General features: G+C 38.3%; 214 protein-coding genes, 5 pseudogenes and 4 riboswitches (2 of these 223 only partly in view). Of the genes and pseudogenes, 174 read left to right on the forward strand and 45 right to left on the reverse strand.

The features are described 5' to 3' along the window. Window positions 1-171: the beginning of a hypothetical protein gene (locus G8782_RS13165; RefSeq protein ID WP_172371954.1), read on the reverse strand. Its footprint begins 336 nt before the window's first position; the window shows 171 of its 507 coding nt (coding positions 1-171); its start codon is at window positions 169-171; its stop codon lies beyond the left edge, outside the window. A 243-nt stretch (window positions 172-414) separates the two neighbouring features. Here G8782_RS13165 and G8782_RS13170 point away from each other — a divergent pair, with 243 nt between their 5' ends. The 4 genes from G8782_RS13170 to G8782_RS13185 all read left to right on the forward strand — a co-directional run bounded on the left by G8782_RS13170 (window position 415) and on the right by G8782_RS13185 (window position 2,776). Then, window positions 415-1,131 (forward strand): GNAT family N-acetyltransferase, encoded by a 717-nt coding sequence (locus tag G8782_RS13170; protein WP_172371956.1) that lies wholly within the window; start codon window positions 415-417, stop codon window positions 1,129-1,131. A 148-nt stretch (window positions 1,132-1,279) separates the two neighbouring features. Beyond that, a complete protein-coding gene (locus tag G8782_RS13175) occupies window positions 1,280-1,795 on the forward strand; it encodes a hypothetical protein (RefSeq protein WP_172371958.1) in 516 nt (171 codons plus the stop codon). A gap of 185 nt (window positions 1,796-1,980) precedes the next feature. Beyond that, window positions 1,981-2,292: a hypothetical protein gene (locus tag G8782_RS13180; RefSeq protein ID WP_172371960.1), complete on the forward strand. Its 312-nt coding sequence runs from the start codon at window positions 1,981-1,983 to the stop codon at window positions 2,290-2,292. A 325-nt stretch (window positions 2,293-2,617) separates the two neighbouring features. Next, entirely contained in the window at window positions 2,618-2,776 is a 159-nt protein-coding gene (locus G8782_RS13185; RefSeq protein ID WP_172371962.1) for a hypothetical protein, read from the forward strand. A gap of 68 nt (window positions 2,777-2,844) precedes the next feature. Here the strand turns inward: G8782_RS13185 and G8782_RS13190 are convergent, their stop codons facing one another. From G8782_RS13190 to G8782_RS13200, 3 genes are all read right to left on the reverse strand, one after another. Next, entirely contained in the window at window positions 2,845-4,131 is a 1,287-nt protein-coding gene (locus tag G8782_RS13190) for an outer membrane protein assembly factor BamB family protein (protein ID WP_246231697.1), read from the reverse strand. Between the two features lie 179 nt (window positions 4,132-4,310). Then, window positions 4,311-5,300 carry an ornithine cyclodeaminase family protein gene (locus G8782_RS13195; RefSeq protein ID WP_172371966.1) on the reverse strand — a complete coding sequence of 330 codons (990 nt, stop codon included), beginning with the start codon at window positions 5,298-5,300 and terminating at the stop codon, window positions 4,311-4,313. 19 nt (window positions 5,301-5,319) lie between these two features. Further along, window positions 5,320-6,597 (reverse strand): MFS transporter, encoded by a 1,278-nt coding sequence (locus G8782_RS13200; protein ID WP_172371968.1) that lies wholly within the window; start codon window positions 6,595-6,597, stop codon window positions 5,320-5,322. A gap of 122 nt (window positions 6,598-6,719) precedes the next feature. Here G8782_RS13200 and G8782_RS13205 point away from each other — a divergent pair, with 122 nt between their 5' ends. The 7 genes from G8782_RS13205 to G8782_RS13235 all read left to right on the forward strand — a co-directional run bounded on the left by G8782_RS13205 (window position 6,720) and on the right by G8782_RS13235 (window position 11,547). Beyond that, window positions 6,720-7,244 (forward strand): helix-turn-helix domain-containing protein, encoded by a 525-nt coding sequence (locus G8782_RS13205; RefSeq protein ID WP_172371970.1) that lies wholly within the window; start codon window positions 6,720-6,722, stop codon window positions 7,242-7,244. Window positions 7,245-7,382: 138 nt separating this feature from the next. Then, window positions 7,383-8,357 carry a proline dehydrogenase family protein gene (locus G8782_RS13210; RefSeq protein WP_172371972.1) on the forward strand — a complete coding sequence of 325 codons (975 nt, stop codon included), beginning with the start codon at window positions 7,383-7,385 and terminating at the stop codon, window positions 8,355-8,357. A 159-nt stretch (window positions 8,358-8,516) separates the two neighbouring features. Next, the gene (locus G8782_RS13215) at window positions 8,517-9,905 is read left to right on the forward strand and encodes a leucyl aminopeptidase family protein (RefSeq protein ID WP_172371974.1); all 1,389 of its coding nucleotides are present in this window, start codon (window positions 8,517-8,519) and stop codon (window positions 9,903-9,905) included. A 68-nt stretch (window positions 9,906-9,973) separates the two neighbouring features. Then, the gene (locus G8782_RS13220; RefSeq protein WP_172371976.1) at window positions 9,974-10,300 is read left to right on the forward strand and encodes a DUF3221 domain-containing protein; all 327 of its coding nucleotides are present in this window, start codon (window positions 9,974-9,976) and stop codon (window positions 10,298-10,300) included. A 27-nt stretch (window positions 10,301-10,327) separates the two neighbouring features. Beyond that, on the forward strand, window positions 10,328-10,717 hold the full coding sequence (locus G8782_RS13225; RefSeq protein WP_172371978.1) for a GNAT family N-acetyltransferase: 390 nt from the start codon (window positions 10,328-10,330) through the stop codon (window positions 10,715-10,717). Window positions 10,718-10,800: 83 nt separating this feature from the next. Next, complete coding sequence (locus G8782_RS13230) at window positions 10,801-11,223, forward strand: SRPBCC family protein (protein ID WP_172371979.1); 423 nt, start codon at window positions 10,801-10,803, stop codon at window positions 11,221-11,223. Further along, on the forward strand, window positions 11,224-11,547 hold the full coding sequence (locus G8782_RS13235; RefSeq protein ID WP_172371981.1) for an ArsR/SmtB family transcription factor: 324 nt from the start codon (window positions 11,224-11,226) through the stop codon (window positions 11,545-11,547). A 203-nt stretch (window positions 11,548-11,750) separates the two neighbouring features. On the opposite strand, the gene G8782_RS13240 is transcribed toward G8782_RS13235, so the two are convergent. Then, complete coding sequence (locus G8782_RS13240) at window positions 11,751-12,692, reverse strand: TRM11 family SAM-dependent methyltransferase (RefSeq protein WP_172371983.1); 942 nt, start codon at window positions 12,690-12,692, stop codon at window positions 11,751-11,753. Next, window positions 12,689-13,288: a branched-chain amino acid aminotransferase gene (locus G8782_RS13245; RefSeq protein ID WP_246231683.1), complete on the reverse strand. Its 600-nt coding sequence runs from the start codon at window positions 13,286-13,288 to the stop codon at window positions 12,689-12,691. The genes G8782_RS13240 and G8782_RS13245 overlap by 4 nt, the downstream gene beginning before the upstream one ends. Before the next feature lie 209 nt (window positions 13,289-13,497). On the opposite strand from G8782_RS13245, the gene G8782_RS13250 reads away from it, so the two are divergent. The 12 genes from G8782_RS13250 (at window position 13,498) to G8782_RS13305 (ending at window position 27,587) form a co-directional block, all read left to right on the forward strand. Next, window positions 13,498-15,021, forward strand: coding sequence for a Na+/H+ antiporter NhaC family protein (locus tag G8782_RS13250; RefSeq protein WP_172371985.1), 1,524 nt, complete (start codon window positions 13,498-13,500; stop codon window positions 15,019-15,021). Further along, entirely contained in the window at window positions 15,022-16,350 is a 1,329-nt protein-coding gene (gene argH / locus G8782_RS13255; protein WP_172371987.1) for an argininosuccinate lyase, read from the forward strand. Window positions 16,351-16,521: 171 nt separating this feature from the next. Continuing rightward, window positions 16,522-17,835, forward strand: a complete 1,314-nt coding sequence (locus G8782_RS13260) for an ABC transporter substrate-binding protein (protein ID WP_172371989.1) — start codon at window positions 16,522-16,524, stop codon at window positions 17,833-17,835. Window positions 17,836-17,897: 62 nt separating this feature from the next. After that, window positions 17,898-18,806, forward strand: coding sequence for a carbohydrate ABC transporter permease (locus G8782_RS13265; protein WP_172371991.1), 909 nt, complete (start codon window positions 17,898-17,900; stop codon window positions 18,804-18,806). Beyond that, entirely contained in the window at window positions 18,806-19,684 is an 879-nt protein-coding gene (locus tag G8782_RS13270) for a carbohydrate ABC transporter permease (RefSeq protein WP_172371993.1), read from the forward strand. Before G8782_RS13265 ends, G8782_RS13270 begins: the two co-directional genes overlap by 1 nt. Window positions 19,685-20,001: 317 nt before the next feature. Continuing rightward, a complete protein-coding gene (locus tag G8782_RS13275; protein WP_172372028.1) occupies window positions 20,002-20,982 on the forward strand; it encodes an alpha/beta hydrolase in 981 nt (326 codons plus the stop codon). A 226-nt stretch (window positions 20,983-21,208) separates the two neighbouring features. Next, window positions 21,209-22,150 carry an MBL fold metallo-hydrolase gene (locus G8782_RS13280; RefSeq protein ID WP_246231684.1) on the forward strand — a complete coding sequence of 314 codons (942 nt, stop codon included), beginning with the start codon at window positions 21,209-21,211 and terminating at the stop codon, window positions 22,148-22,150. 71 nt (window positions 22,151-22,221) lie between these two features. Beyond that, the gene (locus G8782_RS13285; RefSeq protein ID WP_172372031.1) at window positions 22,222-22,935 is read left to right on the forward strand and encodes a gamma-glutamyl-gamma-aminobutyrate hydrolase family protein; all 714 of its coding nucleotides are present in this window, start codon (window positions 22,222-22,224) and stop codon (window positions 22,933-22,935) included. A 2-nt stretch (window positions 22,936-22,937) separates the two neighbouring features. After that, window positions 22,938-23,864, forward strand: coding sequence for a dipeptidase (locus G8782_RS13290; RefSeq protein WP_172372033.1), 927 nt, complete (start codon window positions 22,938-22,940; stop codon window positions 23,862-23,864). Between the two features lie 136 nt (window positions 23,865-24,000). Further along, window positions 24,001-25,398 (forward strand): spore germination protein, encoded by a 1,398-nt coding sequence (locus G8782_RS13295; RefSeq protein ID WP_343035074.1) that lies wholly within the window; start codon window positions 24,001-24,003, stop codon window positions 25,396-25,398. Between the two features lie 3 nt (window positions 25,399-25,401). Beyond that, on the forward strand, window positions 25,402-26,487 hold the full coding sequence (locus G8782_RS13300) for a GerAB/ArcD/ProY family transporter (RefSeq protein ID WP_172372035.1): 1,086 nt from the start codon (window positions 25,402-25,404) through the stop codon (window positions 26,485-26,487). Then, window positions 26,484-27,587, forward strand: coding sequence for a Ger(x)C family spore germination protein (locus G8782_RS13305; RefSeq protein WP_172372036.1), 1,104 nt, complete (start codon window positions 26,484-26,486; stop codon window positions 27,585-27,587). Before G8782_RS13300 ends, G8782_RS13305 begins: the two co-directional genes overlap by 4 nt. 126 nt (window positions 27,588-27,713) lie before the next feature. On the opposite strand, the gene msrB is transcribed toward G8782_RS13305, so the two are convergent. The 4 genes from msrB to G8782_RS13325 form a co-directional block, all read right to left on the reverse strand. Further along, entirely contained in the window at window positions 27,714-28,808 is a 1,095-nt protein-coding gene (gene msrB, locus G8782_RS13310) for a peptide-methionine (R)-S-oxide reductase MsrB (protein WP_172372038.1), read from the reverse strand. Between the two features lie 10 nt (window positions 28,809-28,818). After that, window positions 28,819-29,337 (reverse strand): redoxin family protein, encoded by a 519-nt coding sequence (locus tag G8782_RS13315; RefSeq protein WP_172372040.1) that lies wholly within the window; start codon window positions 29,335-29,337, stop codon window positions 28,819-28,821. Window positions 29,338-29,447: 110 nt separating this feature from the next. Next, window positions 29,448-29,711 carry a DUF3006 domain-containing protein gene (locus G8782_RS13320; protein ID WP_172372041.1) on the reverse strand — a complete coding sequence of 88 codons (264 nt, stop codon included), beginning with the start codon at window positions 29,709-29,711 and terminating at the stop codon, window positions 29,448-29,450. A 3-nt stretch (window positions 29,712-29,714) separates the two neighbouring features. After that, a complete protein-coding gene (locus G8782_RS13325) occupies window positions 29,715-30,845 on the reverse strand; it encodes an MBL fold metallo-hydrolase (protein WP_246231685.1) in 1,131 nt (376 codons plus the stop codon). Window positions 30,846-31,096: 251 nt separating this feature from the next. On the opposite strand from G8782_RS13325, the gene G8782_RS13330 reads away from it, so the two are divergent. The 3 genes from G8782_RS13330 (at window position 31,097) to G8782_RS18535 (ending at window position 33,865) form a co-directional block, all read left to right on the forward strand. Continuing rightward, window positions 31,097-32,314 carry an ATP-grasp domain-containing protein gene (locus G8782_RS13330; RefSeq protein ID WP_172372043.1) on the forward strand — a complete coding sequence of 406 codons (1,218 nt, stop codon included), beginning with the start codon at window positions 31,097-31,099 and terminating at the stop codon, window positions 32,312-32,314. Between the two features lie 12 nt (window positions 32,315-32,326). Next, entirely contained in the window at window positions 32,327-33,349 is a 1,023-nt protein-coding gene (locus G8782_RS13335) for a YheC/YheD family endospore coat-associated protein (RefSeq protein WP_172372045.1), read from the forward strand. Window positions 33,350-33,451: 102 nt separating this feature from the next. Continuing rightward, on the forward strand, window positions 33,452-33,865 hold the full coding sequence (locus G8782_RS18535) for a CotY/CotZ family spore coat protein (RefSeq protein WP_172372047.1): 414 nt from the start codon (window positions 33,452-33,454) through the stop codon (window positions 33,863-33,865). 93 nt (window positions 33,866-33,958) lie between these two features. Here G8782_RS18535 and G8782_RS13345 read toward each other — a convergent pair whose 3' ends face one another. Further along, window positions 33,959-35,311, reverse strand: coding sequence for a YheC/YheD family endospore coat-associated protein (locus tag G8782_RS13345; protein ID WP_172372048.1), 1,353 nt, complete (start codon window positions 35,309-35,311; stop codon window positions 33,959-33,961). Between the two features lie 702 nt (window positions 35,312-36,013). On the opposite strand from G8782_RS13345, the gene aepX reads away from it, so the two are divergent. The 6 genes from aepX (at window position 36,014) to G8782_RS13375 (ending at window position 43,043) form a co-directional block, all read left to right on the forward strand. After that, window positions 36,014-36,910, forward strand: a complete 897-nt coding sequence (aepX, locus tag G8782_RS13350) for a phosphoenolpyruvate mutase (RefSeq protein ID WP_172372050.1) — start codon at window positions 36,014-36,016, stop codon at window positions 36,908-36,910. A 4-nt stretch (window positions 36,911-36,914) separates the two neighbouring features. Further along, on the forward strand, window positions 36,915-38,045 hold the full coding sequence (gene aepY / locus G8782_RS13355; RefSeq protein WP_172372051.1) for a phosphonopyruvate decarboxylase: 1,131 nt from the start codon (window positions 36,915-36,917) through the stop codon (window positions 38,043-38,045). Window positions 38,046-38,055: 10 nt separating this feature from the next. Continuing rightward, a complete protein-coding gene (locus tag G8782_RS13360) occupies window positions 38,056-39,207 on the forward strand; it encodes a 2-aminoethylphosphonate aminotransferase (RefSeq protein WP_172372058.1) in 1,152 nt (383 codons plus the stop codon). Beyond that, window positions 39,185-39,937: a YheC/YheD family protein gene (locus G8782_RS13365; RefSeq protein ID WP_172372066.1), complete on the forward strand. Its 753-nt coding sequence runs from the start codon at window positions 39,185-39,187 to the stop codon at window positions 39,935-39,937. Before G8782_RS13360 ends, G8782_RS13365 begins: the two co-directional genes overlap by 23 nt. Window positions 39,938-40,394: 457 nt before the next feature. Then, window positions 40,395-41,720, forward strand: a complete 1,326-nt coding sequence (locus tag G8782_RS13370; protein WP_172372068.1) for a YheC/YheD family protein — start codon at window positions 40,395-40,397, stop codon at window positions 41,718-41,720. A gap of 39 nt (window positions 41,721-41,759) precedes the next feature. Next, window positions 41,760-43,043, forward strand: coding sequence for a YheC/YheD family endospore coat-associated protein (locus G8782_RS13375; protein ID WP_172372070.1), 1,284 nt, complete (start codon window positions 41,760-41,762; stop codon window positions 43,041-43,043). 25 nt (window positions 43,044-43,068) lie between these two features. On the opposite strand, the gene G8782_RS13380 is transcribed toward G8782_RS13375, so the two are convergent. Further along, complete coding sequence (locus G8782_RS13380; protein ID WP_172372072.1) at window positions 43,069-44,463, reverse strand: UDP-N-acetylmuramoyl-tripeptide--D-alanyl-D-alanine ligase; 1,395 nt, start codon at window positions 44,461-44,463, stop codon at window positions 43,069-43,071. Window positions 44,464-44,713: 250 nt separating this feature from the next. Between G8782_RS13380 and G8782_RS13385 the strand changes: the two genes are divergently transcribed. The 31 genes and pseudogenes from G8782_RS13385 to G8782_RS13535 all read left to right on the forward strand — a co-directional run bounded on the left by G8782_RS13385 (window position 44,714) and on the right by G8782_RS13535 (window position 74,417). Further along, window positions 44,714-46,132: an NAD-dependent succinate-semialdehyde dehydrogenase gene (locus tag G8782_RS13385; RefSeq protein WP_172372073.1), complete on the forward strand. Its 1,419-nt coding sequence runs from the start codon at window positions 44,714-44,716 to the stop codon at window positions 46,130-46,132. Between the two features lie 190 nt (window positions 46,133-46,322). Then, window positions 46,323-47,549 carry an acyl-CoA dehydrogenase gene (locus G8782_RS13390; RefSeq protein ID WP_172372404.1) on the forward strand — a complete coding sequence of 409 codons (1,227 nt, stop codon included), beginning with the start codon at window positions 46,323-46,325 and terminating at the stop codon, window positions 47,547-47,549. 2 nt (window positions 47,550-47,551) lie between these two features. Beyond that, window positions 47,552-48,325: a glucose 1-dehydrogenase gene (locus G8782_RS13395; RefSeq protein WP_172372075.1), complete on the forward strand. Its 774-nt coding sequence runs from the start codon at window positions 47,552-47,554 to the stop codon at window positions 48,323-48,325. A 57-nt stretch (window positions 48,326-48,382) separates the two neighbouring features. After that, the gene (locus G8782_RS13400; RefSeq protein ID WP_172372077.1) at window positions 48,383-48,952 is read left to right on the forward strand and encodes a TetR/AcrR family transcriptional regulator; all 570 of its coding nucleotides are present in this window, start codon (window positions 48,383-48,385) and stop codon (window positions 48,950-48,952) included. A 3-nt stretch (window positions 48,953-48,955) separates the two neighbouring features. Then, window positions 48,956-49,885, forward strand: coding sequence for a 3-hydroxyacyl-CoA dehydrogenase family protein (locus tag G8782_RS13405; RefSeq protein WP_172372079.1), 930 nt, complete (start codon window positions 48,956-48,958; stop codon window positions 49,883-49,885). Then, the gene (locus G8782_RS13410) at window positions 49,833-50,900 is read left to right on the forward strand and encodes a phosphotransferase family protein (protein WP_172372081.1); all 1,068 of its coding nucleotides are present in this window, start codon (window positions 49,833-49,835) and stop codon (window positions 50,898-50,900) included. The genes G8782_RS13405 and G8782_RS13410 overlap by 53 nt, the downstream gene beginning before the upstream one ends. Window positions 50,901-50,920: 20 nt before the next feature. After that, window positions 50,921-51,655 (forward strand): 2-phosphosulfolactate phosphatase, encoded by a 735-nt coding sequence (locus G8782_RS13415; RefSeq protein ID WP_172372082.1) that lies wholly within the window; start codon window positions 50,921-50,923, stop codon window positions 51,653-51,655. 1 nt (window position 51,656) lies between these two features. After that, window positions 51,657-52,631, forward strand: coding sequence for a quinone oxidoreductase family protein (locus tag G8782_RS13420; protein ID WP_172372084.1), 975 nt, complete (start codon window positions 51,657-51,659; stop codon window positions 52,629-52,631). A 46-nt stretch (window positions 52,632-52,677) separates the two neighbouring features. After that, the gene (locus G8782_RS13425) at window positions 52,678-53,859 is read left to right on the forward strand and encodes an iron-containing alcohol dehydrogenase (RefSeq protein ID WP_172372086.1); all 1,182 of its coding nucleotides are present in this window, start codon (window positions 52,678-52,680) and stop codon (window positions 53,857-53,859) included. A gap of 14 nt (window positions 53,860-53,873) precedes the next feature. Continuing rightward, entirely contained in the window at window positions 53,874-54,278 is a 405-nt protein-coding gene (locus G8782_RS13430) for a thioesterase family protein (RefSeq protein ID WP_172372088.1), read from the forward strand. Between the two features lie 170 nt (window positions 54,279-54,448). Continuing rightward, a complete protein-coding gene (locus G8782_RS13435) occupies window positions 54,449-55,234 on the forward strand; it encodes an SDR family oxidoreductase (RefSeq protein WP_172372090.1) in 786 nt (261 codons plus the stop codon). Between the two features lie 28 nt (window positions 55,235-55,262). After that, the gene (locus G8782_RS13440) at window positions 55,263-56,864 is read left to right on the forward strand and encodes a long-chain-fatty-acid--CoA ligase (RefSeq protein WP_172372091.1); all 1,602 of its coding nucleotides are present in this window, start codon (window positions 55,263-55,265) and stop codon (window positions 56,862-56,864) included. A gap of 29 nt (window positions 56,865-56,893) precedes the next feature. Further along, window positions 56,894-58,069 (forward strand): acyl-CoA dehydrogenase family protein, encoded by a 1,176-nt coding sequence (locus G8782_RS13445; protein ID WP_172372093.1) that lies wholly within the window; start codon window positions 56,894-56,896, stop codon window positions 58,067-58,069. A 16-nt stretch (window positions 58,070-58,085) separates the two neighbouring features. Beyond that, window positions 58,086-58,850, forward strand: a complete 765-nt coding sequence (gene fabG, locus G8782_RS13450; RefSeq protein ID WP_172372095.1) for a 3-oxoacyl-ACP reductase FabG — start codon at window positions 58,086-58,088, stop codon at window positions 58,848-58,850. Between the two features lie 14 nt (window positions 58,851-58,864). Beyond that, entirely contained in the window at window positions 58,865-59,314 is a 450-nt protein-coding gene (locus tag G8782_RS13455; RefSeq protein WP_172372096.1) for a MaoC family dehydratase N-terminal domain-containing protein, read from the forward strand. Further along, window positions 59,311-59,721: a MaoC family dehydratase gene (locus tag G8782_RS13460; protein ID WP_172372098.1), complete on the forward strand. Its 411-nt coding sequence runs from the start codon at window positions 59,311-59,313 to the stop codon at window positions 59,719-59,721. The genes G8782_RS13455 and G8782_RS13460 overlap by 4 nt, the downstream gene beginning before the upstream one ends. A gap of 29 nt (window positions 59,722-59,750) precedes the next feature. Continuing rightward, complete coding sequence (locus tag G8782_RS13465) at window positions 59,751-60,923, forward strand: thiolase family protein (RefSeq protein WP_172372100.1); 1,173 nt, start codon at window positions 59,751-59,753, stop codon at window positions 60,921-60,923. A gap of 36 nt (window positions 60,924-60,959) precedes the next feature. Beyond that, complete coding sequence (locus G8782_RS13470) at window positions 60,960-61,367, forward strand: acyl-CoA thioesterase (protein WP_172372102.1); 408 nt, start codon at window positions 60,960-60,962, stop codon at window positions 61,365-61,367. Window position 61,368: 1 nt separating this feature from the next. Further along, window positions 61,369-61,866 (forward strand): annotated as a pseudogene (locus G8782_RS13475) (acyl-CoA dehydrogenase family protein); the annotation flags it as partial. A 26-nt stretch (window positions 61,867-61,892) separates the two neighbouring features. Continuing rightward, window positions 61,893-62,756, forward strand: coding sequence for a branched-chain amino acid ABC transporter permease (locus G8782_RS13480; RefSeq protein WP_172372103.1), 864 nt, complete (start codon window positions 61,893-61,895; stop codon window positions 62,754-62,756). Then, a complete protein-coding gene (locus tag G8782_RS13485) occupies window positions 62,756-63,781 on the forward strand; it encodes a branched-chain amino acid ABC transporter permease (RefSeq protein WP_172372105.1) in 1,026 nt (341 codons plus the stop codon). Before G8782_RS13480 ends, G8782_RS13485 begins: the two co-directional genes overlap by 1 nt. A gap of 1 nt (window position 63,782) precedes the next feature. Further along, a complete protein-coding gene (locus tag G8782_RS13490; protein ID WP_172372107.1) occupies window positions 63,783-64,559 on the forward strand; it encodes an ABC transporter ATP-binding protein in 777 nt (258 codons plus the stop codon). Next, a complete protein-coding gene (locus G8782_RS13495; protein WP_172372109.1) occupies window positions 64,543-65,250 on the forward strand; it encodes an ABC transporter ATP-binding protein in 708 nt (235 codons plus the stop codon). Before G8782_RS13490 ends, G8782_RS13495 begins: the two co-directional genes overlap by 17 nt. Before the next feature lie 53 nt (window positions 65,251-65,303). After that, window positions 65,304-66,485, forward strand: coding sequence for an ABC transporter substrate-binding protein (locus G8782_RS13500; protein WP_172372111.1), 1,182 nt, complete (start codon window positions 65,304-65,306; stop codon window positions 66,483-66,485). Window positions 66,486-66,863: 378 nt separating this feature from the next. After that, a complete protein-coding gene (locus G8782_RS13505) occupies window positions 66,864-68,306 on the forward strand; it encodes an OmpA family protein (protein ID WP_172372113.1) in 1,443 nt (480 codons plus the stop codon). Window positions 68,307-68,327: 21 nt separating this feature from the next. After that, complete coding sequence (locus tag G8782_RS13510) at window positions 68,328-69,347, forward strand: hypothetical protein (protein ID WP_172372114.1); 1,020 nt, start codon at window positions 68,328-68,330, stop codon at window positions 69,345-69,347. Window positions 69,348-69,365: 18 nt separating this feature from the next. After that, complete coding sequence (locus tag G8782_RS13515; protein WP_172372116.1) at window positions 69,366-70,229, forward strand: hypothetical protein; 864 nt, start codon at window positions 69,366-69,368, stop codon at window positions 70,227-70,229. A 165-nt stretch (window positions 70,230-70,394) separates the two neighbouring features. Then, entirely contained in the window at window positions 70,395-71,246 is an 852-nt protein-coding gene (locus G8782_RS13520; RefSeq protein ID WP_246231699.1) for an Rpn family recombination-promoting nuclease/putative transposase, read from the forward strand. 542 nt (window positions 71,247-71,788) lie between these two features. Beyond that, window positions 71,789-72,763, forward strand: a complete 975-nt coding sequence (locus tag G8782_RS13525) for a PAS domain-containing protein (RefSeq protein WP_172372120.1) — start codon at window positions 71,789-71,791, stop codon at window positions 72,761-72,763. Window positions 72,764-73,050: 287 nt separating this feature from the next. Continuing rightward, window positions 73,051-73,581 (forward strand): histidine phosphatase family protein, encoded by a 531-nt coding sequence (locus tag G8782_RS13530; protein ID WP_172372122.1) that lies wholly within the window; start codon window positions 73,051-73,053, stop codon window positions 73,579-73,581. Between the two features lie 44 nt (window positions 73,582-73,625). Continuing rightward, window positions 73,626-74,417 (forward strand): alpha/beta fold hydrolase, encoded by a 792-nt coding sequence (locus tag G8782_RS13535; protein ID WP_172372123.1) that lies wholly within the window; start codon window positions 73,626-73,628, stop codon window positions 74,415-74,417. A 201-nt stretch (window positions 74,418-74,618) separates the two neighbouring features. On the opposite strand, the gene G8782_RS13540 is transcribed toward G8782_RS13535, so the two are convergent. After that, window positions 74,619-75,065: a hypothetical protein gene (locus tag G8782_RS13540; protein WP_172372125.1), complete on the reverse strand. Its 447-nt coding sequence runs from the start codon at window positions 75,063-75,065 to the stop codon at window positions 74,619-74,621. Window positions 75,066-75,356: 291 nt separating this feature from the next. Here G8782_RS13540 and G8782_RS13545 point away from each other — a divergent pair, with 291 nt between their 5' ends. From G8782_RS13545 to tnpB, 3 genes are all read left to right on the forward strand, one after another. Continuing rightward, window positions 75,357-76,955, forward strand: coding sequence for a BCCT family transporter (locus G8782_RS13545; protein WP_172372405.1), 1,599 nt, complete (start codon window positions 75,357-75,359; stop codon window positions 76,953-76,955). 215 nt (window positions 76,956-77,170) lie between these two features. Beyond that, complete coding sequence (gene tnpA / locus G8782_RS13550; protein WP_172372126.1) at window positions 77,171-77,566, forward strand: IS200/IS605 family transposase; 396 nt, start codon at window positions 77,171-77,173, stop codon at window positions 77,564-77,566. A 10-nt stretch (window positions 77,567-77,576) separates the two neighbouring features. Next, a complete protein-coding gene (tnpB, locus tag G8782_RS13555; RefSeq protein WP_172372128.1) occupies window positions 77,577-78,707 on the forward strand; it encodes an IS200/IS605 family element RNA-guided endonuclease TnpB in 1,131 nt (376 codons plus the stop codon). A 79-nt stretch (window positions 78,708-78,786) separates the two neighbouring features. Here the strand turns inward: tnpB and G8782_RS13560 are convergent, their stop codons facing one another. Then, window positions 78,787-79,134: a phage holin family protein gene (locus tag G8782_RS13560; RefSeq protein WP_172372130.1), complete on the reverse strand. Its 348-nt coding sequence runs from the start codon at window positions 79,132-79,134 to the stop codon at window positions 78,787-78,789. Window positions 79,135-79,208: 74 nt separating this feature from the next. After that, window positions 79,209-79,574 (reverse strand): hypothetical protein, encoded by a 366-nt coding sequence (locus G8782_RS13565; protein WP_172372132.1) that lies wholly within the window; start codon window positions 79,572-79,574, stop codon window positions 79,209-79,211. Between the two features lie 102 nt (window positions 79,575-79,676). On the opposite strand from G8782_RS13565, the gene dcuS reads away from it, so the two are divergent. The 5 genes from dcuS (at window position 79,677) to G8782_RS13590 (ending at window position 86,056) form a co-directional block, all read left to right on the forward strand. Continuing rightward, window positions 79,677-81,272 (forward strand): DcuS/MalK family sensor histidine kinase, encoded by a 1,596-nt coding sequence (dcuS, locus tag G8782_RS13570; RefSeq protein WP_172372134.1) that lies wholly within the window; start codon window positions 79,677-79,679, stop codon window positions 81,270-81,272. Beyond that, window positions 81,269-81,985 carry a response regulator gene (locus tag G8782_RS13575; protein ID WP_172372135.1) on the forward strand — a complete coding sequence of 239 codons (717 nt, stop codon included), beginning with the start codon at window positions 81,269-81,271 and terminating at the stop codon, window positions 81,983-81,985. The genes dcuS and G8782_RS13575 overlap by 4 nt, the downstream gene beginning before the upstream one ends. A gap of 155 nt (window positions 81,986-82,140) precedes the next feature. Continuing rightward, window positions 82,141-83,802, forward strand: coding sequence for an SLC13 family permease (locus G8782_RS13580; protein WP_172372410.1), 1,662 nt, complete (start codon window positions 82,141-82,143; stop codon window positions 83,800-83,802). A gap of 102 nt (window positions 83,803-83,904) precedes the next feature. Beyond that, complete coding sequence (locus G8782_RS13585; protein WP_172372137.1) at window positions 83,905-84,330, forward strand: DUF1259 domain-containing protein; 426 nt, start codon at window positions 83,905-83,907, stop codon at window positions 84,328-84,330. A 316-nt stretch (window positions 84,331-84,646) separates the two neighbouring features. Next, window positions 84,647-86,056, forward strand: a complete 1,410-nt coding sequence (locus G8782_RS13590) for a DASS family sodium-coupled anion symporter (RefSeq protein ID WP_172372411.1) — start codon at window positions 84,647-84,649, stop codon at window positions 86,054-86,056. 64 nt (window positions 86,057-86,120) lie between these two features. Here G8782_RS13590 and G8782_RS13595 read toward each other — a convergent pair whose 3' ends face one another. Further along, a complete protein-coding gene (locus G8782_RS13595) occupies window positions 86,121-87,278 on the reverse strand; it encodes an aminotransferase class I/II-fold pyridoxal phosphate-dependent enzyme (RefSeq protein WP_172372139.1) in 1,158 nt (385 codons plus the stop codon). A gap of 354 nt (window positions 87,279-87,632) precedes the next feature. Here G8782_RS13595 and G8782_RS13600 point away from each other — a divergent pair, with 354 nt between their 5' ends. The 6 genes from G8782_RS13600 (at window position 87,633) to G8782_RS13625 (ending at window position 93,365) form a co-directional block, all read left to right on the forward strand. Then, on the forward strand, window positions 87,633-88,631 hold the full coding sequence (locus G8782_RS13600; protein ID WP_172372140.1) for a DctP family TRAP transporter solute-binding subunit: 999 nt from the start codon (window positions 87,633-87,635) through the stop codon (window positions 88,629-88,631). An 81-nt stretch (window positions 88,632-88,712) separates the two neighbouring features. Beyond that, window positions 88,713-89,198 carry a TRAP transporter small permease gene (locus tag G8782_RS13605; protein ID WP_172372142.1) on the forward strand — a complete coding sequence of 162 codons (486 nt, stop codon included), beginning with the start codon at window positions 88,713-88,715 and terminating at the stop codon, window positions 89,196-89,198. After that, window positions 89,195-90,475, forward strand: coding sequence for a TRAP transporter large permease (locus G8782_RS13610; RefSeq protein WP_172372143.1), 1,281 nt, complete (start codon window positions 89,195-89,197; stop codon window positions 90,473-90,475). The genes G8782_RS13605 and G8782_RS13610 overlap by 4 nt, the downstream gene beginning before the upstream one ends. A gap of 13 nt (window positions 90,476-90,488) precedes the next feature. After that, window positions 90,489-90,827, forward strand: coding sequence for a cupin domain-containing protein (locus tag G8782_RS13615; RefSeq protein WP_172372145.1), 339 nt, complete (start codon window positions 90,489-90,491; stop codon window positions 90,825-90,827). A gap of 218 nt (window positions 90,828-91,045) precedes the next feature. Continuing rightward, window positions 91,046-91,705: an FCD domain-containing protein gene (locus tag G8782_RS13620; protein ID WP_172372147.1), complete on the forward strand. Its 660-nt coding sequence runs from the start codon at window positions 91,046-91,048 to the stop codon at window positions 91,703-91,705. Window positions 91,706-91,727: 22 nt separating this feature from the next. Beyond that, window positions 91,728-93,365, forward strand: a complete 1,638-nt coding sequence (locus G8782_RS13625) for a M20/M25/M40 family metallo-hydrolase (protein ID WP_172372148.1) — start codon at window positions 91,728-91,730, stop codon at window positions 93,363-93,365. Window positions 93,366-93,895: 530 nt separating this feature from the next. Here the strand turns inward: G8782_RS13625 and G8782_RS13630 are convergent. Next, entirely contained in the window at window positions 93,896-94,894 is a 999-nt protein-coding gene (locus G8782_RS13630) for a DoxX family membrane protein (RefSeq protein WP_343035066.1), read from the reverse strand. 311 nt (window positions 94,895-95,205) lie between these two features. Here G8782_RS13630 and G8782_RS13635 point away from each other — a divergent pair, with 311 nt between their 5' ends. The 3 genes from G8782_RS13635 to G8782_RS13645 all read left to right on the forward strand — a co-directional run bounded on the left by G8782_RS13635 (window position 95,206) and on the right by G8782_RS13645 (window position 98,802). Beyond that, window positions 95,206-96,186, forward strand: a complete 981-nt coding sequence (locus G8782_RS13635; protein ID WP_172372150.1) for a TAXI family TRAP transporter solute-binding subunit — start codon at window positions 95,206-95,208, stop codon at window positions 96,184-96,186. Between the two features lie 77 nt (window positions 96,187-96,263). Then, entirely contained in the window at window positions 96,264-96,800 is a 537-nt protein-coding gene (locus tag G8782_RS13640) for a DUF1850 domain-containing protein (RefSeq protein WP_172372152.1), read from the forward strand. Next, window positions 96,775-98,802, forward strand: a complete 2,028-nt coding sequence (locus G8782_RS13645) for a TRAP transporter permease (RefSeq protein WP_172372153.1) — start codon at window positions 96,775-96,777, stop codon at window positions 98,800-98,802. The genes G8782_RS13640 and G8782_RS13645 overlap by 26 nt, the downstream gene beginning before the upstream one ends. 236 nt (window positions 98,803-99,038) lie before the next feature. On the opposite strand, the gene G8782_RS13650 is transcribed toward G8782_RS13645, so the two are convergent. Beyond that, on the reverse strand, window positions 99,039-99,398 hold the full coding sequence (locus G8782_RS13650) for a hypothetical protein (RefSeq protein ID WP_172372155.1): 360 nt from the start codon (window positions 99,396-99,398) through the stop codon (window positions 99,039-99,041). A gap of 226 nt (window positions 99,399-99,624) precedes the next feature. Here G8782_RS13650 and G8782_RS13655 point away from each other — a divergent pair, with 226 nt between their 5' ends. Beyond that, on the forward strand, window positions 99,625-100,098 hold the full coding sequence (locus G8782_RS13655) for an SRPBCC family protein (RefSeq protein ID WP_172372157.1): 474 nt from the start codon (window positions 99,625-99,627) through the stop codon (window positions 100,096-100,098). Window positions 100,099-100,204: 106 nt separating this feature from the next. Here the strand turns inward: G8782_RS13655 and G8782_RS13660 are convergent, their stop codons facing one another. Next, window positions 100,205-100,696 carry a hypothetical protein gene (locus tag G8782_RS13660; RefSeq protein WP_172372158.1) on the reverse strand — a complete coding sequence of 164 codons (492 nt, stop codon included), beginning with the start codon at window positions 100,694-100,696 and terminating at the stop codon, window positions 100,205-100,207. A gap of 193 nt (window positions 100,697-100,889) precedes the next feature. Then, window positions 100,890-101,282 (reverse strand): hypothetical protein, encoded by a 393-nt coding sequence (locus G8782_RS13665; RefSeq protein ID WP_172372160.1) that lies wholly within the window; start codon window positions 101,280-101,282, stop codon window positions 100,890-100,892. A 102-nt stretch (window positions 101,283-101,384) separates the two neighbouring features. On the opposite strand from G8782_RS13665, the gene G8782_RS13670 reads away from it, so the two are divergent. From G8782_RS13670 to G8782_RS13715, 10 genes are all read left to right on the forward strand, one after another. Next, complete coding sequence (locus G8782_RS13670) at window positions 101,385-101,630, forward strand: P-loop NTPase family protein (protein WP_425505493.1); 246 nt, start codon at window positions 101,385-101,387, stop codon at window positions 101,628-101,630. Between the two features lie 409 nt (window positions 101,631-102,039). Further along, a complete protein-coding gene (locus G8782_RS13675) occupies window positions 102,040-102,330 on the forward strand; it encodes a hypothetical protein (RefSeq protein ID WP_172372162.1) in 291 nt (96 codons plus the stop codon). Window positions 102,331-102,359: 29 nt separating this feature from the next. Next, a complete protein-coding gene (locus G8782_RS13680; protein ID WP_172372163.1) occupies window positions 102,360-102,647 on the forward strand; it encodes a hypothetical protein in 288 nt (95 codons plus the stop codon). 226 nt (window positions 102,648-102,873) lie between these two features. Continuing rightward, window positions 102,874-103,290 carry a VOC family protein gene (locus tag G8782_RS13685; RefSeq protein WP_172372165.1) on the forward strand — a complete coding sequence of 139 codons (417 nt, stop codon included), beginning with the start codon at window positions 102,874-102,876 and terminating at the stop codon, window positions 103,288-103,290. 125 nt (window positions 103,291-103,415) lie between these two features. Next, a complete protein-coding gene (locus tag G8782_RS13690) occupies window positions 103,416-104,393 on the forward strand; it encodes an HD domain-containing protein (RefSeq protein ID WP_172372167.1) in 978 nt (325 codons plus the stop codon). Window positions 104,394-104,544: 151 nt separating this feature from the next. Further along, window positions 104,545-105,426 (forward strand): SMI1/KNR4 family protein, encoded by an 882-nt coding sequence (locus tag G8782_RS13695; RefSeq protein WP_172372174.1) that lies wholly within the window; start codon window positions 104,545-104,547, stop codon window positions 105,424-105,426. A 1,006-nt stretch (window positions 105,427-106,432) separates the two neighbouring features. Then, window positions 106,433-106,849, forward strand: a complete 417-nt coding sequence (locus G8782_RS13700; protein ID WP_172372175.1) for a hypothetical protein — start codon at window positions 106,433-106,435, stop codon at window positions 106,847-106,849. After that, the gene (locus G8782_RS13705) at window positions 106,849-108,087 is read left to right on the forward strand and encodes a lipase (protein WP_172372177.1); all 1,239 of its coding nucleotides are present in this window, start codon (window positions 106,849-106,851) and stop codon (window positions 108,085-108,087) included. Before G8782_RS13700 ends, G8782_RS13705 begins: the two co-directional genes overlap by 1 nt. 2 nt (window positions 108,088-108,089) lie before the next feature. Further along, window positions 108,090-108,428, forward strand: coding sequence for a hypothetical protein (locus G8782_RS13710; protein WP_172372179.1), 339 nt, complete (start codon window positions 108,090-108,092; stop codon window positions 108,426-108,428). Next, window positions 108,422-108,691 carry a hypothetical protein gene (locus G8782_RS13715; protein WP_172372181.1) on the forward strand — a complete coding sequence of 90 codons (270 nt, stop codon included), beginning with the start codon at window positions 108,422-108,424 and terminating at the stop codon, window positions 108,689-108,691. Before G8782_RS13710 ends, G8782_RS13715 begins: the two co-directional genes overlap by 7 nt. A gap of 159 nt (window positions 108,692-108,850) precedes the next feature. On the opposite strand, the gene G8782_RS13720 is transcribed toward G8782_RS13715, so the two are convergent. Next, window positions 108,851-109,450, reverse strand: coding sequence for a hypothetical protein (locus G8782_RS13720; RefSeq protein WP_172372183.1), 600 nt, complete (start codon window positions 109,448-109,450; stop codon window positions 108,851-108,853). Between the two features lie 414 nt (window positions 109,451-109,864). Beyond that, window positions 109,865-111,313: a beta propeller repeat protein gene (locus G8782_RS13725; protein ID WP_172372185.1), complete on the reverse strand. Its 1,449-nt coding sequence runs from the start codon at window positions 111,311-111,313 to the stop codon at window positions 109,865-109,867. Between the two features lie 360 nt (window positions 111,314-111,673). Here G8782_RS13725 and G8782_RS13730 point away from each other — a divergent pair, with 360 nt between their 5' ends. The 4 genes from G8782_RS13730 (at window position 111,674) to G8782_RS13745 (ending at window position 119,661) form a co-directional block, all read left to right on the forward strand. Continuing rightward, entirely contained in the window at window positions 111,674-112,960 is a 1,287-nt protein-coding gene (locus tag G8782_RS13730; RefSeq protein ID WP_172372186.1) for an SNF2-related protein, read from the forward strand. A gap of 894 nt (window positions 112,961-113,854) precedes the next feature. Continuing rightward, window positions 113,855-115,375, forward strand: a complete 1,521-nt coding sequence (locus G8782_RS13735; RefSeq protein ID WP_172372188.1) for a class I SAM-dependent DNA methyltransferase — start codon at window positions 113,855-113,857, stop codon at window positions 115,373-115,375. Then, window positions 115,365-116,582 (forward strand): restriction endonuclease subunit S, encoded by a 1,218-nt coding sequence (locus tag G8782_RS13740; protein ID WP_172372190.1) that lies wholly within the window; start codon window positions 115,365-115,367, stop codon window positions 116,580-116,582. The genes G8782_RS13735 and G8782_RS13740 overlap by 11 nt, the downstream gene beginning before the upstream one ends. Then, the gene (locus G8782_RS13745; protein WP_172372192.1) at window positions 116,566-119,661 is read left to right on the forward strand and encodes a type I restriction endonuclease subunit R; all 3,096 of its coding nucleotides are present in this window, start codon (window positions 116,566-116,568) and stop codon (window positions 119,659-119,661) included. Before G8782_RS13740 ends, G8782_RS13745 begins: the two co-directional genes overlap by 17 nt. Window positions 119,662-120,156: 495 nt before the next feature. Here the strand turns inward: G8782_RS13745 and G8782_RS13750 are convergent, their stop codons facing one another. Together G8782_RS13750 and G8782_RS13755 are read right to left on the reverse strand one after the other, a co-directional pair. Beyond that, on the reverse strand, window positions 120,157-121,029 hold the full coding sequence (locus G8782_RS13750) for a DNA adenine methylase (RefSeq protein WP_172372193.1): 873 nt from the start codon (window positions 121,027-121,029) through the stop codon (window positions 120,157-120,159). A 32-nt stretch (window positions 121,030-121,061) separates the two neighbouring features. Beyond that, entirely contained in the window at window positions 121,062-122,768 is a 1,707-nt protein-coding gene (locus G8782_RS13755) for a hypothetical protein (protein WP_172372195.1), read from the reverse strand. A 1,159-nt stretch (window positions 122,769-123,927) separates the two neighbouring features. Between G8782_RS13755 and G8782_RS13760 the strand changes: the two genes are divergently transcribed. The 9 genes from G8782_RS13760 to G8782_RS13800 all read left to right on the forward strand — a co-directional run bounded on the left by G8782_RS13760 (window position 123,928) and on the right by G8782_RS13800 (window position 138,495). Next, a complete protein-coding gene (locus G8782_RS13760) occupies window positions 123,928-124,662 on the forward strand; it encodes a hypothetical protein (RefSeq protein ID WP_172372197.1) in 735 nt (244 codons plus the stop codon). 487 nt (window positions 124,663-125,149) lie between these two features. Further along, window positions 125,150-126,118: a membrane lipoprotein lipid attachment site-containing protein gene (locus G8782_RS13765; RefSeq protein WP_172372198.1), complete on the forward strand. Its 969-nt coding sequence runs from the start codon at window positions 125,150-125,152 to the stop codon at window positions 126,116-126,118. Between the two features lie 382 nt (window positions 126,119-126,500). After that, entirely contained in the window at window positions 126,501-128,663 is a 2,163-nt protein-coding gene (locus G8782_RS13770) for an McrB family protein (RefSeq protein ID WP_172372200.1), read from the forward strand. Further along, a complete protein-coding gene (gene mcrC / locus G8782_RS13775; RefSeq protein ID WP_172372202.1) occupies window positions 128,656-129,681 on the forward strand; it encodes a 5-methylcytosine-specific restriction endonuclease system specificity protein McrC in 1,026 nt (341 codons plus the stop codon). The genes G8782_RS13770 and mcrC overlap by 8 nt, the downstream gene beginning before the upstream one ends. Window position 129,682: 1 nt before the next feature. After that, entirely contained in the window at window positions 129,683-130,567 is an 885-nt protein-coding gene (locus G8782_RS13780; RefSeq protein ID WP_172372204.1) for a hypothetical protein, read from the forward strand. 499 nt (window positions 130,568-131,066) lie between these two features. Further along, complete coding sequence (locus G8782_RS13785) at window positions 131,067-132,056, forward strand: tetratricopeptide repeat protein (protein WP_172372205.1); 990 nt, start codon at window positions 131,067-131,069, stop codon at window positions 132,054-132,056. A 122-nt stretch (window positions 132,057-132,178) separates the two neighbouring features. Further along, window positions 132,179-133,534 (forward strand): M20/M25/M40 family metallo-hydrolase, encoded by a 1,356-nt coding sequence (locus G8782_RS13790; RefSeq protein ID WP_172372207.1) that lies wholly within the window; start codon window positions 132,179-132,181, stop codon window positions 133,532-133,534. 400 nt (window positions 133,535-133,934) lie between these two features. Continuing rightward, window positions 133,935-135,212 carry a sigma-70 family RNA polymerase sigma factor gene (locus G8782_RS13795; protein ID WP_172372209.1) on the forward strand — a complete coding sequence of 426 codons (1,278 nt, stop codon included), beginning with the start codon at window positions 133,935-133,937 and terminating at the stop codon, window positions 135,210-135,212. Then, window positions 135,202-138,495: a helicase-related protein gene (locus G8782_RS13800; RefSeq protein ID WP_172372211.1), complete on the forward strand. Its 3,294-nt coding sequence runs from the start codon at window positions 135,202-135,204 to the stop codon at window positions 138,493-138,495. Before G8782_RS13795 ends, G8782_RS13800 begins: the two co-directional genes overlap by 11 nt. A gap of 252 nt (window positions 138,496-138,747) precedes the next feature. On the opposite strand, the gene G8782_RS13805 is transcribed toward G8782_RS13800, so the two are convergent. After that, entirely contained in the window at window positions 138,748-138,861 is a 114-nt protein-coding gene (locus G8782_RS13805; RefSeq protein ID WP_425505494.1) for a terminase gpP N-terminus-related DNA-binding protein, read from the reverse strand. A 317-nt stretch (window positions 138,862-139,178) separates the two neighbouring features. Here G8782_RS13805 and G8782_RS13810 point away from each other — a divergent pair, with 317 nt between their 5' ends. Beyond that, on the forward strand, window positions 139,179-140,471 hold the full coding sequence (locus tag G8782_RS13810; protein ID WP_172372219.1) for a GTPase: 1,293 nt from the start codon (window positions 139,179-139,181) through the stop codon (window positions 140,469-140,471). A 274-nt stretch (window positions 140,472-140,745) separates the two neighbouring features. Here the strand turns inward: G8782_RS13810 and G8782_RS13815 are convergent, their stop codons facing one another. The 4 genes from G8782_RS13815 to G8782_RS18700 all read right to left on the reverse strand — a co-directional run bounded on the left by G8782_RS13815 (window position 140,746) and on the right by G8782_RS18700 (window position 144,653). Continuing rightward, on the reverse strand, window positions 140,746-141,006 hold the full coding sequence (locus tag G8782_RS13815; RefSeq protein WP_343035067.1) for a carboxymuconolactone decarboxylase family protein: 261 nt from the start codon (window positions 141,004-141,006) through the stop codon (window positions 140,746-140,748). Window positions 141,007-141,098: 92 nt separating this feature from the next. Then, window positions 141,099-142,466, reverse strand: coding sequence for a D-serine ammonia-lyase (gene dsdA, locus G8782_RS13820; RefSeq protein WP_172372223.1), 1,368 nt, complete (start codon window positions 142,464-142,466; stop codon window positions 141,099-141,101). 44 nt (window positions 142,467-142,510) lie between these two features. After that, window positions 142,511-143,848: a GntT/GntP/DsdX family permease gene (locus G8782_RS13825; RefSeq protein ID WP_172372225.1), complete on the reverse strand. Its 1,338-nt coding sequence runs from the start codon at window positions 143,846-143,848 to the stop codon at window positions 142,511-142,513. 250 nt (window positions 143,849-144,098) lie between these two features. Then, window positions 144,099-144,653: a helix-turn-helix domain-containing protein gene (locus G8782_RS18700; protein ID WP_172372227.1), complete on the reverse strand. Its 555-nt coding sequence runs from the start codon at window positions 144,651-144,653 to the stop codon at window positions 144,099-144,101. Window positions 144,654-144,970: 317 nt separating this feature from the next. After that, window positions 144,971-145,072: riboswitch (purine riboswitch) on the forward strand. A 304-nt stretch (window positions 145,073-145,376) separates the two neighbouring features. Between G8782_RS18700 and G8782_RS13835 the strand changes: the two genes are divergently transcribed. The 3 genes from G8782_RS13835 (at window position 145,377) to G8782_RS13845 (ending at window position 149,257) form a co-directional block, all read left to right on the forward strand. Next, window positions 145,377-146,333, forward strand: coding sequence for a nucleoside hydrolase (locus tag G8782_RS13835; RefSeq protein WP_172372229.1), 957 nt, complete (start codon window positions 145,377-145,379; stop codon window positions 146,331-146,333). A gap of 230 nt (window positions 146,334-146,563) precedes the next feature. Next, complete coding sequence (locus G8782_RS13840; RefSeq protein WP_172372230.1) at window positions 146,564-147,778, forward strand: NupC/NupG family nucleoside CNT transporter; 1,215 nt, start codon at window positions 146,564-146,566, stop codon at window positions 147,776-147,778. A gap of 804 nt (window positions 147,779-148,582) precedes the next feature. Further along, window positions 148,583-149,257, forward strand: coding sequence for a TetR family transcriptional regulator (locus G8782_RS13845; RefSeq protein WP_172372232.1), 675 nt, complete (start codon window positions 148,583-148,585; stop codon window positions 149,255-149,257). A gap of 242 nt (window positions 149,258-149,499) precedes the next feature. On the opposite strand, the gene G8782_RS13850 is transcribed toward G8782_RS13845, so the two are convergent. Further along, complete coding sequence (locus G8782_RS13850) at window positions 149,500-150,834, reverse strand: flavin monoamine oxidase family protein (protein WP_172372234.1); 1,335 nt, start codon at window positions 150,832-150,834, stop codon at window positions 149,500-149,502. Between the two features lie 297 nt (window positions 150,835-151,131). Here G8782_RS13850 and G8782_RS13855 point away from each other — a divergent pair, with 297 nt between their 5' ends. The 4 genes from G8782_RS13855 to G8782_RS13870 all read left to right on the forward strand — a co-directional run bounded on the left by G8782_RS13855 (window position 151,132) and on the right by G8782_RS13870 (window position 160,414). After that, the gene (locus G8782_RS13855) at window positions 151,132-152,487 is read left to right on the forward strand and encodes an MFS transporter (protein WP_172372235.1); all 1,356 of its coding nucleotides are present in this window, start codon (window positions 151,132-151,134) and stop codon (window positions 152,485-152,487) included. Between the two features lie 188 nt (window positions 152,488-152,675). Beyond that, on the forward strand, window positions 152,676-152,852 hold the full coding sequence (locus tag G8782_RS13860) for a hypothetical protein (protein ID WP_172372237.1): 177 nt from the start codon (window positions 152,676-152,678) through the stop codon (window positions 152,850-152,852). 267 nt (window positions 152,853-153,119) lie between these two features. Next, entirely contained in the window at window positions 153,120-155,555 is a 2,436-nt protein-coding gene (lexA, locus tag G8782_RS13865; RefSeq protein WP_246231687.1) for a transcriptional repressor LexA, read from the forward strand. A 470-nt stretch (window positions 155,556-156,025) separates the two neighbouring features. Beyond that, a complete protein-coding gene (locus G8782_RS13870) occupies window positions 156,026-160,414 on the forward strand; it encodes an NACHT domain-containing protein (protein WP_172372239.1) in 4,389 nt (1,462 codons plus the stop codon). 357 nt (window positions 160,415-160,771) lie between these two features. Here the strand turns inward: G8782_RS13870 and G8782_RS13875 are convergent, their stop codons facing one another. The 5 genes and pseudogenes from G8782_RS13875 to G8782_RS13895 form a co-directional block, all read right to left on the reverse strand. Beyond that, window positions 160,772-161,449 carry a carboxymuconolactone decarboxylase family protein gene (locus G8782_RS13875; RefSeq protein ID WP_172372240.1) on the reverse strand — a complete coding sequence of 226 codons (678 nt, stop codon included), beginning with the start codon at window positions 161,447-161,449 and terminating at the stop codon, window positions 160,772-160,774. A gap of 99 nt (window positions 161,450-161,548) precedes the next feature. Then, a pseudogene (locus G8782_RS13880) lies at window positions 161,549-162,685 on the reverse strand (AMP-binding protein); the annotation flags it as partial. A gap of 53 nt (window positions 162,686-162,738) precedes the next feature. Continuing rightward, a complete protein-coding gene (locus G8782_RS13885) occupies window positions 162,739-164,046 on the reverse strand; it encodes an LLM class flavin-dependent oxidoreductase (protein WP_172372244.1) in 1,308 nt (435 codons plus the stop codon). An 81-nt stretch (window positions 164,047-164,127) separates the two neighbouring features. After that, window positions 164,128-164,880, reverse strand: a complete 753-nt coding sequence (locus G8782_RS13890) for a 3-oxoacyl-ACP reductase (RefSeq protein ID WP_172372245.1) — start codon at window positions 164,878-164,880, stop codon at window positions 164,128-164,130. A gap of 144 nt (window positions 164,881-165,024) precedes the next feature. Then, window positions 165,025-165,126: riboswitch (TPP riboswitch) on the reverse strand. Between the two features lie 258 nt (window positions 165,127-165,384). After that, a complete protein-coding gene (locus G8782_RS13895) occupies window positions 165,385-165,570 on the reverse strand; it encodes a hypothetical protein (protein ID WP_172372247.1) in 186 nt (61 codons plus the stop codon). A 431-nt stretch (window positions 165,571-166,001) separates the two neighbouring features. On the opposite strand from G8782_RS13895, the gene G8782_RS13900 reads away from it, so the two are divergent. The 3 genes from G8782_RS13900 (at window position 166,002) to G8782_RS13910 (ending at window position 170,322) form a co-directional block, all read left to right on the forward strand. Further along, entirely contained in the window at window positions 166,002-167,195 is a 1,194-nt protein-coding gene (locus G8782_RS13900) for a M14 family zinc carboxypeptidase (protein WP_172372249.1), read from the forward strand. Between the two features lie 42 nt (window positions 167,196-167,237). Next, window positions 167,238-168,266, forward strand: a complete 1,029-nt coding sequence (locus tag G8782_RS13905; RefSeq protein ID WP_172372250.1) for a M14 family zinc carboxypeptidase — start codon at window positions 167,238-167,240, stop codon at window positions 168,264-168,266. Between the two features lie 403 nt (window positions 168,267-168,669). Further along, window positions 168,670-170,322, forward strand: a complete 1,653-nt coding sequence (locus G8782_RS13910; protein ID WP_172372252.1) for a M20/M25/M40 family metallo-hydrolase — start codon at window positions 168,670-168,672, stop codon at window positions 170,320-170,322. A gap of 271 nt (window positions 170,323-170,593) precedes the next feature. Here the strand turns inward: G8782_RS13910 and G8782_RS18705 are convergent, their stop codons facing one another. The 3 genes from G8782_RS18705 to G8782_RS18715 form a co-directional block, all read right to left on the reverse strand. Continuing rightward, a complete protein-coding gene (locus tag G8782_RS18705) occupies window positions 170,594-170,848 on the reverse strand; it encodes a carboxymuconolactone decarboxylase family protein (protein ID WP_343035068.1) in 255 nt (84 codons plus the stop codon). An 84-nt stretch (window positions 170,849-170,932) separates the two neighbouring features. Further along, on the reverse strand, window positions 170,933-171,025 hold the full coding sequence (locus G8782_RS18710) for a carboxymuconolactone decarboxylase family protein (protein WP_343035069.1): 93 nt from the start codon (window positions 171,023-171,025) through the stop codon (window positions 170,933-170,935). Continuing rightward, complete coding sequence (locus G8782_RS18715; RefSeq protein ID WP_343035070.1) at window positions 171,022-171,180, reverse strand: hypothetical protein; 159 nt, start codon at window positions 171,178-171,180, stop codon at window positions 171,022-171,024. Before G8782_RS18715 ends, G8782_RS18710 begins: the two co-directional genes overlap by 4 nt. 557 nt (window positions 171,181-171,737) lie before the next feature. On the opposite strand from G8782_RS18715, the gene nadC reads away from it, so the two are divergent. From nadC to G8782_RS14035, 24 genes and pseudogenes are all read left to right on the forward strand, one after another. Further along, window positions 171,738-172,583, forward strand: coding sequence for a carboxylating nicotinate-nucleotide diphosphorylase (gene nadC, locus G8782_RS13920; protein WP_172372254.1), 846 nt, complete (start codon window positions 171,738-171,740; stop codon window positions 172,581-172,583). A 21-nt stretch (window positions 172,584-172,604) separates the two neighbouring features. Continuing rightward, a complete protein-coding gene (locus tag G8782_RS13925; protein WP_172372256.1) occupies window positions 172,605-173,606 on the forward strand; it encodes a TAXI family TRAP transporter solute-binding subunit in 1,002 nt (333 codons plus the stop codon). A 36-nt stretch (window positions 173,607-173,642) separates the two neighbouring features. Beyond that, window positions 173,643-175,652, forward strand: coding sequence for a TRAP transporter fused permease subunit (locus tag G8782_RS13930; protein WP_172372258.1), 2,010 nt, complete (start codon window positions 173,643-173,645; stop codon window positions 175,650-175,652). Between the two features lie 178 nt (window positions 175,653-175,830). Next, window positions 175,831-175,931: riboswitch (SAM riboswitch) on the forward strand. Window positions 175,932-176,041: 110 nt separating this feature from the next. Continuing rightward, a complete protein-coding gene (locus tag G8782_RS13935) occupies window positions 176,042-177,247 on the forward strand; it encodes an acyl-CoA dehydrogenase family protein (protein WP_172372259.1) in 1,206 nt (401 codons plus the stop codon). A gap of 184 nt (window positions 177,248-177,431) precedes the next feature. Next, window positions 177,432-177,887 (forward strand): annotated as a pseudogene (locus G8782_RS18720) (DUF4274 domain-containing protein). A 365-nt stretch (window positions 177,888-178,252) separates the two neighbouring features. Continuing rightward, window positions 178,253-179,170 carry an exonuclease domain-containing protein gene (locus G8782_RS13945; RefSeq protein WP_172372261.1) on the forward strand — a complete coding sequence of 306 codons (918 nt, stop codon included), beginning with the start codon at window positions 178,253-178,255 and terminating at the stop codon, window positions 179,168-179,170. Between the two features lie 118 nt (window positions 179,171-179,288). Further along, the gene (locus G8782_RS13950; protein WP_172372262.1) at window positions 179,289-180,209 is read left to right on the forward strand and encodes an HNH endonuclease; all 921 of its coding nucleotides are present in this window, start codon (window positions 179,289-179,291) and stop codon (window positions 180,207-180,209) included. Between the two features lie 462 nt (window positions 180,210-180,671). Further along, a complete protein-coding gene (locus G8782_RS13955) occupies window positions 180,672-181,409 on the forward strand; it encodes a hypothetical protein (protein ID WP_172372264.1) in 738 nt (245 codons plus the stop codon). Between the two features lie 47 nt (window positions 181,410-181,456). Then, the gene (locus G8782_RS13960; RefSeq protein WP_172372266.1) at window positions 181,457-181,639 is read left to right on the forward strand and encodes a lipopolysaccharide assembly protein LapA domain-containing protein; all 183 of its coding nucleotides are present in this window, start codon (window positions 181,457-181,459) and stop codon (window positions 181,637-181,639) included. A 102-nt stretch (window positions 181,640-181,741) separates the two neighbouring features. After that, a complete protein-coding gene (locus G8782_RS13965) occupies window positions 181,742-182,167 on the forward strand; it encodes a hypothetical protein (protein ID WP_172372268.1) in 426 nt (141 codons plus the stop codon). A 231-nt stretch (window positions 182,168-182,398) separates the two neighbouring features. After that, window positions 182,399-182,545: a hypothetical protein gene (locus G8782_RS13970; protein WP_172372269.1), complete on the forward strand. Its 147-nt coding sequence runs from the start codon at window positions 182,399-182,401 to the stop codon at window positions 182,543-182,545. Between the two features lie 180 nt (window positions 182,546-182,725). Next, window positions 182,726-183,130: an HIT family protein gene (locus G8782_RS13975; RefSeq protein WP_172372271.1), complete on the forward strand. Its 405-nt coding sequence runs from the start codon at window positions 182,726-182,728 to the stop codon at window positions 183,128-183,130. A gap of 194 nt (window positions 183,131-183,324) precedes the next feature. Further along, window positions 183,325-184,167: a tyrosine-type recombinase/integrase gene (locus tag G8782_RS13980; RefSeq protein ID WP_172372273.1), complete on the forward strand. Its 843-nt coding sequence runs from the start codon at window positions 183,325-183,327 to the stop codon at window positions 184,165-184,167. A 274-nt stretch (window positions 184,168-184,441) separates the two neighbouring features. Further along, a complete protein-coding gene (locus G8782_RS13985; protein WP_172372274.1) occupies window positions 184,442-185,131 on the forward strand; it encodes an ABC transporter ATP-binding protein in 690 nt (229 codons plus the stop codon). Further along, window positions 185,128-188,361, forward strand: coding sequence for an ABC transporter permease (locus G8782_RS13990; RefSeq protein ID WP_172372276.1), 3,234 nt, complete (start codon window positions 185,128-185,130; stop codon window positions 188,359-188,361). The genes G8782_RS13985 and G8782_RS13990 overlap by 4 nt, the downstream gene beginning before the upstream one ends. A gap of 1,002 nt (window positions 188,362-189,363) precedes the next feature. Beyond that, window positions 189,364-190,245: a methyltransferase gene (locus tag G8782_RS13995; protein WP_172372278.1), complete on the forward strand. Its 882-nt coding sequence runs from the start codon at window positions 189,364-189,366 to the stop codon at window positions 190,243-190,245. Window positions 190,246-190,398: 153 nt separating this feature from the next. After that, complete coding sequence (locus G8782_RS14000) at window positions 190,399-190,863, forward strand: GNAT family N-acetyltransferase (protein ID WP_172372279.1); 465 nt, start codon at window positions 190,399-190,401, stop codon at window positions 190,861-190,863. A gap of 162 nt (window positions 190,864-191,025) precedes the next feature. After that, window positions 191,026-191,364: a hypothetical protein gene (locus G8782_RS14005; protein ID WP_172372281.1), complete on the forward strand. Its 339-nt coding sequence runs from the start codon at window positions 191,026-191,028 to the stop codon at window positions 191,362-191,364. A gap of 205 nt (window positions 191,365-191,569) precedes the next feature. Next, on the forward strand, window positions 191,570-191,770 hold the full coding sequence (locus tag G8782_RS14010) for a hypothetical protein (protein WP_172372283.1): 201 nt from the start codon (window positions 191,570-191,572) through the stop codon (window positions 191,768-191,770). Window positions 191,771-192,224: 454 nt separating this feature from the next. Beyond that, complete coding sequence (locus tag G8782_RS14015) at window positions 192,225-192,767, forward strand: helicase (protein WP_172372284.1); 543 nt, start codon at window positions 192,225-192,227, stop codon at window positions 192,765-192,767. Between the two features lie 224 nt (window positions 192,768-192,991). Continuing rightward, window positions 192,992-193,372 (forward strand): VOC family protein, encoded by a 381-nt coding sequence (locus G8782_RS14020; RefSeq protein WP_172372286.1) that lies wholly within the window; start codon window positions 192,992-192,994, stop codon window positions 193,370-193,372. Between the two features lie 137 nt (window positions 193,373-193,509). Then, a complete protein-coding gene (locus G8782_RS14025) occupies window positions 193,510-194,412 on the forward strand; it encodes a GNAT family N-acetyltransferase (RefSeq protein WP_216667883.1) in 903 nt (300 codons plus the stop codon). Between the two features lie 205 nt (window positions 194,413-194,617). Then, on the forward strand, window positions 194,618-195,058 hold the full coding sequence (locus G8782_RS14030; protein ID WP_172372288.1) for an NUDIX domain-containing protein: 441 nt from the start codon (window positions 194,618-194,620) through the stop codon (window positions 195,056-195,058). Between the two features lie 35 nt (window positions 195,059-195,093). Beyond that, window positions 195,094-195,711, forward strand: coding sequence for an NUDIX hydrolase (locus G8782_RS14035; RefSeq protein ID WP_172372289.1), 618 nt, complete (start codon window positions 195,094-195,096; stop codon window positions 195,709-195,711). 114 nt (window positions 195,712-195,825) lie between these two features. Here G8782_RS14035 and menC read toward each other — a convergent pair whose 3' ends face one another. Continuing rightward, the gene (gene menC / locus G8782_RS14040) at window positions 195,826-196,932 is read right to left on the reverse strand and encodes an o-succinylbenzoate synthase (RefSeq protein ID WP_172372290.1); all 1,107 of its coding nucleotides are present in this window, start codon (window positions 196,930-196,932) and stop codon (window positions 195,826-195,828) included. A 186-nt stretch (window positions 196,933-197,118) separates the two neighbouring features. Between menC and G8782_RS14045 the strand changes: the two genes are divergently transcribed. The 8 genes from G8782_RS14045 to G8782_RS14080 all read left to right on the forward strand — a co-directional run bounded on the left by G8782_RS14045 (window position 197,119) and on the right by G8782_RS14080 (window position 203,137). After that, window positions 197,119-197,850, forward strand: coding sequence for an FG-GAP-like repeat-containing protein (locus G8782_RS14045; protein WP_172372291.1), 732 nt, complete (start codon window positions 197,119-197,121; stop codon window positions 197,848-197,850). 63 nt (window positions 197,851-197,913) lie between these two features. Beyond that, window positions 197,914-198,144 carry a hexameric tyrosine-coordinated heme protein gene (locus tag G8782_RS14050; protein WP_172372292.1) on the forward strand — a complete coding sequence of 77 codons (231 nt, stop codon included), beginning with the start codon at window positions 197,914-197,916 and terminating at the stop codon, window positions 198,142-198,144. Between the two features lie 323 nt (window positions 198,145-198,467). Then, the gene (locus tag G8782_RS14055; RefSeq protein WP_172372293.1) at window positions 198,468-199,103 is read left to right on the forward strand and encodes a hypothetical protein; all 636 of its coding nucleotides are present in this window, start codon (window positions 198,468-198,470) and stop codon (window positions 199,101-199,103) included. A 289-nt stretch (window positions 199,104-199,392) separates the two neighbouring features. Continuing rightward, the gene (locus G8782_RS14060; RefSeq protein WP_246231689.1) at window positions 199,393-199,956 is read left to right on the forward strand and encodes a hypothetical protein; all 564 of its coding nucleotides are present in this window, start codon (window positions 199,393-199,395) and stop codon (window positions 199,954-199,956) included. Window positions 199,957-200,261: 305 nt separating this feature from the next. Next, window positions 200,262-200,579, forward strand: a complete 318-nt coding sequence (locus G8782_RS14065; protein ID WP_172372294.1) for a PadR family transcriptional regulator — start codon at window positions 200,262-200,264, stop codon at window positions 200,577-200,579. Then, window positions 200,566-201,135: a DUF2812 domain-containing protein gene (locus tag G8782_RS14070; protein WP_172372295.1), complete on the forward strand. Its 570-nt coding sequence runs from the start codon at window positions 200,566-200,568 to the stop codon at window positions 201,133-201,135. Before G8782_RS14065 ends, G8782_RS14070 begins: the two co-directional genes overlap by 14 nt. A gap of 18 nt (window positions 201,136-201,153) precedes the next feature. Beyond that, window positions 201,154-202,419, forward strand: a complete 1,266-nt coding sequence (locus tag G8782_RS14075) for an erythromycin esterase family protein (protein ID WP_172372296.1) — start codon at window positions 201,154-201,156, stop codon at window positions 202,417-202,419. Between the two features lie 46 nt (window positions 202,420-202,465). Then, on the forward strand, window positions 202,466-203,137 hold the full coding sequence (locus G8782_RS14080; RefSeq protein WP_172372298.1) for a Pr6Pr family membrane protein: 672 nt from the start codon (window positions 202,466-202,468) through the stop codon (window positions 203,135-203,137). Window positions 203,138-203,281: 144 nt separating this feature from the next. Here the strand turns inward: G8782_RS14080 and G8782_RS14085 are convergent, their stop codons facing one another. Continuing rightward, window positions 203,282-203,521 (reverse strand): hypothetical protein, encoded by a 240-nt coding sequence (locus G8782_RS14085; protein WP_246231690.1) that lies wholly within the window; start codon window positions 203,519-203,521, stop codon window positions 203,282-203,284. A gap of 539 nt (window positions 203,522-204,060) precedes the next feature. Then, complete coding sequence (dapA, locus tag G8782_RS14090; protein ID WP_172372301.1) at window positions 204,061-204,945, reverse strand: 4-hydroxy-tetrahydrodipicolinate synthase; 885 nt, start codon at window positions 204,943-204,945, stop codon at window positions 204,061-204,063. A 124-nt stretch (window positions 204,946-205,069) separates the two neighbouring features. Then, a riboswitch (Lysine riboswitch) is annotated at window positions 205,070-205,247 on the reverse strand. 332 nt (window positions 205,248-205,579) lie between these two features. On the opposite strand from dapA, the gene G8782_RS14095 reads away from it, so the two are divergent. From G8782_RS14095 to G8782_RS14120, 6 genes are all read left to right on the forward strand, one after another. Continuing rightward, window positions 205,580-206,068: a nucleoside deaminase gene (locus tag G8782_RS14095; protein WP_172372303.1), complete on the forward strand. Its 489-nt coding sequence runs from the start codon at window positions 205,580-205,582 to the stop codon at window positions 206,066-206,068. A 13-nt stretch (window positions 206,069-206,081) separates the two neighbouring features. Further along, complete coding sequence (locus tag G8782_RS14100) at window positions 206,082-206,552, forward strand: peptide-methionine (S)-S-oxide reductase (RefSeq protein WP_172372304.1); 471 nt, start codon at window positions 206,082-206,084, stop codon at window positions 206,550-206,552. A gap of 295 nt (window positions 206,553-206,847) precedes the next feature. Next, the gene (locus tag G8782_RS14105) at window positions 206,848-207,294 is read left to right on the forward strand and encodes a GNAT family N-acetyltransferase (RefSeq protein ID WP_172372306.1); all 447 of its coding nucleotides are present in this window, start codon (window positions 206,848-206,850) and stop codon (window positions 207,292-207,294) included. Between the two features lie 299 nt (window positions 207,295-207,593). Continuing rightward, window positions 207,594-208,238 carry a hypothetical protein gene (locus G8782_RS14110; protein WP_172372313.1) on the forward strand — a complete coding sequence of 215 codons (645 nt, stop codon included), beginning with the start codon at window positions 207,594-207,596 and terminating at the stop codon, window positions 208,236-208,238. A 38-nt stretch (window positions 208,239-208,276) separates the two neighbouring features. Next, window positions 208,277-208,792, forward strand: coding sequence for a GrpB family protein (locus G8782_RS14115; RefSeq protein ID WP_172372321.1), 516 nt, complete (start codon window positions 208,277-208,279; stop codon window positions 208,790-208,792). A 53-nt stretch (window positions 208,793-208,845) separates the two neighbouring features. Next, entirely contained in the window at window positions 208,846-209,001 is a 156-nt protein-coding gene (locus G8782_RS14120) for a topoisomerase DNA-binding C4 zinc finger domain-containing protein (protein ID WP_172372322.1), read from the forward strand. A 128-nt stretch (window positions 209,002-209,129) separates the two neighbouring features. Here the strand turns inward: G8782_RS14120 and G8782_RS14125 are convergent, their stop codons facing one another. Beyond that, window positions 209,130-210,110, reverse strand: a complete 981-nt coding sequence (locus G8782_RS14125; RefSeq protein ID WP_172372324.1) for a tripartite tricarboxylate transporter substrate binding protein — start codon at window positions 210,108-210,110, stop codon at window positions 209,130-209,132. Window positions 210,111-210,134: 24 nt separating this feature from the next. Beyond that, window positions 210,135-211,106, reverse strand: a complete 972-nt coding sequence (locus tag G8782_RS14130; protein WP_172372326.1) for a tripartite tricarboxylate transporter substrate-binding protein — start codon at window positions 211,104-211,106, stop codon at window positions 210,135-210,137. Window positions 211,107-211,364: 258 nt separating this feature from the next. On the opposite strand from G8782_RS14130, the gene G8782_RS14135 reads away from it, so the two are divergent. The 15 genes and pseudogenes from G8782_RS14135 to G8782_RS14205 all read left to right on the forward strand — a co-directional run bounded on the left by G8782_RS14135 (window position 211,365) and on the right by G8782_RS14205 (window position 223,271). Then, complete coding sequence (locus G8782_RS14135) at window positions 211,365-211,853, forward strand: tripartite tricarboxylate transporter TctB family protein (RefSeq protein WP_172372328.1); 489 nt, start codon at window positions 211,365-211,367, stop codon at window positions 211,851-211,853. A 25-nt stretch (window positions 211,854-211,878) separates the two neighbouring features. After that, window positions 211,879-213,384: a tripartite tricarboxylate transporter permease gene (locus tag G8782_RS14140; RefSeq protein ID WP_172372329.1), complete on the forward strand. Its 1,506-nt coding sequence runs from the start codon at window positions 211,879-211,881 to the stop codon at window positions 213,382-213,384. Window positions 213,385-213,405: 21 nt separating this feature from the next. Beyond that, a complete protein-coding gene (locus G8782_RS14145) occupies window positions 213,406-213,966 on the forward strand; it encodes a chromate transporter (protein WP_172372331.1) in 561 nt (186 codons plus the stop codon). Then, window positions 213,963-214,499, forward strand: coding sequence for a chromate transporter (locus tag G8782_RS14150; RefSeq protein WP_172372333.1), 537 nt, complete (start codon window positions 213,963-213,965; stop codon window positions 214,497-214,499). Before G8782_RS14145 ends, G8782_RS14150 begins: the two co-directional genes overlap by 4 nt. 66 nt (window positions 214,500-214,565) lie before the next feature. Beyond that, the gene (locus tag G8782_RS14155) at window positions 214,566-215,009 is read left to right on the forward strand and encodes an Lrp/AsnC family transcriptional regulator (protein ID WP_216667884.1); all 444 of its coding nucleotides are present in this window, start codon (window positions 214,566-214,568) and stop codon (window positions 215,007-215,009) included. A 30-nt stretch (window positions 215,010-215,039) separates the two neighbouring features. After that, the gene (locus G8782_RS14160) at window positions 215,040-216,662 is read left to right on the forward strand and encodes a gamma-glutamyltransferase family protein (RefSeq protein WP_172372334.1); all 1,623 of its coding nucleotides are present in this window, start codon (window positions 215,040-215,042) and stop codon (window positions 216,660-216,662) included. 592 nt (window positions 216,663-217,254) lie between these two features. After that, window positions 217,255-217,434 (forward strand): CPBP family glutamic-type intramembrane protease, encoded by a 180-nt coding sequence (locus tag G8782_RS18820; RefSeq protein ID WP_425505495.1) that lies wholly within the window; start codon window positions 217,255-217,257, stop codon window positions 217,432-217,434. 356 nt (window positions 217,435-217,790) lie between these two features. After that, window positions 217,791-218,249: pseudogene (locus G8782_RS14170) on the forward strand (peptide-methionine (S)-S-oxide reductase). Window positions 218,250-218,431: 182 nt separating this feature from the next. After that, window positions 218,432-219,289 (forward strand): restriction endonuclease, encoded by an 858-nt coding sequence (locus G8782_RS14175; RefSeq protein ID WP_246231691.1) that lies wholly within the window; start codon window positions 218,432-218,434, stop codon window positions 219,287-219,289. Between the two features lie 55 nt (window positions 219,290-219,344). Next, complete coding sequence (locus G8782_RS14180; RefSeq protein WP_172372338.1) at window positions 219,345-219,752, forward strand: nuclease-related domain-containing protein; 408 nt, start codon at window positions 219,345-219,347, stop codon at window positions 219,750-219,752. Between the two features lie 142 nt (window positions 219,753-219,894). Further along, window positions 219,895-220,050: a topoisomerase DNA-binding C4 zinc finger domain-containing protein gene (locus G8782_RS18825; protein ID WP_425505496.1), complete on the forward strand. Its 156-nt coding sequence runs from the start codon at window positions 219,895-219,897 to the stop codon at window positions 220,048-220,050. Window positions 220,051-220,552: 502 nt separating this feature from the next. Continuing rightward, window positions 220,553-220,747, forward strand: coding sequence for a hypothetical protein (locus tag G8782_RS14190; RefSeq protein ID WP_172372341.1), 195 nt, complete (start codon window positions 220,553-220,555; stop codon window positions 220,745-220,747). Window positions 220,748-220,966: 219 nt separating this feature from the next. Beyond that, the gene (locus G8782_RS14195) at window positions 220,967-221,842 is read left to right on the forward strand and encodes an SMI1/KNR4 family protein (RefSeq protein ID WP_172372343.1); all 876 of its coding nucleotides are present in this window, start codon (window positions 220,967-220,969) and stop codon (window positions 221,840-221,842) included. Between the two features lie 207 nt (window positions 221,843-222,049). Beyond that, window positions 222,050-222,229 carry a hypothetical protein gene (locus tag G8782_RS14200; RefSeq protein ID WP_172372344.1) on the forward strand — a complete coding sequence of 60 codons (180 nt, stop codon included), beginning with the start codon at window positions 222,050-222,052 and terminating at the stop codon, window positions 222,227-222,229. A 256-nt stretch (window positions 222,230-222,485) separates the two neighbouring features. Then, entirely contained in the window at window positions 222,486-223,271 is a 786-nt protein-coding gene (locus G8782_RS14205) for an aminoglycoside 6-adenylyltransferase (protein WP_172372346.1), read from the forward strand. A gap of 89 nt (window positions 223,272-223,360) precedes the next feature. On the opposite strand, the pseudogene G8782_RS14210 reads toward G8782_RS14205, so the two are convergent. Together G8782_RS14210 and G8782_RS14215 are read right to left on the reverse strand one after the other, a co-directional pair. After that, window positions 223,361-223,594 (reverse strand): annotated as a pseudogene (locus tag G8782_RS14210) (IS3 family transposase); the annotation flags it as partial. 113 nt (window positions 223,595-223,707) lie between these two features. After that, window positions 223,708-223,866: a helix-turn-helix domain-containing protein gene (locus G8782_RS14215; RefSeq protein ID WP_172372350.1), complete on the reverse strand. Its 159-nt coding sequence runs from the start codon at window positions 223,864-223,866 to the stop codon at window positions 223,708-223,710. A gap of 470 nt (window positions 223,867-224,336) precedes the next feature. Between G8782_RS14215 and G8782_RS14220 the strand changes: the two genes are divergently transcribed. The 6 genes from G8782_RS14220 to G8782_RS14245 all read left to right on the forward strand — a co-directional run. After that, entirely contained in the window at window positions 224,337-225,947 is a 1,611-nt protein-coding gene (locus tag G8782_RS14220; protein WP_172372352.1) for a BCCT family transporter, read from the forward strand. 192 nt (window positions 225,948-226,139) lie between these two features. Further along, window positions 226,140-226,829 carry an FCD domain-containing protein gene (locus G8782_RS18725; protein WP_172372353.1) on the forward strand — a complete coding sequence of 230 codons (690 nt, stop codon included), beginning with the start codon at window positions 226,140-226,142 and terminating at the stop codon, window positions 226,827-226,829. A 14-nt stretch (window positions 226,830-226,843) separates the two neighbouring features. After that, window positions 226,844-227,992: an LLM class flavin-dependent oxidoreductase gene (locus G8782_RS14230; protein WP_172372355.1), complete on the forward strand. Its 1,149-nt coding sequence runs from the start codon at window positions 226,844-226,846 to the stop codon at window positions 227,990-227,992. 1 nt (window position 227,993) lies between these two features. After that, entirely contained in the window at window positions 227,994-228,572 is a 579-nt protein-coding gene (locus G8782_RS14235) for an amino acid synthesis family protein (protein WP_172372357.1), read from the forward strand. Next, window positions 228,572-229,384, forward strand: a complete 813-nt coding sequence (locus G8782_RS14240) for an alpha/beta fold hydrolase (RefSeq protein ID WP_172372359.1) — start codon at window positions 228,572-228,574, stop codon at window positions 229,382-229,384. The genes G8782_RS14235 and G8782_RS14240 overlap by 1 nt, the downstream gene beginning before the upstream one ends. 4 nt (window positions 229,385-229,388) lie before the next feature. After that, window positions 229,389-230,686: the 5' portion of an aldehyde dehydrogenase gene (locus G8782_RS14245; RefSeq protein ID WP_246231692.1), read on the forward strand. The gene runs 199 nt beyond the window's last position; only the first 1,298 of its 1,497 coding nucleotides appear in the window; the start codon lies at window positions 229,389-229,391; the stop codon falls past the right edge of the window.

The raw sequence follows: 230,686 nt of genomic DNA on the forward strand, positions 1-230,686 counted from the left end.
TCGATGACATATTTCCATTTTTATTTCTGGTACACCACTAACAGATACAAGTTCCTTTTTCCACACTTCTTTATCAGCTTGTATGCGAGCAGTATCAGGTTCTTCTGAAATGAATTCGACCAGTTCATATTCATCATTTGATGTTAGGTACCTAACTTCTATTGGATTCATAGTAATACTCCTTTCTTTTAATCATAAATAAGATGTGTAATTATATATGAAATTATTCTTAATGTTTTATAAGCATTTGAAAGTTAAACGGCTTGTTAATTGCTGGGGGATTTATTGGGAGCGGTCTGGGCGAAGTGGCAGACAGTATTTAACAACAGGACGCGGAAAGTGATGATTTATATAGCGATAGGGCCAGATTGTTGAATAATCAAAAGACGAAATGTATCTGGAGGAATGGACTGTATGGGGGGAAAAACGGAGTTAAAAAAAGCTGTAGATTTTTTTGTTCGAGGTGAGTTTTACTGTAGTCGTCAACCTGCATCCCAAGTACATGATTACGATTCAATAAAACATCTTGCTTTTGGCACAAATGTGGATGGCAGAACTGACGAGTTTATCGTTTATCATACAAATCCTGCTCACGTTATTAATACCATAAATAAACTAGACATAAAAAAAGACTATTGGCTTACCGTCTTTTCTGATGAAGAACCGTATTGTTATTATGCGAAGGGATATACGATCAAAAGTACAGAATTTCTTATGGCTTTAGATTTGGATAGTTGGTCATTTGAAACAGAAAACGAGATCATCAAGTGTGTCAAAACTGAGGAAGAAGCTCGACGTATCAATTATTTTTTCAATAAGTCTGCTATCGATCTTGAAAAATTAAATGATCCTAATCTGCATTTTTACATTGGTGAGGAAAACGGACATCCTGCATCTTATGGAAGCTATGCACTACTAGATAAAACCGTATTTTTGAATAATGTATTTACTTCAAAAATACATAGGGGTAAAGGAATGGCCACAGCACTTTGCCGAAAAATGCTTATTGATGCCAAGCAGGAAGGCGCTGTCCAGAGTGTACTCGTTTCTAGTGAGATGGGGCATCCTTTATATCTGAAATTGGGTTATCGAGATGTTTCAAAAATGTGGGTGTTGGAAAGAAAATCTTAAACAATCGGGCGCGATAGCTGAATAAGTATTTGTCAGAAGGTTATTCAATCAACCTATGGGTATTAGTTGAACAGATGAGTACTATAATATCCGTTATAGGGCGCTTTTGGGGGACGTAATCGAAGGAACGCCGTCAGGAGGTATTAATTTGTATGATCCAACAATATTTGAGAATTTAAAAGTAGCGTTTGAAAACCATATTTATGATTTAGATAATATAGATGAAAAAATAACGATTATCAATCGGGTAGATCGCATGGACTTTGCCATTCTTTCTCGAGAATTTGCGATTCGATTTACGCTCGTCAATCAACCAGACGTAACAGCTGAAATTGTACTACAAGCATCTGTCAAAGAGTTGGCAGGAGAAATATTAGAGGTGCCCGGAGAAAATCTAGGCAGCACCCTATCCGTGCGCTTTATCAAAACTGTTCAAAACCCTGCTATCGAGTGCCAGCAGATTGAAAATACCCTAAACACCATTTGGGAAACGGACATTCACCTAACCCAAACACTGAGTTTCGTACATGGACAACAAGCGTCTGGTTACCTTAACAGCATAGTCATGACTTTCAATTCTAAAATAAACGAGAAGCATATGACGGATATTGCAGATTTGCTGACTCATGTATTGAAATCGTTAGAAGTGTTGAAGAACATATAATAAAAAGGGGATATAGAATCGTGAACTGTCAAATAAGGAGGGGAACGAAAGAGTATGATCAGTTCGATTTATCGACCGTAGATTTGAGAAGGGAGATAATTTAAATTAAAAAGTTTATCTGGATTGTATTGATCTTAATCTTGCCAGTGATATTTTCAGGTTGTTCAGCATCTGAAGTGATTCGGGTGGGCACTCCTTTTAATGAGAATGGAACTGAAGGAATAAATATTGATAAGGAGATTAAGGACTCGAAATCAATAGAAGCTTTGAGGGCGATCATTAGAAAAGCTAGGGAGATTGAAGAGCCGATAGAATTAGATAGTGAACCAGAAACCTTTTTTTCGCTTGATAGACCCAAGGAAGGTATTTCTGAATTGTGGTTGTATGTTTTGTATCAGGACGACGGTAGTTCAATTTTATATAATGAAGGTTCAAATAGTTACTTTGCCCTTTCTAAAGAGCAAACTAATGAATTGAGAAGCATAATAGGACAGTAATAATTCTTTGTTCAGCTATCGGGCGCGATTATTGGAAAGACTGCCTTAAGGCGAGGAGGCTTTAAGGAAAAGTACTTTGCCGAAAAATGCTTATCGATGCCAAGCAGGAAGGCGCTGTTCAAACCGTACATGCTTCTAGTCAGATTGGGCATCTCTTAAATCTGACATTGGGTTATCAAGATTTATCAAAGATGTGGGTGTTGGAAAGGAAATCTTAAACAATCCGACACTTTTGTAGATTACCAGAGATTGTTTATAAGACGGTCTTTTTTTGTTCAAAAGCTGACTAGCTGCAGAATAATGCGGCCGTAAGGAGTGGTATAACATGAATGAAGGAAGTTATTTCGTAGGATGGGGAACACTTGCATTAATTAACGCAGGTCTTGCACAAGGGAAAAATAGGAGCGGGTTGAACTGGTTTTTAATATCACTACTATTAGGTCCTCTTGCAACGCTTTGCGTGGTTATTATTGACGAGATATGAAAATAGCAGATAAACGAATTAAAAAGCCTGTTTGGTTCATTGAACGAAACAGGCTTTTTCCGAAATTACTATTCTTTCACAATATACATTTTAGGATATTCGTTTGGTACTTTTTTGAAAATCACAGCATTCTCCCCATCAAAATTCGGCCCGATGGTTACTCCTTCGTCAATTCTTAGGTTTTCTTTCATTTCACCTGTCTTAGGATCCACCACTATAAACAGTGTTTCTTCTGCGCCATGCTCCCATTTCGTTGCGCGAATATATACAGCATCTTCACTATAATCCGTCATTAAATCATATGAAAAATCGGAGGGACTATAATCTTCATACAATTGATCGGCTATGGCCAATGTCCAGAGATGTTCGCCGCTGTTTTTATCGTATGCTAACACACCAACATTACTTTTAATGTAAAGGTTGTCACCTTTAACATCTGTCAGTAAATCTGTAGGATCTGAAGGATCTTCAATGACGGGCGTGCTGAAGAAAAGTTCACCCTCTTCGCTCATTCCATCGAATTTTAGCACATCTACAATCATCTCGCTAAAATCTTTAATTGTTTCATCGTTTTCTTTTAATGCATAGAACGTATCGCCGTCCGCGACGAGCTTGTGGAAAAAGCCCTCAACCTCATACTGTTTTGTCCCATCAGCCTGGCTGTATGCAGCTAACCCTTCATCACCGAGTAAAACAATCAATTGGTCAGTCACAGCACTTTCAGTAAAATTGACGTCTGAATCTAAATCGACTTCCCATAGTTGTTCTTCTTTCGTTGTATCGAAAGCAATAAGTGTTTCATTGCCGGAAACGTATAGTATGTCGCCTTTTTTACTGATTGTCACTGCACTATTCACTTGGAAAAGTCGTTTCACCTCTCCAGTTTCAAGATTTACTTCTGTCACATAGGATGCGCGGGCGTTTCGATCAAGCTCTACCAGATAATAATGATCCTCAAATAGATAGGTGCCTGAGTACATATCCACACTTAATCGTGAATCTCCTGGATCCATTGAGTCGTATGGACTCATGATTCCGTTTGGATAATCGTAAAAATAACTAGAGGAATTTCCCCTTACGATGAATGTGCCATTATGGGCAAAAGATTCATGCGGATGTTCCACAACAAGTACTTTTTCGAATTCAATGATTTCATGATTGGAATCTTCAAAATCGGTTGATTCCCAATCTAAGATATTCGTAACCGGAATTTCTTTATCAGAAGATTTTCCTTTGTCCGTGCCTTTCTTATCACTGACTTGTTCCTTTGAATCGGAAGACTTATCCGAATCATTGCTGCATCCAGCCAATCCCAACATGAGGAGCATTGTAAAACTAAAGATAGAAATGATCATTTTTCGCAAAGCAACATCTCCTAATCTTTTCAATTATTTCATCATTACCCTTTACTCTATAATATACTGAATATTATATCGATAGGGCTTATGGATTAATTGGAGGTGTAGGTACCTAGGTCTAGGGAGGGGCCGGCAATAAAAAATGACACCATTTAAAATGGCGTCATTTCATCAATTCAAATATCAAATCGTATCCCAATCTCTTCGTTATTCGCTTTCCGATAAACCCCTTTAGCAACCGCCAAATCAAAATAAGCAGCGCCGACGGATTTAAAGAAAGTAATTTCTTCATCATCCGTACGAGAATCCACAGCACCGGTTATCAGGTCCGTCAACTCGCCGTGAATGTCATCGAATGACCAATCAGGCTGTTTTGCTGCGTGGATTAATTCGCCAGCTTCTTCCGTCACGCCATGTAAATCATCGACGACAATTTTACTAGCGCGTTGTAGGAATTCGAAATCGACTTCTCTCATATGAGGCAAATACGATCCGACGCCGTTTACATGGGTACCAGGTTTAACATCGTTTCCATTAAAAACAGGTTCAGAAGATCTCGTGCTGCAACAAATAATATCAGCACGTTTAACAGCGACTGCGACATCACGTTCAATCGAAATCAAGATATCATCTTTAATTCCAAAATCACGAAGTTTTTCACCGAATTTAACAGCTTTTTCTTCAGTCGGATTCACAAGCAGAATTTCCTTGATATCACGAACTTCAAGCACGCCAAGAACTTGTTCGAATGCCATTCCGCCCGTTCCGATGACCGTTAGAACTGAAGAATCAACACGAGAAAGTCTAGCTGTCGCCAATCCGCTTAGTGCACCTGTACGCAAACGCGTTAAATAAGAAGCATTCATTAACGCAAGATGTTCACCATTTTGTGCATCCGTCACGAGGACAACGCCTTGTGTAGTAGGTTTTCCAACAGCAGGATTATTCGGGAAAATCGTTACCGCTTTCATCGTTGCGATTTCATCCACTAAATCCGCGCTTGGCATGTACAGGGAAGAGGCTTCATGTTCTGGGAACTCCAAAACAGTTCGCGGCGGGTTTTCAACTTTTTCGCCCGCTTTCGCATGAAGAACTTTTTCGACATCACGTAAAGCTTCTTTCATCCCATAGTTTGTTTGTATTTCTTTTTCATTCAATAAAAGCATTGAGTTCATCCTTTGCTAATTAAGCATCTAATTTTTGTCCGCGGCGATCTTTAACGACCCAAATTGCGAGAAGTGATACGATCGCTGTGAAAATAATGTATAAGGCAACCGGTATATACGAATTATTGAATTTTAATAACAACGAGGCGGCGACCAAAGGCGCTGTTCCGCCGGCGAGAGCCGCACCAATTTGGTAGCCAAGTGAAATACCCGTATACCGAACTTCTGCCGAGAAGATTTCCGAGAACATGGTACCAAGAACTGCAGTGATCGGCGCCCAAATGATACCGAGACCTAACACAGTTGCAATGACAAGAAGCACAACGCTTTCTTGATTCACCAACCAAAAGTACGGGAACGCGTAAAGTGCCATTGCGATTGTTCCATAAAGATACAATGGTTTTCTTCCGACACGGTCCGACAAGGCTCCCATAATCGGGATTAATATCGTTGTAACAATGGTTCCGACCATTACAGAATTCAATGTTGCAGTACGGGAGAATCCTAAATTCGTTGTTGCGTAGGAAACGACAAACGTACTGAAAATATAGAACGGTGCTGTTTCGACAACTTTAGCACCGATGGCGATCAGTACTTCGCGCCAATGTGTTTTTAACGTCGTGATTAGAGGGATTTTTGGTATTTCTCCTCTTTCCTGAACATTTTTGAAGGACGGCGTTTCGTCAATTCCTTTCCGAACCCACAGTCCAAATACAACTAATAATGCACTTAATATAAACGGAACACGCCATCCCCAAGTCATGAACGATCCTTCAGGCAGAAGCGTCATAATTGAAAGTGCAATCGTTCCGAGAAGCATCCCGATTGTAACGCCCATTTGCGGAATACTACCGTAAAGTCCACGTTTTTCATCAGGCGCATATTCAACAGCCAATAATAACGCGCCGCCCCATTCCCCGCCAAGCCCAATTCCTTGGATTAAGCGCAACGTGATTAACAGAATCGGTGCCCAAATACCGATTGCTTGATAAGTAGGGAGTAATCCCATTCCAAACGTAGCGACTCCCATAAGACTGAGCGTGAGGACCAATGTTTTCTTCCGGCCAATTCTATCTCCGATATGACTGAAGATGATTCCCCCAAATGGACGGATGAAAAATGCTAATGCAAATGAAGCAAACGCGAGTATCGTGCCGATTGCCGGATCGTCTGTGACGAAGAAAAGTTGGTTGAAAACGAGTGCGGCAACAGTTCCATACAAAAAGTAGTCGAACCATTCGATTGAGCTACCGACAAGACTTGCGACAAGTACTCGATTCATTTTTTTCTGATCCATATAATTTCCCCCTTTGAATGAAACGCTTTTTGAGTAATTGAAGTAGTACTTCAATTTGAACTAATTTCATCATAGTGATACTATAATATTCTGTCAATAGGTATTTCTAGGGGGAGAATTTATTGCAAAAGAAAAACTTGGGTTGTTCGATTAAAGAAATTCGACAGCAAAAAAAGATGACGTTAAAAAATTTGTCTGAGGAAACCGATCTATCAATTAGTTTTTTATCTCAATTAGAACGGGGTAAATCATCGGCAACTCTGAAATCACTCAAAAAAATTTCACTGGCTCTCGGAGTGAACCCAAGTTATTTTTTTAAGCAAGAGAATTCCAATCATAATGATTCCATAACGATGCGTTTATCAGAGAATCAATTTTATTATCAAGATTTAAGTGGTGATGTTGCTCAGCCTGCATTTTCCCCTTTGTTAATCGTAATGAAACCCGGGCAAAGCGAAGAAAGTTTGATGACGCACACGGGGCAAGAATTCATCTACATGCTTGAAGGACAACTGATCGTGCAAATCAATGACGAGTTACATACGCTTAATCCTGGCGAATCAATTATGTTCGATTCGATGGAACCCCATTATTGGTATAACTACACAAATGAAGATGTTCGATTTCTATGTGTTTCATATGATTGATAAGAACTAGCTAATTTTCATAGTTAACTGATTTCGACTAATTTCAACAAAAATGTTTGAAATATCGTTTCGAACCTATATTATTAAGTGTAGGAAAATGTTTAAATTATAAGTACTTATAGAGTAAGGGGTATGACAATGGCTTTAGTCAGAGATTTCTTTATGGGGTTATCCCAAAATCAGCTTTTGAACAGCGCTGCTAAAAAATATGGACTAAAATTAGGTGCACAGAACGTTGTCGCCGGAACGAATGTGGCAGAAACAATTGAAAGTATTAAAAAACTGAACGCGCAAGGAATTTCTTGTACGGTCGATAATTTAGGCGAATTCGTCTATGAAAAAGACGAGGCAATTAAAGCGAAAGAAAGTATCCTAGAAGTAATTGAAGCCATTCATACACATGAAGTGGATGCACATATTTCTTTGAAACCATCACAACTAGGTCTGGATATAGACTATGATTTTTGTTATGAAAACTTAAGGGAAATTGTTGAGAAAGCGAATAGCTACTCTATTTTCGTAAACTTTGACATGGAAGATCACGAACGCCTTCAACCTTCTTTTGATATTTTGGAAACGTTGTCAAAGGACTTTAATAATATTGGAACAGTTATTCAAGCCTATTTCTTCAGAGCAAAAGAAGATATTAAAAAGTATAAAGATTTCCGCTTGCGGATCGTAAAAGGCGCTTATAAAGAGCCAGCAGAAATAGCTTATCAAGAAAAAGCCGTTATCGATGAGAATTACATTGAGTTAATCGAGTGGCATTTATTGAATGGCAAATTCACATCCATTGCAACGCATGATCATCACGTCATTAATCATGTAAAACAATTTGTTAAAGACAATAACATTCCAAACGATAAATTTGAATTCCAAATGCTTTATGGATTCAGAACCGATATGCAACAGGAGTTGGCCCGGGAAGGCTATAACTTCTGCGTATATGTGCCATTCGGAGATGATTGGTACGGCTACTTCATGAGACGACTGGCAGAACGCCCACAAAACTTGAATCTCGTTGTGAAGCAAGTATTCACGAAAAAAACGAACACAATGATTGGTCTTGCCGCAGGTGCATTTTTAGTAGGAAGACTGACAAAAAGAAAATAAGTTAAGAAAACTGTCTAATTAGGTGTGATATACGCTTTGATTGGACAGTTTTTATTTATCTGATAAAAAGCCAATAGAAGAAACTCCCAGCTAATGGTATAATAACTATAGGCAATTTTCAGATAGGCTTTGTCAACAAGAAAATGGGGGAATTTATTGATGTCAAACGAAGTGAAAGTTATTTTTGAAAGCAATTCAGTGATTGCTGAAAATGGAACAGTAAAAAATTTCGTGAAAAACAGTCCTGCTGGACATTGTTCCGTTTTACTTAATGATGAACATTATGTTGTCGTTAAAAATGATGAAAAAACGCCAGTCAGCTTAGAGAAGGTTCGTGCAACTGCAGGAAATATTGCACGTGACTTAGGCAGCCGGAAAGTAGAAACTGCTTTCGCAACAGCCGAAGATATTAAAACCGGCTTTGCAGAATTGGATAAAGAAGATGTTCTTACAGCTTTTGTCGAAGGGTGGGAACTCGGCGCTTATCAGTTTGTTACGTACAAGCCAAGCGCTACGCCATTCCGTACAGCGCTAGAAGTTGAAGGGGACGAGCAAGCACAATCAGCCGTTACTACAGGAAAAATTCGCGCAGAGGCAACAGCTTTCTCACGCGATCTTATGCATGAAGTTTCAAACGTCTTAAATCCGGAAACATTCCCGGAAGTATTGAAAAAGCAATTCGAAGGCACAAACGTTGAAGTGAACGTGTTGGATAAAGAAAAACTCGAAGAAATGGAAATGAACGGTGTACTGACAGTCGGTCGAGGAAGTACATATAAACCAGCATTCGTTGAACTCGTATACAAAGGTGACGAATCGAAACCGCTCGTTGCACTGGTCGGAAAAGGCGTCACTTTCGATACAGGCGGCATTAGCTTGAAGAGCGGTAAAGACTTGAGCGATATGCGCATGGATATGGGCGGCGCTGCAGCAGTTGCGGGCGCAATGACGTTACTCGCGAATACAAAAGCGAAAGCGAACGTCGTTGTGTTAATTCCCATGGTTGAAAACATGCCGGACAATACTTCAGTTCTTCCAGGCGAAGTCATCAAATACAAAAACGGTTTGACAGTTCAAGTCGGGAACACCGACGCAGAAGGTCGTCTCATCTTAGCAGATGCCTTGATTCGTGCAGGCGAATTAAAAGCGGAGTATATCGTCAACATTGCGACACTTACAGGCGCAGTTGTTAATGCACTTGGAACCGAATTGGGCGGTGTCTTCGGCGACGCAGAACTATCAGCTGAGATGAAAAAAATCGGCGATAAAAACGGCGATTTCATCTGGCCGATGCCATTAGTCGAAGCGTATGACAGCTCGCTAGATAGCGATTACGCGGACATGAACAACATCAGTTCATTAAACGTAGCAGGTTCAATTACAGCGGGTCTTTTCCTGCGCCGCTTCGTGCCAAAAGAAAGCAAATGGCTGCATGTCGATATGGCAGGCGTCATGGACAAAACTAAAGCATCCGGCTACTATGCAAAGTCTGCAACGGGTTATGGTGCAAGACTATTAGCTGACTTTACGACATTTGTTTCTAAATAATTATGAAAGTGCTCGGTTTTAACCGCTGAGCACTTTTTTGTTAGATGAATGAAAAGGGGGGACTTGCAATGAGAATGTTTATTGTGATTTTACTACTCATTTTTCTAACAGGATGCGCAGGGAATCCAACTCCAACAGAGCAAGAAACTCCAGATTATGCAGCCTATAGTGAAAACAAGTTCATAGAAGGCGAAGTCGTTTCAAAACGTATTAACTCTTTCACGATGGTGGATGACATGACTAACGGGAAAATCATTGTTACAATGTACGACGAAAATGATAAGAAAAGCATGAAGTCGGTGAAAAGGAATGAAAGGGTAAGAGTTTGGTTTGATCATCTTCGGGAATCAAATCCCGGTCAGACTAGGGCGCATCGTGTGGAAATAATAGAATAATATTGTAAAGAACGGGGAATGTGTTTAATGAAATTTGAGGTAGTCATCAATATGCCCATCGAAAATCATGAAGTTCCAGATATAAGGGAATTAGTAGGATGGGGAAGACGGGATAAGGATTTTCCGGCAATATTCGAACGTTGCAATTTTTGGGCTGGTGTTCGTGATGAACATGATAAATTGATCGCGTTCGGCTACATCGCGGGAATGGCCTTGGAACATGGTTACATGGAAGATATCATGGTCCATCCCGATTATCAAAATAAGGGAATTGGCGTTCAATTAGTAAAAGCATTAATCCAAGAAGCTGAACGATTTGGATTGGGAATAGTGACAGTCACCTTCGATGAAGAAAATGCTAATTTCTATGAAGTCTGCGGATTTTCACCAAGCCCGGGCGGGGTTTGGCAAACATGAATAAACATTGACATGAAACCATTTGGTTGTATATAATTAATATGCAACCAAATGGTTTTATTTAATTCCAAGGAGGAATAGACATGTCTAACAACGAACAATTTGCTGAAGTAGTTAAGAAAGTAGTGATCAATGCGCCTATCGAAAAAGTCTGGGATTATGTCGCCACGGCTGAAGGAATTGGCGCATGGTTTATGCCCAATGATATGGAGCCGATAGAAGGAAAAGAATTTATTTTACAAGCCGGCCCTTGGGGAAATTCCGCATGCAAAGTGACAGAAGTTAGCTCACCAAACCGTTTATCTTTTGAATGGGGAGAACAATGGCTCATCACGTTTGAATTAAAAGAAGTAGATGAAGGGCAAACAGAATTGACACTCATTCATGCAGGTTGGGATGAAAACAAACAAACCGAATTCGGTCAATCACATACAGAAGTCCGCGCACGCATGTCCGGCGGATGGGATGGACTCGTTAAAAAACTGAAAACAGTAGTTGAAGCATAAATGGCGGAAGATCCTCAAAAATACGATGTTTTTCAAGCAATCGCAGATCCAACTCGGCGCAAACTTCTTGAACTACTCGCCAAAGAACAATTGTCGATTGCAACATTGAGCAGCCATTTTACAATGAGCCGAACAGCGGTCACAAAACACCTGGGCATACTGGAATCAGCAGGACTGGTCGGTTCACAAAAAGCAGGCAGAGAAAAGTTGTATCGATTGGAAGTAAAGCCATTGCAATCACTAAAACAATGGCTAGAATTCTACGAACAATATTGGGATGATAAACTGGAGAAGCTTAAATTTAATGTTGAAGAGGATGAATGAAAGCCAACTAATTGAGGGTGGTTTTTTATATTTGAATTTTAATGCAAACGACTAAAGCCGGCCTCGAAACGACTAAAGTGCCGGTTCAAACGACTAAAGCGGTTGCGAAACGACCAAAGCGTCGACGCAAACGACTAAACCACACTCCAATCCGACCAAACCCAACAAAAAAACCGCGCTGTCAACCAACGCGGTCCAACAATTCATTCACAAACAAGCACTTGCCTCACAAACAATCCTTTTTTCGCTTCACAGCGGTCTGAAATCGTAAAACCGACTTCCTCTATCATATGATCAATCGTATCAATCGTCACGACGATAACTCTATGAGCAATCCGCCGAGCCTGACGCAAAATATCGAGTTGGTCTTCAGGTGTCGCTTCCGAAAAAATGTTATACGGCATATCGATAATGGCGACATCATACGTTTCCGAAACATCCGCAATTGCTCCGTGTTCCACTTCTCCAGAAAGTCCGAAGTGTGAAATGTTCTCCTTCGCCGGCTCAATAACGAGCGGGTTAATATCCCGTCCGACAATATCAATTCCCATCGAAAGTGCCTCGACGAGCACATTTCCAATGCCGCAACAAGGATCAATCGCTTTTAACCCTTCAGGATTTGGAACCGCGATATTTGCGACGGCTCTGGCAACACGCGTACTTAGTGCAGTGGAGTAGCTATGCGGTTTTTTCTGGTGACGATACCACACTGATTCGCTTTCAACATACTTCCCGAAATACCAATGTCCGTTCAAAACCAAAAATCCATAAACATTCTCTGGATGAAACAAGTCCGGCTCGCCGTTTATTTGCAATCCGATTTCACGCTCGATTTTACGACGATCCGCATGTTCAATCTTTTTCGTCGAATCAAGATCCATCGTATTCATGCAAACAACTTTGAAAGTCCCGCCCGAAACATCAAGTTGCTCAACTTGTTGAACAAGACTCTCCCAACTATCGGCATCGTATAACACTTCAAGACGCTCTTTCATGAACGGACTCCTGCTTGGATCGATTTCAACATCGCCCAATAATATATTCGACTGCGAATCAAATCCAAAAAAAGAACGCATTTCTAATTGGCATAAGTCGTATTCATCCCCATGCCGTACATACGTATAAACGAATTTAGGAGTGGTCATTCAGCATCCTCGATTTCCGCAACCATTGAAAAGACGAATGAGTAGATTAGGTCATAAGCTTCCAAAAATGTCATTTCTTCATTAAATCCAGCCGAATAATCAACCGCGAAATTGATGTCGAACAAACCATCTTTTCCAGAGAAAGCCACACTATACTTTCCTCTTTCGCCAGTTAAATTAGCCTCAAGATATTCTTTCACCCGTGCTTCATACTTCTTTTTCATTTTCAATCCGAACATCGCTGTGTAAGTTTCGAACACATCATCCACTTCCAATGAAATGGCATCGATGCCGACCAAGTCAAATGATTTCGATTCGACGTATAAAAACTCTCTCATATGCGTTTTTAAATGTTCGATTTTTTCTTCCAAAAACTTAGGCGTTTCTACAATGATGAGCGCAACCGTTTCTTTTTCGCAACGCTCCAAATAGGCATCAGAAAAAAGTGAAGCGGCATCTTTGAGAACGACTTCGACACCTGCCGGCAAGAGTTGGTGTTTTTCTGCATATTCTTTTTCTACTTTATGTAATTCGATCTTTCCTGGGTTATTTTGTAATGCTTCTGCTATATATAGTTCCAATTGTTTTTTTATCATCTAGGTTCACTCCTTATTCTTCCGTAGTCTATCCTATCATAATTTTTCTAGAACGGTCTTACAATTGTTTTTACTATTTCCTATTATAACGAAATCTACCAGTTACAGGTTACGGATACTATGAAAATAGTTATTGCAAAATCTCGCAAAACTCATTATAATACAATGTATTGCATAATCATTCACACCACGAGAAGGAGATTTTTAAAATGGAACATATGGGATTGATATCATTACTACCGCCGATTATCGCAGTCATTTTAGCGATGATCACTAAAAACGTCATTATTTCGTTATTTTCAGGGGTTTATGTTGGCGTGTTAATTCTCGTTGGTGGACGTCCGTTGGAAGCGACGATGGAAACAATCGGAAGTTATTTATTCCCGCAAGTTGCCGATAGTTATAATGCGGCTGTGTTAGTTTTACTCTTTTTCATCGGCGGATTTGTCGGGCTGATGGAGAAGTCGGGCGGCGGGGCGGCACTAGCTGCGAAAGCTGTGAACTTCATTAATACGCGCGCCAAAGCTCAAGTGGCCGCATGGTTTGGCGGAATCATTATTTTCTTCTCAGATTTGGGGACGCCGCTAATTGTTGGACCTGTATTTGAAAAGATTTTCGATAAAGCAAAAATTTCACGTGAGAAACTTGCTTGGATCATTGATTCGACGTCTTCACCAGTCGCGGTGCTTGTCCCGTTCATTGGATGGGGCGTGTATATCATGGGGTTAATTAAACAAGAATTTGATTTGTTAAAGATCACGACGTCTGAATTCAGTACGTTAGTAAGCGTGATTCCATTTCAATTTTACGCGATTTTAGTAGTCTTAATGGTTCCGCTCGTTGCTTTTACAAAATTGGATTTCGGTCCGATGGCAAAAGCGGAACGTCGAATTCAAACGACCGGCGCTCTCTATTGGCCAGATTCAAAACCGCTTAGAAGAGCGGAAGAAGACGTTGAAAGTACAACTGAAAGTCATGCGATTCTCATTTGGTTGCCGCTTGTCGTTTTATTCGTGACATTATTCGGCTTGCTCATTTCTTTCGGATTCCCAGTGAAACCTGTTGCGGGAAGCGATTTTAGAATCTCGTTAAGTTCGGCTTACTTTTTCGCAGCCATTACAATTGTCATCCTCATGCTTATTTTTAAGGTGAAGAAGTTCGGAGAAATTTTCGATACGTATACGGCTGGAATGCAGAAAATGGTGTATGTCTCTGTTACACTCGTATTGGCTTGGGCGCTGAGCCAAGTCATCAATGAAATGGGCACGGCCGAATACATCGTTGAAATCACAAAAGGAAATGTGCCGGCATTTATCATACCAGCGATTTTGTTCGCAGTCGGGGCAGGAATGTCGTTAGCCGCAGGTTCATCTTGGGGAACATTCGCCATCATGCTTCCAATCGCGATTCCGATGGCGGTTGCACTCGATGCGCATCTGTTAGTCTGCATTGGGGCCGTGCTTTCCGGCGGGATATTCGGGGATCACTGTTCACCGATTTCAGATACAACAATTTTGTCGTCAACAGGAGCGGGAGCGGATCATATCGATCACGTGAAAACTCAATTTCCATATGCATTGGTTAGCGGAATCATCGCTTTTATCGGGTACGTCGTGGCAGGAATTACAGGAAGTGCCATGACATTAATCTTAGCAATTGCAATTTTGGTTGCTGCAGTTTTCATATTATCGAAATTAAATGCAAGGAAATACAACAAAGAGGTGGGCGTTTAAATGAAACTTTGGGGTGGAAGATTTACTAGTAAAGCGCATGAAATCATGGAGCAATTCAATACATCATTGCCAGTCGACAAAAGACTCTATCAAGAAGATATCGCAGGAAGCTTGGCACATGTGACAATGCTCGTTCATAGCGATTTATTGACGCCAGAGGAAGGCGAACTTCTAATCAATGGACTTCAAGAAATTTTAGCCGATATAGAATCTGGCGAATTAAAAATCGAAGGCAATTATGAAGATATTCACTCATTTATCGAAGTGAGTTTAACCGAACGAATCGGCGAAACAGGCAAAAAACTTCATACCGCGCGCAGCCGTAACGACCAAGTCGCGGTGGATATGAGACTTTACGCGAAAAACAAAGCAAGCGGCGTGATGGATTCCATTCAACAATTGATTAAGTCGCTGAATCAAAAAGCGGCGGATAATAATGTCATCATGCCGGGCTACACGCATTTGCAACGGGCTCAGGTCGTGACGTTCAGCCATCATCTCGGCGCCTATGCGCAAATGTTTGCGAGAGATAAAAAACGTATCGAAAACGCGATCGAGATTCTGGATGAAAATCCGCTTGGATGCGGGGCTTTAGCTGGAACGACGCATAATATCGACCGTGATGTAACAACGTCTTTACTGGGATTCACGAAACCTGTCGATAACTTTTTAGACGGCGTCAGCGACCGTGATTATTTATTGGAATTAATGTCCGATTTCTCGATCATCATGATGCACTTAAGCCGCTTAAGCGAAGAACTCATTTTATGGAGCAGCCAGGAATTCCAGTTCATCAAAATGGATGATGCGTATTCAACAGGCAGCAGTATCATGCCGCAAAAGAAAAATCCGGACGCTGCGGAATTAATTCGCGGGAAAACGGGACGTGTTTACGGGTCGCTATTTGCTTTACTGACTACGTTAAAAGGACTGCCGCTCACATATAACAAAGACATGCAAGAAGACAAAGAGCAATTTTTCGATGCGCTCGATACCGTCATGGATTGTTTAGAAATCATGTCGAAGATGATTGATACGCTCCATGTCAACGCCGATAAAATGAAAGAAGCTGTTAAAGCGGGTTTCTTGAATGCTACAGAAGTCGCCGATTATTTAGTGAGTCGAGGGACGCCGTTCAGAGACGCGCATGGGATCGTCGGACAGCTCATTATTTATTGCGAAGAACACGGAAAAGCTATCGAGGATTTGACACTTGTGGAGCTGGCGAAATTCAGCAACACAATCGGAGATGATATTTACGATTATATCGATTACGAAAATTTATTGACAAAAGGTAATAAAGGCTTGATGAAAGAAGTTTTGAAGTAAATATTAGGATGAAAGAGGCCAATCAGCTAATGATTGGCCTTTTTTGTTTTTCGTAGAATTATTAGAATAAAAAATGTTTATTGTTGTTTAATCGGGGTAAAGCAATGTAGATATGTCGAACTGCGGCCGAAGCACTTCTACATATTACGATTATCTAGAGGGGGTACATAATTGTTTAAAAGGCGAGCAATCTTATTAATTGCAGCCCTCTTTCTGTTGCTTTCAGGATGCGCAGGTTTCAAGACTGGGGCTGTGAATCAGAAAGCATCGGATGGGGACGAAAAAGTGAAAGTCGATTTTTGGACGTTTTGGGGGTCGGAAATTAGACGTCCTGTTGTCGAAAAAATTGTCGAAGACTTCAATAAATCCCAAGACAAGATTGAAGTCACACATACATTTGTGCCTTGGGGCGATATTTGGACTAAGGAATTGGCAGCTATTGCAGCTAATTCGCCACCTGATGTAGTGATCAACGATATCAACGCCACCGCTTTGCGCGGGAAAAAGAACCAGGCGATGAACTTATCCCAGTTCCTTGAGAAAGATGATATCTCGGGCGATTTCTATCCTGAGTTGTGGGAGGCCACTTTATACGAAGGTGATTCTTACGGCATCCCTTTTAATACGGATACAAGAATCCTCTATTATAATAAAGACGCTTTCGAAGAAGTGGGCTTAGATCCGGAGAAACCGCCGACCACATGGGAAGAACTAGAAGAATATGCCGCGAAGTTAGATAAGAAAGACGGCAATACATATGACCGTATCGGCTTTTATCCGCTATGGGGAATTCAATCCGATGTCTGGATGCTGAATGCTGACGGCGTTAATTATTTTGACAGCGAGGGAGAGGTCAGTATCGATACGGATGCGAATCGGGATACGCTCGACTGGCTGGTGAAGTGGCGCGAGATTTACGGCGAAAACACGATTAATGCTTATCAAGCACAGATTGATAGCCAACAAGGAAATCCTTTCTTCAACGGGAAACTTGGCATGTTCATTAATACGCCGACTTTCTACACGCAGATTCGCGACTACGCACCGGATTTGAATTTCGGAGTGGCGAAGCTTCCTGAAAGAACAGAAGGCAGCGGGCACACGAGTTGGGGCGGCGGATTTGTCGCGGAAATTCCTGAAGGTTCAAAGAACGCAGAAGAAGCCTGGGAATTCATTAAATACTTGACCGGTGCTGAAGCTCAAGAATATTGGGCAGTGAAAAACTTCGATAATGTCGCCAATATTGAAGCTGCCGAAAATGCGGCAAAGAGTGATGAAATGTCGGAAACCGATCGCATGGTGTACCAGATGGCCGTCGATAACATGGACGAGACACTGTTGACTCCGGTCCCGGTAAATGCACCCGACTTCACTAACCTCATCAATCCGGAAATAGATGCAGTACTGCTAGGGAAAAAGTCTTCAGAAGAAGGGTTAAAAGCTGCACAAGCAGCGGTAGAAAAACTAATAGAAAAAAATAAATAATTGACAACAAGATGTTGCAAGGAGGACCAAAACGTTCTCCTCGCAGCAAGGGGGGAAGCTGATTGGCTAAAAAGAAGCCTCTACATATTCGAAGAGAAGGAAGGCAAGGGTACATATTCATACTTCCTTGGATCATTGGGTTCGTCGTATTCACGGCGGGCCCACTTCTATTTTCATTTTTTGCTAGTTTCACCAATTATGACATCACTTCGCAGATGGATTTCATTGGATTCGCGAACTATGAACAATTGTTTACGGGCGACCAACTTTTTTGGACATCTCTTTATAATACATTTTACTACGTACTATTTTCAGTGCCGCTGACGACACTCGGCGCAATCTTTCTGTCAGCTCTTCTGAATCAAGATGTGCCCGGTTTACGTTTTTTCAGGACGGTATATTATTTGCCCGCGATTCTATCAGGCGTAGGCGTTTATCTGCTATGGATGCAACTACTCGAACCCGGATCTGGAATGGTCAATACCGTTTTGGCATGGTTCGGAATTGCAGGACCTAACTGGCTATTCGATCCAGCATGGACAAAACCCGCACTCATTTTCATGAAGCTATGGGGAGTGGGCGGCGGAATGCTCCTCTATTTGGCCAGCATGCAAGGCGTGTCGCAAAGTCTTTATGATGCCGCTGGAATTGACGGGGCTGGCCGATGGCAACAGTTCCGCTATATAACGATACCGATGATAACGCCGGTAATTTTCTTCGACATCATTACAAGCCTGATCGGCGGGTTTCAAATATTTCAGGAGGCATACGTCATGTCGAATGGGGAAGGCGGACCGGTCAATTCCATGCTGTTCTACAATTTATACATGTGGAAAAAAGCATTCGAAGCATTCGACATGGGTTACGCGATGGCCATGTCATGGATACTGTTTGTCATCGTCTTTATTATTACAATCATCAACTTGAAGCTAGCCCCTCGTTGGGTTCATTACGAAGGGGAGGATAACTGATGAGGAATACGAATGTGCATCACGAAAAAAAGAAATATTTGGATAGTGTCTATAATAGACGTAGAATATTTACCTTGATCAATTTCATTCTCCTTGCAGCCGGTAGTCTTCTGATCTTATCGCCGCTTTGGTGGATGCTCTCGACAGCTCTGAAAACGATGCAAGAAGTGATGACCTATCCGCCATCTTTTTTCCCTTCCGAATGGAAGTGGGATAACTTTGTCAAGACGTGGCAGGCTGCGCCGTTCGATTTATATACGGTGAATACGGTCACTATTACCGTCATTGTTGTATTCGGAAGTGTTTTGGTCAATTCATTCATTGCCTATGGATTCGCGAAAATCCCATTTAGAGGAAAGACGATTCTCTTTGGGCTTGTGCTTTCGACGATGATGATTCCTGGATTCGTGACGCTCATCCCGCAATATGTCTTGTTTGCGAAACTTCAATGGATCAATACCTATTATCCGCTCGTCGTGCCGTCCTTTTTCGGCAGCGCCTTTTTCATCTTCCTGCTGCGCCAATTTTACTTGACGATTCCGAATGAATTGATAGAAGCGGCAAAGATGGAGGGGGCAAGCCATTTTTATATATGGTGGAAAATAGGCATACCTTTAACGAAGCCGGCAATGGCGACAGTCGCTGTATTCTCTTTTAACGGAGCATGGAACGACTTCCTCGGGCCGCTCCTTTACTTGAATGATGAAAGTTTATATACACTACAACTGGGTCTACAAGTATTCAAAGGAGAGATGAATACGCAGTGGAACTATTTAATGGCCGGATCATTACTAGTCCTCCTGCCCGTCATTCTGCTATTCTTCTTTTTCCAGAAATACTTCATACAAGGGATTAATTTACAGTCGGGGAATAAATGAGTTTTAAATATAGGATGTATACTGCAATCGTTTTCATTATGGAGAATGATTCTGTATGCATCTTTTTTTGAAGCAAACGCTCACGAAGTGCGCGCAATCGGCTATGATGTCCTCGCCATATTTGGAGTCCCCCTCTAGGCCAATCGAAGTCCTTTCCATCGCACCGGGAATCTGCGAAATTCGTCACGAACTCCTCTCTAATCCAATCGAACTCACTATTAAGCTGTTTCTCAAAAAATAGCAATCATTTTCTATGGCTTTTGTAGTATAATAGAAGATGCATGATGAACGTAAAGACATAGTCTACTAGTGAGGGAATGAGAACGATTAAAATAAAATGGAAAATGATTTTGCTGCTGGTCCCGGTCGTTTTTCTTGTGATACAAATTGCAGGTAGTTTCTTTTTTTATGAGTTAGCAATCAAACGGGGAGAGAAAGAATACTTGCAGAAGAATGCAGATTTGGAAGTCTCTGCAGAAACAATGGAGTTATATGTGAAAGGGCAATGGAAAGATTGGGTAGCTAACCAAAAATTCGAGCCGATGAATTTAGTTTCCCGTGACGGTATGCAACTATCCGGATACTATTTAGGCGCTTCTATGCCGACGAATAAGCTTGTCATTTTGACGCATGGTTATTTAGGGAATGCGAAACAGATGGGACTTTTCGGTCAGTATTACCATGACGAATTAGGATTCAATATTTTCATGCCCGATGCAAGAGGACACGGCAAGAGTGATGGTGATTATTACGGGTTCGGTTGGCCAGATCGATTAGATTTGATTGATTGGACAGATATTCTAGTGAAGAAGCTTGGTCCAGACACCGAAGTCGTTTATCACGGATTATCGATGGGCGCTGCAACAGTTCTAATGGCTAGCGGGGAAGAAGAGCTGCCGCGTCAAGTCAAGGCCATCGTAGCTGACAGTCCATATGGGTCGGTTTACCAATTATTTGCCTATCAAATGGATCGCATGTTTCACCTGCCCGCATTTCCTTTATTGGATAGCACGAGTTTATTAACAAAAATTCGCGCCGGTTACTTGTTCAAGGAAGCGAGCGCATTAAAACAAGTAGAGAAAACAAATGTCCCCATCTTGTTTATTCACGGTAAAGCCGATACATTCATTCCGATGGAAATAACAGAGAATATGTATCAGCAAACCTCCAGCGATACAGAACTTTATCTAGTCGACGGAGCGAATCACGGCGAATCTTTTGCTATGCAGAAAGCCGAGTATAAAAATAAAGTCCAACATTTCCTAAGCAATTATCTCAATTTAGTTGCCGGAAAGTGAGGATGGCTGTGTGTTATTGAATTTTTAAATTCAATAGTGCACAGCTTTTTTGTTAATTAATTGCAACGTTTTGCTTGAAGTAGGAAACGTTTCCGCAAGAGTAAGTAACGTTTTTAAGAAAGTATGCAACGTTCTTCCAACCTCTCCAAATTCACACTTCACAAAAAACTCCAAAAACATGTATGATAGTATCATAGGAATGTTCATCATCAAAGGGGGAGTTCAATTGCTTAACGAGTTAGGGATTACGTCGATCAGAGTAGAGTTGCCGTTTCGCTTGAATCATGTCAATTGTTTCATGGCGGAAGGTGAAAACGGGTGGACGGTTATTGATTCGGGATTGAATAATTCATATACAACTAAATTATGGGACGAATTGCTTCAAGGGAAGAATGTCACTGACCTCTATTTAACGCATTATCATCCAGATCATTTTGGGCATTCGGGGACGCTTCAACAAAAAACTGGCGCGTGGGTATCGATGTCAAAAATCGATGCGGATGCCGGGTTCAATGCATGGACCGATGAATTTCTTGGAAGTATACATAGCCATTATAGAGCATCGGGAATTCCAGAAGAAATCGGCGCGCAGATGGTGCAGAACACCGTTGAATTCATACCGCTCGTTACGCCGCATCCGAAAGTCGACCATTATTTTATCGAAGGCGAAAAAGTTCCCATTGGCCGTTTTGAATATGAAGTCATCTTTGCGCCGGGTCATTCAGATGGCATGGTTTGTTTTTACAATGCGGAAAAAAGCACACTTCTTTCGGCCGATCATATCTTGCCGAGAATTACGCCGAATATTTCATACTGGTTCCATGGCAATGATAACCCGCTGGAATCCTATCTCACTTCATTAGAAAAAATAAAAAAACTTGATATCGACTTTGTCGTGCCTTCCCACGGTAAACCATTTCACGGAGCGAATAACCGAATTGATGAAATAAAAAAACACCATGATAACCGATTGGCTGAAACAATGAAAGCAATCGGCAATGGAGCTACGGTCTATGAGGTTTTCAATCGCCTTTTCCAATTTGAATTAACCGTACACGAAATACGTTTTGCTGTGGGCGAAACATTAGCGCATCTTGAATATTTGAGACATAAAGGAAATTGTCAAAGAGAATTGCAAAATGGAGTTTGGCATTACACGATAAAGTAAATAGTGATGATGGGCCATAGGCATTGTTTTAGCCACTGAATTTTTCCGAAACAATAGGGGGAATATAGTTAATGAAACCAGTTATCGGCATTACGACAGGTATTGAAAGCGTAAAAAAGCATCAATTGAACACTAATTATGTAACTGCAATCATACGGGCAGGAGGATTGCCGCTCATTTTACCGATTGGTATCGAAACAGACGTCAAGCAAGTAGCCCAAATGCTCGACGGATTACTACTCACTGGCGGCGGGGACATCGACCCGAATTTATTCGATGAAGAACCTCATGCGTTGCTTGGTGAAGTTACGCCAACTCGCGACACGCTTGAAATCGAACTAGTGAATGAATTTCTCCGGGTCAATAAACCGATTTTAGGCATTTGCAGGGGCCATCAAATTTTAAACGTTGCACTGGGCGGAGCGATTATTCAAGATATTCATTCGCAAAGCTCAAACACGATTTTACAACATTCGCAAAAAGCGCCGAGAAGCCATCGTTCTCATTTCGTTCAAGTCGAAAAAGAGTCCATTCTCGAATCAATAACGGAAACTCCCAAAATCAAAGTGAACTCTTTCCATCATCAAGCAGTAAAAGATGTGCCAAAACCGCTCATGATCAGCGGAACAGCTAGCGATGGAATCATAGAAGCCGTAGAAAGCACGGCGCATCACTTCGTACTCGGCGTGCAGTGGCATCCGGAAGCATTAGCGGAAAACGGGGATGCTGTATCACTTGGACTTTTCAATAAATTCATAGGAAAATGCAAAGAAGGCAGGTCCTGAAAATGGATATCATCGATTTACATTGCGACGTTCTTTTAAGACTTTACGAGACTAATGGAAAATTGAAATTCAAAGATTCGCCCGAACTCGATACGAATTATGAAAAGATGAAAAAAGGCGGTGTTCGTGTTCAAGCGTTTGCGATTTTCATCGAACCGGACATGAAATCGGACGAGAAATTCCAAGCCGCTTTAGATCAGATTCATTATTTTTACACAGATGTGCTCGCAAACAATCCGAATATGAAGCAAATTAAGGATTGGAGCGATTTTGATCAGCTGAAAACCGGAGAAATTGGCGCCTTTTTAACACTAGAAGGCGTGGACGCCATCGGCAATGACCTGCAAAAATTGAGCATTCTTTACGAATTAGGCGTTCGTTCAATCGGACTTACATGGAATAACGCGAACTTAGCTGCGGACGGGGCAGGGGAAAAACGTGGCGCTGGGCTGACCGCATTCGGAAGAGAAATCGTCCAATTCAATAACCGTCATAAAATCCTGACCGATGTCTCCCATTTATGCGAAAAAGCATTTTGGGATGTCATGGACGAAGCGACTTACCCGATTGCTAGCCACTCGAACGCAAGAGCCCTGTGCGATCATGTGCGAAATCTATCGGACGAACAGGCCAAGGCCATGTTTGATAAAAATGGACTAATCCACGTCGTTTATTGTCCTGAATTTGTGAAAGAAAAAGGGGAAGTGACGATTTCCGATCTTATTAAACATATTGATCATTTCTGTTCGTTAGGCGGGATGAAACAAATCGGATTAGGCTCCGACTTCGACGGCATCGATGCCAAAATCATCAATCTGGAAGATGCCTCCATGCACCCCAATTTGATAAACGAACTTCTAAAACATTATAGCGAAGACGAAGTAAAAGGATTTGCCTATCACAACTTCCTAGACCATCGTCCGAAATGAAAAAACTGCGGGAGCAATCAGTAAAATGATTTCTCCCGCAGTTTTAATTTATAAATGGCCTTTTCCCTCTCTTGAATAAACCCTCTCCTACAAGGGAATAATAACCCCATAACTAGTTGCAAGAGGAGGCATTCCAATCGAAGCGCTCAAAACAAAATTAGATGGAATTGAGGATGCCGTATTTAAGGATATATATGTCGATAAAGAACGAATCACACTGATTTATTTCAGTTCGCTAATTGACAATAAAGTACTGCACCAGACAGTCATCGCGCCTTTATTGCAATCAAAAGCAAATGTATTGCAGACAGCTGAAGTTATTGAAGCAAGCGATCTTGCAAACATTATTTCCTCAGTTACAGAAGGGAACACAATTTTATATTTTCACATAGAAGACCTTTACTTAAGTATAAAAACATTTAGCGCGCCAACTGCTGCAATAGCTGAAACTGATACCGAGTCTAGCGTCATTGGACCGCAAAATGCATTAACTGAATCACTTGAAACAAATTTATCACTATTAAAGAGAAGAATTCAAAACCCCAATTTAAAAATCAAAAATTTCGTTGTCGGGCCTGAAACCAATACGAAAGTTTCTGTTTTATATATGGAAAACATTGTAAATGAAGAAAATCTGGACATAGTCATTAAAAAAATTGAAAAAATAGATCATCCCGGTTTTAACGATATTTCTATTTTGCAGCAGTTACTGGATGAACATCCGTTTTCCCCGTTTCCGCAATACCATGAAACGGTAAGACCGGATATCGCAGTGTCAGGCCTATTGGACGGGCGTATTGTCGTTGCAATGGAGAATAGTAATGGAATCATAATTTGTCCAATTTCATTTTTCGAGTTATTTATTTCGCCAGAGGATTATTACAATCGGTGGACAACGGCATCACTTCTTCGTTCTCTTCGTTTTTTTGGATTTTTCTTGACGATCATATTAACGCCGACATATATTTCAGTTTTGACTTATCACCCTGAAATGTTGCCGTTCGATGTCCTGCTGAATCTCCAGGAATCGCGAGGAAAGGTTCCATTTTCACCATTTATGGAAGTATTATTCATGGAACTTGTTATTGAGATATTAAGAGAAGCCGGTTCGCGAATGCCGACAAAGATTGGGCAAACGATTGGTATTGTTGGCGGTATCGTTATTGGAACCGCCGCGGTTGAAGCGAGTCTCGTTAGTAATACGCTAATCGTTATCGTCGCTGTTTCGGCGCTTTTATCCTTTTTGCCTCCAAACTTTATCATGAGTAACACGAGTCGCTTCGTTCGGTACTTTTTCATATTCTCAGCAGGCTTGTTCGGGCTTTATGGCCAAATGCTTGCATTCGCATGGCTGTTTCACCATTTACTGAGCCTAACTTCATTAAACACGCCTTACATGACACCTTTAATACCAAGAAAATGGACAGACCTTTTTGACTCGGTTGTTCGAATGCCGACCAAATTTTTAAAATATAAACCTGGAATTGCAAGAGCGCAAACTAAAAAAAGACCTCCTGTAGACAAGGAGGAATGAATGATGGATGACAATAAATTAAAAGTATTAAATCGCTATCATGTCGTATTTCTCATTCAAAATGTAATCATAGGAACCACGGTTTTATCGCTGCCACATCGATTAAGTTCCATGGGCTATAGCCAATGGTGGATGCCTTTGTTATTTGGCGTTGTCGCAAACCTGTTACTCATACCGATGATTTGGCTCGGACTAAAATATCGAAATGATACTTTATTCGTCATCCATGAAAAGCTTTTCGGTAAATGGGCAGGAAAAACGATCAATGCAATTCTTCTTATCTATTTCATCGTTGTGTTATCTGCTGTATCTTCAAGCTTTTTACAATTAATTCAAGTCGTCGCGCTTGTAGATCGAGAAATTACAGCTCCCTTGATTATTTTATTATTGATGACGATTTATATCGTTCACGGCGGGATTAAATCAATCGCAAGGTTTTGTATCATGAGTTTTTTCATGACGTTAGGGCTTCTTTACTTTTTGAATTGGGGTATTGCCGATGGCGATATCCGTCATACGATGCCGATTTTCAATTTCACGGCTAAACAATTTTTCACTGCTTCGAAAAAAGGGTTAATGGCCATCGGCGGCTTTGAATTAATCTCATTTTATTTTCCGTATATTATCAACCAGAAAAAAGCTTTAAAACACGCATCCTTTGGATTATGGTTAAGCATATTATTCATCTTTTTTTTCACGTTTGTAAGTGTTATGTTTTTTTCGGAATGGCAACTTAAGAATGTATTGTACCCGGTTTTAAATTTATTTAAAGAAGGTCAGCTATCTTATCTTGAAAGACTCGACGTGCTAGGCATAACGATGTGGGTATTTCTAATTTTATCAACAACTGCCGCCTATTTGTGGGCGGCAAAGAAGGGAATAGACTCCATTCGTTCCTCACCGAAAAAGACGCACTTATATTTTGTGGCCGTGTTTGTCTTCATACTGGTTAAATTTCCGTATATGGAAGCATTTCAGAGGATCTTGTTTGAACGCGTATTTTATTTGATGTACGCATTATTTCTTTGGCCCATACTGTTGTGTTTAATCCACATGATTAAACCAAAAAAGAACGAGGGATTGGAATGAAGAAACTTATTTTGCTATTTTTCATTGTGGGGATTACTTTGACAGCTGGATGTACTGAAACTGGACAACGCACGTCCGTAGAAGAATTGTCGCTCGTCAGTAGTATCGGATTTGACTTAGTGAATGATAAAGAAATGAGGATGACAGTCGGGATTCCTCAACCTGCGGGGGAATCCCCAGAACTTACCGAGTCTTATTCGGTCAACACGGAAATGGTATCAGAAGGACTTGTTAAGCTATCTTCAAAAACAGATAAAATGATTGTTATAAATCAACTGCGTACGCTCTTATTCAGCGAAGAGTTCGCGAAAAATGGAAAAGTAACTGAAATAATCGAGCATTTTTATCGGAATCCCACAGTAGGCAACAAAGTTCGCATCGTCATTGTCAAAGATAAGGTTGAGGATGTTCTGAAAGCAGATTATCCGGAAAACCAACATATGGATGCATATTTGAATGAATTGTTCGAGCCGAAGCTTCATACTTCATTTAGCCCGTTTACATCGATACATGATTATATGAATACCCAAACGGATCCGGTTTATCATACGATGGTTCCATATTTAGAGAAGAAGGAAGGTTCGCTCGAAGTTACAAAGGTTGCTTTATTTGATAGTGAAAAATTGGTGGATACAATCTCAACTGAACAATCGTTATTAATACAGGCGTTGGTGGGACTTAAAAAGCTGTCGCCAATCGACATTAAATTCAAAGACAATGAAACGGATAAACATCTTTTCTTAGAGCAAATAGAGAGCGATGTTAATATAAAGGGAAATAAGAATATTGATTTCCCGAAATTAAATATTGACCTTAAAATAAGAGCCGTGCTAGTTGAATATAAAGGGAATCGGGATTTGAGCAAGGTAGACGAGTATGAGAAGTTAGAAAAAGAAATTAACAAACACCTTGAAAGAGAGATTAAGGAAATTCTTGAAAAGCTTCAAAAGTTGGAATTGGACCCGGCAGGCCTAAGTGAATATTTCAGAATGCAGCATAAAGGAAAGTGGACAGAAGATTTGACTAAGAAAGTAATCGCGTCGTTAGATTATAAAGTTAAAGTGGAAATGAAAGTTTTGAATACGGGAACGTTGCGGTGAAAGAGGTGTGAATTAATTAGGGGACGTTGGATCCGGATATCCGTATGTTTGGCGCGGATATCCGCCATTTGGAGCAACATATCCGCACCTATTCCGCTAGTGTCGCAGCCCTTGCACGCCAATCCACTATTCAACAAGGTTCTCCAAATACCCATAACCTTCTCGTTCCATATCGTCCAACGGAACAAACAAAATAGACGCGCTGTTAATGCAGTATCTTTTTCCACCCCGGTCAGCCGGGCCATCGTCAAATACATGCCCTAAATGAATATCGCCAACACGGCTTCGGACTTCGGTTCGGACCATATTAAAACTCGTGTCGACCGTATACGTAACGACATTTGGGTCAATGGGTTTTGTAAAACTTGGCCACCCGCAGTAAGAATCATATTTATCGGTACTCGAAAACAAGGGTTCACCCGTGACAATGTCCACATAAATTCCAGGGTCATACAAATCCCAATATTCATTTGAATAAGCAGTTTCGGTATCATCGAGAACAGCAACGTTATATTGCTCAACCGTTAATTTCTTTTTAATTTCAACATCACTCGGTCGTGAATATAGAGACGGATCCACTAGCGATTCAAAATCATCCAAAATACTCATATCGATATGGCAGTAGGCAGTAGGATTTTTCACTAAAAAGTCTTGATGGTATTCTTCCGCTAAGAAATAATTCGTTAATGGCAATACTTCCGTAACGATTGCTTTATCGTATTTTTTCCGCTCAGCCTTCAATAATTCATCAATCACATAGGCATCTTTTTCATTGACATAATAAATGCCGGTACGGTATTGAATGCCGATATCATTGCCTTGTTGATTTAAAGTAGTCGGATCGATTGCTTTGAAATAATACTCGATAAGCGTGGACAGCTCTACTTCCTCCGAATCATACTGGACTTCAACCGCTTCAACAAATCCCATTTCACCACTAATGACTTCTTCATAGGTGGGGTTTTCGCCCGAGCCATTGGCGAAGCCGGACGTCACATCATGAACGCCGGGCATTTTGGAAAAGAATTCTTCTACTCCCCAAAAGCAACCTCCAGCGAAATAAATGACTTCGAGTTCGATCTCGGCTTTGATCTCAGAAGTGGTCGATTCAAGGGGTTTTGTTTTCGTATCGACCTCTTCAACCGTTGTTGTCTGTCCTGCACATGCTGAAATGACAAGTAGTAAGCTGAAAAATAAGATACCGAAAAGTACTTTTTTCATGGCTATTCTCCTATCTTAGTCGTTTCATGATTTTCGAAATCTCTTTGTTGTAAGTATGTCCGGCAATCGTTTCCTCGAGTTCCCCGAACCGGCTAATAATATAAGAAGTCGGATAAGCAATCACACCGAATTCTTTTGCCCAAACGCCGTCTTCATCTAGCAGGACAGTAATGTTTTTGTATGGTAGCGTTTCATACCATTCTTTGAACTTTTCGGACGACATTTCGCCTTTATAATTAGGATTTACAATACTAATCACTTGAAAGTCGGTTTCATTCGCCGATAATGTATTTAGCTCCTCAAGACCTGCCAAACAGATTGAACACCAGGAAGCCCAGTACTTAACGTAAACTTTTTGCCCAGAATCCTCCAGCGCAACCGTATTCCCATCTAAATCCTCTAGTACAAACATCGGGGCTAAATCGTCTTCATTTATCATAATGACATCATTTCCGTACGGTGTGCCGCAACTCGAAATAAGGAGAATAAAAATCAAAGAAACTATCAATCGCATACTCTTCCGCTTCATTATTAACCCCCTACTGATTAATAGTTCTGATAATTCTATACTATCATAAATAACTCCGCACTATAAGTATATGTGCATATAAAAAAGAAGACCCGTAGGCCTCCTTTAAATTAATCGCGTTTGAAGCGACTCGTTTTTTTCGATTTCAATCGTTGCATTTGTTTTTGGATATCGCGCTTCATGTCGCTAGTCTTCTTTTCATCTAATTGAAGTGAAATAACTGCGTTTCCTTGAATTTCAACGAGTAACCAAGAGCCTTCGCTGCTTCCGGCAGGGAGCGAAGAAGTCGGGACATGGAATTCTTTTTGTAAACTTTCAACGAGAATGAGCGCCTGATTATTATCTGTAAATCGGTCAAGATAAGCTGAATACATCTTTTATCCTCCTATACAGGCAATGCCTTGTTCTTTAATATCTTTCAACCGAGCTGGTCCAATCCCATTAATTTTAACGAGTTCATCGACTGAATGATAAGGACGCATTTTGATTAATTCAAATGCTGTTGCTGGACCAATATGTTTGATTCGCTGTACATCTTTTTCACTTGCCTTATTGATATCTACACAAGACCCATTTGAAGAAGAACGGGGAAGGGTGCCTTGTTCGTGTGTTTTAACGTTGAATGTTATCCCATCCGTTTCAACGATAATCGTCCCATGAATATCTGTTCCGTAAAGAAGGATTTCACTTGAATTGATTCGGTCAGTTACTTCTGAATCCGGAAATCCATATGAATTTCCTGCCCCAGCAGAATAAATCGCAATTTCTGGGTCGACAGCTTTTAAAAATTCTTCAGTCGTTGATGTATTTGAACCATGGTGACCAACATGTAAAATATCAGCTTGTAGATTTGCCTCACTAGATAACATTTCACGCTCAGCTTTTTCTTCGCCGTCGCCAGTAAAGAGAAAAGCGATGTCACCATATTGCATCCGCATTGCCAGTGAGTTGTTATTGGTATTGGCTGTCATCGATTTGGGATGGAGAACTTCGATTTGAAGAGGTCCTATGTCAAATAGATCGCCAACCTTAGGTTCGTAATAATCAACATCATTCTTTTCGATGGCATCTAATGATTTTGCAAATACTTGCGAGTTCGCAATTTCTCCATTCATCCATACTTCAGTCACGTTAAATGCATCGATGATTTTATCTAATTGACCGATGTGATCCGCGTGAGGATGAGTGATTGCAATGATGTCGATATCGCGAATGTTTTCAGCCTGAAGATAAGTGACCACATCTGTCGCATTCCAATCGCCCGTGTCGATAAGAATCGTGAAATCTACATTTTTCTCACTAAATTGAAGTAATGTTGCATCCGCTTGACCGACATCTATGTAATGGACTCGCATCTTTGCGGAGATAGCTTTTTCTTGTGATATTTCGTCGGCATCTATCTCTTCGTCATTTATGTTGGATACGGGTTGAATCAGTTCATTTGAGCAACCAGAAATAACAAATAGAACAATGAGCAAGTAAAGATAGGCGGCCAAATTTTTAAGCATATTTGCCCTCCTGATAAATTTTCTACTGATTGTAATTGTAACAGATGTAAAAATGAAAAGTGAATGAAAAAAGCAGAGGTTCAGTTAGATAATCATTCTATAGCCGACACAAATATACGGTATCCGCATAATAATAAAGGGATAAGGCGGTTTGAAAGTGATACTTTTTTGAAGCGCCGATGTTAAAAGACTATATTAAAATTTCTAATCTATTTTGGATTGATTTTTTTGTGAAGAGAGTGAGTTAGAACATGGAGACAATCGTATTTATTGAAACAGCAAAGTCAGGATCGAGTAGGGAGGCAATAAAAGCTGCCGAAAGGTTAGGTTTTCTCACAGTATTGTTAACTGAGAGAACTAGCTTTATGAAGCAGCGAAAAGAATTTTCAGAAATTACACAAATGATTCTTGTCAGAGAAATGACAGAGCAACATATCCGGTACGAGATAGGTCAGCTTAAAAAGCAAGGGAAATTGATAAAGGCTATCGTCAGCTTTGTGGATCCATTTGTATCGATAGCTGCACAGCTTATGAATGAAATTTGTAAATCGAAAATTTCTGTTGATTCATTAAAGAAAATGGAAGATAAAACAATGACGAGAAAAGCTTTGAAAAAAAATCAAACGACGCCGAAGTTTAAAATATTTCGGCCGACAGATGATTTGAAGCATTTTATTAATAAAAAACATAGTTTTCCGCTAATAATAAAATCATCCATTTCAAAAGCATCTAAGGATGTCTATCTAGTAGGAAATAGACTTGAGTTGGAAAAGACAATGAAGAAAATATTAAAGCTCTATCCAAATCAAAAAATTGTACTCGAGGAATATTTAGATGGGCCGCAATATTTAGTTGAGGTACTCGTGGATAATGGGAATACAAATATTGTTGCAGTTTTCAAACAAGAGATTACTAGAGAAAGAAAGTTTATAGTAACCGGTTATGAAATACAGTTAAATCTTGAAGGGGAGCTATACGAAAAGCTCATTAATACGGTTAAATCGATAATAAAAGATTTAGGGGTAACGAATGCTGCGAGTCATCTTGAAGTTAGATATGTAAATGGGATTTGGAAGTTAGTAGAGATTAATCCAAGGATATCCGGCGGTGCAATGAATAGAATGATCGAGGAAGCATATGGAATTAATCTAGTGGAAGAAACGATTAAATTGTATCTTGGCTATGAACCTGATTTGAGAAAAAAACACGAAAAACATATTTATACGCATTATATAATAATCGGCTCTTATGGGTATCTTTTAAAGGTTACAGGTAGAAATACGGCTATCAAGCAATCTGGAGTTAGAGAAGTTTATGTAAAGCCTCGTAAAGGATCAATGCTAACACCCCCGCTGTCAATGGGGAATCGTTATGGATATGTTATTGCGTCCGGGGATACCTCCGAAGAAGCAAAGGCAAATGCAATAAATGCCGCTAGTAAAATAAAATTCTATTTGGAACCTATTTAGGGGTGAAGTGAAATGGTTATTGTTGGTATGCTACATTATAGAAAACATCCACGAAAAGTTAAAAAAGCTTATACTTGCGCTGCTGTCGCTAAAATGGAGGGGATTGAATTTTATTACTTCTCACCAAATAGCGTCAGATTCGAAGAGAAAATTATTTATGGCTATGTATTTGAAAATGGAAATTGGATTCAAAAAGAGATGGCTTTTCCTGATGTCATTTATAATGCTTCAGGAATGAAAACAGCTGCTCAGAAAAAACTTTATCATCAGCTTAAAAAGATAATACCTTTCACCAGTCACCCAATCGGCAACAAGATGAAAGTATATAGAAAGATTAAAGAAATACCCGAATTTGCTCATTACTTAATTCCATCTGAAAATATAAAAGAGCCGCAAGCAGTCTTTGAAGCATTAGATGAATTCAATAAAGTTATTGTAAAGCCTTTATCAGGAAGTCAGGGAAGAGGAGTAATGTATATTGAAAAGAACGGGGATAAGTTTGATCTTGTAGAAGGTTCCGAGTCTAGTCTAGTTGACGTAACCGAACTTCATTCGAAAATTAAATCTGTTATAGAGGAAAGGGCTTTTTTAGTTCAGCCTTATATATCGAGCAGGACTAAGGATGGACTTCCGTTTGATTTTCGAATTCATGTCCAAAAAAATGGTTCAGGGGAATGGGTGATTACGTTAATTTATCCGCGTATTGGTTCAGATCATGGGATTATTAGTAACGTTAGCTCCGGGGGGTATATTGGGAAGCTCGAAAGTTTTTTGGATAGAGAATACGGTTCCGAAGGCTACGATATGAAAAAAATCCTAGAACATTTCGCTATTCGTTTTTCGAGAAAGTTTGATAATACTTATAAAAGCCAACTAGATGAACTGGGGATAGATATTGGAATTGACGAAAATAAAAAGCCCTGGATTTATGAAGTGAATTGGAGACCGGGATCTGTTTATCGAGGGCTAGATGCTGCAATGAATACAATTCCATACGCTGCCTATCTTGGTATACAAAATAAAAAAGGGAGGTAAAATTAAATCATTCAAAAACCCACTCCATTCTGTACTTTTCGTAATATAATAGTACAAGATATCGAATTATATCAATTCATAGAGGGAGGGGGACGAATTAAAGTGAATAAAAATAATAGTATTTGTTTTGAAATGAAAGTATTGCTTAAGGAACAAAAAATATTATCAGGTAGGGATATGGAATTTCAATTTATATGCATGTCGAAAGAAAAAGATACCATTCCTTTTATGCTTTTTCAAAATGATTTAAATAAACCGTTCATGGTTAACTATAAAGGAATGGCAACTCCGTATTTTCGATTGGAAAAAATTGAAGAAGAAATATGCTGTGCAGTATTATCGCTACTAATAGCTGTAGATATGGACGGAAGTCCGGTTGATCCTGATGATGATTTTTACGCCCTCCGGAAAACTAAAAGCTGTGTTATTGTTGATTTAAATTGCTTCTGTGTAATTAATCCGCTAGATCCAGAGTTAGTAAACCGACCACTCCCTGTTATTGAACCGAAAAAATAGTGATTCTTTTGCCGTTAGACAGCTCACATACTAACAATTAGACTGTTGAAACCACAAGCTATTTTCTAAAAAATAGTTTGTGGATTTTTGTTTTTATTCAGACTCGCCGTTTTCTTTCTCTTTTGGAAATCCGGCCAGGTATTTCGCATAATACAAACGTGAGTCTTTGATTTTGAGAACTGTGTCATAGTCCCTGACATATGAAAAAATATTGTCGTTTGGTGAACGGTTGTTTAGTTCGATTATCCAAATATGGCGATTGCAGTCAATACCTATGTCAACCCCATACTTATATATGTTTTCATATTTATCAAGTTCTTCGGCAGCCTTAATGGCAATTGCAGACATTTTCCGGTAGTAATTTAACATTTCTTCTTCAGAAAAATTAAAAGCTGATAATAGTAAGTCTTTTCCATTCACCACTTTTCCGCCACTCGAACGATTGCTGACGACACTTCCTTCAACGCCTATCCTGCCAACCATTCCCGCGTTCTCCCAATGTCCGCTTTGGTCTTTTATAAGAACAATTCGAAAATCAATAAGGTGATTTTTATTGATTTCCAAGTCTATTTCTTGTTGTAAAATATACCTCTTGCTTTTGAACATTGATTTCGCGTAATTTAGCAGTTCGTTTTCATTCGAAAAGAAGATTGTCTTATTTTCATTCTTCATTCGATAGTTAACGGAGTATTGATCACCTTTTACCATAAACTTTGCGATATTGACCCCCTTTTGCCCTGATAATGGTTTTACGTAAATTGTGCCTAAGTTATTGAGAAGATTTATGAGATCTTCAGGTTTATTATATAAAACTGTTTTAGGTAAATGCGGCAGCAATTTTTTATTTGAACTAAGCAATTGATACATTTGCCACTTATTAAAAGAGCCAGAGTTAAAAAAACGATGCCCATAAATAGTCTTTAAATAATTTGTCCTTTCAGCGGATAACTTCATTCGTTTAACAATCACAGCTGGGTAAGGAAAGGTACGGTTTTCCCATTTCTTTGAACTTGGGTTGTAAATGAACCCGTTTATCGTCTGGTTTTCTAGGTTCATGCCTTCCCAAGAAAACGCTACAACAACCCCATGTATCGAGGGGTATTGTTTAATGATTCGATTTAATTTTTTACCTTTCTTATTAATAACAGAAAGTGGGTTATTCATTAAAATACCAATAAAAGGCCCAATAATGAACCTTTCATTTTGAAATGATATTTTGTAATCAACTCCTAAAGGAAGTTGCAGGCTTTCTATAATATTATTAGATAACCCTATTTCGGTCTCTTTTACAGTATTTGAAAATTTGCACGTAACTTCCATTTCCTGAAGCCCAAAGTGAATAGTGGTTGCTAGTTTAGTTTCGCTTATTAATTTTCTTTGATTAGGATGGAGCATAATGCAATGACTATTGTTATTGATAGAAACTAGCTTAAATACAGTACTCAATCGATCAACCCCCAATATAGTTAAGAACACCTCTTATGCATATTATGTTTAAAAGAAGAATTGGTATGAGCGAATTCTCTTAGTTTTAATAATACTCACGGATTGGGGAAGGGGTTCTATATCTTTAGACTAATTAACTGTAATAAAAACACCACTAGTGTTGCATAAATCCCGGATTGAATTTTCAGTCATGAACTCAATATTATTTTTTAAAAAAGTTAAACATCCGATAGAGGTAGTTCCGTCCATTTGGCGATTTTATACAAATAAGCAAGAGAGACGATTAATGACTGGTCCTTAAGGGACTACAGCTTTCTTAAATCGGCGTAACCAATGCCGAGCTTCCTTTTAAAGTGTAGCCTTTAACCAACGTGTGATATGGAGGAGCGACTTTTCACTTTTTGTTTCGGATTTAAGATTATTGAACCAAAACTGTCAAACGGTAAGTGATTAATGCAAGGTAGATCTGATTCTTTACGGCATTTTCACTCATCCCGTAAAAGTGTTTGATTATCACATGTGTCGGTATACAAAAAAGAAACCATCATCGCTAAAAGAATCAAAACGTTTATAATCCACATTGCTTCTAGCTAATTCGTCCATGAGTTCTATAAAACGTCGAATACACTAAGCTGAAGGGCGTAAACGAATTTATGAAAAGTAGGTTGGCTTTTGTGATAAAGAAAAAAATGAGGGTGAGGAATGAAGAAAACAACTAAGTTAAAGGAAATACTACATTCCCCAAAAACTGAGTTTTTAATGGAAGCTCATAATGGTCTTTCTGCAAAGATTGTGGAAGAGGCGGGTTTTAAAGGGATATGGGCAAGTGGGTTATCGATGTCTGCTTCCCTAGGCGTTAGAGATAACAATGAGGCTTCTTGGACACAAGTCGTAGATATTCTTGAATTTATGAGTGATTCAACGAGAATCCCTATCCTGGTTGATGGGGATACAGGATATGGAAATTTTAACAATGCAAGAAAATTAGTGAAAAAACTTGAGATTATAGGGCTTGCAGGGGTGTGTATTGAAGATAAACTCTTTCCCAAAACAAACTCTTTCATTAATGGAAAAGCTCAACCACTGGCATCTATTGAAGAGTTTTGTGGGAAACTAAAGGCCATGAAAGACACACAAATAGATCCGGATTTTATGGTAGTAGCTAGAGTAGAGGCTTTTATTGCTGGGTGGGGATTAAAAGAAGCACTTAAACGTGCGGAGGCCTATCGGCAGGCGGGTGCTGATGCCGTTCTTGTGCATAGTAAAGAGTCCCATGTGAACGAGATAAAAGCATTCATGAAGGAATGGAATAATCGACATCCCGTTGTCATTGTTCCGACAAAATATTATTTGACCCCTACTGTTGAATTCGAAAAGATGGGCATTAGCACTGTCATTTGGGCCAATCATAATTTAAGAGCTTCCGTTACAGCAATGCAGGCAATTTCAAAGCAAATACTGAAAGAGCAAAGTCTAATACAAGTGGAAAAGTCGATCGCAAGTGTAGATGAAATTTTTAGACTCCAAAATGCCGAGGAACTTCAACTAGCAGAAAAAAAGTATTTACCGAAAAATCATACGGAACAAGGAACGGAATGATGCTATGTTAAACACAAATCGATTTGGTGATGAATTAAAACGACTAGGTTTTAACTTTTATAGCGGCGTCCCTTGTTCATTTTTAAAAAACCTTATTAACTATTCTATTAACGAATGTGAATACATTGCTGCAACAAATGAAGGAGATGCTGTTGCGATTGCTTCGGGGGCTTGTATAGGGGGACGGAAACCCGTTGTGTTAATGCAAAATTCTGGTCTCACCAATGCGGTTTCGCCATTAACCTCCTTAAATTACACATTTAAAATTCCTGTACTGGGGTTTGTTAGTATACGAGGGGAACTCGGTTTAAAGGATGAGCCACAGCATGAATTGATGGGGCAGATTACGACTCGCATGTTGGATCTCATGGATATTAAATGGCAGTACTTATCTCTAGATGATGAGGAAGCGAAGTTGCAAGTAGCAGAAGCAAATAAGTGGATTGAAAAAAATCACTCATTCTTCTTCGTCGTAAAAAAAGGAACGTTTGACGATGTGAAATTAGATGGAGAACGACAGTCAAATAGCAAAAAAATACGAAAAGCTGAAAAAAAAGTTATCGATGAATTGCCAAGTCGATTTGCTTCATTGCAAGTCATTAATAAGTTGAAAAATGAGCAAACAGTACAATTAGGGACAACTGGAAAAGCAGGTCGTGAGCTATATGAAGTAGAGGACTGTGCGAACAATCTTTATGTGGTGGGATCGATGGGGTGCATCAGTTCACTTGGATTAGGCTTAGCTACGATTCGAAAAGAGCTAAATGTCGTTGTGATTGATGGAGATGGTTCACTTCTTATGCGAATGGGATGCTTAGCAACAAATGGGACCTATCAACCCGAAAACATGCTGCACATCTTGCTAGATAATCAATCCTACGATTCAACTGGTGGACAAAGTACAGTTTCAAATAATGTGAATTTTGTTGATATCGCAGGTGCGTGTGGTTACGAAAAATCATTTTATATTCATAACTTGGAAGAACTCGAAGCGAGAATTATAGAATGGAAAAAAACAAAAGGACTGACCTTTTTGTATTTGAAAATTTCAAAAGGATCTATTGAAAACGTAGGTCGACCGAAAATCTCCCCCTGTGAGGTGAAAAGGCGTTTTCAAAGATTTTTAAATAAGTAGGGAGGACCATATGAAAAAAGTAAAAAGAAATATTTTGTTGAATCCCGGGCCAGCTACAACAACGGATACCGTAAAATACGCACAAGTTGTTCCTGATATTTGTCCACGTGAGGATGATTTCTGTGATGTCATGCAATCAGTCGTGTCCGACCTAACGAACTTGGTGGCGGACACGCAGGAATATACGACTATCCTCTTTGGTGGTTCAGGTACTGCATCGGTGGAGGCAATTTTAAGCTCAGTGATGAATGATGGGCTGATTGTCATCATTAATAACGGTGCCTATGGGAAAAGAATGTGTGAAATAGCAGATGCTTATCAATACGATTGGGTTGAGTTTAAAAGTCTCTCTTATCAACCACTGCAATTAGACTTGTTATCAGATTTTATCCGAAAACTTCCGAGAAAAGTGGCGTACTTAGCTGTTGTGCATCATGAAACAACAACGGGATTAGTAAATGATGTCGAATCGATTGGGGCGATGTGCAAGGAAAATGAAATTGAACTGATGGTCGATGCAATGAGTTCATTTGGAGCTATTCCAATCGATATGCAACGCATGAATATTAGTTATTTAGCAGCTAGTTCAAATAAAAATCTCCAAGGAATAGCGGGCGTTTCTTTTGTCGTAGCAAATAAATGTAAGTTAGAAAATGAAAAATCAAAAAATACTCCCAATTACTACTTAAATCTACATGCTCAATATAAATATTTCTACGAAACGGGTCAGATGCGGTTCACACCTCCTGTACAAACTATTTATGCACTCCAACAAGCCATACAAGAACTGAAAATAGAAGGCATTAAAGAAAGATATGAACGGTATTCCGAACTGTGGGATACGTTAATCGAAGGGATCACCCGGCTTGGTTTAAAACACTTGGTTCAAGTCCAACATCACTCAAAACTAATCACTGCAATTGTGGAGCCAACTGCTGAGACCTATGATTTCAAGAGTATGCACGATTATTTATATGCTCATGGCGTAACCATCTATCCTGGAAAACCTGACCGATTAAATACTTTTAGAATTGCTAATATCGGTGATCTTACGAAGAATGATATGAAGCACTTTTTAAACTTATTGGAAACGTATTTTAAAAGTATTGGGATTCATCCAACGAAAGGCGGTGTTGATCATGAGGAATCTGGATATGGGTAAATGGCGAAAACATACACTCATGTGTGGGAATAAAAAGCTGGAAACATATGTACCGGATGCAATAGAATTTTCCAAAAGAAACTTATGGAATTTTATCGATAGGTATTCTGAAGTTATCGTAAAGCCCACTTATGGGAGTAGAGGAAGGAACATCTACAAACTTTCATCATTAGGTAAGGGGAAATACGAAATTCATTATAAAAATCAGAAGCAACCATTCATAGATAGAGACACAGCCTTCGCTTATCTAGAACAAAAAATTGGTTCCCGATCTTTTATTATTCAACAGTATATCCCCCTTGCAAAAATAGAACAGTCCCTTTTTGATATACGTGTTATGACGCAGAGAGTTAATCTTACAAGTCCTTGGGCCGTAACTGGAAAGGTAGCAAAAGTAGCCGGGAGCGGTTTTATCGTGACGAATAATCGTATGAGTAATGGATCCGTACTTCCGGTCGAAAAAGCAATTCGAGGGGCTCATCCGAGTATTTCAAGTGAAAAAAATACATCATTACTGAAAGATATTGATCGAATCGCTTTACTGGCTACGGAAAGTTTAACGCGCTATTACAAAGAGCAGCGAGTGTATGGCTTTGATATGGCGATAGATACCCAAGGGGATATTTGGATTATTGAAGTGAATTTACGTCCTTTAATCTCTCATTTTCGGAAATTACAAGACCAATCGATGTATCGGACGATAAGGTACAAATACAAGTATGAGAGATAGTTAATGGTGACAATCACCTAAGTAATTCAAACACAACTCTGAAAACAGTGAGCATCTACTTTGCAAGTTCAATTGAAAAAATCCAATTTATCCGCATTACTAAGAGAGTTTGGATTTTTTTTGTAATAATATTCCTCAGGGTTTTATACTTTCCATCACTAGTGTTGCATAAACGAGGACTGAATTTTCAGTCATTATTTTCACGAAAAAGGTAAACGCCTGAATAGAGGTAGTGCTGTTATAATATTTGATTTGAACAGGAACTACCTGTACAAACCATTATAAAGGACTTTTTGTTTTGGATTCATTTAATTATTGCGTATACATTACTTCGAAGCTAGTGTAAAAATGTATTGTTGATTTTAGATAATTGTCCAAGTAAAAAACCGAAATATGAATACTCTAAGTATAAAGAACCGTGAAGGATTCTTAATGAAGAAGTAAGGAAGATGTGAAAATGAATATTCAATGGATGGAATCCATAAAGGAAAACCAAATTGCTTTACCTGAATCGTTGATTGATAGCCTACCGAAAGCCGATGTAATAACAATACATTATGGTTCAAATGAAATAGAACTTAGCGTGATTAAAGATGTCGAGCTACAAAAAGAAACAATCGGATTACCGATGAACTTAAGTAGCTCATATACAATTCCAACCGATTTATCGTATGAATGTCTATTAATAGATGGTCAGATTTATATCGGACCGGTTATTGCTTATATCGTTACAAGGAGTTTGGAAAACTATAAACACGAAAATCTTTCACTCTTTTTACCTAGATTTAAAGAGTATGAAGATCTGAAAGGATTAATTTTTATTTGCACGAAAGAGTCTATTGATTTGGAAAAATCCCGTATAACCGGTTATTATTATTCACCCAATAAAACCAATGACGACGGTCGATGGGTATACGGCGAATTTCCATTACCAGATGCAATCTTTAATCGCTCGTTTCTTAAAAAGGGTAAAATTTCAATACTGCAAGAAAAACTTGGTGATGTTATTTTCAATACATCTTATCTAAACTTAGATAAATGGCGAATTTGGAAATACCTTTCGAAAAAGAAAAAAATTAGAAGGCATTTGCCATATACAGAAAAATACTCCGGTGTTAATCAATTGATGAGTTTTTTAGACAAGTACGATGCACTTTATATCAAAGCTCGAAGAAATTCACGTGGAAGAGGGATTTATCACTTATGTAAGACGGATAGCGGTTTTATCGTAAGGGATCACAAGCAACGACATACGCTGCTGACAAATAAAAAGCAATTAAAAACATTTTTTGATAGCAAGATTGTGCAAGCGTCAATTGTGCAGCAGCCCGTTCCATATAAATTTGGGAATCGAGTGCTCGATTTCAGAGTTTATCTCCAAAAGAACGAAAAAAGAGAGTGGACTTTCCAAGGGTTTACAACAAGAGTTTCCAAGGAAGGCGGTATAGTAACGAATACAATTGGAAGAGATGATTTGTTACGGGGGGAAGAAGCCCTCTCTACCATCTATCAATTAGATGAAGAAACAACATTGAGAATTCAAAACGAAATGGTTGAGCTTGCAAAGTCAGCTGTTCAAGTTTATGAGGAACAAGGAATGCATATTGCAGATATGGCCGCCGATATAATTTTGGATGATAATCTCCATTTATGGCTACTTGAGTTGCAATTGAACTACGCGGCGGAGAAAAAAGCGCATGAAATACCTCCTGAAATCTTCAATAGGATCATGATCACCCCATTTAAATATGCTAAAGCAATTACTCGATTTGGAAAGTCTTGATTTTGTTTTGCGAAAAAATAAACTAGAAAGTGTGAAGAAATGGAGATTTTATGGCTATCAAGGGATACAAATAATCATGTTTATATTTCTAATGATTTTGCAGACAGTTCTTCAATTAAGGAGAAGATGGAATTACAATTTGGTGGGTTAATACAAAAGGTTACGGTTGAAATTGATGATGAACTTCCTATTAATACAATCGCGATTTCAGAGCGTATACTGAAACCATTCAACATCCCTGCAAACCTTCCATATGAAGTCATTATAGAGAAGGATAAAATAAAAGTAGGTCCGGTTATCGGAATAATGGTGTCAATTACTAGATTTTTTAATCATCTGGAATCGATAGGAAGAACGATGGATTATGAACATATAAAGGGGTTACTCTTTATTTTTGGACCAAAAGATGTGGACCTAAACGAAAGAACAATTAGTGGTTACTATTATAATCCAAGTGGTAAAACCAGAAAAACACAATGGATAGAAGGTACATTTCCATTTCCGGATGTAGTATATAATCGACGAAAAAAGTTATCCAAAGAATTGTACAATCATTTAACCGAGTATGATATTCCGTTTTTCAACTCCCATTATTTAAACAAATGGCAACAGTTCGAAGTATTCTCTCAAAACCCTGAATTGAACTCTTTTTTACCAGAAACCAAGAAGCTTTCAAAGCCTTCGATCAAAGAAATGTTGGCTAAGTACGATGAAATTTATGTTAAACCGACTTCAAAGGCAAACGGCGATGGTATAAGGCTAATTGAAAAAAAAGAAAATGGGTATGTCTTAATAGAAAACAACTCTAAGACTCGATTTTTTAATACAATAAATTCACTTTATAAAGCTATTGATAGAAAAAACTATATTATTCAACCATCTGTCGCCTTTAAATCAGAAAATAGAAATCACGATTTTAGAGTGATTTTACAAAAGGATGGTTCAAAAAAGTGGCGTTTTACAGGATTTAAATGCAGAGTCTCAATAGAAAATAGTATTATAACCAATTTTAAAAATAAAGATATTGTTCTTCCTGGAGTTGAAGCGTTAGGTTCTATTTATCATCTATCGCCTGACCAAGCAAAAGAGAAAGAAAAAGAAATGGTTCAACTATGCAAGAGTCTAGCAAAATCCATAGAAGATAAAGGAGTTCATCTTGGTGATGTCGCTTTTGATATAATTATTGATTCGAACCTGAAATTATGGGTTTTGGAAATTCAAATCCGCTATGGCGTATTTGACAAAAAAGATGTAAGTCCGGAATTTTTCCGAAAATTCATGGTAACTCCTATTTATTACGCTAAAGCATTAGCTGGGTTTTAATAACTTATGAAAACACCCCTAAATTTTATTTAGGGGTGTTTTTCAACATTGATACGAGCTTTTTAATGGATTTGTCTCTCATACATGTTTTCAAAAGCAGGGCTGTATCTTGATTTAATATAGGCAATAGTAATTTTTCTAGTTCAACAGAGGTGGCACAGGTGAGAACCTCTCCCTCCATAACTTTTGCCCCTTCAGCTATTTTGCTCGCAAAAGTACCGTAAGCTATCAATATGTCAACCCGATAGTTAGAAATCATCTCGCCAATTTCCCTATGAATGTCGGATTCTTTTTCACCTAACCAGGAACTACTCCCAATAACGGCTATTCTCTTTTTATCTGAACCGATTTTTTCTAGAACCTTTAAACAAGCTTCTATAGATGTAGGATTTGACTTCCATGTGTCATCTATTATCAATGATCGATTATAGCCGATGACCGTTTCCAAATGATTAGCCAAATTAATGAAAGATTCAAGCCGTTCAATTGCTTCGCTTATCCCGAATCCCATTTGGTGAACTGCGGCAATGGCGCTTAATGCATTATAGACTTGATGTTCTCCATATCCCGGAACAAAGGCCTTGTATTCTATATGCTGATAGCTAAGGGTGAATTCCATGCCGTTAGGGACAAAATCGATATCAGAAGCTTGGTAATCTGCCCGAGAATGGACGCCAAAATAAATCAACTTCCCCTTATAATCAGCCAAGGAGATTTTCTTTGTCTTCTCATCGTCAGAGTTCAAAATGAGCGTCCCTTTGTATCCAAGGCCTTTGATAATTTCCCCCTTTGCTTGAATATAGTTCTCAATCGTGCCGCATAATTCCAAGTGGTCTACTCCGATGTTGGTAATCATTCCAATCGTCGGTTGGAAATACATGCAATTGTATTCAAGCAACCCCGGATTGTCGACAGGCGTTTCAAATACAGCCACATCTGTTTCTTCAGTTATTCCACATAAATAACCGAAATTTCTATGAGGTCCATTGCGGCTCTTTTTGGTAGCTTCAACATTATATTTTCCTCTCAAAATATGGGCAATCATTTCCTTAACTGTCGTTTTCCCGCAAGTGCCGGTTATAGCGAAAACAGGAATCTCATACATCTGCCGATAATGGCGGACAAAATTCCAATACGATTTTTCCATGTCCTCTACTTTGATGTAAGTGACATGAGGTAAGAATTCGTCTATCAGCTGGTCTTTTTCAAAAACGATAGCACAAGGTGTATTTGAACGAATACGCTCTTGCCTTATCGTTTTTCGTTTGTTTTCCAGAAATATAGCTGTATATGGATTTATTACATGGCTAATGCGATTGGCTAGATGGAATATTTTCATGCTTTTTGGTCCATGGACAACCGTGCCCTCGATGACTTTGCAGAATGTCTCAAAATCTATTTTTTCCTTTTTGATAATCATTCACTCCAATTTTAGAATATTTTCTTTCTTCTATAAGGTATGTTGGATTAACTTGATTGCATGGACGCTTGTCTAACAATCGACCAGATAGATATATAATGACAAGATTTTAATAGTCGATAAAAACTTGCGTTATCCAAGTCGAGGCGAAGACTGGAAGAAGTGTGATAACATAATAGTGAAACTTATTTGCATATTGACAAAGCGGCTGTCCCGAATGAAACGGAATTAATTCAAAGGAGTGATGAAAATGAAAATTTATGAAATGATTATTAATGGGGAAAGAGTAGGCGATCGGTTGCCTATTATTAAAGTTGAGAATCCAGCAACAGGTGAAGTGATTGCGACTGTTCCAAAAGGCGGGGCGGAAGAAGCGGCTTTTGCAGTCGATGCAGCTTACGAAGCTTTTGCGGAGTGGTCAAAGCTATCCGCCTATGAGCGCAGCGAGTTAATTCACGATTGGCATGATTTGATTAAAGAAAACACGGAAGATTTAGCGAGAACGATGACTGAAGAACAAGGAAAACCATTAACGGAAGCTCGTGGAGAAATCAATTACGCGAATGGATTTATCTCTTGGTACGCGGAAGAAGGAAAACGAATTTACGGCGAATCCATTCCAGCAACCGGGCAAAACAAACGGTTATTCGTCCACAAACAACCCGTCGGCGTAACCGCGGTCATCACTCCGTGGAATTTTCCGGCAGCAATGATCACGCGCAAAGTCGGCCCGGCGCTTGCGGCAGGTTGCACGGTTGTCATTAAACCGGCGAATCTGACTCCGATAACTGCTATTAAACTCGTTCAACTAGCAGAACAAGCGGGCATTCCAAAAGGCGTTTTGAATGTCGTAACCGGAGATTCCAAAGTGATCGGCGAAACGTGGCTCGCTGATACGCGTGTGCGAAAACTGACATTCACGGGATCCACTGAAGTCGGGAAACAACTCATGAAAGGCGCGGCGGAAACGGTCAAGAAGATTTCACTCGAACTCGGAGGCCATGCACCGGCACTCGTTCTTGAAGACAGCGATTTAGATAAAGCGGCAGAAGGCGTGCTCGCCGCAAAATTCCGTAATGCCGGTCAAACTTGCGTCTGTGTAAACCGCGTTTACGTTCACGAATCAATCGCGGATGCCTTTACTAAGAAACTAGTTGAAAAGGCAAATGCATTAAAAGTGGGCAATGGTTTGGAAGATGGTACTGACATAGGGCCACTTATTGACGAGGCGGCCATTGAAAAAATCCAGCAACATGTTGACGATGCAAAAGAAAAAGGCGCGACAGTCGAACTTGGAGGAAACTCAAAAGACGGCCTCTTCTTTGAACCGACAATTTTAACTGGCGTGACAGACGAAATGATCTGCATGACAGACGAAACATTCGGCCCGGTCACGCCGATTACAACATTCAAAACAGAAGAAGAAGCAATTCGCCGCGCAAACGACTCTATTTTTGGTCTGGCAGCTTATGTATTTACAGAAAACATCACTAAAGGAATCCGTATTTCCGAACAGCTGGAATATGGCATTGTCGGCCTCAACGACGGCATCCCGTCAACACCGCAAGCACCATTCGGTGGATTCAAGCAGAGCGGCCTGGGAAGAGAAGGCGGTCATCAAGGAATGGACGAGTATTTGGAAGTAAAATATATTTCGGTCGGAATGTAATTTAGAGATGGGCCGCCCAGCTGAATTAATGAAAACATAGCCACGCAAAAACGGCTATGTTTTCTTTTTTTGATAGATTGATAAATAAAACTTGATTTAATGAACTCATAAAGGTAGAATGTAAATGATTCTTTATATTCTGAACATACTAACTGGTTAGTACATAATATTTGAGGGGATGCGAATGGTCATGAACTTTTCATATTCAGAAAAAACAAATGAATTAATAGAGAAGCTTACGGCGTTTATGAATGAATTTGTCTATCCAAATGAAAAAATATATGAAGAACAACTAGCTGCACAAGAGAATCGCTGGGCAGAGATTCCTCCAATAATTGAACAATTAAAAACAAAAGCAAAAGAAGAAGGTCTTTGGAATTTATTTCTCCCGGACAGTGAACTTGGAGCCGGGTTGACCAATTTAGAGTATGCGCCACTTTGCGAAATAATGGGGCGTTCCCCGATTGGACCTGAAATATTCAATTGCAACGCTCCTGACACTGGAAATATGGAAGTCCTAGTCCGCTATGGAACGGAAGAACAGAAGAAACAATGGCTCGAACCACTTCTTAAAGGGGAAATTCGATCATGTTTCGCGATGACCGAGCCGGAAGTTGCTTCAAGTGATGCGACAAACATACAAGCGAGCATTGTTCGGGACGGAGACGAGTACATTATAAATGGACGAAAATGGTGGACATCTGGTGCAGGGGATCCAAGATGCAAGATTTCCATATTTATGGGGAAGAACGATCCAAATGCTGCGCGTCATGAACAGCAATCTATGATTCTAGTACCGCTTGATACGCCCGGGGTGAAAATTGAACGTATGCTTACGGTGTTCGGTTATGATCATGCACCGCACGGCCATGCGGAAATCACATTTGAAAATGTCCGTGTGCCTGTCGAAAATATAATTTGGGGCGAAGGAAAAGGTTTTGCAATTGCTCAGGGACGACTTGGACCTGGACGAATCCATCATTGTATGAGATTGATCGGAGCAGCTGAACGCGCACTAGAACAAATGTGTATTCGTGTACAAGAACGGACTCCTTTTGGAAAAGTGCTGGCAGATCAAGGGGTTGTAAGAGAGTGGATAGCAGAATCTCGTATCGACATCGAACAAGCTCGACTGTTAACATTGAAAGCTGCTTATATGATGGATACGGTTGGCAATAAGAAAGCAAAATCAGAAATCGCAATGATTAAAGTTGTTGCGCCGAGTATGGCTTTACGTGTGATTGACAGAGCGATTCAAGCATTTGGAGGAGCAGGTGTTAGCCAGGATTACACACTTGCAGCTCAATGGGCCAGTTCCCGAACTTTACGCCTTGCAGATGGACCAGATGAAGTACACCGCAATCAAATTGCGCGGCTCGAACTTCGAAAATACGCTGCAAATGGAAAGGGGAACTGACTGTGTCCGTACTCGATTTGTTTAAACTAGATGGGAAAACTGCTCTCGTTACAGGTGGGGGCAGAGGCTTAGGTGCACAGATCGCGAGAGGGTTTGCTGAAGCGGGGGCGAATGTCGTCCTTTGTTCTAGGAAAGTAGATGCCTGCATCGAAATGAGTCAAGAATTAGAAGCACTAGGGGTTAAGTCAATTGGGCTAAAGTGTGATGTAACAAATCCCGAAGAAATAAAACAAGTCGTCCAAGAAACTGTTCATCAATTTGGCACGATTGATATTCTCGTCAATAACAGCGGAGCGTCCTGGGGTGAAAAAGTTGTCGATATGCCTTATGAAGCTTGGCAAAAAGTCCTTGACGTTAACATCACAGGAACGTTTCTGATGAGCCAAGAAGTTGGAAAGCTTATGATTAAACAAGGCGGCGGGAAAATTATTAATATTGCTTCCGTTGCAGGTTTAGGTGGAACGCATCCAGATTTTATGGATACCATTGGCTATAACACGAGTAAAGGGGCAGTTATCACCTTTACGAAAGATCTCGCTGCAAAATGGGGTCAATACAATATTAATGTCAATGCAATTGCTCCAGGTTTTTTCCCGACAAAAATGTCGAACGTACTAATTGAACACGGTCGAGATTATATATTAAACTCAACGCCATTAAATCGCCTGGGGTCTGAAGAAGATTTAAAAGGGGTCGCATTATTTCTTGCATCAAAAGCTTCTGATTATGTGACAGGCGATATTCTCATTGTTGATGGCGGTATGAGTACATTATAAAACAAAAATAATCTACGAATAGATAAGAAATTGAATAAAGAAAGGTGTGTAGAGTCGATGAAAGAAGAAATTACAAGACATAGCGTCAAACTCTTTCAACAGAAAGGTTTTAGTGAAACATCAATACAGGACATCGTCGACTCGGTTGGCGTAACAAAAGGCTCTTTCTATTATTATTTTAAAAGTAAAGAACAACTTTTAATGGAGATTCATTCACGTTATATTGATGATTTATTACATCGGCAAAAAAAAGTTATTGCAAATGAAGAAAACAATCAAAACAAAATCGCTAAAATTATTGAGTTGATTATTCTGGACATTAAAACGCAAGGACCGAATGGACGTATTTATTTACGTGAAATGAGAAATTTATCGAAAAAAAACGCAGACATTATTAAAGCCAAAAGATCGAAATTTCGCCATAATATCGAACAAGTGATTGTCGAGGGGATAGAATCAGGTGAATTCCGCAAAGAGCTACAGCCCAAATTGATTACATTTGCAGTTTTAGGCGTTACAAATTGGAGTTATCAATGGATGAATCCTTCCGGCGATGTGTCGGTTGAAGAACTAGCTGTCATATTCTCGGATTTTGTATTACATGGAATTCAAGCGAAGGAGGGCTGACTATTGAATGAAATCAGGATTGAACGTGTTTTAGTTGTGGGTGCGGGGCAGATGGGTCACCAAATTGCAATGTTATGCGCCCTTGGAGGGTATACAACAATTCTACAAGATGTTAGTCATGAATCGCTCCAAAAAGCAGAAGAAAACCTAGAAAATCGGATGAATCAATGGGTGGACCAACGAAAAATAACAAAGGAGAAAAAAGAAGAAGCCTTTGCACATTTAACATTTACAAATAATCTCGAAGAAGCAGCGCACGATGTGGATTTTGTTATTGAGGCAATTGTAGAGAAACTTGAGGCGAAACGTGAATTATTTCAACGGCTTGATTTATTAACGCCCCAACATGCAATTTTAGCAACAAACAGTTCGACGATCGTAAATTCCTTGCTCGCTGATATGACGGAGCGTCCTGATAGAATATGTAATATGCATTTCTTTTTTCCGCCACTCGTCATGGATTGTGTGGAAGTAGTCATGAGTGAAAAAACGTCTGAAGAAACGGTCGAAACCGTGCTGGCTTTTTGTAAACAAATCAATCGTACTGGATTATTATTGAGAAAAGAAATTTCTGGATTTGTCGCGAATCGAATTTTAGGTGCCATTAACCGTGAGGCATTGCATCTTTATGAAGAAGGCATTGCAGATTTTGAAGAAATAGATACAATCGTGAAAAAAGCATTAGGACATCCGCTCGGACCATTTGAATTAATTGATTTGTCAGGTGCGGATGTTGTCTATAACGTAATGGAATTACGCTATGCAGAAACAGGTAATAGTTGGGATAAGCCTTCGATTACGATCAAAGAGAAAGTGAAGTCTGGAAACCTCGGTCGCAAAACAGGACAAGGTTTTTATTCCTATTCGGGGGGTGATTTTGTTGGAAAAAACAATCCAAGATACAATTCCAGTTCGTTCAGGGGAAGAACTTGATAGCGAAAAACTTGTTCAATTTATTCGTGAAAAAATAAGTGGATTACTAGATGGGAAATTGAACATTCGTCAATTCGGTGCTGGGCATTCTAATTTAACTTATGCACTTGAAATCGGGGATTGGGAAGCAGTACTTAGACGCCCGCCACTTGGTCCGATTGCCCCGAAAGCACATGATATGAAAAGAGAATTTAATGTACTATCTGCACTTCATCCAGTTTTTCCGACAGCACCAAAGCCAATTGTCTATTCGGAGGATTTAGCGATTATAGGAAGCCCATTTTTCATGATGGAACGCAGGCATGGGATTGTGCTGGATACTGAATTTCCAGCTGGAACGAAAAAACCGGTGGAACTCGGTAAACAACTATCTGAAATGATGGTTGACAAACTTGTTGAGTTGCATGCAATTGATTATAAGAAAACAGCGTTAGCCGAGATGGTAAAGCCAGCGGGATTTTTAGAGAGACAAGTGAACGGTTGGATTGACCGTTACGAAAAAGCGAAAACAGCCGAGATACCCGAAGTAGATCAACTGACTTCCTGGCTAAAACGAAACATTCCAGAATCGCCGGATTCAACAATTATTCATTATGATTATAAATTAAACAATATGATGTTCTCGCAGGATTACTCTGAAATGACTGGTCTATTTGATTGGGAAATGACGACGGTCGGTGATCCGCTCGCTGATGTTGGAGCTGCAATGAGTTATTGGATGCAAGCAGATGACCCAGAAATGCTGCTCAATGCACTTGGAAAACCTCCATTAACTGTGCAAAAAGGGTTCTTTACGCGTGATGAGTTTATCGCTCGTTATGCAGAAAAAAGTGGGCGGGATATGTCGACCATTCATTACTACACGACATTTGCCTACTTTAAATTAGCTGTCATTTGCCAACAAATTTTTTATCGTTATAAACGAGGGCAAACGAACGATCCGCGATTCAAACATATGGACAAATTTGTTAATAGCCTCGTCTCCCATGCACTTGCCGAGACGTCCAGATCATAATGGGAAAGAACGGAAACAGATTGCCGAAACTGCATGTACTACTGACGAAAGAGGAAGCAGCTAACTACAAAACTGACGCGGAAATCGTTGTTGTTGTCTTTGATGTACTGCTAGCAACAACAACGATTGCAACAGTATTACATCACGGGGCGACTGAAGTGATTCCAGTTATGGATGAGTCAGAGGCGCTATTGATAGCCAATAGCTTACAAGAATCCACGACGATTCTTACCGGGGAATCCAGAGGCAGGACAATCGAAGGATTTATAGATCCATTGCCGACTTTGCTAGAAGATATTGTTGCACAGAAAACAATCGTCCTGTCAACAACTAACGGCACTGTCGCGATTCGTAATGTTAGTAACGCAAAAAGAATCTATGCAGGTTCATTAGTAAATGTAGATGCAGTAGCTGATAGAATTCGTGCTGACCATCTAAATCAAGATCTTCTATTCGTCTGCGCAGGTTCAATGGGAAGATTTGCGACGGAAGACTTTTACGGTGCGGGATGCTTGATTGATCGCATAATAGGCAGCGGGGCTTCATGGAAATTATCGGATTCAGCAACTACTGCGCGATTATTCTTTCATGGCAATGAAACAGACGGGGAGAAAGTATTGAAGGCATCAGCAACAGGGGAAATGATGATGCAGTTGGACTTAGAAAAAGACGTGCAATTTGCAAGTAAACAAGGGGTCATACCGATTGTGCCACAATATGAAAATGGAAAAATGATTGTAAAAGGAGATAGATAAAATGAAAGCCATTCAATTTGAAGAATACGGCGGGCCAGAAGTTTTAAAATATGTTGAGGTTGACATGCCCGAAATAGGTGATCGTGAAGTATTGGTTAACGTAAAAGCAATAGGCGTTAACTATGCGGATACAGCAAGACGTGAAGGGAAATATGTTGTCCCGACTGAATTGCCGTTTATTCCGGGAGCGGAAATCGCCGGTGAAATTGTCGCTGTAGGTGAAAATGTGACACAGTTTATACCGGGGATGCGCGTTGTCTCGTTAATTGAATCGGGCGCGTATGCAGAGTTTGCGAAAGTACATGAAATGGCACTGGCTCTGATACCGAAAGGTGTCGACTACACAGATGCGGTCGCACTTCCACTGCAGGGACAGACTGCTTATCATATATTAACGACAATGGGACGTCTGGAAAAAGGAGAAACTGTTCTCGTTCATGCCGCTGCAGGGGGCGTAGGCGCAATTTCTGTACAGCTCGCTAAAATATTCGGAGCTGGAAAAATTATTGCGACAGCAAGCAGTGATGAGAAACTAGCGCATGCCAAAAAACTGGGCGCGGATCATCTCGTCAACTACACGGAAGAAGATTGGGAGCAGCAAGTTCTTGAACTGACAAATGGTAAAGGGGTCGATGTTGCTCTGGAAATGGTCGGCGGGGAAATCTTCGATAAAACAGTGAAATGCCTGGCCCCATTCGGCAGATTAATCATATTCGGTGCAGCAAGCGGAGAGCCAGCGCATTTTTATCCAGGTCAACTCATGCGTCGCAATCAATCCGTGATCGGTTTCTTCTTGCCGCAGATTATGAATAAACCTGAACTATATCAAAAGAGTTTCGAAGAGTTGCTTCATTATATTGACAGCGGCGAACTCGAGCTGACAATCGGAGGCACGTATAAATTAGAAGACGCAGCCGAAGCGCACCGGGCACTCCAAGGAAGAAAAACAATGGGGAAATTGGTGCTGATTCCATAAAAAAATTTTAGATTCATAATCTAGTCAGAAGAGGAGAGATGCGCAAATGGGCTTTTCTAAAATTTTATTTCCTCCCATAAGTCGCATAGGGTGGGGAGCATTAGAAACGTTAGTGCTTGAAGTCGAAAAGTTTATGCCCGGGAAAGTTCTAATCGTAACAGATCCGATGTTGGTGCAGCTAGGTTTGACGGAGCGCATCTCTGCACCACTAATGGAAAAAGGATTTGAAGTGAGCCTGTTTACGGAAGTTGTCCCAGAACCGTCACTTGAATTAGGAGAGAAACTAGTATCATTTACACGGAAAAACGAATTCGATCTGATCATCGGACTTGGCGGCGGAAGTGCAATGGATTTAGCGAAATTAGCAGCCGTCCTTGCCGTTCATGAAGGCCCAGTTGCTCAATATTTAAATTTAAGTGGAACGATGAAAATTCATTACAGAGGATTACCGAAAATACTTATACCGACAACTTCAGGAACAGGTTCGGAAGTGACCAACATTTCGGTTTTATCTTTGGAGACGACAAAAGATGTGGTTGCGCATGACTATCTAGTAGCGGATGTCGCGATTGTAGATCCCGCATTAACCATATCTTTGCCGCCAAAGGTAACGGCAGCGACAGGCATCGATGCATTGACGCATGCGGTGGAAGCATATGTGTCCCTGAACAGTAATCCGATATCCGACCCGCTCGCATTGCAAGCAATTCGGCTAATAACACGTTCACTTCGAAAAGCAGTGAACGACGGTGAAGATCGAGAAGCAAGGACAGATATGAGTAATGGAAGTTATTTGGCGGGCCTTGCATTTTCGAACGCGGGTGTGGCGGCTGTACATGCGCTCGCATACCCAATCGGAGGTCAATATCATATTGCCCACGGCGAATCGAATGCAGTGCTACTTCCTTATGTCATGAGCTATATCCGAAAAAGTTGCGAAAAACGAATGGCAGAAATTTTTGAAGCGTTAGGCGGAAATCGTAAAAACGATTCGGATGAGGAAGCATCTATTAAGTGTGTACAAGAACTGCGACAAATTGTAAAAGACGTCGGAATTTCTTCTACATTAGGCGGTTTTTCAATTCCTGAATCAGCGCTAGAACACTTAACTTCGGACGCCGTGAAGCAGAAACGGATTTTAGCTAGGAGCCCAATGGCCTTACTTGAGCCGGATATTCGAAATATTTACCAATCCGCATTTTATGGCATTTTGACAGAAAAAGATTAGCAGGGGTGATTGAAGTGTATAAAACGATTATTACGCCTCGGGTTTCGGAAACGGATGCAATGGGTCATATCAATAATACAACACTCCCTGTTTGGTTCGAAGCCGGCAGGCATCCAATTTTTAAATTGTTTACACCAGATCATGACTTCAGGAAATGGAAAATGGTCATTGTTAAAACAACATTGGACTTTCTTGAACAAGTGTATTTCGGAAAAGATGTTGAAATTCGGACGCGGGTGAAAAGAATCGGAAATACCAGTTTAGAATTGTATGAAGAACTTTATCAAAACGATAAACTTTGTGCGAAAAATGAAGCGATCTATGTTAACTATGATTTCGTTAAACAAAAAACTGAACGTATTCCCGACGAAATCAGAAATGAGTTAACCAAACATTTAATGACGACAAATTTAGTTTGAATATACAGAAATAATAGTGTATGCTGAATATAATGAAATATGTAGCTCCTAATAAGCAAACTATCGGTGATTTAGGGCGCTAACATACCAACTGGTTAGTATCCAGAACCAAACATACTAACTGGTTAGTATACTTTCAGTAATCAGAACGATACAGGTAATCTAATTTAATGGAGGCGAAATTAGTGAATACACCTTTATTTGATTTAAGTGGACGAACTGCCCTTATTACCGGGGGAGGAAGTGGATTAGGTCGCGACATTGCAGAAGCATTTGCTGAATATGGGGCAAACATTGCTGTCTGTTCTCGCAAACTAGCTAACTGTGAAGAAACCGTTGACTATTTAACAAAGAATTATTCAATTCGAGCGAAGGCTTATGAATGCGATGTTAGTAATGAAAAGATGGTCAATGAAACAGTAAATACAGTAATAGAGGATTTTGGTCATATCGATATCCTTGTAAACAATAGTGGCGCCACATGGGGCGAGAAAGTTGAAAACATGCCTCTTGAAGCTTGGCAAAAAGTGATTGATGTTAATGTTACTGGAACATTTCTCATGTCAAAAGCGGTAGGGACCCAGATGATCAGTAACGGGTACGGGAAAATTATTAATATCGGGTCAGTCGCAGGATTGAAAGCTGAGCCAGGAAAAGTTTTGAATGCAATTGGTTATAGCACAAGCAAAGCGGCAGTTCATCATTTCACAAGGGATTTAGCAAAAAAATGGGGGGAATACGGCATTACTGTAAATGTCATTGCTCCGGGATTTTTCGCGACAAAAATGACAAAGCATGTTCTTGAGAAAAATAGCGACGCAATTATCAGCGCTAACCCGATGAAAAAAATAGGCGATACGACTTCATTAAAGGGAACTGCATTGTTTTTAGCCACGCGTGCTAGCGACTATGTAACAGGCCAAGTAATCGCTGTCGACGGCGGCAGTTCATTATAAAAAATCGAAACCATTAAGGAGGAAAAGCATGGAGAGACCTTGGATGAAACATGTAGTGGAAGGAAATCCGAAGGAAATTGAGATCCCTTCCTTTTCACTCTCACAATTATTTGAACAGGCAGTTGAGACATATCCAGAACATGTTGCGATGACATTTTTCGGTAAAACGTCTACATACAAAGAATTAAGTGTCAGCATCAAAAAAGCAGCAAAAGGACTTACTAGACAAGGCGTGCAAAAAGGCGACCGGGTAGCAATCATGCTCCCTAACTGTCCTCAATATCCAATTAGTTTCTACAGTGCGCTTATGTGCGGTGCAACGATTGTACAAGTAAATCCAATGTATAAAGCTTCTGAGCTGATCCATATCTTAAATGATTCAGGTGCAAAAATCCTTATTATGATGGATAAATTGTTGCCGCTATATGAAAGCGTGAAGGACCGAACACCGATTCAAAAAGTTATTCCTGTATCAGTTGAAAGCGCTGTCATTCCCGCCGAATTGCAACCGGAATTAGAAAACTGGATTCCCGAAGCGGTTATCAATCCGAAAGAAGATGTTGCCGTATTGCAATATACGGGCGGAACAACAGGCACACCAAAAGGAGCTATGCTAACTCACTACAATATTGTGGCAAATACCCTGCAAAGCGCCGCAACTTCTGTCGTCCAAACAAAACCTGGCGAGGAACGAGTATTAGCTGTCTCGCCATTATTCCATGTATATGGCATGACAAGCGCGATGTGTGTGACTTTTTATCTTGGTGGAAATTTACTGTTAGTTCCTAAGTTTGATGTCGAACAACTTGTGACATTGATCGAGAAAATGAAACCGACGTCTTTCCCGGGTGTTCCGACGATGTATATCGCACTTGTTGATTACTATAAAAAGAAAAAGTTCGATTTAAGCTGTTTAGTATTATGTTCAAGCGGTTCTGCTCCATTACCACTCAAAGTGCTCGATCGATTTAATGAAATCAGCGGCACGACCGTTGCAGAAGGATATGGATTATCAGAAGCATCCCCTGTTACTCATCGGAATCCAGTGGCAGGATTACAGAAAAAAGGAAGCATAGGCATTCCATTGCCGAATACGGATTCTAAAATTGTAGATGTCGCAACAGGGAGAGAAACTCTTCCATCTGGACAAGTGGGCGAACTCGTTATTAAAGGGCCTCAAGTGATGAAAGGTTACTGGAACCTACCGGAAGAAACTGAACATACGATTCGAGATGGCTGGTTGTATACAGGTGATTTAGCAACGATGGATGAGGATGGCTTCTTTTACATCGTTGGCCGTAAAAAAGAAATGATCATTGCCAGCGGATTCAATGTGTATCCAATCGAAGTTGAAAATGTCATCTACACACACCCGGCAGTACTGGAGGCAGCAGTCTTTGGCATCCCGGATGAATACCGGGGAGAAACGATTCGAGCAGTTATCGTGTTGAAGGAAGGCCATCAAGTAACTGAAGAGGAATTGAGAGCATTCTGCAAATCGCAGCTATCAGCCTATAAAGTTCCGGAGGATTTCCTTTTTGTAGACGAACTACCTAAAACAGCTGTCGGAAAAATATTGAAAAGGTCATTGCAAGAACAATATTCACCAGTAAGCTCACCAAACAAATAAACTTACTTTTCAGAGATGGAGTGAAGATTATGCACTTACGCTTATCAGAAGAACAAAAAATGGTCCAACAAACTATTAGGAGATTTGTAGAGAAAGAATTAATACCGCTTGAGTTTGACGTGTTGAAAAACGAACGCGAAGGAAAACCAGGGATCTCACCGGAGAAACTGAGAGAGTTGCAATTGAAAGCGAAAGAATTCGGATTCTGGGGCATTAATACGCCGGAAGAATACGGTGGTGCCGACCTTGGACAAATGATGATGGCAATCGTTTTAATGGAAGTCGCCAAAACATTCGTGCCGTTCACTTTCGGCGGTTCTGCGGATAATATTCTTTATTATGGAAACGAAGAACAAAAGAAAAACTACTTAATTCCAACGATTTCAGGTGAGAAAAAGTCATGTTTTGCGATGACAGAACCAGAAGCGGGCTCGGATACGAGAAACCTTAAGATGACTGCGGTAAAAGACGGAGATGAATGGGTATTAAATGGCGAGAAAACATTTATAACAGGCGGAAATGAAGCCGATTTTACAATGGTTATTGCGATTACTGATAAAGAATTACATCGAAAGACAGGCAGGGACGGGGTCACATGTTTCATCGTCGATCGGGATATGGGTTGGAAATCCGAATACATCGATACGATGGGCGAGTGGGGACCAGCAGGGTTAGTGTTCGATAATGTTCGCGTCCCGGATAAGAATATTTTAGGAGAAGTGAACGGCGGGTATAAACTTGGACTGGAATGGATTGGATTTGCGAGATGGGTAGTTGGCGCGCGCGCTGTCGGAATGGCTGAACGCTTACTGCAGATGGCCATCGACTATTCGAAAGAGCGAAAAACCTTCGGAAAACCAATTGCGGATAGGCAAGCGATTCAGTGGCCAATTGCAGATTCAGCTGTAGAAATTGAAGCGGCAAGATGGCTCGTCTTAAATGCAGCCTTCACGCTCGATCAAGATGAAGACAATCGTCATTTAGCAGCAATGGCTAAATTGTACGGAGCCAATATGGGTAATCGTGTCGTCGACCGTGTCCTGCAAATTCACGGAGGTATGGGGTATACACGCGAGCTTCCGATCGAACGTTGGTACCGTGAAGCAAGACTTTGGAGAATTTACGATGGAACAGATGAAATCCAACGCTTGATTATTTCAAGAAACTTACTAAAAGGTCATGTGAAGATAGGTCAATTCGTTTAAGAAAGAGGGATGAACTATGGGAAATCGATTTAAAGGAAAAACGGCTTTTGTCACTGGCGGAAGCCGTGGAATTGGCAGAGCAATTGTAGAACAGTTTGCCAATGAAGGCGCAAACGTCGCCATTATCGATGTGAATGAAGAAGCACTGAAAGAAGCAGATCAAGAACTGAATGAAAAAGGATATTCCGTCTACACAAAAGTTGCGAGTGTAACGGATCGTGAAGAAATTGAGACTGCAATGAAAGATGTTTACGAGACGTTTGGATCTATTGATATCTTAGTGAACAATGCGGGCGTAATCCGCGACAACTTACTGTTTAAAATGACGGACGAAGATTGGCTAACGGTGATGGATGTTCATTTGAAAGGGGCTTTTTATGCATCACGCGCCGCGCAAGCTTATATGACTAAAAACAATTACGGAAGAATCATTAATATTTCTTCTACATCGGCATTAGGGAATCGAGGACAAGCAAATTATTCAACTGCGAAAGCGGGTCTGCAAGGACTAACAAAAACGTTGGCGATTGAATTGGGACGATTTGGAATTACCGCTAATGCTGTAGCTCCCGGGTTTATCGAAACAGATATGACAAAAGCAACAGCTGAAAGAATAGGAATTCCTTTTGAAGATTTAATAAAAGCGAGTGTCAGTCAAATTCCAGTTGGTCGAAGCGGAAAACCGGAAGACATTGCCAATGCAATTTTGTTTTTCGCAGATGAGCGCTCATCATTTGTAAGCGGACAAGTGCTTTATGTCGCGGGTGGACCGAGAAATTAAAGGAGGCAGATACCATGCTCAAAGATACAATTGGAAAACGTTCAGAAAAAGTGAAAAATACAATTGAAAGAGGCGCAGTTAAAAAATTTGCTGAAGCCATCGGCGATTTGTCTCCGGTTTTTTACGATGAGGAAGTAGCCGGAACTTTGAAGTATAAACGAAATTTAGCGCCTTCGACTTTTCCGGTGACACTCGATTTTGGCGTCGTACCTGAATTGCCTTTGCCATCTAAAGGCCTTATTCACGGTGAACAATCTTTTCACTATAAGCGACCGCTTTTTGTCGGAGAAGAGATCTATTGTTTCACGGAAGTTAAAGATTACTATGAGAAAACCGGAAATTTCGGGGAAATGGGGTTTCTCGTTATTTCTAAAATAGGAGTAGATGCGGATGATGAGCTTATTTTTACGGAAGAACGTGTCATCATCATTAACGAAGCTGTCCGAAAGGGGATGTTAGTATGAGCATCTTCGCAGAACTAAAAGTAGGGGAGAGCCTGCCCGAAATTCAACTGAGCCCGGTAACAAGGTTGGACTTGATCAAATATGCCGGGGCTTCCGGCGACTTTAACCCCATTCATACAATCGATGAAGAAGCAAAGAATGCGGGCCTGCCAGCGATTATTGCACACGGAATGTGGACAATGGGAAGTTTAGCAAAGCTTTTCACGCCGTATGTCGCTGATGGTTTCATCCAGGATTATTCGATTCGATTTAAAGGGATGGTTTTTATCGATGACATTTTAACATTAAAAGCATCGTTAACTGAAAAAGATTCCAAAGAACTAACTTTTACTGTCGCGGCGGTCAATCAACACGAAAAAGATGTTGTGAATGGGCGTGTCGTATTCTCAAAGTATGTTTCTGAATAACTGAAGTAGATGGAAATGGAGTGGTTGAATTGAATAGAGAAGCTGTTATTGTTTCAGCCGTACGAACGGCAATTGGCCGGCAAGGAGGCGCATTGGCGACAGTTCCTGCGCATGTATTCGGAGCAGAAGTCATTAAGGAAGCGTTACGCCGGGTAGAAGTTCAAGCAGATGAAGTCGATGATGTCATCATGGGAAATGTGTTGAGCGGCGGAGGAAATATCGCACGATTAACTGCACTTCAAACAGGATTATCTATGAATCTTCCAGGGTTAACGGTAGATAGACAGTGTGGATCAGGTATTAACGCTATTAATCTAGCAGCGCAAGCAATTTGGGCAGGAGATGGCGATGTCTTTGTCGCAGGCGGAATCGAAAGCATGAGCCGGGCTCCCTATTTATTAGATCGTCCAGAGCGTGCGTATAGTCCAACGCCGCCTCGCTTTAGAAAGTCGCAACTTTCCCCAACAGAAATCGGCAATCCGCCAATGGGAATAACTGCAGAAACACTAGCTGAAGAATATGAGATTAGTAGAGAAGAACAGGATGAGTTCGCATATCAGAGCCAACTTCGAATGGCTAAAGCAATGGAAGAAGGTAGATTTAACGAACAAATCGTCCCGGTAAGCATTCCTGTTCGAAAAGGCGAACCAGTCGAGTTCAAAGTGGACGAACATCCTCGTCCGCAAACAACAATAGAATCATTAGCCAAGCTCAACCCGGTATTTCTTGAAGGCGGCACAGTAACGGCCGGGAGTAGTTCGGGCCTGAATGATGCCGCAGCGGCGGTAGTCGTGATGTCTAGAGAGAAAGCAAACGAATTAGGCATAACGCCATTTGCGATTATCCGTGCGCAAGCTGTCGCAGGCGTCGATCCAAACATTATGGGTATCGGACCCGTTCCCGCAACGAGAAAAGTGTTGGAAAAATCGGGGCTTTCATTGGAAGACATGGATTTAATTGAAATTAACGAAGCTTTTGCGTCCCAAGTACTCGCCTGCAACCGAGAACTGAATATGGACCTTGAAAAAGTAAATGTGAACGGCGGCGCAATCGCTCACGGGCATCCACTAGGTGCTACAGGCGCAATTCTCGTGACAAAAGCCGTTTATGAATTAAATCGAACGGGTGGAAAATATGCGCTCATTACAGCTTGTATTGGCGGCGGACAAGGAATTGCCACGATTATTGAACGTGAGCAGTGAACACGCACAATGCTGATCCGTGGGGAGGGTGAAATCATGCATACAGTCGATATATACGTCAGATATTGTGAAACTGATGCAGGTGGACATGTCAGCAATACAAGTTATTTTTTATACTTTGAAGAAGCGCGTACAAAGTTTTTTGAAACAATCGGATTCGGACCGGATAGAAGATCAATTCACTTCATAGTCGCTCAAACAGAATGTGATTTTCGAGCGCAAGCTTATGCCGCCCAGATCCTTACCGTCACGACAAAAGTTTCTAGAATCGGGACGAAAAGCTATACGATGGCACATGAAATTACAGATACGAAAACTGGGGAATTAATAGCGAATGGCAGCGCGGTTATCGTTTGTTATAACTTCGAAACCGAACAAAGTGAAGCAATACCTGAAAACTTGCGGGCGATATTAGAAGAACAGCTTGAACCAGCCGAACTCTAGTAAGGTTCCTGTAGAAAACGTCTTGGGAGAAGTAGGGCAAGGGTATGTGAATGCATTGAAAATACTTGCCAACGGACGAGCAGGGTTAGCTGCACGAAATCTTGGGTCTTCGCAAAAACTGTTGGATTTGTCGGTCACGTATGCAAAAGAACGTATCCAATTTAATGTTCCAATAATTGAACATCAAGCTGTCGCCCATATGTTAGCTGAAATGGCCGTGGACATTGAAGCATTGAGAGCTTTTACATATCGGGTCGCGGGCATGGTTGATGATGATCAAAAGGTCATTAAAGAAGCTGCCATGTTGAAATTATTCGGATCCGAAGTCTATAACCGTGTTTCGGATAAAGCATTACAAGTTCACGGGGGCATTGGCTATATAGCCGATTATCCAATTGAACGTTTTTACCGAGACGCAAGGATTACACGAATTTATGAAGGGACTTCTGAGATTCAAAAGAATATTATTGCAGCTCAATTATCAAAAGAGTATTCCTGAATATATGAGATTAAGGGGGGAATGGGATGGAGTTATTTTTCCAACAGCTACTAAATGGACTGACTCTCGGAAGCGTTTATATTTTGGTCGGAATCGGATTGACACTTGTATTCGGGATCTTGCACGTTCCAAACTTTGCACATGGTTCTCTGTACTTGATAGGGGGCTATATGACGCTAATGACAATGAAATGGTTTGGGGTACATTATTTCATTGCAATCATTATGTCTATCATTACCGTCGCGCTACTGGCGGTCTTAATGGAGCGGTTAGTATTTAATCCACTTCGAGATGCGCCCGCCATCCATGACAAAATCGCCGCAATTGGAATGGTGCTATTTTTTGAAGCGCTCGTATCACTCATGTGGGGAACCGAATACCACCGGATGCAAACGCCTTTCGGGGATACCATTAAAATCGCTGGCATGTCGACGTCAGCGCAGCGAATTTTAGTGATCGCGGTTGCAGCAATGGTCGTTGTTTTACTCTATTTATTTCTAAAGAAAACGATGATCGGAGCCTCCATTCTCGCTATGGCACAAAACCGGGAAGGCGCTTTCCTAGTCGGAATAAATGCCAATGCTGTCGCCATGATGACCTTTGCAATCTCGGGAGTACTTGCTGCCATTGCAGCATCTTTAGCGTCACCTATTAATCTGGTCTTTCCAGCGATGGGCCATCTCGTCATTCTAAAAGCATTCGTCGTCGTCATTATTGGCGGAATGGGCAGTATTCCCGGGGCAATCATTGGGGGAATGATTCTAGGAATCTCGGAAAGTTTAGGTGCAACGTATATTTCAAATGACTACAAAGATATGATTGCATTTTTACTGCTCATCATCATCATGACTGCACGTCCAAAAGGCTTGTTTGCGAAGGAGGTTTACTAATGGGGAAGCTGTTGACAGGGCGAAATGGGATTTTGTTCATGCTCGGGTTATCCATTTTATTTCCCCTCTTTTTCTTAGATAATCGATACGTTTTATATGTTATGACGACAAGTTTTATCTTTATCATTGCAATTTACGGCATGAACCTATTAGCGGGATATACCGGACAATTATCCCTTGCTCATGCAGGATTCTTTGCAATCGGCGCTTATAGTGTGGGCATATTGACAACGAAAGCCGGGATGAACTTCTGGCTCGCATTAGTTTTAGCCGTCATCATTACATGTGTCATCGGTTTTGCACTCGGAATCATTGCACTTCGGACACGGGAACATTTTTTTGCCATCTACACATTAATCGTAGGCTACTTAATCTATTTGTTAATAGATAAATGGGACGGATTAACAGGCGGTGTACGCGGCCTAATCGGAATACCCATTCCAAATTCCATCGGGCCGATTGAGTTTAACTCAGCTGTATCCATGTATTATTTAGTGCTTTTATTCCTGGTGCTATCCATTTTCATAGGCGTGCGCATCGTTCGTTCATTAACTGGAAGAACGTATATTGCAATTCGTAACAGCGAGGAGTTAGCACAAACCCTTGGCATCAATACACGGACAAATAAGCTCGTTTCTTTTGTTGTTTCAGTCGCTTATGCGGGACTAGCGGGCGGTTTATATGCTTCGCTCACTCGGTTTATTGGCCCGGAAATTGCAGGGATTGAAATGGTATTCAATTTTTTAGTGTATTTAATTGTCGGCGGGATTGGAACACTTACCGGCCCGATTGTTGGAACGATGTTATTCATCTGGTTAACTCAATTTCTGCAAAGCTTTCAAGAATACCGTATGTTGATTTTCGGCCCGATCTTAGTCGTTATTGTGATTTTTTATCCAACAGGGCTCGCCGGTGCCTTTTATAGCCTTAAGCATAAATGGCTTGGGAATAAAGAACAAAAGAAAGAAAAAATTTCAGAGATTGAGTCAATGAAAAAAACGAGTATTCAGAGTCGGGAGGTATAACATGGCTTTCATTAAAATCGAAGGCTTAACTAAACAATTTGGCGGCCTTACAGCTGTGAATGATGTCGACTTTGAGATTGAAAAAGGAAAAATAACAGCAATCATCGGTCCGAATGGCGCAGGGAAGTCAACGTTCTTCAACTTAATAAGCGGTTTTCATCGGCCTACTTCGGGATCGATCATTTTCGAGGGCATAGATATTACGAAAACGCCCGTTCATATCGGAGCGAAGTTAGGGATTGCGCGCACATTCCAAACAACGCATCTGTTTGAACAATCATCGGTCATCGATAACGTTATTGTCGGGCACCGCTTGCGAACGAAGTCCAACCTATTTGACGCAGTTTTCCGTACGAGAAGAGAGAAACAAGAAGAGCAGGAAGCTTATGACCGAGCCATCGAGGCATTGGATTTTGTCGGTCTCCTTGATCTAGTAAATCGACAAGTGGCAGCGATATCGCAAGAGTCGAAAAAGCGTGTTGCCATCGCTTTGGCACTCGCAACCGATCCAAAAGTAATGTTTCTTGATGAACCCGCCGCGGGTATTAATCCAGACGAAACAGATAATTTGGCCGAGTTAATGAAGAAAATCGCCCAAAGCGGCATTACGGTTTGTACGATTGAACATAAAATGCAAATGATTATGGGTCTGGCTGACACGATTATGGTGCTAAATCACGGCGCGAAGATTGCAGAAGGAACGCCAGAAGAAATCAAAAACAATCCAATTGTAATTGAAGCGTATTTAGGAGGTGATGCCCTTGCTGAAGTTAACTGATATCACCGTCCGATTTGGCGAATTCGAAGCGTTAAGCAGTATTAATTTGCATGTAAGTGAAGGTGAACTAGTCGTGCTGCTCGGGGCAAATGGGGCAGGCAAAAGCACGATATTTAATACGATCAGCGGCTTGAATAGGTTGAGCGACGGCAAATTAGAATTCGCAGGGAAAAATGTGCGCGGCTACTCGCCAGACAAAATGGTGAAAGAGGGTGTCGTCCAATGCGCAGAAGGCAAAAAACTGTTTGCCGATATGTCCGTTCAAGAAAATTTGCGAATGGGCGGATTTGTTCATCGACGAAAAAAAGCCCAATTAAAACAATCATTAGCCGAAGCTTATGAATTGTTTCCAATCCTGAAAGAAAAAAAGGATGATCCCGCCGGCTCATTAAGCGGCGGTCAACAACAAATGCTTGCAATTGGACGTGCGTTAATGGCAAAGCCGAAACTAATTATGATGGACGAGCCTTCAATGGGACTTGCTCCAATCATCGTTGAACAAATGTTTTCAATCATTAAAGAAATAAACAGAGGCGGCACAACCGTTTTACTAGCTGAACAAAATGCCGACGCTGCACTCAAAATAGCGGATCGCGGGTACGTAGTTGAAAACGGTTCAATTGTTTTACAAGGCGAAAGCACGGCCTTATTCAATAACGACGAGATTCGAAAAGCATATATTGGTGCTTGAAAATGAGCAATGGGATTTCGATCGTAAACTAATAGAGACAAGGGAGGAAAAAAATGAGAAGCTCAAGAAAATGGTTGTTCATAAGTATTTTATTCATCTTAATATTAGCTTTGACTGCTTGTAATGATGAAGGGGATAGCGGTTCTGGCGAAGCGAAAGAGTTCATTATTGGTTATAGCGGCCCGCTTAGCGGACCAGCAGCATTTTACGGCGAAGAAACATTGAACGGATTGACCTTAGCAGTTGAAGATATTAACGAAGCTGGAGGTTTTGAAGTAGATGGCCAAACGTACAAAATCAAACTTTCTAGTTTAGATGATAAATATTTACCGAATGAAACAGCGGCAAATGCTAAACGACTCGTCCAAGAAGATAAGGTGAATGTTGTGTATAGTCCGCATAGTGGCGGAATTTATGCGATGCAAGTATTTAACGAGCAGGAAGACTTCATCATTATGGGGTATACGAGTGAGCCCGGGGCGACCGCTCAAGGAAACACGCTGAATGTTCGCATCCCGCCTCGCTACGACAACTATTTAGAGCCATTTACGAAATATGAGATGGAGCGATTTGGAAAGAAAATCGCATTTCTCCCAACGGCAAGTCAATACGGAAAAGACTGGGCAGAAGCACTCCGACCTGTTTGGGAAGCCAATGGCGGAGAAATAGTATTTGACGAATCAATCGACTTCAGCAAAGACACTGACTTCCAAACAATCATGTCGAACGCATTAAACACAAATCCAGATGTATTATTTATCGGAGGACCATCCGAACCGACAGCACTCGTCTTAAAACAAGCACGTGATTTAGGCTTTGAAGGTGGATTTTTAGTTATGGACCAAGCCAAAGTTGACCAAATGGCAGCCGTACTTGGCGGTGGTTATGATTTGCTTGAAGGGGTTGTTTCAACAGTCCCGCTCGTAAACTCAGAATTTCCAGGAACGAAGCAGTTTGTTGAAGCGTATCAAAAGAAGCATGATAAAGATCCAGGGGCGGAAGCAGGATTCCACTATCTGTCTTTATATGTGTTGACAGAGGCAATGAAAGTTGCAGGTACAGTAGAGAACACGAAAAAAATCATGGCTTCTTTGAACCAAGGGGCTAAAAATGTACCCGAAGAAAAACAAGTTTATGTAGTGCCGAGTGTCAGTGATGAAGGAGGTTTTGAACCGGCCCTTCGTATGGCCTATATCGAAGACGGCGAATTGCATATTCTAGATGGAGATAAATGAGGAAGTGTAGTAGTAGAGAGGGAGTATATTATGTACTTCCCTTTTTTTGTTGCCTATTAATCAGAATAGTACCAAAGACTAAATATGGATAGGGTGGTAAAGGACGGAGAAATAGCGTATTTTTATTAAAATATGTTATTTATTATTACTAAAATATAAAAATTCCAGAAAAAATATATTTCAATATTACATGAAACTTGAAATGAAGTAATATTTCATCGAAAAACTTATACTTATGCCGTAATAAAAGTAACATAATACCCATTTTATTCTAAGGGAGCCTTTGGTAACGTAAAATATAGCGAATTCAAAATAGGGAGGGTCACCTTTTTATTGAAACAAATAATTCTGAATCATTACTAATGGGAGGTTTGGGTCATGAAGAAAACTCTTTTTATTGCTTTCTGTCTACTACTTATCGGCGGTTGCACACCGACGAAGGAAGAAAAAATAAACGACAAAGAGCCAGTAGAAGAGCCAGTAGAAGAGCCGACTGAAAAAGTCGATGAAGTAGTTGAAGAAGAGGATAGTACCGAGATTGAACAAGAAGAAATTGAAGAAACGACAGAAGACGAAGAAAAACCCGAAGAAGCAGCAGAAGAAAAGATGCCATTAGGCGATTATGAAGTGTTTCTTGGTGGAGAGATGATCGAGGAAGATGACAAAATCATCATTAATGGAGAGAGTAATCTTTTACCGGGAGCGAGAGTCGTAGGTTCTGTCAGTGTCGGTGACGATGAATATTATGCGGATACTTCTGAACTCATTCAAGAGGATGGAAGTTTTTATATGGAGATAAAACACCATGACTTGAACAAAGAATCGACTGTCGCCGTCCGATTCCATTTTGATGGGCCGCAAGACGCTGGCATTACTCGCCATTATGGAGACAGAGGTCAAAAACTTGAAGGGGTTTACATCTACAAACATCAAGGAGAAGTCGGCGGCGGAAAACCGAAAAATATTTTCAAACAGGCGATGGTGACCGCTACATTTGATCCAAGTGAAGATAAAGCCATCCGTCAGTTCAATGAACCAACTTGGTATCCGATCCCTGACGATATGGGAGACCCTCGTGTTTGGATTGAAGTCGACGAGATTAATAACGACGAAGAATATTTCTATATACATGGACACAGTAATATCATTGAAGGCAGTAAGTTGTTTTTGGATTATTATTCCAAAAGAGACGAAACGCTTGTTTTACCCGACGGATCTTTTAATTTTAAATTCCCTTATGAATACCGAGAAAACACGCCGTTTAAAATTCAACTCGTACCGAATCACTATACGCAGTGGAATATCGTGAGTGAAACCTACGGCGAAAGAGGTCAAAAACTTGTTGGCGAACTCGTGCAAAAGGAAAAATACAGCGATAAACTTTACGCTGAAAAAATAGTTGAACAGGAATCGACAATGATTGATGTGCCCGACAATGTCGAGCTGAAAATAGAAGGTTCTGAAGTGACAATGCTCGTACCCGACAATGTACTGTTCGATTTCGATAAATTCGACCTGAAAGAGTCGTCCAAAAAAACATTGAAAGAGATTAGTAAATCATTAGAATCATCTTTCAATAAAAAAGACTTGGATATCGTTATTCACGGTCACACCGATAATTTAGGAAACAAGGAGTATAACCTCGAACTTTCCGAAAAGAGAGCCATTGAAGTGAAAAAGTATTTGGAAAGTCTATTGCCATCATCAGAAGTTAAATTCACGACAAAAGGTCACGGTGATGCGAAACCAATCGCAACAAATGACAACGAATCCGGTCAAGCGAAAAATAGACGTGTCGAGATTGTCATCAATTTAAAATAAATTTAATAGGGGGTATGCAAGTTGAAAAGAAGCATGTATTTAATCATGACTGCGTTGCTCGTAGCAATTTTCCTTGTTGGATGCGGGAAAGACGCAGAGGAAACAGATACTAAAGCTGCAGCATCGGAAAAAGGTAAGGAATCCAAAAAAGAATCCAAAAACAAAGTTGATTTAGGAGACTTCGAAATCGTGCTAGGCGGCGAAGTCGTTGAAGAAGACAATAAATTTATTATCGAAGGATCAAGTAATCTAATACCCGGCTCTAGAGTCGTTGGGGAAGTAATAGTCGATGACGGCGACGTATTTTCGAATACAACCGAATTGGTTCAAGAAGACGGGAAATTCCATATGGAACTGGAACATCATAAATACGGCGAAGCAGAAATCATTGTTCGTTTCGACTTCGAAGGCGTTCAAGAAGATGAGATCAAAAGACATTATGGTGAAAAAGGACAGAAATTAACGGGTCCGTTTATTTACAAACATAAAACGCATAACGGTATTTTCAAAAAGGCTGAAGCGAAAATCGACTACGTTCCAGGCGAATCGTCCAATTTAACATTTGCGGCACCTGAGTGGCATGAGCTTCCGGAAGATTATGGCGATCCGCGAGTTTGGATTGAAATCGAAGAACTCACGGAAGACGGCGAGTTTTTCTATATGCACGGTCGAAGCAATATTCTAGAAGGCAGCGAATTGAAAGTCTCTTACGGTTTATGGAATTCAGACAAAACTCGAGTGAATCCAGATGGTTCATTTGATTTTAAAATCGATTACGAGTACCTCGAAGATAAGGAGTTTGTCATCAAGTTTGAACCATCCAGCCTTCAGTGGAACGAAATTGAAGAAGCGTACGGTTCAAACGGGCAAAAACTTGTCGGCAATTTAGTTGAAACGCAGAAATTCAGTACAGACAAACAATTCATCGAAATGCGCGTCCCATGGGATGGAAAAGCAATAGGCGGGGATTCGGACAAAGACGAGAACTCGGATGAAACCGAAGATGCAACTGCAGATGAAGAAGAAAGTGACGAGAAATAAATAGAGGAGAGAATCGTTTTGAAGACAAGAGGCATTCTGATCACATCAATTCTGTTAACTTTACTTTTTCTTGCAGCCTGTTCAAGTAAACCGAAACTTGGCGATGCGGAAATCTATTTAGGCGGAGAAGTGAAAGAAAAGGACGATAAAATCCTCATTGATGGAAAAAGCAATTTAATACAAGGCGCAAGAGTCGTTGGGAAAGTCATCGTGGGCGAAAATGAGGTTCTATCAGACTCAACCGAAATTGTGGGAAAAGATGGTTCATTCTCGATGGAGTTGGATCATCATAAATACGGCGAAGCTGAAGTCGTTGTGACATTTGATTTTAAGGGCATGCAAGACGAAGCGATTATTGAACAGTACGGTGAAGGCGGCAAAGACATGAAAGGTCCATATATCTATATGGATGAGCATTGGGATGAATTAGTTCAAAAAGCTGAAGTGCGTTTAACATTGTCGCCCGATGATGAATCGGACACCCACGCGTTTACTGAACCCGAATGGCAAGAAAGACCGGAAGACTACGGAGACCCGCGTGTGTGGATTGAAGTGGACGAAGTGACAACAGATGATGAGTACTTTTATCTGAAAGGAAAAACCAATCTTCTCGAAGGCAGTAAAATTACCGGATATTACTCAGACAGATGGCACCTTGCCGACAACACGCGAATTAAACCTGACGGCACATTCGAGTTGAAATTCGAGTACTGGTACTCAGAAGATGATCCGTCTTTCACGATAAAGTTTGAACCTTACTCGCAATGGCATACGATTGAAGAAGCTTACGGCAGAAATGGAGAAAAATTGGTGGGGAACCTCGTTGAAGATTCAGGATCCAGCCAATTGATCAGAAAAGTTATTGAATATGAGCATGAGTGATGAAAGAGTACAGTTTGTACTCTTTTTTCTTTGCAATTGGGATGGTTGACAAGTCTCGATTTGTGGCATCATTTATCCTTGTCAATAATCAGAATCATTAAACTTGTCATTTAAGAGCATTTGTTCGATAATGAAAGAAAAGAAACGGTGGTGTTTGTCTTGGCAATGCTCGTCAAAGAACGGCGTGGTGTGTATGAACTGCTTGATTTGCGTAATGACTTTGTTTTCAAATCATTCTTCGGGGACGAAAGGAATTCTAATTTATTACTGCAGTTTCTAAATTCGATTTTGGATGTACAGGTTTCCTCAATAGAATTGGTCGATCCGCATCTGGAGTATACACATACCGGGGATAAAAGTTCTGTCATGGATGTGCGGGTTCGAACGGAACAGGGCGAACAAATAAATATAGAAATGCAATTGGGTAACCATCAAGCCTTTCCAGAACGAATGTTAATCTACTGGGCCAAAATGTATGGTAGCCAAGACAAACAAGGTCGATTGTATACCAAGTTGAGAAAAGCAATTCAAATTATTATTACAGATTTCAAGCTGTTAAAAGAAAAGGATTACCATAATCTTTTTCAGATATCCAACAAAAAAAGCAACTTACTATTGTCAGATCACTTGGAGATTCGTGTATTGGAGTTGCCGAAATTACGAATTAAAAATATAATGGATGCAAATGAACTCGAACGGTGGTTATTGTTTTTGAAAAGCGATGAAAAAACAAAGGAGGCGTTGGCGATGGAAAGTCCAACGATGAGAGAAGCTTTTGAGGAAATCGACCGACTCAGCCAAAATCCGGAAACGCGGCGGCTCGCGGATTTTCGGGAACAAGAGTTAAAAGATATTTTGCAACGGGAAGCTGATGCACGGGAAGAGGGGGTCGAACATGAAAAAAAGCAGACGGTAATTAGCCTTTATCATTATGGAATGTCCATGGAAGACATTGCGAAAAACGTTAGAATTTCTTCTGAAAAGGTCATGGATATTATTAAGTCAATTGAAGAATAAAGCACTTATAAAGAATAGAAAAATCAAATTAGTATCGTCTTTCCCTTTTATGAGGGAAGACGATTTTTTAATTGAATTAAACAATCCGCATTTGGAATACACATGACAACTTCGCATTAAACATACTTTCTTCAATGTTTTCAGTATGAAGATGTCTCGGCCTCCATCTATCTAAAAAGGGGGGATTTCTACACTTTTGAATGACGTATCTAATGTTTTTAGTGACAAATGTCACAAACTAAATCTCCATACTAAATTATACTTAATATATATAAAGCGTTACCAAATGCATCTTCACATCAAAATTGATATGAGGTGAAAAAATGATGAACATGCAATTTGATATAAAAAGCATAAACATATTAAAAGAAATATTATTTCGTTCACGTCATGGAGGTTTGTCGGAACCAAACAGACTTTGATCAATACTTTGAAAATGTGAGTGTTGTTGACATATTGTTAATGCAACTATAAAAATAAATGGCGACTATGGGGTTACGACTGAGGATGTTAAGAGGTTTTCTAGTATCCATCATAAGGAAATGTCGATCACTTACCATCCAAGTCAACCAGTTCGAATTTTTAAAGAAGAAAATACTGCATTTCAAATTGTTATGAATCAAATCAATCATCTTTTGGAATCAATAGAGGATCAAAACCAAACTCAGAAAACAGATAAGATAGATGAATTAAAGCAGCATATATTTCGATTGGGAGAACTTCATAACCATTATAATCGTAAAGAAAAGCTCTTTTTTCCGATCATGGAACGTTACGGTCACTATGCACCGACAAGAACAGTGTGGAGGATGGATATTCGTATTGGAGCCCTATATCAGGCTTTAAAAAGACAATTCATTCAACAGGATGTGAGTGTTACGCGCTTGAGAAAAAGATATAAGGCATTTGAAAATGAGTTTAAAGAAATGATTTTTCAAGAAGAAGCAATTATTTTACCAATCCTTCAATCCATATTTAGCGAAGATGATTGGTCAGCGATCGCAAATGAAAGTGACGCATTCGGCTATGCGATCATCGAAGCCCCCGAAGAAAAATGGATGCCTAAATCTGATATAGCGGCAAACGATAAACCTGCAACTCAAAACCTGGTTCTTGGCGGTGGTGGCTACTTAACTACAGAAGAAGCTGAACTCATTTTGAACAATTTGCCGCTGGAAATAACGTTTGTCGATAAAAATGATATGTTCAAATACTTCAACGAAATAACAGAAGCATCGGAAATGATGCTAGTGCGAACTCCGATTTCAATAGGGCGCAATGTAGCAAATTGCCACCCCCCTAAAAGTTTGATGAAGGTAATGACTTTAATGCGCGATCTTAGAACAGGAAAACGAACTTCTGAAAGTATGTGGTTCAAAAAGAAGGATCAATACATTCATATTACTTACAAAGGATTATTTAATGAGGAAGGGGAGTTTTTAGGCGTTTTGGAATACGTCCAAGACATACAGCCTTTCTTTGAATTGCCTAGCGAAGTGAAAATGGGGCTCACTTGATTGCAAGAAGGTACTTGCGCACACAAAACATAACCCGTTCAGATAACATCAATTGGCACTGCAATTCGCAGTGCATTTTTGTTTTGTTTAACGAAATAATGAATAGCTTTTAATACATAATCGGATATGATGCGACGTAGGTAGATCAAAAACTGGATATGATGAGCTGGTAAAGATAGGTAATCTATATGCAGAGCGATTTGAATCTGATGAATTTTTCATGAAAACTTAGGTGATAATGAAGAAAGGAATAACGTTGTGAATAAAGGAAACTAGGAGCGAAACAAATGGACAAAACAGTATATCTGGTCAGGCATTGTAAAGCTACAGGACAAGAGTTGCAGGCAGAATTGACTGAAGAGGGAAAAGAACAAGCGAAAGAACTGATGCGCTTTTTGGAGAAGCGGAATATTAAGCGCATTATTTCCAGCCCTTTCATGAGAGCAATTCAATCCATTCAGCCAACAGCAGGCAGCCTAGGCTTACAGGTGGAAATTGACGGCCGGCTTGCCGAGCACAAGCTGATTTCAAAAAATCTAAAAGACTGGCTGAATCGCCTCGAAGAATCCGTTCGGGACATGGATTTGAAAATGGCAGGCGGAGAATCAAGCCGCGAAGTAGCAAAAAGGGGAATGGACGTGCTTGAAGCAGCAACCGACGGCACTGTCTTGGTTACTCATCGCAATATGATGGGGCTTTTATTGATGCAGGTTGACGGGAAGCAGGGGCTCATAAAATGGACGGGATTATCGTACCCGGATGTTTATGAAGTGAAAGTGAAAAAGGATACCTTTGACGTGAAGAGAATTTGGGGCTGAAAAGCTTTTGAAAAATAACCCACTGATATCGGAGGTGTAATGCGTTGCCAGTTATAAATATAGATGGGGTAGACATGTATTATCACGTTCAAGGCACCGGGATTCCTATCGTGTTTATCCATCCTCCCTTACTCACAAGCATGAATTTTACCTACCAAGTGAATGAATTATCAAAACGCTTCAAGGTAATTGTCTTTGATATTCGTGGGCACGGAAACAGCTCTTTGTCTGAGAAAGCATTGACTTATCCATTGATTTCAAATGATATCAAACAGCTTTTAGACCATTTAAAAATAGATAAAGCTTTCATCTGCGGCTACTCAACTGGAGGGTCTATCGCTCTTGATTTTTTGTTGACTTACCCCGAGAACTCTTTAGGAGGCATTCTTATAGGAGCCCTGTCAGAAGTAAAAGATCGATCACTAAAAAATAAAATTACTTTAGGGGTAAAGTTAACGGAATGGAAGGCACTTAAAGCGCTTGCTTTATCCGTTTCCTTTACGAACTCCAATACTGGACAATTGTTTAAAGACTTATATATCAACGCAAAAAAAGGAAAAGCCCAAAATGTAAAACAATATTATCGATACAGTTTGCACTATAATTGTACAGATCGTTTAGAGCAAATTAAATTCCCTGTTTTGTTGATGTATGGGGAAAAAAATAAGGCGTTTCATCGCTATGCCCATTTATTACAAGAAAAGCTCCCTGTCAACGAGTGCATACTCATAGGAGACATGAAACATCAGCTTCCTACAAAGGCGGCCGTGGCGGTGAACAATTTTATTGAGCAATTTGTAACTGCTCATGGAGCTCAGAACGGAGAAAATTTTTAAGCATGGATATTCAGATAGTTGTTCTTAACATTTTCTGAACCAAGAAGATCTAAACGTCAAATTGTGGATGCCAATAATTTAAGGAAGTGGTTGCTATCCTTTCCCTTATATTATTATCGTTGTTTTATACTGGGGCTCTTCCTGCTCCAGTTACGTCGGCGTCGTTTGTTAAACAAGCATAACTTAAAGAAATACACCATCTTAGTTACTCGTAATAAGTTTTCTTCCTGTTAGGATTTCAAATACAATTTTAGAAGTATCTGCGGACAAAGATCCATAATTCGATTGTCCTTCTATTAAAAGTTCTAACCTTTCGTATTCTTGATTTATCCAAACGCTATGTTCAAATGAATTCCAGGAGAAAGTGTAGTCTGGCGACCCTATATCCACTTTGACATTCTCTTGCCAGTCTGCATTTCCCAAAGCGTTAATAAGTTTTTTCGCTTCATCGGAATCAGTAATCTCATTTACTGTTTCGTAGTCTTCATTATTTCTTTGCTCTACAATTATTGGGTTGCCATCCCACGAACTGCTATAAACTCTCCGCTTTGTTGAATCATTTTTTTCGACACTACCATTTGTTGTTTCTTGACTACACCCGACTAATAAAAGTCCGATTGCGATGATTAAAATAACAAGTCTTTTCATAACATCACCTCATGTGTATAGACGGTATTTGCTTGCAAAAGTTACAATTCCTTACTCAGTTGGCGATTATTAAACTTGCGCAACAAATAGAGAAACTTAAAATCGCTTAGTTATTTTGAGCAATACGCTCCAGGTTTTAGGTATATTTTCAATCAAAAGTATAAACGTTTATTTAAACCACAAGCTGTTGAATATGAATCATAATCTATATGCATTCGCTGAAAAAATTGAAACATCTTCTGTAATGCATATATAATTAAATCAAAACATTTGGTGAGAGGATTACGTTTGATGAAGATAATTGATTGGCCTACTTTCATAGGCGCTTTAATTTTAATACTGGCGGTGTCTATTCCGCTAATGCTATTTCCTGAAGCCGGTGAAGTAGTTGTCAATATGGCAAATGAATTTATGACGGAAACCTTCGGCGTCGTTTATTTATTTGTTGGATTAGCAGCATTTGTATTTCTTATATATGTTGCTTTTAGTAAAAATGGAAAAGTAAAGCTTGGATATTACGGAGAAAGAAAGGAATTTAATACTTTTTCGTGGGCTGCGATGATGTTCTCGGCAGGAATTGGTTCGAGTATTCTCTATTGGGGCATGATCGAGTGGGCTTATTATTATCAAGCACCGCCATTTGGCCTTGCGCCAGGATCCAATGAAGCGATTTCATGGTCTACCGCTTACGGTATTTTCCACTGGGGACCAATAGCTTGGGCAATTTATACATTGCCGGCTCTTCCAATTGCTTATTTTTACTACGTTCGAAAAAAGCGAGTATTGAAAATTAGCGAGGCAGTAAGACCTGTTCTTGGAAAACTCGTTGACACACCAATTGGAGTTATTATCGATGTCCTGTTTATGTTCGGTTTAATGGGCGGGGCGGGCACGACACTGGCACTCGGGACACCGATGATTGCAGCCGGCGTTGCAGACATAACAGGTATTCCGGTCACCCTCGGCATGCAGGTTTTCATTATGATGCTTTGTACAGCTATTTTTGCAACGAGTTCTTATTTTGGACTCAAAAAAGGAATTAAAATACTTAGTGATGTCAACCTTTGGTTAGCGGTTTTTATTCTGGCTTTTGTTTTTATAATGGGACCGACATTATTCATTAGTAATACAGCGTTTACAAGTTTCGGTATTATTATAGATAATTTCTTTACAATGGCGACGTGGCTTGAGCCATTCGGGAATTTAGAGGGTTTTGATAAAACAGGCTTTCCACAGAAATGGACTATTTTTTATTGGGCCTGGTGGGTAGTATACGCACCATTCGTCGGTTTATTTGTTGCTCGCATATCTCGTGGCAGAACGATTCAGGAAATGATTCTCGGTACGATGATTTACGGAACTGTTGGGAGTATGTTGTTCTTTGGAATACTTGGTAACTTTGGACTTTATCTGCAATTGAGCGGCACTTTTGATGTAATCGGATTCATGAATGAAGCAGGAGCGCCCGCGACAATCATTGCCATTTTACATCAGATTCCAATCGCAAAAATTATTGTACCATTGTTCACAATCCTAGCTATTATTTTCCTCTCGACGACTTTCGATTCGGCGTCCTTTATTTTGGCAGCGGTTGTGCAGAAGGAAGTGGATTCAGATCCACTAAGATGGAACCGGTTATTCTGGGCATTCTCGTTAACGGTACTTCCGCTCGTGTTGATGTTTATCGGGGGGCTTGAAACGCTCCAAACAGCGAGTATTGTTGCAGGTTTTCCCGTTGTTTTCATATTGTTTTTGCTCGCTTGGTCATTTATGAAAGCTTCGAGTGAAGATATACTGGCGTCAAAAGATTATGACTCTCCGATGATTCATATTAATCGTCGAGAAGAAAAGAACCGCAAGATAAGAAAGCAACGTGATAGCGAGAACTAAAGGATTAAGAAATGCCCATGAGCGGGCAGTTATGATTTATCGGGAAATAAAAAACTCAGCCAAATAAAAATGGCTGAGTTTTTATCAACTTCAAGGCAGAAAACCCCCTCTTCTAAGCGAAGCGAAAGTGGTGGATGAATGCCGGCTATTGTCTTTTGATTGAATATTAGATAAAATTGAGTCAGTCTTAATTAAGTAAAAGAGTTGATAAATGTATGAAGCTAGATAGTAATAATCATTCAGTCTTCTCATTGAATTTCCACCTAGTTTTAGTGATCAAGTATAGAAAGAAGGTGTTGGATGATAAAGTCTCCGATTTTTTGAAATCTACCTTCGCTAGAATTGCAGAAAATCACAATATCCATCTAACTGAATGGAATCACGACAGAAATCACATCCACGTACTATTTCGGTCACACCCAAACACGAATTTGTCTAAATTCATCAACGCATACAAAAGTGCAAGTTCTCGTTTAGTTAAACAAGATTTTCCAGGGGTGAAAACAAAATTATATAAAGAGTCCTTTTGGAGCCAAAGTTTTTGTTTGATTTCCCCAGGCGGAACATCGATAGATGTGATTAAAGAATATATACAAAAACAAGGAAAGTGAGGAATTTTCCGTGCCGAAAAGTAACCTTAAACATAAAGCTTCCAAGTTTAGAATTTACCCAAATCAAAAACAAATCACCTTAATTAATAAAACAATTGGTTGCTCAAGGTACGTGTTCAATACTTACCTTGACCTTTGGGATAAAACATTCAAAAAAACCGGAAAAGGCCTAAGCTACGGAAAATGTTCTAGCAAGCTAACTCAGTTGAAGAAAAGTGTTACTTGGCTTCGAGAAGTCGACAGCATCGCATTACAATCATCTCTTCGAGATTTAGCGGATGCGTTTGATCGATTCTTTAAGCAACAAAACAAGTATCCCAAGTTCAAATCCAAGAAAAACCCGGTGCAAAGCTACACAACTAAGATGACAAATAACAACATCGCAATCATAGGAGACAAAATTAAATTGCCTAAACTTGGGTTAGTTCGGTTTGCAAAAAGCAGAGAGTTTGGTGGCAGGATTATAAACGCTACCGTCAGAAGAACAACGACTGGTAAATTCTTCGTCTCGCTCTTAGCTGAAGAAGTTATCCAAGAAATTAAACCAACACATTCAACTGTAGGAATCGACCTCGGATTGACTGATTTTGCTGTACTTTCAAATGGAGAAGTCATCAAAAACAGTAGACACTTTAGGAAACTAGAAATTAAATTAGCAAAAGCCCAAAGAGTCTTAGCTCGTAGAGCTAAGGGTTCTTCCAATTGGAACGAACAACGCATAAGAGTTGCTAAAATTCACGAGAAGATCAAAAACTCACGATCCGATTTCTTGCACAAACTCACGACTAATATTATCAAAAACCACGATGTTATTGGTATTGAGGATTTGCGAGTCAGTAATATGCTTAAAAATAAAACCTTAGCAAAATCGATCAGTGATGTGAGTTGGACAGAGTTCAGGACGCTCTTAGAGTACAAAGCTAACTGGTACGGGAAAACAGTAATCGCTGTTGCGAAAAACTTTCCTAGCAGTCAGCTCTGTTCGTGCTGCGGAAATAAAAACAAAGCCGTTAAGAATCTCGCGATACGCGAATGGGCGTGCAGTTCCTGCAATACCAAACAAGACCGGGATCTTAATGCCAGCATAAATATTCGAAATGAAGCATTACGATTAACCGTAGGGACTACGGAGATAGCCTAGTAATTTTAAATCCGATAGGATTTATAACTTAGGAATCCCCCACTTCTAAACGAAGTGAAAGTGGGGGTAGTTCAAAAATTCATCTTATATTCTTCTTAACAGGATTAATGAGCAGATTCAATACCGACATGCATACAGCAATCAACAATGCCGTTCCAAAGCTTCCGATGATGAAACCGTCTCCCATTATTGTATTGGTCAATAGGAGCATGAGCGCATTCACAACAAACAAAAACAACCCGAGCGTTACAATCGTCGCCGGCAGCGTTAGTAAAATCAAAATCGGTCGAATGAGCATATTAATAATTGCGAGTACGATACTCGCAAGAATCGCAGTCCCGATGCTATCTACAACAAAACTAGGAATCAACCAAGATAGAAATAAAAATAAGAGTGCATTAACCAAAATTCCTCCGAACCATTTCATCAAAACCACAACCTTTGAAATAATAAATAATATGATATTTTTACTGTATGATAAGTATAGCTGAAGTTTAGTCTCTAGTTATAGTTTTTATCACTATGATCGATTTTTCCGTTAGCACCTTTCGATTTATCTGCGGACTCAAGTCTATCAAGCATTCGTTCCAATAAATCACTAAACTTCTCAACATCTATACTCATCCCGTTATTTTGGGATTGTTGTTTTTGTAAATCATCAATCTGACTTTGAAGTTTCGCCATTTCCTGTTGTTGCTGTTGATCTGCTATTTTGCTTTCTTCTAAGGCGATAGCCCCTCCAATGACGGCCAGCGTATCGCCTATTACTGTTATAACAGAGCCCAAAAAGGCTATTTTCGGACCGATATCTTGGGGACTGTCGTTGCTTTGAAATTCATTTCCACTAAATTGGTTATTGAATTTCAAATCATCATTCCTTTACTGTATAATCTCTATTAACTAGTATATGCTAGCTCAAAATTTATGAAACTTACTATCACTCCTTGTTGAATAGAGGCCAAATGTGAAATGTTCATTAAACATAAAATTCGACTCCAAACAAAAATAACAATATTAGTCTGTACGGTAGTCCTCGTTTCATTATCAGTAACGGCCTATTTGATTGGCAGTAAAGCTGTCAAAAATTCAAGGACTTTTCACGAAAATAATGTGATGGATATAGCGACGACCATCAGTCATACGCAGCTAATCAAAGACGGGTTGACCGGCGAGGGGCCCGTTGAAGCCATTCAATCTTTCACGAGAGAAGTTCGAGAAAATACAAATGTGCAATATATCGTCGTGTTAAACAAAGACCATATTCGCCTGTCGCATCCAGTGGAAGAACGAATAGGAGAATACTTTGTTGGCGGCGATGAGGATTTGGCGTACGAAGGGGAGAGTTACACATCATTGGCCCAAGGCACGCTCGGTGAATCGTTAAGGGCTTTCGTTCCGATATACGCTGAAAATGAATTAGTAGGCGTCGTGTCTGTCGGTATTTCATCAGAAAACATACGGGCTGCCGTCTTTCAAAGCCTGCGCACAAGTTACATAGGAATCGGCATCGGATTATTAATTGGCGTCATTGGCGCTTTTCTATTGGCAAGGCAAGTTAAGCGAACATTATACGGACTTGAGCCTGAAGAGATTGCCAAGCTACTCGGCGAACGGGAAGCGATGCTGGAATCAGTCAAAGAAGGAATCATTGCGATTAATGATCGGGGTGAAATAGTTGTTGCCAATCAAGCCGCAAGCCAACTATTTCAACAAGCGGGCGTTTTAGAAAACCCGGTAGGAAAACAAGTAGACGCCTATCTACCCGCTTCGCATTTAAAACAAGTATTAGAAACCGGCGAACCGGCATTCAACCAAGAACAAAAATTGAATGGCATCGATCTCGTCGTCAACCGAGTCCCGGTCATATTGAATGGGAAAATCGTCGGCGCACTAGCGACATTTCGAGACAAAACCGAACTAACTTCCTTAGTCGAACAACTCTCGGGTGCAAAAGCTTTCGCCGAAACACTAAGAACGCAAACACATGAATTTATGAATAAACTGCACGTCATCACAGCGATGGTGCATACAAAATCCTATGATGAACTAAAAGGATACACTGCCTATCTTTCAGCTGCATATCAAAAAGAAGTCGGCGCCGTATCTCGTCTTATCAAGGATCCTGTCATATCGGGTTATCTAGTAAATAAGTTGAGCCAAGCGCGCGAATCCAACATCCAAGTCGACCTAACAGGGGACAATCCGCTACCTCCATTGAAGAAAATTGAACATACGGACAAAGTTATTACAATTATTGGTAACTTATTCGATAATGCGAGCGAAGCAGTACGTGATCAGGAGACCGGTCAAATTGAAATCACCATAGATTATAAGGACAAGCATTTCTATTTTGATATCCGTGATAATGGTCCGGGTATTAGCGCAACGGATTTCAAGAAGACTTCGCAGATCGGTTTATCGACAAAAGGTGAGAACCGCGGATACGGCCTGTATTTGGTCAATAAAGCACTTAACGAATTGGGCGGCCAGCTAGAAGTGTCTTCGGAAAAAGGAGCGGGTGCCGGGTTCCATGTAAAAATTCCATATGAGGGGGGAAATGAATGATCAACGTCTTAATTATTGAAGACGATCCAATGGTCGCGAAGTTCAATGCGATTTATCTGGAAAGCATTCCGGGATTCACTCTTGCCGGAATCGCTGAAAATGCCGAAGAAGGCTGGACATTTTACCAATCAAATAAAGTCGATCTTATTTTACTGGATGTGTATATGGGGAAAAAGACTGGCCTTGAACTTTTAAGGGAATTCCGAAAAGCGGCTGACCCGGTCGACGTGATCATCATTTCAGCGGCAAACGATAAGCAATCAGTTCAAACCGCGCTGCGTTTCGGGGCTGTTGATTATCTCATAAAACCTTTTACCTTCGAGCGATTTCAAGAAGCGCTTCTCCAATATGCGCAGAAACATCGGGTGATGAAAGAAAATGAACATGTTAGCCAAGATGAAATCGATACATTTCTGCTTAGAGCTGAAAAACCGCAATCTACTGTTCTAGAACTCCCAAAAGGGCTGACGGTCCAGACGTTTTTCACGATTGTTAAGCAAATTATTAATCGTCATAGAGGCGCGTTTTCAGCCGCTGATTTAGCAGAGGAAACGGGGATTTCACGCGTTTCTGTTCGTAAATACTTGAACCATCTAGTCGAAAAAGATATGTTAACTGTCGACATTGTGTATCAAGAAACGGGTCGTCCATTAAATAGGTTCATCCTAAAGCCTGAAAAAATAGATATTCTCAAAACATTAAGTCGAGAATAATCGCAAAGAAGGTCACAAATTGTTCAATTGTGACCTGTTTTTTTAGTTACAAAAGTATTTGCTTAGTTACGTAAGCTATATTTAACATAAAGTTGCCTTTATAGTTAGTTTTCGAATAGTAAGCGTTTACACAGGAGGGATTATTCTTGAAAGCAATGGTATCGAATGTCTGGCAGGGACTATGGCGTTCACACGACCAGACAAAAAATCTGCTGAACTTTTTTTCGTATACAAAGGATATAGAAAAAGCGAAAAATAAAAATGAACAATCGAAACAAGCGACAAATACCGGCGGACCTTCAGGAAGGCCGGACAATAAATACAATAAAAAATCCTATTCAACCGCGCAAATCGTGGGATTGATACTTGGGCCGCTATTGTTTTTATTGACGATGCTCTTCTTTTCACCAGAAGGATTGGCTCCTGAAGCGAAAGCGGTCTTGGCGGTCACTTTATGGATCGCGACGTGGTGGATCACCGAGGCGATTCCGATTCCGGTAACATCCCTGTTGCCGATATTCCTATTGCCGGTGACCGGTGCGTTGGATAGCGGTACCGTTACGGCAGCATACGGTAACGATATTATTTACTTATTCTTGGGTGGATTCTTTATCGCACTAGCGATGGAAAAATGGAATCTTCATAAGAGAATGGCACTAGCGATCATCGCATTCATCGGGACGAGCACGCAACGAATTTTACTTGGATTCATGGTAGCAACAGCGTTTCTTTCGATGTGGGTATCCAATACCGCCGCAGTCATGATGATGATTCCAATGGGTCTAGCAATAACTGCGCAAGTCGCTTCCGCTTTAAAAGGACGACCTGAAGAAAACGAATTACCGAAATTCGAGAAAGCATTAATCTTTGGAATTGGCTATGCAGGAACAATCGGCGGTCTAGGTACTCTGATCGGTACGCCGCCGAACATCATTCTTGCTGCGCAAGTGAAAGAGCTATTTGATGTAGAAATTTCATTCGCGGGTTGGATGCTAATCGCAGTCCCAATTGTCGTTATTCTTACGTTAACAACTTGGTTATACTTGGGAAGATACGCGTTTAGAATGAGTATTAAAGGACTCCCTGGAGGAAAAGAAGTTATTCAAGAAGAACGAAAAGCACTCGGCAAGATGATTTTTGAAGAAAAAGTCGTTGGCACAGTCTTTCTTTTTGCAGCTTTCATGTGGATCACAAGAGAATTTCTATGGTTGGGCATCATACCTGATTTAAAAGATGGAATGATAGCAGTGTTAGCAACTGCACTTCTATTCGCAATTCCAACATCGAAAAAATACGGCGGCCGCGTCCTTGAATGGAAAGATTCAAAAGAAATCCCTTGGGGCATTCTATTGCTATTCGGTGGGGGTCTTGCAATCGCTGCCGGCTTCCGTCAAACGGGACTATCCGAATGGATCGGAACACAACTAACTGTCCTAGATGGCTTTAACATCATAATCATTATCACGCTTTCGACGTTACTCGTTCTATTATTGACCGAGATTACATCGAATACAGCAACAGCGACGATGATCCTTCCAGTACTAGCGTCTTTAGCGCTAGCATTGCAAATTCACCCGTTCGCATTAATGGTACCAGCCGCAATGGCCGCAAACTGCGCATTCATGTTGCCAGTTGGAACACCGCCAAACGCAATCATCTTCGGAACCGGGAAATTAAAAATCGTCGAAATGGTCCGCGTCGGCTTCATTATCAACTTTCTCGCCCTGTTCTTAATCGTATTGGTCATTTACTTCCTGATGCCAATCGCGTGGGGCATCGATTTGCATAACGTACCAGCTGATATTTTCGGCAATTAAAATAAAGTGCTTGATACCTGCGCGATACGGGGATCAGGCATTTTTTATTTTGAATGAACATAAGGTAGGGGGAAGTATTATCATAGAGAGGATTTTGCATAGATGGTTGAATTCAACAGCGTTTGCACGCAATTCGCCGAAATTTTACGAGGGAAAAGTAAAGTGAATAATGGCGTCTGCTCAGTCGATTTTCATAGGAGAGTCGATGTTACTGTTCAAGGCAAACCATGTAAATCAGTGGCATCCGCACGTGTTTCATTTGAATCATTAGATCAACAGGGTGTCGCCATAAATTTAGCGGAAATTGCAATACTCGAAGAAGAAAGCGCAAAGTTCATGAAAGCGGCAATAGAACAAGGACTTATTGTAAGCGCGCTTCACAACCAATGGATCTTAACAGAACCGACAATTATGCATATCCATATCCAATCCGTCGAATCGCCGCTCAACTTCGCGGAAAAACTGGTCTATGCATTTGGGGAGTTAAGTAGTAAGCCAGTGGGGGAGCAGGGTGGCGGATATAATTGAGAAATAGGCTTTGGACGTTTCCTTGTTATGGGGAAGCGTTTTTTTGTTTGAGCTATTTTGAGTGTCGTGCCGTGTTGCTCCCGTATCGGGTGACGTTATTCCCGTTACTCATAGGTTTATTCCCATATCGCAATCAACCCTATACCAACACCACCAAAACAAAATCATCCCACCCAAGTTTATATCCGCATAAAAATTGGGTATGGCTGTAAGAAGAATGCTCATCTAGAAGGGGAAGATTGCGTTGGACACGACCGAAACGATTAAAACGAAAAGAAATCTAAAGCCGATATGGATCGCGCTTGCTTTTCTCGTAATGATCACCATTATTTTACTTCCGAATCCGGGCGATTTACCCGTGATGGGGCAGCGAGCACTTGCAATCCTAGCATTTGCCGTCATTCTATGGATGACGGAAGCAGTATCTTATCCAGTAAGCGCCGCAATGATCATCGGGCTCATCACTTTATTACTTGGACTAGCGCCGGATATGGCGAACACGGACGTGCTTCTCGGCACGAAAGGCGCGCTTAAAATGGCGCTCGGCGGTTTCTCGAACTCGGCCGTAGCACTCGTTGCAGCTGCATTATTTTTAGCCGCCGCGATGCAAGCGACAAATCTACATCAGCGGCTCGCGTTATATATTTTATCGAAAGTAGGCGTGAAAACAGGCGCCATCGTTTTTGGATCGATTCTCGTTTCGATTATCCTAGCGTTCTTCGTTCCGAGCGCAACAGCACGCGCAGGCGCCGTCGTTCCGATCTTACTCGGAATGGTCGCCGCTTTCGGGTTGCCGCACAACAGCCGTCTCGGTGCATTACTTGTCATCACCGCCGTTCAATCCGTTTCCATTTGGAACATCGGCATAAAAACAGGAGCGGCACAAAACATGGTCGCGCTCGGTTTCATCGAAGAAGAACTCGGCGTATCCGTTGCTTGGAGCTCGTGGTTTCTTTACGCCGCGCCTTGGTCAATCATTATGTCAGTCGTGCTTTACTTCGTTATGATCAAATTGATTAAACCAGAAACGAAAGTCGTCGAAGGCGGCAAAGAATTGATCCTAGGAAAATTAAAAGAGCTCGGTCCGATGAAATCGTCCGAAATACGACTCGTCGTCGTTTCACTCGCGCTTCTTTTCCTATGGTCGACAGAAGAGATCGTGCATCCATTGGACACGACAACCGTCACGATCATTGCGATTGCCATATTGCTATCCCCGAAAATCGGCGTCTTCGATTGGAAAACAGTTGAAAAACTGATCCCATGGGGAACAATCATCGTTTTCGCGGTCGGAATCGCGCTCGGCACAATCCTATTAGAAACAAAAGGCGCCCAGTGGCTATCCGACAAGGTTTTCGGCGCAATGGGACTTGAGCATATGCCGCTTCTCGCAACAATCGCGTTGCTCTCGCTTTTCAACATCCTGATTCATCTAGGGTTTGCCAGTGCAACGAGCCTATCATCAGCACTCATCCCGATTTTCATCGCGCTCACGACAACAATCGCCATTGACGCCAACAGCGTAGGCTTCGTCCTGATCCAACAATTCGTCGTCAGCTTCGGCTTCCTATTACCGGTAAGCGCGCCGCAAAACATGCTCGCCTACGGAACCGGATCCTTCACCGTAAAAGACTTCTTAAAATCAGGTGTCGCATTGACGGTAATCGGATACCTGCTCATCCTGCTATTCAGCGCGACGTATTGGAAATGGATCGGCCTATTGTGAATTAAACCCTTATATGCGAATCAAATAAAAAACGACCTTTGGCCACACGCAAAGGTCGTTTATTCTAGCAATTGACTTTTATAAACCGTTCAATCCGGTCCATGCCTTCCACCAAATTCTCCATTGAATTCGCATATGAAATCCTGATAAATCCTTCGCCGTATGTAGTAAACGTGCTTCCCGGAACGACAGCAACAAGTTCGCTGTCCAATAATTTCGTCGCGAAATCCCATGAAGTCAATCCCGTCATGTCGATAGATGGAAAAATATAAAACGCGCCAGTAGGTTTGATCACGCTCAGCCCCATCGCAGTGAGTCTTTCATACACATAATCTCTTCGTTCTAAATAAGCCGTGTTCATCTTAAGCGGCGTGTTGCGACTATTCGTTAGCGCTTCGATTCCGGCATATTGGCTGGGAAGGGCGGCACAAATCGAATTATAGAGATGAACTTTCAACACATGTTCCATTAATTCCTTAGGTCCCAATACATAACCCAATCGCCAACCTGTCATCGCATGCGACTTTGATAGGCCGTGGATCAAGAAAAGTTTGTTTCTGATTTCAGGATAAGAAGCGAATGAAACATGTTCTTCATTGAATGAATTCTCGCTATAAATTTCATCCGAGATAATAAAGATGTCGTGCCTTTCCAACACTTTTACGAGTCCATCCATCTGCTCTTTATTTAAAGTCATTCCTGTAGGATTCGACGGGTAATTTAAAATAATCGCCTTCGTCTTCTCGCTAATCAAACCCTCTAACTCATCAGGGCACGGTAAAAGATCAGTTTTCATCGTATCCAAATAAACTACTTTTGCTCCGCTTAAATGAACAATAGGTTCATAACCAGAATAAATCGGTGCCGGCATGATCACTTCATCGCCTTCAGTCAAGATGGTTCGTAAAATGGAGTCGATTCCTTCACTCGCTCCAGTTGTGATGACGATTTCCGTTACAGGATCATAGTGAAATCCATATTTCTCCTCAAAAAACAACGAAACTTTCTCGCGTAATTCTAGTAACCCGGCGTTATGTGAATAACCCGTCAAGTTATTCTGAATCGCTTCAATTCCTGCTTGTTTAACTGGGTCCGGTGTAGGGAAGTCCGGTTCGCCAATTGTTAAATTAACCCCATCTTTATATTGCATGACTTCATTTGAAAACACGCGGATACCAGGAACTACAATGTCTTTCACGCGCTCATTCACTCGATTTATCATCAAAGCACCCCTCATTTGTATACTGTATACCGTAATCTTAGGCGAATGAATTCGATTTGTAAATAACTATCAGTATTAATGTTTGGAATTGTTCCTATAGAAAATAAACTCTGACCACTCTAAAAGTGCGCTATAGCTAGTGTTAAGAGTACAAAAATTCAAGGTGTAAAATAAACTTGCACAAGCGGAAAATAGAGAATTGACATTCAATTTATGATATTGTATATTTACTTAAACACTTGTACACAGTATACATTTGTTGGAAAAGTTACAATTGAAGAAAAGTATTCTTGAGAACACCGTAGTATAAGCATTTGGTAGTAATTTGCAGTTAACTAATGAGGGGGAAACAACATGCTGAAAAAAATCACTTATACATTCATCGGTTCACTCGTCATGATGATTATGCTTGCGGGGTGTTCAGAAGACGGAGGCGAAAAAGTAAAGCTTCAACTTGGACATGCCTTATCTGATGGAACGCCAGCATCCGATTTGATCAATGAAATGGCAGAGAATATCGAAGAAAAAACGGATGGCCGCGTTGAAATCGATGTATTTCCGAACAGTCAACTAGGATCTGAAACTGAAATGTTAGAGCAAGTTAAAATGGGAACCATGGAATCTGCGGCAATTATGATAGGATCGATGCAATCTCTTGATATGCGCATGGCAATCGAAGACTTGCCTTATATGTGGAAAGACATCGATCATGCACGAGCTGCATATGAAGGTGAATTCGGGGACTATCTAGCAAACATCATGGATGAGCAAGGCATGAAAAAAATCGGGTATGTCGAGTGGGGTTTCAGACATATCACGAACAACAAAAAACCAATTGTCACGCCTGAAGACATGGAAGGATTAAAAATCCGCGTGGCGCAATCTAAACTTCGCATCGACGCATTCGAAGAATTAAAAGCGTTGCCGACAGCTATGGCGTTCAGTGAAGTTTATGGAGCTCTCCAACAAGGTGCATTGGATGCGCAGGAAAATCCTTTAGCTAATATTGTCGCCCCGAAATTCGATGAAGTTCAAGAGTATCTATCTTTAACAGGTCATTTTTACAACACGATCATGATGGTCGTCGATAATGACGTTTGGGACAAAATTTCTGAAGAAGATCAGAAAATCATTTTAGAAGAATCAGAGAGAATCTCAAAAGAAGTGCAAGAGAAAAATGATGAAGCAGAAAAAGGCTATGTAGAAGAACTTAAAAATAGAGGCATGACGGTTAACGATGATGTTGATACAAATGCGTTCCGTGAAAAGATGATGCCTGTGTACGATAAATGGGAAAATGATGTTTTTGGAAAAGAGCTAATGGATATTTATCGTGAAGCTTCTGGTTGGTAATCTAGCAATTGTTTCCTAGTTTAAATAACTCAATTTAAACTAGGAACATTTTATTTTTAAAGTAAAAGGAGGAAAAACACGTTGCCGAAATTGACCGAAAACATCGTGAAAATACTTTCGATATTATGCGTCATCGCAATTACGGGATTGACCGTCATCGTATTTGTCCAAGTCTTCTCGCGGTTTATCAAGTTTTCAATGCCTGGAACAGAAGAGTTAGCAAGGCTGTTGATCGTATGGTTGACATTTTTAGGATCAAGCTTAGCGATTCATGAAAAAATGCATCTTGGTGTACGATATTTTGTGAGTTTGGTTAGTGAAAACAAACAGAAAAAAATCGATTTCTTTATTCATTTGATCATGATGGGTTTCTTTTTTGTCTTAATGATTTACGGATTCAAACTAACATGGTCGACAATGGCAACAACTTCTGCGACATTACAGTTACCGATGGGCGTATTTTACGGCGTCATTCCGGTTAGTGCGGTATTTTCCATCTACTTCATACTGATGAACATGTTGAATCCGACTAGTTCAAGCCCTAGTTCCAGGGAGGCGACATTATGATTATAGGAATCTTAGTTACGTTTTTTGTATTGCTATTCTTGGGAATGCCTATCGCTTTTACAATCGGCGTCGTATCAGTAGGGGTTCTCCTCTTCAGCGGGGTTTCGCTTGAAATCATCGTTCAACGAATGTTCGCCGGGGTTAACAACTTCTCCTATTTAGCACTCCCGCTATTTATTTTAGCTGGTAATATTATGGGGGAAGGGGGACTGACGAAACGATTAATGGCGCTTGCGGATGCGTTAGTCGGAAGGTTTTCAGGAGGTTTGGGAATGACAGCGGTTGTCACGAGCGCATTCTTCGGAGCAGTATCCGGTTCCACGGTCGCAACGACATACGCAGTCGGATCAGTCATCGTCCCGCGAATGAAAGAACAAAAATATAGCAACTCCTTTATCGCCAGCATCATTGGACCAGCAGGCGTATTAGGATTAATCATCCCGCCGAGCATTACGATGGTCATATTGGGTATCACTGCGAATATTTCAATCGGAAAATTATTCATCGCTGGTTTCTTACCGGGAATTTTATTGACAATTGCTCTCTGTATTTACGTGGCGTTCATGTCGAAAAGAAGAGGCTTTGGTGTCGTTGAACATTCGAATCCGACGGGCTCAGAGTTTATGAAGATCGCTTTGCAAGCATTTTTCCCATTAATGGCACCGATCTTTATTTTAGGAGGGATCTTCAGCGGGCTTGTGACAGCGACAGAAGCGGCAGTCATTGCAGTCGCCTACGGCTTTATCCTATCTGTTTTTTATAAGGAATTAACGTTCAAGAAATTCAAGGAAATAATGATTAGCTCCGCATCGACTTCGGCGATTATTTTGATCATTATTTCAGTGGCCAACGCGTTTACATATGTGCTCACGGCGAATCGAATTCCTGCAATGATATCTGAGTTCTTTTTGCAATTCGCAAGTACGCCCCTGCAATTCCTGTTAGTCGTATCGGTGATTTTATTCATCTTGGGTACGTTAACCGAGGTTACGTCGTTAATCATTTTATTAAGCCCGATTTTCATGCCGATCGCCATGCAATACGGCATCGATCCAATCCACTTCGGAATGGTGCTCGTCATGAACTTTGCGCTCGCGAATATTACACCGCCAGTCGGTTTATCGTTGATCGCGGGATGTAGTATCACGGACAGGGAAATGGGGATCGAGAACACATTCCCGTATGTGCTTCATATCATCGGTATCGTTTCGGTTGTCGTGTTGCTTATTATTTTCTTCCCGGCAATCTCAACAGTCTTGCCGAGTCTATTTGAGTAAAAGGGTGATCAGTTTGATTAGAAATACACAAGAAACAGCGGTCATTGAAAATGCCCACGGCGGGATTGGAAGTATTGAAATCCATAAAAAGATCATGAAGGAAGATCATGTGGAAGGGTTATCGCTATTTGCCAAAGTAGTGGTAAGCCCCCACTCGACGATCGGCTATCATCAGCATACGGATGACGCAGAGGCTTATTATATTTTAAAAGGGGAAGGAAATTTCCTTGATCATAATAAAGAGCGAGTTCCTGTTAAAGCTGGGGATATATGTCTGATTAAAAAAGGGCAGAGTCATGGTTTGGAGAATCTTACTGATGATGTATTAGAGATGATTGCGGTTGTTTATTAGGTAGCGTGGATTTCCGCTGCAGGCGGCGCTTTCCTGCGGGCGAGCGCGAAGAGCGGAAAGATATAGTTCAATCTTTCCCTACCGCTTCCCACACTGCGCTCAGTCCAGGGGCTCAGCTGTCTCGCTAATCATACGGGAGTCGCCGCCTTCCGCTCCAATCCTGAACTAGAAATTCATTCAAATATAGAACATATCAAGCAAGTGAGGTGGTGAGGGTAGTGAAGAAGATTGAACAGAGTGGGACGTTGGCTGATCAGGCGTATAATTTACTGAAAAAAGCGATTATTATTGGGAAGTTAAAGGGCGATGAGTCGTTGCCGGAGGAAAAGATTGCCGCAGACCTAGGAATTAGCCGGACGCCTTTACGAGATGCGCTTAATCGACTGGCTTCGGAAGGTTTGGTTATACACCGGAAAGGCCGTCCTGCGGTTGTGGCTAGTTTTACGAAAGAGAATTCCTTGGAATATATGGAGTTACGAAGCTTGTTGGAAGTTCACAATATCGAAAAAATCATATCAAAGGTGGATTCATCATTTCTGCTTTTATTGGAAAATAATCTTGCGAATCAATTAGACGCGATTGAACGGGATCATTACCATGATTTCATAGAGTTGGACCGTGAGTTTCATCTATTATTGGCATCGCCTAATAAAAACAACGAGTTTAAAAAAATGATTCACCGGGTGAATACAGGTGTCAATCGTGCGTTTCTGATATTGTCGAGCACGTTGCCGACGAGTGCGAAGGGTGCTTATGAAGAGCATGTAGAAATCGTCGAAGCGTTAAAGAAACAAGATGTCCGGTTAGCAAAAAATAAAATCATCGTTCATTTAGATAACGTAGAAAAAAGATTTTTAGGGTATTACGCCGAGGATTAACTTGAAAGGTAGGAGACTATCTATGAAATGGAATACACCAGAGCAACTAGAAGATTTATTATGCGAGGTCGTCAGTTGGGACAGCAGAACCGGGACAGCCGGTGAAATGGAATTTTCGAGTAAAATTAAAGACAAATTACTAGAACTTAAGTATTTTCAGGAAAATCGTTGGCTCATCCAATTTCATGATGCAGGGAAAGGCCGAAACGCAGTCACTGGATTTTATAATAGCGGCGTGACCGATAAAACGATTGTGCTCATCAGCCATTTCGATACGGTCCATATTGAAGAATTCGGCAATTTGGAAGCGCTCGCATTCCAACCGAGAGCGTTAACCGAGGAATTAAAAACGAAAATTGAGGATCTGCCAAAGGATGTCCAAGCAGATATCAAATCGGACGAGTATTTATTCGGCCGAGGAACGATGGACATGAAAATGGGACTCGTTTTACATCTACATTTACTCGAAATGGCGACCATTGAAAAATGGCCGATCAACTTGATCTTGTTGACAGTGCCGGATGAAGAAGTGAATTCATCCGGAATGAGAGCGGCTGTCAGCGGGTTGATTGATATACGAGAAGAGTACGGGTTAGAATACGAGTTATTTTTAAACAGCGAACCGTCATTTTCTCAAAAACCGCAAGATGAAAATTATTATATTTACTCGGGCACAATCGGAAAAATCATGCCTTCCGCTTTATTTTACGGAAGGGAAACACATGCAGGCGAACCGTTAAACGGCATCACAGGGCATTACATGGCCACTTATTTAACAAAGGCGATGGAATTCAACCCAGACTTCGTCGAAGAATTTTACAATGAAAAAACGCCATTACCAATTTGCTTGAAAATCAGCGACTTGAAGGAAAATTATTCAACACAGACATCTCATCATAGCGCCGCGTTATACAACGTCTTTTTAATGAGACAAAACGCAACGGACATTATGAAGATATTTAATGAAACAGCAGTAGCGGCGATGGCAGAATGCGAAAAGGATTACAAAGAAATTTGTAAACGCGAGGGCGTCGATCCGATCGGGGAAATTAGAGTAATGGAATACTGCGATTTACTCGAGTATGCAGAGGAAAAGCTGGGCATCGCAAAAGTAGTAGAAATAAAAAACGTCGTGATGCAAGATGAATCACTCGATGAACGTGATATGTCGATCCAAATCAGCGATCAACTAATGCTGAACTGTCAAGAATTAGCACCAGCAACCATACTATTTTATGCACCGCCGTACTACCCGGCGATCAATTCATCGGAGAATGAATTAGTTAACGAAAAAATCGAGCTGACTCAACGAATATTGAAAGAAAAATTTGATGTCGACGCCAAACAAGTTCATTATTTCAATGGGATTTCGGATTTGAGTTACGTTAATTATGATGAAAATGATACCGGATGGAAAGCGTATAAAAATAATACGCCTTTGTGGGGAGATGTATACAGTATACCGTTTGAAGAAATGCAGCAGTTGCAGGCCCCGGTGTTAAACATCGGGCCATTTGGCAAGGATGCGCATAAGTTGACGGAGCGGTTGCATAAAGAGAGTGCATTTGTGCAAACGCCATTTGCTTTGAAGGTTGTTGTGGAGAGTATGTTTGCGGGAACGACTGTAAACGAGGGAGAACTGGAGACTAAATTCTCTTGATAACTTCAAGATATTGTTGAATTATAGTATGGGTTTCCGCTACGGACGAGCGCTATGAGTGGAAAAATATATAGTTCAATCTTTCTTTACCTCTTCCCTCGTTGCGCTTAGTCCAGGGTCTCAGCTAAGAAAAGTGTAAACTTCTTTTTTGCACTTTATTCTCTTTTCCTCGGGAGTCGCCCCTTAACAAGAAGGGTGATTTATTATTTGGAGATTACTTATTACTGATACTTTTTTCTGAAAGGAGTACTTAGATGAGACATGGCGGAATATGAAAAAATGATGGAGGTAAATTACTGAATCTGTTTTCGATTGAGGTATTTGCATTGACTTTTCTATTCCACTAACGATAATGTTATATTTATTCTTCGGTTATCGATCGAATAAACTTTACCTGCAAAGTAAAAAGGTATCAAATGAATCATGAAACTTCCAAGAGCAATCATAGAGAGTACCTGTACAATCCACTATTCCGATAATTAAGAGGCCAATCAAATGAGTGTTTGATTGGCCTCTTTTTGTATTTTTCACTAACCAAAGCGGTAGTAAATCAAAATAAAGGTAGCCAAGACAAAGAAGAAATTAAGGAATACGAAAATCATTTGATTTAATCGTGTCTTGTGCATCTTAATAGGTGGGTAGTAAAAAGAGACACCTTCAATGATAAAAATGAGTAAGACAACGTGGATAATTGCATGACCAATAATCTCAGTCATTCCAAAAATCATGGAAGTGAGTAAAAACAATACCGTGACGACTGCTGCTAATAGTCGGTTTAATATGCCTACAATTAACAAATACCCAACAACAAATTCAATAAAAGCAGCCATTACAATAAAAATGGACGGTTCAAATCCAAAAGTAGGAACGGCGTGACGCTCAATAATATCTAGCGTCATTGCTGGATACACCCATTTTTCAACAGCAACCCAACATAGGGAAAGGCCTGTCCCGAGATATAAGAATGGAAATCCCCATTTTTCCCATTTTGTCTTCCCTACTAATAATACGAAGAAAATAGCGATATAAAATCCATAATCGAGCATATGGAACCATCCGGAGTTGGACCAGACCATAATAAACAAACTCGAGAGGACAAGAGAAGCTAATTTTGTCGCATAGTGATGGGGGATTAGTAATAAGACAATTGCAAACCAAAATGCAAATTGCTGGAATGGTTCTGTCATACTAAATTCAGGCGCAAACATAGATCCTGAAAAAGACTGGAGGGCTAATGAAAGCGCTGTTCCGTATTTTAGTAAATGTCTTGAATATATCCGAAAACCTGCTAATTTATCCTCAATCTTTTTTGCGATTTCTAAATTCATCAACCAAGGAAGAAGTTGAGGGATTGCCGCCAAAACAATTGCAACGATTAGAGAAAATACGATGAAAAAAGGCGATAATATATTTTCAATACTATCCTTAGAAGCCGCTTCTTCTGTAAACCATTTAACGTGTGCATTTGCAATGAGTGGCGCAAACAATGTAAGCAATAAAACAATCATTAATAACAAACGTCTATTCACAAGAACCCAACCTTTAAAAATACTATAATCCATTTATCATTTGGAATTATGCGCCATACTACAACAACAAGCAGTTTCGTATCATTAGTCTTTACTAATTATAAAATTCTATAAGTTAAAACAGCTTAAACGTTGATGAATGAAACCAAATAAAAAATCTTACCTAATATAGTAGAGATATCCGAATTTCTGTAAACGCTTTCAATTATCGTGTAAATTATTAATTTGATTGACAAAAAAGAGAGATTTCATGGTAAGATGTATTTTAGCATTATTGTTAAATATTAAATTATTAGGGGGAGAAATTTCAAATGAAGAAAAAACAATTACGTTTGTTTGCATTTATTGCGATGATCGCATTACTAGTATTATCGGCATGCAATTCAGACAGCGCAGGAAAAGATACTGGGAAAACAAAGGAAGATTATAAGTTTCTTAGTATTTTAACGGGGGGAACTCAAGGTACATACTATCCACTGGGGGGATCGTTTGCTGACTACATCACAGAAGCAACAGGTGTTAAGACAACTGCAGAGGTTTCACAAGCATCGGCTGCAAATATGACAGCGCTTCAAGATGGTGAAGCTGATATTGCATTCGTTCAAACAGATATCGCTTACTATGCTTCAAAAGGTGAGCTTATGTTTGCCGGCGAAGTAATTGACAACGTTTCAGCTATTGGTTCATTGTATCCTGAAACTGTTCAATTGATAACACTTGAAAAGAACGGTATTAAAACGTTTGCAGATTTGAAAGGGAAGAAAGTATCAGTTGGCGCACCAGGTTCTGGTACATACGCGAACGCTGAACAACTTCTAGAAATCCATGGACTGACAATGGATGATATCAAGCCACAAAGTCTTGACTTTGGTGAATCACAAGAAAGTTTGCAAGCAGGTCAAATTGATGCTGCATTCATCACAGCGGGAACGCCTACAGGAGCAGTTGAAGGCTTGAACGCAGTTGCATCTGTATTTGTTGTACCAGTTGAAGATGCAAAAGCAGATGAATTGATCAAAAAGTATCCATACTATGCTAAAGAAGTGATCCCTGCAGGCACATATGGAATGGCGAACGAAACATCAGCAGTTTCCGTTGGTGCGATGCTTGTTATCCAAAATGAAGTTCCCGAAGACCTAGGCTATGAAATTACAAAAGCAATTTATGACAATGCGTCTAAACTGCAACACGCAAAAGGGAAATTGATCAAAGCCGAAAATGGCCTTGATGGAATTGGAATTCCGGTTCACCCAGGCGCACAGAAATACTTTGACGAAGTTAACAAAAAATAAAATTTGTGATTTAAGCGGGGCGGCGAAGCGTTTAGCTTCGGCCGTCCTGTTCTCTTTAAATAGAAAGGAAGAGGTGGATGAACAAAAAGAAATTAGGTCTGGTCATTCTTTTTGTTACTTTACTAGTTCTTTTCATTTTTATTATACCGATTAAACTAGCATTTACATTCACTGAGCATCGGGTGGAAAATCCTGAAGTCTACTATGTACCTCTAAAAGAAGATAATAAATTTCAAATCAGGTACGTTCATTCTATTCATTTAACAGATGTTATTGAATCTTATGAAGTGACTGTTGATGAAGAAATAAGTCTTTTATCGATGCAATATGAGAATCTTGCAATTGGTTTACCGGGCTACGCAGAAGAAGGAGAAACCTTTACTGTCCAGGACGGCGTATATACGCTTACATACGATGATAATGTTATCGATTCATTCGTCATGTTAATTGGCGATGTCGATGCAGAATTAGCTTTTGGTTATTTAGGAACTGAATTAAACTTGAAAAAAGAATTGGTAAGAGGAAAATCGTATACATTCCGTGTTATGAAACTATCTCTTTATCAAATGCTGAAAGGAGTCAATATGAATGAAAAAGGAAACAAAGCTGAATGAAGAAATAGAGCTTGATTTGGAAACGGAAGAGTTTAAAATGTTGTCAGAAGAAGAGCAGTTGGAAATTTTGCAGAAATATGACCCTGAATCGAATACACGTAATGTAAGTGGTTTATTCAAGAAAATTGTGTTCTTCGGACTACTTGCATTCTCTATATTTCAATTGTATACAGCAATTGGGACTCCTTATACCGCGTATATCCAACGATCAATTCACTTAGGATTTGCATTGTCCCTGATTTTTCTCCTGTTTCCTGCAAGGAAAAAAATTAAAGGTCGACGAAATAAAGTACCTTTTTACGATATCATTTTATCGCTCCTTGCAATTGGAGTAGGGCTTTATTGGCCTCTTCTAATTGGCGATTTAGTCTTGCGGGTCGGTCGCATATCGACGCTTGATATGATTGTTGGAGTCTTAGCTATCCTCCTGACCATGGAAGCGGCAAGACGTGCAGTCGGATTGCCTATTACAATTATCTCAGCTACATTTTTGGTTTATGCATTTTACGGACAGCATTTCCCAGGATTCCTTGCACACCGGGGACAAGATTTGAAAAGTGTAGTTCAGTTGATGTTTTTCACAACAGATGGAATTTTAGGTACACCAATTAGTGTATCTTCAACATTCATCTTTGTATTCTTGTTATTCGGATCATTCCTTGTGAAAACCGGTGTTGGTGCTTATTTCAATGATCTTGCAGTTGTTTTAGCAGGACGTTTAGTTGGGGGGCCAGCAAAAGTTGCCATCTTCTCGAGTGCATTACAAGGTACTATTTCGGGCAGTTCGGTTGCAAACGTTGTTGGATCAGGTTCATATACAATCCCGATGATGAAAAAGCTCGGTTATAAAAAAGAATTTGCAGGCGGTGTTGAGGCAGCAGCCTCGACAGGCGGACAAATTATGCCTCCGATTATGGGAGCGGCAGCATTCCTTATGGTTGAATTCATAGGCGGTATTACGTACTGGCAAATTGCTAAAGCTGCTGCGATTCCAGCGCTCCTTTATTTCACAGGAGTTTGGATTATGACACACTTTGAAGCGAAGCGTGTAGGTCTAAAAGGAATGACTGAAGATCAGATTCCTGACCGTAAAAAGACACTAAAGAAGATCTATTTACTGATACCGATTATCGGGATTATCGTCTTCTTATTGATTGGGATTCCTACGATGAAAGCAGCACTGCTGGGAATCGTCTTAACGATTATCGTCAGCTCATTCGATAAGTCAACGCGTCTTGGATTCAAAGACATGATTGATGCGCTGGTTGATGGTGCACGTACAGCGCTTGGCGTCGCGGCAGCAACAGCATGTGCCGGTATTATTGTAGGTGTTGTTGTGAAGACTGGTTTAGGCTTAAGCCTCGCGACTGGGTTAATTTCTGCGGCGGGCGGGAACATACTCCTTACGCTGCTCTTTACAATGTTAGCTGCAATCGTTCTAGGCATGGGTTCACCGACAACAGCGAACTATGTCATAACGTCAACAATTGCCGCTCCTGCGATTATCACGCTTCTTATGCTTGATACCCCTGGCGCGGCTGTTCCAATCGTTGTGGCTGTATCAGCGCATCTATTTGTTTTCTATTTTGGTATTATTGCAGATATTACACCACCTGTTGCTCTTGCAGCATTTGCGGCAGCTGGTATTTCTGGCGGAGATCCGATTAAAACAGGTGTCACCTCTGCTAAGCTCGCTATCGCGGCATTTATCATTCCGTACATGTTCGTATTTAACCCAGCGATGCTCATGATGGGCGCTTCTATCCCAGAGATTTTATGGGTCGTTTTCACCGCCATTATAGGGATGATTGCGATTGGTGCAGGCATGATTGGCTTCTGGTATCGGAAATGTAACTGGATTGAGCGCTTGTTCGCTATAGCGACGGGAATGCTTCTCATTTTCCCAGAAACTATTACTGACATTATCGGACTGGTTCTGTTTGTTGCTATGGTTGCATTACAGTTGATGACAAGAAAGAGCGAGAAAGTTGCTGTAGCTTAATAGAATGTAAAAATCCCTAAAATTTTGGGTACCTGGCAAGACACTATTCAGACAATAAACTACAATTGCATATAGAAAATTAAAAGGCCAATCAAATCAATGTTTGATTGGCCTATGTTTGTATTTTTACGCCTATACTTGAATTAACATAATTGCACTTTGCACAGGCGCCGTTACTATTTAAACAGCCCCTTATTCTACAAGCGCGCCCGTGAGCAGAACAGGTACATGAGTAATTACTGAGAGATTGGTACTTTATTGATAGTTAACAAATGTCCTTCTTGCAGTATAAGTTGCTTTGGATCAACAATCTCATGTAATTGTAAGTTAGACTTTTTCTGTACTCTTAGTTCAACTTGATCCGAATTTAATAAATGAGCTACTTGCACTGTACAAACTTTATAAGGTGCGGTGTAATTACGGATATATTGTAGTAATTCACGTAGCTCCCACTCTTTTTCTACACCATTAAAAATCTCTCTCTGAACTGGATAATCGAACCCTGGAATCATCCACGGTTCTGTTTCTACAAAATCAAGCGAAGCATTACCTAATCCCAATTTCTGGTCTGATGCTAAATAATAATAATTCGTCATTTTACTCCCTCACTTTGATTATCTAACCCGTCAGCTCAATTCAACAATCTGGCTCATTTGCGGAAGACTGATTTTATTGAAAATTAATTAAAACTATAAAACAAGTATAACATTATTGTTTTTTAGTTATATTAAATGTTTGCTACAATTAAAGCATGAAACAAATATGAATATTGTTGATGTTTCTTATACAAAATTTAATTTATAAAAGAAGGAGGGTGAAATGATGAATGAATATGGCACACTACATGAGTCAAACGGTCGTTATGCTTTGAGATTTGAACGATATTTTACGCATAGTCCAGAAGATGTTTTCCTGATTATTACGAATCCAAGTGACTTCACCCAATGGTACCCTTTCGCAACAGGGGAGATGGATCTCAAAATTGGCGGCAAGATTGCCTTCGATGACGGTGAAGGAACAACGTATAGTGGTACCATTACAGAGCTAGAAATGCCATATGTATTTGGTTTCCGTGAGATTGATGATCTCATAAACATTTCATTGCAGGAAGAAGATAAAGGATGTCGAATGATTTTTACCCATACTTTTACTGATGATTCATGGGCAGTTAATACCGCGGCGGGTTGGCATAGGTGTCTGGATGTATTGGGCCAAATCGTCAATGGTAAACCAATTAAGTGGAACGACAACTCAGCTGAGCTACGTGAAGTCTATAGTGAAGCATTTAACGTTTAATAAGTTCATCCATTATATGGCGCGATTGTGTAACGTCAAAAGCCTAATTTACCTTTCAAATGAAAGAGAAATTAGGCTTTATATATTTTACTATTGTGAATGAAAGTCAGCACAAAACAATAATCTGTGAAGGTGTCGTCTGTGCTGGAATGCTTCGAGTCGTCGCTCCGTAGACCACGATCAAATAACGATTAGCAGGGTTCCGATTAAATAACTGCCCGTTCTCCAATAAAATCCGAGTATCTGGACCAATATTCAATCGTAAATCCCCGTCACTACTAATCAACTGACGATTAAAAAAGTCCACTTTCACATTTTGGCCAGGCGCATCTTTCGCCATAACGACTGCCGCATATTGTGGCGGGTAAATTAGAGGAACAGGCGCATCCGCATCATAAAAACCAGTCACCCGGTCACCAATCCTTACCACCCGATGATCGACAAAATAAGTATCCGGGGCCACCACAAAATTCACCAAATCACCGCGCTCATTTTCAACGGAAAATAACTGATAACAACCGCCGTCCATATCATTTGGGCTGGTTGGAAAATCATCGATCTTTGTCACCGTACCATTGAAAGGTTGAAAATTGACCATGTTACTACCTCCTATGGAAATCTATCTAATATCTTATGTAGGTTATGCGAGATGAAGTGTGGGTGCTAGTTTTCTTGAAAAGTTACCCATCTTTGATGTTATATTAAAGGAAAATGACTAGAGGAGGGAAACCATGGCAGATTGGAGGGATAAAAAAAACGCACTCAATATGCGTTAAAAAATTTAATAACAATTAAAAATCTAATTTATATTCATAACTAACAATATCGGTGGCGAAATCAACCAAATTCCATACTTCGCCAACCTGAAATGAATTTGTTCTGACAGATATCATACAAGCCGAGCGTACAAATTCTTCAATACGATATTCAATAAACTGATTAGTAGACACTCGTTGATGAATTACAAATAAATCTAACCCTTGTCTTTTAGCCTCTAACCAACGATTATGCCATAGGTCAAAAGTATCGCCACACCCTAAAGCGAAATTAGGACAGAAACAATCCTGCTGATTATCAGGTGTAGGTGGGGGCATTGGTTGAGGGTCAGAAGGATTTTTTTCATTACAATCACAGTAGTTTTCTACTATTCTTCTATTGCGGAGATACCTTTTCTTGGGATTCATAAAAAATTACACTCCTTTTCGATATATGTATTTAATTTATGTAAAGAAAAACTACTTGACTGTGTATTTGCTTAGAAATGCAAGTTATTATTGGAAGTACGATTGAAAAGTACCTCGTTAAGTGTATTAGATGCGCTTACACGAATGGAGATGCAAAACTTAATTGAAAGTTTATGGCTTGAACAAGGTTTTACAGCCATACTCGTCACACATGACGTTCGGGAAGCAGTGAAGTTAGGGGATCGCATTGTTTTAATTGAAGACGGAGCAATCACTTTTGATATTAAAAATCTAGCTAAACGCCCACGTGAATACTCAGATATGTCACTTGCACCAATCGAGAATTAGATTCTCGATAGGATTATGAATGGATAAATATAATAATGACCTCTTTTTTAAATACCGTTATGAGTAAGTGATCATAACGGTATTTTAGCGTGCGGGAATATAGATCCCTCGTCATCGATAAGTTTATACTGGGCAACTATCGATAGAAAAGAGTCGTATAATTTGAAGCGCATACTCGACTGACTGATTGTCTACGCATCATAGACAATCAGTTTTTTTGGAGCTTTTGCATGAAATATGAAACTATATTCGCTGACACTTCGTAGTTAAAGATAAGTGGAGGTAGATACACTGATAACAGAAGTTCAAAATGATCCAATCGGGCGCATAAACGAATAAATATGTGCCGTAAAAGTATGTAACAAAATAGAATCGTTTAATAGATATATAAGAATGAGAGGTAATTAGGATGAACTACTCAACCGCAAAATGGCTGATAGGCATACTAGCTACTATCGCTGTAGCGACGACTGCATTAATATTTTATTCCGATCACATAGGGGTCACATATCCTCTTTTAGAAGCTACATATAAACCGATTATTTTTATTACAATGTTGCCAGTGCTTTTGTTAATCATCAGTCTTTTGATTGCGCAGGAAAAGAAAGAAGAAAAAATTTCTTCTAAAAGTCTCAGACGGTCTGCCGTTGTTGTCATAGCCCTTTTCGCATATCGATGGATGACGGGATACTTTGATTAATTAATGACTTTACGGGAGATGGGGAAGGAATGAAGTTTTCAACATCACGATGGTTGACAATCGCGCTTTTTTCAACGGCTGCAATCCTGATTACATGGTATTTTTATCTGGATGCAAAGGATAAAATGATTCCATTTTTGGCTACAATAATCAGGCCGCTTGGGGCGGGATTATTATTATTCCCATGTTTTATATTATTGGCAAATATAATGGCGACAACGGGAAAAGAAGAAAGGATAACCAAACAACACTTTCGAAGTGCATTTATTATTCTCAGTTGTTTAATAGCTTTTAAGGTAATCACATCTTTGTTTTAAAGAAGATTTAGGATAGATATTAACCTCAACAATCGGGCGCGATTGTTTAATTAATGTCTCTGTTCTTATTAAACTAACGGGTGCTCAATTAGGGGTTAAGCACACCTTACTATTCAACTAAAGGGCAGGTTAGTTGAAGAAAAAAAGTAAAATAAGGAGTTAGGAAGGATACAGATACATAAAAGGAGAAAGTATATACCATAAAATATTGGAAGGGGTTAATAGAATGAGCGAAAAATTATTAAGGGTAGGAACTACTTATATACCAACGACTAATGTAGAACTATCTTCTAAATGGTATGTCAACAAATTGGGGGCAGAGTTAAGCTACAAAGACGAAGATAAAGCAATTCTTAAATTTGCAAACCAAAGCATTTTTCTTGTTAAATCTAATGAAAATCAAAGCTCCAATTTCTATGATATTAACGGGGTCGAGCGTTTTTCTTTAACATTTGAAGTTAATGGATTAAGTGCCTTAAAAGCTATACATAAAGATTTTACAGAAAAAGAGATAAGAGTTGGAGAAATTGAAAACAGAGGACACTCCGGAAGGAATTTTGTTTTCTATGATTTAGATGGAAATAAATTTGATGTGTGGAGTGAATTAAGTCCAACTTTCAAAGAAAAATATCTTATATCGTAATAGTAAAAACTATTTTTAACTAACGGGTGCATTGGTTAAATATAATCAACTGCTTATTGTACTAACGAGGCATGTTAGTTGAAAAAAATTTTCTGTTTTACCACTGCGATTTAAGGAGAATCTTAATGATTATTTATGACGAATTATACGGTGAGTTTGTAGTAGATAGAGTATTAGAAGAGTTAATATTAAGTAAGCCTGTTCAACGATTAAAGGGGATTCACCAAGGTGGCGCAAGTTATTTGGTGAATCAGAAATGGAATGAAACACGTTTTGACCACTCAATAGGTGTAATGTTGCTAATAAGAAAACTTGGTGGCTCACTTGAAGAGCAGATTGCAGGATTGTTGCATGATGTTTCTCACACAGCCTTTTCTCACGTAATAGATTTCGTTTTTGAAAATAAAGAAGAAGACTATCATGAAAAGATATTTAGTTCTGTCGTTAAAAACTCTGAAATCCCGGTAATTTTATCTAAATATGATTACAACTATGAGGAAATTCTGTTTGATGATTTTAATTGGACATTATTGGAACAGCCTGCACCTGAATTATGTGCGGATCGGGTAGATTCCACTCTTCGTGATATGTATGAATATGGAAAAATTTCATTAGAGCAAGTGAATCGTTTTTTGGATGACTTAATGGTTTTCGAAGGGAGAATGTATCTTCAGAGCATTGAGGTAGCTGAATGGTTCGTCAAAACATATTACAAGGAGGTCATTGATTTCTTTTTGGACCCGTTAAATATATATGGATATGATATGTTAGCCAAGACTCTGAAACTTTCATTAGAAAAAAATATATTAAACGTAAATGATTTCCTTGGTAAAGATGACGAGTTATTAAGTAAAATTAAATCGTCAAAAGATAAGGAGTTACTCGATCTGTTAAGAAAAATCAATCCTGATGCCCAAGTCAAAGAAGATAGAGAAAACTACGATATATATATGAAAAAGAAACTTCGGATGATCGACACTTCCATTTTTAAGGGTGGAGAATTAATACCAGCGTCGAAATTATCAGAGGAAATTAGAACTATGAATAATAAAGCATATGAAAAAGCCACAAGAGGGATGTATGTAAGAATACTCACTAACTAAGGGGGATTGGGTATTGTTCAACTAAAGAGGCAGGTTAGTTGAACAACTTTATTTTACTGAATAAATAGACGGTTTTTTATAATGAAAATCGAAATCATTCATAGTTATTTTGAATGTACTATGACAAAGTAAAAGTATCATGGAGGAAGAGATGAAGGAAAAGAAAGTAATAAACATGATTAATCCAAGTTCGAAAGTGGCTGGCGTGTCGTTAGTTGAATTGAATAAAACAGAAAAAGCACTTGGTGCTATTTTTCCAGATGAATACAAGGAACTTTTTTTAGAAACGAATGGAGCAAATTTTGGCGATTGGACTTTGTTCCCTATTCAAACTAATGAACAAACGGCATTAACAATTGATATAGTAAAACAAAATCAGAACAGACCCAAAAATTTACCGAGTGATATGATTTGTATTGGTGAAAAAATGAGTGGTGACAAACTTTGCTATCGAATTAGGAAAAGATTTATGCAGGAACTAATTTATACTTGGAATGACAAAACTGGGTTAGGCAAATATGCGTCTTTATCATTAAGTGAATTTATTGATAGGCATGTGCCGAAAGTGAATACTAATAAGCCTAATAAACTTGGCACTTTTATGGTTGAAAGTGGAAAGCTAATTGTTACTGACCCGTACTATAAAGTGGATGAAGAAGCTGAGTTGCAAATCGTACTTTTAAATGTGAAAAATGGTAATTGGACAGCTTCCATTTCTTATAATCCTGATGAAGTTGTTAAAAACTTATTTGTATTTTATGGGGAAAAGAAACCAAGTGGAAAATGGCATGTTTGCGATAAACAGATTGGAGTTGACTCTGCACAAGCAGGAATTTTTGATTTTAAAACATTTGGTAGAGACGAATCCATCCAATTTGATGAGGTAGTTGCTTCAAATGCACAGGGGGGAGTTGTCTCAGATGGTGCGGTTTCAATGTCTGGTTATGGTGACGGAATGTACGAGGTGAAAGTAAAATATAACATTTCAAAAAAAGTTGTTGGAGTGATGATTGACTTTGTAGATGAGGACTAATGTTATTCACCAACAAGCAGTGAAATACACCTTTCCTTCTTCAACTAACGGGTGCTTTACTTGAAGATCATTGAGCTGCATAGACGGCTCTTTTCTTCTTTTACTATAGGGCAGTTTATTGGAAGAATGAATTGTAAAAATAACGCTTTTCTAGGGCGCGATTCTGGAACATCAAAAGCCTAATTTCTCTATTAAATGAGGATAAATTAGGCTTTATATAAAAAATGTTTTAGTCTGTTTTTGGAACTTTAATACTTTTATTAACATGTATCACTATCGACATTATAATTCCGAAAACTAGGAGTGAGTTAAATAATGGAACGAATATTGCAGCAGCCCAATAAACGATTCCTAAGCTCCCTATAACTATACTGAAAGTTAAAATTAAAATGAAGATTGAAAAGGAAATAATTACTGCCGTTAGTATAATTCTCCCTACGATGTATTCTCTTCCTATAAGTCCAGCTATAGTTAATCCCAATGAGCATATGAATGGATAAATTATGTAAGAAAAAATTAAATTTGGACTGTGATTGAAATTTATATAAATGATAAATAAAGTTAAAAAAACAAATAACCACATTGAAAACTTTTTATAGGTCATGCAATACCTCCTTATGATAGCCAATAATTATTCCCAATTCAGTTTAGAAATTATACTAACTTAATCCTAGCATAATTCATTAAAAGAAGTAGTTGAAATGATAGACCAGGGTGAACTATAAATGATGTTGGTGTGGAATGAACCTGCCTCGGAAGATTATCGAAACATCAAACGCCTATTTTCCCTTAACCCTTGATGCAATTTAGTTTATAGGTGATAATTAAGTGAACTATTCTTTATTTTTAAGTGTATTAATTTTTCAGGATTTCTATAAGAGAAAATATAGAATGGTTGACTTTTAATGTTCTGGAAATATATTGGTTTATAAGAATCGTATTAAAAATATAGCGCTTTGATAGGCTTATCTTATCTTGTAAATAAATCACAGGAAGGATTAAATGTATGAAGAAAATTGTATGGTTATTTATTGTAATAGGCTTATTATTAGTAGTTGGAATTGGAGGGAAAGTGTTAATGGATAACCAGAAGGATAGAGAAGTAACAAGAGAGCAAAAAGCAGAAGTAGAGATAACAGAGGCAGAGAGAATGTCAGTAGTAGCACTGAAAAATACCTTTGCAGATATAAAGTCTATAAAATTTAAATATACTGATTTTAATGCGATGACGGGTTCATACGGGATGGAAATTGAAATGAGTAACCTGGAAGGAAAGTCAGTAGAGTTTGATTACTCATTTTCTGAAGGTATTAAAGAAATATCTAGTTATAAAGTTGTTGATGAAAATGGTGTTCAAAAAGAAGGGAAGACCGCTGGTAAAGTTGAAGTGATTTATTCTAATGGAAATAAAGGAGAAATATAATGAGTTCAGAGCTTACTTACAAAGACTTAAGTGAATGGGTATATTTTTTGGATGGCAAGCATGAACAGCACTTTTATATGGAAGTGGGCGATGTTAGAAAGTTTGGCGGAGTGAAGTATGAAATCCTTAAAATCGAAGACAACACATCCAATGGTATGCAAGCCATGGCTGTAGCACCCGTCAAAAATAAGATCGTAGATACTTCAGAAATAGTCATTGCGTATGCTGGGACAAATCCAGGCGATAATCTAGACATCCGGACAGATATTCAGACTGTTATTGTTGGTAGTAAGCAGCTAGACACCTCTACGCCGATTAAGCCAGCTGATTCTCTAATTGACGGGCAGGTTATCACCGCAGAAAAATTTGCGGAAGCTGTTAAAAATGATTACCCGGATGCGGTTATGACAACAACAGGTCATTCCTTGGGAGAATTCCTCGCATTATATGTAGCAGCCGAAAACGGTTGGAAAAATGTTGGATTTAATGGGCCGGATCCTTATAAAATACTTTCAGATGATGCAAAAGTTTGGGTTGCAGAAAATTCAGGGATGCTATTTAATTATCGGAATAAAAAAGATTGGCTCCTCGGCAATCATGGCGGCAATGGAACAGGAGCAGAAATCTTAATTGACATGGATATGAGTGTGCCTATAAAAGACACGTTGAAATTCGAAAGCCATAACTTGAGTACTTGGGAGTTTGATGAGAAAGGTCGACTCATTATTAAAGATACATACGCCAATAAAGATGCCCGTCTGGTACAGGCAGAAAAAATAATGTACACGAGAATGATTGAATTGGCAACGCTTGCAAAGAAATTAAAAGCGAGTGGCGGAGGGTTATCTAGGAGTGAGGAAGTTTTCTTGAATGATACGGAAGCATTGATAGCTATAGAATCTGCCTCTAATTCAATGAAAATAGGATTGGAATACGTAATAAAAGTTTACCAAGACGCCATACTTGAAGTGGAAGAAATTTGGACAGAGGGTATTCAAAGAGCAAAATTAATAGGTACTGAATTAAGTTATTATGAAATCATCGATGCTTTAGCAGCAGGAGGGGCAACAAAATATGCGATTGTAAATAAACCAACTGCTGAATATCAGGCGAAAATAGCTAAGGCTAAACAAATCGGGGAAAGCTTTAACCAACTCGCTACAGAAATCAAGAGTAGTATTAAAAAAGTAAAAGATACCGATGAAGACTTAGCAAGGCAGATTAGCCAAGGAGTGTAAGAATGGAGAATTTAGAATACGTCGAGGAAGAGTACCGTTTAAAGAGACGAATTTATGAGGAACAAGAAAATGATTTACTACGCAAAAGAAATAAAGGCATAGAAACACTGGAAGAAGTTCAGGATCGGAGTCGCTATTATTTAAAAGACTTTGTTCCTGAAGGTGACATACTTACTCGAGGGCTCCATCAAATCGAACAAATGAAAAAAGAAATTTTGGAAATGGCAAGGGCTGACCGGCAGAATCTTGCTAGAAAACTCGAAAAGTTAGATGAAGATTATCATAGTCAAATGAGAAAGTTGATTGAAAAAGATAGACAGGGGGATGGCTTCAAATGCTAGAGGGCTTTTTGGTTGGTTTGAAAAAAAGAGCGGAAAAGTCGATTATTCAAGGAACCTTAGCTAACGCAATGACTTCGAAAATAGTTCAAAACCAAAGGAAAACCGAAAAAAATATAGAAGTAGAATGCTCGACTATAAAAGAAAAAATGAATGATGTATCTGTAAACTTAGGGGAGGCAGTGAAAGGGCAATTCGGAGATAAAGTTAGAAAATCGATTGAAATTCAATCGGAAAAAATTAATGAACTTCATGAAAAAAGATAGGGGGTATTAAGTGTGATGATTGTACTCCTCCAAACTGGATGCTATGACGCTGCTTTAATAGAGGGAAAGGCAATAGAAGAGAAAGACGTTCTTCAAACACATTGCGTATTCCCCTCATAATCTACCGGTTTATTCAAAGACAGTAGACGAAGCCTTCCATTATTTGCTTTCCTCTTTCTTGACCTTCGCAGATTCAGAGTCTGTTTTTACAAAACCAAAAACATCATCTTTTCCACAAGCTAAATATAAAACCCCTAAATAACCGATCAACATGACCACATGTGTGCCAATTGGTAGTCCTTTCAAATAGCCGCTAATGATAAGATAAGACGACACTAATATCCATATTATGCAAAATGTAATCAGAAGTCTTTTTTTCATTAACAACTCACCCATCCCAGTTAAAGTTTTATTAACATGTGCTAATCCTGATAATATAAATCCCAAAAAGAGCAGTGAGTTAAATAACGGCAAGAATATTCCAGCAGCCCAATAAACGACTCCTAGGCCTTCTATAACTATCATGCTAGTTATAATTAATATGAAGATCGAAAAGGAACCAATTACTGCCGTTAGAATAATTCTTCCCACCAAGTATTCTCTTCCTATAAGTCCAGCTATCGTTAATCCTAAAGAGCATATGAATGGATGAATTAGATAAGCAAACAATAAAGGAATTGGACCGTGATTGAAAAGTGCATAAATGCTCAATAGAGTTAAAAAAACAAAGAACCACATGAAAAACTTTTTATAAGTCATTCAATCCCTCCTCATAGTGGCCAATAATTTTTCCGGAATCAGTTTGGAAATTATGCTATCTCAATCTTAGCATAATTCATTTATCTTTTTATCTACAACATTCCATAACCTGGCCTGTTTGAGGAAGACTGATTATATTGGAAATTAATTGAAACTCTAAAACAAATATAACATGGTGAATTATAAATGAAGTTGCAATGGACTAAACAAGCATGTAGAGTATTTCAAGCATTCCAGCCAAGACGGGTGAGTCTGCTCCAAGTGTGCTTTTATTGAGCGCCAAAACATAATTTCCATTTCGGTTGATATAGAAATTAGGCTTTATGTTTTTTTTCAGTGCATGCTATAGCATAAAAACCCGCGGCGAGGGATCTGAATGGAATAGGGTACACGCTACGCGAATCCTTCTTCAACTCACTGCTGAGTCGGCATTTCTTCCCACGAATAATTGGGTATGGTTGCTACCCATAACGTATCTCCCATGATATCCACATCCCAAACGACGGTATCCTCGGCATCAAACACTTTTTCAGGTTTTCCGTCCTCTTTCGTACCGATGGAATAAAGAGCTTCCCCTCTATTTGTGATTCCGAATAATTTATCTCCTTTTTTAATAAATTTAACTACCATTTCATCAACTTGAATCTTTCTCCAATTATCCTCATGAAGATTTCGGGTCCAAATGCCGCTTTCTGTAGTAATGAATAGTCTATTATGAATCACTTTTATATCAACAGGTACATCGTGACTATTCGGCATGGTTATTTTGTTCCAGCCGTCTTTTGTCTTTTGCAAAACTTCCCATTCCTCCGTGAGTCCTAGCAAATCACCATTATCCGATATTTGAATCGCATAAAATGTTTTAGGAACTTTAGCTTTTTCCCAACTTTCCCCTTGATTCGTTGTATAATGAATAACTCCATTTGATAGCACAGCTATATGATTGTCGATTGAATAATCTACGATTTCTATCATGTGGTCTACTGAAAGAATTTTTGTTCCTTTACTTTTTGATGTAATACCTGCCCATATTTCTTTTTCGGTTGCTGCATATAATCGATCATTCATATCAAACCACGCGTGTGTTATATAATTATTAACTTGGAGTTCTGTCCATGATCCTCCATTGTTATGGCTCCACTCAAAAAAAGGTTGCTTGGTTGTACTAAATTGTGTTGGCTTTTTGTCTCCCCATACCGCTAATTTCTTGCTTCCAGCGACAACACCCGTAAGTGCCATCCCTTTTTTGGTCAGGTTATTGGTACCATTACGTATGGATAGTAATCCACCACCGAAAGGCAACTTATGAATGGCACTGACCACTTCTCCGTTTTGGGCATTGAATGAAATCGAAGTAAAACGGTTATCTTGGTCATTTCCAAAAACTGTTAGAATGGGCTTTCCATCAATACTATCTAGTGTAAAGTTATAGCCCGTTGCCCAATCCTTTCCTTGTTGAAGTCCATAGATATCCTTTGCTAGTCGGAGAACATCAGGGCTATCCAACTTAATTTCATCGTAGGGTATTATTGGACCCGGAGTTTGCTTGCTCGGACTAAACACGGTAATTTTCTTTTCTGAGATACCAATTAGTACATAATCATCTGTACCTGGAACGATAAAGATCATGAACCATTTAAAGCGTTTTCCTGTTTCTCCTCTCGAACCTCCCATCGTTTCATCCACACTGTTTACACTTGTAAGTGTTGCGTTTACGTTCCATTCTTTTGCACGCTGCAATCCAATGTCAATCGCTTCTTTTAGCGTAGTTTCACCTTCTGAAGCGATTCCTTCATGACTCATCAAATTTACAAAAACTAAAAAAATAATTAATAAAACAGAGATTTTTTTAAAGAAAATCAAAATTACCACCATCCTATGAGTAATACGCTTTTTTAGGATGGAGTAAATCCTTCGTTATATACCTTCTTCTTATATCGAAGAATCCTAATTGCACTAACCGAGCAATTGCTTTGAATTTTTAACGTTGTGCTACAATATACTCAAGATTATGGGGCATTATCAGACTATCGATAAAAAGAAATCTTTTGAAAGGAAGGAGCTATATGATTCAAACAAAAAAAGATGTCGTTCGATTTGAAAGGGATTTGAAAAAAAATCCAAAATGAACTTGAAAGTTTTACAGAAGACCGCTTCGATGAAAAAATCAAAGAAAGCTGGGAACAGTTAAGGTTTATTGCAGCAAGAGAACGTTTAAAAACAATGCCGGTCGACACGATTTCGACCTTGGAAAAAGGCATGCCCATTAATAGTTTAGTCCATCACGGTTTCAAGACGATTTATGACATACGAAATGAGAGTATAGAAGATTTAAGAATGATAGATGATATTGGCCCAGTAAGTGCACAGGCGATTTTTGAAGCGACATCGAAAATCATCACCTCTGTTTATAAAGAAGCGACACCTAAAATAAACCCTTATCATTTATCAACAGATGATTTAGCATTGTTGGAAAGCATTTATCGGAAATGGAAGCTCACTGACGCAGTACAAGTTTTGAAAGAAGCGATTGAAACGTTAAGTCAACAAGTTGGAACTGACATTCAAATTGCAAAGCGGAAAAAAGGTTTTTTAGGAGGTCTATTCCAATCAAGAGCTGAGAAAGAGCATGTGGAACTTACATTAAGGGAATTAAATCAAGAAGCGCATCAAGCAACTTTGCGTAAAGTGAAAAAGCAGCTCATACATATACATCAATTTGCAGTTGACCAGGAACAACTCAAGAAGCATTTCATCGAAAAAAACGCGGCCTATTATACTGAAATCGAAAAAGTAATTGGTTTCGATGCTACTGCGATAGCGGAAGATTTACCGAATGAAATTATCGAGGAGATTCAAGCGTTTCCTTTAGATACAACGGGGCTGAAAGTAGATTTACGGTACTACCAAACGTTCGGGGCGAAATATGCCTTGTATTATAAACGCACTTTACTCGGCGATGAAATGGGGCTGGGGAAAACGATTCAAGCATTGGCGCTGATCAATCATTTATTCCAAAATGATGGGGGGTATTCAATCGTTGTTTGTCCTTTAAGCGTGTTGGTGAATTGGAAACGAGAAATTCACCAACATTCAAATTTAAATGCATTCATTTTCCATGGCAATCAACGTGCATCAGCCTTTACGAAATGGCAAGAAGAAAAAAGCCAGATTACCGCGGGAGGTGTCGGTTTAAATATCCAAGCGGCCAACATCGTCATCTTATGTGAACCGCAGTGGAAGCCTTCGATTGAAGAACAAGCGATCAGCCGTGCATATCGTATGGGGCAGTCACGGAATGTCGTCGTTTATCGGCTACTGACAGAGGACAGTATCGACGTGAGTATGCTAGAGTTGCTAGGCCAAAATGCAGGTTTGTTTGATCTGTATGCGAGAGAGTCTGAAGTCGGGTCGCTCGCTTTAAATGACTACGGGGAAGGCGAAGATGAATCACTTAAGCAGAAAGTGTTGCAGCTTGAGAAGGAACGGTTGAAGGAGAAGGTTGGGTGAGAAATTGTTCGTGGTTACTTTATAGGTTATGCCAGGTAATGAGTGAGTACTCGTTAACTTTTTTAGGGAAAATAAAAGAGTCTATTAATCATGAAGGAGTACCTAACCGTTTGAAAAAACCAGGGAATTGTTGATAAAGAAGTAGAATTTAAAAAAGACTAATAAAAGAAATATATACGTTAGGAAAATAAAAAATAGTGACCTTTGTGTTTTACTTTATGAAATTGTAAAGGATTTGGAATATGTTTACGCGAATTAATAACCATAGCAGCTTATTATTGTGGTAAAATGAGACTATATACACAAGCTTCTAATATTAAGGGTTGTACATGAACAATCAAACTTATTTCACTTAATTTCTTGAACCATTCTCAAAAAGAACTTGCATAAGTTGCAACATTAACTTGAAAATAGTATCTTCTCTAGTCCACTCACGCTGTTAACACACGCAAAATTATTCGTTGAAAAAATATTGCAACAAGTCATTAGCGCAGCGGATTTACCGGAAAATTCATGGACAAAAGCTTGATCTACTAAACGAAAATGAATATTTAACATCTGGAAGTGCTATTCCTATTCTGCGAAGCCGACAATATCGTTGTTATAGAAAAGTTGTCTAAAATTCCCTCCAAAGCTGAAATATTTACAGGAAGTCTAGCCTACTTAGACAATTAAATAATGATGAGATTGAAATGGTAGACAATTGCCACAAGAAATTATCATATTGGCTAAGTACGAAAATGTTGAAGTTGTGACCAAGGAGAAGGTATTTGAGCAGTTGAAAGAGAAGCAGAAGGAAACGAGTTTATGAGTGTAGAAAGCAGTCGCTAAACATAGTCTGTTTAATTACATTCATAATTCATATTAGTATATAAAAAGAAAGAGGGTTTTATCATGTCAACAGCAAACGTTGGTTTTGAAGAGAATTTATGGCTTATGGCGGACAAACTTCGTGGAAGTATGGACGCATCGGAATATAAGAATGTAGTATTGGGACTTCTATTCTTGAAATATGTATCGGATTCATTTGAAGAAAAGTTTGCGGAACTGCAAGAAGATGAATGGGCAGATCCGGAAGATAAAGATGAATATCTAGCGGAAAATATTTTCTGGGTGCCGAAAGAAGCACGTTGGACTTTCATCAAAGAAAACGCAAAAAAACCTGAAGTTGGACAAATCATTGATAGTGCGATGATTGCAATTGAAAAGGAAAACGAATCACTGCGGGGTGTACTGCCAAAAGATTATGCACGACCTGCGCTTGATAAAACAAGACTTGGTGAAACGATTGACCTATTTTCATTTAAAGTAGGCGACAAAGAGAGTCGTGCACAAGATGTCCTTGGACGTGTCTATGAATATTTCCTTGGTAAATTTGCAAGTGCAGAAGGTAAAAATGGTGGAGAATTCTATACACCAAGTTCTGTTGTAAAACTACTTGTTCAAATGCTAGAACCGTATAAAGGTCGTGTCTATGATCCTTGTTGTGGATCAGGGGGCATGTTTGTTCAAAGCGAAAAATTCGTAGAAGAACATCAAGGAAAACTTGGAGACATAGCAGTATACGGACAAGAATCAAACCCAACAACTTGGAAACTAGCAAAAATGAATCTTGCGATACGTGGAATTGATGGCAATATTGGAGACCATAACGCTGATACATTTCACAATGACCTCCATAAAGGCTTAAAAGCCGACTATATCATCGCAAATCCTCCATTTAACATTAGCGATTGGGGCGGGGAAAAATTACGCGAAGATGTTCGTTGGCAATACGGGACCCCACCAGTCGGAAATGCGAACTACGCTTGGATTCAACATATGGTATCGAAGCTTGCACCATCAGGAACTGCAGGATTTGTACTTGCAAACGGTTCGATGTCTACGAGCACAATAGCAGAGTTAGAAATCCGTAAAAATTTAATAGAGCAAGATTTAGTAGAATGTATTGTTACATTGCCGGGTCAATTATTTTATTCAACCGCAATTCCAGTTTGTATTTGGTTTGTTACACGTAATAAGGCGAAAAATAGTGAAAAGGAACGCAAAGGTGAAATCCTTTTTATTGATGCAAGAAAAATCGGTTCAATGTCAACACGTACATTAAAAGAATTTTCCTCTGAAGATATAAATAAGATTGCTGATGTGTACCATGCTTGGCTAGGAACAAATAATCAAGTATACAAAGATATTGCTGGTTTCTGTAAAGTTGCCAAATTAGAAGAAGTGCGTGAACATGAATATATTTTGACGCCAGGACGATATGTAGGACTTGAAGAAGTCGAAGAAGATAGCGAACCATTTGAGGATAAAATGGAGCGAATAACTAGCGAACTAGCTGAACAATTCACCAAGTCGAAAAGGTTGGAAAACCAAATCCGTGGAGCTTTGGAGGGTATTGGTTATGGGGTTTAAATTAATTGATTACGCTTTGCATGAAGTTTTAACAATTAAATATGGGAAGAATCAAAAAAAAGTTTTGGATGAACAGGGCAAGTATCCTATTTTGGGAACTGGCGGAATAATGGGGTATGCGAATCAATTTTTATATGATAAACCATCGGTGTTGATTGGACGTAAGGGCAGTATAAGAAAAGTAAGGTTTATCGATCGACCATTTTGGACTGTTGATACGTTATTTTATTCGGAAGTAAATGAAGAAATTGTTTATCCAAAATTTATTTATTATTATTTATCCCAAATTGATTTTGAACATTATAATGAAGGAACAACTATTCCAAGTTTAAGAACTGAAACATTAAATAGAATTTCAATTTCGTTACCGTCTAAACCTGATCAAAGAAAAATTTTAAATACAATAAACCCAATAGAAGAAAAAATAAATGTAAATGAAAAAATTATATCTAACCTTGAACAACTCGCCCAAACACTTTACAAACGTTGGTTTGTCGATTTTGAGTTTCCAAATGAAAACGGTGAACCCTACAAATCGAGTGGTGGTGAAATGGTCGATAGCGAGTTGGGGAAGATACCTAGTAATTGGGAAATTAAGGCTATAGAAGAATTAATAAATGTGATTGATAACAGAGGAAAGACCCCTCCACAAGTAAAAAATAATACAAAGTATCCAATTATTGATGTCAAAGGCCTTTCTGGTACATCTAGAATTATTGATTTCAATAACTGTCTGAAACACGTGAATAGAGAAACTTACGAAAATTGGTTTAGAAATGGACATCCAGAAGAGTACGATATATTATTTTCAACTGTAGGCAGTATAGGCTCAATAAAGTTATTTTATGGTAAAGTAGGGTGTATTGCACAAAATGTAGTAGCATTACGTTCGAAAAATATAAGTCCTTTTTATCTCTATCAATATATTGATAGAGAACAAGAAAGAATTAAAACATACGATATTGGTTCAGTACAGCCGAGCATTAAAATAACGCATTTTATTAAAAAGAAAATATTGATTCCGAGTTATAATATTGAAAAGGAATTTCATGAAGTAATTGAGACAATATCCCATAAAATTTACTCTCTAACCAAAGAAATCAGAGAGCTAGGAGAATTAAGAGACACGCTACTTCCAAAACTTCTTACCGGAGAAATCGAATTGCCGGAGGAAATCGAGGTGACTGAAGATGTACCAATTTCATGAGAATGATCTTGAACAAGCAACGCTTGAATGGCTTGAAAGTCTAGGGTACGAGACTGATAGTGGACCGAATATTGCTGTGGACGGGGAATCGCCTGAACGGGATAGTTACTCCAAGGTAATGTTGAATGGGCGACTTGAAGATGCGCTCATGCGAATTAATCAAGGGGTTACAATGGAGTCTATTAAGCGTGCAGTGCAGTTGGTGACGATGGCTGAGTCTCCAAACTTAATTGTAAACAACCGAACTTTTCAAAAGTACGTGACGGATGGCATTGATGTTGAAGTTCGAACGGCCGATGGACGAAACACTGTGGAAAAGTTGTGGTTATTTGATTTCGATAATCCGGAAAACAACGACTTTTTCGCGGTGAATCAGTTCACCGTTATAGAAGGAAATAACAATAAACGTCCAGATGTCGTTGTGTTTGTGAATGGTTTGCCACTTGTAGTTATTGAACTCAAAAACTCGACGGATGAACAAGTGGGAATTTCAGAAGCATACCATCAGCTGCAAACATACAAATCAACGATTCCCTCATTATTTCAATTCAACGTTTTTTTAGTAACGAGTGATGGAGTGAATGCACGAGCAGGCTCACTTACAGCAGATGAAGAACGGTTTATGATGTGGCGAACGATGGATGGTAAGACTATTGCGCCTTCCACCGTCCCGCAATTAGAAGTGCTTCTGCAAGGGATGTTTAAACCGGCAGTACTACTAGACTTATTGCGCCATTTCATCGTTTTTCAAACAGATGGTGAGAAGACTTTCAAAATTCTTGCGGCATACCATCAATATTACGCTGTCAATAAAGCAGTAGAAGAGGCAAAACGGGCAGCAGCTGAAACGGGTGACCGAAAAATCGGTGTTATTTGGCATACGCAAGGATCGGGGAAAAGTTTGTCGATGGTTTTTTACACCGGAAAGCTTGTCCTTGAAATGAATAATCCGACAATCGTGGTGTTAACAGATCGTAACGATTTGGACGATCAGTTGTTTAACACGTTTTCGATTTCAAGTGATTTATTGCGTCAAACGCCCAGGCAGGCAGACAGCCGAAGTGATTTGAAAAAGTTGTTGGCTGTTGAAGCGGGTGGTATCATTTTTACAACGATGCAGAAATTCGCTCCTGAAGAAGGGTTAACCCACATGGACGCCTTAACAACACGTCGCAATGTCATTGTCATGGCGGATGAAGCGCATCGTACCCAATATGGCTTCCAAGCGCAAGTGACGACAACAGATGACGATGTCGCTACGAAATATGGCTATGCCAAATATATGCGTGATGCGTTGCCGAATGCTTCATTCATCGGGTTTACAGGGACGCCAGTTGAAGCATCCGATAAAAATACACCAGCTGTTTTTGGAGATTATATTGATATTTACGATATGACACAAGCAGTTGAAGACGGTTCGACAGTTAAAATTTATTATGAAAGTCGCATTATTAAACTTGATTTACCAGAAGGGCTAGATATTGACACAGAGTACGATGAAATTACTGAATTCCAAGAGGAGGCCGACAGAGAACGTTTGAAGTCTAAATGGTCACGTCTTGAAGCACTTGCTGGCGCAGAGCAACGAATCCAAAGATTAGCAGCAGATATGGTAAATCATTTTGAAGCAAGACAGGATGCCATGTTTGGAAAATCAATGATTGTAGTGATGAGTCGGCGAATTGCAATTGATTTGTACCAAGAAATTGTGAAACTCCGTCCGGATTGGCATTCAGATGACGATGATAAGGGTGTTATTAAAATCATCATGACGGGAACATCTAGTGATCCAGAACATTGGCAACAGTTCATCGGTAATAAAAAACGTCGAGATCATCTTGCAAGAAGAATGAAAGACGTCAAGGATGAATTAAAAATTGTTATCGTTCGTGATATGTGGCTGACTGGATTCGATGTGCCATCCTTGCATACTATGTATATCGATAAACCAATGCGTGGACATAACTTGATGCAGGCGATTGCGCGAGTAAACCGTGTATTCCGGGACAAGCCTGGTGGATTAATAGTTGACTATATTGGCATTGCAGACAGTTTAAAAGAAGCACTGAAGCAATATACCGACAGTGATCGAAGCAATACCGGAATCGATACTTCACTCGCAGTTGATATTATGTTAGAGAAATTCGAAATCATACAAGATATGCTTTACAAGCATACGTATGATAATTTTCATTCAGAGAAAGCAACAGACAGAATGAAAGCTATCACAGAAACAATGGATTTTATTATCGGTCTTGGGGAAGAAGAAAAGAAGCGATTCATGCAAGTTGTTACGGAACTGTCGAAAGCATTTGCACTCTGTGCGACTGAATCAGAAGCGCAGGAATTAAATGCAGAAATTGGTTTCTTTAAAGCAGTTAAAGCGGGGATTGTGAAATTGATTCCAACAGAAGGTACGAAGAAAACTTCTTCCCAAATCGATGCGCAGCTGAACCAACTTATTTCTAAATCCGTCATTTCTGATGAAGTCGTTGATATTTATTCATCACTCGGACTGGAAAATCCAGACATTTCAATTCTTTCAGACGAATTTTTAGCTGAAGTAAAAGCATTACCACAGAAAAACTTAGCAGTTGAACTGCTAAATCGTTTATTGCAAGGAAAAGTAAAAAACGTGCAACGCACAAACTTAGTAAAGGCTCAAAAGTTCACTGACATGTTAAATAACGCCATTAACAAATACAACAAACGTGCAATTGAAACATCAAAGGTTATAGAGGAACTAATTGCACTTGCAAAAGAGATGAATGACTCCTACAAAGCTGGTGAAGAAACTGGCATGATCAAAGAAGAAGTAGCATTCTATGACGCGCTTTCCTCTCATGAAACAGCGGAACAAGTTCTCGGTGATGATATCCTAAAAGTAATCGCGCATGAGCTAACAAAAGCAATCAAAGAAAACATGAGCATTGACTGGAACTTACGTGAATCCGCGAGAGCGAAAATGCGAATTACTGTTCGAAGACTGTTGAAAAAATATGGCTATCCACCTGATTTGCAAAAGTTAGCGGTAGAGACGGTTGTGAAACAGGCTGAGTTGATGGCTGAGAATATATAAAATAAACTTTTGGATCCCCTTTTATGTTTAGATTTTAATCTATCATGAAGGGGTTTTGTTTAATAATGTGTCATAAATAAACAACGTAGTAATTTAATGGAAGTAGAAACAGGCAGAGGATAGTTATTTTTTTGGGGGGCGATGTTCTTTTTTCTAGATAAATTAATATTGATTTATAATATGTTGTTTTTAACAATGAATAAAACTCTTCGTGAAACCATTAATCAGTCTAACTTAAGAAATTGATAGGATTCGTTTGGAAAAGATAAAGTGTAGTCTATTCTCTCGATCTAAAAAAAACATATATCTCTATTGATTACTTAAATGATTAGCAAATAACAGAGTTTCTGTTGAAAGTATTCTGAAAATACGGTTGTTTTTTTCAGGTTTTTAAAGTTACCTACACCTCCTATGTTTTCTCCTAATAATACTCTATAACCTGGGAATAAGGAAAAGTTAGTTTGTATGAAAGATACACCCGATTTAAAATGTATTTTAAACCGGATGTTCTTGATGGGGTACTAATCGTAAATGCTTTTCAATATCACCAGAGTTTATTTTCTTTGAAAAGAACATGAATTCTTGTCCAAGTGTTGGCTTCGCAATCGAATAGTTTAAGTAATACCTTTCGTATTGATATTGATCATATAATTCTTCGATTTCATTAGCAACGTCATATGTGAGGATCCAGAACCTATTTCGCATTTTATTTTTGATTACATCGGCCAATTCGACATGATCATGGTGAGTGTAAAAGTTTGTGTATAAGTCAGGTCCTTTATCATAATAGGGTGGGTCGAAAAACGTTAAAGATTTCCGAGTGTGCTTTATCTCTTTTTCAATGAAATCTTTAGCATCGTAATTACAAACCTTGATACGATCGGAATAAGATGATATAAGTTTTATTCTGTCAATAATTGTACTTTTATTGAACCTACAATCCATTTTGTTGAAACTATCTTGATTTTTTCCGCCGATAACCCCTGCTTTAATAATACCTGAAAAATTTGTTCGATTTAAAAATAGTGTTGAAAAGGCAAGTCGAAGTTCATCAGTTTCTTTTTTATTCAATTGGATTTTTTTCTGTGAATACCATTGTTCCATATTGATAGGTGTTTCATTAATAAGTTCTATAAGACTATTGGAATCATTTTTAATGACATTCCATAATGAATAAATACCAGGGTCATAGTCATTAATGATAATACGTTTCACATCATTATTTATCAATAAACGAAGTGCAACAGCAGCTCCGCCGGCAAAAGGCTCAATATAAGTTGTAATGTCATTTTTAGCAACTAAATGTCTTACGTATGGATATGTTTTATTTTTACCTCCGGGATATCTTAAGGGAGAAAAATTAGTCATAATATCACCTCTGCTGATCATAACTGTTTTAGTTATGATTGACTAGAAATTTCACCTACCATTATTTGGATTGCGGCAAACCATCGTCTTTCAATTTCCCAAAGAGCATCTGTAGAAGGTTCACGATAATTTCCGTGGGCAACAATATTTAGCTCATCAGGATCCCTTTTATTGTTTGCTTCATTAATTATTCTAGCAACTGTTCGATCCGCTTTTTGGAGTTCCTTGTAATTCCCTTTCCCCGGGTTGGTACATTCTTTTAATAGGCTATCAATGGATAGTTGTTTAATAGCTTCTCCATTCTTAATGTTAAAATTTAATTGCTTGTGTAGAATGTATTCTTGAATAGTACATTCTAATAAAGTTCTAATTAAAACGGTAGATGCTAATGTAAACATTTTGACGTCTATCCGATGCAGTTCATACAAAGTGCGGGATATACCTACCACATTACCTGTATAATTTATTCCCTTGAAAGGATATGTTCTATTGGTAGGTTTATTTTGTCTCCTATTATTAGTTCCCTTACCATCAGTTTGGTCATCACCTGGCTTATTACTACCTGTTTTATCACTGCCTGTTTTATCACTGCCTGTTTTATCACTGTCTGTTTTATCACTGTCTGTTTTATCACTGTCTGTTTTATTACTGCCTGCTTTATCACTGTCTGTTTTATCACTGTCTGTTTTATCACTGCCTGCTTTATCACTACCTGTTTTGTCACTACCTGTTTTGTCACTACCTTGTTTATCAACACGCGGATTGCCATTTTCTAGATCCTCTTTAGAAGTGCAATTTTTACAGTCAAAGTATTTTGAAAGTATATCCAAAAATTCCTGATGAGTTTCATTGAGTATTTTCGATTGTATATTTGCACTTTTCGCGATATTAAAAAAGTTGTCAATTTCATTTTTTTTGTTTAAGACTCTCGTATTAATAACATCATCCTCCCAGTACATCTTAGCTAGAAGAACCAGTACCTTAATCAGTAAATCTTTTTTATTTTTATTTGTAGGTAGACTTAAAGAGTGGTTGACCTCGCAAAATTCTAATCCTAACCCTTCACTGTCTATATAATAAGTGTACATTCGATTCAAAATTAAATCTGTATCAAGTTTAGTATCTACAGTATTTAATAAGTAGGTAGAATTAGGCAAAACTTTATTGTAATTATCAAGAATAGTGTTCAAAATTGAATATCTATGGAGTGTTCTTTTTATAACAATGTTGCTTTCTCGGGACATTTGTGAAATTTCTTCCAATTCCCTCCCATTATCAAACATTTTTTTGTAGAATTTCATTTTAGAAAATTGCGACCAAAGCCTAATGCCATCTATATGCCTAGTTATTAATGCTCTATCAGCCTCTTCACGTGAATGTACTACATCTATTGGTATAGATTTGATAAATTGAGCACAATCATAGGATATTTTCGGTATACTTCTTTTTTTTGATTTTGCCAAGTCAGGGTTTTCTAATAACTTTAAAGATGACGTTCTGCGATTTCCTTCTAGTACGATGTATTTCCCTTCTTCTTCTTTTAAAGCAATTATTCTTTCGCCAGGAGTAAAGCCACCATAGTTATTAACCTTGTTAGTTAAATCGAGTAGTTCCTCATAATCTACTAGGTAATTAATTATTTCTTTTTGTGAAAAGTTTTTATTCTCACGTGTAGTAAACCTTGGATTCTGCTCATCAAGATATAACTCATTTAAACCAACAAATTTTGTTTTATACATTTTTTTCCCCCTAAGTAATTAAAATGTAAGGACTTCCAATTTGTATTTCATTATTTATTAGATAGGTCTAAACTTTAAAACTTGTGACAATTATACCATAAATATGTGTTGGTTGTATCAGGCATTTAGGTAATTGTGAATATCAGTGTTGAAATCCACAAAAGTAACAGTTTAACTCCAAAAACTTCACGGATAATCTATTTCAGTTAAAGATATATTAGAAGGAAAGAAATGAAACATAAAAGTTGGGCGATAATTGTAATCGCAAGGGAGACCGAATTTGATCGAAAACTTTCCGGAACAATTGAGATCTGAAAAAGGATAAAGGTTTTCGTTATACTTTGCCAATTGTACTTGGCCGAAGGAAGTCGTTGGTACTGCTTGGAATATTAATTAGCTTGCCTTATATTTGGATGATTGTGTTGATATTTTTTGACGTTACAAGTGGCCTACAGCCATCGTATTTTTAGCATTGCCTGTAGCTATAAGGTTGCGCTGGAAATTGTGAAAAGGTGCGCCACGTGAGGATGAAAAAAGTGCCATGAAATGGGCGTCATGGCATCATTGAGTGTTTGGGTTGTTATTTGCTTTCGGAATCTGGAATGGTTGATGGTACGCTGTGGAGTTCATCTTGATAAACCTTCAGCTATAGATAAGTAGCCGCTTGGAAAGTCGATTTCAACTGACTTTTGAAGTAGCTTTTTTATATGGCTAGGTGCCCCATCGGTTGGTGATCTCTAGCACGGGTACCTTTTCTAACTACCGGTATTTTCATTTCCACTGGCATATCATAATCCATAAATGCTTAAGAGAATATTGCTTTGTCGATTAACCCTCGGAAAATACCATCGTAATAGCCATAGAGGTTATGGCTGGTTTTCTTATTTGATGCTTGGAACAGGATGCTGATTGCTTGTAATGCAAATACTTCGAAGACTTCACCTTGAATGCTGAATTTCATGAGTCGGATTGAGTGTGTCCGGTAACTGCCATACAGTCTGCTTGCCGAATCTGCATTGTTTTCCCCTGTATATGATTTGATTAGATCCTAGAAACGTGTGTAATGTGTGATTATTTGAATTTGGTCGCCAAAACTATTAGTGGAGTAAGGGCGATTGACAGGTGTCGGGGGGACATGTCCCTTCGGTCATATATTTAAATGGACGAGGTTCATTTTTTTAGTATTTATCGAGGAGATCCAATTCGTATAGCATTGGAGTTGGACGAAACAAATTTCAAGCGATTTGTCATGATTATAGAATCTGCCGGAGTCATACATAAATCCATGGTAAGATTACAAAATGCACTGAACTTCGCTTATGCGCTATTTCTCTTTTTAAGAGAGAAAGGTCTGGATGGATCAACAATTAACAATATAGTCCGAAAGTGGTTTGTATTAACATTATTGACTGTCAGGTATTCGGGCTCAGCAGAAAGTGTGTTTGATTATGACATTAAACGCTTTGATGGGATGGATGATCCTCTGAAATTTCTTGAACGTACAGAAGCAGGGGAATTGTCGGGTGCTCATTGGGATCATCTCTTAGTGACTAATTTAGACTCATCAGTTAGAACTAGCCCATATTTCAATTTGTTTCTTATGGCGCAAGTTACAAGTAAAGATGTAGCTTTTCTTTCCAAATCAATAACTGTCCAACATCTAATAGAAGAAAGGGGAGATGTACATCACATATTCCCCAAAAAATACCTACAGAAAAATGGCTTCATTAACCGCTCACAATATAACCAAATTGCAAATTTTGTCTACACAGAACAAGTTGTCAATTTGGCAATAAAAGACCAAGCACCGAAGGAGTATTTGGCTAAGGTACAAGAGCAGTGTATTGGGGATATTCTCAACATCGGAGAAATAAAAGATCAAAATGAATTATAGCGTAATTTGGTAGCAAATTGAATTCCAGAATCGGTTTTTACTATGACAGCAGAAAATTATCACGACTTTCTCGAAGAACGAAGAAAGATGATGGCTCAAAAGATAAAACAGTTTTATCAGGGTTTATAATGAGTTGATGGCACTTGTGAATCTATTGCATTTTGCACTAAAAACAAAAAAAGGGATGGAAAGGACACTCTAAGATTCTGTTGAAAAGATTCCGAAGAGATGAAAATTTAAGTTTGTCTTTTCGTATTTTGAATTTTTTAAAAATGGAAACAAAGATTAACTATTATTTTGTTGAAATGATATAATAGTTATAGGGTAAAAGTAGTGTTTGTGGTACAGTAAAGGGATAAAAGATAGGGGGGCAATTATTTAAAAGTGTTGAACAGGAAAATACATATCCTTGATAAAATTGGGTTTAGAACGAATCAAAATAGAATGAATTTAGTCGAAAACCACAGCAAAGAGGGGGAAGACATCTATGAAAAAAATATTAGTATTTTTGTTTGCAGTATTGGTTTTAGTAGCATGTAATCATATGGGAGAATCTAGTAATCAAATTAAAGTTGATAATACTTCGCTAGAAACTGAAGGAATTGAAAAAGTAAAGAAGAAAGAACGAAAAGAACCTATAGTTCTTGAGGCTTATATGCCGACAAACGATTTGGATATTTATGGTTATGTAATGGTATTAATCAAAATTAAAAATAATAGCGACGAAGCAATAAAAATCCATCAGAGCGATTTTATTCTTTATGATAATGAGAGTGACACAGAGTTTGAGATTCTGGTTGACTTTGGTAATTATGAAGCTACACCAAAAGAATTAACATTAGCGCCGAATGAGGAGAATTATACGCTGGGTTATTATAATATTTCAATTGAAAGACCAGATATTTTTGGGGCTATTGATATAGAAGAGTTTGAAATGAAATACAATGGTGACACGGCTGTACAAGACGATATAATTGCATTAAAAGTTGATTTTCATGATGAATATGCAGGAATCATCAACGAAATAACGAATTCTCAAGAAGTAGAAACAGAAATTACTGATGAAAATATTAATCTCGGCAGTCAACAAGATTTAGTCATTTCTGTATATGGTCCACTTGATGATCGGGAGGCATATGTACGGGTACAGAATACATCAAGTAACGAAGTAATCTATTATGATTCTACAAAGCTATATGTTTATGACGATGTTAATAGATATGGGATTGACCCAAAGGTTTATGATTCAGCTATTAACGAACCAATGTTGCTTCAACCTGGACAAATAGTTGATTACAGAGAATTTTTTTTATTTGAAAATGACTATCAAAGTAGCGTTGAAATTGGTGGAAATATAAAAACAGGCAAATATGTCCCTAAAGAAGACGCTTCAGCGATAAGTGTTAATTATTATCACGAAGGCCAATTACCCCAAGACTTTTCCGATTATGATTAATGAAATTGGAAAATAATGTGGTATGATACTATTCAGACTCTACATTTGTAAGAGTGTATCTGAATGAAACAGAAATCGGAAGTCAATCCAATCGATGTTGGGGTGACTTCCGTTTTTGTTGGTAAAGCATTGTGAAACGATGGCTTAGAATTATGAAGTTCATTCAGTTTATGTGTTAAACTTATTTTGAATGTTTCAAAGTGTCATATTGAAGGATTAGATGATGTAGATTGCTGGAAATTTGTAGGAGCAGAATTAAGTAAGGTAAATATGTTGATAAACATTCTCGACTGTTCGAATTACCATAAACGTTAAAACCAACACGATAACTTCGTATGCAGTTATTCTTTTCGAATACTTCCTCATGAAAGGAGAAGTTGAAATGGAAGAACACATTTTAGATAAAGAAGAATTTTCTTGGATTCCGTTTTATAAGGAATTTGCGGATAGGTTATTAAAATATCGCGATGATCGGCAAACTTTATTAAAGCTGCTAGATGAAGCTTTTGAAGAGTCGAATATGAATAATCCTTTTGCAAAATCTGAACAAACCTTTGAAGATACAGATCCTTTTTCAGTTTTTGCTACTTTCAACCGTGGTATTAGTGATGAAAATCGGATTAGACTTGCGGAAAGTATCGGAAAAAGAATAGGTGTAACAACTGCAGTTCCAACTCAGTTTACAGGGATACCAAAATTGAACAATATGGGATCCATGTTTTTTAGATTTGAAAAAACTGAAACAGAAAAAGACATCAATAATCAATGGAATTTATTTGAAGATGCTTTATCTTATGCTGATCAAAACAATGAAGAAAACCATGATGACTTTATTGAAAGTTATGAAAAAGTCCGGAAAATCCCTTATGTTAAGTGGAAAATGACAATCGGATTATTTTGGATCCGCCCCTATTTTTATTTGAATTTAGATGCGAATAATAGAAGGTACCTCAACAAGGATGAGTTTTCATTCATCAAGCAAATTACGACGCTTCAAGATGTTCCGACAGGAAAAGAGTATATTGAATTGATTCAAAAGCTTCAAAACTATTTTGAACAAGATAATATCCCTTATAATAATTTTCCAGAGTTTTCACAACATACTTGGGTAGAATCCATTTCAACCCTAGAAGTGGATGACCATGATTACACTACTATGAATAACATTAATGATCAAAATAAGAGGAAATATTGGATATATACGCCTGGAAAAAGTTCATCTATGTGGGATGAGTTTTATAATGAAGGCATTATGGGGTTAAGACGAGGGGAGATGGGTGATTTAACTCAGTATGCTTCTAAAGAAGAAATGAAACAACAAATGAAGCAATTATACGGGGATGAGTATACGTATATAAATGTTGCTCATGCTGCGTGGCAGTTTGTGAATGAAATCCAACCGGGTGATATTATTTTTGCGAAAAAAGGTTTGAGTATTATCATTGGTTACGGGGTCGTCGAGTCAGAATACATATTTGATGCGGATAAAGAAATTTATAAACATGTACGAAAAGTAGATTGGAAGAAAAAGGGGGAGTGGTCGCACCCTGGACGAGCTGTAGCAAAAAGCTTAACTGAAATTACGCCTTACACTGAGTATGTAGAAAAATTAAAACGTATATTCCTTGCTGATAACAACGAAGAGGATGAAGAAGTGTTAGATGAGTTAGATGAGTTAGAAGAGACATACGAAGAATTTACTTCCCAAAACTTTTTAAATCAAGTATTCATGGATCGACCCGAGTACGAAAGATTGGTCAAAATATTAAAGATGAAGAAAAATCTAATCTTACAAGGAGCCCCTGGTGTTGGTAAGACATTTGCGGCAAAACGATTGGCATACTCAATAATGAATGAACAAGATAGCAGCCGTGTTAAAATGATCCAATTTCATCAGAGTTATAGTTATGAAGATTTTATGATGGGGTATCGTCCTGTTGAAGATGGTTTTAAACTTGAAGAAGGACCATTTTATGAGTTTTGTAAGAAAGCGGAAAAAGATAGTGAAAGAGAATACTTTTTTATTATCGATGAGATTAATCGCGGAAATTTAAGTCAGATTTTCGGTGAGTTGCTTATGTTATTAGAGAATGATAAACGAGGACATGAGTTGCAGTTAATTTATAGTAATGAAATGTTCTCAATTCCTAAAAATGTGTATGTCATTGGAATGATGAATACAGCTGATCGAAGTCTTGCGATGATTGATTATGCATTAAGAAGACGTTTTGCATTTTTTCATATGAAACCTGGGTTTAATTCGGAAGGGTTTCAACAAGTAATTCGTAAAGCAAACAATCCAAAGTTTAATAAACTGATTACCCAAATCCAACGTTTAAATGAAGTCATTACAGAAGATGAAACATTAGGAGAAGGTTTTGAAATAGGTCATAGTTATGTATGTTTTAATGATGTTGTGACAGATGAAGATTTATCCGTTGTGATTGAGTATGAGTTGCTGCCATTGTTGGAAGAGTATTGGTTTGATGAGCTTGAGAAATATAATGAATGGTCCCAGAAGTTTTATGGAGTATTAAATGATTAAAATTAAAAACATTTATTACATGCTCACATATGCCTTTCGGGTATTAAACAAAGTGAATTATAAAAAGATAGCTGTGGAGGAGTTTGCTCATACTGCGGATTTACTAGCCTCAATCCTGATAAAAGGTGTCAATAGTCAAGTGAAAAGAGGATTAGGGAAAGAATATATTCAAACGAATGCCGCACTTAGATCCCCTAAAGGAAAAATCAATGTGACACAGTCTATAAAACATCAATCTCACATGAAAAGTCAGCTCATCTGCAATTATGAAGTATATACAGAGAATACGTATATGAATCAAATTCTAAAAACAACAATGACGCGATTGTTAAAGTTAAGCGAAGTATCTCAAAAAAACAAACGTGAGTTGCGTAAGGCATTAATGTTCTTTTCAAATGTGGATCAAATTGAATTCGGGCCTATTAACTGGTCAGCTTTGAATTACACCCGAAATAATTCGACCTATAAAATGCTCATGAATATTTGTTATTTCATCATTGATGGTTTATTGCTAACTGAAAAAGAGGGAAATTATAAATCTGCCAACTTTATGGATGATCAAAAAATGCATAGACTATTTGAGAAATTTATTTTTGAATATTATCGCAAACACTTCCCGCAGTATAAGGTGAATGCATCCCATATCAAGTGGCAAGTCGATGAAGGCGATATTGAATTTTTACCCACGATGCAAACAGATATTGTATTGCGATCTGCAGAAAATACACTCATTATCGATACCAAATATTATGGGAAAACGATGCAAAGAAGTTTTAATAAGAAGTCTTTCCATTCGCACAATTTATATCAAATTTTCACTTATGTTAAAAATGAAGATATGATGAATAGTGGGAAAGTGAGTGGTATGTTGCTTTACGCGAAAACGGAAGAAGAAATAACGCCAAATGAAACATTTACGATGGCTGGTAATCGGATAGGTGTAAAAACAATAGATTTAAATATGGAGTTTTATGAGATTAGAAAACAACTTGATGGGTTTGTTGGGGAGTTTTTGTAACATGTTAAGGGTGGTACCTTTCGTTGGTTGTAATTATTTATTGAAGGTATTTATAGCTGCTGTGGAGAAGAAGAAAGTTCGAAAGGTGGTATTTAAAATGATAGAAAAAAAGCTTTCTTTTAATCAGATTTTTACAGCCGAAGATATATCAGAACCATTAGCTTCCGTAGCCAATAATGAGTATCATGAAATTAAGGATTACTTTGAGAATAAAAATTATGACGTTATTGGTTACAAAGAAGACGATAAGGTTATTGGTTTTCTTGAAAAGGAAATGAAGCATGATCTGACTAATCTACAAAACACAATGAAAGAATTCAGTATTTCTGATTTAATTACCAATAATACAAATTTATTGGATTGCTTGAAGCTACTAAAAAACAATACTCGTTTATTTTTGATAAACGAATACCAAATAGAATCAATCGTTACTGTGTCAGATATACAAAAACCCGCAGTTAGAATGTTCTTTTTTGGAATAATAACTTTTTTTGAAATTGAATTAGCTGAACTCATAAGTGCGTCATACCCAGACGATGAATGGCAGTCGATATTAAAATCCGACAGAACTGATTTTGCAATGCAAAGGCACCAAAATTTAATTAACAAAAATCAAGAAACTAATCTAATCAATTGCACACAGCTTTGTGACAAAACCGATGTACTATATAAAAGTAGTAAATTATTAGACGAATTCGTCGGTAAGAGTAAAAAAGAATCTAAAAGACTTTTTAACTCTATAAATGGCTTCAGAGATGCTCTTGCACATGGACAATCATTAACTGTGTGGTTCGAAGATAAGAACATAATTGAATCGATTGAGGAATTAATGATAATTACGAAAAAAATAATCAATCGTAACAACCTTAGTGCTGTAAGTGTATAAATGTCACGCCAAAAATAATTTCAAAATAAACATTTTCAACCTGTTGACGAGATATTGCGTCTATGCTGCGCTATATACTAAATTATAAACTTAACTTATTGAGAGGACGGAGGGAATTGGCTCGAGGAAGTCTCAGCAACCTGCCTGCTTACAACACCTATATGCTGAGCGCGAGCGATTAAAAAGACAAAAAGCAACCGGGGTTGCGAGTGCTATGAAAAGACATCAATCTCCAAAATTTAGAAGGAGATCGATTACTATGAACTTGGTGAAAATATCTCGAGAGTGTAAATTCAAGAAGAGTTGGCCGAAATTGAATTGTTGAAGGTAGAGATTGATCGTTTAACAGCAGTGGTTATTGAGAGAAGGCGTGTATTAGCAGCTATTGTATCTGATGGGCACACTGCGATTTAATGAACAGCAAAACATCTAAAATCCTTCGATAAATATCGGGGGACTTTTGGTGTTTTTAGTATAAAAATGAAATGAGGAGTGAGTAATGATTAGAACTAATAAATCAAAAGAAGAAAAGTTAGAAGAACTTAATGCAAGGTTAAAAGAGGCGCATCTAGAAGAGCCACTAGGAATAAATGCGACGATTGCAGATTTGTCCTATCGAATCTTGGTGCTAAAAAGATCTCTAAGAATAGCTATTCCAGATGAAGAAAATCAACTAATTGGATCAATGATCGAACATGCATATATGATGAAAACTGAACAAAGGGATCGTAATGTGGCTAAACATACATTTGAAAAAATTCTTCGGATAGAACCTCGAAATCCAGAAGCAAATTATCGCTATGCTTTTCTATATTATGAAGATGGAAATTGGATTCGGGCTATCAACCATTTCAAACAAGCTGTTCAATACGATGATCCTGATTTTCCATTAGCAAAGGATCAAATCATAAAGGCCAATCTCTTTGTTGGTTATTGTTCAATCATGCTGGCGAAAGAATCTATCGCTATAGCTGACCGCTTATCAGGGGAAGTGGTTAAGACTCCTCCTGGTGAAATCAGTATTGATGAACTAACTAGGAGACTTAAAGGTGAGTTAGATAGTAATAAATTTCTTCTAATTACGAATAACGACAAGAAATTAATTTCAGAGGAAGAATATAAGGAAATTGAATCTATCATTGACAGAAACTCATTATTACTGGATTTTACCACGGATAAGCCTTTCGTTCAAAGTGGGGAATATAGCAATGAGATTTCTATTCAACTTGCAAGGTTATTGAAAATGTTGTTGCTGAGATCAGTGAATGATCAATCATTGTCTTTGGCAGAAATTAACGGTTACCAAGAGGAAAGCATTTCAGATGTTATGCATGTTACATGGGATAATTATAGACAAAAGATTAGTCTTATCAATCAGAAACTGAAAAGAGTTGGTCTACCTGATAACGTAATCGAAAATATTCCGAAGAGAAAGAGTTATAAGGTTTCAGATATTAATTACTACATTGTTCAATATGATGCGAAATAATCGTACCCAATCCTCCTATTTATATAGGGGGATTTTTTCATTTCATTGAAATCACGCTGTGACAGGGCTCTCACAGCTACTCACATATACTTAAGCTACCAAATGAAATGGAGATGATGGATATGATGGATATGAAAAGTAATTGGACAATGTTGTTTAACGGGTTTGGATTTGAAGTTTCACGATTGGATGGGAAATTTGATTTACAAATACTAACTGAACATAATAGAAATTTCTTGGAAATGCTTCTGGGGGAATTAAATATTAGTTTCATTATCGTTGGAGATATTCTTGAAATTCATTCGGAGGAAATAACGGAAAGTAGTTGGGTACAACATTTGGAAAGATTTGTTGACGGAAGAACCGAAACAAGTTTTTCTCCCAATGAGATTCCGGTGAATAAGCTGGATGTCTATATTTCAGGGCTCGTTATGCAATTGAATCGATTAGGCTGCATTATGGTTTATTCATGTGATGGTCATGAATGTAGAAGACCCTATATATATTTTGAAACAGCAGATTTAGCTCGAATGGGAAAAAGTATTCTTGAGCATGCGGGATTGACGGTTAAACGACAAGGAAAAAAGTTAACGTTTTTAACGGATAGAAAGAAGCTTCCTACAGCCGCTGTAGAATTGTCGGAAATAACCGTGGAACAGGCAAGAAAGATTTTTCTTGTAAAGGATGAACTTATCAATAAAGCGAAGTTTGAAGACACTCTTGAAACAGTATTAAACATCCCAGGCGTAAGTAGAAACGAAGGTTTAATTCGTGCTCATGTTATGAAGGGATTAGAACCTTTTGTCGATAACATGATGGTAGACCATTACGGGAATATTCTTGCGGAAAAAAGATTTGGTCCCGGTCCAATCGTACTTTTGAATGCACATCTTGACACGTATGAGGATATTGTTGAGTATCGTGAAATCATCAAAAACGAGGAAATATGGTCAAGTAGTGAAGGTATTCTTGGAGCGGATGACCGAGCGGGTGTATGTGTAGTCCTAGTTGCGGCTCAATCAATCGGGAATAGTGATTTTAAAGGTACAGTTAAATATATTTTTACGGTTGAGGAAGAGAGTGGACTATGTGGTGCAAGAGAAGTTGCAGAGTCATTTTTGTGGGATGTAGACATGGCTTTCGTTATCGATCGACGGGGGACTAGTGACATCGTGACGTCATGCGGGGGATACGAACCATTTTGTACTTCGGAATTTGGAGTTGCTCTTGAACGTGTAGCACGTGGAGCGGGTTACAACGATTGGCGTACAGTGGCTGGCGGGTCAAGTGATACGGCTATATGGGCAAGAAATGGTATTGAAAGTGTAAATTTATCTGCTGGGTATCAATTTGAGCATACTTCTGATGAGGAGTTGGATGTGGCGGCTTGTTATGGGACTTATAAGTTTTTGATGGAGATATTGAGTGAGAGTCGAAGAGTATGGAGGCGGATTGAGAGGATGGGAAGGGTTAGTTAGGAAGTAATGACCAACCTTTGCGTATATACGCAAAGGTTGGGTTGTTTTTCCTAGTAAACTAATTTTAACGGAAAACAGGAATAGTCTAATCGGACTGAATATTCATGAAGAATATGGTAAAATAGATTTATGAAATTAACTTTGATTAAACTGATTATAGTTTATTTGTATTATCAGTGCATGAGGAGCTGGATTTGCAAAAGAGAAATGGTCGGAAAGTGAAATCTTGAACTTATGATACAAGGGAAATCTTAGAAAGATATTTTGTAGGGAGTTACAGAGAAAAATTTATTTCAATTAAGAATTCTAGTATGGTACTAGGCGCCCCGTTGTTTGGTTATTTGCTAGAATGCAAGCTAACTCTAAAATAACAGTTTGGTAAGTAAGGGAAGTGATGCAAATGAGTAAAAATTTAGATGATCTACTATCTCATATCAATGATAATTTTCGTTTCGGTAGTAAAATAAGGCAGCATATTGTTGACCAGTGGTTTAAAGAACGCACACTTGAAATCGAAGAAAAGTTTACAGTTTATGATGAACTAGACTCTTTACAAATAGAAATCATTGATCACCCAAAAACTGTATTAAAGACACTGTTATTAAAATTGTTTAAATGTATTGAGCAAGAAAATGAAATTAACAGAAGTATTCTTATAAAATGGTTCAATCAAAACAATATAGATGAAAATATACAAGAGAATATTCTAAGCGATCTCACGAAGAGAGACTATATCATTATTGACGATACACCACAAGAGAAAAATAAAGTTGATTTTGATATACTTGACGACTTTTTAGAAAACGATTTAGATTCATTATTGGATGACGATATGTTCAAAGATCATGTAGATTCACTAGACGATGTAATTGATAAGTCATTGAATATTGAATATTTAATCCAAATACATTCAGGTGATGAATTAAATCGAAATAAGTCACTTAGCAATCTAGTCGAAGCAAACAGAAAATTAGTATGGAAGATTGTAAAGCGTTATTCGGGCTTAGCAACAGTTGGATTCGATGAGAATGATATGTATCAAGTTGGCGTAATTGGATTACTAAAGGCAACAGATAAATTCGATGTTTCTCTGGGCTATCAGTTTTCAACTTATGCAACCTGGTGGATAAGGCAAGCGATTGCTAGAGGGATAGCGGATTATTCAACATTGATACGTATTCCAGTTCATTATCGAGAAAAAATGAATAAATTCATGAGAATTGAGAATGAATTGTGGAATGATTTGGCTAGACCTGCTACAACACTTGAGATTTCCAAAGAAATGGGGGAATCAATAGATGTTATTGAAGAATTACAATTTTATATTTCGCAAAGTAACTTGGATAGTCTGGATCGTCTGGTTGGAGGAGGTGAAGACACATCATTAGGTGAATTTATGTTTGATGATCAAATAAATACGCCTGAAGAGGAATATTATAAATCTGAATTGAGGAATGTATTTGGTGAGATCTTTCAATCAAATTTAACTGAGAGAGAAATGCAAGTTTTATATTATCGTTTTGGGTTTGAAAATAATGAAACACAGACGTTGGAGAATATTGGACAAATATTTAATGTGACAAGAGAAAGAATTCGACAAATAGAAGCAAAAGCAATTAGGAAGCTTCGAAAAGAAAAAACAACTAAAGTGTTAAAGGAGTATTTGTATGAGTATTGAAAAAAGAATTGAAGAAATCGTTGAACAAAGTGGATCATCTATTGTTGTTTTAAAAGGTTTTGATACAAGCGAATTGAAAAGAGAGAAAAAGTACTTTTCGTTTGAAATAGACTATTTTGATACAGTAGATTTGTCAACATTGCAAGAACAAGTCATAGAAGACATTATACAACATCGAACTTTTAAAGATACTTATTTATGGATGACGGTTGAAGAATACCAATTATTTAAAGATCAAGAGGCTATTAATAAAATGCCTTTATTGGTAATCGAAAATAATCTATTTAATAAACAGTATCCATACAGAGGTACACTGTCAAATATTGAAAGCATTTATCATTATCTGTATTACCTAGAAGATAATGAGTTAGAAAATGATCAGTTAAAAATATTAGAAAACGTCTCTAAATTTTATGGACAAATAGATTTTTCGAAGCAAAGCGGAAATTTTTATGTGACGTACCCAGAATTTGATGAAAAACCACTGACTTTTAAATATTATGATGAGAAGGAATATGACTTTTCATTTAGTGAAGATTATCCTACCGAAAAAATTTTACAAATAGAATTAGCGGATGATGAACTTCCTTTTTTAGATCTTATTATGGATGTTAGACTAAAGAAAGAAACAAATAATGTTTTATTCATATTATCAGGATCTTATGAACTGTTACCTAATAATTATTTAGCACGTATTAATATACTTGCTCATATATCGGATGTAAAAATTTATTTTACTACATTGTCAATCAGAAGAAAGGTAATCGCGAATGAAGATGCTTATGTGAAAATATTGAATGACATTTATGGATATGGTGGTTATAAGGAAATTGAGTTTTATAAGAACATAGAAAATCAATCTAAAGAAACGGTAAATATATCACAAGCTCAAATTATTGACGACATTGTTAACCAAGCAGAGAAAGCAATACATGGTGAAGATTTCCGAGATATTTACATAACTGCCTCCACTGGTGCAGGAAAATCAGTGATGTTCCAAATTCCAGCACTATATTTAGCAGATAAATATTCAGAAGATAAGCCTTTAACTTTAGTTATTTCACCTTTAATAGGTTTAATGAACGACCAAGTTGAAAGTATGCGAAGAAAAGGTATTAAAAACTCAGCAACAATTAACGGTAATACACCACCTTATGAAAAAGAACGTATTCTTGATGAAGTGCAAAACCAGAAAGTGGATATTTTATATTTATCACCCGAAACACTTCAAGCTCGATCAGATATAAAAATGCTTATCGGTAACAGAAATATTGGGGTAGTCATCATTGATGAAGCTCATATTGTAACTACTTGGGGTAAATCATTTCGCTCTGATTACTGGTATTTGGGTATTTATCTAGCTAAATTAAGAAAAGAATACAAATTCCCTATCGTTACATTCACTGCAACGGCTATATACGGTGGGGGAGAAGATATGTATTTAGATACTAGAAACAGTCTAAATATGATAAGTCCTATTTCATACTTCGGAAAAGTTCGACGAGATGAAATTATAATGGTTGTTAGAAGTAGCGAAAAAGATTTAGAAAATGAAGGAAGGGACTATCGAAAAACGAAGCATGCATTAGCGTTGAAACATTTAATAAGCGCTCATAAGAAAAAACAAAAGTCATTAGTATATTTTCCAACAGTAAGATTGTTGGCAGACTTTAACAACTTTTTAACGCAAAATGAACCAGATATCGCTGAAGATACGGGTAAATACCACGGTAGCCTTTCAAAAGAGGAAAAAGATGAGGTATTATATCAATACAAAAGTGGAGAATTACAAGTTGTTTTAGCAACGAAAGCTTTTGGAATGGGGATTGATATTCCTGATATTACAAATGTTTATCATTATGCTCCTACTGGTAATGTTGTTGATTATATTCAAGAAATTGGGAGAGCAGCCCGTGATGAGAATAAGGTTGCCAATGGATTTGGTTTAATTGATTTTTTAAATCGAGATATGAACGAAGTTAAACAGCTATATGGAATGTCAGCGATTAGAAAGAGTCAAATTATCGAGGTTATGAAAAAAGTATTATCGGTATATAAAGATAAGAGTTATAACCGTAATTTAATAATTAGTCCAGAAGATTTTAAATATATCTTTGTTCAAAACAAACGAGATGAAGATTCATTAGACAATAAAGTGAAAACAGTTTTATTAATGATTGAGAAAGATTTTTCATCACCAAATAAGCTAGGATATTCACCGTTTGTCGCAAGACCAAGAAGTCTATTTGGGAATGATTTAATATTCGTGACCCCTGAATTAGAAAGAACATTTATTAAATCGAACTTGGGTCGATATTTTAGTAAGAAATACGAAATTAAGAGTGAAAGTTATTCCGCTGTTTATCAGGTGAACTTGAGTGGAATATGGGAGAATCATTATAGAAGTATGTCTTTTCCTAGTTTCAAATTTGCATTGTATTCAGCGGAAGAAAGAGAGAAATTGAAGCATAAATCTATTTTTGAAAAGTTTGTATATGCATCGGGTGTGGAAGTAGGATTAAATAACAATGAAACAGTCGAGTCAATTGTTTCCAAATATAATTTAATTCTACAAGCATTTGAAACATTCGTTAATGGTTATAAAATATCTGGTAAACAATTTTCGGTTGATGATCTTGGTTACCATTTTATGAAAGCATTAAAAATCTCTGATAAGTTCGAAGCAATGACGTTTGCACAAACTGTCATTAACGCAGCATTTGAATATTCTAAGATAAAAGAGGTGAAATTCATATACGAGCGTTCAAGCAGTGGAGATTCTAAACCGAAGTATATCATTAACAATGATGGGGATTTATTTACTACATTCATTAAGAGAGGTGTGTTAGCCACACTGAAGCCGAATGATAATTTTATTAATAACGATGCAGATATACTTTCATTTTCCTTAAGGGCAAATAGTGCTGAATTAGATGCAAAATTAGCAGCACTTGGAATTGGAGAGAGTCAAAAGTTATTAAATTATCAAGTTGTAGGTGGGAATAACCCACAAATATACTTAAGAATGAACTCAGTTTATCCATTAGAAAAAGCAATTAAACAAGGTGATTTTTATCAAAATAGCATATTAAAAGATGTTCAGGATAAACATTATACAAGCGTTGAAATGTTGAAATATCTTTTTACAAAAGAAGCAGAAGGAAATTCATCAAAAGAAAAGATTCTAAATTACTCAAAATGGTTTTGGGATAATATAGAAGATTATTTTATGGGAATTATGCCAAGCGAAGTAAAGAACGCTTTAAATAAACCGAAAAAATAATGTGCATCATTTTTGAAAGCCAAATATAAAATTGCGACAATTCTCGATTGAAAAGGTACCTGACCCAAAAACACAAGTTGATATGTATAGAAAGAGTGAATTGAAATAGTTTCTAATTAATTTCAGAATCTGTGCGTGAAACTATTCAGTTTGTTAACTACAATTGTATAAACCGGGAGAGGGGATATCGACTATATAACATTTTGTCGATAACCCCTTGAGTTATTATCCCAACTCCTGAATTGTTATAATTCAACATTGCACAGTGTACCTTACTAAGTATTTCCGTATAGTTTTGAGATTGAATCCCATTTCTCTTGCGATAGCACTAATCGTCCAACCTTTCTGTTTCAATTCTCTTATCATAAAAAATCCTCCAACAGTAACGTCATTCCAACACTTTCAATCTATTCCTGTCTGAAATAATTATCCGTGAAAAGTGGGGAATTTTAAACGGTTATTGTTGAGGATTTTAACACTGGTATTCAGAATTGGGGGTAATTTAAATTATATTCAATGAACCTTTAATGGTATTATATATTTAGGTAACATTTCTCATAACACTACGAGTGAAATTATATACATCTTTTTAAATCAAAAACTATATTGAATACTGCAAGTTTTGATTTAAAGTAGAGTAGTGCAAGAAATATTGGGTAATATAAAAAAATGGAGGTGGAATTATGAATAAGAGAGAGGTTTTAGAAAAAAGATTACAACAAATTACAGACACGATGGACTCTATTGAAGAAATAATTAACGAGATAGATTTTGCTATTCCGAAAGCGGCGAAGGATTTAGTGATTAATGCTTTGAAGTCAGATGAGATTACTAATATCATGGAAGCAATCAAAGAAAGGAGACCTCCTAAATTAGTTATAATAGGACGTACAGGCGTAGGGAAAAGTAGCCTTATTAATGCCATGTTCGGTACATATTTAGCGGAAACTAGTGCTATAGAAGTTGGTACTAAAGACTCTCAAGTATTTCAATATAAAAGTAATGATGAAGTATTATTTGAAGTTATTGATACAAGGGGAATTAAAGAAAACCAACAGTCATTAACAAGTACTGCGGAAGATGATTTAAAAAATGTAATTGAAGAATTTGAACCGGATGCTTTTTTATTTTTAACAAATGGTGCTGATAGAACTACTTTAAAAGAAGATGCTATATATCTTAAAGAAATCTATAGTGATCAAGGAATAACTGTCCCTTTAGTTACAGTTATTACACGAATAGATGATATTGAGCCATCAAGAATTAAGGATCCCGCAAGTTATACTCAAAGGAAAAAAGATAACATTGCAATAAAAGAGCAACAGGTTTATAAAGTGTTAGAAGAGGTAGGATTAACAGATTCATTTATTATACCAGTTTCTTCATATATTGAATGGAATCATGAAAAACCGGAAATTTTATCTCCAACAGAGCGCTCGGAATTAGTGATTGAATTTGATGGAAGATACAATATTGATAAGTTGGTCGATTTTTTAGAAGAAAACATTGACTTTCGCGCCGCTGTATATTTAATGTTGAACAACAAAATTGATTTAGCTATTGAGAAAATTGCTAATAAGTTTGTCAAGGTGTTTTCAACAGCGAGTGCGGGTGTTGCAATTACTCCGATACCAGCAAGTGATATTGTAGTTCTAATACCGATACAAATAGTCCAAGTTACCCTAATAGCTTATCTAAGTGGAAGAAAGATCAATAGCAAGGCGGCAAGAGAATTTATTCTTTCGTTAGGAGGGGTCGCTTTATTTGGATTTGGATTGAGATTTGTAGCTCAGCAAGGTGTAAAATTATTAAATGTATTTATACCAGGATCAGGATCTGCCATCAGTAGTACAATCGCTTATTCAGGGACTTATGCAGTGGGTAAGGCGGCAATAGCTTACTATATAGAGGGGAAAACCAAAGCAGAGGTAAAAAAAGAAATGGAAGAAATGGAAAAAGAAGAACAGTTCCAATAATAAAATCTACTTAGTGCTAGGTACCTGTTGTTTTCCCTTTTATTTCGGACGCAGTTAATTTACTATATTGGAAACATCAAGTGCGCAAAGCCTTTGGTGTCTAATTTCAGGTAACTGTGCGAGAAACTACTCAGTTTATAACTGTAATTGCATAAAACTAGAACGGGGGATATCAACTATAAAAAACTTAGTCGATATTCCTTTGGATTTTACCTAAAGTTGTGAATTGTCTAAATTCAATCTTGCGCAGGTACTTTTAACTATTCATCACCATTCAAGAATCATAAACATTCAACGCATTCACACCATGTGCCAAAGCTGAGCCTGATTTTAATGCAGTGGCAACCAAAATCGACTCCGCCAGCTCTTCTTTAGTGACACCAGCCTTTTTTGCAGCCTTCGAATGAATGTCGATACAATAAGGGCATCCCGTTGTATGCGGGACTGCATCGACAATTAGTTCCTTCTCCTTCACACTTAACACGCCTTCTTTCAATGATTGCCCGTCAAAATCGAACAAACGCTTTAAATGCATTAAAGGGCTGTCCCAAAAAGTCATTTTCATGACTTTTAAGGACAGCCCTTACTATTTTAGAAATCGTTTATTTTATACAAGTAATCCTTTGATTATTCAGAAGCAAGAATCTCTTTTCCCTTGTCATAATAGCTTTTCATTTCATCTGTAGGCACCATGCTGCCGCCTGTTCCCCAAACGAGATGTGAAACATTTTCGATTTTGTTTTGTAAGTTGTTATTCTCTATATACTTTTGGCCAGCTTCGTCTCTGAAGAATTGCATTGGACCATGCATGCCAGCTAACGCAGAAGGTTCTAATTGAATATTCTCCGAGTCGGATAACATGCTTAACAGTTTATACATTTCCTCGTCGTTAACGGTATATGATCCACTCATTAGGTTTTCTAAAGTTTTCCCTACGAAACCTGAAGCTCGACCGACTGCTAGTCCATCAGCATCCGTAATATTATCAATGCCGAAGTCTTGTACCGATACTAAATCATGCAGCTCAGTCATTAATCCGATCACCATGCACGGAGAATGTGTTGGTTCGGCAAAGAAGCAATGTACATGATCTTTGAAAACTAGCTTTAATCCAAATGCTACACCGCCAGGTCCGCCGCCAACGCCGCATGGAAGATAGACAAATAATGGATGATCCTCATCTACAACGACATTCATTTCTTCTAATTGCTTTTTTAATCTAGAAGCTGCAACAGCATATCCTAAAAATAGATCGGTCGAATTTTCATCATCGATAAAGTGCATGTTCGGGTCGGCTTCTGCTTGTTTTCTGCCTTCCTCTACGGCGATACTATAATCCGATTCATACTCGATGACTGAAGCACCCCTGCTTCTAAGCAGATCTTTCTTCCATTGCTTTGCATCAGCCGACATATGAACAGAAACCTTGAATCCTAATTGTGCACTCATGATTCCGATGCTGAGTCCTAGGTTTCCGGTTGATCCTACTGCAATCGAATACTTAGAGAAGAACTCTTTGAATCTATCACTGTCAATGATTGAATAATCATCGTCTGTTGTCAGCATATTATTCGCAATCGCTAGACCTTCCGCATGTTTTAAAACCTCATAAATGCCGCCTCTTGCTTTAATTGACCCGGAAATTGCGAGATGACTGTCACATTTAAGCAATAATTGCCCTGCGATTTCTTGATTATATGCCTTTTCCATATCCTTTTGCATCGTAGGAATCGGAACGATAGGTGATTCAATAATGCCATCTGTTTTTTCTGTTTCTGGGAATACCTTCGCAATATATGGTGCAAATCTATTTAATCTATCTTCGGCATCTTTTACATCATCCTCCGATAAAGAAATATTCTCTATCGCATCTGCAAATTTTCCATATTTAGGATTTGTCCAAAATACTTCCTCAGTTGAAATAATCTTGCTCATTAATGGATACTGTTCTTCCCATTCTTTAATCGTTTTTCCTTGAATTGTTTTATTTTCCATGATGATTTGTCTTCCTTCCATAATTTATTTCATTAATAGATTTATTAGACGAATTGTGCTAATAACAATACGCCTCCGAGTGCAACAACCGATGCAATCACTGTTGCGGCAGTGAAACTCTTAAACGCATCTGTTAAGGATAGTCCTAAGTATTCTTTTACAAGCCAGAAAGCAGAATCATTAACATGACACCAACCGATAGCCCCAGCACCAATTGCGAGAACTGCAATTTCTGGACTCAACGTAGGATAAACGGCCATCAGGGGACCTATTATACCAGCAGCACTAATCATGGCTACCGTAACGGACCCGATTGCCAGGTGTAATATTGTTCCGATTAACCAAGCCAGAATGATCGGGTTCATATTTAACGATTGCATAATCGTAGATAACTCTGTACCCAAGCCACTATCAACCAAAAACGCATTATAAGCACCGCCGCCAGCGATGATCAACAAAATCGATGCAATGGATTTAAATCCGTCCTCGGTATGGGCTAATACTTCCTTCATCTTTAAGCCGCGAGAAAGACCCAATGTGTAATATGCTACAAATACGGAAATAAGTAAAGCAATAATCGGATTACCTAAAAATTTAACAACTTCGTATGCAGTTGAACCTTCCGAGAGAAATAAATCGCCAACTGTTTTTCCTACCATAATGAACAAAGGCAATAGAATCGTAAATAAAGTAATTCCAAACTTAGGAAGCTTCTCATTCGGTGTTGGTTCTTTTACTTCTAATTCTTGAATTGCTTCAGTTCTAGATCCGCGACTAATGAACTTAGCAAAGATTGGCCCAGCAATGATTGCAGTAGGCGCCCCGATAAGAAGTGAATATAAAATCACTTTCCCTACATCGGCTCCCAATATTTCCGTAATCGCAAATGCTGCAGGATGCGGAGGTACCATTGCGTGTACAACCATCAAAGATATGGCCAAAGGAATCCCGATTCTTAATAGCGACATCTGAGCTTGTCTGGCCACGATGAAAACGATCGGGAAGAGCAAGACGAAACCTACTTCAAAAAACACTGGAATCCCAGCAATTATACCGATAAGTGACATAACCCAAGGCGCACGCTTTTCTCCCAAAGCATTTAGCATTGTTCGCGCCAAGCGCTCAGCACCACCAGATATCTCTAACATCTTACCTAAAATCGTTCCAAAACCGATGACAACAGCTAGCGATCCTAGCGTTCCGCCTACTCCAGTTTCAATAGAATCTACAATATCCATTAAAGGCATACCCGTAGCTAATCCAATAAAAATACCCGCCAGAACTAGAGAAATAAACGGATGTATTTTAAATTTGAGGATAAGAAAAATAAGTAATAAGATCGATAAAACCAAAACCAACATCATCATTGCGCCTGTTTGCATTTTTTTCAATTCCTTTCGGGATAAAAAGTCTAAAACTCAGATAATTAAGTGCAGCTTGATTTATTTAACACAACTTAATGATAGCGCTTTCTTATGGCGAAATCAATAATGAAATTAATCCCAGTTTAATTAATTAAGTAGTACTTAACCCGATGAACAAAAAATAACCGTCCTATATCTCTTGTATGTGCATAAAAAGCACGTCATCACAAGAGCTATAGAACGGTTAAAGGAAACTGTATACTGTTTTTTAAAATGTGGGAGGTGTCACAGCAAAAATAATCGTTACTTCTTGATCTGTGGTATTTTCCCATTTATGTTGTACGCCAGGTGGTATTTTCACACTGTCCCCAGTGTATAAAGTCTCAATATCATCACCCAGATGTAACATGATACTGCCTTCTAGTACATATGCGACTTCTTCACCAATGTGAACAACCGGTTTTTCAGCTGAATTGGACAGCGGTGGTATTTTCATAAGGACCATTTCAATTGAGCCGCTTAAATCTGGGGATAGCAACATATACTCCATATTTTGTGGTGGTGGAAATACAATTTTTTTTCTGGAATTTGCCCGTGTTATTAAATCCTTACTTTTCTCAGATTCGGTAAAGAAACTAAGTAATGGTACCTCCAATGCATCTGCAATCATTCTAAGCGTATTTAGTGATGGACTGGTAAGCCCTCTTTCAATTTGACTTAACATTGATGAAGAGATTTTCGTTCTTTCTGCCAGTTGTTTAAGATTATAATTCTGTTTTACACGATAGCTAGCAATTGCTTTTCCTAATTCTTTATTCTCCACAACTCATCATACCTTTCATAAACTACCTCAAAATCTCTTTATAATCACTTTCCTTACATTTAGCATATCACGAACCCTACATTAATAAAATTAAAGTTTTTTGGAGTAGATCCACACGCATCTATGCGATGGATCGAACAAGGAGAAAAAGTTAAGGATGTGAAAAAAGGTAGGATTGAATGTTACTGTCATAAATATAGTCGTGAATTGTCATAATCACTCTGATATCCGAACGTTTAATTGTCAAATAATAATAACATTCGTATTTGCCGTTGACCATTTCAGGGATTTCATGTTATAAATATAAAGTCAAAAAAACAAAATAGTAGCTTGTTGAATGTATATGCTTAGGAATAAGGCTTAAGCGTCTCTACCTGGTAACCGTAAACTACCGGACTACATGAAAGAATGAGTGGGAACTCATCTATTCGTTTTAATAACTTCCACTATTTCTAAATGTAAATCCGTAGCCTGGGTAGTAATATATCCCGGTTTTTTTGCATTTCACCAGAATGGAAAGAGGGAAAGTTAAGTTTAAGTTTTGTCTTGTTATACATCCTTGGAATGATAATGGGATACGAATATCTATGCATGGGATGGGGAGACTATCTTGAGCTGTCTTGGAAAGGGAACACTTCTAGATTATTGGCGGTCTTACAGGGTTTTAAGTGAACTAACAATACTTATATAAATATTTTTCAATGAAAAGGATGCGAATTTGGTATGGAGAAAAAACATATTTATTTTAATCATGACGGTGGCGTCGATGATCTTGTTTCGTTATTTTTATTACTTAAAATGGATAATGTCGAATTGACCGGTGTATCGGTGATTCCGGCAGATTGCTATTTAGAGCCAGCGGTATTTGCAAGTCGAAAAATTATTGATCGGTTTGGAAACGGCGGGCTTGACGTAGCTGAGTCAAATTCACGGGGAAAAAACCCTTTTCCAAAAGATTGGCGAATGCACGCATTTTTAGTAGATGCATTACCGATTTTAAACGAATCAGGAGAAATGATCACGCCAGTAGCAGACAAGCCAGCACATCTTCATATGATTGATGCGATTCGCAATACCGAAGAAAAAACGACATTATTGTTCACAGGACCCTTGACAGACCTTGCCCGCGCATTGGACGTAGCGCCGGATATCGAAGAGAAAATTGAAAGACTTGTTTGGATGGGCGGTACTTTTCGAGAGGCTGGAAATGTTCACGAACCTGAACATGATGGTACGGCTGAATGGAATGTATTCTGGGATCCGGAAGCTGCTGATCGCGTATGGAAAACGAATATCGAAATCGATCTAGTCGCGCTCGAAAGCACAAACCAAGTGCCGTTAACATTGGATGTACGTGAACGTTGGGCAAAAGAGCGTAAGTATATTGGGGTTGACTTCCTCGGTCAATGTTATGCGATGGTACCGCCACTCGTGCATTTTTCAACGAATTCAACTTACTATTTATGGGACGTATTAACGACTGCATTTATCGGAAAGAGTGATCTTGTGAAGGTAGAAACAGTCAATAGTATGGTCATCACAGATGGACCGAGCCAAGGACGTACAGTCGAAACGTCTGATGGTCGACCGGTGAATGTAGTTTATGACGTGAATCGTGATGCTTTCTTCGATTACATGACTGAATTAGCCAAGCAAGTAACCGGGGAAAATTCTAGGTAAAAGAGGGTAAGTTAGATCTATCGTAGATTTTGATACAGCCAGCCATGATACGATTGCCATAACTATTTTCAAAACGAATAGTGATATCGATTTTGAACGTACAAAAGGAGTGTTCGTGTTTGTGAATCGATTGGACATGATGCTTTTTGATGTATGGCGTTCATACAAAAAACTATTAAAGATAAAGTGTTTCCACAATTTATACGACTTACAATGACGGGAGAGGAACTATGCAATACATCTGGGGCATTATAGGAATAATCGGCATTTTAGCAATTGCATTAGCATTATCGACAGCACGTAAATCTATCAATCCGAGAACTGTTATTGGCGCTTTAGCCATCCAACTCATTTTTGGTTTTATCGTGTTGAAATGGGAATTCGGAAGAACGGTTTTGCAATTCCTTTCAGGGATTGTTCAAAAAGTAATTGACTCATCCAATGCTGGAATTCAATTCTTGTTTGGAGGGGTCCTGAACATAGAGGGTGCAGGTTTTACCTTTGCATTCCAAGTGCTACCTATTATCATTTTCTTTGCCTCATTAATATCAATTCTTTATTATCTAGGGATTATGCAGTTTGCAACTAAGATTATTGGTGGATTTTTGGCGAAACTCCTTAAGACAAGTGAGACCGAATCTATGTCAGCTGCTGCAAATATTTTTCTTGGTCCAACTGAAGCACCGCTAGTCGTCAAACCTCATATTGAAAAAATGACCAAGTCAGAGTTGTTTGCCGTTATGGTAGGGGGAATGGCCTGCGTGTCAGGGGCCGTTTTAGGCGGATATGCGATGCTCGGTGTTCCGCTAGATTATTTATTGGCTGCGGCATTTATGGGTGCACCGGCGGGATTATTATTCGCGAAAATCATCGTACCTCAAACAGAACAACCCGAAACAAAAGAGACTATTCAAATGGTTAAAGATGAGGAATCGAGAAATGTTATTGATGCGGCATCCCGCGGCGCTATGGATGGATTAAAAATAGCTGTCGGTGTCGGCGCATTGTTACTTGCTTTTATTTCCCTAATATTTTTCTTAAATACGATAATCGGGGCAATTGGCGGTATCTTTGGTGCTGAATCTTTAACGCTGGAACAGATTTTAGGTTATCTATTCTTTCCAATTGCCCTTCTCATTGGAGTTCCGTGGGAAGAAGCATTACAGGCGGCCTCTTTTATTGGACAGAAGTTTGTGCTGAACGAATTTGTTGCCTATACATCCTTTGCTCCTGAAATCGCTAATCTATCACCGAAAAGTGTAGCAATGATTAGTTTTGCACTTTGTGGATTTGCAAACCTTGCTGCAATGGCAATGTTAATTGGAGGATTAGGAGGGATGGCGCCCTCAAGAAGACAAGATATTGCAGAACTCGGATTCCGAGCGATTATCGCTGCCACCTTGGCTAATTTGTTAAGTGCCACGATTGCTGGTATGTTGATTTAATAGATTTTAAGTAACTGCATAAAATATTGTTTATTTACTACAATTGCATAATACGAGAAGGGGATACCGACTATATAGTGTTTTGTCGATATCCCCTTTTTATAATCCTTAGGTAGACAAAAGCCCCTTGATTCAAAAAAAGGGGCTTTTGACTGTGTGTGCCCGGCATGGGTAATCGCTAGGTGGTATAAGTCCGCTACAGGCTTGGCAGTAGGAACTGTTAGCAGAAGGCAAGGGTGTCCACCGCGAGGAGGAATTTAAAGGAAGCCGTATGCAAATTCTCAAACTGACGAACAGAAACTATATATTAAGTCTGAATGGGGACGGATAAGTCTGCGCAACAAATTACTTTTACCCGGGGAGGTCTCACGAGTAGAAATACCTATGGAGAGATAAGTTGGAAACGAAGGTCCATCGACCATAACTTTTGTACATGGTTGTGAAACAATTGTGGGTGTGAGGCACAACAACTGTTCAAACGAAACACGGACAAATTGAATTTAAGAATTCGCTGGCGTAGGGCCAGACCGATTCCAGTAATTGCAAAGTGTTGGGCGTTATAGTCAATGGCAGGTAACTCTGCTGTGTTCAAATTCTAATCATTAATAAAAGATTGTAGTATATAGTGGCTTTCGGTTTCGCAAAAGGTTGCTCTTTTCTCCGCAATGAATTGCTCAAAACTAAGTATAAGTGGCTCGATTTATCTGCAATAATCAGTTATAACTAAAAGCCGTCATTAATTCCAATGAGTGACTATTACCTTGAGTTATTGTATAATTTCGTCTAAGGGATGGTGTGGTGACAATGGAGAATAGAAAGAAGTTGCAGACCGCGAGAATGCATAAGTATTTTATCGATGCAACGGTTAAAATTATTGAAAGTGAAGGAATCGAACATGTGACAGTGCGAAAAGTGGGACAGTTGGCAGGATTTACAGGTTCTACACTATATAATTATTTTGATGATTTATCCCATTTGGTTTTTTTCGCATCCATGCGTTTCCTGGATGATTATAACCAAGAAGTATTGGAATATATTGAGAAGGCGTCAACGCCTTTGGATAAATATTTGACAACGTGGGAATGTTTCTGTAAACATACTTTCAATAAGCCAGAGATTTTCAATGCCATCTTCCTCTCAGATTTAGGAGGGGAGCCGAACGCATTATTGGAACGGTATTATAATGTCTATAGTAGTGACTTCAGTAAGTTTCCTGAAGAGTTAAAACTTATCGTATTGGAACATGACTTGAAAAAAAGAAATAGGCCTATGCTGCTACAAGCAGTGGATCAAGGATACTTTGTAAAAAATGATATAGATATGTTATTGGCTTTAACCATCTTAGCTTGGAAAGGAATGTTGACGGATACACTTAACAACCGATTGAATTGTTCACCCGAGGAATCCACGAAAATGACGATGGAGTATATTCGAGAATTAACACGATGCTACATTTCAAAAGAAGTAGCTTCCAAATAGTGTTAAAAAGGTTGGAAAGAAGATATAGATTAGATTTGGAGAACATTCATCAGTTTTATTCAGCAATAAATAGAAAGTCTATCCACTCCTCTTATTCCTAACGTTAGCCCTAAGCATTGCAATTCCTCTTTTTTTGCTAAACTCTCCTAATGAAGGAATAAATAGAAAAGATGCTTCAACAAGTCCATATGTATTCTACTCATATGGACTTGTTGCGCATCTCTTTTTACTATTATATTAAATTAGAGTCTTTTCAATATGGAATGAGCTGCCTCGTACCCGGTCTTTATAGCAGTTTCCGTATACAAAGTACCTAAGTAATCCCCGGCTAAAAACAGTCGTCCTGCAGGCTTGGTTAATGATGGTTGAAGTTTTGCTCTGCCAGGGAAACAATAAGCTAAGCCAAGTGGAAATCTTTGGACACGTGCTTCAACTACTTTGTCACTGAAGTTCGGGAAGATATCATTCAAATCCCTCAAATAGGTTTGAATGATTTCTTCATCATTTTTATTAATAAGTTTCCTAGCAAGAGTAGCAGGGGAGAATACCATGAAGCTACTGCCAGTGTCTCTTTTTTTCTCCCATGACCTTACTAGATTTGACATATTAAATGCAACATTGAATGACCTTTTCGGTGTAGCGATTGCGTAGGCATCATCCCAAACTTGTTTACCCGACTCATTTGTCAAAAAAGCAGCACTGACATAGGGTCCGTAAACTACTTGTTCTAAGGCTTTACTGATTTCAGGATCGATGTTAACTGCAATTTTGCGTGTAACAGGTGCAGGTGTTGCCAATACGACAAACCTAGCCTCGACTTCATATTGTTCTCCGTTTTGTTCATAATTGACGATAACAGAATCAGTTTTTTGAACCACTTGTCGGACTACCGCACCTGATTGTGCCCGATTTCCCAATGACTCGGCAATTGTATTGGTCAGTGTTGATGGACCGCCATGAATGTTCCGGGATAATCCTTCGCCTTTATCCCAAACAAGGTGAAAATACCCGATTCCGGCGCCGGCTGAAATTTCTTCGGGATCTCCAGCTGAACGACTGACGGTAGGGCGGAAAATTGCGTCTGCGTCTAGTGGAAGTTTACCAACGTAATCGGTAAATGAAATATTATTTTTATAGTCATAAATTCTCTGTTGATGTTCCCTGAAGTTTTCACCAGGTTTAGGCGCAACAATTTTACCGTATTTTGAAACAGCTAATCTAACTTTTGCGCCAGCTTTTACAATTGCTAATCTTGATTTCCAAGACATGGGCATTCTGAAAGGATAGGTCTCCACTCTACCGTCTAACAGTAACTTTCCATTCATGGCCAATCCAGTTACGGTTCCAGGAACCGGAGACGCACCTACTCCTACGGATTTCAAAAGATGATCCGTCGCAGAATTTTCACCGTTATAAACATGTCCACCCCAGTTCAACCAATACTTTCCTCTTCTTTCAGAATAGACTCTTCCACCAAAACGTTTATCAGATTCCAATAATAGTATGTCTTTATCTCTTAATTCCCAAGCTGCGGATAACCCGGCAATGCCTCCACCAATAATAATTGCGTCCTTCATGAATAAATCCCCCCTTATATTATAAACGCGTTCATTTCGTGAACATGTTTTTCTGAATATTACCATACTACAAAAAACAAAACAAAACAATACATTATTCAATTATTGATTCAATAAATAAATTATCTTTGGTGGAGTTTTGGATAATTTAAATAATTTTTAATTTGAGTATTTACAATTGGCGGACAATGGTATAATATGAAAACGTGTTCATGTTATAAACACGTTCATAAAATAGTGGGTAGAAAGAACAAGGTGAGTATTTAAGAGGTAAACTTTGTAACAGGGGGGAATCGTATGTTCAAATTATCGAAAACTGATCGTTTTCAATGGAAAGTAACTTTAATCGCTTCAGGGGGATACTTTCTAGATGGTTATGTATTAGGAATCATTGGTCCTGTAATGCTTGCAATGAACACGGATTTTCAGTTAACACCATCACAAAGTGGCTTGTTGGCAAGTGCCATACTGCTTGGAATCTTCGTGGGTGCGATGTTTTTTGGTTATGTGACTGATAAGATTGGTCGGCAAAAACTTATGATTTTTGACTTAGCCGCGTTTATTATTTTATCAATACTACAATTCTTTGCCGTCGATATTACACAGCTCGTTATCTTGCGATTTTTACTTGGGGTTGCCATTGGGGCCGATTATGCACTTGCATCACCTCTTGTAGCAGAGTTTTCAAGTCAAAAAAATAGAGGACCGATGCTAGCCACAGTACTAACATCATTTTACGTTGGCTATTTGGGTGCAGTTCTCGCTAGTGTTGCCATCCTACAAGTCGGGGATAACGCTTGGCGGTGGATGTTAATTTCAAGTGCAATACCAGCTATCATCATTTTCGTTCTCCGTTTGGGGATTCCTGAATCACCGCGTTGGTTAATTAATAAAGGGAGAATAGAAGAAGCACGAGAAGTCATGCGAAAATTTCTTGGTGAAGAATTGGATATCAGTAAAATGAAGAATCAAATTAATAAACCGACAAAATTTTCGAGGATATTTGAAAAAAGTTACCGGAAACGATTAGCCTTTGCTACAATTTTCTGGACTTGTCAAGTGGCTCCATATTTTGCGATTTTCAGTTTTGCGCCCATTGTGTTACAAGGTTTAAATATTAAAGATCCGGTTGCCGGGGAACTTATCTTGAATTCATTGGTTCTCTTTGGTGCAATTTGCGGAATCTTCTTGGTGAATAAAGTAGGAAGAAGAAATCTACTAATCATTCCATTTGCGATTACTGTCATTCCCTTGACATTGTTAGGATTATTCCCGGGAGGTTCAACGGTATTTGTTATCATTTGTTTTGGTGTATATGCACTTGCATATTCGGTGCAAAGTGTACTGCAGTCTGTCTATCCCCCAGAGCTTTTTCCAACAGAAGTACGAGGTACTGCGATGGGCTTTGCAAGCGGAGGGAGTCGTATCGGTGCAGCTATTGGGACTTTCTTGCTTCCAATTGGTATTTCGACAATTGGCATCGGTCCTTCCATGCTGTTTGGCGCTGCAATATTAGTTTTAGGTACTATCATTGCTATCATGTGGGCACCAGAAACTACCCATCTTACGATTGAAGAAGCAAGCGAAGCTTCATCTGACAGCGGAAATATCGTTAAGGGAAATCAAAAAGCTGTGCAAGTTCCAGTAAAATGAAACATAACGAAGAGATGACACTATTCATAATTCGGGATAAGTGAATAGGGGAAAATAAAGAATCAGCATAGTATATCTACGCTGATTTTTTTATTTGTTTATTTTTCATTATTTACTAGCCTAAATCCGATAAAAGGTATCAAGAGTCCGTTTTTGAATATTATCGCAAATACTTCCCGCAGTATAGAGTGAATGCTTCCCATATCAATTGGCAAGTTGATGAAGGTGATATTGAATTTTTACCCACGATGCAAACTGATATTGTATTGCAATGTGAGGAAAACACGCATTCCAAACAGGCTGGACCCCATGACAAAATTTCAGGCGATGGAGCGAACAATGCATACAATCATGTCATCATCTAAATTGTAACGATGGCTATCATTGGGCCTCTATTGTTTTTATATTATTAGCGATCCGCAATGGTATAGGAGAAAATATGCTCACTTAAAAACCTTCGATCATTGCAAGTTCTGCAAGTTTTCTACCTTTAGTTGCAGGGGTATGTTAAAATGGTGGTATAATTTACCTTCTTCGTAATATTGTAGTAGATTCTACTTTTTAGAAGGTGCGGAATATTCAGGGGTAAATAGATATACATCTTAATAGTATTGACTGAGGTGAAAAGGCAGATGCAGATGAGACTGAATGTTGAACAACAAAAAATTGTAGAATTAGAACCTTCAGGACATATGTTGGTAAAAGGCGTAGCTGGATCGGGAAAAACGAGCGTAGCGATTCGCCGTATTCAATTTCTATGTGACAATTATTGTCCAGAAGAAGACGATAATATATTACTAGTTACTTTCAATAAGACATTGATCAAATATATTCAGCATCAATATGAAGAGTTGCAAACTCATGATATCACTGGTCAACAAGGTTTATTACGCCATAATATTCAAGCAGATATTAAGACGATTGACCAACTCATGTTCAGTTATTTTATGAGATATCAAAAACGACATAATGTTTCCTATAAGATTGTAGATATCAAAAAATCGAGACAAGTTTTGCAACGAGCGATTTTAAAAGTGAAACCATACTACGAAAAGATTAAATTATTGTCACTTAAGAATAGTAACTTTTTAATGGATGAACTCGAATGGATTAAAGCGTGTAATATTCCTGATTTAGAAACGTATCAGGAAATAGACCGAATCGGTCGTTCCAATGGCGGGGATGGTAACCCGCAAAAACTATTTAAGAACTCTGAAACAAGAGAAGCCATTTATCGTTTAATGGAAACTTATGACAAACACTTGCTGCATGAAGGGTTTGTAGATTTCAAAACGATGAATAAGCTAGCTTTACATGAAGCGGAAGAGAAAGCATTTCGCCCCTATACACATATTCTCATTGATGAAAGTCAAGATCTATCAAAAGTGCAATTGAAATTTTTGACATTACTTCATGCAGATAAAACCTACGCTTCGATTATGTTTGTAGCGGATAATACACAAAGTATTTATTCACAGTCATGGCTAGGAAAAGGACGGCCTTATACAACGATTGGTTATGATATGAGTGGAAAGGCACGAACTTTATCAAAAAATTATCGGACGACAACAGAAATTTCCAAAGCGGCATATGACTTAATCGAAAATGATGTACATATAAAAGGGAATGTCGATTTTGTGCAACCTTCTTTAATCGACAGACATGGACATGCACCAATTTACCGCATTTTTGCAAATCAAAAGAAACAAACTGAATTTGTAATAGATGAAATAAAAAAACTACAAAATGATTACCAGCTTCGGGATATTTGTATCATCGCGAAATATCATAATTTGATTGACAATGTGAGTGGTCAACTTAAACAAGTACAGATACCTTGTGAAAAACTAGCGGAAAGTAATCCAAACTTTGCTGGAAACTCGGTGAAGTTAACAACGATGCATTCCATTAAAGGACTAGAATTCAAGGTGATTTTTCTAATTCACTTAGACGATCAAGTCATTCCAAATCAGATGTTTGGAATGCAAGATGATGAGACAGCTGATACGGAGGAACGAAAGTTATTATATGTAGGAATGACAAGGGCTAATGAGCTACTTTACATGTCATCAGTTGGAAAACCTTCTTACTTTATGAATGAGATCAATCCAAATTATATGCGGTTTGGAAAAGATTTAGCATTACGCTCATATCAATCAATTTCTATACCAGATTACGAGTTAACCAACCAAATTGTAGATATAAATGCAAGAGAGGAAAAGGTACGTCAATGGTTGCTTCGAGAACTAGTAGAAACATACGGTTATCCACTCGATTTAATGACATTAGAATATCCGGTACAACAGTTTTCCAAACGGGGTTACGTCGATATTTCCATTTCGATTGAATCAAAAGATAAACGAGTACCTTATATTTTTATAGAAGTAAAAGCATTTGCTAGTGGTATTGAAGTAGGATTTGACCAGCTACAATCTTATATGTCTGCAAATCAAGATGTCCGCTACGGCGTTGTGACAGATGGAGTAGAAATAAAAATTATTAATCGTAACGGCGAGGAAATAACAGACATCCCTGCTTGTCAACCACAATTTTTACCGAGTACTAAGCAAACCCGAATCTATCAAAACTTACGAAATCGCAACGCGTACCAATATATACAAGATGTGGACGATGAAAAGCATATTGATATTATCGATTCAATAACAGGGTTAACCTTGGATTGTGATGTTGACCGTGCGGTTCCGTTAATTGGGAATGTAGCGGCTGGTATCCCGACAACAGCAATTCAAGATTATGAGGATTCTATTCTCCTCCCGCAAGAATGGATGATAGACCCAAATCATACATATGCACTCCGTGTAACTGGCGATAGTATGATAGATTCGGGTATCGACAAGGGAGATATCGTTTTTGTTCATAAACAAGAAGCGGCAGATAATGGCGATATTGTCATAGCGGTTATTGATCAGGAAGCGACCATGAAAGAATTCATGTTAATGGGCGGAACCGTTTTATTAATTTCTAAGAATAAAAGTTACGAGCCAATCCAAATGAATTCAGAAGATGTCATTATTAACGGTAAAGTGATTGGTGTATTGAAACAGTGAAATGAAATATACTTTTAGGTACCTGTACGAGAGATTATTCAGTTTTTAACTGAGATGGCATGAAATGGGATATTGACTATATAACATTATGTCAATATCCTTTTGCTTTTTATCCAAAGTCGTGAATTGTTATAATTCAAACTTGGACAATCTCTTTTACTATTTAATAAAAAAAGGTTCGGTTTTGAATTTGGTCGCCTTCAAGGGAAACTTTGATGTTAGTATATTAAATCCTAGTTTGAGAGCGGCAAATGACAAAGAGGGACTAGCCTTCGTTAGGCGCTGATTTAATAATGATTAATTGAAAGAAAGAGGTTCAAATACTGTCTTATAATGATGGTAAATAAAAACGATATAAACATCTGATTGCCTCTATTTTGATAATGTAATATAAGTTTTTCAAAAGGGAAATAAAAATGGCGGTTATTGGATATGAATGAAGATATGGCAGCCGTAAGGAGGTAACAATAATGAGCGTTTTAGCATACATCGCAGGAACTTTAATAGCGCCAAATTTTGCGAGTTATCTTATATCAAAAGGTTTCACAAATTGGGAAGAAAAGAGATTAATTGAAGAAATAGAAGGTTTAGTTACTGAATTTAATCGAAATTTCGATGATACTGAGGTTGATAGTAACTATTTTGTAGATTTTCTAGAACAGAATAAGATTAGTGACACAATATTACAAAGAGTATTTAATGCATACGAAACACCAAAGGAAGATTACGAAACTATATCTAAGAATCTAGCCCTAGAAGCCGTCGAGTTCGTAAATATTAAGAAAGATAAATTTAAGCATACGCACGTTAAGAACCTAAGTGACTTTGAAGAATACTTCTCTATGTTGTTTGAAATACTAGTTAATTTTCGTGTGTCGTTATTGAGCATTAAAGAGAAGGCGATTTTATCAATTGTTGATGAGTCAATTGCTAAAACCGAATTCAATATAATCAAAACTTTTGAGAAAAAGAAAAGTGACGAATGTTTGTTGGAAGATTTTGAAACCTCCGTGCCTGATGAGCGTATCATGCATAGGCTGGAGGAATTGAATCAAGAATATAAATCAGCTTTTACACCGTTGGACAATGGGTTTATTAATAGAAAAGAATTTTCTATATGTAGAGAAGCAATAGATTCAGGGCACTCTTTGATAATACATGGAAAGGCTGGAAGAGGGAAAAGTGGTTGTACAGTAGATATTATCAATTATTGTGAAGAAAAAACCATACCATATTTGGCGATTAAATTAGATAAACGGATTCCGAATATGAATGCCGAGAAGTGGGGGAATGATTTAGGATTACCTACATCGATTACTAATTGTATTCAACGTGTTTCTAAAAATGAAAGGGCAGTAATTATTTTGGATCAGTTGGATGCGCTACGTTGGACACTTGCACATTCTAGGGATGCTTTATTGGTATGCGCTCAGATAATAAATCAAGTAGAGAGATTGAATAATGGAAGAAAAAATAAGATATCTGTCGTTTTTGTATGTCGAACCTATGACTTGGAAAACGATAATAATATTAGAACATTATTTAAAAAAGTTGATTCAAAAGAGGAAGTTATTCAATGGAATAAGGTTCAAGTTAATGAATTGGACGACCAATCAGTTCAGGACATTGTTGGGAAGCGCTATGAGCAACTAACAAGTAAACTGAAAGAGATACTAAGAATTCCAAGCAATTTATATATTTGGCAACAATTGGACCCGAGCAAAGAATATGCGGAATGTTCTACAGCAAGTCATTTGGTCACAGAATGGTGGGGGCAGTTGTCCGATAAATGTTTTGAATTTGGATTAAGAGAAGACAATCTAAATCAGATTAAAAGAAAAATGGTCGTTTTTTTGGAAAAGTCGGGAAGAATATTTATTCCTTTAAGTATATTAAACGAAAATAGATCATCATTAGAATTTTTATCTTCAAATGCTTTCTTAGTAATTCAAGATAATAAAGTTTCTTTTGCTCATCAATCTATATTGGACTGTTTTTTAGCTGAAAAGATGCTTAATAGATATTATGACGGTGAAGATATTGTAGATATTATTGGAACTAAAGAAAAACAAACCCCTGCCAAAAGATATCAAGTGCAAATGTTTATGGAAAATTTGTCTGAGTTTGATAGCCAGGATTTTATTAATGTAGGACAGGAAATGTTTGAGGCAAAGCAAATCAGGTATTTTGTTAAATTTGTTTTCCTTGAGGTATTAAATCAGATAGATAATCCAGATGAAGTTATACAAAATTTTATTGTAAATAACTGTGAAAATAAAATTTATAGTAACCATCTTATAAATAACGTTATTTTTTCAAGACCTAAATTTATTAGATTGCTTAGGCAATATGGGATATTAGATAAATGGTTTAACATACCACTAAAAAAAGATATTGTAATAAATTTACTTGTTAGCATGAGCCCAAATTATGAGACTGATGATATTGCATTCATTGAAAAGTATGCATTTAATTCACAGGATGATGATAATAAACTCTATAAATGTTTTTTAAATGATATAAATCAAGATACAGATGAGCTATTTGAATTACGAATGAAATTTTATCACAGGTATCCGCAATTGGCTGATATGTATCTTGACTTTAAATCGATGCTGAAAAATTGTGAAATAAGAACAATAAAACTATTAGCATTTTACTTGGAAAATAAAATTAAAAGTAATGGAAAAAGAATTTATAATTATGAAGAAGAATTATTATATGAAGACTCTGAAATTCAAATAAATAATGGGGAAGAGGTTCTTAATCTATTATTGCCATATGTTCCTATAGAAAATGATGAGAGTTTCCCTTTTAGTGATTGGTCTGGGAGATATGCTCATAAAAGAGGCCTTGAAAGGGCTTGTATTCAAATAATAAAGAAAGCAAATGCAGCAATAATAGCCCAAAAACCGGAAGCGTTTCTTGGACGCTATAAAGAATACATGGGTAATGGCAATGAAATATATAATGAAATTATATTAGATGGATTATACAGATTACCAGAGCAATATAGTGATGTCGTACTATCTTATTTATATAGTGATTTTAATAGCAACATATTCAATAATACAAGTGGCAATGGTGATGAATTATTTCTTGCCAAAAAAATATTAGGGAAACATTCAAAGTATTGTAGTGAGAATGTTTTTAATACATTAGAAGCACGAGTTTTAAGTTATCTATCTCCGCAAGCTAAAGATATATATCGAAGTAGAATTGATTATAATAGAGAAAAAAACGGCTATACAGTTTATTGGAGTTTCTGGGGTGATTTTCAAAAAGAAATACTAGAAGTTCTCCCCTACAATCGATTGAGTGTCCAAGCAAAAGATCTGATACGTATTTTAAGACGTAAATTTCCTAAAGGGACAACCTTATATAGATATTCAGATGGACATGGCGGATGGGTAAGTTCACCCGTCGCGGGAAAAAAATTAAATAACAATAAGTGGCTAGAGATTTTAACTAATACTAAACTTTATCATAAAGGTCATTCTCGGTGGAAAGAGGTTCCAGGAGGGTTTATTGAGAATTCTATTGAAGAGTTTGCAAGAAGCTTTGGCAAAGCTGTCTCCGAAGAACCGGAAAGAATGATAAATCTAGTTCTTTCCAATAAGGATAAAGTTTTGGATGTATATGTCGACTCCCTATTTAGCGGGGTTGCATATAGTGAGGATTTGGATAATGTACAGGTAGAGTTGTTGGAAACAATGATTTTGACCTATCCAAATGATTATACGACATATCGGGCGAATTACATTTGCTCACTTATTCAAAGAAAGAAAAACTTGAAATGGTCCCAAGAGGTTTTGGATATTCTTAAGGATATTGCGATTAACCATAAAAACCCGCAAATCGGTAAACCAAATATAACTAATAGTGAGGATAAAGAAATGCGTAGCTTTGATATGCTACAAAGTAATGCTATAAACTGCGTAAGGGGTAACGCTGCCCGAGCAATAGCTCAGCTATTATGGAACGACAGTTCTTTGTTTAAACAGTTTAAAAACACAATTGAAAACTTGACATTGGATGATAACCCGGCAGTTAAATTGGCTAGTTTATTCGCATTATGGCCTGCTTATAACATTGAAAGAGATTGGGCATCAGAAAAAATCCTGAATCTATACGAACAAGATTACAGGTTGGCAGGCTTCCATGATACGAAAAAGATGCTCTTTTTACTGTATCCTAAATTTCGTGAACGGATATTAAATGTCATTAAAAAAATTTATTATTCCGAAGACAAAGAACTAATTAAAATGGGAGCATATTGTCTATCGGAGATGCATATTTTAAAAAATGAATTTATCGATGTAATAAATAATGTGGATATTATGAATGAAGCACAAGCGGAAGCAGTTCTCCAAATGACTATTAATTATTTCAAATTAGATGAATATAACGCATTAGTAAAAGATATAATATGCAAATTTAAGGCAAGTAAATTGGATCTGGAGATGCCAATTTCAAGATTATTTTATGATAATCTTATTGATTTAAAGAGAGACAAAGATTTTTTAATCGAAATAATGAATTCAAGCTTAAGCCGTAGAACAGTGCATGCTTTCGTTCGTTATCTTGAAGAAGAATCAAAATCAGTAGTTGATTACAAGGTTATTATACTATCAATGAGTTATCATTTAATAAACAATAGAAGCAGTAAGGATGAAGTTATTTGGGGGGTAGAAGATCAAATTTCTAAGTTGATAATTGGATTATATGATGAAACTTCTGGTTCACCGCTACCTGAAATAAAAGATATTGCGAAAGAATGTCTAGATATATGGGATTTGATGTACGAAAAACAAATTGGACCAATTAGATACTTGAGCCAGAAACTAATGGAAAGGTAAGGTGTATTAGTGAAAGGTGCAAGAGCGTGAATAGTTCTAGGTTATTAGATAATTACGAGTTGTGCTGTAATCTAATTTGAACAGTGAATGCCCTCCTGTCTGACACTTCTTTGGGATGTATTTATCAGTTGCAAATTTCCTGTCAATTATCTGAAGCAGAATGCACTGAAAATAGGTGGAAGACGATTATTGTAATATACGGATATATGTTCAGCCAAATATAGTTGACAACTTAAAAAGATTAAAAAATACCCTTTCCCTGCTAGCGGGGAAAGGGTACTTCAAGAGCAATTCCAGCCCTACAAAGTAGTAACGGGTAAAGAATTTGCTCAATTTATTTCTTTTAGTAATCACTTTTCAAGAATCATATGCATTCAACGCATTTACACTATGTGCCAACGCCGAACCCGCTTTTAATGCAGTTGCCACCAAAATCGACTCCGCCAGCTCTTCTTTCGTAACTCCGGCCTTCTTTGCAGCCTTCGTATGAATGTCAATGCAATAAGGGCATCCTGTTGTATGCGCGACAGCAACTGCGATTAATTCCTTTTCTTTCACGCTTAGCACGCTTTCTTTCAGTGATTGCCCGTCAAAATCGACAAACGCTTTGAATGCATCTCCATTGAGTGCTGAAAACTCTTTTAATCGATTAAAATAAGATGCTTTATAGAATTCCTCTTCGTCAACTTCATCGTATGCATTTAATGCGTTCACGCCGTGTGCAAGGGCAGAACCAGCTTTTAGTGCAGTGGCGACCAGGATTGCTTCAGTCAATTCTTCTTTTGTCACATCTTCCGATTTTCCTGCTTTCACGTGAACATCGATGCAATAAGGACAGCCTGTTGTATGCGCGACAGCGATGGCGATTAGTTCTTTCAACTTTTTCGATAGTTTACCTGCCGTTAGTGCCTGCTTGTCAAACTGTACAAATGCTTTGAAAGCATCCGGCGCCAGTTCACTTAATTCACCGATGCGATTAAAATATGATTTTTGATACAACGCTTCTTTATTAGCCACTAATACTTCTTTGCTCATGATTAATTCCCCCTAGTTTATTAGTTTGAGACCTTTGCAAATCAAATTCTAAAATATATAAACTTGAAATTCAAATCAACTCCTTTATGATTCTGCAGATTAAACCACAGCTTTTTGCAGTTCTCTCGCTTTTAATTCGCGACGAAGAATCTTTCCGCTGATCGGTGTTTTAGGCAACTCTTTGAGAAATTCAATTTCTCTCGGAGCCGCGTGTGCTGCGAGTCCGCCGCGAACAAATTGACGAAGTTCTTGCAGAAGTGCATCACTTGCCACGTAGCCATTTCTCAGGACAACAAATGCCTTCACGATTTCTCCTCTTACCGTGTCCGGTTTGTCGATGACGCCGACTTCTGCGACGGCTGGGTGCTCGATCAGTTTACTTTCCACTTCAAATGGACCAATACGTTCTCCTGAGGAATTAATCATGTCGTCGCTCCTGCCTTGGAAGAAGATGTAGCCATTGTCGTCGATCGTCGCCAGATCACCCGACACATACCATCCTTCAAACGGGAAATATGTCGAATATTTGGCAGGGTCTTTCCACACTTCGCGCATGATGCCGGGCCAATTTGCTTTCAGCGCAAGATGTCCGACTTCACCGGATGGAAGTTCCTTGCCATCATCATCCAAGATTGCGGCTTCAATGCCGGGAAAAGGTCTTCCCATCGATCCCGGGATGATTTTCTCCGATGGCAGATTCACAATGAGTTGCGCTCCTGTCTCTGTCATCCAACAAGTATCATGGATTCGATTGGACAATGCTTTGATTCCCCAACGGATGACTTCTGGATTTAACGGTTCGCCTACGCTTAAAATGTGGCGAATCTTAGATAAATCATAGTCCGTTAACTTATCATCGCCTTCTGCCATCAGCATTCTGAATGCGGTGGGCGCGCTATACCAAACCGTGACGCCTGATTTTTCTAAAACGGAGTACCATTCGTCAGCATTGAAACGCCCGCCGTGAATGACGATCGTCGCCCGGTTCAGGAGGGGAGCGAAAACGCCATATACCGTTCCCGTCACCCAACCAGGGTGGGCTGTGCACCAATAGACATCGTCTTCTTTCAAATCCAACACCCATCTGCCCGTAATGTATTGCTGGATCATTGCTCGATGTGCGTGGATGATGCCTTTCGGGCGACCTGTCGAACCGCTTGTATAATGAATATTAAGCCCGTCATCTAAATCCACCCACTCGATGATGTCTTCTTCAGATTCGGCCGCTCGCGCTTCTGCATAATGTGTAGATTCATAATATAAAAAAGCCCCCTTCATAAGATAATTTATTATCTTAATCCTAAACGTTCACGGAAGGTATGACATCCATATTTCTTTCTGAAGATACCTCTTTTTTGCATTTCAGGAACAATTAGTTCAACAAAGTCTTCTAGACTACCAGGTAATGTAGGCGGCATAAGATTAAATCCGTCAGCCACACCAGCTTTAAACCAGACTTCCATCTGATCCACAATTTCGGCGGGTGTACCTATCAGCGTGTGATGTCCACCGCCTGCATTAAGATATCCTAATAATTCTCTTACTGTAGGTTGTGTGTCATTAATAATTTCTAGTATAGTTTCGTAACGTCCAACTGGACCAGTAAATTCTTCTACTGGGGGTAATTGAGGTACTTCTTTATCAATCTCCCAACTAGAACAGTCTTGTTGAATAAAGAAACTCAACTGTTTTAAAGCTGTTTCAATAGGCAATTGCTCATCTAATGCTGCTTTTTTGGCTAAAGCTTCTTCATGAGTATGACCTACATAGGTGACTAAGCCTGGAAATACTTTAATATATCTATTGCTGTCTTCGTTTTGTTTAACTTGTTCATCTAATCTTTTACGAAAATTTTTTGCTTGCTTCAAGTTCCACGACACTGAATAGACTGCATCGGCATATTTTGCGGCTAATGCAATGCCTTGCTTAGATGCCCCTGCTTGCATGGCTACTGGTTTGCCTTGCGGACTTTTTGGCGTGGTGGATGGGCCATGCACTTTAAAATAGGTACCATCGTGATTAACAGGCTGAATATTTGATGGGTTTATCAATTTTTTTTCTTCTCGATGATGTAGAAACTCATTACTGTCCCATGAAAGAAATAACTTATTCATTAAAGTAGCGAATTCATCTGCCTTCTCATAGCGTTTGTCATGAGAAGGCAGTTCTTCCATACTATGATTTAACGCCTCTAAATCAGTCATTGACGTAACGAGATTCCAACCAACACGTCCATTTGTAATATGGTCTAGACTTAATAGTTGTCGTGAAGCTGTGAAAGGATTAGAAAAAGTACTTGAAATTGTTGAAACTAATCCAACATGATTTGTCACTTGAGAAATAGCTGTTAAATTAACGATTGGATCAAACCAAAATGCCGGCATATCACTAGAATATTTAGCTGGAAATGATTGATTATCAGCAAAGAATACTGCGTCAAAGTAACCTTTTTCTGCTAACTGTGCTAAAGATTGATAATAAGAAATGTCCCCAATACGTTCAACGCTTGAGTCAGGCATTAGCCAAGCAGCTTGATGGTGTCCGCATCCATACAGCAAAACACCTAAGTGAAGTTGTTTTTCTTTAGTTTTTGTCATTCATTACACCTCAGAATACATCATTTTTAACTATCTTGTATACTCCGTTTTTTGAAAGATTATGTATTGTAATTTAAGCTATTAGTTCATTGTCAAACCGCCATCTACTGTGATATTTTGACCTGTAATACCGTCCGCATTTTCCGAGGATAAATAAACGACCATATTGGCTACATCTTGAGGTCTGGTCACCTTCTTCAATGGCGTTGATTGAGCAATTAAATCGAATACTTCTGGTGTTGTAACAGCACTGGCGTTAGTCGTTTTTAATAATCCGCCTGAAACTACATTCGCTTTTATGCCATATTGTCCTAATTCAGAAGCGATATTACGTGTAAAACCTAATAATCCGGCTTTAGCTGTTGTATATTCGTGGTAGGGTACAACAGGATTTTGAAATAAGTTAGTACCTATATTTATAATGCTTCCATTTTGTCGTTCAATAAATTGAGATATGACGCTTTGAACTACATTAAATGCAGCTTTCAAAGTACCATCCAGTTGTTTTTGATAATCATCCCAAATGAGTTCTGTGAACGGTTTCTGATTGTTTGGATCAAATTTGAAGTCTACTAACGCATTGTTGACTACCACATCTATTTGACCAAAATATTCCGTTGCCTTTTTTATCAATTCATCTACTTCTTTACGATTCGTTACATCAGCCCGAATTGCAATCGCATTCTCTTCACCAATCTCAGAAACGAGCTTCTCAGCAGCATCTTTACTTTTATAGTAATTGATAACCACTTGAAATCCTTGTTGTGCCAATGTCTTTACAATAGTTGCACCTAAACCTCTACTACTACCTGTTACTAATACTGTTCTACTCATCATAACCCCTCCTTATTTTTAGTTTTGAAGAAACTTAAATAATAAAACGATCGATAAAATAAAAAAATACGCAACCTCTCCACAGGAAAGTTGCGTAAAAACAAATAACTACATATTAAGAATAAGGCATAACCCTTTAAGTATGTATTAGAGTTTACACTTTCCTACGCTAGTATTAACTAGTTCAGGTTCAAAGGGTTCGAGTTAATACTCATCTCAGTTTAAATAACACCCCTAGTGAATATATTTAAGTTATGTCCAATGTATAGTTTTTAGAAGTTTATGTCAAGGAGTGCAAGACGCTATTCAATAAATTCACTGCAATTGCATGAAATGAAAAGGGGATACCGACTATATAAGGCTTTGTCTATATCCACTTGTTTTTTTATCCAAAATCATGAATAATGGGTCCATCATAAGTTCACCCTTATCGGAGCCGGCGTCATTTTGACAGGGCTTCTTCTCGTGAGTGTGCTCGGTCTTGTCCGGGGGATGGATTTCGCTTTAAATACTGCTTACGGTCATAACTGTAATAATCGAAAACTCTTCCTCGCTCAGCTTCACAAAATCAGTATAGCCAAGCGCTTTCTCACATAGGTCAATAAAACTTACAACTTCTCTCCCCCACAATTCAATTCTAAAATTAGGTTCGAATGAAATGAATTTCTGTTGACGTTTTGCTTCTTCCATAAGATAAAAAATCGGTAGCTGAGAAACGTGCCCCAAAGAAGCATCAGATAAGGACTGACAATCGTTGTAAAAAGAGTTCATGATCTAGGTGCAAAAATTGTAGCTGTGACACTTGGAAAAAAGGGCGCGTTTTTGTCGATTGGAAAAGAACAAGCCATTATCCTGACATTATTCATTTCGTCGCCTGTATATTTAGAACTATGAATAATAAACAAATCAATACAAAAGACGCACCCCTAATCACAATTTAATATTATTAATTTAGTATATACTACTTACGCACTGAGTATTCAAAATAGATTTACTATTTAACTTCCTTCTGCTATGCTATTGATGAATTGCTAGCCTGTCTAAGAGAGAATGTAGTGTGCTAGTTTAAACCATCATGGGCGGGAAGTTATTCGACAAAAAAGAAGGGGTGGTTGTTCATTATGAAGAAATTGGGAAGTATGGTTGGTATTTTAGCGCTTTGCGTTAGTCTCGCCGTGCCTACATATGCTGCAGACACTACAGACACTCAGGAAACACATCATCATGATTATTCCATTTCAGGATTCACGGATTACGGTGAACTACAAAAAAAGCTCCAACAAATCGAGAAGTCGAGCAAGGGGATTGTTGAAGTTGAAGTGGTCGGCCAGTCAAATAAAGGCCGGGATATTTACAAAGCGACTGTTGGTACCGGTGATAAAGTTATCCTCATCCAAAGTGAAATTCACGGGAACGAAAAGACCGGAACAGTTGCAATCCTTAACTTGTTAGTAGATCTTTCCAGCAACTCAAAACAAGCAAGGGAAATTCGCGAGGAAGTAACGCTTGTTTTCATGCCGATGATGAATCCTGATGCGTCTGAAGGAGACAAAAGGAGAAACAGCATGACGTGGAATGAAGCGCTCGCGGAATTCCCGCAACTTGACGGAGCATCGCCCGCATGGAATTACCTTGATCGGGGCATAAGCCAAAGTTATGACTACAGTAAAAATCCTGGATTTGACGTGAACCGCGATTTCAATCCTGATCTCAATTATGTACCTCAGGCGAAAGACTTCCCAGGTAGATCAAATACGCCGGGTTGGTTCATCACGCCTGAAGCACAAACAGCAAGGGATGTATACAAATCATTAAAAGAGGACTATGGGAAAGTAGATGTCTTCATCGACATTCACCATCAAGGGATGTACTATGTTGCAGGCACAGCTGACGATGTGACACTTTCCTTATCCGCTCAGTTTGTCCCAGATCCGAATACACCAGCTGGCGCAAAGTACGCCCAATACAAAGACGACTATAATTACGATTTCTCAAGGCAATTGAACATTGCTGCTTACAATGAATTGCAGTCTTACGGCAACTCGCCGTTTACGAACATCTCTCTTTATTCGCAAGGACTTGATCTTCCTGGGACAGCTCTTGGCTCCTATGCATTGAACGGCAGTGGTACTGTCCTTTTCGAGGTGAAAGGTCAAACGCAGATGATGGGACAGAAAGAAAATGGACGACTTATAAATGCGGTTGAACGTGGCCTAACTGGTATCATCGGTGCAGTTGCCGACGGTTCTGTAGAAGAGCTGAATCCGGAAGATTACAATAAGATCCCGCTAACATCATCCATACCGACGAATTAATGAATTAGGTAACTTGAATTTAGCAAACTAGGAGGAAATTAGATGAAGAAAGCGTTACTCGCATTTTCAATTGCCGGGGCAATGATGCTAAGCATCTCTCCAGTTGTAGATGCAGTTGGAAACGGACCAAATTACGGCGGCAATGAAACAGTGAACACTTCGATTTTGCATACGTATGATGAACTTTCAAGCTTCCTGAAAAAGGAAGAAGCGAAACAAAAGGACATGGAACTTGAAGTAATTGGCCAAAGTGTGAAGGGAAGGGACCTGTATCTCGTTAAATACATGAAAAACCCTGAAAATCCGACAATCCTTTTCTTAACACAACAGCACGGAAACGAGCAACTAACAACAGAAGGGGCACTTGAGTTCATCAAACACCTCGGTACAGGTAAGATGAAAGGCGTCACTGACGGTGTTAATATTCTCGTTGTACCAATGCTTAATGCAGATGGAGCTATGGGAGATGTCGATTTTTCACTCGATGATTACGTCGCTAGTGGCGGCCGTAACCTGACACGTTATAATGCGCTTGGAATCGACTTGAACAGAGATCATATTACTAAAATTCAACCTGAAACAAAAGCTTTGCATGACAATGTTATGCGTAAATATGACGTTGACTACATGATTGACTTGCATCATCAAGGTACACAGAGTGAGATTGACAACGAATACGTCTCTGGTTCAATCCTTTATCCAACGACACCAAACGTAGATGAGGATGTTGTACTGAAATCTAAAAAACTTGGTGCAGTCGTTTATGATTCAATCGAAAAGAAAGGTTGGGGCCATTTAGGAAAATATAATGGTGGCTCAGCTGAAACAATTAGTCGAAACGGGATTGCAGTAGAATATGGAATCTCCACGCTATTATTTGAGATGCGTGGGATGTCGGACCATTCCTATGAATCGTATGTATTAGGGCAAAAGAGTAATGGTTATTTAATCAAACAAACGATTACGACACTTGATGCCACAGTGCGTGCAATTGCAGATCGCTCCATTGAATCGAAAGACATTTCTTTCTGGGATACACTTCCGTTCCAAACAACGCGTACTACGGAATAAATCATTCAACAAAAAGCCTGTGGAGAAGGAAAATTCCTCCACAGGCTTTTTGGATTTCTGATTTTGAGTACCAACTTTAATTTATCAAATACGGGGCAAACTAGTTTGGCCTTTTTAAAAGCCTCAACTACTACCATTTATATTACGGCCATCTCTTTGATAGTAGCAACAATCATTGGGTTGGTATTTGCCTTTTTCAAAGTTTCAAAGATCCGGATACTTGTTAAGTTAGTTGTAGGATTCTACTATCTAACTTTAGTTTTCATCTTTACAATAAATTCTAAATAGGATTGAAAGAGGTTTGGATGTAGATAATATTAAGCAACCTAGATATAAAGGGTGCCAACCCAGCATTAATTTTATGGTTGTATATTATTTTTTGAATAGGAAGGATGTTGTTCAGATGATTGCGACGGGGAATGAGATATTACGCTTTACAGATGAACTTGTTCGTGTGGAAAGTATCGTAGAAACTAGTGGTGAGGTAGATGCAGCCAATAAAATATATGAATTAATTTCTGCGATGCCTTATTTCAAGGAAAATCCTGACCAACTTATTAAACCATTAACCGTAGACGATGAGTTTACAAGATACAATGTGCTGGCGTTTGTAGAAGGAACAAAAGATATTGCTAATAAAAAAACAGTTATTCTAATGGGACATTTAGATACAGTCGGGATAGATGACTATACAAACCTAAAGGATGTAGCTTGTTCACCAGCAGAGCTCATGGAAAAACTGAAAGGTGAATTAATGCCGGGTCTTGTAAGAGAACAACTAGAATCGGGAGAATGGTATTTTGGACGTGGTGTATTAGATATGAAAAGTGGTGTCGCAAGTCATCTTTCTCTGCTAAAGTATTACTCCGAACATCCGGAAGAGTTATCAGGAAATCTAATTTTCTTCTCGGAATGTGACGAGGAAGTGAGTTCAAAAGGTGTTTTGTCCGGGCTTAAGAATCTTAAAGAGTGGAAAGAAGAGCACGGATTTGAATACGTAGGGTTAATTAATTCTGACTTTGTAGCTCCCTTGTACGAAGGCGATCCAAATCGTTATATTTATAAAGGAACGGTAGGTAAATTACTTCCTTCGTTCTTTATAACTGGAGCAGAGACACATGTCGGCTCTTCATTTGAGGGGCTTGATCCAAATTATATTGCGGCAGAACTGACAAGGCAAATAAGTTACAATCCAGATTTGTGTAACACATATTTGGGGGAGACACCTGCGCCGCCTATTTCATTAAAGCAAATGGATTTAAAGCCAAGTTATACCGTTCAGACTGCAACTTCAGCATATGTATATTTTAATTTCTTTGTTCATTCATGGTCTCCAAAAGATGTGCTTAATAAACTGATGGAACAGGCAGAAATTGCATTTGATAATGCGCTCACTACATTGGACGAACGTTATCAAAAGTTTTGTGAGATTACCAATCAACCCGCCAATAAATTGCCATGGAAAACAAGAGTGATTTTATATGAAGAGATGACAAAAGAGTTAATAGAAGAGCATGGGGAAAAGTTTACAAAGCATATGGATGAATTCAAGGCAAATCTCTTGTTAGATAAAAGTTTAGATTCACAAATGTTCGCTGCAAAAGTTGTTGAGGAGGAATGGAAATGGATGAAGGATAAAAGTCCGGCCATCATCTTGTTCTATTCATCGCTGTATTCACCATGTTTAGATTTGACAGGTAAAAATGAGAACGAGGTCAATCTGTTGGAGGCATTGGAGAAGGCGATTGAAATTGTGCAACCAGCATATTCGCATCCGATCGTAACCAAAAATTACTTTCCATTCATTTGCGATATGAGTTGTGTGGCATTGAAGGATGATGATGTAGGAATTCGTGCGGTAACAGATAATAATCCAAGTTGGGGAACCAAACATTATGTAAATTATCAAGACATACGAGACATAAATGTACCTGCAATCAATATCGGACCGTATGGCTATGATGGCCATAAAAGATACGAACGAATAGAAATTGAATATTCAACAGAGGTAGTTCCAAAAATTACAAAAGAAGTGATTCGACGATTGATTGGGTAATTTAGTTGAACGGGATATTATGTAGTGAAAAGTAACACTACAATTCTATAGTATAAACAAAGTAATCCCGCCATTTAAACATTTGGCGGGATTTCATTTTGTCTTTATTCAAAAATATGAATTAGTCAGTGGCAAGTATGAAAAACTAAAAGATTTTAAAAAATACCCCAGCCCCGTAAAGTGGTAGCGGGGAAAGGGTATTTAAAGAGCTATTCCAGCCCTACAAAGCGGAGCAAGAATTTGCTCAATTATTTCCTATATTAACCACTAGTCAAGAATCATAAGTATTCAACGCATTCACACTGTGTGCCAAAGCCGAACCAGCTTTTAATGCCGTTGCAACCAAAATCGACTCCGCTAACTCTTCTTTAGTAACCCCGGCCTTCTTTGCAGCCTTCGTATGAATGTCAATACAATAGGGGCATCCTATCGTATGCGCAACTGCAATTAGTTCCTTCTCCTTCGCACTTAACACGCTTTCTTTCAATGATTGCCCGTCAAAATCGACAAATTTCATCGTATGCATTTAATGCGTTCGCGCCATATGCAAGTGCAAATCCAGCTTATAGGGCAGTTGCAAATAGGATTGCTTCAGCCATCTCTTCTTTTGTCACATCTTTGATTTTCCTGCTTTCACGTGAACTTCAATGCAATAAGGACAACCTGTTGTATGCGCAACAGCGATGGCGATTAGTTCTTTCAACTTTTCGATAGTTTTCCTTCTGATAAAGCAAGTTTGTCAAACTGCACAAACGCTTTGAAAGTATCTGGCGCCAGAACGCTTAATTCTCCAATACGATTAAAATATGATTTTTGATACAACGCTTCTTTATTAGCCACTAATACTTCTTTACTCATGATAATTTCCCCCTAATAGTTTTTTAATTTACATACATATAACAGATTAAACCCCGACTTTTTGCAGTTCTCTTGCTTTTAATTTGCGACGAAGGATCTTTTCGCTGATCGGCGTTTTAGGCAACTCTTCAAGAAATACGATTTCTCTTGGCGCCGCGTGGGCTGCGAGTCCGCCGCGAACAAATATCTATTGTGATTAACAACTTGACAACGAGCCTCCGTGGGCATGAGTCCATAGCCAGGAAACCAGCAATATGTGTTGGCTTGTTCTGCTAAGGCTATCCTGCCCGCCACTCGTAGTGAGGTTGTGAGCATAGGGATCAGGCCCCTCCTTCAAGCAGGGTGCAGTAGATAAACATGTCAAGGGTGGATACATTTCATTGGCTGTAATCACATCTATTAAAAAGTTTACTTGCTATTTCAGCAACTTTATGTAAATATAGGTGTCAAGACACCAGGGTGGATGAACTAGATTTTTCAAGATTTTCATTCGGGAATCTATCAAATCACATGTGAACCTTTGCACAACGAAAGTGTAAAAAAGAGGGAGCAGGGGTATGAATCTATTAAAATTACGAACAGAATTACAATCTTTTTTATTAGAGGATATTGGCGATCAGGATATTACGAGTCAAACGATTTTCCCGCCGACGGAGATAGGGAATGGTGTGTTCATTGCCAAGGAAGATGGAATTATCGCAGGTCTAGGCGTCATTAAAGAGGCTTATCATTTACTAGACCTTTCTATTAAGGTGACCGAATACTTTAAGGACGGCGATATGGTGACTGCCGGGGATAAAATTGCGGAAGTGACTGGTCCTATTGCACATTTGCTAACGGGTGAAAGGGTTATATTAAATCTCATGCAACGGATGAGTGGCATTGCGACAGTTACTAACGAATGTGTGGAAACACTAAACGATCCTGCCATACAAATTTGTGATACTAGAAAGACAATTCCAGGACTACGCATGTTTGATAAATATTCTGTCGTCAGTGGTGGCGGGAAGAATCACAGGCAAGGATTGTATGATGGCGTCATGATTAAAGACAACCATATTGCTTTTGCGGGTTCCATTACGAAAGCAGTACAGCGCGTTCGCGAAAAGATTGGACATATGGTAAAAATTGAAGTGGAAACGGAAACGAAAAAAGAAGTACTTGAAGCAGTCGAAGCAGGCGCGGACGTGATTATGTTTGATAATCGCACACCTGAAGAAGTGAAGGAGTTTGTACAATATGTGCCAGAATCCATCATCACAGAGGCATCGGGTGGAATTACATTGGAAAACTTGGCGACTTATCACGGAACTAGTGTCAATTACATATCATTGGGCTTTTTAACGCATTCGGTAAAAGCACTCGATATTAGTTTACAGGTCAAGGAAGGAAATAAAAAATAATCTCATTGAAAGAGGAAGTACATGATGAAACGAAACTTCATTTTATTTACAATCCTATTCAGCGTCCTGTCTATCGTCGCATGCAGTAATGAGGAATCAGAGAAGGAAGCTACTTCTGATACATTACAAACAACTATCATTGGTGGACGTACGGGCGGTGCATGGTCTGTATTTACAGAGGGAGTAGCCGAGTCTATCCGCAGAGAAAACAAGGGAGCAGTCGTTACTGTTGAGCCCGGGGGAATTGTAGAAAACCCGCCTACTGTAGGAACAAATGCTGTTTCATTTGGTATATCGTATGCGATGACTGCTTATGCGGCCTATTCAGGCGCGGAACCCTATGACAAGCCATATAAAGATATTCGCGCAATTAGTGTCGTCATCCCTGGGAATTACTATCAATTTATTGCTAGGGCCGATACGACTTATGATACATTTTCCGACATCATTAATCATAAAATTCCCATTCGGTTGGCCGTGGATCAAAAAGGTTCAGCTGGTGAAATTATAACGAGAAATATTTTAAAAGAATATAAAGTAACTTATGAGGATATTATTTCCTGGGGTGGATCTGTTGACCATCTAAGTGATTCAAAGACATATGAACTGATGGCTGATAAGCGAATTGATGCTACTGGAGATGCGGTGTCTGTCCCTTCCAGCGGTATGATTGAAGCATCTACAATGATCGACCTAAAGATGCTTTCATTCAATAAAGAAGTGATGCAAGCAGTATCGGACAACCTTGGAATGGAAATTGGGACAATTAAAGCGGGCAACTATGATTTTTTACAAGAGGATATCGATACATTGTTTACGCCAGCGATTTTAATTGTACATAAGGATGTACCCGAAGAAGAAGTTTATCAAATAACGAAATCGATTTATGAAAATTTTAACTATCTAGCGACTGTACACGAGGAATTTAAAAATTTAACAGCTGACAATATGATGGATGTCGGGCAGGTGCCACTTCATTCTGGCGCAGAGAGGTTTTTTAAGGAAGCGGGCATGATTGATTAAGAAAGGCCTGAATCTTTTAAGGAAGAGGTTTGTCTGGTGAACTTTAAAAATAGATTTATCGGATGGTTTACAGAAGGGGAAAAGCGTGAATTATCTAATCTTCATTTAACGTTATTTTCTTTTCTTGCATTTACATTAGCTATGTTTCAAATTTGGTCTGTTGTTTGGGGAAAATTAAATCCTATGAATCAGATGGCTGTTCATTTGGCGTTTATTTTAAGTCTTACGTTTTTAATATACAGCTACTCCAAACATACTGGTTCAACTCGACCGACGATTATAGATTATATTTCTGCAATACTGGCTTTTGGAGCTGGCATCTATTTCACGATTCATGCGGAACGTTTTGCGGTAAGAATTCCAATTATGGAACCGTTAACGAACTTTGATATATTTTTTGGATTGGTGTTTGTGCTTCTTAGTATTGAAGCGGCTCGAAGAACAATCGGTTATCCTATTATTATGATCGTCTTCATTGGCATTGGTTACGCCTTATGGGGCCACAGTTTAGATGGCCTCTTATGGCATCGGCCGTTTTCACCTGTAGAAGTATTAGATGAATTGGCATTTAGCTTTAATGGCCTGTGGGGATCGCCCATTTCGGTTGCAGCGTCATTCGTATTTATGTTCATGTTGTTTGGGGCGTTCTTAAATAAGGCCGGAGCTGGGGAGTTCTTTTTCGAGTTGTCTACGGCGGTTGCAGGGAGAACTAAGGGTGGAGCCGCTAAAGTCGCTGTACTCGCTAGTGCATTTTTCGGTTCCATATCTGGAAGTCCGACAGCAAATGTTGTGACAACCGGATCCTTCACAATACCTGTAAGTAAGAAGACCGGTTATAAACCTTCTTTTGCAGCAGCCGTGGAGGCAGCCGCCTCTACAGGTGGAAGCATATTACCACCGATTATGGGTTCATCTGCTTTTCTTATGGCTGCTGTCACACAAATACCGTATGGGTCCATCGTAATTGCTGCAATCATTCCAGGAATTCTTTACTATGCATCCTTGTTAATGATGGTTCATTTCGAAGCACTACGACTGGATTTACCGCGAGCCGCTAAGGAAAACATTCCAAAGCTCTCTACTGTTTTAAAGGAAGGATGGTATTATTTTATCCCCTTAATTGTTTTGGTCTTTTTCCTAATGCAAGGGTATAGTGCCTCTAGAACTGGATTTTACGGCATAATTTCCATAGTCATCGTTAGCTGGTTTCATAAAAAGACACGAATGGGGCTAAGGGATATTGCTTCGGCAATGGTCAATGGCGTTAAATCGGCTATCCCAGTATCAACGGCATGTGCTGCTGCAGGATTAGTCATAGCGGGAATTATGTCTACGGGTCTCGGTGGGAAATTAACGAGTATTGTTCTTGGATTAACGGAAGGTATGTTATTTCCTACTTTAATCCTTGTCATGCTCATTTGCATCATTTTAGGAATGGGCATGCCTGTTGCGGCAGCATATATATTGACTGCAATGCTAGCGGCGCCGGCATTGATTGAATTAGGTGTTTCGACGATGTCTGCTCATTTGTTCATCGTGTATTTTTCTATCTTTTCAGCAATTACTCCGCCTGTTGCAGTGGCAGCCTTTGCCGCAGCCGGGATTTCTGGTAGTAACCCTAACCGAGTAGGACTGGAGGCTGTTCGTCTTGGTTTAGTTGGATTTATTGTACCGTTCATGTTTGTTTTTGAACCTTCACTGCTTATGCTTGGGACACCAGGGGAAATCATTGTATCAATCTTAACCGCGTTGATTGGTGTGATTATTCTAGCAGCAGGTGTGATTGGCTGGTTGATCACAAAGGCTACAATTGCAGAACGGTTCGCACTCGTTGCTGGCGGACTTCTAACAATTTACCCGGGATTATTATCTGATGGCATCGGTGTGGTGCTGATTATTTCAATATTGTTTATTCAGCGTAAGAGGGAGATTAAGATTATAAAGAATGATGATAGAAAACCGTTGGAAAAAGGGCGATTGAAAGGGACTAACGCTTTGAATGCATCTCCATTGAGTGCTGAAAATTCTTTTAAGCTATTAAAATAAGATACTTTATATAATTCCTCTTCATCAATTTCATCGTATGCATTTAATGCGTTCACGCCATATGCAAGTGCAGATTCAGCTTTTAGTTTCCAACTAATATCAATTCCCGGAATTGGTTGACAATTATTTTTAATACGATAGAGTGATAATTATTAATCCCAAATTGAATATTTAATTTTTCTTATCCAGAGAGGTGGAGGGACTGGCCCAATGATACCTCGGCAACAGACTATTTAGCACTGTGCCAATTCCAGCAAGCGAAAGCTTGGAAGATAAGAAGAGCAAAGAAATAATAATTTCAACCTCTTCTTATGTATGCAGAAGGGGTTTTTAATTTGCATTAAAATCTAAAAGGTTTGTAGTGAAAGGAATAGAGGAGGGTTATTATAATGAGTCAGACGAACAATGCGATTCGCAATGAACGAGATGCCGAACTTGTAGCTTATGCCAATGGGCTTTCGGACATTATAAAACGAACAGCTGCAAAGTATGATGAAACAGGTGAATTTCCATTTGAACATTTCGATTTGTTGGAAAGAGAGGGATATTTGAAGCTGGTCCTTCCGAAAGAATATGGCGGAGATGAACTTTCACTCTATGAGATTTTATTGGTACAAGAAAGGTTGGCGCAAGGGTCCGGCTCAACCGCTTTGGCAGTCGGATGGCATTTGATGACGTTTTTCAATTTGCGCTTTTCACGGCCTTGGAAGGAAGAACGATTTGAACGTTTGTGCAGGGATGTGGTTGAGCACGGTTCTGTCTTAAACGTTTTCGCTTCTGAACGGGAGGCAGGAAATGTTATGAGGGGCGGAAAATTAGCTACAGTTGCGAGAATGGTAAGAGGCGGATATGTCATTTCAGGAAGAAAAGCATTTGCAACACTAGCCCCGATTGTTAAGCATTTTACAGTGCTTGCCTATGTAGAAGATGAGGACCGGATCGCGGAGTTTTTAATCGAGAAAAATGAAGCGGTAACAATTATCGAAACTTGGAACGCGCTAGGCATGAGAAGTACGGGGAGTCATGATGTTGAGTTGAACAATGCCTTCGTTGCGGAGGATGCGTTGCTCGCCTATACGGACGGACCGACTTCCAATCGGTTTACTGCAAACAGTAGTGCATATTCATTACAGATTCCTGCCATTTATCTAGGAATTGCTTCGGCTGCAAGAGATTTTATCATCGATTACGCGGAAAATAAATTTTCTCCTAGTCTCGGGAACGTCATATCCGAAGCGCCCCATGTGAAGCAAAAAATCGGTGAAATCGAAATCCATTTAAGCGTTGCAAGATCTTTGCTCTACTCACTTGCAGAGAAGTGGGATAGCGATGTAAACCTTAGAACGCAGCTCGTACAGGAAGTATCAATCGCTAAGTATACGGTTTGCAATACGGCGGTGAAGGTCGTGGAATTGGCGATGAACATCGCAGGAGGAAATGCCCTTAACAAGGATTTACCGTTGGAAAGGTATTTCAGGGATGTCCAGTGCGGACTATATAATCCACCGCATAATGATATGGTTATCAATCAAGTTGCCAATGTTGCTATCGATCAATACCGACATGCTAAAAAAGAAGAACTTATTCATAACTAGGATTCAGTCGCTTGGGAAGAATTACAAAAGCAAGTATATGATTTACAAAGAAATCTTAGGATACTACAGGAGAAAGGATTACCATTGTATCCTAACCAAGGTGCAACAATAGAACTGTGGGAAAGAAAGTTGAAACAATTGGAAAGTTAATTTTATAAAAGTACTATTATGGAGGTTAGTTGTCATGGATAAGAAAGATATTAGTATTCTTGAAGAGTTGCTTTATAATGTAGAAAAAGAAGATGTAATCATCGAGTTAAGTAATATAGAGGACCCACTAGTACTCCATTTTTTTGCAGCAAATTATAATTGGGACAACGGTTTTGATATACCAAAAGCACTTCTTGAAAATGAGAATTGTGATTTAGGAACTGGATTATTAATGTTTCATTATGCAGATGGGTATAGAATGTTAGAAAATCCTGAGGAAGTTTTAGCTTCCACATTAGAAGAATGAAAGGATTTTTTATTTTATCTTTATAATAGACTTAAAAATACAGAGTTTAAATCGCAAAGTATTTCATTCAATCCTGAATTAACAAAAATTCAAAAATTCAAGTTGAAAAAAAGCAACCCGAACATTCCAGATATTCTTATGAATAAATCCCCGGGCGATATAGTGGATATTCCTAAAATATAGTGATACTAATAATGTCTTGATTGGCTATGCCTTTCAAGATTTTTTTTAGTGGTTTAGATTTAAAGCTATATTACTCCCTGGACTAGACCGAGCAAGATTTTAGGTACCTGTGCATGAAACTATTCAGACTATACACTTCGATTGCATAAAATGAAAAGGGGAATATCGACATAACAATGCTTCATCGATATTCCCTTGAATACTTATTCAAAATCATGAATTGTCATAATTACACCATGCACAGGTAACGCCATAATTCTCTGTAAAATCACTTCGGGGTTTTTCAAGATGAACTATGTAGTATAATGAGTGGAATTCCAAGTCTTATAAATTTATAACTCTATTAACTTTTAGAGAAGAAAGTAATGAATAAAGGAGTAATTTTAATGAACTTTCTAGCCATTGATTTTGAAACGGCCAATAGTTCGAGGGCCAGCATTTGTTCAATCGGTATTGTTATCGTTGAGAATGGTTTGATTAAAGAAGAGATTCATACATATATAGATCCGGAAGATGAATTTACTTACTTCAACACGGTAATTCACGGAATTACCGAAGACATGGTCCAAGGTGCACCGACTTTTAAAGAGTATTGGCCGGAGTTTAAGAGGATGATTGAGAATAAGGTGTTGATTGCACATAATGCTAGTTTTGATATGAGTGCGATGCGTTATGCATTGGATATTATTAATGAACCATACGCGGAATTTACTTATGGTTGTTCTTATGTATTTTCTAAAAAGGTTTGGCCTACTCTTTTCAATCACAAACTTTCTACGGTGGCAGATCACTTAGGAATCAGTTTTAAGCATCACGATGCGCTAGAAGATGCCAGGGCAGCTGCGTTGGTGACATTAGCAGCGCTGGAAACTAGTGGAACTGACTCGCTCGTTGAATTATCGGATATGCACAATTTGCAATTAGGTCTTCATCGCACGGACAAGTATTCGCCTGCCGGAGCAAGAAAAAGAAAAAAGTCTATGAAAGTTCCAACGCGTAAAGTAGATAAATCCCATCCATTTTTCAATGCTTCTGTCGTATTTACGGGGAAATTGCAGTCTATGACCAGAGGTGAAGCCTCACAAATTGTTTTGAATTGTGGTGGGGTTTGCAAAAGTAATGTGACTCGCAATACAGGCTACTTGGTTATCGGCGATTATGATTTAACAAGTTTCACAGAAGTGTTTGCAAGTGTAAAAATGCAAAAAGTTGAGGAATTGATTAACAAAGGATATCCGATTAAAGTTTTAGGTGAAAATGACTTTTTGAAAATGGTGACGTAGTGTTGCGTGTCTGTGCAAGAAACTATCAAGTGATTATTGGCTTGTATTCGTATAAGTGCATCCAGATCCTATATAATTGAGAGAAGAAGCGCAGCAGTTTGTAGAGGAGTGAAGAACCATGGAAAGTTACATCGTTATGCAAGGACGTACCTACCATGATGAGAAAGAATTAGGTGTCCTCTGGTCATTGCAACGAGATAGTGTGGGCAATGTCCACCATTTCTGGGAACGCATGAAAGAAGTAGCGGAAGGCGATCGCATCTTTCATTATGTAAGAGGAGATATTGTGGCAATTAGTGTAGCAAAATCAGGATACAGAGAAGCATATAAGCCCTCCGAAATTCCACTTCCAGTCATCGAAAATGCTAAGGGGTACTTAGTTGAGGTCGACTATTATGAACTCGATCTGCCATTAACGATTGAAGATTATTTTGATGAAATCCTTCCGCTGTTGCCTATAAAATATTCCGCATTTCAAGAGAATGCCAATGGTAATCAGGGCTATCTATATCCATGCAACGAAGAACTGACCATTAAACTGGTAGAGTTGATTGCGGGCTTGAACATTTATGAAATCGATGAAGAACAATTGGAATTCGTGATGGGCACCGTGCAGAAGACGGAACATGATTTCCTCATCCCGCTTCTCGCTGAAACTGAATCAGAAACGAAAACTAAATTACGACTAGGGCATCAGAGGTTCAGAAATGAACTATTGCCACTCTGGCACGGTAAATGCGCGCTTTGCGACATCGAGCTGCCAGAACTGCTTCAAGCAAGCTACGCAAAACCATGGAAAGACTGTACGAACAATGAACGCATCGATCCAAACAACGGTATTCTTCTTTGTCGTAACCATGATGCGCTTTACAGTAACGGCCTTATTGCATTTGACGGAACAGGTAAAATCCATATTTCATCTAGAATCCCTGAAGTGGATTACGATAAGTATGGACTTCAAATAAAGATGAGCGTGAAAAGAACTGAGAAGAACAAGCCATATCTGAAGTGGCATAAGAAGCATATGTTTAAAGAGTAAATCTACACAGATTACTATAAAATAAAACGATCCGCGATCCCCTAAATGATTTAGCGGATCGTTTTTCTTATACCTACTTTAATTTTGCCCATTGCAGCTGCTTTAGGGGTCTGGCTAAATTTTAGGTACCTGTGCAAGACACAAATTTCAGGTACCTGTGCAAGACACTATTCAGATAATACAATGCAATTGTATAATTTAAAAAGAGGAATGCTGACAATACAACACTTTGTCGATATTATCCAAAGTCGTGAATTGTCATAATTCAACCACGCACAGGTACCTTTTCTAATTACCGGTAAATGGCAGGTGATAAACACTTTCCATTTTCTAGAGGATAAAAGGTAAAAGTTACAAGTAAATTCAATTATTAATGTTATACTTGTTTTAATAGTTTGATTTATTCTGACGTTAATTTTTTTAATAATCGGATCATTTTGTCGGATAATATGGGAGGCGGCCATGCTAAAGAAGAAAATAATGAAAAAAGTACTCCCGATAATTTTTATTAGTTCCATCCTGTTCGGTTGTTCTGGTAACGAAACGAATTTGGAAAAGGTTAAAGGTAATAGTTTTACATATAGTGAGTACTTTCACGAGTATGATGGGCTGGATGAAAGGGAAAATATACAATACTACAAACCGCTTTCGTTGAATGAAGTGCAGTCGTTTTCCTTGCCTGATGAAATGAAAAAAGTTGTCAATACAATTGATCAAAATAGGTTGCCTTTTAAGGTGGATGAAGAGGAATTCTATTTCGTCACTTCCAAAAGCAAAGAAGGGAAAGAGATAAGACAAGGCCAAGTTAGTTATTTTGAGAGAGACGAGTACGGTAACATAGACGAGTTTTTTATCATTTCAATAACGGAAAGCGATCGAAACCCACTGGAAAATCAAGATATCTCGACTAAAGTAGATTCTGTGGGTAACAAATTAAAGAAAGAACGCCTAAGGGAAAACTTGTCGATCTACCAGCAAGTCCTTACAACTGATAGTGCGTTGCTGTATAGATTTTACGATTATGATGAAGATTTGAAAAAGGTTACAGTCGTTGCTACTGCTGCAAATGAATTTTACGCTTATTACAATGGATATATTTATCACGTCGGTTATTTAATAGACAGGGAAAAGATTGATGAAGAAATGCAAGAGAAGATGCTGCAGCTTGCTCGGGAATATATTTTGGGAAGTTCATTTTGATATCTTTCAACAAACGGGCCAAATTGTGTAAGAAAGGGAGTTGTGATATGGGAGATTTTGAAGTAATGTTATTCTTTTTGGCAGGTGTTTTTATTGTATTTATTATAGCTTTACTATCAATTGTCAGAATGTCGACTAACAGAACTACAGCAGCCTCAATAGACGATTTAAAAGAAGAGATGAAAAATCTTAAACAAAGAATTAATGAACTCGAAAATGAAAAGATGTAATTTTTAAGTATTATATTCAATAAAGGGGTGCGATTCTTGAAGAAGGATTGCACTTATTTCAGTAATTGGGTCATTTTCTTTTAGAAGATTGGAGGGATAAATATGACCTATAATGCAAAAGCCCAGAGAGTAGTATTGTTCGGTCTTTTCCTGTTATTTATATTGTTGTTGACCTTGAATGAGGACACTTGGATGTTGTATGTTTTGGTTCCAGGGGCGATAGTTATCCTTTTAACGATTTTTGTAAATTTTAAACTTAAAATACTGGACAGTTTTTTGACGTTTCAAATATGTATTTTTTCATTACCTCTATACAATAGGACGGTTAGCAGTGAACAAATTTCCAATATGAAGTTTAAGCGTGTTGGATGGGCAAGAAAATGTGTAGTTGTAAAAAACAAAAAAGCATTCAATTTTCGAATCACCAATTTTAGCCCAGATAGTCTATATAAAGATTTGATTGATTTTGCTAATAAATATGACGTACCAATTTACAAAACAAAAGAATATACAATCTTGGAGAAATAACAGGGTGTACGTTGTACCATAATCGGGCGCGATTGCTTAATAGTAGTATTCAATTATCGGGCCAGATAGTTGAATACGGAAATATCGATTTTAATGATATTGTAAACAAAGTTTGTGAAGAATTGTTCTTAAACTAACGGGGCAGGTTACTTCAAGAAGGATTAATGCTCATTTATGTGGAATTTATTAGGTAATGAAAGATAACTAACTTTTAACAAGGGGGGATATGAAATGCAAAAATGCAAAAACTGTGGTGGAAATTCATTTGTAAAAGTACCAGAGTTTGAAAAAGAACTAACTGTCTGTTTGGATTGTGGGGAGGTAGTTTCAATAAGGTTCGTAAACCCAAGTATATTAAAGAAATATATATTAAAGTAGACAGATTTGGTTTTATAATTTTTATTGCCTTACTTTAATGGAAATGAGATTATAACCAGAGTTTATTCAACTAACGGGCGCGATTGCTTAATAAGTGATTGTGTCCGTATCGAAAAAACGGGCCATTTTGTGGAGTAACAACTAAAAAAAATTAAAAATAGATATCCGAGGAGATAGGAAATGAAAGATTGTTTATTTTGCAATCCAGAGTTAGAACCAACACAAAATGTTATTATGAGTAACGAATTCTGTATGTTTTTACAGTTAGATCAAGCTCAAGTAAAAGGTGTTCAACTTGAGGGAGCGGGAATAATTGTAACTAAGAAACATAGAGAAACAGCATTTGACTTAACACTCGAAGAATGGAATGCCACATACGCACTTCTTCAAGACGTGAAAAGGTACTTAGATGAAAAATATCAACCACAGGGATATAACCTTGGTTGGAATTGTGGTGAGGTTGGAGGACAGCATATATTCCATTCACATTTTTACGTGTTACCAAGATATGAAGATGAACTACTTGCAGGCAAAGGTATTAGATATATGTTTAAGAGTACTGAAAATCAAAGGGGAAGTTCTTAATATCTATTGTCTCCTTTAATCGCAGTACCGCAATCGGGCGCTTTTCCTGTATAGGCAAAGACGCCTTTTTTGAACTTTTTCGATATCCCAAGGGCTTGTACTTTATTATACATTTCGATTGTCGAATAAAGGTTGGGTAAACCGATCATACTGGAATCAAATTAATTGATTCATAGTATGGGAGCGTGAAAAACATGTTGTTATCGGAAGCATGGGAAAAGTATCAGTTTGACAAAAGAATTGAAGGCTACTCACCTTTAACATTAAAGATGTATGGCTTTCAATGTAATCTTCTAGAGCGTTATTTTGGTGATGTCATAATGGGTGATATTACAACCGAAAATCTCAAGCAATATTTGGGAGAGGCTGGAGAACATTTGAAACCATCTAGTTTGGGCCACCGTGTACGCTTTATTAAGTCGTTGTTTAAATGGACTCATGAGGAAGGTTTTATCTTTAAAAATCCGGCTGCAAAATTAAAAGAGCCTAAATTAGGAAAGCGAATTCCAAAATTTCTTTCCAAACATGAGATTGAACTTCATCGGGAAGGTTGTTATACATCGCTAGAGAATGCTTTATTTGAGTTTTTTTATTCAACAGGTTGTCGAATCGGTGAAATTGCGAAATTAAATCGAAATGATATTAACTTCGCGGGAAACTCAGTAATCGTCCATGGGAAAGGTGACAAGGAAAGAGAGGTTTATTTTAATATACGCTGTGCGATTTGGTTGAAAAGGTATTTAGACGAACGCAGCGATGAAGAACCTTGTCTATTTGTCACAGAGCGTAAACCAATTAGACGTATGAGTGTGGATTCTTTGAGATACGTTGTTAAACGTATTTCTAAACGTGCTGGAATCAACAAAACAATTCATCCTCATCAATTACGTCACAGCTTCGCTACACATCTTGTTGACAATGGCGCTCCACTTGAAGTGATTCAAAGTCTTCTAGGTCATGAAAAAAGTGAAACGACAAGGATTTACGCTCATCTTAGCGGAAAATTAAGATATGACTTTTATAACAAGTATTTTTAAAATATCAAACAAGAAAAGTTTTCTCGATTTACGGATTTACTTAACATCGCTATGAAAGAAGCTTAGGAAAAAGAGAGCGAAGAAAATTTAAAAAATTTGATGGCAGCATGAAATTCCCTCCTAGCAGTATTCCACTGAGAGAGTTTTAATGTATCCAACCAGTAAATATAATGGTATTGTTATACTAATAGAAAACACAATTTTCTTAATAATGTGTTTAGTAATATAAGGTTATCTAAAGTGTCCATTACAACTTAAAGGGAGGACGATTCTAATGAATCATATAGAATGTAAGTACCTTACTAAAGAATATGAAGGTGATGGCACGAAAACTGTAGCCTTGAATAATATTAATTTGTCATTTAATAAAGGGGAATTAACTGCAATCATTGGACCATCAGGTTCAGGAAAATCAACATTATTAAGTCTCATTGGAACCTTAGATAAGCCAAGTAAAGGAACAGTAACATATGACGATGAGGAAATATTAAAAGAAGGTAAAAATAAAATAGCAGATTTTCGCTTCCAAGAAATCGGGTTCATCTTTCAACAATTTCACCTACTTCCTACCTTAACAGCATTAGAAAATGTTCTTACTCCATTGTTTTCTAGAAAAGTCCCATACAATAAATTAGAAAGAGCCAAAGAAGTACTTAAACAGGTTGGACTAGTCGATAAAATGAATGCGCTTCCATCCCAGTTATCTGGTGGACAACAACAGCGAGTTGCTATTGCTCGAGCGATTGTACACAAACCAAGCTGGCTACTAGCGGAAGAACCAACAGGAAATCTAGACATAGAAACAGGTGAAAGGATTTATGATTTATTAAAAGAATTAAATGAACAAGTAGGTTGCGGAGTTTTATTTGTGACCCATGATCCAGCACTTGCAGCCAAAGCAAACCGTATAATTTCAATGAAAGATGGTGCTGTTCTTTCAGATAAAGAAGGTGCAACACCATGATTCGCTTTATTTGGCAAAATTGGTGGAGACGGAAAGATCGGTTTATTTTGCTCATCATTGGTGCTTTAATAGTTAGTGCTGGTTTAACTTATTTAGTAGGGCTGTCGGAAACAAATAAGGGTACGATTGTAGATAATTTACAACAACGCTGGTCTGCTTCTTATGATATTGTTGTTCGTCCAGAAGGAACTCGCAGTATAACAGAAAACAAGAAATTATTAGAGCCTAATTATCTAAGCGGTATGAGTGGAGGTATTAGTCTTAATCAATATGAAGCTATTAAGGATATACCAGGTGTAGAAATTGCTGCGCCTATTGCAATGATTGGGTATGCAGATTATCAAGTGAATTTTGGTTATGCAGAATTACCAGAGGATGGTATTTATCGGAGGGTAATGGAGACTACTGTTGACAACGGAATAGGTAAGAAAACTGATAGTGGTCATATCTATTTTGTGGGTGATGTCTGGGATAATATGAATAAGGGACCTGAATATGGCGTTGGTAGTCCTCACCCTGATTTAACGGTTAACTCGTTATCTTTGTTAGCTGGGATAGATCCGGAACAAGAAGCAAAACTAATTGGTTTAGATGGCGCAATCCTATCTTTAGGGTCAAGTAGATATTTTGAAGACTCTGATGGATATTATTTTAATAGTATAAATGGAGGTCATCATGAATTTCCGATCATTGTTAATCAACAATCGTATGTAGATAAAGTAGAGAATATTAGCTTTGAACGCCTCGATATTGATATTACAAAAGATAATTCGAATGAAATTATGGAAAAGGTAAAAGAAGATGGTGGTAAAGAATATTTAGACACAATAGAAGGTGAGGTCATTGAGACATTTTCCGTTACGGGAGAAGAGACCTTCCATGGATTTATTAGTAAAATGACTGGTGTCGATTGGAAGACTGGCGAAGTACTTTTAAAGACCGAAGAGGAAGACAACATAACCGGGGTGGTCTATAAACCAAGCCCAATAGAGTTTCAGGAAATAGCTAGTCCATATATAGATAGGTGGCCGTATTCATATCAGGTTACTCCATTTCAGAATGGGGAGAGTTTTGGTGCAATATATAGGAACAAAGAGTCTTATCGAGAACCGAAATATATTGAAGAAGAATTTATTGATTGGCCCCGTATCAAACCAAACTGGATTGGATTTTATGATGCAAGCAATCTAGAAATATCAAAGGATCCTACAAGCGAACTGCCAATGGAAACCTATCGACCCGCCACTGCCGAGTTTGTAATGGATTCAGAGGGTAACCCAATGAATCCACCTAAACAGCTGAAGCCAACAGGTGACCCTTATAGCTTTTTAACCGATCCGCCAGGCATGCTAACAACCATTGAAGCTGCTGAAAAGCTACTGGGAGACGAACCGATTTCAGCCATTCGAATCAAGGTGGCAGGAGTTGCCGACTTAAGTGAAGAAAGCCAAGCACTATTAGAAAGAGTTGCTAGAGAAATTGAGAATAGAACAGGACTTATTACAGATATCACTCTAGGCTCATCACCACAATTAGCTTTAACTTATGTTCCTGGTTTAAATGATGAAAGTGATATCGGTTGGTTACAGCAGCCTTGGGTGAACATTGGATCATCTATTTCTATTTTTAAAGAAACAAAAATAGGGTTTTCTGGTATTGTAGCCAGTGTTATAGCAGTAGCAATCGTCTATGTTTGGGCTTCAGGAATTGTGAATTTACTTGCTAGGCGAAAAGAATTTGCTGTTATATTATCAATCGGTTGGCGTCCAAGTCAGTTGAATCGCTTATTATTCTTAGAATCTAGCATAATTGGTCTTTTTGTGGCATTCATTTCCTGGATCATGCTAGGTTTTGTGTATGTATCGAGTGATGCTACGATATCTTTTGATCGTTTCTTATGGACTGGTTTATTTGGGCTAATTATTTATCTGTTCGGCTCAGTCATTCCGATGATAATGGCTCGAAATATTTCTCCTTATGAAGCAATGCGTACTGGAGAAATATCAAGTAACAGTAAGCGGTTGTTCCAAGCTAAAGGAATAAATCGTATGGCTTTTAATCATTTTATTGGGAAGTGGAAAAGAAGCTTTCTATCTGTTATATCTATTGCATTACCAACTGCCCTCTTAGCCGTATTTCTGTACATCACATTTAGATTAAGAGGAATTATGTACACTTCTTTACTCGGAGAATACGTAGCTTTGGAGATAGGGCCTGCACATTATGTTGCGATTATTGTATCCTTAATTATAGCTATTTTAACTACTGCTGAGATTATGTGGCAGAATGTATCGGAACGAAGAGAAGAAATTTCATTACTTCAATCTATAGGGTGGAAAAGATGGAGTATTCGTAGGTTAATCTTAGTAGAAGGGATTTTTAGTGGTATATTTGCTGCGCTAATAGGTTTAACAATTGCATTTTTGATAATTTGGGGCTTATATAATGCCTTTCCGAAAGAAGAAATTGGTTTTATTTTAATGACAGGGTTGATACCAGTCCTGATTGGACTAATCGGAACAATCTTCCCGGCAGAAAGAGCAGTTCGAATTGTACCAAATCAAGGTATTGGTGGAAATATATCAAATCGGAAAGATGTGGAAAGATGTTTAAAAAGGGTCGTAATTTCAACATCTGTATTATTAGTGGGAACCTTTTTATTTACGATGGTAAAGGTTGCTCCTAATATTGAAAAGGCTACTACAGGGGTGGAAGTAGAGCAGACCTTTAGTCCGACAGAAGGCAGTGTTGAGAAAAAAACAGATTTTAACAGATCAAATCAGCCCACTGAAAATGAAAAATCAGGGAATAGTTACGGAACCCCAGGTGAATATGAATTGGAGTTTAAAGCAGATGAAACCAGTAAAAATACAGGTTGGGGTGGAATTCTATTCTACGAGGCTAAAGAAATAGAGAGTAGTTTACCTTCGGCTGAATCTGGGCTGAAAAATATTGCTATCGAGTTTACTTTTGAAATACTTGATTCGGCGACATACGGAATGCAGCCACAGCATCATTTTTCACTTCTTGTTGGTGAAGAGTCATACAGCCCTTCTAAGGTCACAGTATTAGAGTCAGTAGCATGGGATGATGAGCAATGGTTAAATGGATATCGGGATGGGAAGATTCATGCTGTTTTAGAATTTACGATACCTGAAAATGTAGAGAGTTATGGGTTACTACTAAAAAATGGGGAGGTTGGAAAGGGGATTATGGTAAGATTTGAATAAATAATAATGATTTACAGATGGGACTGATACATTCACCTTGAGGATTTAGCTATCGGTTTTTCTAGAGTACTAAGACACAGACTCTAATATTATTCTAAAGTCGAAGGTGCCTCAGCCTCTCTCTACCATAAAAAAAACACCGCCACGTTGTCTAGTTGGGTATGTATACCCAATCGGGTCATTTGGTCGGATAAAATGTTTAAGGATAGGGAGGTAACCATGCTAAAGAAGTAATCACTGAAAAAAGTAATCCCGATTATCTTTATAAGTCCCATCCTGTTCGGTATTCTGATAGCCAATCGAATTGGAAAAAGTTAAGAGATGAATGGTAGCTTAAAAGTTGTTGGCAGCTCATATAATTCTGGAGGACAACAAGATATAGCTTACAAACAAGTAAATAGTTCATTCTGGTTTAAACTTGCCCTTTTCCTTTACCTTTATTGAACTTATTATGTGACGGGTTTTTCTACCGTACTGATATTGGTTGGCGAACGTTTGAATAAAATAAATGTTCATTCTCCCGAAAGTTGAGAGAGTGGACATTTTTTTCAGTATATTTAATAATTCAAATTATCAGTTATTGGTATATACAGAAGATTCCTTCTATGTTAAAGTGACGTTAGGGAGCCAATATGCCTGTATAGATCAATAAAGAGTAAGCCATTAAAATGCTTATTGGAATGGGGAGTTAACATGTTCCACTATTTAAAAGCTACACTAAGAGAACGTTGGCCTTTGTTTTTAGTTGTTATTCTTATCCTTAGTTGAGAGAGTAGACTTTTTTCATTGTCAGGTCCAAGCCCGGCTACTCGGGCCAAAGCATTCTAGTTAAGGAAGAATTGAAACAGTAATTATAGAAGCGATTGAAATAATCACTTCAACAATCGGGCGCAATTGTTTAATATGCGTCTCTTTTTTCTTCTTCAACTAACGGGGTAGGTTAGTTGAAGAAGGAATTGTAGGATTTGTATAGAATATAATAAAAAGATAGGGGGGACTTAAATGGAGAAGTATTATTGGGATACTCAACTGGAATACCTCAAAAGAACGAGAGATTTATATTATAACGATGATTATTTAGAGTTTTTAGTAAATAGTGTTTGGAAGATTTCTAAACCAGTACATATTATTGATTTTGGTTGTGGATATGGGTATCTAGGACTCAAATTATTACCTCTATTACCGAAGGGTTCCAAATATACAGGGATAGATAAAGGACAACAACTTATTAATAAGGCGATAGAATATTTTCATGGTCTTCCGTATGAATCCGAATTCTTTGTAGCAGATACAAATGAGATTGAATTAGAGGGTAAGTACGACATTGCTGTTTGCCATGCTTTTTTATTACACATTTCCGAACCCCAAAAAATGCTTCAAATAATGGTAAATTCTATTGTTAACGATGGAAAAATAATTTGTTTTGAACCACATTGGATTTCAGGTATGTCATCATACGAACTTGGAGGGTATGAACAATCACAAGTTGTTCCACTTGGTATTCTGCAGAAATTATTCGAAGAGAGTACAAATAAAACTGGAAATGATGGAAATATTGGAGCAAAACTACCTAAATATCTATCTGAATTGGGCGTGAAGAACATTGAGTGCAGAGTCAGTGATAAAGTTAATTTCCTCTATCCAGATAAGGATCAACAAGATAAGCAAAAATTATTTTATTCTCTTAAAGAAGATGGAATAGGTGGAGAACCTGTAAATAAAGATCAGTTTATTGATCGTTTGATAAAGCGTAGTATTACATTTAAGGAAGCACAGGAACAATTTGAGGCTGAACTGCTGTTTTCACAAGTATTTAACATGGATTCCTCTTTAACATACGCACCCAGCATGAAAATTACTTTTGGAGAGATTAATAAATTGTAATTATCCCTAACACTTTTATTTCTTCTTGAACCAACGGGTGCTTTACTTGAAGATAGTTGAGCTGCTTATACGGCTTTTTTTTATTCTTCAACTAACGTAGTAGTTTAGTTGAAGAATAATACGAAATAATTTATCAATACAAAGGGGATTAGTATGAATATTGATTTTTTATCGAACCATCCGGATAAGATTAATGAGGTTTCTGAAATGGTTTTTAAGGAATTTGTAGTAAAAACAGGCAGTGGAATGAACTTTGAAGATGTTGTTAAACACTTTTCAAATACACAGGACAACAAATTTCCAATAACTCTCATTGCACTTGAGAACGGAGAATGTTTAGGAACCGTATCAATCTTTGAAAACGATTTAAAGATAAGGGAAATGTATAAACCTTGGCTTGCATCTTTATTTACGAAACCGGAGTATCGTGGTAGAGGTGTAGGGAAAGAGTTAATATCTAAAACCATAGATGTTGTGAAGAAATTAGGATTTAATGAACTTTATTTAAGAACTGAAGATGCATCTGACTATTATAGAAATAAAGGTTGGACTTATCTTGAAACTGTTTCTGATGATAAATACGAGAAGGTTGATGTGTTTAAAGTAAAGTGTATTTGATTTAATAAACCAACTACTGTTTGAAGAATTGTACGTAAGCTAACGGGTGCTTTACTTGAAGATCCTGAAGCTGTATAGACGGCTCAATTTTCTTATTCAACTAAAGCAGAAGGTTAGTTGAAAAAAGAATACGCTTAAAATGAGGAGAAAGGGGAGAAAAAGATGAATAGACTATTGGGATTTTCGTTTATCTTATTAGTCGCTATGGTTGTCTTATTGGGCTGTAATTCAGGTAAACTATCACTCGAAATGATAGCGTTTAATAGTCTTTCTAAGGGAGAGCAAAATTTAATACCTGTTTCTCCAAAGGACTCAGTCATCGAAAAGATTGATGTGACGCCCAGTGTAGAAAAGTTTTTAGATGATGAATACGACAAAGGTGAAGTGTATTTAGTTACATTTAATAATACAGAAAGCGAATCTAACGGGAATCTAATAGTTTTTATAGACGTTAAAAAACCAATAGTCGTTGGAAAAGGGTATTCAGACAAAAAAGATTAACCAAAATCCATTTGTTGAACTAACGGGTGCTTTACTTGAAGATAGTTGAGCTGCTTAGACAGCTCTTTTTGCTTGTTCAACTAAAGAGGCAGTTTAGTTCAATTTATTTATTCCGGTTATATATATAATAATAATTCTTTCTATTAAAACTCTTTTAAATGGTATATTAGATATATCTAAATTAAAAAGAAGGAGTGGTATAGACATGTCAGAAATAAATAAAGTTATTCCTAATCTTGATAAGATGAAAGAAGTAGGTGAAGCATTTGGGGATGCGATAAGGAAACACCCTGATAGGGCGTTAGTTATAGGAGGAGTCTTAGGGGGCCTTTATATCCTAAAACATAAAAAAATTAAATTCAAACTTAAAAGACCAGATTTAGATATTGAATTTGAAACAGAATAAATATTTTAGCAGAGAAACCCAGAAAATGAATTGGAAATTCTAAATCTTATCTTTATAGAGACTGTAAATGAATTAACTTGCAATAACGGATAGCTTTACATCAAGAAAGAGTAAATCATTTTTCTTATTGAACTAACGGGGCAGGTTAGTGGAATAACAAGAGAAACTTGTATCTTATGAAAGGGTGAATTAGGGTGTGAATAAAACTTTTAAGAGGGATGTTTTTAAAGATCTCAATACATATACAGAAAAAATAAGAAGAGATATGAAAGCATCAGGTTCTGCTTTGGTTATATTATGAAAGACAATAAATTAGTACACGAATGGTATTCGGGAGAGTATCATTTTAAACCAGGGGCATTCAAGGTTCAATGTGTACTCGGTTAGAGTTACTTATGTTGGTCTCGCAATTGCGTTTTTCAGCTTATAACCAATTTGTTAGGAGTGGATACGATTGAGTATTAAAAGTGAGAGAATATACCCTAATTGCCCAATTATTTCTAGAACAGTAGAAATCGGTGGACTTACTAAATCGCAGCTTATCCAGAAATTGCAACATTACTCTATCTTGATGAATGAGTATGGAGAGAGACTTTTAAATGACGAAAAATTTACTACTTCTGATACAAAGTACAGCCTGCATACAGTTGAACTAACCATTAGTGATCTTGGCTTTCCTGATGGAGCTAATACGACTCAGATTTTTAAAAGAGCGAGCGATCTTGGTTTGGAATTATGTCCGCTTGAGCTAGCAGCTCACCTAAGAATGGAGTATCTGGATCAGCCAGATGGTTTTTCAGGAAATCCTTTACAGCGAAATCAAGCTCCATCTGGCTCCATAACAATAGCAGCGGAGATACTAACTGAAGATGATGATTTTCCGAAAGGCTTTTATCTTAGAAGAATTAACGACGTATTATGGCTTCGGGGTTACCTTGCTGATCATCTGCACGTTTGGAATCACGATGATCATTTTATCTTTTGTCAAACAAAATAGACCTTGAAGAAGTGAGAAATTATCAGAGGCAAAAAAATGGTTGCTAACAAGAATAACAACTAATGGAATCATGCTAGAAAGAATATTACCCACTTTTGTTCAACTAACGGGTGATATAGTTCAATAAAGCTCTTCCAAAATCGGGCGTGATTATTGAATAACTTGCCATAAGGCGGACTTAGCTTTGGGCTTATTCAAAAAAACAATAAATTGGGTGGTTAAAAATGGAGAATGCAAAACCAGTAAAAAATCAAATGAACGGCGTATTTGTGCATGTTTCAAACTTGAAAAATTCAGTTAAATGGTATATGGATTTATTGGGATTACAAGTTGATTTAGATAAAGTAACTTCGCCAGTTTTTAACGTGCCATTAGTTGGGACAACATCCCTAACATTAGACGATCACACCTTTGATCCGGACTTCAAACATCATGTAAGTCCAAGCCCGATTTTCAATCTGTACGCTGCAGATATTGATGATGCTCATAACCATGTAAAAGAAAAAGGCATTGAAATTGTGAGAGAAATCGAGAGAGTAGGCGATACGGCCTGGTTTAATATAAAAGATCCAGATGGAAATGTAGTTATGATTTGTAACTGTTGAATGAATAGATGGATTCTCATACAATCGGGCGCGCTAATCGAATAAAAGTATCCCCCAATCGGGCCGTGATCGTAGAAGGAAGCAGTCTGATATCCTTAGGGAAGTAAAAGCTAAGTGAAAAGAAGGTAATCAAAATCATGGACCAGATAAAAAATCCCCGTATAAAATTAGCGAGTCAATTGAATTACCGAGAGTATGAAGAGATTAAAAGCCTTAGGGAGTACTGTGTTAAAAACGATAATATAACACTTAAGCTAGAGCTTGATTATAAACTAAGTAAGCCATTAGATAAGAGTGAAAAGCTAAATAAGATCAATGAATTTTTGTTTTATGATGAAGGCACGCTTATTGGATATATAGGCATATGTCAATTTGGCGGCGAAACGTTAGAAGTCAATGGTATGGTTCATCCTGAATATAGGAGGAAGGGGGTCTTCAGCAGGTTATTCTCATTAGTGAAAGAAGAGTGGCACAAAAGGAATTCACGGGATATGTATTTACTGAGTGATCATAAATCCCTTCCTGGTCTTGAATTTATTAAGCGTACGGGTGCTTACTATGATAACTCGGAATATGAAATGTTTTTAAAAGGTGATCCAAGAAACGATTCAGATTTACACGAATTGAAACTTAGGAAAACAATCAATAGTGATGTAAATGAAATTGCAAGACAAGATGCTATCTATTTTGATGGAGACCCCGAGAAAGTAGATTTAATTCTCCCGGAGGAAGAAGCAAATCGCGGGGTAGATATTTATATTGCTGAATTTGAAAACACTGTTATTGGAAAGGTCCATTTGGAAGTAAGTGATGGTATAGGTGGTATTTATGGGTTGGGAGTCCTTCCGGAATATCGAAACAGGGGTTATGGCAGGGAGATATTAATAAAATCAGTAGAGTTGCTAAAGGCAAAGCAAATCAATGAAATCATGCTGCAAGTTGCCGTGAAAAACAAGAATGCCTTGAGCCTTTATAAATCCTGTGGTTTTGAAGTGGCTTCTACGATGGACTATTACAAGCTAAGCAAAGACGTAAAATAGGATACCGCTCAGGGTGTAGTTAGTATTGAAAGATATTTCAGCAGTCGGGTGCAATTCTGGATTGTAATCTGTGCCTATTCAGTAATAGGTTCGGTTGATAGATTTTGAAAAGCTATACGTCTATTCAAATTTAAATGTTATGCTAGTTGTATAGTCCGAATGGTTTCAACAAATGAGCCGTTTACTTGAGGAAAGGAGTTTTGATTTGAAAAAAATTGATGCTTTAAAAGCTGGGGTTGCTGTAATTATTTTGAACGAAGAGAACCAAGTTCTATTGCAAAAAAGAGCTGATGTGGGCTTGTGGGGAATCCCTTCAGGACATGTGGAAATTGGTGAAACAGTGTCTGAAGCAGCCATGAGAGAAGTGAAAGAAGAGACGAATTTAGATGTAAGAATTGAAAAGCTGATTGGTATTTATTCCGATCCTGATTCACAAGTTTTCAATTATCCAAATGGCAAGGCAGTTCATTTTATAACGACTTGTTTTCTTGCTGAAATTACAGGCGGGGAACTTAAATGCAATTCAGATGAATCGCTTGAAATTAAATTTTTTAGCCAGGACAACTTACCAGATGATTTGTTAACAATGCACCCTCAATGGTTAGAGGATGCTATTTCAAAAAAGGAAGCGGCATTTATTCGCTGATCAATAATTATGAGAAATTCCCGGAGAGTGATTTAATGGAACCTAAATGGCTTGAATGGGCAAAACAATTACAATCTATTGCACAAGCGGGGTTAACCTATTCAAAAGATAAATATGACATTGAAAGATTTGAAATGATAAGGAATATTAGCGTTGAAATGCTATCGCAACAAACAGAAGTGGACAAAGCTGTTATAAGAGAATTATTTGCAAATGAAACAGGTTATGCTACTCCCAAGGTTGATGTTAGAGCAGTTGTTTTTAAAGATAATAAAATTTTAATGGTTAAAGAAGATGTTGACAATGTTTGGGCTTTACCGGGGGGATGGGGTGATATTGGTCTGTCTCCGAGTGAGGTCGCGGTAAAAGAGGTACAAGAAGAATCGGGGTTTGAAGTGAAGGCGACTAAATTGATTGGTGTAATGGATAAAAAATTTCATTCTCACCCACCTTCTGCCTATCACGTTTACAAATTTTTCATTCAATGTGAAATCGTTGGCGGGAAACCAGAAACGGGTATAGAAACGAGTGCAGTTGATTTCTTCGCTGAAAATGAATTACCTCCCTTATCAGTAGCAAGAAATACAGAATCGCAAATACAATTGGCTTTTAAACATTTACATAATTCTCAGCAACCTGTATACCTTGATTAAATTTATAAAATTAAGGTTAACTTATTGTGCTGCAATCGGGCGCGATTTCTTAATAAAGATCTGCGCCCATTTCGAGTAGGGGAGATGAGCAGCTACACTTCAAAATTAATCATTCTATTTAAATGTCAGTTTTTCAGTTGTATGTTTTAACACTTCTTCCATATCTACGTCATAACCAATGCCTAAGCCTTCCGGAACTTTAAGTATTCCATTTTCAACAACAACTTCAGGCTTTATAATGTCTTTATGCCAGTACCTTGAGGAAGCGGCCGTGTCTCCTGGTAATATGAAATTATCTAATGATGTAATCGCAATATTATGTGCTCTTCCAATGCCAGACTCAAGCATTCCTCCGCACCATAAAGGGATATTATTTTCTTTGCATAAATCATGAATTTTCTTTGCTTGCGTTAAGCCCCCGACTCTTCCGATTTTCATATTAATGATTTTGCCGCTTTTCAGTTCGATTGCTTGTCTTGCATCGTCATAAGAGTGAATGCTTTCGTCAAGACAGATGGGGGTATCGATTTCTTTTTGTAATTTAGCATGGTCGATTAAATCTCCGGCTGTTAATGGCTGTTCAATCATCATCAAATTGTATTGATCGAGTTTTTTAAGTGTCTCCATGTCATTTAATGTGTAGGCGGAATTTGCATCTACCATTAAAGGGATGTCCGGAAACTTTTGCCTGATGCTATCTACAATTTGAATGTCTTTGCCAGGAGCTATTTTCACTTTGATTCTTCGGTAATTTTCATCGATCTTTTCTTGAATCTTCGTGAGTAAGTCATTTATATTCTTTTCAATCCCTAGACTTATCCCAACTTCAAATGAAGATTTTTTTCCTCCCAATGCATGCGCGAGTGAAAGATTATTTTCTTTCGCGTATAAGTCCCATATCGCACCTTCTATTGATGATTTGGCTAGATGATTGCGTTTAAATGGTTTGAAGTGCTTTTCTAAGTCGTCTGGATGTTCAATTTCATTATGAAGAACAATCGGGATAAGAAACCTTTCCAACATGAGTATGCTTGCATCTGTGAATTCTTCTATGTATAAAGGTTCTCCCGTTGTGACGCATTCGCCCCAGCCGGTAACCCCATGTTTGTTTTTCACTTCAACTAATGCAAATTCTCTCAGTTGCTGCGTTCCAAAGCTTGTCGTAAATGGGTGTCGCATGTTCATTTTCAATTTGTACACATTTACATCAGTAATCTTCATAAATATATCTCCTTTTTTATTGGTGTGAATAATCCAGATACCTTATATTTATTCACTTATTCTCGGTTTTGTACCTTTGTAAAGTTTCTGGCTAAATGATTTTTATTCACAAGTAGATTTGTTTTATTAACCGTATCGGCATGGGTGAATATGATGATATAAAAGATTGGGCGGGAGTGGTGAAGCTTGTATGTAAATAATAGTTATCGCTACAGACAACCGGAAATCGTAAGCGGTGCATATGGTGATGTGAATGGTGACGGGACGGTGGATTACGTATATTTAACAGCGGTAAAGTCGGCGGATCCATCCAGTCCCTATGTAGAGCGGATCACATTAAATATTCAAGACGGATTAAGCAGAAGAGTCCATACCATTCCGCTAGACGAAAGTGGTAATTCAGGTTATCAGCCAACTGTGTTCCTAGGAGACTTTACCAAGGACGGCATCAAGGACATTCTAATTTCCATTGAATCAGGCGGATCAGGCGCATTTACGTTTGATTATATTTATTCATTCGTTAATAATCAGGCTCGGAAATTATTCGACTTTGATCAATACAATAAGCTGAATCAGTACACAGTCACATATTTGGATCAATATAAAATAAAAGTACAAAGTTTGGCAACGGGCCAAACGTTTCTAATTGATATTAGTGGCAGAGGCGCCGATTATCTATCGCAAATCTATAATGAAGATGGAACGTTAAAAAAACAAATTTCAGGCATGGCTGATGGGGTTAGCGGATTCTATCCAGTCGATATGGACCGTGATGGTGTTTATGAAATACAGGCCTATCAAAAAATTAGCGGGCTTTACCATGCAGATTCGTTTGGGTATGTGATCAATACATTGCAATGGGATGGACAAAAGTTTGCAATATGGCAGCAATGGTTAGCGGTTTTCGGAACGGAGTAAAAAACAATCGCTCATCGATTTGCATACGATACCTTTAGAATGTGTGCAAAGGAAGTGAACGACATGTCGAATGACGGGCTTCAAACGCTGCGAACAAAAACGCCAGAAGAAGGGTATGAATTAGCAGTTAAGCTCGCACAAAAGGGGATAGCAGTTACACAACCTTCTGAAGAGATCAGGAAAATGTTGCGTCCAGTTTATTCTATAAATGCGGATAGTTTAATAGCAACATCACAAGTTGTCGCCATACACTTTCAAACTGTTGCTTTTGCCAATAACTATTGGAATAAGTAAATACTAAGTGACTTAAAAGAATTGGATGGGTTTATCCAACGAGCATTTGGTGATTTGCTCAATTTTGGGTGACTGCGTATAAAACAGTTCAGTTAATTAAATACAACTTAGAGAAAATAAACAGCCATTGGAATCTTATTATCCCAATGGCTGTTTATTATTTTGTTTGCCAAACCAGTGGCTTAAATTCGACCTAGCTTATTTCAGGTAACGAAGTTCGCGAAGTACATATATCTATAAAACAAGAAAGGATATTCTGTTGTTTTGTCGAATAAATTGTTACGATCAAAAGCAAGTTAGATAATGTAAACGGAGACAAATAGATGAGTATGAATCTTGAAGAATCGCGCCGAATGGCAATTAAAATGCCGGAGCTTCGGAAAAAGGAATTGAGAACTAAATTAACAATTGCAGAACAGCAGGAACTAGATCAGATGTTGGCGATTAAAGCGGAAAGATACCCAGAAAATACTGAAGTGCAGTACGCCGAAAACGTCAGATTGACAGCTATCAAAAACATTACATACAGAGACGTTACACGTAAAGAGTCACTCTTCCAGAAGCTGCTCAAGCAAGAAAATGCGAAAGAATACAGGATTCAGATCATGAACGAGGAAGAGGATCTCGCTGAATACACTTTTCATTTCACATTTGCGCTTGAAATCCGGCAGTTGATGGAGGACGTTGGACTCGGATTGGAATGGCCGAAAATGCTGCCCGTGGATGATCAAATGTGCTATACGGATCCGCTGGATGAGGAAGATAAGGAATGGTTTGAAGCTTTCCCGGACCCATCTTGGTGCTTCTCCAAACTGCAAGAGGCCCGTAATCTTGAGGAGAATGCGGCTATCTATGGAGAGGAGATGATCCGTGTAATTAACTGGCTAAAGATGCATTGGAAAAAAGGCTACCGAATCTACGCAGATATCGATCCAGTAGAGTATGATGAGTGGGTTTGAAGTGAAGGAAATAGAGAGAATCCCAATGTTATAGTGTTCTCAGCGCAATGCTTTCTACGCCAATTTTTAATTGATTTATGAGACTATCGGGGAGCATTCGTTTAGGACTTTCTATGTTTCGATACGAACTGTATTAAATAAAACGGGACAATTTAAATATTTATTTTAAGGGTATTGTAAACAAAGTTTGCGAAGGATTGTTCTTAAACTAACCGACAGTTTACTTTAATAAGGATTGTTGTAACTGAACTGGATATACTAAACCCAAATATAATTCTGGGTGATGAAAATGAACAAAAGTGGTCAGCTTCTATTGATTTTATTAAGTATATTAATTTGTGGGTTGTATTATGGAACAGTAAATGCAAAACCGAACGATACTCCTCCTTCTTTTGAGAAGGAATTCACTGAAGTCGGACAACTCAATCCTTTAGAAAGCCAGTTAATGTCTTTTATGACTGGGTTGCACGTAGGCGAACCGAAACAAGCCGTTGAATTGTGGATATTAGGCGTAAATAATCGAAGTGGTGCTGTTCAATATGCGATGTTGTCCCCTTCGCTTCAAAAACAATCGAGGAGAAAATTTGAGCAAACTCACTGGGTGACAGGTCAGTCAAGCCCTTGGGTTAGTAATTTTCGTTTTACCAAAGTAGAAAAGCTTAGCGAATCCAGAATGCGGTATACCGTTAAATACGATTTAGAGACATCATATGCAGATTTTGGAAGTGGGCAGAAGATTATTATCGTGGAAAAGAATCTAGAACCATTTAGAGAGTATTGGTTTATTACATCAATAACAACGAAGTATAATCAATGGGAAGCATTTACACCAGCCGAGACAGTTTTAAAATAGAGTATTGCATTTATTGATTAACAATCAAATAAAGGGCAAAGTTTGTGAATAAGTGTGCTTGAACTAGCAGGTGCGATTCTGAAATAAGGATTAAGGATTAAATTCTGTTCAGTAATCGGGCCATTTAATTGAATAAGACTACGCAAAAAATCGATTTCCTATATTGAGGAAATCGATTTTTTTAGATTGACGTTTGCATTGTTGTAGAATTTTTTTGTTAATTGTTGTTGACTATTCAGTTGAACTGTAATATATTACTGTTAAGTCGAACTATATAGTTGAACTGAATGGAGAGAAGAGAGAATATGAAACATCCATTATTACCATTGTCTGAAACGATGCATTATATTTTATTGGCTCTGCGTGAGCCGCTTCATGGCTATGCCGTGATGCAGAAAATCGAGGAAATGAGTAAGGGTACCGTCATTTTAGCAGCTGGTACATTATACGGTGCGATTGAAAACTTGAATAAGCATGGTTGGATTGAACCTGTCGAAGAGTCAGGTCGAAGAAAAGTTTATATCATAACTGCGGAAGGAAGGAACATTTTGAAAATAGAACAAAACAGGTTATTGCATATTTTATCCCTTTACGAAGGAAGTGAATCGAATGAAGAAATTTAAGATGTTTTTTGATATTGAAAAAGAGGAGCAATGGCTGAACGAGCAATTACAAAAAGGCTATCGTTGTACAAATATTAGCGGATCAGGAATATACACTTTCGAAAAAACTGACAAGAGATATGTGATGCGACTGGATTATCATGATTATTTACCAAAGAAAAAGTTTGTGGGATATAAAGAGATATATGAAGATTTTGGTTGGAACTATATAAAGGGGCCCTGGCTGGTTGGAATACGGTATTGGCAAAAAGAAGATGATGATCAAAATGAAATCTTCTCGGATCGCCAATCGAAGAGTAATTATTATAAAAGATTAATGAGTTATTCATCTGGTTTCGTTGTGGTGTCATTGCTTTTTTCTTATATGCTTTACAAGGATTCAGGTTTATATTTAACTCAGGGTCTTTGGGATATGAAAGGTACATTATTTTGGACAGCATTTTTATTTGAAACGCCATTTGCCCTTTTGAGGTCGCTTCCCGCACTTATGGTTGTTTTCTTTGGTAGCAGTTTTTATAAAGCATATAGAAAGTATTCAATGTTAAAAGAAAAATAATAAACGGGGGATTCCAAGATGCGCTTTTCTAAAAAGAAACCTTTCTTATTGGCTGTTATTAGCCTCATGATTGTTCTATCAGGCTGCAGTAATGATAAGTTGCTTGATGAAGCAGAAAAGTATATTACGTCTGTTGAAGAAATTAATATTCCGGATGATGCAAAGATAATTGGCTTGGGGGAGGCGACACATGGGAATATAGAACTTCAGAAGTTGAAAAGAGATGTATTTGAAGCACTAATTGAAAATGAACATGTCCGTGTGTTTGTAATAGAAGGGGATTTTGGAGGCGGACAGGAAATTAATCGGTTCATTTTAGATGGAAAAGGTACTGCAGAAAAAGCCGTGACAGCACTTGATTATAGCATTTATAAAACGGAGCAAATGATCGATCTTGTTCAATGGATGCATGATTATAACGCTACGGTCAGTGACGATGAGAAAATATATTTTTACGGAAATGATATGCAGCGATATGATTACAATAAAAAAGGTCTGCTTGACTATTATGAAGTTGTTAATAAGGATGCGGGACAAAAATATGCAGTTCAACTGGAACAGGCCTCAAATAATACAATGAGATCGTTAACAACGAAGCAACTGAAAAAAATTCATGAGGTGCTCGGTAATATCATTTTTGATCTACAATCAAACGAAGTAGCTTATACGGAACATTCATCATCAGATACGTTTGCCTTTGCTTTAGAATACGCGCAACTTATGAAACAACGAACAGAGTTATTTTTAAATGAGGGGGACTACCAACAACTTCGCGATCAGTATTTAGCTGACAATTTGCAATGGATTGTTGAATTTGAAGCTGCTCGTGGTCATGATAAGATATTCTTCTCCGGACATAATGGGCATATTGAAAAAACGTCTGCTTCATTAGCTGGTTATAAATCGATGGGAAGTTATTTAGATGAGTTATATGGATCCAAGTATTTTGCAATTGGCACCGACTTGATGAATAGTAAATTTCAAGCTTTAAACCGAGGATCTGATAAAAGAAAGAGTTATAAGATAAAGAATCATAATGGTTTAGTTAGTGCATTTAGTGAAGTAGAGCCAAATATCTTTTACGTTGATTTTGAAAAAGCCCTTGAGTCAAAGGAATTGTTGGACATTATAAAAAGTGAACAAAAAATGGTAAACGTAGGTGACGACTTTCGTTCCTGGCAAAAGTTGTTAAAAATGTTTTACACAATTGAAATGATACCCAATCAGGCCTATGACGGCATAATTATTTTAAAAGAAGCAACACCGACAGATGTAATTGATTAGTATTTTATTGCCTTTTTTAAAAACATATATTTATATGGGGTGAATCATGACTAAGATATTTTCAAGAGAAAGGCTTATATTCACACTTCATATATTAATCGCCGCGATAGGGCTTATTAGTGTGCCGTTGCATATACTTTTTTCTCCTGAACCAAGTGTTTCTATTACGAAATTCACAATCCATTCTAATATCATTGTCACCATAATATTTACTGTAAGCACGTTTGTTATTTTGTTAAAGAAAAAAGAAAGTCATATGTTGGACTTGTGTAAAAATGCAGCGCTTATATATATGATGGTAGTTTTATCAACTTACCACCTTATCCTTTCTAGTGGTGGAGAATACAGCGGGATTAGGATCATTACAAATTTCACATTGCACTATTTAATTCCAATGTTCGTTTTACTAAACTGGATCATTTTTGAAGAGAAAAAGTGGTATAGTTACAAATCAATCGTCTTTTGGTTGCCTTTCCCAATACTCTACGGCGCTATATCATTAATAAGAGGAATGTACGATGGATTCTATCCTTATTTTTTCCTAAATCCGAATGGTCAAATCCCCGATGGAGTTGGCAACTATGCAAATGTAGCGTTAGTCGTAGTAGGTTTCACTTTTGTTTATTGCATGCTTGGTTTTCTGCTAATTTTAATGAATAGAGTTATTCTTAAATTTAAAAATGGAAAGTACCTGCAAAATACTAAAAATGTAATGTGAAAGGAATTAAATAAATAGAAGCCAAATGGGCACGATTACTGGATAAATCGCTATGTTTGAGTGAGCGCCATTGCAAAAGAGCTCCTTGATTTTTCGACCAAGGGGCTTTAATAATTGTTTGAGTGATTCTAGATTTTATGAAAGTTAGCCTTGCATTTCGATGTTGATAAATCGCTTATTAGAGAACTCATTCCTATTATACTCGATCCACTTGGCCATCTCTCTTTCGACAGCTCTATTTTGCCATTCATACCAGACCCCTAAACATTCACTACAATGGCTTTCTACTCCGATATTATTATTTAAATCTCTATGATTAAATAGCGTAGTTTTGCGACAAATATAGCAAAATACTTTTTTGTCTTCATAATATCTTCCTGCCAAGAATATCAGCTCCTCCACTTTTAAACTCATTATTTCCAAGTTCAAGTGATTTGATTCAGGAAACTGACAATCGCTTCCACTTTTTGGGGGACGGATTCGTGATTCTAATTTCAATTATTAATGTTAGTGTTATAATGTGAATCTCTAGCAGTAAAAAGTAATTTTACGACAGATATAGCAAAATACTTTTTATCTAAATAATATCTACCTGCCAAGAAATTACGCTATTGTACGATGGCCTTGTATATTGTAAATAACTGCTATAATTTAACTATTATTTTTTATTTTGATCGCTGACTTTTTAAGTGAAAACACTTTAATAAATTTAAACTAGTCAGAAATAATCTCTTCCTAATATCCTCCAAAATGTAAGGTCCCTCTTGGAATTTATCTCCATATACACACTCAATTAAATTAAAAAACCTATAAAAAGACACTTTCCTCTATTTTGAGAAAAGTGTCTTTTGCTATTTTATGAAGTTGTATTTTTGCGTTGACTTCATTTTTGAAATTCATGATTAAAGACTTTTTGAGGTCTATCAGATTGTCGCTTCTTCAAAGCAATTTATAGCATGTTTCAGTGAAAGCAGTTGTTCTTCATTTAACGGAATCATTGGTAAGCGCGTACCGCCAACTGGGATACCTTTTAAATTTAGTGCTGCTTTTACAGGTGATGGGCTTGGAGCGGCAAAAAGTGCGTTCATTGCAGGCACGAGTTTTCTATGATCCCTAGCTGCTTGTTCAACATAGCCTCTATTAAAATGCTGAATCATCGTTTGCATTTCATTTCCTAATATATGAGATGCCACCGATATAACGCCGGCTCCGCCGATGGATAGTACTGGGATTGTTAAGCTGTCATCACCGCTGTACAAGGAAAATGCTGCTGGTGTCCGCTCAATTATTTCAGACATCGCATCTAAATCGCCGCTCGCTTCTTTGATGGCGACGATATTTGAAATTTCCGAGAGACGAACGACTGTATCCACATCGATGCTGGCAACCGATCGCCCAGGTACGTTATAAAGCATGATCGGTAAAGAAGTGGCCGATGCAATTGTTTTAAAGTGTTGGTATAGTCCTTCTTGACATGGCTTGTTATAGTAAGGCGCCACAAGCATCACCGCATCGACACCAGTCTCTTCCGCTAATCTTGTCAATTGCACGGATGCCCTTGTGTCATTCGATCCAGTTCCGGCAATAACCGGTACTCTGCCATTCACTACTTCTACTGTGAAGTTGAATAATTTTACTTTTTCCTCAGTCGTCAAAGTCGGAGATTCTCCAGTCGTACCTGACACGACTAAACTTTCCGTTCCATTCTCGATTAAATGTTCAATTAAGTTTCTTGTTGCTTCAAAATCGATTTCTCCTTGCATGTCAAAAGGCGTCACCATAGCTGTTGCAATTTGTCCGAAATTCATAAGTTCTCCACATCCTATCAATTATTTTGTTAATCAAACAGAGGGAGAGGGGCATTTTGCAAATGAATGCAAAAAAGCAACAACGAGGGCTCGTTGTTGCTCTGAAATAATCATTTATTTCATTGCATAAGATAGCCCTCCATATAGTTTCCTATATGACAATCCTGGACTTATTCAACCCAGAACCAGCTTCGAGAATATGAGATTCTCTCCACTTCGGCAAATTCCCCTTTCCGCAACCTTCACAGGATCTCATTATCCTCAAGTTGTGTACTGATGGTTTTTGCGCCTCTATCCTTATTTCAAGTTTGAAATAAGATAATGATCAATTACTAAGACTGTACATGTAATCTTGTAAAATTGCAAGTGAAATAGAGTGCTGTGCCATAAACAATACAATATAAATGCATCAGTGAAAAATGAAAGCGAAGTAAAAAAGCGCGTGGTTGTACGATCTTTAATAGGTTTTGCAAGGCTTGCAAAAAACTTTTTACTACTAATGTTATACTAGTTATATATACTTTATTGATTTTTCAATAAGATCCATTTTCCACAAATTGGCCTGTTTAGTGGACGAGTAGGAACTTATGAGTGTCGATATAAAAAACTAAAAACAATACAAGGAGGATTAATCATGATTAATGATACAGATTTAAAGCATCTACGACGTTGCATCGAACTAGCGAAGGTTGCTCTAGAGAAAGGTGACGAGCCATTTGGTTCAGTACTGGTGTCAGCCAACGGGGACGTGCTTGCGGAAGACCATAACCACGTTGGAGGTGGTGATCACACCCGACACCCGGAATTTGCTTTAGCGCGCTGGGCAGCCGAGAATATGACGTTGGAAGAAAGAGAGAAGGCGACAGTATATACTTCGGGTGAACATTGCCCTATGTGCGCTGCAGCCCACGGGTGGGTAGGTTTGGGTCGAATTGTTTATGTCAGCTCGTCCAAGCAACTGGTGCAATGGTTGAGCGAAATGGGGGTTAATGTATCGCAATCGCGCGTTCGTAATCTTCCAATTCAAGATGTTATTCGTGATACTACAGTAGACGGGCCTGTTCCTGAACTCGCAGAGCAAATGCGCGAACTCCACCGTCAGTTTTACGCGGGGAAACGTTAAGGGGGAGTACAATATGGAAGTAGTATATTTTGCAGGTGGATGTTTATGGGGAGTACAGGCTTTTATAAAAACTTTACCTGGAGTTATGTTTACGGAGGCGGGAAGAGCTAATGGAACCAGTCATATACTTGAGGGTGATTATGATGGGTACGCCGAATGTGTAAAAACAGGTTTTAATCCGACGGCTGTAACAATCAGGGAATTAATGGGATATTTCTTTGAAATCATTGATCCATACAGTTTGAATAAACAAGGGCAGGATGTTGGCAAGAAATATAGAACAGGCGTATATAGTGAAAATCCGGAACACTTAAAAGAGGCGAAGGCATTTCTTAGTGAGAGAACTGATTATGACCGTATAGTTGTTGAAGTATTACCTCTTACAAACTATGTGAGAAGTGCAGAAGAACATCAAGATAGGTTATCTAGATATCCAAATGATTATTGCCATATTCCAGAAGAATTATTGAGTAGATATAAGTAAGGAAGAATATTGTATTATAGGATGGTTTATGGACTCTGTAGTTTCAGAAGTGCCTTGCTAAAATAATAAGGGGAACAGAATCGTTTATTTTCATTTCAATAATCGGGCGCTATTCTTAAATTAGGATTAGCGCCTATTCAGTAATAGGGCAATTTAAATGGATAGCACATCAAGTCCAATGAGGGGTTGAAAATTCAAACATAATAAGGGAGGGGCCTCGATGAAACGCAATGTATTGTTTATCGTAAATTGTTGGGATAATGTGTAATTAAAATTTGACAGGGAGAGAACTTAAATGGAGATTTATCAAGCTACGATTGAAGACTTAGAAGGAGTATCAAATTTATTTAATGGATACCGTATGTTTTATGAACAAACATCTGATTTAGAGGGTGCAATAGGTTATATAAAAGAGCGTTTAGAAAATGAAGACTCAGTAATATTTGTTGCTAAGAACAATCAAAAGTATATAGGATTCACACAACTTTATCCCACCTTTTCATCAATCTCAATGAAAAACGCTTGGATATTAAATGATTTGTTTATCGATCCAGAAGCTAGAAAACAAGGAATAGGAGAAATGTTCTTACATAAGGTGAAAGATTTTGCCATTAAGACAGGTGCCAAAAGCATAAGTCTAAGCACAGCACCAGACAATTTTTCTGCACAAAGACTGTATGAGAAAAACGGATATGAACGGGATTCACAGTTTTATCAATATGAATTAGATTTGAATAAATAATCATCTGACCTGCTATTCAACAAAAGAGTGCGATAATTGAATAGATCCCCTTAAAGGTGACGGGGTGACTTAAAGGTAACTATGTAAAACAAACGGGCCGAATTGTTATATATCTAGGAGGGATTAAAATACCTGTCTGTGAATACTGCAGAACAAGTGGAGTTGGAAACAAACTATTAAAAAACCACCGACATTGAACTATGGAAAGTAATTTTATTAGAAATTCAACTCGGGAATGACCAGGAACTTTATTGGTGGGAGAATTGTATATGGGGTTACATGTAAGGGAGGGGAGTACTGTGGTCGAAAGTAAAATTGATTACTATGAAAAGGAATCAGGGCATTTTAATCCTCAAAAACACTTTTCTGCACGTATTCAGGAAATGGAAAATAAATCAAAATATGGAGCGAAGGTGGCTTCTAAGTGGAATGAAATTGCCAACCTGTCTCTGAGGAATGAGGTTTATCCGGTAGTTCATCCAATTGGGCAAGAGACATTCTCCTTATATGCGGAGTTTCCTACAGGGGTATTTGAATACGCTCTAGATGTAGATGGTGCTACTTCACTTATAAAAGAAGGAGGTATTACGCCAGTAATCTTTGATCCATCCAAAATAATAGCTTCAGTTGATGAAGGTAATATAAATAAAGATACAAGTAACATAAAAATTAACCATAAGAATCCTGTAATGGTACTTCAAAGCCAGTATTTAACGGGTGGTATGAATCATTGTATAAATGGGAATCATCGAATATTTGAAGCTAATCGAAATAACGAGAAGCAAATTGAAGTGTACCAATTTAAAGACCTGGAATTCGTACCATTTTTCTATGATGTTTTGGGCAAGGCCATGTACTATTTTGAAATGGACTATAGTAATGTAATCAGCAATGAAAGGAATTTTCTGAAAGATGAATATGATGCATTTGCATTTATTTTTTAATGGGTGAATGTAACGTAATGTGGAAAAGAGGGGATCCAATGGAACTTGTAAGCTTTTATCATCAAAAAAATTTTAAATGCGATGCAGAGAGAACTTTCACTTCTCAAAGAGCCCTAATTCAGGAACTAATTCCGAACGCCGATGTACAACACGTTGGTAGTACCGCTATACCAAACAGTCTTACTAAGGGAGATTTAGATATACAAGTTCGTGTTTCAGAGATTCAATTTTATCAAGCTGTCGAGGCTCTCTCTGCAATATATGAATTGAATGAAGGGAGTATAAAAACGGATGAGTTTAGGGCATTTAAAGATGATACAATTATTCCGCCCTTAGGCATACAACTGACCGTTAAAGACACAGAATTTGATTTCTTCTGGAAGTTTCGAGATGTTTTACTAAAAAATGATCAATATCGAATAGAGTATGATGAATTGAAATTGCAGTTTGAGGGAAAAGACATGGAAGCTTATAGGGGAGCGAAAAATGATTTCTTTAGCAAGATAATACAGACTCCTGAATTCAAGCAATTAAAAAGCGATGCAGATAGATAAATACTAAAAGTTATTTAGCTTATATATACAATTTGTTCAGTTCTGAACATATTATGAATATCCGTAACAAAGGGAGAAATAGAAATGATGCAATTGCGAAAAGGATATGCCCTAATTGTTCTAGTCAGCTAGTGAATCGAACTGGCCCATATGGTAATTTTCTTGGTTGCAGTAATTATCCAAAATGCAGGTTTAACAGCAAGTTGTGAATTAGAGTGAGGGTAGCGTGGTTTTTTACCTATTAAATATTTAATAGGCGACCAAAAATCATTCCTAATGGTATGTAAAAATAGAAAGTCCGATAGTTTGTAAAAAAACTATCGGACATATTGTGCTTTTAATCTATAAGATCACTTTGTCGCAAAGATTCTTCCATATCTTTCTTCGAGCTATCGATGAATTCGATATAATCCTCAGTGCTCTTATAGTTGACTTCCGTTCCCAAAGATTCCAAACGCTCTGTAAAAGATTCGCTACTTGTCACTTTTTCAAATGCGTCATTCAGTATTTGGATAATTTCTTCAGCCGTTCCTTTAGGCGCAAGAAAACCGCGGTTTGCTGCTGAAACCATATCAATTCCTTGTTCTTTCATTGTTGGAATATCCGGGAAGTCACTGCTTCTTTCTTCGCCAGTATATCCAAGGAACTTCAATCTATTGTCCTTCGTGTAATCTCTACCAGCAACAATTGAAACACTTCCAAGCGCAACATCATTAGCGACAACAGCTTTCATTCTTTGAGCAGTTCCGTCATAGCCGACAATATTGAATTTTATATCTGCAGCAGTTTGAATTAATGCCGGTTCTAATTCAGAAATGGATCCGATCGATGCAGCATAAGTAATTTCACCCGGTCTTTTGGAAGCGTCTGCTACTAAGTCCTCCATCAAATCCCACGGGTTATCAGGGCTAGTTGCGATCATATTGTAAGTGGATGTAATAAGCGATATCGGTTCGAAGTCTGAAAATCCGAATTGCGCTTGTCCAGTTAACTCGGACATTGCCATAGAGTCATGAACAGCTAGAATTGTGTAGCCATCTGGTTTCGCATTCATCGCCTCTTGAGATCCGATGATACCGCTACCTCCTGCGATGTTTTTAATAATGACTGTTTGATCTAGAACTTTTTCTAGCTCTTCTGCTGCAATTCTATTGACGGCATCCGTATCTCCGCCCGCATCCCATGGAACAATTATTTGAATAGGCTTTTTCGGATAGTCACTGCCTCCATCTCCATTTTCAGCAGATTCACTGCTGGTACAAGCGCTTAATGAAAATAAAGCCATGATAATCCCGCAAAACATTAAAAATCTCTTCATTATATTCGACTCCTCATTCTATTACTATTCATTTAATAATCCGCTAGTTTCAAGTAACTTTTTCATTTCCTCTGTGCTGCTTTTGATAAATTCTTTATAGTCTTTTGTGTTTTTGAAGTTAACGTCAGTTCCAAGATCTTCAAGTCGTTTTATAAAATCTTCATTATTTGCGATCTTCTCGAGCGCATAGCTTATCTTTTCAATAAATTCTTCAGGTGTTCCCTTCGGTGCAACAATTCCTCGGTTGGTACCTGATACAATATCGACTCCTTGTTCTTTAAGTGTAGGTATATCTGGCAAGACATTACTTCTTTCTTCTCCGTTATAACCCAATAACTTCATGCGGTTATCCGCTATGTAATCCTTACCCGCAGTAGCCGATACACTTCCCAATGAAACATCATTCGCAACGACAGCTTTCATGCGTTCAGCGGTGCCGTCGTATCCAACAATATTCAATTTAATATCTGCGACTGATTCCAATAACACAGGTTCAAGTTGCGATGTCGAACCGATAGAAGCAGCATAACTAATTTTTTCTGGATTTTGTTTTGCATCTTGCACAAGGTCTTCGATAGAGTCCCAATGGTTCTCCGGGCTTGTCGCGATAAAATCATAGGTGGAAGTGATCATTGCAATGGGTTCGAAATCATCATACCCGAAGTCGGATTGTCCGGTCATTTCGGACATCGCGATAGAATCATGGACTGCGAGCAAGGTGTAGCCGTCGGGCTTAGCTGATAATGCTTGTTGCGATCCCACTATGCCGCTCGCTCCCGAAATATTTTGAATGACGATTTTTTGTCCTAGTTCTTTGCTGAGTTCTTCACCTACCAATCTATTTATCGCATCCGTGTCGCCTCCAGCACTCCAAGGAACAATTAATTGAATGCTCTTTTGAGGGTAAGATTCTGTTGAAGAATCAGAGTCACTGCAGGCTACTAATAGAGATATTGATAAAAAGATTATTGCAACAATAAAAGATATTTTCTTCACAACATGACCTCCTTTAATTTAATACAGTATGTTAAAACTCTTTGTTTTAAAAGTCAATGTTTTTCGATAATTTTTATTTAATATAAAAAAAGCTATAAATTGCTATTTAGCTTCAAAAAGAAAGTTAATCGTTGTTTTCACTACCTTTTAGAATGTCAATATGTTTTAAAACATTCTAAAAGTTTTTTGTTCATTGACAATTATATCGTCGTCAAATATACTGAATAATTAATTCGACTTATGAAAGGGGGGAAGGGTATGAGAGAAGCGAGGAAGGATTTGGTGAATTCTTTAATTATCGTTGCGTTTTGTGGAATCGCTTATTCTGGCATATTAGAAATTCCAGTTCGTGGGGCTGCAAAAACAGAAGCTGATTTTTTTCCGAAAATCATTGTTGGCCTGCTTTTTGTTTTAGCGATTTTTCTATTGGTGAAATCGATTTACGGAATGATCAAACAGGAGAAAAGAGATAACAAGAAAGAAAGAGTCGATTGGCAACGTCTCTTTAAAGAAAATAGCAAAGTGATTTATACTTTTGCAATTTTTTCTGTTTACATTTTTTTGCTTCAAGGAATAGGCTATTTCATTAGTTCTGTTATCTTTTTATTTGCTCTTTACTTAATACTTATGCCAGGGAAAAAACGTTACATAACAGGCATTATTGGTTCGGTGTTAATCACAGTCTTGTTATTTGTAGTTTTCCGATATGGACTGTCTGTGTATCTTCCGGAAGGAAAATGGTTGTAGATTCAGAGGAAAGAGGTGATTCTAGTTGGAGAATTTATTGCTCAGTTTTGAAACGATTTTGAACATGAAAACATTATTAATTTTACTTTGCGGGGTTACTGTAGGGATCATAATCGGCAGTATACCCGGATTTACAATCACGATGGGTGTTGCGCTTACATTGCCCTTCAGTTTTAGCATGGATCCGGTGAATGGTATTGCATTGATGATGGGGGTTCAGGTTGGCGGAAGCTCAGGCGGCTTAATTACAGCTTGTCTTTTGGGAATACCTGGAACACCTTCAGCGATGGCGACAACCTTCGATGGCTATCCTATGGTTAAGAATGGGGAAGCTGGCAGAGCATTGGCGATAGGGTTATGGTCTTCTTTTGTTGGAACAATTCTTTCTGGTATTGTTTTGGTTTTAATGACGCCGCTTTTGGCAGAATGGGCATTAGATTTTGGCCCATGGGAAATGTTCGCCCTTATGTTATTCGGAATAAGTGCTATTGCTAGTCTAAGTGAAGGCTCCCTAGTAAAAGGATTAATCGCCGGTGTGATAGGTATCGCTTTTTCCTTAGTCGGTACGGATCCTTTGCTTGGGACTAGCCGCTTTACATATGGCTTTACTGAATTGCTAGCGGGATTTGACTTTTTACCAGTTTTGATCGGCGTGTTTGCATTTTCTCAACTCATGGCAGATATAAAAAAACCTGCAAATACATTGGATTTGAAAACTGATTCAAATGTTAGTTATCCGATTTTAAAAACGATCAAAGATTTATGGACATCGAAATTGAATGTGATAAGGTCCAGCCTTATAGGCGTTTTTGTTGGTATACTGCCTGCTGCTGGCGGTAGTATCGCGAATATTTTAAGTTATGATATCGCGAAAAAATTTTCTAGAAAGCCTGAAACATTTGGAACAGGTAATAAAGACGGCGTGATTGCAGCAGAATCAGCGAATAACTCTTCAATCGGAGGCGCTTTTGTTCCTATGTTGGCTTTCGGAATTCCAGGTGATGCTGTAACTGCAATGATGCTCGGGGCTTTATTGATCCATGGTATTCAACCAGGACCACTATTAATGCAAAATCAACCTGTACTCGTGTACGGAATCTTTATATCTATCTTTATTGCAGCGATTTTTATGTTAATCGTTCAAAGTTTCGGTATCAAAATGTTTTTGAAAATTAACGATATCCCGCAACACGTATTAATTCCGTTAATTTTAATGCTTTGTGTACTTGGTAGTTTTGCCGTGAATAATAGAGTTTTTGATGTTTGGGTATTATTGCTCTTTGGATTAATCGGATATTGGATGAAGAATAGTAGTTTTCCATTACCGCCATTTATATTAGGAATTATTCTTGGACCAATGGTTGAACAGAATCTTAGACAAGCCATCACAATCAACTCAGATCTTACGGTATTCATGACTCGTCCTATTTCTGCTGTTTTAATTGTGTTAGCAGTTTTGTCTATGGCGTATGGTATTTATAGCAATATAAAAGGTTCGAAAGACGCGGAGAAATTACTAGAATCAAAATAAAAGAGTAAAAGAAGGGGTTGCATGTACAAAGATTTATTCATCGCATTTTCTAGGTCGGGTCTCTTGGGATATGGTGGTGGACTCTCAGCCATTCCGCTTATGCAGAAAGAAGTCGTTGAGCGCTATAAATGGATGGATGACGAAGAGTTTTCGAATATTCTAGCGCTAGCAAATACATTACCTGGGCCGATTAATACAAAAATGTCTGCTTATATAGGTTGGAGACTTAAAGGTTTTTGGGGATTGATAATTAGTTTGTTAGGATCCTTCTTGCCAACAGCCATATTAATGATTTTGTTTTTGACTACTCTAAACGCATTCAAAGATGAAAATTGGGTGCGCGGTATGTCTGTAGGCGTAATCCCGATTGCAGGTGTCATGATAGGAGTAATGGGTTTTGATTTTATAAAAAAATCGGGGATTGATCTTGGGTGGTCATTGACAATAGGATTAGCAGTTGCGAGTGTTTTTTTAATCAGCATTTTCAATATTCATCCCGCAATTATCATAGTTGTCTTAATTTTATCGGCATTTATTCCTTTCAGAAAGAAAAGCGCAGAAGAGAAAGGAGCTAAAGAATGATTTATTGGCAATTATTCATCGCTAATTTTATCCCTAATCTTTTGGGATATGGTGGAGGGCCCGCAACGATTCCTTTGCTTGAACATGAAGTCGTGAATCGGTACGGGTGGTTTACGACAAGAGAGTATAGCGAGATTGTAGCGCTGGGAAACGGTTTGCCAGGTCCGATCGCAACTAAAATGGCGGCTTATATCGGCTATGAACAGGCGGGAATATTAGGTTCTATCGTCGCAATATTTGCGACAGTTGCCCCGTCTGTAATTTTACTTTTGATGCTGTTAGGGATTCTTATGAAATATAAAGAGTCTCCGCAGGTTAAAAGGTTAACTAAAGTTGTACGGCCGACAATCGCGATTTTATTGGGATTAATGACTTATGACTTTTTCTTCGATTCTTATACTGGTATGGGTGCGGTACATACTACGATTTTAATTGTTGCAGGTTATATATTATTGGAAGTTCGAAAAGTCCGTCCAACAATTGTGGTAGCGCTGTCTCTTCTTTATGGCGCAATATTTCTTGGTGGATCATAAAGTTTAATAATTTTTGAAGAAACAGGAAGGTGAAACAATAAAACCATGTAAAGTGAGTGATTAATTTTGGATAGCATTAACCAAAAGATCCTTGATTTATTGATAAAAGATGGGCGTCGTTCCTATGTTGAAATTGCTACGGAGTTGGACTTATCCAGGGTCGCTGTGAGAGACAGGATTAAGAGCATGCAAGATTCCGGTATTATTGAAAAATTTACTGTTGTAGTAAACAGCGAAAGAGTAGGCAAAGGCGTCTCTGCTTTTTTTGAAGTAGACTGCGAACCATCATCGCTTGTAGAAGTTGCGCATTCTTTGGTAGAGATATCCGATGTAGCTAGCTGTTATCAAATGACTGGGCCTTCGACCCTGCATGTTCACGTTTTAGTTAAGGATTTTCCGGATTTGGAAAGGTTTATTAATGAAAAGCTATACGCTTTGAGTGGTATTACAAGAGTAGAAAGCCACGTGATATTAAGAAGATTCAAAAGCAGGACTGGATTAAAACTTTGAGTGATTTATATATGGAAGGGGATTATTACATTGGATTACTTGTATCATCCATTTACATCAAGGAGACATACAGTGTTTGCTAAAAATGGTATTGTTGCAACAAGTCAGCCGCTAGCAGCACAAGTCGGCGTGGAAATCATGCGTAGCGGAGGAAATGCGATTGATGCTGCAATTGCTACAGCAGCGGCGCTAACCGTTGTGGAGCCTACAGGAAATGGAATAGGCGGAGATGCTTTCGCTTTAGTTTGGACAAAAGGCAAACTGCATGGATTGAATGCTTCGGGTCGATCGTCCCAAGCGATATCCGCTGAAAAAATCAAAGGTTTAGGATATGACAAAATGCCGACATATGGCGCGATTCCTGTCACGGTTCCAGGTGTTCCTGCTGCATGGGCAGAGGTATCGCGGAAGTATGGAAAGTTAAGTCTTTCTAAGACGCTTGAACCAGCAATCCGCTTAGCAGAAGAAGGATTTCCTTTGACTCCGATATTAGGGAAACTTTGGCGTGCGGCTTATGAAAAATTTAAAGCTATGTCTGATGAGAATCAGAAAGATGAAGAAACATTTGCTGCTTGGTTTGAAACATTCGCTCCAAAAAATCGCCCGCCAAAAATAGGCGAGATCTGGACTGCTCCTGGTCATGCTGATACACTTCGCAAAATTGGAGAGACGGATGCTAGAGAATTTTATGAAGGTGAACTTGCTGAGAAAATTGTATCCACTGTTCAAAAACATGGTGGATTTCTTGAAAAGGACGACCTATCAAATTATAAGGTGAAATGGGTAGATCCAATATCTACAAACTATCGAGGGTACGACGTTTGGGAAATTCCGCCAAATGGCCAAGGGATGGTTGCCTTGATGGCTATGAATATTCACCAAGCTAGTGGTTGTGCTCCGGTTTATGGAGATGTCGAGACTTTACATCAACAAATAGAAGCCATGAAGCTTGCATTTACTGATGGAAAAAAGTTTATTACGGAAGAATCTCATATGCAAATTTCTGTAGAAGATCTCTTGTCTGATGAATATGCGAAAGAAAGAGCAGGACATATTGGAGATGAAGCAATCCTTCCAGAACCTTATAATCCTCCAAAAGGGGGTACTGTTTATCTTGCAACTGCGGATGATGAAGGCAATATGGTATCGTTTATACAATCCAATTACATGGGATTCGGTTCGGGAGTAGTGGTCCCTGGAACAGGGATTGCTTTACAAAATCGTGGCGCAGATTTTTCATTAATCCCGGAGGATGCAAATTATTTGGAACCTGGAAAATTGAGTTATAATACTATCATTCCAGGATTTGTAACAAAAAACGGGAATGCCGTCGGACCTTTTGGAGTGATGGGCGGATACATGCAACCGCAAGGACATTTTCAAGTCGTTTCAAACACTGTTGACTATGCATTAAATCCTCAAGCAGCCTTGGATCAACCACGCTGGCAATGGGTTGGCGGAAAAACCGTACATGTGGAACCAGATTTCCCAAATCATCTGGCCCAAGCGCTTCAGAGGAAAGGGCATGATATACATATAATGACGGACTCTGGTACTTTTGGGAGAGGTCAAATTATATGGAGAGATTCTGAAACTGGAGTGTTACAGGCTGGCACGGAATCCCGCACCGACGGATCCATCGCAGTATGGTGATTTCGTAAGGTACCTTTGGCGGAATTTTGGGTACCTAGGTCGAGTTCCGATAAATTAAAGGAGTTATATGGAAATAGAGAAAACTGGGTTGACGGGATGAATGCTTCTTTGGAAAGATTGCAAGAAGAGAAATTAATTAACGAGACTGTGGCTGAGTCATATAGGAGGGGCTTTTAGCTTCTGCCCATTGGTAAACGCGTTGGCGTCCAGTGGTAAATTTCGTGGCAACCACTGGTAAAAAAACATCCAAGTGTCGCAATCAAAATTGTTTGTCGCATGACTTAGTATGAAAAAAACTTCGCATAAAAAAGAAGCCGCTTGAAAAGGTCGATTGTTACTGACTTTAGGGCGGCTCTTTTAAGTTTAGATACTCGATATTGAGTATTTATCGTGGAGATCTAACTGTAAAAATAATAACTAGCGAAAATCCTTTTCACTATGTTTTTTAGGGTATTATTCAAAAGCAAATGGATTAGTGTGATTCAAGGAAATGTACCAACCCTGATTACTTCTAAATTGTCGATTAAGCAAACGCTATGTTTCTTTAACAATCAGGCGCTTTTCTTTAATAATAATCGGCGCCCATGTATCCATTCATTTCCCAATTTGGTTTTATAAAGGGGTGTTTGAATTCCCTATTATTCTAAGTTCCATAATAACGGCTTTTGTTTTGGGTATTATATTTGGGTTTATATATAAAGAAAGTAACTCTCTTTGGTCAGTAATTATTGTTCATTCTTTGTATAATTTGTTAGTGTCACTCTTCTACTAACGGGCGCAATTCTTTAATTAGGATTAGCGCCTATTCAGTAAAAGGGCTAGATTGTGGAAGATTCATATGATGATGGTACCATACCATAATAGATATTTTTATAAAATAAACGTTTCAAATGTTTCGGATACGTGGGAATACGAACCAACAGGTAGTGGAGGTGAAGAGTGATTAACTTTCGATTACTTTTGGATTTCTTCAAAGGATGATGTTGAACTCATTCGGGGACATGGAGCTTATCTAAACCTCATTTTCACTTAATTTGTTGTTCAATTATCAGGCGCGAAACTGGAATAATGAACTGGGCTCCTTTCTTGGATTGGCGGGCCATTTTGCTGTAGAGGGGGGAGTACAATATGGAAGTCGTATATTTTGCAGGCGGATGTTTATGGGGAGTACAAGCTTTTATAAAAACTTTGCCTGGTGTTATGTTTACAGAGGCGGGAAGAGCGAATGGAACAAGTCATACACTCGAGGGTGATTACGACGTGTGAAAACAGGATTTGACCCGACGGTTGTAACAATCAGTGAATTAATGGGATATTTCTTTGAAATCATTGATCCATACAGTTTGAAATAAACAAGGACAGGATGTTGGCGAGAAATACAGAACAGGCGTATATAGTGAAAATCCGGAACACTTAAAAGAGGCTAAGGCATTTCTTAGTGAGAGAACTGATTATGACCGGATAGTTGTTGAAGTATTACCTCTTACAAACTATGTGAGAAGTGCAGAAGAACATCAAGATAGGTTATCTAGATATCCAAATGATTATTGTCATATTCCAGAAGAAATATTAAGTAGATATAAATGATTATGTAAAATCAAAAACCTGATTCCTCGCTAAAAAAGGAGGGATCAGGTTTTTTAATCTATTGATTTATCATCAGCGTATTTATCAATGACTGTTGATTTGTGAGACTATTAAGTATATCTTTAGTAGGAAGGTCTAAGTGCTTAATGAAATAATTGCTATTGAAGGGGGAAATGAATCAATTGCGTAATCGTACAAACAAGAAACAAAAAGAGATAGACTCGCTCATTGGTTTTTTAATGTTGGTTTCTGGATTAGTGGGCTGGTATACAGCGGGGACGCTTAAGGGTGTTGGAATAGCGGTAGGTATTTGCTTTGGTATCATACTGTTATTTACTCTTTGGCAATCTTTGCGTTTTAAGAAACGCATGCAACAATCCGGAATGACAGAAATAGATAAAATGACAGGTATAGAATTTGAGGAATATCTAGGTACGCTATTTAAGAATCAGGGTTATCATGTTACATATACACCGACAACAGGCGATTACGGTGCGGATTTAATTTTGAAGAAAGATAAAGAGGTTATTGTGGTCCAGGCGAAACGGTATAATCAGACGGTTGGCGTCAAAGCCGTTCAAGAAGTTATTCCCGCGATTATGATGTATAAGGCGACCTCGGCATGGGTTATCACAAATAGTACATATACAAAGCAAGCGCTCACATTGGCAAAAAGTAATCATGTGCGAATGATTGGCCGAGATGAACTCATAAAGATGAGCCTTACATTTAGAAGAGAGCCTAAGGAAGAGCGGGATGCCGATGTGAAACCGGCGGATTTAATAGCGGCAACAATTCAAGAAGATTCAGTCCAGATATCTAATGATGAGTTAATACAGAGGTTGAAAAGTTATCGCTCTAAGACAGCTAAAGATGCTGGGTTAAAGGCTTATCATGTATTTACAAATAAAACACTTGATGAACTAGTAGCCAAAAGACCTCTTACGATCAATGATTTACAGGGAATTGATGGTTTAGGACAAAAAAGGATTAATGCATACGGGGCAGAATTGGTGATGGTGATTAATAGGAAAGAATAAGTGGGTCGTTTCTGAGATTAATAGAAATGTGATAAGCAGAAAGCGGGGGCGTATTATGTTCTTCGAAAGATTTACAAAGGCGAATATAAAAGGCGTGATCGGTGAGGGCGTTTCGCGTCTGTTTTTTCTAGGACTGGATACTAATGAATATAAAGTTCTGCACAATATCACGTTGCAAAATACGCAAGGGAAAACAACACAAATTGACCATGTTATTGTCTCCATCTATGGCATTTTTGTCGTTGAAACGAAAAATTATCAGGGATGGATATATGGGAATGAAATAGACCGGCAGTGGACTCAAGTAATCTACAAAAAAAGACAGCAATTCTATAATCCGATCAAACAAAATCAAGGGCATATTAAAGCTTTAAAAGGTATGTTGCCCGAATATAAGAACATCCCTTTTATTTCGATCATTAACTTTGCCCCTAAAGCAACTTTAAAGGAAAATACATTCTAGTCATGTTTATGTCGTTCATACCCATCGAGTAAATTCGATTATCAAATCTATGAAAACGCCTGTCCTCTCGCATTCAGAGATTGTAAGTATTACGGAGCGCATTCAACAACAAAATAACAGAACATTAAGTTCCGAACATATTATGAGTATCCGTAACAAAGGGAGAAATAGAAATGATGCAATCGAGAAAAAGATATGCCCTAATTGTTCAGGTCAGCTGGTGAATCGGACAGGTCCATATGGCAATTTTCTAGGTTGCAGTAATTATCCGAAATGCAGGTTTAACAGCAAGTTGTAATCAAGGCAAGCGGGTAGCTAGCTTTTTATTTAATAAGTACCTAAGTTCGTCCGGCTATGAAAAATAAAGAGCCTAACCCCTTCAGGCCCTTGTATGGGCAAGTAAAATTTGGCGTTACTTTCCAAGTGAATGTATCAGGATAACGGGTTCGGTTGTTGGGGAGAAAACATCAAATATTAACCTATTCGGAGACACAATTCGCATATGAATTAGTGTCTCCTTTTATGTTGTTACATCAGCACTTCGATGGATTTAAAACATAAATTAGCACATCAATTTGCATATGAACTGGAGATACCGCATAAATTTATGCACTGTTGTTAAAATACGTGCTAAAACTGAGGCTAGTTTGGTTAATAGTAAGCGACTTATTTTTGAAGGAATTTGGAGACTTATGGTAAAATAAATTTAAATGTTGTGAAAGTTTTCACTTAAACTAACGGGGCAGGTTAGTGGAAGATGATTGAACTAATTTAGAATATCTTAACGGAGGCGAATTTCGTTGAAAAAGTTATCTTTAGTTGGGAAGATTAATATTGGGTTAGGAATCATACTTTTCTTATTAGGTATTTTCCTGTTTATAACTGAGCTTTCTGAAGGATTTTCACTAAAGGATTTCCCCCAATCAATTGCTTTTATTCTTATTGGAATATCTATATTTCTATCGGCATCTTTTTATAAAAAAGATGTCAATTAGCAGAATTACTATTAAAGTAAAGGGGTGCTTTACTTGAAGATCATTGAGCTGCACTATGTGGCTCTTTTTCTTTATTGAACTAACGGGCAGTTTAGTTGAAGAAGAAATGCTTTATTTTATTGAATAAATAGAGGATTTTTTATAATAAATATTGAAAACATTCATAGTTAATTTGAATGTAGTATGACAAAATAATCCGTAAGTATCATGGAGGAAGAGATGAAGAAAGTAATAAACATGATTAATCCAAGTTCGAAAGTGGCTGGCGTGTCGTTAGTTGAATTGAAAAAAACAGAAAAAGCACTTGGTGCTATTTTTCCAGATGAATACAAGGAACTTTTTTTAGAAACGAATGGAGCAAATTTTGGCGATTGGACTTTGTTCCCTATTCAAACTAATGAACAAACGGCATTAACAATTGATATAGTAAAACAAAATCAGAACAGACCCAAAAATTTACCGAGTGATATGATTTGTATTGGTGAAAAAATGAGTGGTGACAAACTTTGCTATCGAATTAGGAAAAGATTTATGCAGGAACTAATTTATACTTGGAATGATAAAACTGGGTTAGGCAAATATGCGTCTTTATCATTAAGTGAATTTATTGATTGGCATGTGCCGAAAGTGAATACTAATAAGCCTAATAAACTTGGCACTTTTATGGTTGAAAGTGGAAAGCTAATTGTTACTGACCCGTACTATAAAGTGGATGAAGAAGCTGAGTTGCAAATCGTACTTTTAAATGTGAAAAATGGTAATTGGACAGCTTCCATTTCTTATACTCCTGATGAAGTTGTTAAAAACTTATTTGTATTTTATGGGGAAAAGAAACCAAGTGGAAAATGGCATGTTTGCGATAAACAGATTGGAGTTGACTCTGCACAAGCAGGAATTTTTGATTTTAAAACATTTGGTAGAGACGAAGCCATCCAATTTGATGAGGTAGTTGCTTCAAATGCACAGGGGGGAGTTGTCTCAGATGGTGCGGTTTCAATGTCTGGTTATGGTGACGGAATGTATGAGGTGAAAGTAAAATATAACATTTCAAAAAAAGTCGTTGGAGTGATGATTGACTTTGTAGATGAGGAATAATGCAATTCACCAACGAGCAGTGGCAGTGAAATACACCTTTGTTTCTTCAGCTAACGGGTGCTTTAGCTTAACGAACAAAATTAAATGAATCGTTCCTAATTAAAATGAATCGATTTTTTATGATGATTCAGAGGTTTAGAACTAAATAGGATACATCCAGTGTTTAATTAACAAAATGTACTGCTATTTATATCAGGGGGTGGAAAGGTGGATTTATTTTTTTATATTGTATTAATTATTGTTTTTTCTCTTATCTATTATGGATATGTTAAGAAAAAAGATATTGATTTAAAAATGAAAGAATTAGAGCTTGAAGAAAAAAAGGTGGAATTGGAAATTAAAAAGTTAGAAGTTAGTGAGGATTGTAAAAAACAAGACGAAAATTGAAAGTTTTATAATCTGTTAATCTAAACAGCATTTCGTACTTTCTAATGGGGAATTCGATTGCACTCATTAAATATGTTTTTTTATTTAACTAAATTAAACTAACGGGTGCTTTACTCGAAGATCGTTGAGCTACATAGACGGCTCAATCTTCTAATTCAACTAAAGGGGCAGTTTAGTATAAGAAGGGTTTTCTATATTTCTCTAGAATTTATTGAGCTAACAGTTAGATTAGTGTGTATAAAGGGGAGAGTGAAGTATGTATAGTTATGAAGAAAGAAATGAGTACTTTGTTAAAACTATCGAGAATTTAAAGGCTAGTAATTTGATTGAGGGAATTATTCAGTTGGGTTCTGGAGTTGAAGGATATAAGGATGAATATTCCGATATTGATTTAATAATAGCTACTTCTCAAATAGAGGATGCAGAGACAACCAAAAATCTTGTTCATCAAACCTTCAGTAATTTTAATCCCCTCTACATAAAGGAAAAACAATTTAGTAAAGATATATTTCTTATTATCGCAATAATGGAAAATAGTTTAGAATTTAATGTTTCAATTGTTCCTAGAGAGTTATTGACTGTAAGGTCTCCTTTATGGAAAGTCATTTTCGATAAAACTGGTTTAGTATCTGAGAAAATGAATGCTGAGAATGAGAAGTTTGAAAATAAAACTGTGAAATATGGATTAGGCTTTGATATATCATTTGAGTTCGTTTATTGTTCGTTGAGCTTTGAAAAAGAATTAAAACGAAATAATTTCATCTATGCACTTAAGATGCTAGAACAAATGAGAGAGTACACCCTAATCGTACAAGCATTGAATGAGAATAAGAAACTTCACCAGTTTAAAGCATATGAAACATTAGAACCTTCTTTTATAAAATCGTACATTTCCACATATCCAGAAAAAATTAATATAGAGAATTTAAAGGGTTCCGCTGAAAAGTTGAAAGAACTTTTTGCCGATACTTTGAAACAAAGTTTTAGTATCTCAATGGATGATGATTTAAAGCAACTACTAGATAAATCTCCTGTTTATTAAACTAACGGGTGCTTTAGTAAAATAAGGCTTGTAACTATACGTAAAAAAACGCTCAGAAAGGTGGCGACCCCCAAAATTTAGAGTTGTTATTATGCAGCTGATTGGCTGGATTGAGCTCGGTATTCGACCGGGCTCAGTCCAGTCAATTTTACTTTTGATCGTACGTGGTTATACCAGTAGATGTATTCTTCAATTCTTCGTTTTAATTCTTCATAGTTTACTAGTTTTTCCCCATAATACATTTCTTGCTTTAAAATGCCAAAGAAATTCTCCATCGAAGCGTTGTCTGCGCAGGTTGCTTTACGTGACATGCTTTGGAATACTTTATTTCCCTTTAATGTTTTCACCCATCGGTTTTGCTGGTAATGCCATCCTTGATCCGAATGGATGGTAGTGCGGTAGGTTGCGTGATTTTTTATGATTTCCATTGTTTCCTCTAAGGGTCCATTCCTTGAGACTCATAGGCTTTTACCCATGCACGTATAGATGTTTGGCTGCCCATATTATATTTCTTTGCCAATGATCGATATCCAATATTGCCATCTAAATACTCAGTGACAAGCTTTATTTTAAATTCCTCATTATATTTGGCCATAAAAAACACCCCCGAAAGTTAGATTTATTACTCTAACTTTCGGGGGTCGGTACCAAATCTGAGCGTTTTTATTTGCTATTTGTACTGCTGATTTAATACTGAAGCTTATGCCAATGGAGCTGTTATTTGCATTGTTTTTAGCGTTTTTCTCCTTGTCAACCGAACCCGTTAAATTGAATTCTGAGTCTTTTTGCGCAAAAATAGTGCAGATAAACAAGGCAATTATAAAAGAAAACCTGATTATTTTAAACAAAAAGTGTTGACAATTTAGAAGTCACAGTATAATCTGAAAAAACAACTTGTATGGTACATGCAAGTGAATATTAAACTAGAAATTTGTAAGCGTTTACGTAGCAGTTGGAAAGGGTGATTTTATAAAAAATATAAGAATGCACGAAATCAGGAAGGTCACTTAATTGTGAATTATGTCTGGGAGTGATTCAAGGAAAAAACCATTGGGAGGAAATAGAATGACCAAAAATTATTGGCTTTATGTTAGGGAGAAAGTGGACTGGCCAGTATTTCTTTTGAGTGGCGGGGCACTCGTTGTATTCGTCGTTTTGTCTTTTTTTCATGTGGATATGGTTACCAAATACGTTAATATCGGATTTGATTTGTCAATCCGTTATTTTGGCGCATATTGGCAACTGCTTATGATTACTACTTTTGCTGTAGGAGCAGTGTTAGCCATTTCAAAATACGGTAAAGTTCGACTTGGAAAAATCGAAAAGCCAGAGATGAGTTATTTTAAATGGATTGCGGTCATCATTACGACAGGTTTAGGAGCAGGTGGCGTGTTTTGGGCTGCGGCAGAGCCAATGTATTATTTTTTGGAAGTGCCGCCGATGCATAAGGGAGTTATTGCCGGTACTGAAGAAGCTGTCGGTCCTGCGCTCGCACAAAGTTATATGTCATGGGGGTTTACGGCATGGTCGGTGTATGGTGCCCTTAGTGCAATTATTTTGATATATGCACACAACCATAAAGGGATGCCATTAAAACCTAGGACATTATTGTATCCAATATTAGGGGAAAGAATTTTAACTAGTAAGTGGGGAACTGCTGCAGATATATTTTGTATTATTGGTGCGGCAGCAGGAACAATTGGTCCAATTGGATTTCTTGGCTTACAAGTGAGTTACGGAGTCAGTGCGATATTTGGAATCCCTGACGTTTTTAGTACCCAAGTACTCATAATAATAGGACTGACTGCTGTTGTTTTAGTGTCAACCTTGACCGGAATTAATAAAGGAATTCAGTGGTTAAGTAAGCTGAATGTTAATATGGTTGTTGTGATTGCTGTATTTCTATTGATTTTTGGGCCGGGGTTATTCATTATTGATTCCTTCATGTCATCGTTTGGCACCTATATGAGTGAGTTCATCCACATTAGTACATTCCGTGGGGATGAAGAATGGCTCGGTTATTGGATGCTTTTCTTTTTTGGTTGGTTTATTGGATTTGGTCCTCTTGTTGGACTATTTGTTGCAAGGATTTCAAATGGGCGAAGAATTAGAGAAATTTTTCTTGTCGTGGCAATCATCGCCCCGTTGACAACGAATTTTTGGTTTACTGTATTGGGCGGAACAGGAATCTTTTATGAGCTGAAAAATGTAGGATCCGTTAGTGGTCCCCTAATGGACGGCGGGTTACCGAGTTCAATTATCGCGATAGCAGAACAAATGCCTCTTGGTTTTATTATGCCGACAATATTTCTAGTTTTAACGACGCTTTTCGTAGTAACTACTGTCGATTCTATGTCTTATTCAATTTCGATGGGCGTTACTGGGGAGGGGAATCCACCAAAAGTAGTGCGTGTATTTTGGGCATTAATTATGGCGGTTATCGCGACGATCTTAATTAATATCGGTGGTGGCGGTATTAGTGCATTGCAATCTTTTATTGTCGTCGCTGCAGTTCCGATATCGATTTTAATGTTGCCGATTATTTGGTACGCACCAAAAATTGCAAAACAATTAGCAATTGAACAAGGAATTGTCGAGAAAAATGAAGAGATTAGTCCAGCAACTATTACTGAAAATACAGGGTTTACAAATGTTGAAATAGAGAAAAACGGGTGACGGTTTAAAAGATTCTAAATATTTATTGACATTTGAAAATAGAGATATTACAATGTGTTTAGACCTTGCATGGTACATGGTAGATTTAAAAGCTACTAATCTTGCACGATGAAAAATAGTTTGAAGTAGTTGAAGTTCATAACCAATCACGGTTAATCGTACCATGGTACATGGCACATATATACGAAAGGGGTGATTGTAATCGCTACCATTCTAACGACTAGTATTACAACTCAAGTAACGGACGCAATCCGAACAGCTATCATTACGGGAGAATACGAACCAGGAAAGCAACTATCTGAAGCTGCTTTATCACAGCATTTTAAAATAAGTAGAACACCGGTGAGAGAAGCGTTAAAGCAATTAGAGCGAGAAGGGCTAGTGGAAATCATACCGCGGGTTGGAACTTGTGTATTGAAACCGACAGAAAAAGAATTAGATGAGTTATTTACAGTAAAGGAAGCGATGGAGGGGCTTGCAGCAGGAATTCTTGCTGAAAAAGGGGATTTGAAAGCAATAGCGAAAGTGCGTAAAGCCGTATTTATGATGGAAGAAGCCGTACAAGAAAAGGATCATAATAAATTCGTAGAAGCGAATAATCTTTTTCACCAAGCAATTATGGACGGTGCAAATAATTCCAAACTGAGTTATGTATTTAATTTACTCATAAATCAAATACCTTATAATCGCTATGTTTATCTAAGTATCGATGTTCCAAATCGATTGGAAGTGTCATTGAGAGAACATCAAATTATATTAGATGCGATATTAAGTGAAGATCGATATAAAGCTGAAAAAGCTATGAGAGATCACGTTAGGGCAAGTGCGATAGGGCTGAAAAAGGGAATTGCGAAAAGACTTTACCAACAAACAGCAAAATAAGGGGGAGAATAGGTATGAAATTCGGAATATTTGCGAATCTAGCGGGGCCAGGTCGACATGAGGAATACGATAAAGTCTTAGACGAAGCACGCGAGCAAGCTATTTACTGTGATGAAAATGGTTACGATTCAATTTGGTATACGGAACACCATTTTGGCCATGAGGGGAATGAATTAATTTCAAACCCCCTTATGATGGGAGCAGATATCGCCGCTCGGACGAAGAATATCCGAATTGGTCAAGCGGCAAACGTTGCAACATTCTGGCATCCACTTCGGTTGGCAGAGGATATCGCTATGTTGGATCAATTGAGTAAAGGTCGTGTAGAAGTAGGTTTAGCTCGCGGTTTATATGGTCGTGAGGCTGCAAACTTAAATCCAAATGCAGATCCGAAAAATAATGATCAAAACAGAGCGTTATTTGAAGAAACGGTAGATATTTTGAAAAAAGCTTGGTCAAATCGCTTCTTCTCGCATGAAGGAGAATTTTACAAGTTTCCGCCTGAAGGACTGAAGTGGAATCATCCAATGAGTCCTCAATCTCCAGAATATATGGATATGGAAAAAGAGGAAATTAATAAAATTTCTATCATGCCTAACACGCATCAAGGACGAATGCCAAAATTATGGCAAACAATTGACTCGCCTCGTTCAATTGAAATTGCCGCGGAGACTGGTATCAATGCAATGTTCTGGATGCCAACTGTGAAAGAGCTGAAAGGCCGATTTGAATTATATCGCGATAGAGCATCAAAAGCACGCGGCTACGAGGTACCACTCGGTGAAGGAATTGCGTTGGTCCGTGATGTGTATGTAGCAGAAACTATGGAACAGGCTCGTGAAGATGCTGCCGAAGCAGTACTAAACACATATCGCTGGATTTGCCGCTGGAGGGGACTTGGAAATTTAATGGATCCGGGTGAAGAGGTAAAAGCTGGCCAGGAGTTAACCTATGAATTCCTGCACCCTAGAAACTTGTTGTTCGGGACGCCAGAATACGTAACTGAAAAAATCAAAGAATTACAAGAAGAGTTGAATTTGCAAAATCTATTACTGTGGAAGAATCATAGTCATTTACCACACGATAAAATCATGAACAGCTTAAAGTTATTTACTGAAGAAGTCATGCCAAATTTCACAAAAACAAAACAGGGGGTACTGTAAAATGTTAGAAATTCGTAAAGTGTATACAGCAATTGAGGAAACACGCATTGAAGGCGGCAAGGAAATCGAAGAGCCAATTAAAATGATTACAACGATGTTAGTGATGAAAAACCCTTGGGCTGGAAGAGGTTTTGTCGAAGATTTAATGCCTGAAATTAATGAATATGCACCGCAAATCGGCGAGTTATTAGTTGCGGAACTATTCAAGCATATCCAGTCGGCTGATGATGTTGAAGCGTTTGGTAAAGCGGCTGTCGTCGGTGTAGATGGGGAAATGGAGCACGCATCTGCGTTTATCCATACATTGAAGTTTGGTAACAAGTTCCGTGATGCAGTTCAAGGGGAAAGTATTTTGCCGTTTACAAACAAGCGTGGAGGCGCAGGAACGGCGGTTATAATTCCAATGGTTCACAAAAACGAAGATTCAAAGCGCTCGCACTTCCTGACATTTGAAGCAACTATTCCAGATGCACCGAGAGCTGATGAAATTGTTGTTGCAATTAGCGTTTCAACAGCAGGGCGTCCACACCCTAGAACTGGAGACCGTCACCAAGATATGCTTGAAATGGGTCTCGCCTAATGCCAAAGATTACCTATAATCATGGGACGATTCACTACGAAGAAAAAGGAGTTGGCGAACCGCTCATTTTCATACATGGTGTCGGGTTGGATCATGCATTGTGGGAGCAACAGGTGAATAGTTTGTCTGAACATTATCGCGTAATTGCGTACGACATGATAGGACACGGGGAATCTTCACATCCCCCTGGTCCTTATTCACTTTCTCAGTTTGTTGAACAACTTACCGCACTCGTAGACAGTCTAAATCTCGAAAAGATTAACCTTGTCGGCTTTTCAATGGGTGGAATGGTAGCTCAAGCATTTGCTTTAGCAAACCCAACCAAAATGAAAACGCTCACAATCATGAATGCAGTTGCTAATCGGACAAAAATACAACGACAAGCGGTACTAACTCGGGTTGAAGAGGTGGGAAGAAGTGGTCCGCAATCTACAATCGAACCTGCGATAGAGCGTTGGTTTACTTCAGATTATCTTCGTGATAAAGCTGATGTTGTGAATCAAACCCGTACCCGGCTTCAATCAAATGATCCCGCTGCTTACTTAGCGGCATATACGCTGTTCGCGACAGCCGATCAAGAAATTTGGGATAAACTGGACCAAATAACTGTTCCTACACTCGTGATTACAGGAGAAAATGATGTGGGCTCCACACCAGAAATGGCACAACAAATTCATCAAAGAATTTTTGGTTCGGAACTGTTGATTGTTCCTGAATATAGACATATGCTTCCGGTCGAAAGACCAGATATTGTCAACGAAGCAATTCATTCATTTATAGAGAGAACAGTTCTTGTAGGCGAAGGGAGATGAAGATTTGGCAGAATTAAAAACTGAACTTAAAACTTATGACATGTATATAAACGGCGAATGGACAGCGTCTTCAAGCGGGGAATACTTTCCAAGCTACAATCCAGCAACGGGAGAGGCTTGGTCTAAAGTTGCAAAAGGTACAGCTGAAGATGTGAATCGTGCGGTAGAAGCGGCACATCAAGCATTTGTAAATTCTGAATGGACACATATGACCTATACCAACAGAGGGAAGCTCGTTAGAAGACTAGGTGAGCTAATTGCAGAAAATGTGGATGAACTCGCGCAGTACGAAACAATTGATAATGGAAAATTGATACGTGAAATGCGCGGACAATTAAATTACTTACCAGAATTCTTCTATTATTACGCAGGCCTTGCCGATAAAATCCACGGCTATACGCTGCCAATGGATAAACAGGATATGTTTGCTTTTACAACGAGAGAACCGCTTGGCGTTGTCGCTGCAATTACGCCTTGGAATTCTCCGCTCTATTTGACGACGTTGAAACTAGCGCCAGCACTTGTAGCTGGAAATACAATCGTCATTAAACCATCTGAAATGACATCCGCTTCATTACTTGAACTCATGAAACTAGTAGAAGAAGCGGGATTCCCGCCAGGAGTAGTGAACGTAGTAACTGGATTCGGGGAGCCTGTCGGTGAAACATTAACAGCTCATCCACTTGTAAGGCGGGTTGCTTTTACTGGGGGAGCTGAGTCGGCTCGTCATGTCGTCCGTAATACAGCGAATAACTTTGCGCAATTATCATTAGAGCTCGGAGGAAAATCACCGAATATTGTCTTCGAGGATGCGAATCCTGATAACGCGGCGATGGGAATTATTGCTGGAATCTTTGGTGCTTCAGGGCAAAGTTGCGTAGCTGGATCTCGAGCGTTTTTACACGTAGATATTTATGACCAAGTGATGGAAAGACTTGTTGATCGTGTCTCGAAAATTACGATTGGTGATCCGCTTTCAGACAGTACAGAAATGGGCCCGCTTGCAACAGAAGCGCAATTGAAGCGTGTGGCAGACTACGTAAATATTGGGAAAGAAGAAGGCGGAAAGGTCATAGTAGGTGGTGAAAAACCTGAACATTTGGATAAAGGATGGTATTTTGAGCCGACGATATTCGAACATACTGACAACAACGCACGTATCACAAAGGAAGAAATTTTCGGACCTGTGTTAAGTGTCATTCCATTTAAAGATGAAGCAGAAGTAATTGAGTTAGCGAACAGTACAGAATATGCATTAGCAGCCGGGATTTGGGCGAGTGATATTGCGAAAGCCCACCGAGT

The organism is Sporosarcina jiandibaonis (assembly GCF_013184495.1).
Taxonomy (GTDB): domain Bacteria; phylum Bacillota; class Bacilli; order Bacillales_A; family Planococcaceae; genus Sporosarcina; species Sporosarcina jiandibaonis.

Excerpts from the sequence above, each read along its gene's own strand:
- G8782_RS13170 (WP_172371956.1), top strand. The coding sequence starts at position 415 with ATGGGGGGAAAAACGGAGTTAAAAAAAGCTGTAGATTTTTTTGTTCGA.
- G8782_RS13185 (WP_172371962.1), top strand. The coding sequence starts at position 2,618 with ATGAATGAAGGAAGTTATTTCGTAGGATGGGGAACACTTGCATTAATT.
- G8782_RS13190 (WP_246231697.1), bottom strand. The coding sequence starts at position 4,131 with ATGATCATTTCTATCTTTAGTTTTACAATGCTCCTCATGTTGGGATTG.
- G8782_RS13195 (WP_172371966.1), bottom strand. The coding sequence starts at position 5,300 with ATGCTTTTATTGAATGAAAAAGAAATACAAACAAACTATGGGATGAAA.
- G8782_RS13200 (WP_172371968.1), bottom strand. The coding sequence starts at position 6,597 with ATGGATCAGAAAAAAATGAATCGAGTACTTGTCGCAAGTCTTGTCGGT.
- G8782_RS13210 (WP_172371972.1), top strand. The coding sequence starts at position 7,383 with ATGGCTTTAGTCAGAGATTTCTTTATGGGGTTATCCCAAAATCAGCTT.
- G8782_RS13215 (WP_172371974.1), top strand. The coding sequence starts at position 8,517 with ATGTCAAACGAAGTGAAAGTTATTTTTGAAAGCAATTCAGTGATTGCT.
- G8782_RS13220 (WP_172371976.1), top strand. The coding sequence starts at position 9,974 with ATGAGAATGTTTATTGTGATTTTACTACTCATTTTTCTAACAGGATGC.
- G8782_RS13225 (WP_172371978.1), top strand. The coding sequence starts at position 10,328 with ATGAAATTTGAGGTAGTCATCAATATGCCCATCGAAAATCATGAAGTT.
- G8782_RS13230 (WP_172371979.1), top strand. The coding sequence starts at position 10,801 with ATGTCTAACAACGAACAATTTGCTGAAGTAGTTAAGAAAGTAGTGATC.
- G8782_RS13235 (WP_172371981.1), top strand. The coding sequence starts at position 11,224 with ATGGCGGAAGATCCTCAAAAATACGATGTTTTTCAAGCAATCGCAGAT.
- G8782_RS13240 (WP_172371983.1), bottom strand. The coding sequence starts at position 12,692 with ATGACCACTCCTAAATTCGTTTATACGTATGTACGGCATGGGGATGAA.
- G8782_RS13245 (WP_246231683.1), bottom strand. The coding sequence starts at position 13,288 with ATGATAAAAAAACAATTGGAACTATATATAGCAGAAGCATTACAAAAT.
- G8782_RS13250 (WP_172371985.1), top strand. The coding sequence starts at position 13,498 with ATGGAACATATGGGATTGATATCATTACTACCGCCGATTATCGCAGTC.
- argH (WP_172371987.1), top strand. The coding sequence starts at position 15,022 with ATGAAACTTTGGGGTGGAAGATTTACTAGTAAAGCGCATGAAATCATG.
- G8782_RS13270 (WP_172371993.1), top strand. The coding sequence starts at position 18,806 with ATGAGGAATACGAATGTGCATCACGAAAAAAAGAAATATTTGGATAGT.
- G8782_RS13275 (WP_172372028.1), top strand. The coding sequence starts at position 20,002 with ATGAGAACGATTAAAATAAAATGGAAAATGATTTTGCTGCTGGTCCCG.
- G8782_RS13285 (WP_172372031.1), top strand. The coding sequence starts at position 22,222 with ATGAAACCAGTTATCGGCATTACGACAGGTATTGAAAGCGTAAAAAAG.
- G8782_RS13290 (WP_172372033.1), top strand. The coding sequence starts at position 22,938 with ATGGATATCATCGATTTACATTGCGACGTTCTTTTAAGACTTTACGAG.
- G8782_RS13300 (WP_172372035.1), top strand. The coding sequence starts at position 25,402 with ATGGATGACAATAAATTAAAAGTATTAAATCGCTATCATGTCGTATTT.
- G8782_RS13305 (WP_172372036.1), top strand. The coding sequence starts at position 26,484 with ATGAAGAAACTTATTTTGCTATTTTTCATTGTGGGGATTACTTTGACA.
- msrB (WP_172372038.1), bottom strand. The coding sequence starts at position 28,808 with ATGAAAAAAGTACTTTTCGGTATCTTATTTTTCAGCTTACTACTTGTC.
- G8782_RS13315 (WP_172372040.1), bottom strand. The coding sequence starts at position 29,337 with ATGAAGCGGAAGAGTATGCGATTGATAGTTTCTTTGATTTTTATTCTC.
- G8782_RS13320 (WP_172372041.1), bottom strand. The coding sequence starts at position 29,711 with ATGTATTCAGCTTATCTTGACCGATTTACAGATAATAATCAGGCGCTC.
- G8782_RS13325 (WP_246231685.1), bottom strand. The coding sequence starts at position 30,845 with ATGCTTAAAAATTTGGCCGCCTATCTTTACTTGCTCATTGTTCTATTT.
- G8782_RS13330 (WP_172372043.1), top strand. The coding sequence starts at position 31,097 with ATGGAGACAATCGTATTTATTGAAACAGCAAAGTCAGGATCGAGTAGG.
- G8782_RS13335 (WP_172372045.1), top strand. The coding sequence starts at position 32,327 with ATGGTTATTGTTGGTATGCTACATTATAGAAAACATCCACGAAAAGTT.
- aepX (WP_172372050.1), top strand. The coding sequence starts at position 36,014 with ATGAAGAAAACAACTAAGTTAAAGGAAATACTACATTCCCCAAAAACT.
- aepY (WP_172372051.1), top strand. The coding sequence starts at position 36,915 with ATGTTAAACACAAATCGATTTGGTGATGAATTAAAACGACTAGGTTTT.
- G8782_RS13360 (WP_172372058.1), top strand. The coding sequence starts at position 38,056 with ATGAAAAAAGTAAAAAGAAATATTTTGTTGAATCCCGGGCCAGCTACA.
- G8782_RS13365 (WP_172372066.1), top strand. The coding sequence starts at position 39,185 with ATGAGGAATCTGGATATGGGTAAATGGCGAAAACATACACTCATGTGT.
- G8782_RS13370 (WP_172372068.1), top strand. The coding sequence starts at position 40,395 with ATGAATATTCAATGGATGGAATCCATAAAGGAAAACCAAATTGCTTTA.
- G8782_RS13375 (WP_172372070.1), top strand. The coding sequence starts at position 41,760 with ATGGAGATTTTATGGCTATCAAGGGATACAAATAATCATGTTTATATT.
- G8782_RS13380 (WP_172372072.1), bottom strand. The coding sequence starts at position 44,463 with ATGATTATCAAAAAGGAAAAAATAGATTTTGAGACATTCTGCAAAGTC.
- G8782_RS13385 (WP_172372073.1), top strand. The coding sequence starts at position 44,714 with ATGAAAATTTATGAAATGATTATTAATGGGGAAAGAGTAGGCGATCGG.
- G8782_RS13390 (WP_172372404.1), top strand. The coding sequence starts at position 46,323 with ATGAACTTTTCATATTCAGAAAAAACAAATGAATTAATAGAGAAGCTT.
- G8782_RS13400 (WP_172372077.1), top strand. The coding sequence starts at position 48,383 with ATGAAAGAAGAAATTACAAGACATAGCGTCAAACTCTTTCAACAGAAA.
- G8782_RS13420 (WP_172372084.1), top strand. The coding sequence starts at position 51,657 with ATGAAAGCCATTCAATTTGAAGAATACGGCGGGCCAGAAGTTTTAAAA.
- G8782_RS13425 (WP_172372086.1), top strand. The coding sequence starts at position 52,678 with ATGGGCTTTTCTAAAATTTTATTTCCTCCCATAAGTCGCATAGGGTGG.
- G8782_RS13435 (WP_172372090.1), top strand. The coding sequence starts at position 54,449 with ATGGAGGCGAAATTAGTGAATACACCTTTATTTGATTTAAGTGGACGA.
- G8782_RS13440 (WP_172372091.1), top strand. The coding sequence starts at position 55,263 with ATGGAGAGACCTTGGATGAAACATGTAGTGGAAGGAAATCCGAAGGAA.
- G8782_RS13445 (WP_172372093.1), top strand. The coding sequence starts at position 56,894 with ATGCACTTACGCTTATCAGAAGAACAAAAAATGGTCCAACAAACTATT.
- fabG (WP_172372095.1), top strand. The coding sequence starts at position 58,086 with ATGGGAAATCGATTTAAAGGAAAAACGGCTTTTGTCACTGGCGGAAGC.
- G8782_RS13455 (WP_172372096.1), top strand. The coding sequence starts at position 58,865 with ATGCTCAAAGATACAATTGGAAAACGTTCAGAAAAAGTGAAAAATACA.
- G8782_RS13460 (WP_172372098.1), top strand. The coding sequence starts at position 59,311 with ATGAGCATCTTCGCAGAACTAAAAGTAGGGGAGAGCCTGCCCGAAATT.
- G8782_RS13470 (WP_172372102.1), top strand. The coding sequence starts at position 60,960 with ATGCATACAGTCGATATATACGTCAGATATTGTGAAACTGATGCAGGT.
- G8782_RS13480 (WP_172372103.1), top strand. The coding sequence starts at position 61,893 with ATGGAGTTATTTTTCCAACAGCTACTAAATGGACTGACTCTCGGAAGC.
- G8782_RS13485 (WP_172372105.1), top strand. The coding sequence starts at position 62,756 with ATGGGGAAGCTGTTGACAGGGCGAAATGGGATTTTGTTCATGCTCGGG.
- G8782_RS13490 (WP_172372107.1), top strand. The coding sequence starts at position 63,783 with ATGGCTTTCATTAAAATCGAAGGCTTAACTAAACAATTTGGCGGCCTT.
- G8782_RS13500 (WP_172372111.1), top strand. The coding sequence starts at position 65,304 with ATGAGAAGCTCAAGAAAATGGTTGTTCATAAGTATTTTATTCATCTTA.
- G8782_RS13505 (WP_172372113.1), top strand. The coding sequence starts at position 66,864 with ATGAAGAAAACTCTTTTTATTGCTTTCTGTCTACTACTTATCGGCGGT.
- G8782_RS13520 (WP_246231699.1), top strand. The coding sequence starts at position 70,395 with ATGCTCGTCAAAGAACGGCGTGGTGTGTATGAACTGCTTGATTTGCGT.
- G8782_RS13525 (WP_172372120.1), top strand. The coding sequence starts at position 71,789 with ATGTCGATCACTTACCATCCAAGTCAACCAGTTCGAATTTTTAAAGAA.
- G8782_RS13530 (WP_172372122.1), top strand. The coding sequence starts at position 73,051 with ATGGACAAAACAGTATATCTGGTCAGGCATTGTAAAGCTACAGGACAA.
- G8782_RS13540 (WP_172372125.1), bottom strand. The coding sequence starts at position 75,065 with ATGAAAAGACTTGTTATTTTAATCATCGCAATCGGACTTTTATTAGTC.
- G8782_RS13545 (WP_172372405.1), top strand. The coding sequence starts at position 75,357 with ATGAAGATAATTGATTGGCCTACTTTCATAGGCGCTTTAATTTTAATA.
- tnpA (WP_172372126.1), top strand. The coding sequence starts at position 77,171 with ATGAAGCTAGATAGTAATAATCATTCAGTCTTCTCATTGAATTTCCAC.
- G8782_RS13560 (WP_172372130.1), bottom strand. The coding sequence starts at position 79,134 with ATGAAATGGTTCGGAGGAATTTTGGTTAATGCACTCTTATTTTTATTT.
- dcuS (WP_172372134.1), top strand. The coding sequence starts at position 79,677 with ATGTTCATTAAACATAAAATTCGACTCCAAACAAAAATAACAATATTA.
- G8782_RS13575 (WP_172372135.1), top strand. The coding sequence starts at position 81,269 with ATGATCAACGTCTTAATTATTGAAGACGATCCAATGGTCGCGAAGTTC.
- G8782_RS13580 (WP_172372410.1), top strand. The coding sequence starts at position 82,141 with ATGGTATCGAATGTCTGGCAGGGACTATGGCGTTCACACGACCAGACA.
- G8782_RS13585 (WP_172372137.1), top strand. The coding sequence starts at position 83,905 with ATGGTTGAATTCAACAGCGTTTGCACGCAATTCGCCGAAATTTTACGA.
- G8782_RS13590 (WP_172372411.1), top strand. The coding sequence starts at position 84,647 with ATGATCACCATTATTTTACTTCCGAATCCGGGCGATTTACCCGTGATG.
- G8782_RS13595 (WP_172372139.1), bottom strand. The coding sequence starts at position 87,278 with ATGATAAATCGAGTGAATGAGCGCGTGAAAGACATTGTAGTTCCTGGT.
- G8782_RS13600 (WP_172372140.1), top strand. The coding sequence starts at position 87,633 with ATGCTGAAAAAAATCACTTATACATTCATCGGTTCACTCGTCATGATG.
- G8782_RS13610 (WP_172372143.1), top strand. The coding sequence starts at position 89,195 with ATGATTATAGGAATCTTAGTTACGTTTTTTGTATTGCTATTCTTGGGA.
- G8782_RS13625 (WP_172372148.1), top strand. The coding sequence starts at position 91,728 with ATGAAATGGAATACACCAGAGCAACTAGAAGATTTATTATGCGAGGTC.
- G8782_RS13635 (WP_172372150.1), top strand. The coding sequence starts at position 95,206 with ATGAAGAAAAAACAATTACGTTTGTTTGCATTTATTGCGATGATCGCA.
- G8782_RS13640 (WP_172372152.1), top strand. The coding sequence starts at position 96,264 with ATGAACAAAAAGAAATTAGGTCTGGTCATTCTTTTTGTTACTTTACTA.
- G8782_RS13645 (WP_172372153.1), top strand. The coding sequence starts at position 96,775 with ATGAAAAAGGAAACAAAGCTGAATGAAGAAATAGAGCTTGATTTGGAA.
- G8782_RS13650 (WP_172372155.1), bottom strand. The coding sequence starts at position 99,398 with ATGACGAATTATTATTATTTAGCATCAGACCAGAAATTGGGATTAGGT.
- G8782_RS13655 (WP_172372157.1), top strand. The coding sequence starts at position 99,625 with ATGAATGAATATGGCACACTACATGAGTCAAACGGTCGTTATGCTTTG.
- G8782_RS13660 (WP_172372158.1), bottom strand. The coding sequence starts at position 100,696 with ATGGTCAATTTTCAACCTTTCAATGGTACGGTGACAAAGATCGATGAT.
- G8782_RS13665 (WP_172372160.1), bottom strand. The coding sequence starts at position 101,282 with ATGAATCCCAAGAAAAGGTATCTCCGCAATAGAAGAATAGTAGAAAAC.
- G8782_RS13675 (WP_172372162.1), top strand. The coding sequence starts at position 102,040 with ATGAACTACTCAACCGCAAAATGGCTGATAGGCATACTAGCTACTATC.
- G8782_RS13680 (WP_172372163.1), top strand. The coding sequence starts at position 102,360 with ATGAAGTTTTCAACATCACGATGGTTGACAATCGCGCTTTTTTCAACG.
- G8782_RS13685 (WP_172372165.1), top strand. The coding sequence starts at position 102,874 with ATGAGCGAAAAATTATTAAGGGTAGGAACTACTTATATACCAACGACT.
- G8782_RS13690 (WP_172372167.1), top strand. The coding sequence starts at position 103,416 with ATGATTATTTATGACGAATTATACGGTGAGTTTGTAGTAGATAGAGTA.
- G8782_RS13695 (WP_172372174.1), top strand. The coding sequence starts at position 104,545 with ATGAAGGAAAAGAAAGTAATAAACATGATTAATCCAAGTTCGAAAGTG.
- G8782_RS13700 (WP_172372175.1), top strand. The coding sequence starts at position 106,433 with ATGAAGAAAATTGTATGGTTATTTATTGTAATAGGCTTATTATTAGTA.
- G8782_RS13705 (WP_172372177.1), top strand. The coding sequence starts at position 106,849 with ATGAGTTCAGAGCTTACTTACAAAGACTTAAGTGAATGGGTATATTTT.
- G8782_RS13710 (WP_172372179.1), top strand. The coding sequence starts at position 108,090 with ATGGAGAATTTAGAATACGTCGAGGAAGAGTACCGTTTAAAGAGACGA.
- G8782_RS13715 (WP_172372181.1), top strand. The coding sequence starts at position 108,422 with ATGCTAGAGGGCTTTTTGGTTGGTTTGAAAAAAAGAGCGGAAAAGTCG.
- G8782_RS13720 (WP_172372183.1), bottom strand. The coding sequence starts at position 109,450 with ATGACTTATAAAAAGTTTTTCATGTGGTTCTTTGTTTTTTTAACTCTA.
- G8782_RS13730 (WP_172372186.1), top strand. The coding sequence starts at position 111,674 with ATGCCGGTCGACACGATTTCGACCTTGGAAAAAGGCATGCCCATTAAT.
- G8782_RS13735 (WP_172372188.1), top strand. The coding sequence starts at position 113,855 with ATGTCAACAGCAAACGTTGGTTTTGAAGAGAATTTATGGCTTATGGCG.
- G8782_RS13740 (WP_172372190.1), top strand. The coding sequence starts at position 115,365 with ATGGGGTTTAAATTAATTGATTACGCTTTGCATGAAGTTTTAACAATT.
- G8782_RS13745 (WP_172372192.1), top strand. The coding sequence starts at position 116,566 with ATGTACCAATTTCATGAGAATGATCTTGAACAAGCAACGCTTGAATGG.
- G8782_RS13750 (WP_172372193.1), bottom strand. The coding sequence starts at position 121,029 with ATGACTAATTTTTCTCCCTTAAGATATCCCGGAGGTAAAAATAAAACA.
- G8782_RS13755 (WP_172372195.1), bottom strand. The coding sequence starts at position 122,768 with ATGTATAAAACAAAATTTGTTGGTTTAAATGAGTTATATCTTGATGAG.
- G8782_RS13760 (WP_172372197.1), top strand. The coding sequence starts at position 123,928 with ATGGACGAGGTTCATTTTTTTAGTATTTATCGAGGAGATCCAATTCGT.
- G8782_RS13765 (WP_172372198.1), top strand. The coding sequence starts at position 125,150 with ATGAAAAAAATATTAGTATTTTTGTTTGCAGTATTGGTTTTAGTAGCA.
- G8782_RS13770 (WP_172372200.1), top strand. The coding sequence starts at position 126,501 with ATGGAAGAACACATTTTAGATAAAGAAGAATTTTCTTGGATTCCGTTT.
- mcrC (WP_172372202.1), top strand. The coding sequence starts at position 128,656 with ATGATTAAAATTAAAAACATTTATTACATGCTCACATATGCCTTTCGG.
- G8782_RS13780 (WP_172372204.1), top strand. The coding sequence starts at position 129,683 with ATGTTAAGGGTGGTACCTTTCGTTGGTTGTAATTATTTATTGAAGGTA.
- G8782_RS13785 (WP_172372205.1), top strand. The coding sequence starts at position 131,067 with ATGATTAGAACTAATAAATCAAAAGAAGAAAAGTTAGAAGAACTTAAT.
- G8782_RS13790 (WP_172372207.1), top strand. The coding sequence starts at position 132,179 with ATGATGGATATGAAAAGTAATTGGACAATGTTGTTTAACGGGTTTGGA.
- G8782_RS13795 (WP_172372209.1), top strand. The coding sequence starts at position 133,935 with ATGAGTAAAAATTTAGATGATCTACTATCTCATATCAATGATAATTTT.
- G8782_RS13800 (WP_172372211.1), top strand. The coding sequence starts at position 135,202 with ATGAGTATTGAAAAAAGAATTGAAGAAATCGTTGAACAAAGTGGATCA.
- G8782_RS13805 (WP_425505494.1), bottom strand. The coding sequence starts at position 138,861 with ATGATAAGAGAATTGAAACAGAAAGGTTGGACGATTAGTGCTATCGCA.
- G8782_RS13810 (WP_172372219.1), top strand. The coding sequence starts at position 139,179 with ATGAATAAGAGAGAGGTTTTAGAAAAAAGATTACAACAAATTACAGAC.
- G8782_RS13815 (WP_343035067.1), bottom strand. The coding sequence starts at position 141,006 with ATGCATTTAAAGCGTTTGTTCGATTTTGACGGGCAATCATTGAAAGAA.
- dsdA (WP_172372223.1), bottom strand. The coding sequence starts at position 142,466 with ATGGAAAATAAAACAATTCAAGGAAAAACGATTAAAGAATGGGAAGAA.
- G8782_RS13825 (WP_172372225.1), bottom strand. The coding sequence starts at position 143,848 with ATGCAAACAGGCGCAATGATGATGTTGGTTTTGGTTTTATCGATCTTA.
- G8782_RS13835 (WP_172372229.1), top strand. The coding sequence starts at position 145,377 with ATGGAGAAAAAACATATTTATTTTAATCATGACGGTGGCGTCGATGAT.
- G8782_RS13840 (WP_172372230.1), top strand. The coding sequence starts at position 146,564 with ATGCAATACATCTGGGGCATTATAGGAATAATCGGCATTTTAGCAATT.
- G8782_RS13845 (WP_172372232.1), top strand. The coding sequence starts at position 148,583 with ATGGAGAATAGAAAGAAGTTGCAGACCGCGAGAATGCATAAGTATTTT.
- G8782_RS13850 (WP_172372234.1), bottom strand. The coding sequence starts at position 150,834 with ATGAAGGACGCAATTATTATTGGTGGAGGCATTGCCGGGTTATCCGCA.
- G8782_RS13855 (WP_172372235.1), top strand. The coding sequence starts at position 151,132 with ATGTTCAAATTATCGAAAACTGATCGTTTTCAATGGAAAGTAACTTTA.
- lexA (WP_246231687.1), top strand. The coding sequence starts at position 153,120 with ATGCAGATGAGACTGAATGTTGAACAACAAAAAATTGTAGAATTAGAA.
- G8782_RS13870 (WP_172372239.1), top strand. The coding sequence starts at position 156,026 with ATGAGCGTTTTAGCATACATCGCAGGAACTTTAATAGCGCCAAATTTT.
- G8782_RS13875 (WP_172372240.1), bottom strand. The coding sequence starts at position 161,449 with ATGAGCAAAGAAGTATTAGTGGCTAATAAAGAAGCGTTGTATCAAAAA.
- G8782_RS13885 (WP_172372244.1), bottom strand. The coding sequence starts at position 164,046 with ATGACAAAAACTAAAGAAAAACAACTTCACTTAGGTGTTTTGCTGTAT.
- G8782_RS13890 (WP_172372245.1), bottom strand. The coding sequence starts at position 164,880 with ATGAGTAGAACAGTATTAGTAACAGGTAGTAGTAGAGGTTTAGGTGCA.
- G8782_RS13895 (WP_172372247.1), bottom strand. The coding sequence starts at position 165,570 with ATGGAAGAAGCAAAACGTCAACAGAAATTCATTTCATTCGAACCTAAT.
- G8782_RS13900 (WP_172372249.1), top strand. The coding sequence starts at position 166,002 with ATGAAGAAATTGGGAAGTATGGTTGGTATTTTAGCGCTTTGCGTTAGT.
- G8782_RS13905 (WP_172372250.1), top strand. The coding sequence starts at position 167,238 with ATGAAGAAAGCGTTACTCGCATTTTCAATTGCCGGGGCAATGATGCTA.
- G8782_RS13910 (WP_172372252.1), top strand. The coding sequence starts at position 168,670 with ATGATTGCGACGGGGAATGAGATATTACGCTTTACAGATGAACTTGTT.
- G8782_RS18705 (WP_343035068.1), bottom strand. The coding sequence starts at position 170,848 with ATGCATACGATGAAATTTGTCGATTTTGACGGGCAATCATTGAAAGAA.
- G8782_RS18715 (WP_343035070.1), bottom strand. The coding sequence starts at position 171,180 with ATGAGTAAAGAAGTATTAGTGGCTAATAAAGAAGCGTTGTATCAAAAA.
- nadC (WP_172372254.1), top strand. The coding sequence starts at position 171,738 with ATGAATCTATTAAAATTACGAACAGAATTACAATCTTTTTTATTAGAG.
- G8782_RS13925 (WP_172372256.1), top strand. The coding sequence starts at position 172,605 with ATGATGAAACGAAACTTCATTTTATTTACAATCCTATTCAGCGTCCTG.
- G8782_RS13935 (WP_172372259.1), top strand. The coding sequence starts at position 176,042 with ATGAGTCAGACGAACAATGCGATTCGCAATGAACGAGATGCCGAACTT.
- G8782_RS13945 (WP_172372261.1), top strand. The coding sequence starts at position 178,253 with ATGAATAAAGGAGTAATTTTAATGAACTTTCTAGCCATTGATTTTGAA.
- G8782_RS13950 (WP_172372262.1), top strand. The coding sequence starts at position 179,289 with ATGGAAAGTTACATCGTTATGCAAGGACGTACCTACCATGATGAGAAA.
- G8782_RS13955 (WP_172372264.1), top strand. The coding sequence starts at position 180,672 with ATGCTAAAGAAGAAAATAATGAAAAAAGTACTCCCGATAATTTTTATT.
- G8782_RS13960 (WP_172372266.1), top strand. The coding sequence starts at position 181,457 with ATGGGAGATTTTGAAGTAATGTTATTCTTTTTGGCAGGTGTTTTTATT.
- G8782_RS13965 (WP_172372268.1), top strand. The coding sequence starts at position 181,742 with ATGACCTATAATGCAAAAGCCCAGAGAGTAGTATTGTTCGGTCTTTTC.
- G8782_RS13970 (WP_172372269.1), top strand. The coding sequence starts at position 182,399 with ATGCAAAAATGCAAAAACTGTGGTGGAAATTCATTTGTAAAAGTACCA.
- G8782_RS13975 (WP_172372271.1), top strand. The coding sequence starts at position 182,726 with ATGAAAGATTGTTTATTTTGCAATCCAGAGTTAGAACCAACACAAAAT.
- G8782_RS13980 (WP_172372273.1), top strand. The coding sequence starts at position 183,325 with ATGTTGTTATCGGAAGCATGGGAAAAGTATCAGTTTGACAAAAGAATT.
- G8782_RS13985 (WP_172372274.1), top strand. The coding sequence starts at position 184,442 with ATGAATCATATAGAATGTAAGTACCTTACTAAAGAATATGAAGGTGAT.
- G8782_RS13990 (WP_172372276.1), top strand. The coding sequence starts at position 185,128 with ATGATTCGCTTTATTTGGCAAAATTGGTGGAGACGGAAAGATCGGTTT.
- G8782_RS13995 (WP_172372278.1), top strand. The coding sequence starts at position 189,364 with ATGGAGAAGTATTATTGGGATACTCAACTGGAATACCTCAAAAGAACG.
- G8782_RS14000 (WP_172372279.1), top strand. The coding sequence starts at position 190,399 with ATGAATATTGATTTTTTATCGAACCATCCGGATAAGATTAATGAGGTT.
- G8782_RS14005 (WP_172372281.1), top strand. The coding sequence starts at position 191,026 with ATGAATAGACTATTGGGATTTTCGTTTATCTTATTAGTCGCTATGGTT.
- G8782_RS14010 (WP_172372283.1), top strand. The coding sequence starts at position 191,570 with ATGTCAGAAATAAATAAAGTTATTCCTAATCTTGATAAGATGAAAGAA.
- G8782_RS14020 (WP_172372286.1), top strand. The coding sequence starts at position 192,992 with ATGGAGAATGCAAAACCAGTAAAAAATCAAATGAACGGCGTATTTGTG.
- G8782_RS14025 (WP_216667883.1), top strand. The coding sequence starts at position 193,510 with ATGGACCAGATAAAAAATCCCCGTATAAAATTAGCGAGTCAATTGAAT.
- G8782_RS14035 (WP_172372289.1), top strand. The coding sequence starts at position 195,094 with ATGGAACCTAAATGGCTTGAATGGGCAAAACAATTACAATCTATTGCA.
- menC (WP_172372290.1), bottom strand. The coding sequence starts at position 196,932 with ATGAAGATTACTGATGTAAATGTGTACAAATTGAAAATGAACATGCGA.
- G8782_RS14050 (WP_172372292.1), top strand. The coding sequence starts at position 197,914 with ATGTCGAATGACGGGCTTCAAACGCTGCGAACAAAAACGCCAGAAGAA.
- G8782_RS14055 (WP_172372293.1), top strand. The coding sequence starts at position 198,468 with ATGAGTATGAATCTTGAAGAATCGCGCCGAATGGCAATTAAAATGCCG.
- G8782_RS14060 (WP_246231689.1), top strand. The coding sequence starts at position 199,393 with ATGAACAAAAGTGGTCAGCTTCTATTGATTTTATTAAGTATATTAATT.
- G8782_RS14065 (WP_172372294.1), top strand. The coding sequence starts at position 200,262 with ATGAAACATCCATTATTACCATTGTCTGAAACGATGCATTATATTTTA.
- G8782_RS14070 (WP_172372295.1), top strand. The coding sequence starts at position 200,566 with ATGAAGAAATTTAAGATGTTTTTTGATATTGAAAAAGAGGAGCAATGG.
- G8782_RS14075 (WP_172372296.1), top strand. The coding sequence starts at position 201,154 with ATGCGCTTTTCTAAAAAGAAACCTTTCTTATTGGCTGTTATTAGCCTC.
- G8782_RS14080 (WP_172372298.1), top strand. The coding sequence starts at position 202,466 with ATGACTAAGATATTTTCAAGAGAAAGGCTTATATTCACACTTCATATA.
- dapA (WP_172372301.1), bottom strand. The coding sequence starts at position 204,945 with ATGAATTTCGGACAAATTGCAACAGCTATGGTGACGCCTTTTGACATG.
- G8782_RS14095 (WP_172372303.1), top strand. The coding sequence starts at position 205,580 with ATGATTAATGATACAGATTTAAAGCATCTACGACGTTGCATCGAACTA.
- G8782_RS14100 (WP_172372304.1), top strand. The coding sequence starts at position 206,082 with ATGGAAGTAGTATATTTTGCAGGTGGATGTTTATGGGGAGTACAGGCT.
- G8782_RS14105 (WP_172372306.1), top strand. The coding sequence starts at position 206,848 with ATGGAGATTTATCAAGCTACGATTGAAGACTTAGAAGGAGTATCAAAT.
- G8782_RS14115 (WP_172372321.1), top strand. The coding sequence starts at position 208,277 with ATGGAACTTGTAAGCTTTTATCATCAAAAAAATTTTAAATGCGATGCA.
- G8782_RS14120 (WP_172372322.1), top strand. The coding sequence starts at position 208,846 with ATGAATATCCGTAACAAAGGGAGAAATAGAAATGATGCAATTGCGAAA.
- G8782_RS14125 (WP_172372324.1), bottom strand. The coding sequence starts at position 210,110 with ATGAAGAGATTTTTAATGTTTTGCGGGATTATCATGGCTTTATTTTCA.
- G8782_RS14135 (WP_172372328.1), top strand. The coding sequence starts at position 211,365 with ATGAGAGAAGCGAGGAAGGATTTGGTGAATTCTTTAATTATCGTTGCG.
- G8782_RS14145 (WP_172372331.1), top strand. The coding sequence starts at position 213,406 with ATGTACAAAGATTTATTCATCGCATTTTCTAGGTCGGGTCTCTTGGGA.
- G8782_RS14150 (WP_172372333.1), top strand. The coding sequence starts at position 213,963 with ATGATTTATTGGCAATTATTCATCGCTAATTTTATCCCTAATCTTTTG.
- G8782_RS14180 (WP_172372338.1), top strand. The coding sequence starts at position 219,345 with ATGTTCTTCGAAAGATTTACAAAGGCGAATATAAAAGGCGTGATCGGT.
- G8782_RS18825 (WP_425505496.1), top strand. The coding sequence starts at position 219,895 with ATGAGTATCCGTAACAAAGGGAGAAATAGAAATGATGCAATCGAGAAA.
- G8782_RS14195 (WP_172372343.1), top strand. The coding sequence starts at position 220,967 with ATGAAGAAAGTAATAAACATGATTAATCCAAGTTCGAAAGTGGCTGGC.
- G8782_RS14205 (WP_172372346.1), top strand. The coding sequence starts at position 222,486 with ATGTATAGTTATGAAGAAAGAAATGAGTACTTTGTTAAAACTATCGAG.
- G8782_RS14215 (WP_172372350.1), bottom strand. The coding sequence starts at position 223,866 with ATGGCCAAATATAATGAGGAATTTAAAATAAAGCTTGTCACTGAGTAT.
- G8782_RS14220 (WP_172372352.1), top strand. The coding sequence starts at position 224,337 with ATGACCAAAAATTATTGGCTTTATGTTAGGGAGAAAGTGGACTGGCCA.
- G8782_RS14230 (WP_172372355.1), top strand. The coding sequence starts at position 226,844 with ATGAAATTCGGAATATTTGCGAATCTAGCGGGGCCAGGTCGACATGAG.
- G8782_RS14235 (WP_172372357.1), top strand. The coding sequence starts at position 227,994 with ATGTTAGAAATTCGTAAAGTGTATACAGCAATTGAGGAAACACGCATT.
- G8782_RS14240 (WP_172372359.1), top strand. The coding sequence starts at position 228,572 with ATGCCAAAGATTACCTATAATCATGGGACGATTCACTACGAAGAAAAA.